The sequence below is a fragment of the Bradyrhizobium jicamae genome, from assembly GCF_018130695.1.
Lineage (GTDB): Bacteria > Pseudomonadota > Alphaproteobacteria > Rhizobiales > Xanthobacteraceae > Bradyrhizobium > Bradyrhizobium jicamae_B.
In genome coordinates, this window is sequence record NZ_JAFCJX010000017.1 from 1 (window position 1) to 186,207 (window position 186,207).

General features: G+C 59.7%; 169 protein-coding genes and 9 pseudogenes. 85 read left to right on the forward strand and 93 right to left on the reverse strand.

The window, feature by feature from the left end; translation table 11 throughout:
* Positions 1 to 181: 181 nt before the first annotated feature.
* The 3 genes and pseudogenes from JQ604_RS23930 to JQ604_RS23945 form a co-directional block, all read right to left on the reverse strand.
* Positions 182 to 2,257, reverse strand: a complete 2,076-nt coding sequence (locus JQ604_RS23930; RefSeq protein ID WP_212362741.1) for a methyl-accepting chemotaxis protein — start codon at positions 2,255 to 2,257, stop codon at positions 182 to 184.
* 447 nt (positions 2,258 to 2,704) lie between these two features.
* A pseudogene (locus tag JQ604_RS42175) lies at positions 2,705 to 3,093 on the reverse strand (IclR family transcriptional regulator domain-containing protein).
* A gap of 93 nt (positions 3,094 to 3,186) precedes the next feature.
* A pseudogene (locus JQ604_RS23945) lies at positions 3,187 to 4,330 on the reverse strand (IS256 family transposase).
* A 432-nt stretch (positions 4,331 to 4,762) separates the two neighbouring features.
* Between JQ604_RS23945 and JQ604_RS23950 the strand changes: the two are divergent.
* On the forward strand, positions 4,763 to 4,963 hold the full coding sequence (locus JQ604_RS23950) for a hypothetical protein (RefSeq protein WP_212362743.1): 201 nt from the start codon (positions 4,763 to 4,765) through the stop codon (positions 4,961 to 4,963).
* Between the two features lie 18 nt (positions 4,964 to 4,981).
* Here the strand turns inward: JQ604_RS23950 and JQ604_RS23955 are convergent, their stop codons facing one another.
* The 8 genes from JQ604_RS23955 to JQ604_RS23990 all read right to left on the reverse strand — a co-directional run bounded on the left by JQ604_RS23955 (position 4,982) and on the right by JQ604_RS23990 (position 13,639).
* A complete protein-coding gene (locus JQ604_RS23955; RefSeq protein WP_212363027.1) occupies positions 4,982 to 5,617 on the reverse strand; it encodes an alpha/beta fold hydrolase in 636 nt (211 codons plus the stop codon).
* A 1,425-nt stretch (positions 5,618 to 7,042) separates the two neighbouring features.
* Entirely contained in the window at positions 7,043 to 7,600 is a 558-nt protein-coding gene (locus tag JQ604_RS23960; RefSeq protein WP_212362746.1) for a YbhB/YbcL family Raf kinase inhibitor-like protein, read from the reverse strand.
* A 37-nt stretch (positions 7,601 to 7,637) separates the two neighbouring features.
* Entirely contained in the window at positions 7,638 to 8,828 is a 1,191-nt protein-coding gene (locus JQ604_RS23965) for a M24 family metallopeptidase (RefSeq protein WP_212362749.1), read from the reverse strand.
* Positions 8,825 to 9,796 (reverse strand): D-2-hydroxyacid dehydrogenase, encoded by a 972-nt coding sequence (locus JQ604_RS23970; protein ID WP_212362752.1) that lies wholly within the window; start codon positions 9,794 to 9,796, stop codon positions 8,825 to 8,827. The genes JQ604_RS23965 and JQ604_RS23970 overlap by 4 nt, the downstream gene beginning before the upstream one ends.
* Positions 9,789 to 11,093 (reverse strand): TRAP transporter large permease, encoded by a 1,305-nt coding sequence (locus tag JQ604_RS23975; protein WP_249158600.1) that lies wholly within the window; start codon positions 11,091 to 11,093, stop codon positions 9,789 to 9,791. The genes JQ604_RS23970 and JQ604_RS23975 overlap by 8 nt, the downstream gene beginning before the upstream one ends.
* Positions 11,090 to 11,611, reverse strand: a complete 522-nt coding sequence (locus tag JQ604_RS23980) for a TRAP transporter small permease (protein WP_212362754.1) — start codon at positions 11,609 to 11,611, stop codon at positions 11,090 to 11,092. Before JQ604_RS23980 ends, JQ604_RS23975 begins: the two co-directional genes overlap by 4 nt.
* A 65-nt stretch (positions 11,612 to 11,676) precedes the next feature.
* Positions 11,677 to 12,690, reverse strand: a complete 1,014-nt coding sequence (locus tag JQ604_RS23985) for a TRAP transporter substrate-binding protein (protein WP_212362756.1) — start codon at positions 12,688 to 12,690, stop codon at positions 11,677 to 11,679.
* Positions 12,691 to 12,835: 145 nt separating this feature from the next.
* Entirely contained in the window at positions 12,836 to 13,639 is an 804-nt protein-coding gene (locus JQ604_RS23990) for an IclR family transcriptional regulator (RefSeq protein WP_212362758.1), read from the reverse strand.
* A gap of 312 nt (positions 13,640 to 13,951) precedes the next feature.
* On the opposite strand from JQ604_RS23990, the gene JQ604_RS23995 reads away from it, so the two are divergent.
* From JQ604_RS23995 to JQ604_RS24050, 12 genes are all read left to right on the forward strand, one after another.
* Entirely contained in the window at positions 13,952 to 14,791 is an 840-nt protein-coding gene (locus JQ604_RS23995; protein WP_212362760.1) for a cyclase family protein, read from the forward strand.
* Complete coding sequence (locus tag JQ604_RS24000; RefSeq protein ID WP_212362763.1) at positions 14,791 to 15,141, forward strand: cupin domain-containing protein; 351 nt, start codon at positions 14,791 to 14,793, stop codon at positions 15,139 to 15,141. The genes JQ604_RS23995 and JQ604_RS24000 overlap by 1 nt, the downstream gene beginning before the upstream one ends.
* Positions 15,138 to 15,947: an SDR family NAD(P)-dependent oxidoreductase gene (locus JQ604_RS24005; protein WP_212362766.1), complete on the forward strand. Its 810-nt coding sequence runs from the start codon at positions 15,138 to 15,140 to the stop codon at positions 15,945 to 15,947. Before JQ604_RS24000 ends, JQ604_RS24005 begins: the two co-directional genes overlap by 4 nt.
* A 39-nt stretch (positions 15,948 to 15,986) precedes the next feature.
* Positions 15,987 to 16,931, forward strand: coding sequence for a 3-hydroxyacyl-CoA dehydrogenase family protein (locus tag JQ604_RS24010; protein WP_212362768.1), 945 nt, complete (start codon positions 15,987 to 15,989; stop codon positions 16,929 to 16,931).
* Positions 16,932 to 16,972: 41 nt separating this feature from the next.
* The gene (locus tag JQ604_RS24015; protein ID WP_212362771.1) at positions 16,973 to 17,812 is read left to right on the forward strand and encodes a 3-keto-5-aminohexanoate cleavage protein; all 840 of its coding nucleotides are present in this window, start codon (positions 16,973 to 16,975) and stop codon (positions 17,810 to 17,812) included.
* Positions 17,813 to 17,884: 72 nt separating this feature from the next.
* Entirely contained in the window at positions 17,885 to 18,547 is a 663-nt protein-coding gene (locus tag JQ604_RS24020) for a DAPG hydrolase family protein (protein ID WP_212362774.1), read from the forward strand.
* A 132-nt stretch (positions 18,548 to 18,679) separates the two neighbouring features.
* A complete protein-coding gene (locus tag JQ604_RS24025; RefSeq protein ID WP_212362777.1) occupies positions 18,680 to 19,909 on the forward strand; it encodes an amino acid ABC transporter substrate-binding protein in 1,230 nt (409 codons plus the stop codon).
* A 67-nt stretch (positions 19,910 to 19,976) separates the two neighbouring features.
* Complete coding sequence (locus JQ604_RS24030; protein WP_212362779.1) at positions 19,977 to 20,849, forward strand: branched-chain amino acid ABC transporter permease; 873 nt, start codon at positions 19,977 to 19,979, stop codon at positions 20,847 to 20,849.
* A complete protein-coding gene (locus tag JQ604_RS24035) occupies positions 20,846 to 21,832 on the forward strand; it encodes a branched-chain amino acid ABC transporter permease (RefSeq protein ID WP_212362781.1) in 987 nt (328 codons plus the stop codon). Before JQ604_RS24030 ends, JQ604_RS24035 begins: the two co-directional genes overlap by 4 nt.
* Complete coding sequence (locus JQ604_RS24040; RefSeq protein WP_212362783.1) at positions 21,829 to 23,361, forward strand: ATP-binding cassette domain-containing protein; 1,533 nt, start codon at positions 21,829 to 21,831, stop codon at positions 23,359 to 23,361. Before JQ604_RS24035 ends, JQ604_RS24040 begins: the two co-directional genes overlap by 4 nt.
* Before the next feature lie 28 nt (positions 23,362 to 23,389).
* Entirely contained in the window at positions 23,390 to 24,394 is a 1,005-nt protein-coding gene (locus tag JQ604_RS24045; RefSeq protein WP_212362785.1) for an amidohydrolase family protein, read from the forward strand.
* Between the two features lie 295 nt (positions 24,395 to 24,689).
* Complete coding sequence (locus JQ604_RS24050; protein ID WP_212362787.1) at positions 24,690 to 25,166, forward strand: MarR family winged helix-turn-helix transcriptional regulator; 477 nt, start codon at positions 24,690 to 24,692, stop codon at positions 25,164 to 25,166.
* A 412-nt stretch (positions 25,167 to 25,578) separates the two neighbouring features.
* Here JQ604_RS24050 and JQ604_RS24055 read toward each other — a convergent pair whose 3' ends face one another.
* Complete coding sequence (locus JQ604_RS24055; protein ID WP_212362789.1) at positions 25,579 to 26,055, reverse strand: MarR family winged helix-turn-helix transcriptional regulator; 477 nt, start codon at positions 26,053 to 26,055, stop codon at positions 25,579 to 25,581.
* Between the two features lie 98 nt (positions 26,056 to 26,153).
* Between JQ604_RS24055 and JQ604_RS24060 the strand changes: the two genes are divergently transcribed.
* The 4 genes from JQ604_RS24060 (at position 26,154) to JQ604_RS24075 (ending at position 28,616) form a co-directional block, all read left to right on the forward strand.
* Positions 26,154 to 26,522, forward strand: coding sequence for an antibiotic biosynthesis monooxygenase family protein (locus JQ604_RS24060; protein ID WP_212362791.1), 369 nt, complete (start codon positions 26,154 to 26,156; stop codon positions 26,520 to 26,522).
* A gap of 36 nt (positions 26,523 to 26,558) precedes the next feature.
* Complete coding sequence (locus tag JQ604_RS24065) at positions 26,559 to 27,089, forward strand: cytochrome b (protein WP_212362793.1); 531 nt, start codon at positions 26,559 to 26,561, stop codon at positions 27,087 to 27,089.
* Between the two features lie 178 nt (positions 27,090 to 27,267).
* Positions 27,268 to 27,732, forward strand: a complete 465-nt coding sequence (locus tag JQ604_RS24070) for a hypothetical protein (protein WP_212362796.1) — start codon at positions 27,268 to 27,270, stop codon at positions 27,730 to 27,732.
* A gap of 476 nt (positions 27,733 to 28,208) precedes the next feature.
* Positions 28,209 to 28,616, forward strand: a complete 408-nt coding sequence (locus tag JQ604_RS24075; RefSeq protein WP_212362799.1) for a hypothetical protein — start codon at positions 28,209 to 28,211, stop codon at positions 28,614 to 28,616.
* Positions 28,617 to 29,253: 637 nt separating this feature from the next.
* On the opposite strand, the gene JQ604_RS24080 is transcribed toward JQ604_RS24075, so the two are convergent.
* On the reverse strand, positions 29,254 to 30,606 hold the full coding sequence (locus JQ604_RS24080; protein WP_212362802.1) for an MFS transporter: 1,353 nt from the start codon (positions 30,604 to 30,606) through the stop codon (positions 29,254 to 29,256).
* An 86-nt stretch (positions 30,607 to 30,692) separates the two neighbouring features.
* Positions 30,693 to 31,865 (reverse strand): cytochrome P450, encoded by a 1,173-nt coding sequence (locus JQ604_RS24085; protein WP_212362805.1) that lies wholly within the window; start codon positions 31,863 to 31,865, stop codon positions 30,693 to 30,695.
* Positions 31,866 to 32,330: 465 nt separating this feature from the next.
* On the opposite strand from JQ604_RS24085, the gene JQ604_RS24090 reads away from it, so the two are divergent.
* Positions 32,331 to 32,987 (forward strand): TetR/AcrR family transcriptional regulator, encoded by a 657-nt coding sequence (locus tag JQ604_RS24090; protein WP_212362808.1) that lies wholly within the window; start codon positions 32,331 to 32,333, stop codon positions 32,985 to 32,987.
* A gap of 149 nt (positions 32,988 to 33,136) precedes the next feature.
* Here the strand turns inward: JQ604_RS24090 and JQ604_RS24095 are convergent, their stop codons facing one another.
* Positions 33,137 to 33,757 (reverse strand): TetR/AcrR family transcriptional regulator, encoded by a 621-nt coding sequence (locus JQ604_RS24095; protein ID WP_212362810.1) that lies wholly within the window; start codon positions 33,755 to 33,757, stop codon positions 33,137 to 33,139.
* Positions 33,758 to 33,978: 221 nt separating this feature from the next.
* On the opposite strand from JQ604_RS24095, the gene JQ604_RS24100 reads away from it, so the two are divergent.
* From JQ604_RS24100 to JQ604_RS24125, 6 genes are all read left to right on the forward strand, one after another.
* Positions 33,979 to 35,427: an aldehyde dehydrogenase gene (locus tag JQ604_RS24100; protein ID WP_212362812.1), complete on the forward strand. Its 1,449-nt coding sequence runs from the start codon at positions 33,979 to 33,981 to the stop codon at positions 35,425 to 35,427.
* Between the two features lie 78 nt (positions 35,428 to 35,505).
* Positions 35,506 to 37,098, forward strand: coding sequence for a phytoene desaturase family protein (locus JQ604_RS24105; RefSeq protein WP_212362814.1), 1,593 nt, complete (start codon positions 35,506 to 35,508; stop codon positions 37,096 to 37,098).
* 3 nt (positions 37,099 to 37,101) lie between these two features.
* Positions 37,102 to 37,317, forward strand: a complete 216-nt coding sequence (locus JQ604_RS24110; protein ID WP_212362816.1) for a hypothetical protein — start codon at positions 37,102 to 37,104, stop codon at positions 37,315 to 37,317.
* 15 nt (positions 37,318 to 37,332) lie between these two features.
* Entirely contained in the window at positions 37,333 to 38,439 is a 1,107-nt protein-coding gene (locus JQ604_RS24115) for an iron-containing alcohol dehydrogenase (protein WP_212362818.1), read from the forward strand.
* A 185-nt stretch (positions 38,440 to 38,624) separates the two neighbouring features.
* Positions 38,625 to 39,737 (forward strand): hypothetical protein, encoded by a 1,113-nt coding sequence (locus JQ604_RS24120; RefSeq protein WP_212362820.1) that lies wholly within the window; start codon positions 38,625 to 38,627, stop codon positions 39,735 to 39,737.
* 300 nt (positions 39,738 to 40,037) lie between these two features.
* Complete coding sequence (locus tag JQ604_RS24125) at positions 40,038 to 40,886, forward strand: alpha/beta fold hydrolase (protein WP_212362822.1); 849 nt, start codon at positions 40,038 to 40,040, stop codon at positions 40,884 to 40,886.
* Between the two features lie 159 nt (positions 40,887 to 41,045).
* Here JQ604_RS24125 and JQ604_RS24130 read toward each other — a convergent pair.
* A pseudogene (locus JQ604_RS24130) lies at positions 41,046 to 41,303 on the reverse strand (cyclase family protein); the annotation flags it as partial.
* 348 nt (positions 41,304 to 41,651) lie between these two features.
* On the opposite strand from JQ604_RS24130, the gene JQ604_RS41615 reads away from it, so the two are divergent.
* On the forward strand, positions 41,652 to 41,954 hold the full coding sequence (locus tag JQ604_RS41615) for a hypothetical protein (protein ID WP_249158603.1): 303 nt from the start codon (positions 41,652 to 41,654) through the stop codon (positions 41,952 to 41,954).
* A 15-nt stretch (positions 41,955 to 41,969) separates the two neighbouring features.
* Here JQ604_RS41615 and JQ604_RS42180 read toward each other — a convergent pair.
* From JQ604_RS42180 to JQ604_RS24165, 7 genes and pseudogenes are all read right to left on the reverse strand, one after another.
* Positions 41,970 to 42,149, reverse strand: a pseudogene (locus JQ604_RS42180) (MarR family transcriptional regulator); the annotation flags it as partial.
* An 89-nt stretch (positions 42,150 to 42,238) separates the two neighbouring features.
* Positions 42,239 to 42,406 (reverse strand): hypothetical protein, encoded by a 168-nt coding sequence (locus tag JQ604_RS24140; RefSeq protein WP_212362826.1) that lies wholly within the window; start codon positions 42,404 to 42,406, stop codon positions 42,239 to 42,241.
* 15 nt (positions 42,407 to 42,421) lie between these two features.
* Positions 42,422 to 43,381 (reverse strand): PDR/VanB family oxidoreductase, encoded by a 960-nt coding sequence (locus JQ604_RS24145; RefSeq protein ID WP_212362828.1) that lies wholly within the window; start codon positions 43,379 to 43,381, stop codon positions 42,422 to 42,424.
* Positions 43,371 to 43,568 carry a hypothetical protein gene (locus tag JQ604_RS24150; RefSeq protein ID WP_212362830.1) on the reverse strand — a complete coding sequence of 66 codons (198 nt, stop codon included), beginning with the start codon at positions 43,566 to 43,568 and terminating at the stop codon, positions 43,371 to 43,373. Before JQ604_RS24150 ends, JQ604_RS24145 begins: the two co-directional genes overlap by 11 nt.
* 181 nt (positions 43,569 to 43,749) lie before the next feature.
* Positions 43,750 to 44,790 (reverse strand): aromatic ring-hydroxylating dioxygenase subunit alpha, encoded by a 1,041-nt coding sequence (locus tag JQ604_RS24155; protein WP_212362831.1) that lies wholly within the window; start codon positions 44,788 to 44,790, stop codon positions 43,750 to 43,752.
* 55 nt (positions 44,791 to 44,845) lie between these two features.
* Positions 44,846 to 45,385 carry a VOC family protein gene (locus tag JQ604_RS24160; protein WP_212362833.1) on the reverse strand — a complete coding sequence of 180 codons (540 nt, stop codon included), beginning with the start codon at positions 45,383 to 45,385 and terminating at the stop codon, positions 44,846 to 44,848.
* Between the two features lie 9 nt (positions 45,386 to 45,394).
* The gene (locus JQ604_RS24165; RefSeq protein ID WP_212362835.1) at positions 45,395 to 46,423 is read right to left on the reverse strand and encodes a CDP-6-deoxy-delta-3,4-glucoseen reductase; all 1,029 of its coding nucleotides are present in this window, start codon (positions 46,421 to 46,423) and stop codon (positions 45,395 to 45,397) included.
* A gap of 305 nt (positions 46,424 to 46,728) precedes the next feature.
* Here JQ604_RS24165 and JQ604_RS41620 point away from each other — a divergent pair.
* Positions 46,729 to 47,015: pseudogene (locus tag JQ604_RS41620) on the forward strand (transposase); the annotation flags it as partial.
* Positions 47,016 to 47,646: 631 nt separating this feature from the next.
* Here JQ604_RS41620 and JQ604_RS24170 read toward each other — a convergent pair.
* The 6 genes from JQ604_RS24170 to JQ604_RS24195 all read right to left on the reverse strand — a co-directional run bounded on the left by JQ604_RS24170 (position 47,647) and on the right by JQ604_RS24195 (position 55,020).
* On the reverse strand, positions 47,647 to 47,913 hold the full coding sequence (locus JQ604_RS24170; RefSeq protein ID WP_212362837.1) for a hypothetical protein: 267 nt from the start codon (positions 47,911 to 47,913) through the stop codon (positions 47,647 to 47,649).
* Positions 47,913 to 49,139, reverse strand: coding sequence for an MFS transporter (locus JQ604_RS24175; RefSeq protein WP_212362839.1), 1,227 nt, complete (start codon positions 49,137 to 49,139; stop codon positions 47,913 to 47,915). The genes JQ604_RS24170 and JQ604_RS24175 overlap by 1 nt, the downstream gene beginning before the upstream one ends.
* 31 nt (positions 49,140 to 49,170) lie before the next feature.
* Entirely contained in the window at positions 49,171 to 50,766 is a 1,596-nt protein-coding gene (locus JQ604_RS24180; RefSeq protein ID WP_212362841.1) for a CocE/NonD family hydrolase, read from the reverse strand.
* A gap of 1,174 nt (positions 50,767 to 51,940) precedes the next feature.
* The gene (locus JQ604_RS24185; protein WP_212362843.1) at positions 51,941 to 52,642 is read right to left on the reverse strand and encodes a TetR/AcrR family transcriptional regulator; all 702 of its coding nucleotides are present in this window, start codon (positions 52,640 to 52,642) and stop codon (positions 51,941 to 51,943) included.
* Positions 52,643 to 53,765: 1,123 nt separating this feature from the next.
* Positions 53,766 to 54,152, reverse strand: coding sequence for a YciI family protein (locus JQ604_RS24190; protein ID WP_212362845.1), 387 nt, complete (start codon positions 54,150 to 54,152; stop codon positions 53,766 to 53,768).
* Positions 54,139 to 55,020: an NAD(P)-dependent oxidoreductase gene (locus JQ604_RS24195; protein ID WP_212362846.1), complete on the reverse strand. Its 882-nt coding sequence runs from the start codon at positions 55,018 to 55,020 to the stop codon at positions 54,139 to 54,141. Before JQ604_RS24195 ends, JQ604_RS24190 begins: the two co-directional genes overlap by 14 nt.
* Before the next feature lie 104 nt (positions 55,021 to 55,124).
* On the opposite strand from JQ604_RS24195, the gene JQ604_RS24200 reads away from it, so the two are divergent.
* The gene (locus tag JQ604_RS24200) at positions 55,125 to 55,997 is read left to right on the forward strand and encodes a VOC family protein (RefSeq protein WP_212362848.1); all 873 of its coding nucleotides are present in this window, start codon (positions 55,125 to 55,127) and stop codon (positions 55,995 to 55,997) included.
* A gap of 127 nt (positions 55,998 to 56,124) precedes the next feature.
* Positions 56,125 to 57,045 (forward strand): fumarylacetoacetate hydrolase family protein, encoded by a 921-nt coding sequence (locus JQ604_RS24205; RefSeq protein ID WP_212362850.1) that lies wholly within the window; start codon positions 56,125 to 56,127, stop codon positions 57,043 to 57,045.
* Positions 57,046 to 57,303: 258 nt separating this feature from the next.
* On the opposite strand, the gene JQ604_RS24210 is transcribed toward JQ604_RS24205, so the two are convergent.
* From JQ604_RS24210 to JQ604_RS24225, 4 genes are all read right to left on the reverse strand, one after another.
* Positions 57,304 to 57,969, reverse strand: a complete 666-nt coding sequence (locus JQ604_RS24210) for a hypothetical protein (protein ID WP_212362852.1) — start codon at positions 57,967 to 57,969, stop codon at positions 57,304 to 57,306.
* 956 nt (positions 57,970 to 58,925) lie between these two features.
* Positions 58,926 to 60,353 carry an FAD-binding oxidoreductase gene (locus JQ604_RS24215; RefSeq protein ID WP_212362854.1) on the reverse strand — a complete coding sequence of 476 codons (1,428 nt, stop codon included), beginning with the start codon at positions 60,351 to 60,353 and terminating at the stop codon, positions 58,926 to 58,928.
* Positions 60,354 to 60,552: 199 nt separating this feature from the next.
* The gene (locus tag JQ604_RS24220; protein ID WP_212362856.1) at positions 60,553 to 61,248 is read right to left on the reverse strand and encodes a hypothetical protein; all 696 of its coding nucleotides are present in this window, start codon (positions 61,246 to 61,248) and stop codon (positions 60,553 to 60,555) included.
* 299 nt (positions 61,249 to 61,547) lie between these two features.
* A complete protein-coding gene (locus JQ604_RS24225) occupies positions 61,548 to 61,793 on the reverse strand; it encodes a hypothetical protein (RefSeq protein ID WP_212362858.1) in 246 nt (81 codons plus the stop codon).
* A gap of 95 nt (positions 61,794 to 61,888) precedes the next feature.
* Between JQ604_RS24225 and JQ604_RS24230 the strand changes: the two genes are divergently transcribed.
* Entirely contained in the window at positions 61,889 to 62,521 is a 633-nt protein-coding gene (locus JQ604_RS24230; RefSeq protein WP_212362859.1) for a TetR/AcrR family transcriptional regulator, read from the forward strand.
* A gap of 550 nt (positions 62,522 to 63,071) precedes the next feature.
* Here JQ604_RS24230 and JQ604_RS24235 read toward each other — a convergent pair.
* The gene (locus JQ604_RS24235) at positions 63,072 to 63,503 is read right to left on the reverse strand and encodes an MFS transporter (RefSeq protein WP_212362861.1); all 432 of its coding nucleotides are present in this window, start codon (positions 63,501 to 63,503) and stop codon (positions 63,072 to 63,074) included.
* Between the two features lies 1 nt (position 63,504).
* Positions 63,505 to 64,599 (reverse strand): FAD-dependent oxidoreductase, encoded by a 1,095-nt coding sequence (locus JQ604_RS24240; protein WP_212362863.1) that lies wholly within the window; start codon positions 64,597 to 64,599, stop codon positions 63,505 to 63,507.
* A gap of 30 nt (positions 64,600 to 64,629) precedes the next feature.
* Between JQ604_RS24240 and JQ604_RS24245 the strand changes: the two genes are divergently transcribed.
* On the forward strand, positions 64,630 to 65,091 hold the full coding sequence (locus JQ604_RS24245; protein ID WP_212362865.1) for a MarR family winged helix-turn-helix transcriptional regulator: 462 nt from the start codon (positions 64,630 to 64,632) through the stop codon (positions 65,089 to 65,091).
* Between the two features lie 447 nt (positions 65,092 to 65,538).
* The gene (locus JQ604_RS24250; protein ID WP_212362867.1) at positions 65,539 to 66,597 is read left to right on the forward strand and encodes an MBL fold metallo-hydrolase; all 1,059 of its coding nucleotides are present in this window, start codon (positions 65,539 to 65,541) and stop codon (positions 66,595 to 66,597) included.
* Positions 66,598 to 66,921: 324 nt separating this feature from the next.
* Here JQ604_RS24250 and JQ604_RS24255 read toward each other — a convergent pair whose 3' ends face one another.
* Entirely contained in the window at positions 66,922 to 67,878 is a 957-nt protein-coding gene (locus tag JQ604_RS24255; RefSeq protein WP_212362869.1) for a LysR family transcriptional regulator, read from the reverse strand.
* 53 nt (positions 67,879 to 67,931) lie between these two features.
* Here JQ604_RS24255 and JQ604_RS24260 point away from each other — a divergent pair, with 53 nt between their 5' ends.
* The 6 genes from JQ604_RS24260 (at position 67,932) to JQ604_RS24285 (ending at position 75,018) form a co-directional block, all read left to right on the forward strand.
* Positions 67,932 to 68,813, forward strand: coding sequence for a fumarylacetoacetate hydrolase family protein (locus tag JQ604_RS24260; protein ID WP_349631136.1), 882 nt, complete (start codon positions 67,932 to 67,934; stop codon positions 68,811 to 68,813).
* Between the two features lie 131 nt (positions 68,814 to 68,944).
* Entirely contained in the window at positions 68,945 to 69,826 is an 882-nt protein-coding gene (locus JQ604_RS24265; RefSeq protein ID WP_249158615.1) for a VOC family protein, read from the forward strand.
* Between the two features lie 5 nt (positions 69,827 to 69,831).
* Complete coding sequence (locus tag JQ604_RS24270) at positions 69,832 to 71,460, forward strand: FAD-dependent monooxygenase (RefSeq protein ID WP_212362873.1); 1,629 nt, start codon at positions 69,832 to 69,834, stop codon at positions 71,458 to 71,460.
* Positions 71,457 to 72,815, forward strand: coding sequence for an MFS transporter (locus tag JQ604_RS24275; RefSeq protein ID WP_212362875.1), 1,359 nt, complete (start codon positions 71,457 to 71,459; stop codon positions 72,813 to 72,815). The genes JQ604_RS24270 and JQ604_RS24275 overlap by 4 nt, the downstream gene beginning before the upstream one ends.
* A 150-nt stretch (positions 72,816 to 72,965) precedes the next feature.
* A complete protein-coding gene (locus tag JQ604_RS24280) occupies positions 72,966 to 73,910 on the forward strand; it encodes a 3-hydroxyacyl-CoA dehydrogenase family protein (RefSeq protein ID WP_212362877.1) in 945 nt (314 codons plus the stop codon).
* Between the two features lie 118 nt (positions 73,911 to 74,028).
* Complete coding sequence (locus JQ604_RS24285) at positions 74,029 to 75,018, forward strand: fumarylacetoacetate hydrolase family protein (protein ID WP_212362879.1); 990 nt, start codon at positions 74,029 to 74,031, stop codon at positions 75,016 to 75,018.
* A gap of 97 nt (positions 75,019 to 75,115) precedes the next feature.
* Here the strand turns inward: JQ604_RS24285 and JQ604_RS24290 are convergent, their stop codons facing one another.
* Entirely contained in the window at positions 75,116 to 75,592 is a 477-nt protein-coding gene (locus JQ604_RS24290; RefSeq protein ID WP_212363033.1) for a MarR family winged helix-turn-helix transcriptional regulator, read from the reverse strand.
* Positions 75,593 to 75,691: 99 nt separating this feature from the next.
* On the opposite strand from JQ604_RS24290, the gene JQ604_RS24295 reads away from it, so the two are divergent.
* The 5 genes from JQ604_RS24295 (at position 75,692) to JQ604_RS24315 (ending at position 79,310) form a co-directional block, all read left to right on the forward strand.
* Positions 75,692 to 76,060, forward strand: coding sequence for an antibiotic biosynthesis monooxygenase family protein (locus tag JQ604_RS24295; protein ID WP_212362881.1), 369 nt, complete (start codon positions 75,692 to 75,694; stop codon positions 76,058 to 76,060).
* Positions 76,061 to 76,097: 37 nt separating this feature from the next.
* Complete coding sequence (locus JQ604_RS24300; RefSeq protein ID WP_212362883.1) at positions 76,098 to 76,634, forward strand: cytochrome b; 537 nt, start codon at positions 76,098 to 76,100, stop codon at positions 76,632 to 76,634.
* 145 nt (positions 76,635 to 76,779) lie between these two features.
* Positions 76,780 to 77,796 carry an MBL fold metallo-hydrolase gene (locus tag JQ604_RS24305; protein ID WP_212362885.1) on the forward strand — a complete coding sequence of 339 codons (1,017 nt, stop codon included), beginning with the start codon at positions 76,780 to 76,782 and terminating at the stop codon, positions 77,794 to 77,796.
* A gap of 332 nt (positions 77,797 to 78,128) precedes the next feature.
* Positions 78,129 to 78,593, forward strand: a complete 465-nt coding sequence (locus tag JQ604_RS24310; RefSeq protein ID WP_212362887.1) for a hypothetical protein — start codon at positions 78,129 to 78,131, stop codon at positions 78,591 to 78,593.
* A gap of 240 nt (positions 78,594 to 78,833) precedes the next feature.
* A complete protein-coding gene (locus JQ604_RS24315) occupies positions 78,834 to 79,310 on the forward strand; it encodes a MarR family winged helix-turn-helix transcriptional regulator (RefSeq protein WP_212362889.1) in 477 nt (158 codons plus the stop codon).
* Positions 79,311 to 79,554: 244 nt separating this feature from the next.
* On the opposite strand, the gene JQ604_RS24320 is transcribed toward JQ604_RS24315, so the two are convergent.
* The 5 genes from JQ604_RS24320 to JQ604_RS24340 all read right to left on the reverse strand — a co-directional run bounded on the left by JQ604_RS24320 (position 79,555) and on the right by JQ604_RS24340 (position 88,490).
* Positions 79,555 to 83,016, reverse strand: a complete 3,462-nt coding sequence (locus JQ604_RS24320; protein ID WP_212362891.1) for a pyruvate carboxylase — start codon at positions 83,014 to 83,016, stop codon at positions 79,555 to 79,557.
* Between the two features lie 280 nt (positions 83,017 to 83,296).
* Entirely contained in the window at positions 83,297 to 84,856 is a 1,560-nt protein-coding gene (locus JQ604_RS24325; RefSeq protein WP_212362893.1) for a bifunctional 3-(3-hydroxy-phenyl)propionate/3-hydroxycinnamic acid hydroxylase, read from the reverse strand.
* Between the two features lie 761 nt (positions 84,857 to 85,617).
* A complete protein-coding gene (locus JQ604_RS24330) occupies positions 85,618 to 86,481 on the reverse strand; it encodes a fumarylacetoacetate hydrolase family protein (RefSeq protein ID WP_212362895.1) in 864 nt (287 codons plus the stop codon).
* Between the two features lie 32 nt (positions 86,482 to 86,513).
* On the reverse strand, positions 86,514 to 87,476 hold the full coding sequence (locus tag JQ604_RS24335; protein WP_212362897.1) for a VOC family protein: 963 nt from the start codon (positions 87,474 to 87,476) through the stop codon (positions 86,514 to 86,516).
* 48 nt (positions 87,477 to 87,524) lie between these two features.
* Entirely contained in the window at positions 87,525 to 88,490 is a 966-nt protein-coding gene (locus JQ604_RS24340; RefSeq protein ID WP_212362899.1) for an amidohydrolase family protein, read from the reverse strand.
* 254 nt (positions 88,491 to 88,744) lie between these two features.
* Between JQ604_RS24340 and JQ604_RS24345 the strand changes: the two genes are divergently transcribed.
* On the forward strand, positions 88,745 to 89,479 hold the full coding sequence (locus JQ604_RS24345) for a TetR/AcrR family transcriptional regulator (RefSeq protein WP_212362901.1): 735 nt from the start codon (positions 88,745 to 88,747) through the stop codon (positions 89,477 to 89,479).
* A gap of 163 nt (positions 89,480 to 89,642) precedes the next feature.
* Here the strand turns inward: JQ604_RS24345 and JQ604_RS24350 are convergent, their stop codons facing one another.
* Genes JQ604_RS24350 through JQ604_RS42020 form a run of 5 tightly spaced genes read right to left on the reverse strand, consistent with a single transcriptional unit; the run spans position 89,643 to position 94,352 of the window.
* A complete protein-coding gene (locus tag JQ604_RS24350; protein WP_212362902.1) occupies positions 89,643 to 90,566 on the reverse strand; it encodes a VOC family protein in 924 nt (307 codons plus the stop codon).
* A gap of 11 nt (positions 90,567 to 90,577) precedes the next feature.
* Entirely contained in the window at positions 90,578 to 91,525 is a 948-nt protein-coding gene (locus tag JQ604_RS24355) for a fumarylacetoacetate hydrolase family protein (RefSeq protein WP_212362904.1), read from the reverse strand.
* Positions 91,526 to 91,541: 16 nt separating this feature from the next.
* A complete protein-coding gene (locus JQ604_RS24360) occupies positions 91,542 to 93,218 on the reverse strand; it encodes a bifunctional 3-(3-hydroxy-phenyl)propionate/3-hydroxycinnamic acid hydroxylase (protein WP_212362906.1) in 1,677 nt (558 codons plus the stop codon).
* Positions 93,199 to 93,705, reverse strand: coding sequence for a lipocalin-like domain-containing protein (locus JQ604_RS24365; RefSeq protein ID WP_212362908.1), 507 nt, complete (start codon positions 93,703 to 93,705; stop codon positions 93,199 to 93,201). Before JQ604_RS24365 ends, JQ604_RS24360 begins: the two co-directional genes overlap by 20 nt.
* An 11-nt stretch (positions 93,706 to 93,716) precedes the next feature.
* The gene (locus tag JQ604_RS42020) at positions 93,717 to 94,352 is read right to left on the reverse strand and encodes a cupin domain-containing protein (protein WP_212362910.1); all 636 of its coding nucleotides are present in this window, start codon (positions 94,350 to 94,352) and stop codon (positions 93,717 to 93,719) included.
* A 398-nt stretch (positions 94,353 to 94,750) separates the two neighbouring features.
* On the opposite strand from JQ604_RS42020, the gene JQ604_RS24375 reads away from it, so the two are divergent.
* Both JQ604_RS24375 and JQ604_RS41915 read left to right on the forward strand, forming a co-directional pair.
* Positions 94,751 to 95,410 (forward strand): glutathione S-transferase family protein, encoded by a 660-nt coding sequence (locus JQ604_RS24375; RefSeq protein WP_212362912.1) that lies wholly within the window; start codon positions 94,751 to 94,753, stop codon positions 95,408 to 95,410.
* An 85-nt stretch (positions 95,411 to 95,495) separates the two neighbouring features.
* A complete protein-coding gene (locus JQ604_RS41915; RefSeq protein WP_212362914.1) occupies positions 95,496 to 96,386 on the forward strand; it encodes a methyl-accepting chemotaxis protein in 891 nt (296 codons plus the stop codon).
* A 109-nt stretch (positions 96,387 to 96,495) separates the two neighbouring features.
* Here JQ604_RS41915 and JQ604_RS24385 read toward each other — a convergent pair whose 3' ends face one another.
* Entirely contained in the window at positions 96,496 to 97,848 is a 1,353-nt protein-coding gene (locus tag JQ604_RS24385; protein WP_212362916.1) for an MFS transporter, read from the reverse strand.
* 50 nt (positions 97,849 to 97,898) lie between these two features.
* Positions 97,899 to 99,083 (reverse strand): alpha/beta hydrolase family protein, encoded by a 1,185-nt coding sequence (locus JQ604_RS24390; RefSeq protein ID WP_212362918.1) that lies wholly within the window; start codon positions 99,081 to 99,083, stop codon positions 97,899 to 97,901.
* Between the two features lie 49 nt (positions 99,084 to 99,132).
* On the opposite strand from JQ604_RS24390, the gene JQ604_RS42025 reads away from it, so the two are divergent.
* The 4 genes from JQ604_RS42025 (at position 99,133) to JQ604_RS24405 (ending at position 103,026) form a co-directional block, all read left to right on the forward strand.
* On the forward strand, positions 99,133 to 100,434 hold the full coding sequence (locus tag JQ604_RS42025; RefSeq protein ID WP_212362920.1) for a SphA family protein: 1,302 nt from the start codon (positions 99,133 to 99,135) through the stop codon (positions 100,432 to 100,434).
* A 395-nt stretch (positions 100,435 to 100,829) separates the two neighbouring features.
* The gene (locus tag JQ604_RS24400; protein ID WP_349631137.1) at positions 100,830 to 101,321 is read left to right on the forward strand and encodes a LysR family transcriptional regulator; all 492 of its coding nucleotides are present in this window, start codon (positions 100,830 to 100,832) and stop codon (positions 101,319 to 101,321) included.
* Positions 101,246 to 101,857, forward strand: coding sequence for a recombinase family protein (locus JQ604_RS41640; protein ID WP_249158606.1), 612 nt, complete (start codon positions 101,246 to 101,248; stop codon positions 101,855 to 101,857). Before JQ604_RS24400 ends, JQ604_RS41640 begins: the two co-directional genes overlap by 76 nt.
* On the forward strand, positions 101,767 to 103,026 hold the full coding sequence (locus JQ604_RS24405) for a recombinase family protein (RefSeq protein WP_249158607.1): 1,260 nt from the start codon (positions 101,767 to 101,769) through the stop codon (positions 103,024 to 103,026). Before JQ604_RS41640 ends, JQ604_RS24405 begins: the two co-directional genes overlap by 91 nt.
* A 308-nt stretch (positions 103,027 to 103,334) precedes the next feature.
* On the opposite strand, the gene JQ604_RS24410 is transcribed toward JQ604_RS24405, so the two are convergent.
* The 14 genes from JQ604_RS24410 to JQ604_RS24475 all read right to left on the reverse strand — a co-directional run bounded on the left by JQ604_RS24410 (position 103,335) and on the right by JQ604_RS24475 (position 116,730).
* Positions 103,335 to 104,507 carry an LPD7 domain-containing protein gene (locus tag JQ604_RS24410; RefSeq protein WP_212362922.1) on the reverse strand — a complete coding sequence of 391 codons (1,173 nt, stop codon included), beginning with the start codon at positions 104,505 to 104,507 and terminating at the stop codon, positions 103,335 to 103,337.
* Positions 104,491 to 106,437, reverse strand: a complete 1,947-nt coding sequence (locus tag JQ604_RS24415; RefSeq protein ID WP_212362923.1) for a type IV secretory system conjugative DNA transfer family protein — start codon at positions 106,435 to 106,437, stop codon at positions 104,491 to 104,493. Before JQ604_RS24415 ends, JQ604_RS24410 begins: the two co-directional genes overlap by 17 nt.
* Positions 106,403 to 107,434, reverse strand: a complete 1,032-nt coding sequence (gene virB11 / locus JQ604_RS24420; RefSeq protein ID WP_212362925.1) for a P-type DNA transfer ATPase VirB11 — start codon at positions 107,432 to 107,434, stop codon at positions 106,403 to 106,405. Before virB11 ends, JQ604_RS24415 begins: the two co-directional genes overlap by 35 nt.
* Entirely contained in the window at positions 107,431 to 108,576 is a 1,146-nt protein-coding gene (gene virB10, locus JQ604_RS24425) for a type IV secretion system protein VirB10 (protein WP_212362927.1), read from the reverse strand. The genes virB11 and virB10 overlap by 4 nt, the downstream gene beginning before the upstream one ends.
* Positions 108,577 to 108,587: 11 nt before the next feature.
* The gene (gene virB9, locus JQ604_RS24430; RefSeq protein ID WP_212362929.1) at positions 108,588 to 109,439 is read right to left on the reverse strand and encodes a P-type conjugative transfer protein VirB9; all 852 of its coding nucleotides are present in this window, start codon (positions 109,437 to 109,439) and stop codon (positions 108,588 to 108,590) included.
* A complete protein-coding gene (locus JQ604_RS24435) occupies positions 109,436 to 110,107 on the reverse strand; it encodes a virB8 family protein (protein ID WP_212363037.1) in 672 nt (223 codons plus the stop codon). Before JQ604_RS24435 ends, virB9 begins: the two co-directional genes overlap by 4 nt.
* Before the next feature lie 344 nt (positions 110,108 to 110,451).
* Positions 110,452 to 111,438 (reverse strand): type IV secretion system protein, encoded by a 987-nt coding sequence (locus JQ604_RS24440; RefSeq protein ID WP_212362931.1) that lies wholly within the window; start codon positions 111,436 to 111,438, stop codon positions 110,452 to 110,454.
* A gap of 11 nt (positions 111,439 to 111,449) precedes the next feature.
* The gene (locus JQ604_RS24445) at positions 111,450 to 111,695 is read right to left on the reverse strand and encodes an EexN family lipoprotein (protein ID WP_212362933.1); all 246 of its coding nucleotides are present in this window, start codon (positions 111,693 to 111,695) and stop codon (positions 111,450 to 111,452) included.
* Positions 111,692 to 112,414, reverse strand: coding sequence for a P-type DNA transfer protein VirB5 (gene virB5, locus JQ604_RS24450; protein ID WP_212362935.1), 723 nt, complete (start codon positions 112,412 to 112,414; stop codon positions 111,692 to 111,694). Before virB5 ends, JQ604_RS24445 begins: the two co-directional genes overlap by 4 nt.
* Complete coding sequence (locus JQ604_RS24455) at positions 112,411 to 114,777, reverse strand: VirB4 family type IV secretion/conjugal transfer ATPase (RefSeq protein WP_212362937.1); 2,367 nt, start codon at positions 114,775 to 114,777, stop codon at positions 112,411 to 112,413. The genes virB5 and JQ604_RS24455 overlap by 4 nt, the downstream gene beginning before the upstream one ends.
* Positions 114,770 to 115,108 carry a type IV secretion system protein VirB3 gene (locus JQ604_RS24460; RefSeq protein WP_212362939.1) on the reverse strand — a complete coding sequence of 113 codons (339 nt, stop codon included), beginning with the start codon at positions 115,106 to 115,108 and terminating at the stop codon, positions 114,770 to 114,772. Before JQ604_RS24460 ends, JQ604_RS24455 begins: the two co-directional genes overlap by 8 nt.
* Positions 115,108 to 115,404, reverse strand: a complete 297-nt coding sequence (locus JQ604_RS24465; RefSeq protein ID WP_212362941.1) for a TrbC/VirB2 family protein — start codon at positions 115,402 to 115,404, stop codon at positions 115,108 to 115,110. Before JQ604_RS24465 ends, JQ604_RS24460 begins: the two co-directional genes overlap by 1 nt.
* A 76-nt stretch (positions 115,405 to 115,480) precedes the next feature.
* Positions 115,481 to 116,056, reverse strand: a complete 576-nt coding sequence (locus JQ604_RS24470) for a type IV secretion protein (RefSeq protein ID WP_212362943.1) — start codon at positions 116,054 to 116,056, stop codon at positions 115,481 to 115,483.
* A 38-nt stretch (positions 116,057 to 116,094) separates the two neighbouring features.
* Complete coding sequence (locus JQ604_RS24475) at positions 116,095 to 116,730, reverse strand: acyl-homoserine-lactone synthase (protein WP_212362945.1); 636 nt, start codon at positions 116,728 to 116,730, stop codon at positions 116,095 to 116,097.
* Positions 116,731 to 116,934: 204 nt separating this feature from the next.
* On the opposite strand from JQ604_RS24475, the gene JQ604_RS24480 reads away from it, so the two are divergent.
* Complete coding sequence (locus JQ604_RS24480) at positions 116,935 to 117,657, forward strand: autoinducer binding domain-containing protein (RefSeq protein ID WP_212362947.1); 723 nt, start codon at positions 116,935 to 116,937, stop codon at positions 117,655 to 117,657.
* A 441-nt stretch (positions 117,658 to 118,098) separates the two neighbouring features.
* Here JQ604_RS24480 and JQ604_RS24485 read toward each other — a convergent pair whose 3' ends face one another.
* The 3 genes from JQ604_RS24485 to JQ604_RS24495 all read right to left on the reverse strand — a co-directional run bounded on the left by JQ604_RS24485 (position 118,099) and on the right by JQ604_RS24495 (position 118,906).
* Positions 118,099 to 118,308 (reverse strand): hypothetical protein, encoded by a 210-nt coding sequence (locus JQ604_RS24485; protein WP_349631138.1) that lies wholly within the window; start codon positions 118,306 to 118,308, stop codon positions 118,099 to 118,101.
* Positions 118,309 to 118,436: 128 nt separating this feature from the next.
* The gene (locus JQ604_RS24490; protein ID WP_212362951.1) at positions 118,437 to 118,616 is read right to left on the reverse strand and encodes a hypothetical protein; all 180 of its coding nucleotides are present in this window, start codon (positions 118,614 to 118,616) and stop codon (positions 118,437 to 118,439) included.
* On the reverse strand, positions 118,613 to 118,906 hold the full coding sequence (locus tag JQ604_RS24495) for a hypothetical protein (RefSeq protein WP_349631139.1): 294 nt from the start codon (positions 118,904 to 118,906) through the stop codon (positions 118,613 to 118,615). The genes JQ604_RS24490 and JQ604_RS24495 overlap by 4 nt, the downstream gene beginning before the upstream one ends.
* Positions 118,907 to 118,917: 11 nt before the next feature.
* Between JQ604_RS24495 and JQ604_RS24500 the strand changes: the two genes are divergently transcribed.
* The 3 genes from JQ604_RS24500 (at position 118,918) to JQ604_RS24505 (ending at position 120,845) form a co-directional block, all read left to right on the forward strand.
* Positions 118,918 to 119,100 carry a hypothetical protein gene (locus JQ604_RS24500; protein WP_212363043.1) on the forward strand — a complete coding sequence of 61 codons (183 nt, stop codon included), beginning with the start codon at positions 118,918 to 118,920 and terminating at the stop codon, positions 119,098 to 119,100.
* Positions 119,101 to 119,207: 107 nt separating this feature from the next.
* Entirely contained in the window at positions 119,208 to 119,333 is a 126-nt protein-coding gene (locus tag JQ604_RS42185; protein ID WP_433996278.1) for a hypothetical protein, read from the forward strand.
* Between the two features lie 1,302 nt (positions 119,334 to 120,635).
* Complete coding sequence (locus JQ604_RS24505; protein ID WP_212362952.1) at positions 120,636 to 120,845, forward strand: hypothetical protein; 210 nt, start codon at positions 120,636 to 120,638, stop codon at positions 120,843 to 120,845.
* A 90-nt stretch (positions 120,846 to 120,935) separates the two neighbouring features.
* On the opposite strand, the gene JQ604_RS24510 is transcribed toward JQ604_RS24505, so the two are convergent.
* Entirely contained in the window at positions 120,936 to 121,151 is a 216-nt protein-coding gene (locus JQ604_RS24510) for a hypothetical protein (protein WP_212363044.1), read from the reverse strand.
* Positions 121,152 to 122,389: 1,238 nt separating this feature from the next.
* On the opposite strand from JQ604_RS24510, the gene JQ604_RS24515 reads away from it, so the two are divergent.
* From JQ604_RS24515 to rnk, 3 genes are all read left to right on the forward strand, one after another.
* Positions 122,390 to 122,629: a hypothetical protein gene (locus JQ604_RS24515; protein ID WP_212362953.1), complete on the forward strand. Its 240-nt coding sequence runs from the start codon at positions 122,390 to 122,392 to the stop codon at positions 122,627 to 122,629.
* Between the two features lie 447 nt (positions 122,630 to 123,076).
* Positions 123,077 to 123,565 (forward strand): GreA/GreB family elongation factor, encoded by a 489-nt coding sequence (locus tag JQ604_RS42030; RefSeq protein WP_212362954.1) that lies wholly within the window; start codon positions 123,077 to 123,079, stop codon positions 123,563 to 123,565.
* Positions 123,566 to 123,581: 16 nt separating this feature from the next.
* Positions 123,582 to 123,995, forward strand: coding sequence for a nucleoside diphosphate kinase regulator (rnk, locus tag JQ604_RS24525; protein WP_212362955.1), 414 nt, complete (start codon positions 123,582 to 123,584; stop codon positions 123,993 to 123,995).
* Between the two features lie 80 nt (positions 123,996 to 124,075).
* Here rnk and JQ604_RS24530 read toward each other — a convergent pair whose 3' ends face one another.
* Complete coding sequence (locus JQ604_RS24530; protein WP_212362956.1) at positions 124,076 to 124,255, reverse strand: hypothetical protein; 180 nt, start codon at positions 124,253 to 124,255, stop codon at positions 124,076 to 124,078.
* A gap of 146 nt (positions 124,256 to 124,401) precedes the next feature.
* On the opposite strand from JQ604_RS24530, the pseudogene JQ604_RS24535 reads away from it, so the two are divergent.
* Positions 124,402 to 124,798, forward strand: a pseudogene (locus tag JQ604_RS24535) (DnaB-like helicase C-terminal domain-containing protein); the annotation flags it as partial.
* A 459-nt stretch (positions 124,799 to 125,257) separates the two neighbouring features.
* Here the strand turns inward: JQ604_RS24535 and JQ604_RS24540 are convergent.
* Positions 125,258 to 126,223: a 2-hydroxyacid dehydrogenase gene (locus JQ604_RS24540; RefSeq protein ID WP_212362957.1), complete on the reverse strand. Its 966-nt coding sequence runs from the start codon at positions 126,221 to 126,223 to the stop codon at positions 125,258 to 125,260.
* A 44-nt stretch (positions 126,224 to 126,267) separates the two neighbouring features.
* A complete protein-coding gene (locus JQ604_RS24545) occupies positions 126,268 to 127,578 on the reverse strand; it encodes an MFS transporter (protein ID WP_212362959.1) in 1,311 nt (436 codons plus the stop codon).
* Between the two features lie 797 nt (positions 127,579 to 128,375).
* Between JQ604_RS24545 and JQ604_RS41645 the strand changes: the two genes are divergently transcribed.
* The 5 genes from JQ604_RS41645 to JQ604_RS24570 all read left to right on the forward strand — a co-directional run bounded on the left by JQ604_RS41645 (position 128,376) and on the right by JQ604_RS24570 (position 133,848).
* Complete coding sequence (locus JQ604_RS41645) at positions 128,376 to 129,050, forward strand: citrate synthase (RefSeq protein WP_249158609.1); 675 nt, start codon at positions 128,376 to 128,378, stop codon at positions 129,048 to 129,050.
* 171 nt (positions 129,051 to 129,221) lie between these two features.
* The gene (locus JQ604_RS24555) at positions 129,222 to 129,494 is read left to right on the forward strand and encodes a hypothetical protein (RefSeq protein ID WP_212362961.1); all 273 of its coding nucleotides are present in this window, start codon (positions 129,222 to 129,224) and stop codon (positions 129,492 to 129,494) included.
* Positions 129,495 to 129,734: 240 nt separating this feature from the next.
* A complete protein-coding gene (locus tag JQ604_RS24560; RefSeq protein ID WP_249158610.1) occupies positions 129,735 to 129,935 on the forward strand; it encodes a hypothetical protein in 201 nt (66 codons plus the stop codon).
* A gap of 707 nt (positions 129,936 to 130,642) precedes the next feature.
* Complete coding sequence (locus tag JQ604_RS24565) at positions 130,643 to 132,139, forward strand: ATPase domain-containing protein (protein WP_212362965.1); 1,497 nt, start codon at positions 130,643 to 130,645, stop codon at positions 132,137 to 132,139.
* A complete protein-coding gene (locus tag JQ604_RS24570) occupies positions 132,136 to 133,848 on the forward strand; it encodes an ATP-binding protein (protein WP_212362967.1) in 1,713 nt (570 codons plus the stop codon). The genes JQ604_RS24565 and JQ604_RS24570 overlap by 4 nt, the downstream gene beginning before the upstream one ends.
* A 278-nt stretch (positions 133,849 to 134,126) precedes the next feature.
* Here JQ604_RS24570 and JQ604_RS42190 read toward each other — a convergent pair whose 3' ends face one another.
* The gene (locus JQ604_RS42190; protein ID WP_433996279.1) at positions 134,127 to 134,588 is read right to left on the reverse strand and encodes a WGR domain-containing protein; all 462 of its coding nucleotides are present in this window, start codon (positions 134,586 to 134,588) and stop codon (positions 134,127 to 134,129) included.
* 593 nt (positions 134,589 to 135,181) lie between these two features.
* Between JQ604_RS42190 and JQ604_RS24580 the strand changes: the two genes are divergently transcribed.
* The 8 genes from JQ604_RS24580 to JQ604_RS24615 all read left to right on the forward strand — a co-directional run bounded on the left by JQ604_RS24580 (position 135,182) and on the right by JQ604_RS24615 (position 146,213).
* Positions 135,182 to 135,358 (forward strand): hypothetical protein, encoded by a 177-nt coding sequence (locus JQ604_RS24580; protein ID WP_212362969.1) that lies wholly within the window; start codon positions 135,182 to 135,184, stop codon positions 135,356 to 135,358.
* Positions 135,359 to 135,562: 204 nt separating this feature from the next.
* Positions 135,563 to 136,450, forward strand: coding sequence for a DUF3991 and TOPRIM domain-containing protein (locus JQ604_RS24585; RefSeq protein WP_212362970.1), 888 nt, complete (start codon positions 135,563 to 135,565; stop codon positions 136,448 to 136,450).
* A gap of 384 nt (positions 136,451 to 136,834) precedes the next feature.
* Positions 136,835 to 137,437 (forward strand): DUF1419 domain-containing protein, encoded by a 603-nt coding sequence (locus JQ604_RS24590; RefSeq protein ID WP_212362971.1) that lies wholly within the window; start codon positions 136,835 to 136,837, stop codon positions 137,435 to 137,437.
* Between the two features lie 10 nt (positions 137,438 to 137,447).
* Positions 137,448 to 137,642 carry a hypothetical protein gene (locus JQ604_RS24595; protein WP_212362972.1) on the forward strand — a complete coding sequence of 65 codons (195 nt, stop codon included), beginning with the start codon at positions 137,448 to 137,450 and terminating at the stop codon, positions 137,640 to 137,642.
* 95 nt (positions 137,643 to 137,737) lie between these two features.
* Complete coding sequence (locus JQ604_RS24600) at positions 137,738 to 142,834, forward strand: helicase-related protein (RefSeq protein ID WP_212362973.1); 5,097 nt, start codon at positions 137,738 to 137,740, stop codon at positions 142,832 to 142,834.
* 251 nt (positions 142,835 to 143,085) lie between these two features.
* Positions 143,086 to 144,786, forward strand: a complete 1,701-nt coding sequence (locus JQ604_RS24605) for a ParB N-terminal domain-containing protein (RefSeq protein WP_212362974.1) — start codon at positions 143,086 to 143,088, stop codon at positions 144,784 to 144,786.
* Positions 144,787 to 144,870: 84 nt separating this feature from the next.
* Entirely contained in the window at positions 144,871 to 145,344 is a 474-nt protein-coding gene (locus tag JQ604_RS24610) for a hypothetical protein (RefSeq protein ID WP_212362975.1), read from the forward strand.
* Positions 145,341 to 146,213, forward strand: a complete 873-nt coding sequence (locus JQ604_RS24615) for a DUF7007 domain-containing protein (protein ID WP_212362977.1) — start codon at positions 145,341 to 145,343, stop codon at positions 146,211 to 146,213. The genes JQ604_RS24610 and JQ604_RS24615 overlap by 4 nt, the downstream gene beginning before the upstream one ends.
* 95 nt (positions 146,214 to 146,308) lie before the next feature.
* Here JQ604_RS24615 and JQ604_RS24620 read toward each other — a convergent pair whose 3' ends face one another.
* Positions 146,309 to 147,988: a methyl-accepting chemotaxis protein gene (locus JQ604_RS24620; protein ID WP_212362978.1), complete on the reverse strand. Its 1,680-nt coding sequence runs from the start codon at positions 147,986 to 147,988 to the stop codon at positions 146,309 to 146,311.
* Positions 147,989 to 148,141: 153 nt separating this feature from the next.
* Positions 148,142 to 148,297, reverse strand: a complete 156-nt coding sequence (locus tag JQ604_RS24625) for a hypothetical protein (protein WP_212362980.1) — start codon at positions 148,295 to 148,297, stop codon at positions 148,142 to 148,144.
* Positions 148,298 to 148,917: 620 nt separating this feature from the next.
* Between JQ604_RS24625 and JQ604_RS24630 the strand changes: the two genes are divergently transcribed.
* The 3 genes from JQ604_RS24630 (at position 148,918) to JQ604_RS24640 (ending at position 151,699) form a co-directional block, all read left to right on the forward strand.
* Positions 148,918 to 149,505, forward strand: coding sequence for a hypothetical protein (locus tag JQ604_RS24630; RefSeq protein ID WP_212362982.1), 588 nt, complete (start codon positions 148,918 to 148,920; stop codon positions 149,503 to 149,505).
* A 290-nt stretch (positions 149,506 to 149,795) separates the two neighbouring features.
* Entirely contained in the window at positions 149,796 to 150,722 is a 927-nt protein-coding gene (locus tag JQ604_RS24635; RefSeq protein WP_212363040.1) for an ArdC family protein, read from the forward strand.
* Between the two features lie 665 nt (positions 150,723 to 151,387).
* A complete protein-coding gene (locus JQ604_RS24640; RefSeq protein WP_029083789.1) occupies positions 151,388 to 151,699 on the forward strand; it encodes a DUF736 domain-containing protein in 312 nt (103 codons plus the stop codon).
* Between the two features lie 144 nt (positions 151,700 to 151,843).
* On the opposite strand, the gene JQ604_RS24645 is transcribed toward JQ604_RS24640, so the two are convergent.
* The 5 genes from JQ604_RS24645 to JQ604_RS24665 all read right to left on the reverse strand — a co-directional run bounded on the left by JQ604_RS24645 (position 151,844) and on the right by JQ604_RS24665 (position 155,894).
* Entirely contained in the window at positions 151,844 to 152,758 is a 915-nt protein-coding gene (locus JQ604_RS24645; RefSeq protein ID WP_212362984.1) for a nucleotidyl transferase AbiEii/AbiGii toxin family protein, read from the reverse strand.
* A complete protein-coding gene (locus tag JQ604_RS24650) occupies positions 152,755 to 153,492 on the reverse strand; it encodes a type IV toxin-antitoxin system AbiEi family antitoxin domain-containing protein (RefSeq protein ID WP_212362986.1) in 738 nt (245 codons plus the stop codon). The genes JQ604_RS24645 and JQ604_RS24650 overlap by 4 nt, the downstream gene beginning before the upstream one ends.
* A 339-nt stretch (positions 153,493 to 153,831) precedes the next feature.
* Entirely contained in the window at positions 153,832 to 155,031 is a 1,200-nt protein-coding gene (locus JQ604_RS24655; protein ID WP_212362988.1) for an RHE_PE00001 family protein, read from the reverse strand.
* A gap of 222 nt (positions 155,032 to 155,253) precedes the next feature.
* Positions 155,254 to 155,649: a type II toxin-antitoxin system VapC family toxin gene (locus JQ604_RS24660; protein WP_212362990.1), complete on the reverse strand. Its 396-nt coding sequence runs from the start codon at positions 155,647 to 155,649 to the stop codon at positions 155,254 to 155,256.
* The gene (locus JQ604_RS24665) at positions 155,649 to 155,894 is read right to left on the reverse strand and encodes a type II toxin-antitoxin system VapB family antitoxin (protein WP_212362991.1); all 246 of its coding nucleotides are present in this window, start codon (positions 155,892 to 155,894) and stop codon (positions 155,649 to 155,651) included. The genes JQ604_RS24660 and JQ604_RS24665 overlap by 1 nt, the downstream gene beginning before the upstream one ends.
* A 764-nt stretch (positions 155,895 to 156,658) precedes the next feature.
* Between JQ604_RS24665 and JQ604_RS24670 the strand changes: the two genes are divergently transcribed.
* The 4 genes from JQ604_RS24670 to repC all read left to right on the forward strand — a co-directional run bounded on the left by JQ604_RS24670 (position 156,659) and on the right by repC (position 161,507).
* Positions 156,659 to 157,132 carry a hypothetical protein gene (locus tag JQ604_RS24670; protein WP_212362992.1) on the forward strand — a complete coding sequence of 158 codons (474 nt, stop codon included), beginning with the start codon at positions 156,659 to 156,661 and terminating at the stop codon, positions 157,130 to 157,132.
* A 660-nt stretch (positions 157,133 to 157,792) separates the two neighbouring features.
* Positions 157,793 to 158,995 (forward strand): plasmid partitioning protein RepA, encoded by a 1,203-nt coding sequence (repA, locus tag JQ604_RS24675; RefSeq protein WP_212363042.1) that lies wholly within the window; start codon positions 157,793 to 157,795, stop codon positions 158,993 to 158,995.
* Positions 158,995 to 160,011 carry a plasmid partitioning protein RepB gene (repB, locus tag JQ604_RS24680; protein ID WP_283818025.1) on the forward strand — a complete coding sequence of 339 codons (1,017 nt, stop codon included), beginning with the start codon at positions 158,995 to 158,997 and terminating at the stop codon, positions 160,009 to 160,011. Before repA ends, repB begins: the two co-directional genes overlap by 1 nt.
* A 263-nt stretch (positions 160,012 to 160,274) precedes the next feature.
* Positions 160,275 to 161,507 carry a plasmid replication protein RepC gene (gene repC, locus JQ604_RS24685; protein ID WP_212362994.1) on the forward strand — a complete coding sequence of 411 codons (1,233 nt, stop codon included), beginning with the start codon at positions 160,275 to 160,277 and terminating at the stop codon, positions 161,505 to 161,507.
* 385 nt (positions 161,508 to 161,892) lie between these two features.
* Here repC and JQ604_RS24690 read toward each other — a convergent pair whose 3' ends face one another.
* The 3 genes and pseudogenes from JQ604_RS24690 to JQ604_RS41650 all read right to left on the reverse strand — a co-directional run.
* Positions 161,893 to 162,108 carry a hypothetical protein gene (locus JQ604_RS24690; protein WP_212362995.1) on the reverse strand — a complete coding sequence of 72 codons (216 nt, stop codon included), beginning with the start codon at positions 162,106 to 162,108 and terminating at the stop codon, positions 161,893 to 161,895.
* Between the two features lie 137 nt (positions 162,109 to 162,245).
* Positions 162,246 to 163,142: a 3'-5' exonuclease gene (locus JQ604_RS24695; RefSeq protein WP_212362996.1), complete on the reverse strand. Its 897-nt coding sequence runs from the start codon at positions 163,140 to 163,142 to the stop codon at positions 162,246 to 162,248.
* 166 nt (positions 163,143 to 163,308) lie between these two features.
* Positions 163,309 to 163,596, reverse strand: a pseudogene (locus JQ604_RS41650) (IS1 family transposase); the annotation flags it as partial.
* 226 nt (positions 163,597 to 163,822) lie between these two features.
* Here JQ604_RS41650 and JQ604_RS24705 point away from each other — a divergent pair.
* From JQ604_RS24705 to JQ604_RS24725, 5 genes are all read left to right on the forward strand, one after another.
* Positions 163,823 to 164,848 carry an ABC transporter substrate-binding protein gene (locus JQ604_RS24705; RefSeq protein ID WP_212362997.1) on the forward strand — a complete coding sequence of 342 codons (1,026 nt, stop codon included), beginning with the start codon at positions 163,823 to 163,825 and terminating at the stop codon, positions 164,846 to 164,848.
* A 29-nt stretch (positions 164,849 to 164,877) separates the two neighbouring features.
* Complete coding sequence (locus JQ604_RS24710; protein ID WP_212362999.1) at positions 164,878 to 165,891, forward strand: ABC transporter substrate-binding protein; 1,014 nt, start codon at positions 164,878 to 164,880, stop codon at positions 165,889 to 165,891.
* 61 nt (positions 165,892 to 165,952) lie between these two features.
* A complete protein-coding gene (locus tag JQ604_RS24715) occupies positions 165,953 to 167,470 on the forward strand; it encodes a sensor histidine kinase (RefSeq protein ID WP_212363000.1) in 1,518 nt (505 codons plus the stop codon).
* Positions 167,467 to 167,832 carry a response regulator gene (locus JQ604_RS24720; RefSeq protein ID WP_212363001.1) on the forward strand — a complete coding sequence of 122 codons (366 nt, stop codon included), beginning with the start codon at positions 167,467 to 167,469 and terminating at the stop codon, positions 167,830 to 167,832. The genes JQ604_RS24715 and JQ604_RS24720 overlap by 4 nt, the downstream gene beginning before the upstream one ends.
* A 52-nt stretch (positions 167,833 to 167,884) precedes the next feature.
* On the forward strand, positions 167,885 to 168,970 hold the full coding sequence (locus JQ604_RS24725; RefSeq protein ID WP_349631140.1) for an adenylate/guanylate cyclase domain-containing protein: 1,086 nt from the start codon (positions 167,885 to 167,887) through the stop codon (positions 168,968 to 168,970).
* Between the two features lie 438 nt (positions 168,971 to 169,408).
* On the opposite strand, the gene JQ604_RS24730 is transcribed toward JQ604_RS24725, so the two are convergent.
* From JQ604_RS24730 to JQ604_RS24740, 3 genes are all read right to left on the reverse strand, one after another.
* Positions 169,409 to 170,395 (reverse strand): VOC family protein, encoded by a 987-nt coding sequence (locus JQ604_RS24730; protein WP_212363003.1) that lies wholly within the window; start codon positions 170,393 to 170,395, stop codon positions 169,409 to 169,411.
* 313 nt (positions 170,396 to 170,708) lie between these two features.
* The gene (locus JQ604_RS24735) at positions 170,709 to 171,281 is read right to left on the reverse strand and encodes a tetratricopeptide repeat protein (RefSeq protein ID WP_212363004.1); all 573 of its coding nucleotides are present in this window, start codon (positions 171,279 to 171,281) and stop codon (positions 170,709 to 170,711) included.
* A gap of 54 nt (positions 171,282 to 171,335) precedes the next feature.
* Positions 171,336 to 172,934 (reverse strand): tetratricopeptide repeat protein, encoded by a 1,599-nt coding sequence (locus tag JQ604_RS24740; RefSeq protein WP_212363005.1) that lies wholly within the window; start codon positions 172,932 to 172,934, stop codon positions 171,336 to 171,338.
* A gap of 656 nt (positions 172,935 to 173,590) precedes the next feature.
* Between JQ604_RS24740 and JQ604_RS24745 the strand changes: the two genes are divergently transcribed.
* Positions 173,591 to 174,250, forward strand: a complete 660-nt coding sequence (locus JQ604_RS24745) for a GDSL-type esterase/lipase family protein (RefSeq protein ID WP_212363006.1) — start codon at positions 173,591 to 173,593, stop codon at positions 174,248 to 174,250.
* A gap of 96 nt (positions 174,251 to 174,346) precedes the next feature.
* Here JQ604_RS24745 and JQ604_RS24750 read toward each other — a convergent pair.
* The 5 genes and pseudogenes from JQ604_RS24750 to JQ604_RS24770 all read right to left on the reverse strand — a co-directional run bounded on the left by JQ604_RS24750 (position 174,347) and on the right by JQ604_RS24770 (position 180,160).
* Positions 174,347 to 174,974, reverse strand: a pseudogene (locus JQ604_RS24750) (tyrosine-type recombinase/integrase).
* A gap of 134 nt (positions 174,975 to 175,108) precedes the next feature.
* Positions 175,109 to 176,377 carry a flavin-containing monooxygenase gene (locus tag JQ604_RS24755; RefSeq protein ID WP_212363008.1) on the reverse strand — a complete coding sequence of 423 codons (1,269 nt, stop codon included), beginning with the start codon at positions 176,375 to 176,377 and terminating at the stop codon, positions 175,109 to 175,111.
* Between the two features lie 245 nt (positions 176,378 to 176,622).
* Complete coding sequence (locus JQ604_RS24760; protein WP_212363010.1) at positions 176,623 to 177,387, reverse strand: glucose 1-dehydrogenase; 765 nt, start codon at positions 177,385 to 177,387, stop codon at positions 176,623 to 176,625.
* Positions 177,388 to 177,778: 391 nt separating this feature from the next.
* On the reverse strand, positions 177,779 to 179,185 hold the full coding sequence (locus tag JQ604_RS24765; protein ID WP_212363012.1) for a hypothetical protein: 1,407 nt from the start codon (positions 179,183 to 179,185) through the stop codon (positions 177,779 to 177,781).
* A 144-nt stretch (positions 179,186 to 179,329) separates the two neighbouring features.
* Positions 179,330 to 180,160 (reverse strand): methyltransferase domain-containing protein, encoded by an 831-nt coding sequence (locus JQ604_RS24770; RefSeq protein ID WP_212363014.1) that lies wholly within the window; start codon positions 180,158 to 180,160, stop codon positions 179,330 to 179,332.
* Positions 180,161 to 180,643: 483 nt separating this feature from the next.
* Between JQ604_RS24770 and soxC the strand changes: the two genes are divergently transcribed.
* Both soxC and JQ604_RS24780 read left to right on the forward strand, forming a co-directional pair.
* Entirely contained in the window at positions 180,644 to 181,930 is a 1,287-nt protein-coding gene (gene soxC, locus JQ604_RS24775) for a sulfite dehydrogenase (RefSeq protein ID WP_212363016.1), read from the forward strand.
* A complete protein-coding gene (locus JQ604_RS24780) occupies positions 181,917 to 182,453 on the forward strand; it encodes a c-type cytochrome (RefSeq protein WP_212363018.1) in 537 nt (178 codons plus the stop codon). Before soxC ends, JQ604_RS24780 begins: the two co-directional genes overlap by 14 nt.
* A 190-nt stretch (positions 182,454 to 182,643) precedes the next feature.
* Here JQ604_RS24780 and tnpC read toward each other — a convergent pair whose 3' ends face one another.
* The 4 genes and pseudogenes from tnpC to JQ604_RS24800 form a co-directional block, all read right to left on the reverse strand.
* A complete protein-coding gene (gene tnpC / locus JQ604_RS24785) occupies positions 182,644 to 184,260 on the reverse strand; it encodes an IS66 family transposase (RefSeq protein ID WP_212363021.1) in 1,617 nt (538 codons plus the stop codon).
* 76 nt (positions 184,261 to 184,336) lie between these two features.
* On the reverse strand, positions 184,337 to 184,684 hold the full coding sequence (gene tnpB / locus JQ604_RS24790) for an IS66 family insertion sequence element accessory protein TnpB (RefSeq protein WP_057748510.1): 348 nt from the start codon (positions 184,682 to 184,684) through the stop codon (positions 184,337 to 184,339).
* Positions 184,681 to 185,034: pseudogene (gene tnpA, locus JQ604_RS42195) on the reverse strand (IS66-like element accessory protein TnpA); the annotation flags it as partial. The pseudogene tnpA and the gene tnpB, both read right to left, overlap by 4 nt.
* A 371-nt stretch (positions 185,035 to 185,405) precedes the next feature.
* Positions 185,406 to 185,612, reverse strand: coding sequence for a hypothetical protein (locus tag JQ604_RS24800; protein WP_212363023.1), 207 nt, complete (start codon positions 185,610 to 185,612; stop codon positions 185,406 to 185,408).
* Positions 185,613 to 186,207: the final 595 nt, after the last annotated feature.

The following is a 186,207-nucleotide window of genomic DNA, read 5'->3' on the forward strand; positions in this document are numbered from 1 at the left end:
ATCGAGCTGATCAGCTTCTACAAAGAGAACCCTGGACTGCTCAAGCGGTAACCCTGCGGCCTACGCCGAATGGATACGATCGACCTGAACTGCGGTGCGATTGCAATAGAAGGAATGTGTCGTCGACAACAAGTTAGATAAGCCGCAACGCTCAGCCAGATTTCATGGTCGGTCTATGCAATTATGCGGCCCGGACTGAATGTAGAAATCGGCCGACCTCTTGGGTAAGCCTGGTACTTTCACGGGATAGGGACGTTGCCGCGGCAAGGACTTGTGCCGACGCAGAGCCGGTTTCACCGGCGCCGCGCTGCACGTCAGAGATATTTGTTGAGACCTGTTGCGTCCCGTGCGCAGCCTGCTGGACGCTTCGAGATATCTCCTGGGTCGCAACACCCTGTTCTTCAATTGCTGAAGCTACGGCAGATGCGATTTCAGACACTTGCGATATGACACCGCTGATTGCCATTATCGCTTCAACCGATTCTTCAGTCGCGGATTGGATGTCGCTGATCTGCTCGCTGATCTTACCCGTTGCTTTGCTTGTCTGTTCAGCCAGCGCCTTAACCTCGGCGGCTACGACCGCAAAACCGCGGCCCGCATCGCCTGCCCTTGCAGCCTCGATAGTGGCGTTTAGCGCTAGTAGATTTGTCTGCCCTGCAATCGCGTTGATTAGTTCGACGACGTCCCCGATCCTGTTTGCCGCCCCTGCTAGTGCACTTACACGCTGGTTGGTATGGCGTGCTTGATGCACGGCTTCGCCGGCAATTCGAGCCGCTTCCTGAACCTGACGGCTGATCTCGCTAACGGAAGACGCCATCTTTTCCGTTGCTAAAGCCACTGAGTGCACGTTGACAGATGCCGCTTCCGATGCTGCGGTAACCTCGGATGTTAATTGTTCGGCACGGTCAGCAGTCGAGGTCAGTGTACCTGCGGAAGCCTCTAGGTCACTCGACGCCAAAGACACAACTTCCACGATCTCGCCGATAACCGCTTCGAAGTCGCGAGTTACATCGTCGAGCCGCCGGCCGCGTTCAATCTTTGCATTGGCTTCGATTGCTACAGCTTGATCGGCCGCGTTTTTGGCTATTAGGGCAGCTTTAAATGCCTGCAGTGATCGCGCCATTAAACCGATCTCATCGGAGCGCTCGCTCGCGGGAACATTGATTTCGTGCTGACCTGCCGCGAGCTTACCAATCACATCGGTGAGCATCCCCAAAGGTCCAACAATACGCCTGCGCAACATCAGAGTCACACCGGCGACTACGCCGAGCAGGCCGATCACGGCCGCTATTGCAAGTGCAAACATAAACGTTGCGCTATCGCGCGCCGCGCTGACGCGCCTAGCGGCCTCCGAGAGCGCAGCATCGCGCACGGTAAAGAAGGTCTGCACCGCAGGGACGATTGCGGCCGCCAGTTGGTTGGGACTGATGGAATACGATCCATCCGTACGAGCGGCCGGCATTTCGTTTTCAACGACTGCGGCCGCGCGCACGAAGTAGGCGTCAATTGCATTTTTGAGCACCTCACTCAGTTGCGGCGGATGACCAAGTTGATCGACGTCAGCTTGGATGCGTTCACGATCTACATCAACGCGACCCTGGGCGCGGTCGATCTGCGAGTATTCGGCGGCTGTGAGCGGCCGCCTTGCACTAATCGCAGGTGAGAGCTTAGCGGCACGGCCGCCGGCCGAAAGCCGAAGATCCTGCGCCACACGAGCGACATTCAAGAGTACAGTCAACGAAGCATCGGCAGTCGTCATCCTGTTCTGAAGACTATTAAGGATCGGCTCGATGGTAGTTATCACCTTGGAGATACCCGCCGAGAAGCCACGTATCGCGGCTTGATCACGTTCGCTTAGCGGCCTAGACAGAGCGCTTTCCGCCCCCGCGCGAAGGGCGACAATCTCAGCGGCGGCTTGTCTCATACCCTCAACGATCGTCGCATTTTCGCTCAGTCCGTCGACGGCCATTTGTGCGGAACTGAGCGCTACGTCGGTTTCTCGCCCCGCCCTCGCGATTGCCTCGAGTTGCGCGGCCGTCGGTGGAGCCTCTTGGAATAGCGGGATGATATACGGCGGGCCGAGGCCGGAAACTCGTTGGGAAAATACCAGGACCGCGCTGAAGGCGTCTACAGCCTTGATCGCCTGCGATCTGTCATAAACCGTCCGTGCTTGCGGAATGAGAACTTCGGCGGCGAGAGTGATCGCCAACGCCATCACGGAAAGCATCGATAGGGTAAATAGCCGACCGATCCGCATTGTGATAGTCCCCCACAGATTTGATCAGTTGAAGTTAAGTAAGGCCGGTTAAGTGGTACTTAAAATCGTCCGTCTAGCGGCAAAAAAACTATACGGTACCGTGTATGTCGGATAATCCTCAGATGAGGGGATGCCCATCGCTAGCCAAAAGAGACTGCAGTCCGAAAGCAGTTCGCCTGGGCAAGTAGTGTGCCGGCGAACCTTCACGTTGGAGGTTTATCATTGAAGGGAACTAGAGAATGGACTCCCGCAGAGGACGAAATCCTGTCGAAAAGCGCGTTGAAAGGGATTCCACCATATCTGATTGCTTCAGAACTGAACCGGACAGAAGCAGCAATCAGGTCACGAGCGTCCCATCTTAGGCTTCTGCTTCACGCGCCGAGGGCGCGACGTAGGCCCGCTCCGAAATACGGGTGAGAGATTGCCTCGAACCGCGTGCGGCAGAGATCAGTGCGAGAGAATGGCTTCCATGCGCCGACGAAATTCGATAAGCTGGCCGGCTAGATAATTGCATTTCATAAGGAAGCGCGGAGTGGGAACCGGTATCGATACTACTATTGGACGGCCCAACGTATAGGTTGCCACGCCGATTGCACTGATACCTTGACCATGTTCTTCAAGATCGTACGCGAGATGCGTGCTGCGAGTGTTTCAAGTTCTTGGATCAGTCGTCTTCCGCTTTTTACAGGAAAAGTTGGATGCTTGGCTAAGCTCTTATCAATCAGCTTCGCGCTCTCGCTGGACGAGAAGATGGCCTTACCATTTGCCGTACAATGGAGCGGAAATCGTTCTCCGACCGCCGAAAGGTGTTCTCGACGCGACCCTAGGCATTTTATTTTCCTGACGGTTCAAACCAGCGCGTTGATCGTGTCCCGTAGCGTGGTGTAACTGGCGGCGGGTCACCGCGTTCTGCGGCAAGGCCGGGCCGGTCAGCTGGCGATAGCCGTGATGCTGACAGTTGGATCATCGTTCAACGGCGCGATGGTTTCCAGCGTCATGTAGCGAGCACGCTGGACGGTCCATTCGTCGTTCTGCTCAAGCAGGATCGCTCCGATGAGACGGACGATGGCGTCCTCGTTAGGGAGGATGCCGACGACCTCGGTGCGCCGCTTGATCTCGCCCTTGAGACGTTCGATCGGGTTGGTCGAGTGCAGCTTGGTCCGGTGCTGCGGCGGGAACGTCATGTAGGCCAACACATCAGTCTCGGCCTCGTCGAGGAAGCCTGCGAGCTTGGGCAGCTTGGGGCGGAGTTGGTCGGCGACCTTGCGCCGTTGGCCTCGTGGCCTCGTGCGGCCTCAGCGTCGTCCTGGGCAAAGGCGGTGGCGATGAAGGCGGAGACCACGCGACGGCCGCTCTTGCCGGCATGGGCCAACACATTGCGCATGAAGTGCACGCGGCATCACTGCCGGCTGGCGTTGAGCACCTTGGCCACCGTGGCCTTGATGCCCTCGTGGGCGTCGGAGGCGACGAGCTTGACGCCGCGCAGGCCGCGGCGGGCGAGCTTGCGCAGGAACGCGGTCCGGAACGTCTCGGCCTCGGATGGGCCGATGTCCATGCCCAGAACCTCGCGCCGGCCATCGCTGTTGACGCCGACTGCGACGATGCGCGCATTCCGGCGCACCTTCACGTACTTCACGTAGGTGGCGTCGATCCACAGATAGGGCCAATCGCCGGCTGACCTGGCTCTTGGAGATGCCCGTCATGCCCATCGCTTGCACCAGGTCGTCGACCGAGCGGGTCGAGACGCCCTGGACGTAGGTTTCCTGCACCACGGCCGTGAGCGCCTTCTCGGCCATCCGGCGCGGCTGCAGGAAGCCTTGGAAGTACGAGCCCTTGCGCAGCTTGGGAATGCGCAGCTCGACCGTGCCGGCGCGGGTTTTCCCAGGTCCGGTCGCGGTAGCCGTTGAGCTGGGCCAGACGCTCCGCGCTCTTCTCGCCGTAAGCGGCCCCGGTCTGGCCTTCGATTTCCAGCTCCATCAGGCGCTGGGCGGCAAAGCCGATCATCTCGCGCAACAGATCGGCATCAGGGGTCTTCTCCGCGACCGTGCGCAGGTTCATCATGTCATCGGTCATCGCTGGGTCCTCGGTTGCGTTGGTGTGTCGCAATCCGATCCTACCGGAGAACTGCCGGTGACCACCGCAAAGCCGCTCGCCCGCTACGGCGCTATCGGGGGCGCGCGTCCGGGCGGCTTTGCTCTACCGAGCTACACCATCACTGGGGACACGACCATCGCGCTCGTGACCATCATAGGACAGGTAAGCGAGTCTGCGCTACCGCGGATGTCTGCGTACCTACGTGAACCACAACACGCTCCAGCGGCGCGTGATCATTTGACGGCAAACAATCCAAACCTGGCGGATGAGCCATCGGCATCCTGCCCAACAACGTTGCGTTGCAGCTTTCAAGAGGGTGATCGATGGCTGGATCGGAAGTACTCAGTGGGATTCAGAGCTCGCTCTTCAGCGTTCGAAGCAGCGCTTCGGCTATCGAGCACGGATACTCCTATGATCGGTATGGCGAGCAATCAGACATCGATCTATCATTCCGTGCCTGGCGGCGCTGACCTACTGGGCTGGTTCGGTCAGGCGCCGAGCTTCCAGGACGCCCAAATCCCCGGTCTGTACCTGCGTCGCAAAGGCAAGAGCATGCTGCGCCTGCACGGATGGATCAACACAGGTGAAGTGGGGAGGACGGGTGGTTCGTAAGCATGCTACCGTCTCACGTTACTCTGCTGCGATGGCTTGCGAGAGAATCCGCGACAGGGCCCGGGCACAGGCCTGAGGTGCATCGCCGACGAAATTGACGTGACCTGCACCCTTGATATGCTCCACATGGATCGAACCGATGCATTCCAATACAGGATGACCGACATATTCGTCCCCGTGCATGTAGATTTTTCGGCATCTTTCCGCGCGAAACTGCCTCAACAATTCGCCGCTGTCCGATAAAGCTACGAGCTGCTTGGAATACATCTGCAGGGTCGTTGGCGATACATTTGACAAATCTCTGGCCCAATCCCGGATGCCAGGATTCTCGGAGCGCTCAGCTTCGTAAATCGCCTTGCTCTTTATGGCCGCGCACTCCGCAGGGGTCATCGCGGCAGCGAAACGTCGACTCATTCCACAATCTTCAGCGATCAGATTTCCCTCGATCGAGGCGATACCCCATACTTGATTTGAGACAATCCTGGAAATTTGTAAGGCAACGGCTCCGCCGAGACTATGACCAGCCAGAATCACATCTTGGCATCCGATCTTCTCTACTTTGCAAGCCAATGTCTCCGCTGCATTCGTGATCGGATCGTCGTGCACGGGGTCGGCCCAGCGTTCTCCGAAACCGGCAAGGTCTTCGGCAATGATGCGATTGTTTCTAGCAAGCGACGTTTACGTAAGCGACGAGAATGAGGCTTTTGAGGATCCGAGCCCATGAATACACAAAATTGTCTTTTTGGACATAGCCTTTGATGAAGTTGTTTGCGGATGCGCCAATCTGGAGCGATGGGCAGCATACCGATGAATATACAAGTGCCTTATGTCAATGTGAACCCTAGACCCACGCAGAAGCGTATCGACCAAAGCAACTTCGCGGTTGCTGGAGGGCTCCCGGCGATGTTGCTGAACGGGTCGGGGCCCCGACCATGCTGGCTGCGGCTGTGACAGAGCCGGACATGGGCGGCCTTCACCATCACCGTGGTGCCGCTCAGCAGAACCACCTAGTGACTCCAGTCGAACTGGTAGGCTTCGCCGGGTGCAAAGCTCAGCGGGACATAAGCGGCCGCGGTCGAATCTGGTTCATCGAACCTACGTCGATGCCGATCGGATCGCCGTATGGCGAGAGCACGGCAGCCGCGCATGTATCGAGCTTCGCCGTCCGCGATCGCCGGTTGGCTGCAGCCTGTTTGCGACGGCGGCATTTGGAGTTCGACGCGAATGCGAGCCGCCACGGGCTGGCTCACAGGGCTTTACGAACCAGAGAACGAACAAATCCCGTCGCATCCTCGATCAATGCTGGCGCTCAGGATGCGATGTCCGATTCTTGTGATCCCGGGCGAGCACGGACCAGTCAGTATCCCCGAAGCAATTGCAATTCAAGATGAATGTAAGCGTGCTTGGCGTAGATATGTCGGTCGTCGTACCGCGCCATAGAGAGACGCCGCTCGGCGATATGGCAAATTTCATAACCCGCGACGATTTTTTATTCGATTCGCTGGAGCAGAAGCTTGAGGCGAGGCGACAGCTTGACACAATCCGGCACCTGTAGATGCCTTCGAAGTTAGCCGCTGTTTGAAGTACTGCTTCTTGCTCGCTAGACAGGTCAATGTTCACCGCCCAGGTGGCCAACCGCTCGGGAGGGGCATGCAATGCCGTTGGTAACTCCAGCCGACCGTTGCCGCGCGTCGCGAGTGAACCGTAACCCGACCAATCCCCCGTCGCGGTACGGGTCGAGCAAGTGGCGTGGAAGATGCTGCCGGAGCCGAGTTCCTTCAGACGAACTATATCCTCGATTGGCCGGCTTTAGAGCCGTCATGGCACGGATGAGCGACCGAGTATCAATCGCCTGCAAATTTGCAAGCCGATTGACCACCAAACCCTAGATAACAAGCGCAATCAGAGCCGCGCCCTCGAATAGCCGGCAAGTCGACCGATTCCCGGTTTTCCTCGCGGCGACGCCGGCCCAACGGTAATCGATGATCATGACGCCGCGCTTGTGACAGAACGATTTTACGGAACTCCGACAGACATCGGGACGGACCATAATGGGCAGTCCGGCGCGACCGGAGCCGGCTAAGGAATGCCCATCCGCCCAACGATTCCCGCCGCTCCCTTGGCATGGCCCTTTATTGCCTGAAGCAATTCCAGCTGCGTGAGCCCTGGAGGAAGAGAGTCCGGTTCAAGATCAGTAGCGATCAGCGTGATGACGTAGTGGTGCTGACCGGATCCTGGAGGCGGGCAAGGCCCAAAATAGACTGTGGTCCCCAGTGTGTTCTTTCCGCCGACGAATTTCCCAGACGGGGTACTGGCCTCACCTTCGGAAAGCCCGGTCATTGAAAGCGGAATTCCGTAAGCGACGAAATGAGAGACACCGACCCCCTCCATTCCCTGCTGGTCGTGCATCAGGAACGCAAGGCTCTTCGTGCCGGCTGGGACACCGGACCAGTTCAACGGAGGCGAGACGTTGTCTCCGAGGCAATTCGGATTCTTCGGATTCTTCCCTCCAAATTTGCTTAACAAGATGCCATTGTCTTCGAAAGCCGGTGAATGGATCTGGAACACCTCTTGCGCGGAGGCCGATCCCAGCCAGGCCAGACAACCCACAATAGTAATCAATCCGAACGATCTCATTACATTGCCCTCCTCTTTTCCGAAATTGCCAGTCGCCCTAGAGCTCGAAGACCCTTTTCTCGGTTCGGTGAATACATGGTCCGGGCCCATCCGCGCCGATCAGGTAATTGTCGCAAATGACCGCGAAGATGGATTCGGTCTCGTAGCCAGGGTGGACCGCCAGATGCATCCCTTCCGAAATGGTCATCGGCTCATCGTGACGGACGAGCGGCCGCTCCACCATGTCGTAGCCCTGACTGTGAGCGTAGAGGCGGATTTCCGGCGGAAGACCTCGGTCAGTCATATACTGGTCGTGGGCTGCTGCGACGTCGCGAGCCTTGGCTCCTGGCTTGAGCAGGGAGAGTGTGTGGTCCTGCGCCGCCTTCACCGCTGCGAAGCCCTCGAGCAGTTCGGACGACGCCTTTCCCAACACCAATGTGCGGGCAATCTCGCAGAAGAAGCCCCCAGGACCATTCACCTCGATGAGCAACGAAAGATGGTCACCCGCAGCCAGCGTTCGGCCTTGAAAGTGACGCCCCATAAAAGGCGAACGGATCCCAACCCTGGCCGACGCGCCTAGAAAGATTCCCTGCTCGCTGCCAAGCTGCTGGGCTTTCATTTGCGCTGCGGAGGTGACATCGATGTCGCGCAAGCCGGGCCGGATCACCGAGCAAACATGGCCGAAAACGTCGTCTTGAAGCGCGGCTGCGCGGCGGATCAGACCCTGCTCCTCCGCACTCTTGACTGCCTTGAGGGCGTCAAGCTCCTCTGTGAGGTTGACCACATCGATGTTGCCGAGGCCATCTCGGAGCACCTGGCTGAAACCGGCGAGAAAACCAGTGCCGTTGGCAATCCCGAGACGACGCACACCGTGCGCGCGCAAATCCGCGACCGCGAGATCGGCGTCGTAGCGAACGGTGTAGTCGATGGACGGGAAGGACGGCGTCGTCAGAATCGTGCCAACACCTCGGTGGACCGGATCCTCACCCTTAAGCGTTCGCCGGCCACCGAAGACACCCATTTCGACCACGGTCATCAGGTCGTCGGCATAGAACAGTACCGTCCTTGGATAGCCGTTGTTGGCCGGAATATCCGTTAGCCATTTCACGTTGCCGCCGAGCCAATCATTAGTGGCCTGAACGACGACTGCATCGACGTCGCCCGCCTTCATCGCCGCGCGCAGGGCCTTCCAGCGCCGGGCCAACTCCTGATCGCTGATCCGGACGGGGATTCGCTCGTGTTGGGTCATGCTCCGGCTCCGGTCGCTGCGATCGAAATTCGGTTGTGCATCTGATCAATTTCTCCCGCAGCAAAAGCACGCAGATTGTGAACCACCAGCGGCAGGAGCTGCTGACTGTAGCTGTCGCTCATGCCGCCCAGATGCGGAGTGATCAGTACGTTGTCGAGGTTCCACAATGGACTTTCGACCGATAGCGGCTCGACATCGAAAACGTCAAGACCGGCACCAGCGAAGCTTCTAGCCTTGAGCCCGGCGATCAGCGCGGCTTCGTCCACAACAGGCCCCCGCGCGAGATTGATCACATATGCGCGCGAAGGCAACGCAGCTAACACATCAGTATTGATGAGGTGACGTGTTTGCGGCGTGTAGGCCGCCATTACGACGAGGAAGTCTGCCTCGGCGGCCGTCGCGACAAGCTCTCGCCGGCTACGAATTTCGTCGAAACCTTCTCCCGTTGTTCGAGCATCGCTGATTCCAATGACCCGCATACCGAAGGCCTTGCACCGGCGTGCAAGTTCTTCGCTGATGGCGCCGACGCCAACCGCGACCATGGTCTTGCCAAGCAGCAAACGCTGCGGCCAACGCTCCCACTTTTGATGGCGCTGGTTGCCGATCATGCGAGGAAGATCCCGCGCTAACGCCAGCATGTGCATAAACGCCATTTCGGACATTTGGGGGCCGTGCACGCCGCGAGCGGAGGTTACGATCACCTCTTTCGAAAGACTGAGCTTCAAGAGGGGATCGATGCCGGTCGTCAGGGCCTGGATCCAGCGAAGTTGTGGTGTCGCTGCTACCAGTTCCGGCGTGATCGTCTGTGCGAGTCCAATCACCACATTCGCTTTCCCCGCTCGGTCCAGGACATCCGAGGCGACGCTACCGGTGTGAAGCCTCACCGTCGGGCAAGCCCGTACGATGCCCTCGGCCAAGCCAGAGACATCTTCCGTGATGAGGACGACTTCGAGTCCGGCTTCAGCCATAAAGCACCTTCGGTAGCCACAGAGCGAGCTGCGGGAAGATCAACAAGAGCGCCAGCAATACAAAGGGCGCGATCAAGAACGGAAGAATGCCGCGATAAATGCTGCCGAGCTTGATGTCCGGCACCTGCGCCTGAATCACGAACAGGTTCATACCGACAGGCGGGTGTATCAGGCCGAGTTCAACCACGATCACGACGATGATCGAAAACCACACCGGATCGTAGCCGTATTGCACGACCAGAGGCAGGAACACCGGAACAGTAATCAGCACCATGCCGATACCCTCCAGGAAGCAGCCGATCACCACATAGGCGACGATGATGATGAACATCACAGCCAATCCAGGCAGATGCAGCGATTTCGCAGTGCTGGCAAGCAACTGAGGCAACTGTGTTTGAACGACGAAATTTGCGAAATAGGTCGCCCCGATGATGATGGCAAAGAGCAGCGAGGATGTGATCACGGCCCCCTCAACTGCATCAACGAGCTGGGCGATCGACAGCCGGCGCCCCAAAATCCCGAGCGCGATCGCGCCGAAGGCACCGAGCGCCGCAGCTTCCGTGGGACTGAAAATCCCGCCGTAAATGCCTCCGATGGTCAAGGTGAACAACAGCACGAACTGCCACGGCTGGCGCAAAGCGGCCGCGCGTTCGCGCCAACTCGACGGTTTGCCAACGGGCGCGAGTTTCGGATTGAGACTTGCGGTCGCCAGCGCCAGCACGACATAGGCCGCGGTTAGAATCAGAGCCGGGAACAATGCGGCCGCAAACAGCTTTGGCACCGATTGCTCTGCGATCGCACCATAGATGACCAGGATAATGGAGGGTGGTACGAGGATGCCGATGCTACCACCAGCCGCGATCGCTCCTGCGGCGAGCCCGTCGTCGTAGTTGGCTTTGCGCATTTCGGGCAAAGCGATGCGTGACATCGTGGCCGCAGTTGCGATCGAGGAGCCGCACACCGCGCCGAAGCAAGCCGAGGCGCCGATGGCAGCGACGGCAAGCCCACCTCTTACCCCGGAGAGCAGTACCCTCGCAGCATTGAACAGATCGGCCGACAGGCGCGTGCTCGAGGCGACGTCCCCCATCAGGATGAATAGCGGGATGACCGACAACGGATAGGAATTCGAAACGTCGAACGGTGTCGTTCCGAGAGTGACGAAGGCTGCCGACCAGCCGTTGATCATCGTGTTTCCGGCGAGACCGACGACGATAAGCGCTGCCCATACCGGTGTCCGCAAGAACAGCAGGGCGAAGAGAGCAAGGACGCCGATTGCGCCCACCCATTGAACGCTCATGCTGGCTCCCCTTCCCGAGCACGAAGGGCCTCGCGCCGCGGAGAGACAGGACGAAACAAAGGACCAAGGGCGCACAACAGCGTCCCGATCAGTCCAACAATTGCGAAGACCCAGAGCACCCAAATCTGGAGTCCGAGCTCGAGCTTACGGTCCCCATAGTCATAGGCCTGAAACGCAGGAGAAATCATCGCCCAGCTGATCAGCGCCAAAAGGCCGATGGAAACGACATCGGACAACCGGATAAGCGCGCGCTCGATCCGAAGACTGACAACGGAATCGACGATGTCGATCACGATATTCTTGCGCGCGAAGAAACTAGCCGACATGCCGTGAAATACGAAGACGACAAGGCATGCCTCGACAATATCGTAGGCACCGTGAATCGGGCTGTTGAACAGAAACCGAAGCGCAACGTCGACACAGGTGCTGCACATCATGATGACGAGCGCGACCATAGCGAGGCGCACCTGAGCATTCTTCAGGCGCGTCGAGAAACGTTCGAGCGGCACAACCACCATGAGGATCTCCTCGTGAACTCAGGCTCGCCAGACCGGGCTCGGCGCACCCCGCGATTTGGCGGTCGTCATTTGGTGTATGCTTCCAGGAAATCGTTTCCGGGTTTGCCGGACTTCGCGAGGTCGGCGAGCGCCCGCTCACGCAGGGGTGCAAGGGTCTCCTTGACCCGGGCAAGCTCGGCGTCCGGCAATTGCGATATCTGGATTCCCTTGGCGAGCATGTATTCGCGTCCGGCCTTTTCGCTCACATCGAAGGCTGCGCCGAATTGTTCGGCCATGGCCGGCCCCGTCGTCTTCTCGATGAGTTGCTGCAATTCTGGGGGGAGCGATTTGAATTTGTTCGGGTTCATCGCAACGGCGAAGCTCGCGGTGCTTACGCCAGGCTCAAGCGAATATTTCAACACAGTAGCGAGATCGAAGCTCTGACAGGCCTCATAGGGAAAAGTCGCTGCGTCAACGATGCCCTTCGCAAGGCTGTCCGCGGTCTCGGCCGGCGGGACTGCCAGCGGCGAGGCCCCGAGGAGCGGGATGATCTGCGCGAACTGCTCCCCTGCGTAACGGACGCGAAGGCCCTTGAAGTCGTCGAGCTTGGTGATCTGCCGCTTGCTGGTGTGGAGCAGCAGAGGGTTGGTCACCGCCATCCAGAGAACCTTCATGCCGGCATGCTCGGCATCGAGATAGATCGGAGCCAACTCCGTCAAACGGCGCGAGGTGACGGCGCTGTTATTGCCCGCCTTTGGCGACACATAGGGCAAGGACACCAGATCCGTCATATGGAAGCGACCCGGGGTCGCGCCATGCAATCCGACGGCAATATCGGCGACGCCATTGCGCACCATGTCGAACTGGCGATTGACCGGGCCGAGCTGCGATGCCGGGAAGATATTGAGCGTCAGCTGTCCGTTCGACTGCTGCGCGAGACTATCGCCCCATTTCAGCAACTCGCGCTGGAAGGTGTGATTGGGTGGAAGATAGTGAGAGACCTTCAATGCGATCGGCTCTGCACTCGCACGCCTCGTGCCGAATGCTCCGACTACAAGCCCCGACGTTGCCCCGAGCAGGGCTGAACGACGCGTGATCATTGCGCTTCCTCCAGGTTTGCAGAGAGTGTCGTCCACTCTCCATGCAGCGCGGTGGCCTCTGCGGACCTTTCAGAACCGTACTGCGTGATGGGCCTTCTGTATTGCATCATGAGACGCAATGCAAGCCTGACAGGCTGAGCTTGGATCAGCGCGATAGAATTCCCTCGACGCGCCGGCGGAAACCAATGAGCCGCTCGGCAAAGCCATCCCGATTCTCGAGGAAACGCTGTGTCGGGACAGGAATTGATACCGCGACCGGGCGCCCGAAGTGATCAAGTAAGGCTGTGCCGATGGCGCTGATGCCGGTGCCGTGCTCCTCCAGATCGTAGGCAAGGTGCGTACGCCTGATATCGTTGAGCTCATCCATCAGGCGCTTGCGGTTGGCGAGCGGATAGTCTGGATGATCAGTGAGACTCTTCTCGATCAACTCGGTGCTTTCTTCTGGTGAGAAGCAGGCAAGAATCGCCTTGCCATTCGCCGTACAGTGCAGCGGAAAGCGCTCGCCGACGGCCGACAACGCGGTGAGCCGATGACGGCCGGGCACCTGATCCACGAAGACCGCGGAGCCGCCGGACAGCACCGAAAGATCGACTGTTTCGCCGACCTCATCGCCGAGGCCAATGAGATGCGGACGGATGATATCGGCCGAACTGGTTCCGACGGAGGCGGCGATCCGTAAAAATCCTAAGCCGATGCGAACCTGACCAGGCCCCGTTGACGTGACCAGGTCTTCGGCCATCAACGCTGCGACGATGCGCTGCACCGTCGAGCGGGCGAGATTCACCGATTTGGCGATCTGACCGAGACTCAAACCGTTGGGATGGCTTTCCAAAGCGCGCAGGATGCTCCCTGCCCGCGCAAGCACCTGAATGCCGTTGGCGCCACGATCCTCGGCGGGCTGGGTCTCGGACGGGCGAGGCTTGAGCACCCGTGATGTGGCTTTCCGCATCTCTTATCCTTCTGATCCGACCGCATGATCGGCGAACTTCGCGAATTTTTCCCGGCCAAGAGGCCGAGCTGCGCTTTGCAGTGGAGCTATCACGGCATTACGCCTGGCTGTACCACAACGCGATGCAAAAGCACGGGATCGCTGACTTACATCTCCCATCGGGGCAACGGTGGTCGGCAATTCCAGTTGACGCCACCCGCAATATGGTACATTCGTATCACATGGCGGAGCTCTTGGAAACCAAAGCTGCCGCCCTGCTAGTCGCCGGTTAGCGGCGTGCGGTGAACAAAGAAGCTTTCAGAAGGAGGACGCATGTCCATCGAGGTGCGTGGCATCAAATTCCAGAGCAACGCCGATAATGCCATGGGGCTGAGGTTTACCAACCTCTCCCACCGCTGGGGCTTTCAGTGCCCCAACTGGCCGTATTTCGAAGACGTCAAGATCGAGCGCATCCACTACATGGCCAAGTCGGGCGTGCTGTCGCAGCGCATCACCACCTCCATGCACTCGACGACCCACATCGATGCGCCCGCCCATGTTGTGCAAGGCACACCTTTCATCGATGAGGTGCCGCTGCCGCATTTCTTCGGCTCAGGACTCGTGGTCTCGATTCCGAAGAAGAAATGGGAGTCGATCACCGCAGATGATCTGGAGAAAGCCTGCGGTCGTGCAATCCGCCCGCATGATGTGCTGATCATCAATACCGGCTGGCACAAGGTCTACGAGGACGGCGACTATTTCGCCTACTGCCCGGGCCTCGTGCCCTCCGCAGCCGACTGGATGGTCGACAAGCAGGTTAAGGTCGTCGGGCACGACACCCAGGCCAACGATCATCCGCTGGCGACCGCGATCGGGCAGCACCGCAATGGGCCGCTGCTGCCGCACCTCAAGGAGGAATACCGCGTCTGGTCCGGCGGCCGCGATTGGGCCGACGATTTCCCGGAATGGGAGCCGGTGCACAACAAGCTGTTCAAGCACGGCATTCTCGGCATCGAAAATGTCGGAGGCGATCTCGACGAAGTCACCGGCAAGCGTTGCACCTTCGCCTTCTTCCCCTGGAACTGGGATCGCGGCGATGGCTGCATCATCCGCCTCGTCGCCATCACCGATCCCAAGCAGGCGTATCGGATCGAGAAGGGCGAGGCATTCTGATGCACCTCAAGCGCTTCGCGGAAGTCAAGCCTTACGACGCCCCCAATCACCGCGGCGTCGTCGGCCTGCGCTTGCAGGGCTTTGAGCCCGGTGGCCCCACCAACCAATGGGTCGGCTTGTCGCAATTCCTGCCCGGCGGCGGCGCCGGGCCGGACTCCACCCCCTTCGAGAAGGTCTATGTCGTGCTCGACGGGCAGATGACGGTGATCGTCGGCGGCAACGAGACCTTGCTCGGCCGCTACGACAGCTGCACCATCGCTCCCGGCGAAGTGCGGGAAATCGTCAACCGCAGCAACGACGTCTGCACCATGCTGGTCGTCATCCCCTATCCCCCAGGAGTCAAGCCATGACCGCGTCGCTGGACTTCCTGAAGGATCCGCTGTCGCTATTCGATATCCGCGGCAAGGTCGCCATCGTCACCGGCGCTTCTGGCGCCTTTGGTGCGTTGGCCGTGCAGGTGCTGGCCGGCGCCGGTGCAAAGATCGTCGCGGTGGCTGGCAACACTGAGGCCCTCAACGAAACAGCATCTTCAGCGCGCGAGCTTGGGGCCGAAGTTCTCACCATCAAGGCGCGGCCGACGGACGAGGTGAGCTGCGAGGATATCGTTCGGCAGGCGGTGAAGGCTTTCGGCGGTCTCGACATCCTCGTCGTCGCATCGGGCAAGAATGACGTCAGCAAGATCGTCGACATGGCTCCATCGCGTTTCCTCGACGTCATGGATGCCAACGTCACGCAGTCGTGGTTGATGGCGAAGTCCGCAGGCAAGCAGATGCTCGCGCAAGGCCGCGGTGGCAAGATCGTTCTGATGTCATCGGCGCGGGGCAAGCTCGGTCATCCGGCCGGCTATTCGGCGTACTGTGCCTCGAAATCGGCGGTCGACGGCATCACCCGGGCGCTCGGTTGTGAGTGGGGCGACGCCGGAATCACGGTCAACGCCATCGCGCCGACGGTCTTCCGCTCTCCCCTCACCGCCTGGATGTTCGACGACACCGAGCGCGCGCGCGAGGTGCGCAAGGGCTTTCTGGCGCGGGTGCCGAAGGGGCGTCTCGGCGAGCCCCAGGATCTTGCCGGTCCGCTGTTGTTTCTGGTGTCGAAAGCCTCGGATTTCTACACCGGACATATCCTTGATGCCGACGGCGGTTACACGGCGGGCTGACGCCCGCCGCGCAGTCATTTGCGATCTACGGAGGCCGGCATGTTGCAACGAATCGGCATCATCGGTGGCGGCACCATGGGACACGGTATCGCGGCGGCCTTCGCCCTGCAGGACCTGTCGGTGCATCTGTATGAACCAGCGGCCACAACGCGTGCCAACATCATACCGTCCATCAAGGCGGCCTATGACCTCCTGGTTGAGGAAGAATTCATCGCTCCAGCGGAGATTTCATCCGCGCTGAGCCGGATCAAGATCTTCGATGAGCTCACGCCAGCAGTGAATGACCGCGACTTCATCGTCGAGGCGATACCCGAGCGCATGGAGTTGAAGCAGGACCTGTTCGCCGAACTGGATCGGCTGTGTCCTCCAGCAACGTTATTTGCGACCAACACATCGAGCCTGCCGCTCGCGCCGATGATTGCGGCACTGCCGGACGCGCGTCGCGGGCGAACCCTAGTGACCCACTGGTACAACCCGCCATTGATCATGCCGCTGGTCGAGATATCGGCGTTTGGCAACACCGCGGCAGAGGTCTTTGATGCCGTCGCATCTCTGCACCAGAAAATCGGCAAGCGCACCGCGAAAATCCTGAAGGATGTCCCGGGTCTCGTTGCCAACCGCATCCAGCAGGCCGTGGCACGCGAAGTATTCTCACTGATCGAACAGGGCGTCGCCGATGCCGCCGACATCGACACGGCGCTGAAATTCGGCCCCGCGTTCCGCTACGCCACCACAGGGCAGCTCGAAGTCGCGGACTTTGGCGGCCTCGATATCTGGCTCACCGTCGGCGACAACCTCCTCGCCGTCATGGACGCTTCTCGCGAAGCGAGCCCGCTCCTGAGGCAAAAGGTTGCTGAAGGCAAGCTCGGCGTGAAGAACGGCGCTGGCTTTTACAGCTACGATGCCGCCGCCATTCCGACCATTCGCCGGGCATTTCTGGCGCGGCTAGTCAATCAACTCAAAGCATCGCGCGCCTATTCCTGAAGATTCGGACGCGAAGATACCAATCAAGAGGAAACTCAGTCATGACCGATACCATCATCACCGTCGCACCGACCGGCGCGTTTCCGACCAAGGAGCACAATCCCGCCATTCCCCTGACGCCGCGTGAGATCGCCGACGATGTCTACGAATGCTGGCAGGCCGGCGCGGCCATTGCCCATTTGCACATGCGCGACGACCAAGGCAAAGGTACGATGGACAAGGGACGCTTCATCGAAACGGTTGGCCTCATCCGCCAACGCTGCGACATCGTGCTCAATCTCACCACGTCCGGCGACCTGAATGCGACGGATGACACCCGTATGGCGCATCTGATCGAGCTGAAGCCGGAGCTTGCCTCCTTCGACGCCGGATCGATGAACTGGATGCACTCGACGCTTTTCATCAACCATCCGGCCTTTCTCGAGAAGCTCGCCCGCGTCATGAACGCGAACGGCGTGAAGCCCGAGATCGAAGTGTTCGATCCCGGGATGCTCTACAACGCCATCCACTACATGAAGAAGGGCGTGTTGCGCGGACCCGGCTATTTCCAATTTGTGCTGGGCGCTGCCGGCGGCATCGCCGCGACGGTCGAGAACCTTGTCTTCCTCAAGAGCATTTTGCCGCCCAATGCCTATTGGTCGGCTTTCGGCATCGGGGCCGGTCATCTGCCGATCTTGTTTGCGACCCTTTCGCTCGGCGGACATATCCGGGTCGGCATGGAAGACAACGTGCTCTATGCCAAGGGCCGCCTTGCCAAGAACAACGCCGAATTCGTCGCCCGCGCCGCGCGCCTCATCCGCGAAGCCAACGGGAGTGTCGCGACACCACCAAGCGCGCGAGAGATCCTCAATCTTTCCGGGCAGCCATCGTTGGCTGCCTAGTACGACCGTATCGCAACAGCGAAGGCGAGACCGCGACCGCCAGACGTTGCAACCAGCCGATCGGAGGACACCATGGAGTTCGAAGACTGCAACCTTCTGCTCGATCCCGGCTACCTGCCATTCGAGTCGGGCTACAAGGACCTCGCGGCCGGCAAGAAACTGGTCGCCGCCCTCACTCGCATGCCGGGCTGCCGCGCCAGGATGGTGCATTGGTGGTTCGGCTGGCTCGGCGGCATCGAGCAATACAAGCTATGGCATCCGCGCGACCACGTTGCCAGTGCCTGGGTCAATCGCGTCGACGGCAACTACATCGGCACCTCCCATGTGGTGAGCGAGTATCTCGCCGGACCCACGGGTCCGGTCTACGATCTCACCATCGACTTCCACCATCCGCACGAGATCTTCGACAAGAAGCGCTACGACCGCTCCGGCGCCGTCGCGGTCTGCGCTCGGATCGGCGACCAGGATGCGCCTGTCCACGTCGGCCGCATGTGCCATTTCGTGCGCGACACGGATTACGGCTGCGAGATGCGCTCGCGGTTCTGGCTCGGCATCCTTGCCGACAAGAAAACCGGTGAGTCGGTGCCCGAACACGTCGCCGTCGAGGCGCGCAAGCGCCAGCTTAATGACGACTTCACGCGGCGCCTGCATCAGCATGCCACCGAAGAGATGGGCTACCTCGCCGAGATCCTGCCGGTGCTGTACCGCCGCTACACCGGCGACACCACGTTCTAACGCCGCATCACAGGCCGCGGCGGCACGACCACCGAGCCATAAGGACGACCAAGACACCGAGACGACAAACGCATCGAGATCGCGATGCCAACAAGGCCACGAAGGGCCATACGGATCATCATGGAGGAACGCATGACGACGACATCGTTGCACGAGTGGCTATCCAAACGCGCCCCGCTTGCCCGGCGCCTTGTCCCGATCGCGCTATTGTCCCTGGCCGCGGCGTTTGCCACAGCGCCTGCGCGCGCCGCCGACGAGATCATCATCGGCGCATCGATTCCGCTCAGCGGGCCGCTCGCAGGGTTCGGCAGCTTCCAGAAGTGGGGCTACCGCCGCGCCGTCGACGAGGTCAACAAGGCCGGCGGCATCGCCATCGGCGGCAAGAAGACGCCGGTACGCCTCGTGCTGCGCGACGACAAGACCGATCCGAACGCCACCGCTGCTAACACCGAGAGCCTCTTGTCGCGCGACAAGGCCGTGGCCCTGCTCGGCTCCTGCACGCCTGCGCTGGTGAATGCCGGCGCACTCGTCGCCGAGCGGAAGAAGATCCCGCTGGTGACGGCCTGCAATCCGCTCGAGGCGTTCAAGTCGGTCCGAAAGTGGACCTACGTCTGGGACCTCTTCTTCCACGAGCCGGAGCTCGCCGCGCTTCCGTTCAAAGCGCTGCGCGATCTAAAGTTAGAGACCAACAAGAAGGTGGCGATCTTCCACGACAACGGACCCGACGGCCAAGTGGTCGGCGGAACACTGTGGCCCAACATGGCTAAGGACGCCGGCTATGACGTGGTGCAAAACGCGTCCTTCCCGATCGACAACACCCAGTTCACCTCCATCGTCGCCGAGGCCAAGGCGAAGGGTGCCGATATCGTGCTGATCGACGCCATCACGCCGCAGGCGGTCTCGATCCGCAAGCAGATCGCCTCCGCCGGCTATAAACCGAAGCTGCTGGTGATCGAAAAGGGCGCCGAGCCAGTGCAGTTCGCCGGGGCGCTCGGCAAGCTCGCCGACGGCGTCGTGGTCGGCGGCTACTGGGATCCCAGCTTCCCCTATCCCGGCGCGAGACAGCTGGCGACAGCGTTCGAGAGCGAAACCAAGCTGACCTCCAGCCAGCACATCGCCGACAGCTATGCCGCGGCGCAGATCTTGCTCGACGCCATCGCGACGGCCGGCTCGCTCGATCCCGAGAAGATCAACACCGCGATTTCGAGCACCGACAAGACCTATGTGGTCGGCCCCATCAAGTTCGACGAGAACCACACCGCGAAGCTGCCGCTGGTGATGCTGCAATGGCAGTCGGGCAAGACGCCGATCGTATGGCCGGCGGACCGCGCCAACGGAAAGATCCTGTTCCCGGTGCCTTGAGTTCACCTGGCCTCGGCCCGGTCGGCTTCGGCGGCCGGGCCGTCCTGTCCTGTTCGGAACGACCGCCATGCCCGCTCTCGATGTGATCCTGAACGCGCTGATCTCGGGTGTCCTTTTGGGCGGCATGCTGGCGCTCACGGCGCTCGGCCTGTCGATCATCCTCGGCGTGTTGCGCCTGGTGAACCTGGCCCACGGCGAGTTCCTGGTCGCGGGCGCCTATGCCGGCTTGTTCCTGCTGCAATGGACCGGCATCGACCCCCTCGCCGGTCTCGCTCTGATCGGTCTCGTGCTGGCGCTGATCGGCTATCCGATCCATCGCTTCCTGCTGGTCCCGCTGGCGGGCAAGGGACCGGAGGCATCGATGATGACGATGTTCGGCCTCTCGATCATTCTGCAGAACCTGTTCGTCCTGCTCTTCAGCGCCGACACACGCGCCATCGACCGCAGCTACGCCAACGTGCCGCTCGAGTTCGGCCCGATCAGCGTGCCACAGATCTTCGTCATGGGTTTCGTCATATCGGTCGTGCTTATCGTCGCGGTGCATCTCTTGATCGCGCGCAGCCGCTTCGGCAGGGACCTGCGCGCGAGCGCCGACCAGCCGCAGGCCGCCGCCATCATCGGCATCAATGTCAGCCGCGTTCATGCCTTCACCTTCTGCCTCGGCGCCGCCTGCGCCGGAATCGGGGGCACCCTGATCGGGATCGCGCTGTCCTTCACGCCGACCAGTGGCGCCTCCTATCTGCTCACCGATTTCGCAGTGATCGTCCTCGGCGGGCTGGGTAACGTGCTGGGCACGCTGGTGGGCGGCATCGTGCTGGGGGTGCTGCAGAGCATCGGCGGGCTCACCCTCGGGGACGGCTACCGCGATCTCGTCGGCCTGGTGCTGTTTCTCGCCATGCTGTCCGTGCGGCCGCAGGGCTTTCTCGGACACCGCGCATGACCGTCCTGACCTCGCAGAACACACCGCAGCGCGCGATCTCGATCCGTAGCCCCACCATACGCATCGTCATCGCATGTACTGCATTCGCCGTACTGCTGGCTGCGCCGATCGTGCTGCCGGCTTATTTCGTCGAGATCGGCTTCAAGCTCCTGATCTACATCGTGCTGGCGGAAGCCTGGAACTTGCTGGCCGGCTATGGCGGCCTGGTCTCGCTCGGCACCTCGTCTTTCTTCGGACTTGGTGCCTATGTCACGGTCGGCCTAATCAATCACGCCGGGGCCGGGCCGCTGCAGGCACTGGCCGCCTCCGCGCTCGCAGGCATCGCTGTCGCGATTGTGATGTCGCGCGGCCTGTTCCGCCTGCGCGGCCTCTATTTCACCGTCGGAACGCTGGCGCTCGCCGAAGCGCTGCGGCTGTTCGTCATCAACGTGCCATGGTTCGGCGGCGCCACCGGCTTGTTCGTCACGGTCGACCTGCCGGAGATCGCGGCGCTATTCCGGTACGCCACACTGCTCCTCGCGCTCGCCGCACTGGTGATGGCACTCGCGACCGGTTCACGCTTCTCGGTCCTGCTGCGCGCGGTGCGGGACGACGAAGACGCGGCAGGTCAGGTCGGTGTGCGGGCCTTCCGCATCAAGCTTGCCGCCTTCATCGTCGCCAGTGCGTTGATCGCCTCCGCCGGCGGCCTGCAGGCGATCAAGCTCGGCGCCATCGAGCCCTATGGCAGCTTCGGTCTGCAATGGTCGGTCGATCCGCTCGCCATCGTCATCATCGGCGGCCTCGGCATGCGTTTCGGCGCGATTGTCGGCGCGGTGCTCTTCGTGGCGATCGGTGAGCTGCTTGCCGATTATCCCGAGCTCCATGTCGCCATCACCGGCGTCACGCTCATTCTGTTGATCCGCTTCGCCCCGCGCGGAATCTGCGGTCTCGCCGAGGCGGCCCTCCGGCGCCGCGGCGCTGCGCCGCGGGAGGCCCGCCCATGACCGCGGCCGCATACAGCGCTCCCCTGCTCGATGCCGCCGGTCTCGGCAAGCGCTATGGCGGCGTGGTCGCCAATGACGGCATCGACATCCGCCTCGACAAGGGCCGCGTGCTCGGCGTCATCGGCCCCAACGGCGCCGGCAAGTCGACCCTGATTGGCCTCCTCGGCGGCGCCATTGCCCCGAGCGCAGGCCGCATCCACTTCGAGGGCGACGACATCACCGCGCTGCCGGCCTCCGAACGGGCACGGCGCGGCATCGGACGGACCTATCAGATCCCCCGACCGTTCCTCGACATGACAGTCGCCGAGAATCTCGCGGTCGGCCAGTTCTCGCTGTCGCCGTTCATCTCCGCCGCGACCGCCACCGCCGAACGCCGCGACATCCTCGATCGCTGCGGTCTCGCGGACGCTGCCGACGTGAAGGCGCGCGACTTACCGCTCTTGCGACGCAAGCGCCTCGAGGTGGCGCGTGCGCTGGCGCTCAAGCCCAAATTGCTGCTTCTCGACGAGGTCGGCGCCGGCCTGATCGATAGCGAGGTCAGCGAGCTGATCGCGCTGATCCGCTCGCTGATGGATGGCGAGCGCTCCATCATCATCATCGAGCACGTCATCCGGATCGTGAAGGAATGCTGTGAAGGCCTTGTGGTGATCAATTTCGGCAAGGTCCTGACCAAGGGCCCGACCGCAGAAGTGCTGGCGAGCGACGAGGTCAGCGCCGTCTACCTCGGCACCAGTCACGGCGGCACGGCTAAGGCTTCCCCCATCGCGGTGCCGTCCACGACGGACGATCCGGCGCCGTCCCCCTCCGCGACGACCGCGCCAGTGCTCGCCCTCGAAGGCGTCTCGGCTGGCTACGGCCAGGCCCGAGTCATCCATGACCTCAGCCTCTCGGTGATGCCCGGCCAGGTGGTCGGCATCCTCGGCACTAACGGCGCCGGCAAGACCACCCTCGCCCATGTGATCAGCCGCTCGCTGCCGGTCACCGCCGGCAGCATCCGCTTCGCCGGCAACGACATCACGAATGAACCCGCTCACTCGGTCGCGGCGCGCGGCATCGCCCACTGCATGGAAGGACGCCGCATCTTCGCATCGCTCTCGGTCGAGGAAAATCTGGAGGTGGCGGCACGCCATGTCAGAGCCGCCGAGCGTAAGCTGCGCCTCGAACGTGTTTATGCGCTGTTTCCCATCCTGGCTGAAAGACGGAATTCCGGTGGCACCTCGATGTCTGGAGGCCAGCAGCAGGCGCTGGCCATCGGACGCGCACTGATGGCAAAGCCGCGACTCGTCATTTTCGACGAGATCAGCCTCGGCCTTGCTCCCGTGATGATGGACCGGCTTTACGAGGCCCTCGCTGAGCTCAAGCGGGAGGGATTGACGATGCTGGTCGTCGAGCAGGACGTCGAACGCGCGCTCGACCTCGCCGACACCGCTCATATCATCAACAAAGGGCGGATTACCCTGTCGGGGCCGACCTCCGTGGTGCGCGCCGATGAGCGGCTGCGTCACCTCTATTTCGGCACTGAAGAATAGTCTGCAACCAACTGACAAGGAGAACGACGTGAAGCGCATCGCAATCGAGGAAGCATTCGTCACAGCGGAGATTGCCGCGGAATGGAAGAAAGTCCTAGCCCGGCCAGATGTCGAGCCGGGTTTCGCCAAGATGGGTGAAAGCATTCTGGCCCAAACGCCCGGAAACGCGGTCCTGCATTCCCGGCTGCTCGACATCGGCAAAGAACGCATTTCCCATATGGACGAGGTCGGCATCGACATGCAGGTGTTGTCGCTGACCTCGCCGGGTGTGCAGGTTTTTGTCCCCGATCTCGCCACTAGACTTGCGGCCGAGGCGAACGATGCGCTGGCAGCAGCCGTGCGCGCCGTCCCCTCCCGCCTTGCCGGGCTGGGCGCCATTGCGCCGCAAGCCCCCGAGGCCGCTGCTCGCGAGATCGAGCGGATCAAGACGCTCGGACTGCGAGGGTTGATCGTCAATTCTCACACCTTCAATGAATATCTCGATGCGCCGCGCTATGCCCCAATCTTCGAAGCCATGCAGGCAACCGGGCTTCCGATGTATCTTCATCCGCGCGAACCAGCCCCGAGTCTTGTAAAGCCATTTCTCGACTATGGCCTGTATTTCGCTGGCTGGGGCTTTGCCGTCGAAACGAGCCTTCATGCTATGCGCCTAATCATGTCTGGCACGTTCGCACGCTTCCCGAAGCTGAAGATCATTCTCGGCCACATGGGCGAAGGCATTCCGTTCTGGCTGCAGCGCATCGACAATCGTTACCTACTTCAGGTCAAGCTCGGCGCCGTAACAAAGCTGCCGCGTCTCCCCAGTGAATACTTTCACGAGAATTTTGTCATCACCACGGCAGGAGTCACCTCAATGCCAGCGCTGCGCCTCAGCATCGATGTTCTCGGAGCGGACCGCATCCTCTTCGCGGCAGACTATCCGTATGAAGACGACGCCGAGGCGGTACGGTTCCTCGATGGCGCTGCATTGACGGATCAAGAGCGCAAGCTGATCTCGCATCAGAACGCGGAGCGGCTGTTTGGACTTTCCTGATTGCAGCTGATCGCATCCATCTTGTGTGATCACGCAGAACAAGCCGGACGAGACTAACCTTGCACGGCTTTTTCATATTCGTCGCCTTCTTCGGTGACGCGCCTCGGCAAGAGGATTTCAAAGTACCGCGTACTTGCCCTCTTGGCCAAAAGCGCTTGGCCTCTGTGCATAACGAACTAGCCAAGCTGACATGCGGAGACCGTGGAGTTCAAGGTAGGCGCGATGCCGCGCCTCGGCAGGAATATCGTACACCCAAGCCTTCAAGTTTTCCGGTATCAGCTGAGGAGATGGACGCTTGAGCGCTAGCAGCGACCTGATTCAGCGATTGAATGTCGCGTTGCGCGAAATTGGCGCCCTCAGCGTTTTACATAGTAAATCCGTGGCGGATCGGCTCGGACTGAATGCATCGGACCTCGAATCCCTGGATTTGATCTGCATGGGCCGGGTGCACACGCCAAGTGACTTGATGGAACAGACGGGGCTAACCAGCGGAGCGATAACCGGCGTTATCGATCGACTGGAACGAAAGGGATATGTCGTGCGGGAGCGGGACAACATCGACCGCCGGAAAATCCTGCTGAACGCGACCAAGCGCGTGCGAGTCGAAGCCGAGCCGCTTACCGAGGGTATGCGCAAGGCGGTTGGTGCTGCCCTGGCGACCCACGACGCCGATGCGTTGAAGACCACCCTTGTTGTGATGACCAACTTGCTCGACGCTGCGAAAGCGGCAATCCGGGACCTGCAGGTCGATTCCCCGGCGCCTCGCCCATGATCGATTTCTCGAAGGATCGGCCGGGATGACGCCGACAAGGCCGTAAGACGGACCACCCGGTCAGGCGCACCAGCCTTGTTCATCGGACGGGTTGGCCTACGCTCGCCACTGGCGCTTGTTCGCAGAAGAAGCTTTCGCGGCAGACATCGTGGGCGCTTCAGGTGAGAGAAAAATGTTGGCACAGTCCGCACTAAATCAGTTCATTCGACAACAGCGAGAGGCAAAGCTTGATACAGATCGCATATTGGAGCTCCGCTAAGATACGTACGCTCTTTCACGAGCTGCCAGCGTGAGCAGACGCATGCCGATAGTCGCGGCGTTGCTAGTCGCAAGCTGGAAGCGTTTTCTGCTGCCGTTCGCGACTCGCTGAGCTTCTCTAGCAATACTTTGCGACGCGCTCCAGTGCGATCGGCTACGCGCGCTCTTCAGCCTCGTCAATGCTCTCGAGTTTCTTCCGTAGTGCCGTGATGACACGGTGGACAGTTTGAAGGTCCTTGACTGCGAGGCCTTCGGAAAGGCTGTTGACCCATGGGGCTTGCAGGGCCATGGCGGCTTCGAAAGTGCGCCTTCCCTTGTCAGTCAGAATGACGAGTTGAGCCCGGCGGTGATGGGGATTGGCCTCGAACGCAACAAGCCCCTCCGAATGAAGATCGTTGACGATCCGCTGCACGTTTTGGCGATTGGCGCCGAGATCGCGGGCGAGCCATGCCACCGGCTGCGGACGCTCGGCATGCACAATGGCGCCCAGGATCTGCCAGCGCGCACTCGTAAGCCCAAGTTGGGCCACCATACGGTCGCCTGCGATCAAGAGCAGGCTGTTGAGCCGGAACAGATCGAGCATGAGGTTCGTCAGGGCATCGCCGGCGGTCGTTCGTTGATATTTCAGCATTTCGTCACCATAAAACACTCTTGACATCACGATGTCAATGTACTATCTAAATCATGGTACCATATTGACAATATAAAGCCAAATTGCCTGAGGTCACCATGTCGCCGCTACGCCCCCTGGACCCTGTCTTCCCGATCGAACGCCAGATCGGTATTGATGCCAGCCCTGTCGTGCTGGTGAATGTCTTCTTCCTCGATAAGGCCGATGAGCAGAGCTTTCTGCAGGTCTGGCAAGACGATGCTGCCTTCATGAAGCGACAGCCGGGTTTCATTGCCACTCAGCTTCACCGCGCGCTCGGCGAAAGCCCGACTTATCTGAACTACGCCGTCTGGGAATCGACCGAGCACTTCCGGGCAGCGTTTACGCACCCAGAGTTCAGGTCGAAGATCGCAGCCTATCCGTCGTCAGCCGTCGCTTCTCCGCACCTGTTCCAGAAGGTCTCGGTGCCCGGCATCTGCGTGGCATAGCACGCTGCTCACGCCGCCTTCAAAAGGGAGTTCGTAATGGGACTGAAGAGCAGCTCCGAACGCTATGGGACCGTGATCGTAGCGATACACTGGCTGACCGCCTTGCTGATGATCGGTCTCTTCGCCACCGGGTTTCGTGCGGCCAATACGATCGATCCGGCGGCAAAGGTGGCAATTCTACGCGCCCACATTCCGATCGCTCTCGCAGTTATCACGCTGACGGTTCTTCGCATCGGCTGGTGGGCTGTCGATCGCAAGCCCGACCCGATCGCCGGGTCACCGCGGTGGCAAGAGCAAACAGCTCGCGCGATACATGTTCTCTTCTACGTGGTCATCATTGGAATGACAGCGAGCGGCATAGGGTTGATGGCGCTGAGCGGCGCGGCACCAATGATCTTTGGTGGAGAAGGGGCCTTGCCCGATCTCTGGAATTATCCGCCCCGTGTTCCGCACGGCCTTGGCGCGCGGCTTCTACTTGGCTTGGTTGCGCTTCACGCCAGTGCTGCTCTCTATCACCAATTCGTTCGCCGCGACCATCTTCTCCGGCGCATGTGGTTCAGCCGCTGACTATCGCCAACGACTGAATTGCTCCGCCTGGCTTCGACCGGGCTTCTCGGCGGGGCAGCCCTTTATCATCCAGGTCATTATCATCGCGTTCTTCGCCGCATCTCGTTCAGGTGAGCGGAATTACCAACACTCATGACCCCACCGCCATGACGAACTCTTACGTCGAAAGCAGACGACCATGACAAAGATGCTTCATATAGTAGCTGGCGCTCTGGCGTTGGGGACCATTGCGACATTCTGGCTATCCACGGCTCTCGCTGAACTGTTCGGATCGCACACGACCGTAATCATGGTCAAAACAGCCATACCTTGGGGCTTGCTGTTGCTAATTCCAGCGCTGGCGGCTGCGGGCGGCTCCGGACATTTCCTAGCAGAGGGACGGCGCGGTGGCCTGATCGGTGCGAAGCTCAAGCGTATGCCGTTCATTGCCGGCAACGGCATCCTGATCCTCATTCCGGCAGCGTTATTTCTCGCTTTCAAGGCAAAAGCCGCTGAGTTCGACACCGTCTTTTACGGGGTGCAGACGCTCGAGCTAATTTCTGGGGCGACGAATATCGTTCTTCTCGGGCTTAGCATGCGAGACGGCTTCAAGCTGAGCCAATACAGCATACGCCGCCGACAGTTGGTTAAAAACCACGCTTGAACGGTCCTTGGAGAGTAACCGGCTTCGGAAGCGTATCGTGCATTCCCTTGCGCGACAACATCGCCGGGCACCCTTAGGATCCGCCGGCAATGCATTTGATCCGAAAGGTCCGGCTAGAGCGCGCTGTCGTAAATGCCGCGTTATTGCGATGCGGAGGGCGAGGCTGGCGTGATGCCGCGCGTCGACGGGAAATATCGTACACACAGAGCCTCCAAACTTGTCCGCTATCAGCTGACAAGATGGCAGTTTGAGCGCTAGCAGCGACCTGATTGAGCGATTGAACGTGGCGTTCCCCGAGCTCAGCGCCGTCAGCGTCTTACATAGTCCATCCGGGCATATCGCCTCGGCCTTAATACATCGGATCTTGAATGATCTGCATGGGCCGGGATGCACACGCTGAGTGACTTGATGGAACAGACGGGACTGACCAGCGGAGTGATAGCCGGCCCTATCGATCGACTGGAACGAAAGGATATGTGGTCCGGGAGCGGGACAACATCGATCGCCGGAAAATCCTGCTCAACGCGAACTGGCGCGTGCAAGTCGAAGCCGAGCCGCTTGCCGAGGGTAAGCGCAAGGCGGTGGGTACTGCCCTGGCGACCCACGATACCGGTGTGTTGAAGACCACTCTGGCTGTGATGGCCGACTTGCACGACGCTGCGAGAGCTACGATCCGGGAACTGCAGGTCAATTCCCCGGTACCCGTCGATGATCGATTTCTCGAAGGATTGACCGGGATGGCGCCAGTAGAGCCGCATAACAGCACGCCGACCGATATCACCCGGTCAGGCGCGCCAGCCCTGGTCATCGGACGTATCGGTCTGCGCTCCCCCACCGGCGCCTGCCCTTGCGAACGGTGCGGCGCCCGATATCGGTCTCTTTAGGAGAACGATCTCCTCTGGCCGCACTGAAGAACCTGTATCGGTGAGCTATGATCCACCGCATCGATGGCCGTGTTTGCCTCGGAGTACCTTTCATAGTTGCCCCATCGACTTCTTCCATTTTGCTGCCCGCGCCAAAATGCACGACCTGGAGTCCTACCCCGTCAATGGCCCCGTCGCTTTCAAGCTGATGAAACCGGACAAGTCGAGCTTGCAGATTGGCTGCCAACCCGTTCCCAGGATTTCGTCGTCCTGCTTGACGGCAAGATTCTTCCGGACGCTGCCCTTTGGACCCAATTGCCCCACGACAGCGGCCTCCCCTGCCGTTGGGTTAGACGTAAGGAGCCCATCCACGAGGGCCGGCATGGGACGCGACGGAAGCCTCTGCCCGGATAGGAGTGCCTTGTCCTTAGCCGCAGCTGCGGCCGGATCCGTCGTGCAGCTGATTCTGCCGACTTCCATCGACGATCTGATGTAGTTCGCCACAGGCAAAGCCTCCACCTCTTGCTGGGATGCACTTGAATTTGTCGGCGAGCAAGTCGTTTGCCTCAGCCTCACGTGCTAGGCAGCGGAGCCATGAAATGCTCATTGAGCGCGATCTGTCGCGTTCCGGCTTCCGATCTCAAATCTGAGACACTGGCTACTGGGCGGCTACGTTAACGACTGGGCCCATAACAAGCCTGTTTTTGTCGCGGCTCAGCAGCAGGACGGCGATTCCCGCGACGACCGGCAGGAGGCCAAGCACCAAAAAGATTTGGCTTGGGCCCATGCCGTTATGCAGCATCCAGCCCGTGACGATCGGTCCGCAAACCTGTCCCGCCCGGGCCACGGCAAGGCCCCAGCCAAGACCGGTCGACCGAACAAGAGTGGGATAAAATGCCGTCGCAAGGCCAATGACGCCGACGCCGCCGCACGCCAGAAAGAACCCGCTCAAGAACGCTGCGGCAATGGTAAGGCCAGGATAATCCGGCATTTGCCCGACCGCTGCCGTAAAAATGGTCGCGAGCAGAAACGCACCTGTCAGCAACTTGAACGGACCCAACCTTGCAATCAAGAACCCGTACAGGAGCATGCCAATCACTGCGCCCCCATTGTTGAAGGCGACAGCCGCGAACGCCTGCGACGGCTGCAGTCCATTCGGGCCTACAAGCAGCGTAGGCGCCCAAAGCGGAATGAAAACCAGGATGGTGAACGCGATGCAAAAGACGACCCAGAGCAGAAGTGTGGTTGGAAGACGCCCGTCGGCAAACAGACTTCGGACACCCGCATGTCCGTGCGTTTGATCCACGGCGCTGAATTGCTGTTGCTCGCCGACCGTTCGTCCCGTGACCTGCTTCGCGATCGCCCGAACGCTTGCTTGCGATTTGCTACGAAGTGCGAGGAAGCGGAGCGATTCGGGAATGGCAAACGCAAGAACGAGCGCAAGAACGATCGGCAGGATTCCGCCGACATAGAATATCGAAGACCAGCCGTATGTCTTCAACAGCCATGAGCCGGCAAATGCGCCAATCATGCCCCCGAACGGGAAGGAGGCCCACATCAGGCCAATGACGAAGGGCCGTCTCCGGGCTGGCGTATATTCGGCCGCAAGCGCGGTGAAGCACGGCGCTGCTCCTCCAAGGCCAAGGCCGGCCAGAAAGCGCAGGGCGATGAGCTGCTCGAACGAAGTCGCAATTACGGTGAGAAGACTGAACATTCCAAAAAGGAGCGCCGACAAGATCAGGACGTATTTCCGCCCGATGCGGTCAGCCAGCGTGCCCAATGCCAAAGCGCCAGTCAGCGCCCCCAGCAAACCCGCTGAAAAGACCGGTGCTAGTCCGGCCGGGGTCAGTGTAAGAATTTTAGCGAGTTCCGGAGCGGCGATACCAATGGATTGAGTATCGATGCCGTCCAGCACCGATGCTAGCCCGCACAGGATCACCACGCGAATTTGGAGCGGACTGAAACGAGAATCGTCGATCAGAACGCCTACATCTACCACGTCTTTGTTCACAACTCCTCCCGTCAAGAGCGTTGCCCTACTTACAAATATCGGCTGGCAGTCCAAAACGCCTGAGGCGGGGATCATGCCCCGGACTCTCAGTGCACCGAGACGACGCATTTCTTGATGCCGCGAAGGACGTTATTGACGCCGCGCTCCATCTCATGAAGTTCGAAACCTTTGACGCGCTTGGTCAAGGCGACGAGAAGAGCGCGAATCTCCATACGCGCCAGATTGTTGCCAACGCATTGATGCTCGCCGAATCCGAATCCGAGATGCTCGTTGGTTTCGCGACGCATTACCCTGAAGCCTTCTGGATCCTCCCATTTGCGTTCGTCCCGATTGGCCGAACCGAACAGCAGAATGGCGCGGGACCCTGCCGGCAGGGTAACACCGTCAATCTCGTGATCCCTGGTAACATAGCGCGAGAAGGCCTGAATTGGGCTCTCGATGCGGATCGCTTCGTTCACGGCCTGCGGCAACAGCGACGGATTGTCACGCACGATCGCCCATTGATCCGGGTTTTGCGCAAACAGCCAGATAGCGCTCGTTGTCGCGAATATCGTAGTGTCGAGAGACGGCCCCATGTAGTCGTTCATCAGGAATGGACAAATCGCCGGATCGATCTCGCCGCGGTCGGCCGCATCCCATATCATCTGCGCCCATCCGCCGGGCTTGAGCTTGCCGGGCACGCATTGGTTGAAGGCATAGTGAATCATCTCGCCAACGATCGGAAAGGCGGCCTTGGTGCGCTCGTTGATGGGGCCGAAGCAATCGAAGTTGGCTGGCGCCCACTCCAGCATCCGCTCCCGCCCCTCCTCTGGAAGCCCCACCAACTCCGATACAATCGAGACTGGAAGGTACGGTGAGAGTTCTGTTGCGACGTCGAACGTGCCTTTGGCGACCAGCCGTTCGACCAGGTTTTCTGCTTCCGTCGTCACCCGCTCGCGCAAGACCGAAAGCGCCCTCGGGGTCAACGGCCTCTCGATCACCTTGCGAAGCACATTATGGTTGGGCGGATCGCTGCATAACAAGCCACCTTTCAGCTTCTGATTCATTTCGTCATTCATCGACACGCCGCCGGCCGACGAAAACAGCTGCCAATCCTCGAGCGCCCCGCGCACCTCGGCGTACCGCGGTAGCGCGAACATGCCACAGGCCTTCAGCCACACTGCCGGCCCTTGGTCGCGAAGCTGTCGATAGGTTGGGAACGGGTCTAGTAGCGTTTCGGTGGCGAAGGGGTCGACGGCCGAGGACGGTGCAGTAGTCATTGATTCCTCCTGATTGTCTGGTTGGGTTCACCCGATTGCGAACATTGTCGCTGTGGTGCGGTGCACGAGGAGCCTCGGGGCACTTTCGCTAGACCTGCGCGTTCCGTGATCGAGACTAGGAGAACGAAATGGATTCGCGCGAAGCAGTAGAATTGGAAGCCGAGCCGCAGACGGCGCGGATACACCGTCCGAAACATAGCGGGGTCGACGACCGAGTCGTCGTCCGACAGTCGGGTGATAGGTCTTCCAAAGTCTCGGGCCCCACGCTACCGACGAGTCGCACGTCGTCGGGCAGATGCTCGCTATCCGCCATGCTGTTTCCTCCTGTTTCAATGGGCGGGGCTGTCCAGCCCACCCTCGCGCAGGGCCCGCCCTGAAGGAGCGGCTCCGTCAATTTATGATCATGATTATTTTTGACAGGCGTGTTGTCAAGTGGTTTCGTCGCTCGCACATGGATGTTTCCTTATGTCACGCAAACCAGCCAGACTGCAGAAGGGCCGACGAGAGCTCAACAAGGAGGACAAGCTGCGCCGCATCACCGGCGCGGCGCGCGCGCTATTTGTTACAAAGGGATATGACGAGACCAGCACGCGAGAGATCGCGACCAAAGCTGACGTGGCACAGGCGACACTCTTTCTCTATGCGAGCGACAAGCGCGACCTCTTGTTCCTCACGGTCAATGACGAACTTGAACTCGCCTCCTATCGGGCAAGAGAAGCCATCAGGAGTGAGGCCTCCTTTCTCGATAACCTTAGTGCGGCGCTGGGGATCGTCTACGACTTTCTTGGCAAAGAACGCGAACTGGCGCGGCTGGTCTTGAGAGAGATGACGTTTTACGAGGATGGCGCGCAAGGAAAACGGTTCTCGCAGACCCGCCAGCGTATGATTTCGCTATGCAGCGAGATCGCGCGCATTGCACAGGAGAAAGGGGAAATAGGAACTGCGCACGATGCACAGCGAATTGGCGCCGTCATTTTCGGCATCTACCAGATCGAGATTCGCAAGTGGTTGGCTGAACCACCCGCGCCGGTTTCGGAAGGCCTCCGTGCTCTCCGGGAGGTCCTTGAAATCCTGGTCACAGGACTATCGCCGAACTCAAAGCCTTCCCGGTTGCGAACGTGAGCGCCGCGCGAAATTCAACGGCCATCCGACGGTCGTTCCCCAGGCAGAACGAGACGGGAAACCCGCAGCCGGTTGCATCAAACCAGCAGCACGAAACCGAGCGCGATCATCTTCTTAGCCGGCCGCATCGTCAAACGTCTTCTCAAGACTTAGTCGACCGCGCCGCGATCGTTCGGCCTTCTCTGATCGAAGATCGTCGTGTTGATCTCGCCGAATTTGGCCAGCACCCGTTTTGGGAGCAGCCGAGCATCCTTTGGCGGAACGCCCAGCAGGCGCAGGATCATTTCGGCCGCAGCCTGCTCCAGGCGACCACTTTTTGGATGTTGCAAAAGCTCGCGCAGAGTCGTTCCGACAATCGCGAGCAAGCTCGTCAGCAGAAGGTCGGTTAATTCGACGTCGAACAAGCCCTGTTCCATACCGATACCGATGTCCTTGCGGATTCCGCGCGCTATCTGGTTCCTGAACTCGCCCGTATTCATCATGGCCTCGGCGACGAGCCAACCCCACTCGGGCTCAGCGGCCGCCAGACGAATGAAGTACTGCGTGGCCAGCGCGACGCGCTCTGAGCCATCCGTGACCTGGCGGATCGCGTCATCCACCTGCCCGACCAGCGATGCGGCGATCGCATGCGCCACAGCGTCTACCAGTTCGGCTTTGTCGCGAAAGTGGTAATAGAACGTGCCGTTCGCGACGTTGGCAATCGAGGTGACCTCGCTGATCGAGGCAGCCTCCAAGCCATGCTTTGCAAAAGCCGTCACGGCAGCGTCCATCAACAACGCTCTTGTACGCGCGCTCTTGTCCAGGTCACTGGCTTTGGCTCGGAAGCGTTTGGTTCGCACAGCGCTCATGTCCCCTCTGGCATGTAAATACCGCATTCCCTCAGTCTCGGCAAAGCACTCACCGTAGAATTGACAATTCTCTCAGTTTTGCTAGATACGGAATTGAGAGAACTCTCAATTCTATAGTGGGTGTATCCAAGCAGGGGAGACGGATGGAAAGCTCGCTTGTCATCGACAATCGCGACGAAACCGCATCGGATGGAAGCGTGTTCGAACGGCGAGACCCGAACAGCGGCGCGGTGGTTACGCGTGCGGCCGCCGCAAGCCTGGAAGATGTGCATCGCGCGGTGCAATCGGCCGCTGCCGCATTTCCCCGTTGGGCCAAATTCGCTCCGGGCGGAAGACGGGACATCCTGCTCAAGGCGAGCGCACTCCTGGCCGATCGCGGTACGGAGCTTCAGCGAATCATGACCGCAGAAACCGGCGCGTCGAAGCCCTGGTCCTCCTTCAATGTCCGGCTCGCGGCAGGCATGCTGCGCGAGGCGGCGTCGCTGACGACGCAGATCAAGGGCGAGATCATTCCCACCGACAAGCCTGGCTCCTTTTCATTCGCAGTCCGACGTCCGGCGGGCGTGGTTCTTTCGATCGCGCCGTGGAATGCTCCGATCATCCTCGCGGTCCGGGCCTTTGCGACGGCGATCGCGTGCGGTAATGCCGTGATCCTCAAGGCGTCGGAGATAAGCCCGGGCACGCAATACCTGTTGGCTGGAATCATGCGCGATGCCGGATTGCCGCCCGGAGTGTTGAACTTCATCACCAACGCACCCGCTGAAGCAGGCCGGGTCGTCGAAGCCTTGATTGCCGCCCCCGAGGTCCGTCGAGTCAACTTCACCGGTTCAACGAAGACGGGCCGAATCGTTGCGGAGATCGCCGCGCGCTATCTGAAGCCGGCTCTGCTCGAGCTCGGCGGCAAGGCGCCACTGTTGGTCCTCAAGGATGCCGACATCGATGACGCGGTACGTGCGGCCGCATTCGGCGCGTACATTCATCAAGGTCAGGTCTGCATGTCGACCGAGCGGATCGTGATCGACGAAGCAATTGCGGAAGAATTCGCGGCGAAGCTTGCGGCAAAAGCCAAAACGATTGTGGCGGGAAACCCGCACGTGAGCGACGTTCCGCTTGGCTCCCTCATCAGCGCCGACTCCGCAGGACGTGTCGGCGCACTGGTCAACGATGCGGTCTCGAAAGGGGCAAAGCTGCTCGCAGGCGGCCGGATCGACGGTCCCGTCATGGATGCCACCCTGCTGGACCACGTGACGCCGGACATGCAGATCTATTCCGAGGAGTCATTTGGGCCGGTCGCCTGCATCGTTCGCGTACGCGACACCGGACAAGCCATTCACGTCGCAAACGATACGGAATATGGCCTCTCCTGCGGCATCTTCACGCGCGATGTCAAGCTTGCGATGGAGATCGCTGAGCGACTCAACTTCGGCTGCTGCCACATCAATGGCCCGACCGTTCACGATGAGCCGCAGGTGCCGCTCGGCGGGATGAAGGCGAGCGGATACGGCCGGTTCGGTGGTCAACCAGGCGTCAACGAATTCACGGAAGTGCAGTGGATCACGATTGAGGATCCAAAGCAGCACTACCCGATCTGACGGGCAGATCGGGGCCGGGCGGCGCCTCGATTAGCCCAGATGAGCACCTTGGGAAACACTTTCCGCGAGGAGAAGCGAGTGACAACGGACGTGTATGACTTTGTGGTGATCGGTTCCGGTCATAACGGCTTGACGACGGCTGCCTATCTCGCCAAGGCCGGGCAAAAGGTCCTGATACTCGAACGTAACGAATGGTATGGCGGTGGCGTCGTCACTAAGGAGCTCTTCGCGCCTGGTTTCAAGTTCGATCTACACTCGTCGCTGCACGTCAATATCCAAGCGAATCCGCTCGTCTTAAATGACGAGCTTGAGCTGCGATCCAAGTACGGGTTGAAGTACCTTTACCCGGACGCTGTCTACTCGACGATGTTCGACGACCATACCTGCCTCGTCACTTACAAGGATGTGGAGCGCACCTGCGAGTCAATCGCCCGCATCTCGCCACGAGACGCCGAGTCGTACCGTCGGTTCGCCTCGATGAGCATGAAGATCGTCCCGCTTGTCACCCAGAGCCTTTTTGTGCCGCCGCCACCACAAGGGCAGTTCTTTGCACTTCTGGACCAGAGCATCGAAGGCCAGGAGATCTTCAGGGCCTTGCAGATGAGCAAGCTCGAGATTTGCCGGGAATGGTTCGAGAACGAGAAGGTGATGATCCACCTACTGAAATTCGCGGCCGAGACGCTCACGGCTCCCGAGGACAAAGGCACCGGTTTCATCCTCTACACAATGCCGGGAATGGTCCATACCTATCCGATCGGCATCCCTGTCGGGGGAAGTGGCGCACTTGTTGATGCGCTCATCCGGTGCCTGACTGCACACGGCGCAGAATTTCGCGATCGGTCTGACGTCACGAAGGTTCTCGTCGAAAATGGGCGCGCTGTCGGCGTGCGTCTCGCCGACGGCCGAACCATTCGCGCCAGAAACGGCATCGTCGGCCAGATCCATCCCTGGCTGCTCGGGGAAATGGTCGACGGCTTAGATCAGGGAATGGTCTCGCGAGCCAAGCGCACGCAAACTGGCTCGTTTGGGATCATGCCGCAGCACATGGCGCTCAAGGAGCGTCCCAAGTATCGCGCCGGCGACGAGGCGGGTCGAGTCATTCTTGCTAACTATGCGCCATCAACACTCGAGCGCTTTCTCCGCGTCTTCGATAATTTCAGGTATGGCGACATGTGGGCTGAAGGGTCAGACGACACAATCCTAGCGTCGCACATGCAGTGCCAGTTCGACGAGACGCAGGTGCCGGCCGGGAAGGCGGCCATCACGGTCTATGGTTTCGGCCCGTTCGAGCTGCGCGGCGGCGGCGCAGCCGCTTGGGACGAACGCCAGCAGGAGATCGGCGACTGGCTCTTGGAGAGGTATCGGCATTATACCCTGAACGTGACGGGCGAGAACATCATCGGTCGGCGCTTCGACACACCGCTGGAAATCTCGCGGCACTCACCGATGTTCCAGCGGGGTGACGTAAGCGGACTGGGTGAGTACCTCCATCAAATCGGCGCACACAGGCCGACGCCGGAACTGTCGAAACTGACGGTACCAGGCGCGGAGCGCCTTTACTTGACGGGCACCGCCATCAACGTCTCCAGCGTGAGCGGAGCTGGGCGCGCAACGGCGATCAAAATCTGCGGCGATCTCGGAATCAAGTTCGACAAGCTGATCGCGGGGTAGCCGATGAAATTCTACACGCCGGAGAAAAACGAACTAATTGAGATTACGGAGGTCGAGCCGCACCCCAATGGCCTGCTCGTCGGCGGCCGGATCATGGGCGCAATGCCCATGAAGGCGATACTTCGGCCCGAGGAGTTGCGCGGAGCTTTTCGCTTTGCCAGCGCGGCGGTCGTGCTGCGCCTGCTCAGGATGCTCTTTGCTCGCAGCACGCGAGGGTGACGTACAGTGTCTCTCATGATGGTTCTTCCCAAGCTCGTTTTCGGCATCGGAGCGCGCCGGGAGCTCGCAAGCGAACTAGCATTGCTACGAGTCGAGCGGCCATTTCTCATGACGGATCGAGGCATTGTGCAATGCGGCGTTTTCGACCAGGTCGCGGAGACTCTTCACGACCGCGACCCATCATTGTTCGACACAGTACCCGAAAATCCGACATACGATGCGGTCGACCGGGCGGCGCAGCATTACAAGGCGAACCGCTGTGACGGTATCGTTGCAGTTGGTGGTGGATCCGTCATCGATACGGCAAAGCTTGTAGCCGTGCTCGGAGCGCACAGTGGTCGCGCGGAAACCTATGTTGGCCACTCGGAGCGAATTACCAACGGCGCGTCCCCTCTGATCGTTCTCCCGACGACTGCAGGGACCGGCAGCGAGGCCTCGCCGGACGCAGGAATTCACCCGGATTCTTGTTCGATCTCATCAGGCATCTCATCACCTCTCGTCGTTCCAAAGGTCGCCATCTGTGACCCGGCGCTCACGGCTACCCTTCCTAAATGGCTGACGGCAGCGACGGGTCTTGATGCGTTGTCTCACTGCATAGAGGGCTATCTCTCCACCACGATCGCGCCGCCGATTGATGCGATGGCTTTGGATGGCATACGTCGCATCTGGCAATATCTTCCACGCGCTACCATGGACGGAACCGATTTAGTTGCCCGCTCGGAAGTCATGATGGCTGCTTTTGAAGGGGGGGCAGCGATTGCAAAAGGGCTTGGACCAGGGCACGCGATTGCTATCAGTTGCGGCGATCAGGGCCTGCATCACGGTGTGTTGAGCGCGCTCGGTTTGATCGCGAGCCTTGAGCTCATGCAGGAGCATGTTCCCGATCGGGTGAGGAATGTGGGTGACGCCATGGGACTGGAGCCCCGCTCGTCTGTGGCCGCTGAAATCCGCGCACTGATGACGAAACTCGAACTCCCCACATCGCTTGCCCAGCTTGGATACGAGGTCGCGGATTTGGATGCCCTCGCCCATCGGGCCTCGGTAAGTCACTTCAATCAGACCAGTCCGTTCATTCCGGACACGCAAGAGTTCGTACAAATGATTAGTGGGATCCTGCGTTGACATGCGCATGGACTCAGCTGAGCGTGAGTTGCGCGACTAAGTTGGCGCTCCGAAAAGGAAGATTGGTGAACTTTCAAAACTATTATACTTGCGCGACTACACTAGTCGGTATAGTGTATTTCAAAAGTTGGCGAGCGGAGAGGAGCCGGTCGCGGGAGATCAAAAACCTAACTAGGGGGAACAACATGAGGCATCGCACCGCAATTTTTGCACTCTCTCTTTTTTCGTTCGGGGAGAGCGCATTCGCTGCGGATCTTCCTGTTAAGACTCCAGCCACACCACCTGATGTCCCGTTCTTTTTGCTGATCGACGACCGCGTGACGTTTGCCTGGATGCCAAATGGGAAGGAGCCCAACACTTACTCGGTACGTCCGGACGGAAGCATCAACACAAGCATAGCTAAGCAAGTCTACGCTTTCACACATTTCGATATTTGGCGTTACGGCACAAACTTCGTGAACATCTCATTGACGAAGAGCGATCATAACGAACCAGCAAATCCATGCACGAACGTTGGTGTCATACTCAATCCCGCTAATGGTACGACGACAGCAGCCGCTTGCGAGGGAGCAACCGACGTTTACGCGATAGTCAGATCTACTCTCGGGTGGAACGAGCTCTTTGGCACCAAGGCCTTCACATACGGGCCTCTCCGTAACATCTCGTTTGAGGGTGGCTTGGACGCCGGCACCAAAGACAACCGGCTGGCCCCCGCTAAGAGAGCCCTCGTCTCAGGCCTGCAGTTTCAATTTGATCTGCCATATAAGGGGTTTTTCAATGTGGCTCCCCTGCTGTCTTGGGAGTTCGCCAATCACCACGGCTTTGCCCAGTGCGGAAGCGGCTTCTCCGGCCCAGTACCGGGTGTCAATTGCCTGATCGATGGCCATCGAAGCTACAAGCCAACTTGGGCAATCGAAACCAACTACTATATGGACTTGGGGTTCTTGCCCGAAAATATGCAATACTTCTCCGTCAGCGGACGTGCTGCTTGGTACGGCCCGAAAGGCCCGGAGCTAAGTCCGCTGCCGTACAATCCGCTTCCAGCAGCAGCGCCTTCAAATATTCAGACTGCGATAGAATTCAATTCGGAACCAATCCGATTGACGTTTGACGCTTCAAAAGCTGCGTTCGGTCCGAAATACTCACACTTTATCGATGTTTGGGTGGCTTATCGCTACTGGCAAAACAAATATGGTGCAGATCATAAATTAAGCCGATATTGCAACTTTTCGCCTGGTGTAAGCAATGGCACGTGCACGGAATCGTCGGTCTATAGCGGCATCTCAATGAAGTTCTGAGCATTCCTTCGACAAACCTCCCGAAGGGATCGACTTGGTGCCGCAGGTGCTCCCGCGGCCCCTTTTTTTTGCTTGAGACACTAGGTTGTTGGTGTGGGATGGCGGGGATGTCACGCAACGTCGAACATAATGTTCTCGCCGCGGCGTATTTGGCGCTTCGGCTTAAATAGTCCAGACGAGCCGGATACCATGAGAAGGAGAAATCGTTTTGCCAATGATACTCTAATGAGTCGTGCAAACTAGGGCTGGGCGCGGTTGTTGCGTCCTGGATGAGTTATCGTTCAGCGGCGCGCCGAACCCATGAACTGGGCGCGCGGCAAAGCTTGTATGAGCGTTGGAGCTTCGAAAATGCCAATCTGCAAAGTGAATGGAATCGAGCTTTATTACGACGAGATCGGAACAGGAACTCCAGTCATGCTCATCACAGGTCTAGGTGGTGTCGGAGCGGCATGGGGTCCTCAAATTTCTCTTTTCGGCAACAAGTTCAGAACTATCGTTCCCGATCATAGGGGGCGAGGAAGATCGACCATGACGATGGAGGGGCATGAAATCGATCAACTCGCCTCCGATATGGCGGAATGCTTGCGTAAAACCCGGGCCGCTCCAGCACACCTCGTCGGATCATCATTGGGGGGCGCGATCGCTTTAAGAATGGCGCTGGATCATCCGGACGTCGTACGGTCGCTCACTTTGGTCGCCTCATTGGCAAAGAGCGACGAATACATCAAGCGTTGGTTTAGGTTCAGAACGCTGGTCGTCGAAAGACTGGGCCATGAGGTCGAAGTCGAACTGATGTTGCTTCTGTTACACAGCCCGACCTATCTGCGAGAGCATTGGAGCGCGATCGAAGAGTTTGAGAAGGCATTTAAAGCAGCGCCGTCATCGACACAGATCGAGGTCGCCCGGATGGATATGGTGATGCGTCACGATTGTCTGGCGCAGCTGAGCGAAATAAAGGTGCCGGCGCTGATTCTTGCTGGCGCTGATGACGCCATCACTCCACCATATCTATCCGAGCAGTTGTCGGCGGGGATTGCGGCCTCGTGTTTTCGCGTGTTGGAACGCACCGGGCATTACATTCAGATCGAACGGCCCGAATTGTTTTTCGAGATCGTGGGAGATTTCATCGAAGGATTGGAGCGCCGCTAGTTCATTCGTGGACTCAAGCGCAGGGTTCCGGAAGATCAAGGGACGGTTCCTCCTGAGCCATCGGTACTCTGCCTCACAAATTGTATAAGATTGCTGAATTCGGCAAGCCGCGCTGGCTTGCCCTCGCCGCAAATGTTCAAGCAGATAACGCGTCGCCTCTCACCCCGTACCGCAGCCGCGGCCGGCATAGTCGTCGTGTCGGTAGTGCGTGCCTGCAGCGGTGTTGATGAGCACGATATCGAACGACTGCAATTCGGGCCCGATCCGGGCAAGCTCCGTCTCCACATCCAAAGCCGAGTAGACATAGCCGGCCTTGCCGCGAACATCCAACTTTACGCCTGGCGGAAAGCACCAGTCGAGCGAGATTTGATCGTCTCGTGGCCGGTCGTCCACGATCCAAGGGCGAGTGGCATGCCAAGGCGCATCGAATGAGCGTCGTTATGCGTCCTCATCTGTACCCTTCTCAAATGCCGAAGCTCGCCGTCCCGCACTCGATCGGGTCTCAAGTGCACCATGAGTTCGTCCTCGCGCAGCGTGTGCTTGTGGCCGAAATACTGGATGTGGGGCTCGAGGCCCCGCGAATCTGACTCGATGCTGGCTCCGAGCGGCGCTGAGATATAGACAAAGCGCATCGTCGATTGCCATCTTGAGAAGCTGCATAATCTTAGAGCGTTTACCGCATCACGGCTGTATGGTGTGCTGCTTTCCGGTCAAGGTCGAACGCGCGTCCCCTGGCTGGACGCAGGCTGTTTCGCCGGGACCAGGATGTCCGGTTCATTAGTGGCTGTTGCCCCTAGCCGGGTGATATCGTTCGGTGTGCTGTTCTTAGGAATGCCGCTCAATCGTCCTTCTCGACCATTCAACAAATTGATCATGGACGGAGTGCCAGAGAATTTACCTCCAGCTCCCGAATCGCCGCTCTCGCAGCTCAAGCAAGTCGGTCAGCACAACAAGAGTGGTCGTCAACGCACCGGCATGTTGCGCTTCCAAAACAGCATCAACCGCCTTGCGCATAACCTGGGCAAGCGGCGCGGCTTCGATTTGCACGCGCTCGGTCGTCTCGGGTAGGAGTTTACGGCGATCGACATCGTCCCGCTCCCGGACGACGTATCCCTCCCGTACCAGCCGATCGATTACGCCGGTTATCGCACCGCTGGTTAGCCCCGTCTGTTCTGTCAAGTCACTCGGCGTGTACACTGGGCCCATGCTGACCAAATGAAGGGATTCGAGATCCGAGGAATTAAGGCCGAGGCGTCGCGCCACAGACTGAGTATGTAAAAAGACCGGCGGCTCTGAGCTCGCGCAGGGCGACGTTCAATCTCTGAATGAGGTCGCTTCTGACGCTCAGACTTTCATCTCCTTGGCGAGGCTCCGGACAGATCCTGATGCCCGCCGCTAAACATTGGCGCAAGCAGGCCGTTACTCATGAAGTTGGCGTGGGAGCGCGTGGAACGGTTGACGCGGACCGATGCGCCGAGCCAGCTCATGGCGTCGTCATATAGGCTTTGATCAATGGTCATGACCGAAGGCTCCGGTCAAAGATCAAGCACGAGAAGGGCCGTTCTAGATCGCGAGCAGCAGAGCAAGATCTGGTCGTTGGCCGCCTTTTCGTGTTCGGTGAAGTAGCTGTCGCGATGGTCCGGCACGCCCTCGATCACGCCGCACATGCAGGTGCCACAGACGCCTTGCTCGCATGACACGTCGACCTGGATTCCTGCTAGTGACAGCGCTTTGACAATGCTGATGCCCGCCGGGACCGCGATGATGCGGCCGGAGTTCGCAAGCCTCACCTTGAACCCATCGCCGGACTTGTCGACCTCGGCTTCGAAATATTCGCGATGGATATGTAGATCGGCATGACCGCGATTGCGCGCCTCCTTGACCACCCAGTCCATAAAGGCTGCGGGTCCGCAGACATAAAGGTGGGTATCGGGCGACGGTTCTGGCAGATCTCGTCGCGGGTCGAAGCGCTGCGCGGGATCGCCGTCGTCGAAATGCAGCTGCGTCTTGCTGCGCAACGGCTCTGCCGCGAGCTCGTCGAGAAAGGCCGCCTTGGCATGTGCCCGCGCGCAATAATGCAGTGCAAAGAGTTTGCCGCCGCGCATACAATGATAGGCCATCGCAAGTAGCGGTGTGATGCCGATCCCCCCGCCGATCAAGACGGTTTGCTGCGCGTCAGTTGCCAGCGGGAAGTGGTTGCGCGGCAGTCCGATCTGCAGGCGATCGCCAGCATGAATAGCGCGATGCACGGTGGCGGAGCCGCCGCGGGATTTCGTTGCGAGCAGGATTCCCAAGCGATAGTGCGATCGATCGAACGGATCGCCGCACAGCGAATATTGCCGTACAAGATCAGGGCCAAGATGCAGGTCGACATGCGCTCCTGCCTCGAACGGAGGCAGCGTCGTGTCCGCGTCGGCGACCAGATCGAGCACGATGATCCCGTCTGCAGGCTGGGTGCGGCGAGCAACGATGACATCAATGGTCTCAGGGGTCATTGTCGCGTCGCTCCTGGTTTTCGTTCGGAACTTTGGAAGACTCGATGCTCATGCGTCCGATCATGCCTTCGCGCCAAATGGAGATCGCCATCGACGTTCCAAGTGGCGGCGTTCGCGAAAGCGGCCGCAGCGCGGCGAGCTGCAGCACCAATTGGCCGATGAAGGATGCATCGCGGATCGGGATCATCGCCTTCAGACCGGCGAGCCGCTCCGGCTTGAATGTGTGGCGGACAGAGGGGTATCGATGGGCCCCGGCGCTACCGGTGAGTTGCTCGGGCCGAGGTCGCGCGCCTGCCTGTCCTAGGCCTCAGTCACAAGCATTGGCCCCGCTTCCGTGTCATCCCTCGCTACATGATGTGCAGCCACGCTCACCTTGACCTAGTTGCCGACACCGAATTCTGGGACCCGCTAATCTCTTCGTCTATTAATCGTTTCATCACACGCCTCACCCGTATTGCCCCAACGTCAACAGGCAAGAGGACCGGCCCCATGTCCATAAGCTCCATTCCGTGCATTTCAGCGTTGATGGCATCGAGCATTGGCCCGTCTTCGTTTTGAATGACAGTCACCTGACGCAATGCGGCCTCGGCGTCGACCTTCGGATCGTCGATAGCGTAGTCGCGTGTAGTAGACATGAAATAGTGTGTCGTTCCTTCTGTCTCGGGTGTGGCAATGTGCGAGAACCTGGCTCTGTGACCATTGGATGATGGGTCGCCAACAGGCGTACTCTTGATTTCAAAATTCATTACCTGCCCCGGGCGCCAATGTATATTTAACGTTTGATCAATTCTCTCGCCAAGGTGGGCAAGGTGCGGCAATGAGGGACCATCCTGCATTGTGCGCACGACGAAGACATCGTTTCTCTCCTCGTTTACGCTAGTCTTGCTGCATGCGGCCGGACCGGCCGAGAATGATCCGACGTGCAGATATTCGGCATGCGATAGATCCAGGAGATTGTCGACGAGAATATCATACCGATAGTTGGCCTTTATGTAGCTATGCACCGTACGAGTTCCCGGCGCATCCATATACGACAGATCCGGAATTCGCTCCGGCTCGGCCTGCGCACTATCGCCCATCCAGATCCAGATAAACCCATGTCGTTCTGCTGTCGGATAACGACGGACGTGCATGCGCTGAGTAATCACGTCGCCATGGGGATTATGTACACAGCGACCCAATGCATCGAAGCGTAAGCCGTGATATTTGCATTGGACGATATCGCCGAATAGCGTACCGCGGCTGAGGGGGGCAAAACGATGAGGACAAAGATCCTGCATGGCTGCGACCTCTCCACGCTCGGTACGATAGAGCAGCACCGGTTCGTTCAGTATAGTCCGACGTCGAAGCTGTCGGTCGACGTCCTCGGACTTTGCGGCAACATACCAAACATTTCGCTGAAAAATCATCTGGTCCTCCTGACGTTACTTCGTCGACGTCGAGAAACGAGGCGAAAGCCGCGCATCAGGTTGAGAGCCTAGCCTTGATCTCCTCCAGCTCGGGAACGGGAGTGTCGTCGTCCATCGAGAAACGGTCGCCAAAGTCAAACATGTCTTCGTGCTGGACCCCTGGGTAATACTGAATCTCCCACCAGTTGTGGTCGAGGTCCTCAAGGTAGAACGAATAGATGCCGTGCTGATCCTGCGCCGGCAGCACCTGGCGGATCTTGTACTTGTCCTTGTGCACGAGGGCGTCCGCATGCGCCTGATCGACCGCCTCCTTCGAGGTGACGTCGATGCCCCAATGATTGAGCACGTTGCAGGGATGCACGGCCTTGCCGACTTCGACGGCAATGATGTGGAACTTGAGGCCGCAGCGTACTCCCATCGCTGGCGGGGCGTGCTTGACACATTCAAGCCCCAGAAACTCCTCGTAGAACTTGCGGGATTCCTTCAGGCTGAAACACTCCATAGTGCCGTGCGACATCATGTAGGGCTTGACGATCGATTTGTCATTCTTGGCATCGGCGATGCCGTCCCGAAGCATTTCTCGAGTTTGCGACATGATTGTCTCCTATGCTGCTGCCTTCTCGGCTTCCGTCAGAAAAGCGTCAGCGTAGAATTGCTCGGGCGGCAGGCCGCATTTCTCGCTGAAGTCGGCGCGGGCAGCCTCAACCATCGCAGGAGCGCCGCACGCATAAACCTGGACGCCGGAAAGATTCGGGAAATCCTCCATCACGGCGCGGTGCACAAAACCCGTTCGCCCGGTCCATGCGCATTCCGGCGTAGGATTCGACAGAACCGGGATAAACTTCAGGTTGGGATGCTGCCAGGACTCGGGCAGGCTGAGCATATACAGGTCGCGCCGCGTCCAACATCCCCAGTATAGCGCGATTGGGCGTTTCATGCCCTTCTGCATCGCAGCTTCGCACATGGCCTTGATCGGCGCAAAGCCGGTGCCGCTCGCCACCATCACGATCGGCTTGTCCGAATCCTCGCGCACGTAGAAGGTGCCGAGCGGCCCCTCGAAGCTTAGCAGATCGCGGACCTTGAGAGTGCTGAACACCTGATCGGTGAAGGTTCCGCCCGGGGTGTGACGCACATGTAGCTCAAGCGTGGTGACGCCCTCCGGTTTCGGCGAGTTCGCGATCGAGTAGCTGCGGCGCTTGCCGTCCCTTAGCTGCACGTCGATGTGCTGTCCGGCGAGGAAGCGGAAGTTCTCGTTCATTGGCAAGCGGACGCTGATGACTGCCACGTCAGGCGTTGGCTTGTCGACCTTCTCGACCCGGCACGGGATGACGCGCGGCCGCAGCACGTCAATGCCGTCCAGCTCCTTCACCTCGATGACGGTGTTCTCAAGCGGTCGCGCCTGACAGCACAGCACATAGCCTTTCGCCTTGTCGATGTCCGACAGGGAAGCTGGATGAACATCCCCATAATCGACCCGGCCCGACTTGATCGTACCGCGACAGGTGCGGCACATGCCGACGCGACAGCTATGGGGCATGTGAAAGCCGGCATCGAGTCCCGCCTGCAGGATGGTCTTGTCCGGTGAGACCTCGAAACTGTGCCTGCTCGGCTGGAGCTCCACCTTGAATGCCATTATTCCTCCCGAATGAGCGCACTCATTTTTATAACGCGCTCATTCTATTTGAACGACGGACGGAGTCAAGCACGGCGCACAAACTACGCGCCTACGGAGTCCCCAAGGAAGCGGACCGTTTTCGATTGGGCAGTGATGCTCTACACGCTGGTACAAGAAACTTCTGGGAGCTGGAGATGCTGAGCCATAGGCCAAGCCTGTCGTTCAGCGCCGTGAAAAGATCCGGAGGGGCCCGGCCGGGATCATCAACCAGGCAAAGGAGCCTGGCCGTCTGTCGACGCTCGAGCCTGGATCGACGATTGCAGCTTTATTCCCACGAAGGTCGTCCCTCGATTGCGCCCGAACAGTTGCTGAGCGCTGCTGCTGCAGGTTTTCTACGGGCATTCGCTCGGAACAGCAATTGATGGAGCAACTGGATCATAATCTGTATCGATGGTTTGTGGGCTGACACCAGGAACCGGTTTGGGACCTGACGACCTTTACGAAGGACCGCACCCGGCTGGAGAACGGCGAGGTGTTCAGCAAGTTCATTGCGAAGCTTCTGAACCATCCCAAGGTGAAGCCGCTGCTGTCGGATAAGAACCTGGGCCTCACACGAAAGCTTCCGTCTAAAGGGCGGCTCAGGTGACGACGACCGTGGCGTGAACTTCCAAGGGACAGAAGCGCAGGAACGACACTCATGCCAGCGTGACTGCCCCCGAAAGCCGGCTGTATTGGAGGGCTGCTGGGCGCAAAACCAAGGTAAAGGAACGCGGGCCGCTGCATTACGGTCGACGGGACAAGGCTTATGACACCGCTGACCACGTCGCCGCGCTGCGTGCGCTGAACGTCACGCCCCATGTAGCCCAGTACGACAGCGGCAGTCCAACTGGACGCCGGGGCGCCGTGGACAGCCGGACCAGGCGACATGAGGGTTACGGCATGTCTCAATGTCTCAGACGCGGCGCGCGCTGCGCGAATGCATCTTCAGGTGGGGCAAGCCACGGAACCATGCGCAAGATCAAGCATCGAAGTGTGGCTCGCGTCGCTGGCGACTTCCTGCGTAATCTGATTGCCTACGACCTCGTCCGGCTCTCCCGACTGATCGCCGCGGAGAGCTTTGACAGAGCAAACAGCCGCCTCGCCCATCCCGCTGAGCCGCTTCATACGGATATGGCGAACGACCCGTGTTCGGCCTCACGTTGCTGGAGTGGCAGACTTTGGAAATGATGGCCTCGGCAAGGTCATCGCGGAATTCCGGGAAGCTGCGGCTTTCCTTTGGCGCCGGGCGAAATATAGGGAAACACGCCGCCCTGATCGTCGACTTTGCCCCGCACCCCAGCCCCTAGTTTCGCGACGAATCCTCGCATCAAGAAATCCTCGCCAAAAGCGAGCAGACTGCTAGAAGTTACCGCAGGCTTTTCGTACACGCCAAAGGCGGACTTCGGCTTGGAAAGTTCCCGAACCGGTTGAGCGCCGCGCGATGGGTGGGCGTGCCAGACAATCAACATCAACCATGCGAATCAGCCCCGTACTTGTAGGGGCCGAGCGTCATGAACAACAACGCCGTGACAAAGCTCACGCCGGCGAGGACATACATACCAAGTGCGTAGGACCCGAACGAGCCACGACTGCTGCCAAGCGCCGCGATGCCTATGGCGGCCCCGAGTTGGAAGATCGCGTACAGCAGACCGTAAAGTTTCCCGAAAGACTTGCGACCGTGATAGCGCGGGATCATGAAGCTCAGGACGTCGAATTCCGCGCCGGTGATAGCGCCCACGAGTGCTGCGGCGACGATCGCTTCTGGCACGCTCGGACCGCGCGCATAAAGCACCGTCGCGACGATCCCGCCGAGAAGTAGGATTGTCATAATCGGCCCAGCCGAAAACCGATCGAGCAGCCAGCCGACGACGACGCGGGCAAGCAGCAGAGCCAAGCCAAAGACGGCCGGGATCGACGTTGCTGTCGTGGGCGGTATGCCGGCATCAATCATGACACGCGTCTGATGGACGACGATGCTGCTGGTCAGCACGCCGAGCAGGAAGAAGGCCACACTGGCAATCCAGAACGGCCGGGAGGTGGCCGCCTCTCTGACGTTCTCCCCGGCCAAGACAATCGCGCCCCTCCCCGGCACAGGGTCCGATAGGAGGAAGTAAGCGACGGGCCACGCCATCAGTGCCAGCAGTGCAAGCCCCAAATATGCCTCGCGCCAGCCGTAGACTCCGATCAGGTACGCAGTAATCAGTGGTATCAGCATCGTGCCAACGCCAATTCCCGCGTTGCAGAAACCCAGCGCCAAACCAAGTTTCTGGTCGAACCAGCCGGCCGTCGAGCGAAGATATGAAATTGGCCACACGCCAAGGCCGCAAATCGGAATTACGATCCACGCTAGATAAAACATTATGATATTGTTCGGCAGGTAGAACATCGCGGCGAGAGACGCGGCGAACACCGGTACGCTCCAAAGGATCAAGCAACGCCCGCCGAAGCGGTCGACGAGCGCACCCTGGATCGGCGACAAGATCACGATCATGATTGAGATAATCGAGGCCCCGAGCGAGATGGCCGGCACGCCCCATTTGAACTCCGCCTCGAGTGGCGCGATGAAGCCCCCGAAGGCGAGAAGTGTGAGACAGCTTGGCCCCACGGATAGGCCGATGGCTGACGCAACGACCGTCCGCCAGCCCGCAGTGTTCACCGACTGCACCGCGATCGGCTGCGCATTTGCGATAGTCATACCGTCCCCCCTTTTGTTTTCTGTTCGCGACTCAGAGCACGGACAGGAGCAGGCGCGACGGATACCCCGGCGCGTGGTGCAGTGTGTCGCGCCCGACCTTGTCGGGCGTATAGGTGTGCGAGAACAACGGGTCAGTGACCAACGAATCACCGTTCGCGACTTCGATGCGGAGGCGCGAGCCCTGGGCGATGTCGTAGGCCGCGTGCATTAGCGGTACGCGCAGCTCGACGGTCTCGCCGATCGGCAGCGGCTCGATCAACTTGTGCGACAAGATCGGCTCGCGTGGCCCGCTGAGATTTGCATCGAGCGCGCGGTGCGAGGCGCGTAGCCAGCCCTTGGTAACGAGCGCCGGCCGCTGCCCGGTCGCCGGCGGCGGCACATGCGTCACGCGAACGATGATATCGGTATCGCTCCGCGTCGACGAGAGATAAACCACGAACTCGCATGGGCCCCGGACCGAAATCGGTACATCAAGCGGCGGCGTCGTGAATGTGAGAATCTCGGCCAGCGGATCGGGCCCCTCGACATCGAGCTTTGTGACACCGATCGCCCACTCGGGCCGTGGATAATCATATGCGGTCGCGCCAGTCTCCGTTGGTGGCGCGGTGTCGAGGCAACCGTCGTTGAGGGATTTGACTTGGCCAGCCGCGCCGGCACGCAGATGAAAGGCCGCCTCGCGCACGCCTTCCGGCGGCCAGGCAGTATGATCTTCCAGGCGTTGCGCGCCCCGCACGAAGACCTGCACCGGCGCGCGACGCTCGAAGCCGTTGTCGATCCCCTTGAGGAAGCGATCGTAGAACGGCGCCACCACGTCGCGATGGAACGGGACCGCCTCGAACTCGGCGCAGGCCTCGAACGCATTGGGCGCGCCGGTGACCAACAGCCATTTCGGCCCTCGCACTGCGCGCCAACCGAGAATGTTGCCGCCGAGATGTAGGTCAATTTTTGCCCATACACCGATGGAGAAGACCGGAATGTCTACAGAGGGCAGCAGCGGCGCGACCACGCGCTCGGCCCACCACGCGTCGAAGGTCGGGTGGAGGCCGATGTCATACGACAAATCATACGGGATTTGCCGCGACGGCCCGGCGAAGGGCGAGCGGTTGATGGGCCGCACATTGTTGTTCCACCATATCGACATGAAGTCGCTCGGGATGCCGCCCGGATAAGCCCAGCCGTTGTAGACATCGATATGCCCGTCATAGGGGGCGATGCAGGCCAGATGCGGCGGCTTCTCGGCCGCCATGCACCATTGAGCCGTTCCGAAATAGGATTCGCCGATGCCACCGACCTTGCCGGTCGACCAGGGCTGTGCCGCGATCCATTCGATGACCTCGTAGTAATCGCGCCGCTCACGCGGACCGTAGAATTGATAGTCGCCGCCGGAGCGCCCCGTGCCACGCACGTCGAGCCGCACGTAAGCATACCCCTGTCCGACGTACCAATGAATTGGTCCGGTCTCCCGCCACAGGAACATCTTGGTGTCGGGCACGTCGTCGTTGTCGAAGCGATAAGGCGAAGTTGCGAATAAAGTCGGGAATGGACCCTCGCCTGGCGGTAGGTGCACCCTTACTGCAAGTTCCACACTGTCGCTGACTCGGATCATGCGGTCGAAACGATGCGCCATGCCGCCTCCCTTAAAGCTTTCCCCCTGGTTCGCGGCACCATGGCGCGGACCAAATGCATATTATTGTGCATAGTCAAATTTGAGCATGATCAATTTGCGCTAGACAAAAAGCGTTGTCAATCCTGCGGGCGTCAGAAGAAGCAAGGGACACTGAATTGAAGCGTGCCACTGGATGGGCCCGCTCGGATTGGGAGAATGCATCGAGCGGGAGCGGCTGCGACGCAAAAAGAAGGCTTTCGGAGTTTTCGAGCCGAAGAATGAGAAGGCATTTACACGCGAGATTGGACGTCTGGCAGACGTCTCGATTGGCACGCTGTCCGTATATGCAAGGGACAAACGCCACCTGTTGTTTCTGGCCCTCAAGAGGGCCTCGACCGCCTCCTGGAGGAATTGGTGAGCTCTGTGCCCAAGAAAGGTGAGGAAGAACACACGTTACGCTATCGCGCTCGATGAGGTCGTGGACTCATTGGCACGCAACCAGAACACTAAATCGCCAAGCTGTAGCGGCTATACTTGAAGACGTCACAGCGCGATCTTTCCGGTCGAATGACGATACTTCTTGATTGAGTAGTAGGTTAGAGCAACTTTCGACAAAGCGGCCGACGTAGTGAGGCGATGCCTCAGGGCACCGTTGCAGCGCCCCACATAATGGCGATTAGGTCTACTTTCACGATTGACGGTGACGCACGACTTCCGGATGCAGATTCGGCTTGGCGACCAACCTCGACTGACGCCTTAGCGATCCGGACACTAGCAGACTGCTGAAAAACCGACAAAATCGCCCACAGTTTTCCTTGCGGCGCGCAAGCCTCGGGCGAAATATAGGAAAAAGGCCGCCCTGATCGTCGAATTTGGCTCGCATCCCCAAGTTTTCGCGACGAATCCTCGAATCACGAAATCCTCGCCAAAATCAGAGTTCTTCAGCAGACTCTAGGACTTCATAGGCCGAGGCGCGTGCTTGGTATAATCATCCGCAGCTTGGGTGTTAAGAACAAGTGACTCTTGGCGACGTTGCGATATTGCATTGTGACATGAATGATGCAGCAGCAGGCAATTCCGCCGGCACCGGTTCGCCAGTTTGGAGCGGGCTAGGGCCAGCATATTTCGCGGACACGGTTGCCTCTCGTCAGAAACTACAGCAGGATTAAGGATGCGAGCTTCTATACGCTCATTACTAAACAAGAGACTTTTTCTTGCCTCGTCTCCCAAGCCGCTTCGTACGCGGCTCGATTATGGCGCGAACTGCTTTCAACATTTGTTCGATTCCTGTTGCGGGATCTGGCGCGCGAGCAGTTGTTAGCCAGTCGCGAACCTCAGCCAGATGTACTGCAAATAAAGCACGAGCTAACGTCTTTGCTTCGCGGCCAATTTCGAGAATCCCTTGTCGATTGGCGTCTTCAAGTATAGCCGCGATAGCTTGGCGCCACCGATCTAATCGAGCGCGATAGCGTAACGTGTGTTCTTCCTCGACCAGTATACTCGTATCGGCTCGGCCGGATTGGCCGACGATGTGTCGGGCCAACTCTGGCTCGCGCGCAAAATATTTGTAGGTTGGCGTCAGAAGCGCGGCAATACGATCGACCGTTTCACCTTTGTTGGGCACAGAGCTCACCGATTCCTCTAGGATGCGGTCAAGGTCCTCGTTGAGGACCAGAAACAACAGGTCGCGTTTGTCCTTTGCATATACGAACAGCGTGCCAATCGAGACGTCCGCCAGACGTGCTATCTCGCGTGTGGATGCCTTCTCGTATCCTTCCGCACGGAAAACTTCGAACGCAGCTTCCTTTATGCGTCGTAGCCGCTCCCGCTTTCCGCGTTCTCGCAATCCGAGTGGCGCCTCATCCGGTGGCACGGTCACAACCTTTGTACGCTTCAATTCGGGTTTCCTTTCCTTCTGGCGCCCCTAGGATTGACAACACGTTTTGTCTAACCCAGATTCCATTTGAGTAAAACATATCCGGCGCTGGCGAGATAGTTGTCGCATTCTTGGGGGTGAACCGATCAAGGATGTCGCTGAGCGCATCCCATAGTGTGGAGATAGTTCGGGCGGCAATTTTGCACAGCAATGACTTGAGTTTTGGCGAAGGCTCGCTCGATCGGCTCGAGATCGGGACTGTAGGGCGGCAAATGGTCGAGGCTCGTGCCCCCGACCCTCGATCGCCTCGCGAGCGCCCCTGTGGCTGCTGAAAATGTCGGGCGTGACCATGTCGCTCCGCGCAAACGCCGGTAGGAGTACCTGTTCGACGTAGGGGGAAACATCGTCGGTGTATGGCGCCGCGCCGTCCACGACCAGTGGGGCGGGGTAAGGCGGTGCTACGCAAGCCGCGACAGACGTGGAAGTTTTCCAGTGTTCATGCGGAACTGATGCGACCAGCCGCTGACGGCGCGGTGCGAGTCCATATCCTTGGTCGTTGGCCAAGTCTCGTCAATTGATCGGGAGCCAGGATCGGTTGGCGTTGTCGCCAGACCTCGCGCACCGTCGTTACGCCGCTCGTTGCTGCTTGGCGGGCTGCAGCGCTTTCAATCGCCAGGCCACACGCCTTCAGAAAGCGATTGACCGAAAACGATCAACACCGATACCCGATCCCCAAGCGCAGGCGTCAACTCATCCAGCGTCATGTCGGAGCATGCGGCTGCCAACTAGCCGACTCTCGTGCTCAGCTAATGGAATCATTTCTCTCCCCGTGCACCGGGGTGTCAACGACCCAGCGGCTCGGAAACCCCCGTCCGCCCTCAGTTTGCTGAATGGTCGCGCACGACAAAGTCGTGGATCAACTCGGCGTAGCGCGGCGGCGGCAAAGGTCGCACCTCGTGGTGGGAGCGACAAAATTGGCCAAGGATTTCAGTACTTTCACCGCCAGCTTGGATCGTGCGCCGACGGCGACATCGTCATCGTGGACAATCTCGGCTCGCACGAGCCCAACGCCGTGGTTGAGTCATCTGAGGCGACCAGAACCTGCTCCAGGTAGAGAAGAAGGGCCTCCTGGTCGCTGCGACGGCTACCGCGCTTGGAACGTCTGATCGGAGAAGTCGATCTGGACCGAGAAGCGTCCCTCATTTATCTGCCAGCGCATCAAGTCGAATTCTACTGCGCCGGAGGCGACGAACGGATCACCGACTGCCAGTTCCTCTGCCTCGTGCCAAGAGTCGACTCGGAATACTGTCATTCCTGCGCCCTGTTGTTCGTCCTTCGTGAACACCGGACCGGAAAGCGCGACGAGACCACTCTTCTCCAGATCGATGATCCATCTGTAATGGGCGAGAACGACCGGCTCAAGCTTGCTCGGCGCGATTATGCGGCGGATCATCACGTAGAAGCTTTGTTTCCACATTCGCGATTTGAGATCAGCGACGAGCTCCTTCGCGGACTGGTCATCCTCGGCCATCGCTTCCCCTTCCCCGCTTCAAATCCTCGATTATCTCAATGATGGCTGCGATATCCTGGTCGTGGCGCTTCTCTTGCTTCGCGAAATCGTAAACTCGAAGTGCGGTTTGAAGGAGCGGGGTCGACGCTTCGAGTTCTTCGGCGAGTTCGTTCGCCCTCGCCAGATAGCCGAACATATGCCTGAACGGCCCCGTACCGTTTTCGAACTTGCGTTCCACCATCAGAGGCGATTTGTTGACGAACGTGCTGGATCCGGCTGCGCTCGGGCCGATGACCTGCACCATCTGCTCGGGTGAAAGTCCCGCGAGCCGCCCGAGGTTGAGCGCTTCTGCCGCCATAAGATTATGGACGCAAACCATCATGTTTGCGATTAGCTTCATCTTGGTGGCAGCGCCGAGCGGGCCGAGATTGAAATGACGATCGGCAATCCCGTCAAACACGGGCTTAAGCTCTTCGATCGTCTCCGCATCCCCCGATTTGAAGATGACGGCCTTCCGCTCGGCAACCTGAATCGGAAGTCCACTGATCTCACAATCGAGCATCGTGGCTCCCGCTGCGGCCATTCTGGAAGCCCGTCCCATCTTGGACTCCAGGGCGTAACTACTCATTTCGATGAGGACACGATTGCTGCACGGATGTCGTAGGAGCGTGCTCACGGATTGCTCGACTGCGACCTCGTTCGGAAGGCTATGCACGACGGTAGTTGCTTGGGTCGCAACCTCTTCGAGCGACTTGGCTGTACGTCCGCCCATGCTTTCGAACACCGCGTTCGGGCGCAGGTCGAATCCGATGACGTCGAACCCGGCCTTCAGCAGATTGATCGCCATAGGGGCGCCCACATTTCCCAAGCCCACGAAACCTATCAGCATCTATTCCTCTTGAAAGCCGAAGTACTCTATACGGTTTAGTTTACAATATGCGATGTTGGAGCTAATGTCGACCGCAGCGAGCTAGATATGAGTGGATACAAGACATGAGACCTATCACGCGACTGAGAAGCGTCCGGATCAGTACTTCCGCTTTCGATCGTTCGATCGAGTTCTACTCAAAGGGGTTCGGACTGGTATTGGAAGATCGGAACCAAGATGTCGCCTACTTCGCGGGTGCCCGAAACCAATCCGGAATCCTGGAATTGCATAACGGGTCGCACGATGCGCTCATCGGGTTAACCTTCACCATGGCTACGGTGGAAGACTTGCGAACGTCTCACCGATTTCTGTCGAGCAGGGGATTTGAGACCAAAAGCGCGTTTGCAGGCGAAGGAATCGGGTTCGAGGTTGCGGATCCCGACGGAAACCGGATCAGTTTTACGCTCGACGACGGAATTCCTGATGAGCGCCCGACAGACGACGGACGCCCCCTCTTCCTCAGTCATGTCGTGCTCAACTCACCAGACGCTGCGAAGCTGACATCGTTCTTCGTCGATGTGCTGGGTTTCAAGATTGCGGACCGATACGAGAAGGACCTCCTGAGTTTCCTTCGTTGCGCGCAAAAGCAGCACCATTGCATCGGCATCTCTCCGGGGCCAAAGGCGAGCTTGAACCACTTTTCGGTGGATCTAGGCGGGATCGATGCTCTGATGAGGGGAGTCGGCCGAATGAAGAAGGCAGGCTTCGAGCCGATCTGGGGACCGGGCAGGCATGGCCCCGGCGGAAACGTGTTCTGCTACTATGAGGATCCTTCGGGATTCGTCCCAGAATTTACCTGCGATGTCATTCAGATCGATGACGAGGACAAATGGGTGCCGAAAGAATGGCCCCGTGTGCCGGACATTGCCAACGTTTGGGGGACGGGCGGTCCGTCCAAAAGAGCGGTGGAACTGATGAGTGGCCATCGCGGCGAATAGAGGCGGTCCCTAGCCGGATCACCGAGACTCCCTCAATCTTTGATTCGTAGGGACAGCGGTGCTCGCTGAACACTTAAATCGGTGACCATCGCCACCATGTCGCCTACGATTTCAATAGGAGATCTAAGTGAAGGTGCTTGTATATGTCGACGGGTCTTCGCGTCGAGCCGGAGTTCTTGCGAACGATACGGTGTACGATGTTGCGCGGCTTACGAACGACGAACGCCTATCCGACATAGCAAAGCTGTTGGACGATTGGCAACACTCGCTGGAAACGCTCTTTTCGCTCGGCGAACTTCCTGCACGCGCCGCCGTGACGAAACTCGAGGCCTGCAAACTCGGCGCGCCGCTCGGCGGTTCTGCTGCTGTTTTCTGTGCCGCTGCGAACTTCCAGGATCACATGCTGGCGATGGCTCGCAAACTAAACCAGGAACCCGAACCCGATCCTCGCCGTCTCGACGTCAAACCTTATCATTTCTTAAAACCTACCAGACAGACATTGGTAGGACCGGACGCCACAGTGCAACTTCCGGCTTACGCAGGGAAGGTAGATTGGGAAGTCGAACTCGTCGCAGTGATCGGAAAGATCGCGAGAAACGTGTCCATTGATCGTGCGCTCGACCACGTCGCAGGGTACACGGTCGGTAACGACCTATCCGTGCGCGACGCAGCCTATATGAAGCGTCCAAACGTTCCGGTCGAGTCGCTCTTTCGAACAGATTTCCTCGGGATGAAGGGCTTTGACGGTAGTTGTCCAGTTGGTCCTTGGATCGTCCCAGCCTCGACGATCGGAGATCCACAAAACCTGCCGATCATGTTGACTGTCGACGGCGAGGTGATGCAGGTGTCGAACACGTCACAGATGATCTTTTCGGTGGCAGAGCAGATATCGTACCTTTCTGCGAGAACTACGTTGTTGCCCGGAGACGCTATTCTGACGGGAACGCCGGCTGGGACGGGTGCCGAACGAGATCGGTTCCTGAAGTCAGGCCAAGTAGTCTGCGCTTCCGTAGCCGGCATCGGCTCTCTGCGCACCTTCATTGTCTGAAAGCAGCGATCTCGTCGTCTTCTCACCCAAGCGGTCAGGCGTCAAGGGCCTCACACCCAGCGTTCGAAGACTTTGTACGATCGCCGGCAATGGAGGCAATTTTTCGCGCCTCGATCGCAGGAGCCGCTGACATTGGCGTCGGTTCACGAATAAATAGCGCGATGAGAAGCGCCCCAATCAATCCCGGAACGCCGGTAACATAGAACGCCTCACGCCATCAGAATGCGCTCGCTATGGCGATGAGGAGCAGCGGCGTAGCTAAGGAGCGAACTGAGAAGTTCTGCAGAAATCCCATGTTGAAGCCTCGCCGATGCTCGGACGACTCGGCCGCGCATGCCACCCAATCTTGGTTGGCAACTTGCCTGCTGTCTCTGCGAGCGACTTGCGCTCGACCTGGAGCAAAATACGAGCCTGCTGGAGTATGTCGGCGCGCAAATAGCTCGACAGATCCGTCCCGAGACTTGCGGCGCCTCCCTGGTCGACGAAGCGTCTCGCCACAAGCGGTCCGGTGCCCATGCCGCACTCAATATCTGGAGTAATGCAGATTCCGATACCGGCCCGCGCCAACGTACCGAGCTCATCGGACATGTGATTGCAATGAGTTAACGATGTTCGCTCTGGCCAATCGCCTTGATCCAGGAGCGTGCCTATCACCGAATCCCCACTTGCCGAATCCCAATGACTCGTGACAAGAAAAGGGTCTAGGGAGGTTGCTCGCTTCAACAGGGGCTGCCGCGCGGCCAGAGGCAGGTAGGGAGCCGCTTCCAGCAGAGCCACTCCGAACCGCAAGCGTTGTCGAGGATTACCAAAGAATTTGTCATGCACACCGCTTGCGTTTGCGTCGTGCCAATCGTCGGGAGCGAGCAAGAGGAAATCGCTGACTACGTCGGACCTGATATCCTGCCCTTCGAAATAGTTTGGCATGTTCTGTAGCGCATAACAGAAGACCCCTCCAACTCGACTGTCCCGAAGCCCCCGAGCCAAAGCATCACTAATCTCCGGCGTCGCCTGGAGACGGCTATGATCAACTACCGTCGTAATCCCGGCAGAAAGAGATTCGAGGCCACCTAGGTAATTACCAAGATAGGCGCTGTCCGCATCGAAGCAGCTACATTATATTGATCGTGCCTCCACCATGTATTCTGGCAGAGACCAATCGACCGCCACACCCCGCAGTATCGACTGCCAAAGATGGCGATGTCCATCAATTAAGCCTGGGCAAACGATGGCGCCGGTCGCGTCTATGATATCGACGTCGGCCACGTCTATGACGCGTCCAACCGAAGCAATGCGACCGTCCTCGATGAGGATGTCACTTTCCAAATATTTCCTATGCCTGGATCCATACTGAGGATATGGCCTCCTCGTATTAGCATTGCGTTCTCCTGTTGTCGTGCGCTGTTCGAGTGGACGCGTGACGCACTTGTCCGCCATCAACCACGAAGGCCTGACCGGTGATCCAGCGCGCATCCTCGGGGGCGAGCGATGCAAGGACCGCCCCCTCTATGTCAGCTCGAACTCCAGATCGCGTGATGGCCTGCTTCCCGATGGTGCAAAGGACTCGCGCAGCCCTAGCAGCGTCACAAGAGCTCCAGTGCGATCATTCCTATCGCGACTTGCAGGATCGACGTTATGCCAACAGCGTTCGTCACAACCTCTCAAGAGGAACGCATTGATTGGATTGTAAATATCGATCGCGTGGATACCTGGCGAGCAACAGAAGAGGGAAGCATGCGATTCAAGGCTCTGGACTTGAATCTGCTGTGCTCGATGCCCTCCTTGCCGAACGCAAGGTAACCCGCGCGGCCGAACGGCTGAACCTCAGGCAACCAGCAGCGCGGCTACGGGCATCCGATCCAAGGGTACTTGGATGTATTCCCTCATGATGGCCTACCTTCGGCACGGATCACATTCTTGTTGTAGCTTAGACGGTTATGAGGATCCCACTTACGTTTTAGCGCGACGATGCGATCCCACTTTTCGCGCGAGCCGTACGCACCTCGCAGCCATTCCGGCCCACGATCTGCCGTCAGGTTGATGTAGGCGTTAGCCGTAGCGTGCGGCGCCAATGCCGACATTGTATCGGTAACCCAACGCATATATTCCTCGTCGGAGCCCGGCGGATCCCATTGTCCGGCAGCCTCGAACAGCCAGGCAGCGCCGGTTCGCGAGAATGCAGTAGAGTTTTCGCTCTTTTCGAACAGCGCACCGCCGAGGATTGGGAATGTGATGAGGCAACTAGGCCCAGCCCCAGTAGGCTGTGGTGCAACCGCGATTCTCTCGATCGCGACGCGCGCTACGTCGCGCGTGAATGCTGACAGGTAGCCGCCAAGCAAATATTGCCGGCGGCCTGTCGGCACGAAGTTGTCTATCATTGAATTCGCCTCGACCCAGGTCGACGGCTTGACCAGATCCATCGCTGGAACTGCAAGGTCCCGAATTCCTCGCATTGACGATTCGAATTTCTCGAGGGCGCCGGTGTAGACGATCATCGCCATAACAATCGGCTTGCCGATAATTTCGGCAGGCAGCCCCGGCACAGGGGGGGCTGGCAGGACCACCGGCCCGATCGTCAGTTCCCGAGGTGCATTGGCCATCACTTCGTCCAGTCCCGCCAGCAATGGTACCGCGGCCTCCGCCGTGTAGATAATCCAGCCGCTCATAACTTGCGGGCCGACCTTCCTGGCCTGAAATGTGAACGAGGTCGCAATTGCCAGATTGTGACCCGCGCCGCACAATCCCCAGAAGAGCTCCGCATCAGTTTCCTCGGAGACCCTGAGCTTACGCCCGTCCATAGTCACCACATCGACTGACAGTAAGTTGTCAACCGTCGCACCGAAGCGCCGAGTGAGGTTACCAATGCCCCCACCGAGGGTAAGCCCAGCAACGCCGGTCCGAGTCACCACGCCGGCGGGTATCACATACCCGTGCTTCTGCGTAGCAACATCCATCTCGCCCAGCAGCACGCCCGCGTCGACCGTCGCGCACCCCGTTTCCGGCTCGATGACAATGCGCTTCATTCGGGAGGTGTCGATCACGAACGCGTTGTGGGGCATCGCCGAGGCGTCGACGCCATGCCCGCCGCTCTTCACCGCGACAGGAACATCCTTGCTTTCCGCGTATTTTACGGCCACCACGACGTCGTCGGCATCGAGGGCCTGTACAATCAACGCAGGTCGGTCCTCACTTCGACGCGCATTCCAAATTGCTTTTACATCCTCATAGCCGTCATCCCCCGGGCGGTAAATCGGCCCTTTGAATGTTCCGGGGAAGTCAGCGAACACATTGGCTGAAGGCGAGTTGCTCATGGCGATAAGGTCCGTATGCAGGAAGTTGGAATGATTGCTTTGACGAAGGAAACTTCGTTAGAGACTGTTGATTCGGTACACGTATGTTGCTGACCCCTCGTGAGACATTGCACAGTATGTGTTCGGGCAAGAATCCGAGATCCATGTAGTAGTTTGTTTCAATGGCCCAAGTCGGGATGGTAACTCATGTGGCCGTCGATCAGGCAGTTGATCCCGGCACGGGGCCTGAAAGGCCGCTCCCGCACTGAGCAAACCCGTTATGATTCGCGAAGTCCCCGTACAACAGGGGAGCAGCGTTGAAAAAGCCTTTGTATGGCAGTGCGAACTGGAACTGCAAACCCGCGACAACATCCCGTTTTGAGGGAGCGAGGCGGTTACTCATGGTGTTGCCGTCCAAACCTGCTTCGAACGGAATGTTGCGTAGCGGGTCAGTCGCGAATGCCTTCGTGTTGAAGAGTTCGTTCCACCCGAACGTAGATCTGACTTGTCCGAAAATCTCGGTGGCCCGTTCGCAAGCGGCAGACGTGGCGGTGCCGTTCGTAGGGTTGAAATTGACGCCGACATTTGTGCAAGGATTTGCCTGGTCATTGTGATCAGACTTGAGCATTAAAACGTTGAAGAAGTTTGTGCCGTAGCGCCTCACGTCGAAGTGTGTGAACGAATAAACTTGCTTCGCTGTCTTGCCGTCGATACTGCCGTCAGCGCGAACCGAGTAGGCTCCCGTATCGGTGCCCGCGGGCATCCAAGAATAGCTGACGCGGTCGTCGATCAGGAGAAAGAACGGTGGGTCCGCAGGCGGAGCCGGACTTGCCTTTACAGGCAGATCGGCCGCGGCTGCCTTGCCCGCGAGAGAAAGCAGGAAGGACATTGCGAGAATGGTGTTGTGCCGGCTCATCGTGCCGCCTTGGTTTCAAATATTCCCCCTCCGCACCGGCTTCTCTCCGGTGTCGGACTATGAGTACACTACACGGTATCGTGTAATCTCACAAGGGCACTCCTACAGGTGGCTTATTCGGAGGAGGTTCGGGATTTGAACGGTTGGTTTCAGGACCAGCGAAGCACTTAGTTTTTAAGCGTCGGCATTACTGCATCCTGCTCTGGGGCCTGGCTGCCGCGCTTGCTGGCGCCCAACCGCACCGGCGTGCGGGTGATCGTCGCCGAATGCCGTCAATTCCGATGCCAACATGATCACGATCATTGTTGATCTTGACCAAATAATGTTGCAACTCGGCGGTCGAGAAGCGACCGACGCCTCGGTGGCAGATCGGTTTTAGGAATCATATTACTTGAAGCCACCGCCTGGATTGCGCCTGCCTGCTTGTTGTCTGAGCAAGAAGCGCTTTTTAGTCGTGGGTAAGCCAGCAATTGATCGTTCTTATGCGTCGTATTAGAGCCGTTCGGCTGGCCGAGATCGGCCCAGTAGCAGTAGAGTACGATCATATGAACCGGTTCAGGACGAACTGAACCCGAAATGAACGTCGGCACCGCGAACCAGGACGATGAACTTTAATAAGAAAAAAACAGAACGGTAACAAATGCGACCCAAGAAAAGCCAACCTCCCCGCCGCGGACCGAGGGCCACAAAGCGCGAGGATATTCTTGAAGCCGGTACAAAGATTTTCCTCGAGCGCGGATTCGGCGCCACAAGCATGGACGAAGTGGCTGTTCAGGCCAATGTTTCCAAGCGAACAGTCTACGATTACTTCGAAAGCAAGGAGGGCCTTTTCGCTGCCGTAGTCCAAGAGCTTTGCGAGCGGATTACACCGCCTGAGTTTCTAGCTAAAGAAACGGAAGAGAATATAGAGGACGTCTTAAAGCGATTTGGTGAGTGGTTTCTCACCTGCATCTATTCCGTTGAGCAAATTAACCTGTTTCAGACAGTAATCAACGATTCCCGTCAATTCCCGGAAATCGGAGATATGATGTTCTCTGGTCCAGTGAGGCGCACTCAGGACGCGGTCGCAGCCTATTTCGCCGTGCAGGTGCGAAAGGGCCGGCTTCAATTGAAGGATACTAGCACAGCCGCCGCCCTCTTCATTGCTATGCTCAAGGGCGATACTCATATGAAGTTGCTGTTCGGACAGTCACGGGGGATCCTGCAAAAGGAGATCCGGCGGAACGCTTTCACGACGGTGAAGCTGTTTATGGACGGTGCTCGCAAGAACTGAAACTACGGTTACGGTTGGCGGGAGCTGCGACTGGAAGTGAATCGTACGGGAGAGGATTGATTTTGGTGGCTTTCGGTTCCACGCCAAGCGGCGCGGGTACCGATAGAGAAGAACTGCATGTTCTGAGATGCTCAATCCGAATAACGGGATGGACCAAAGGACCAACTTGTGCGCGCCGCGACGGTCGGTGAGATGGCCAGATATCATCGACGTCGTAATGATCACAAAGATATCAGCGATGCCCAAGAGGAAATTGCTGAGATAACGCTGGCTATTGGCGGCTGTGGGTGCCGAAATCGCAAGTCGCCGGCAAGGTTGGCTACGCGCTCACGCCTCTCGGTCGCCCGGAGCTCGGCGTCGGCTTCGACTTGTCGGTGTCGGCCATCAGCAAGAACAAGGAGGCCGCGTATCTCTTCATTGCTGGACGGCAGCAGGATTGTTGTCGCAAGCAGACTTGTGGCGGAGAGCGCTGCGGCGAGCCAGATGGGCGCCGCAGGCGCCAAGTGTGTGGACAAGGCGCTCAGGGCTGGTCCTGCTGCAAGCCCTACGCCTACGCCTGAGCTGACGATGCCGATCGCCTGTTTGCGCGTACTGGGCTACTATGGTCGACCGCCAGGGCCGAAGCGACCGACAGATTACCCGAGGTCAGGCCGTCAAGAATGCGCGCCAGGAAGATCAATGGCAAACTATTGGCGAGCGCGAGGTTTATGAAGCTCACGCAGGTGCCGAACTGGCTGGCCATCAGGATCGGCTTACGCCCCAAGCGATCTGACCCCGCGCCGAACTGGCAAAGCGAGAAGGTTGCAAAGAGCATCCCGATAAAAAGAGGTGTCGCGCCGAACCGCTCCGCGTAAAAGGGGAGCAACGGTAAGATGACCCCCATGCCCATGGAATCGATGGCGACGATTGCAAATACCGGCGCTAACAGCCGCCAATCGAGCCGATCGTTCGGCGCGCTGATGGAGCGTTGGCCGATCGTCAACTTAATGCTCGCTGGATTGCGGCCCACCGTTCTCAAGAACGTGCATCGCTCTTCTCGCCGCGTCGGCACCGCGCGCGATCATGGTGTCTTCATAGCTCCGAATAGCCTGATCTCGACTGCCTTCGGAGTTCAACGCGTCGGCCAAATCGGCGGCATCGAGCAGGGCCAAATTCGCGCCCTCGCCCGCAGGAGGCATCAAGTGAGCGGCGTCCCCCAGCAGGGTCATTCGTGGATGGCGCGGCCATTTATGGCCAATGGGAAGAACCTCCAGCGGCAAGGCCCTGACGGTCGGCCCGGCAGCGCGCACGATGTCCACCAGGCGATCGTCCCAACCATGCAGCTCGTCGATCAGGCTTTGGCGGGTCTCGGCAATTCCACGGCTCGCGCGGCCGAGCACGACATATACCCGAATATGAGCCCCAGCATTCCGTTGCGCGATAAGGGTCTTTCCGTCGCCCTTTGCGGAAAGCATGCCGCGTCCGACCAATGCGCCGACAGGAGCATGTTGGGTGTCGGCGTCATCGATTGACAATTCGTACATGGTGGTGCCCGTATAGATCGGGGGCACGTCAGAGAGGAGTGCTCGCACCCGCGAGCGCGCGCCGTCTGCGCCCACCAAAAACCCGGCCTGTTCGGCACAACCATCGGCAAAATCCAGGACAAGAGTCTCGCCCTCGGACTTCGCCGATACGAATGAGTGATTCCATTTGATCGCCCCTGCTGGGAGCTTCTCCATGAGAAGAGCCCGAAGCTGGCCCCGATCGATTTCAGGTCGCTGACGTTCGACGTCCGAAGCAAGTTGCTCGAACTGCAGTTGCCCATACTTGTCGAACGAGCGAACCGCCTGATCTTCGTAACGCGCGAAGTCGTGAAAGCGCTCGAGCAGCCCGGCGCGCCGCAGCGCCTCCTGCCCTGTCTCAGGGTGCATGTCGAGCGCTCCTCCCTGTGGCCGAGAGGTCGGCGACGCTTCGCGCTCGTAGACCGTGAACGGCACTCCCCTCAGTTGGAGCATGCGAGCCAGTAAAAGACCGCCCAGACCACCGCCAATAATAGCGATATGAGATAGCGAGCGGAGCGAAGAGGGAGCCGTTGTCATAGGACCCTATTATACCTAGTATAGGACCCTATGCAAGATTTCAAAACCAATCCAGGCGGCTCCCCGGCCTATATCGTCAAGGATGCCGCGCGTGCACTGGTTCGGCGCGCAGAGGCACGCCTGCGACCTCTCGGGCTAGGCGTAGCCTACCTTCCAGTCATGGCAGCTTTGAAGAACGGCCAGGCGAAGACACAGGCAGACCTCGCGCGCTTGCTGGGTGTGGAGCAGCCGTCAATGGCTCAACTTTTGGCTCGGATGGAACGAGATGGGTTGCTCGATCGCACACCGGACCCTCACCACAACCGCAGCCAGATCGTGAAACTGACCGCGGCGGGGAAGAATAAACTTCCTCTGTCCATCGAGGCAATGAACGAGGGCAATCTGGTGGCTCTTCGGGGATTCAGCCCTGAAGAGGTCGAACAATTCGTTGTCTTCCTCAAGCGCTTCAATTCGAATTTAGAAGCTGCAAGGCAAGTTGAGATTTCGGTATAAAAGAACAACCGCTTGTTTTTCAAGAACGGCAGGGTGAACGCTATCAGCGTTCAGTATCAGATTTCGCGACTTGATGATGCGCGATTATACAATCAAGACCTGACTTAGAGCAGCTCTCCTTCTCCGTTTCGCGGCGAACCGATCGCGTTGTCGTTGCGCGACCTCCAAGAGCGTTTCGGCCGCTGTGAGGCTTCGAGCCGGTTGATTGCTGCCGATGCAGTGCAGCCATGGCGGCGGATATTGACAGCCCAGCCAATTTGATAGCACAATCATATTTGATACTATGATCATATGCAGCAATCTTCAAGCGCCTGCCGCGACTCTGTGTCGACGGATATCAAGCTGCGCGAGTTGAACTCCACCAAGGAGCGTCGTGCTGCGATAGCGTGAGCGCGCTGTCTGAAGACGAACAAAGCTGTGCCAGCGAGCCGGAAAGCGGGGAATACGATGACGATTTCGAACCAGGCGCTCGCGGGCCTGCTCTGCCTTTCTCTGGGATGCTCTGGAGCCTCGGCACAACAGCCATCGGTTGCGGCTCAATCGATCGTGGAAATCGTGCCGGTCGGAACGGCAGGCGGTCCACCAATACAGGTTGATCGATCCGAGCCCGCGACTCTCATTCGAGTGAACGATCAGTTCTATTTGTTCGATTGTGGGATCGGTACAGTCCGGCGTTTGGCGCGCGCTGGAATCCCAACGACCAAGATCAAGGCGCTGTTCTTTACGCACCAGCATCCAGATCACAACATGGATCTTGCCGCGCTGTTATCGGACCGGCTTTTCGGACTAGGACTGGGCCGGCCTGCAGTGCCACTCGAGGTCTATGGCCCTCCAGGAACGCAGCGCCTGGTCGATGCGGCAGCCCATTTCGTTGATGCCGCCTTTGAGACCTTCGCCGCCGAAGGCTGGGGCAAGAACGTCGAAAGGCCCATTTATACCGCCAGGGAATTCGGCAGCGGAATCATCTACGAGGACGCCAATATCAAGGTCTACAGTGCCGAGAATTCTCATTACTCCCTTATGAAAGATGACGATCAGCGCAAGTTCAAGGCTTACTCGTTCAAGGTCGTCAGTCCGAACGGACAAGTACTCCTCACCGGAGATACCGGGCCCGACAGCAGCCTCAGCGAGTTCGGGAAGAACGTCGATTTAATCGTGAGCGAGGTACTAAATCCCGGCGCGATGAGGGTCCTTCTTGACCACATGCTCCATGGCACGCCCGCTGAGCACGATCTGCCGGGACTTTTGGATCATATGACACGAGAGCATCTCGACCCGGCGGAAGTCGGAAAGATGGCGACCAAAGCGAACGCAGGCTCGGTTCTTCTCACACATTTCGGACCTGAAAACGTTAGCGGAGGAACCGATGTGCTCAGGGAAGCAGTTAAGTCACATTATTCGGGTGAGTTTTTTCTGGCCCAGGATCTTCAGGTCTACTGCTTGATCGGTGGGCAAGGCGCATCTCGCGCGCATGTGACACTTTGTCGGTCGTCTTACGCAAAATAACTGAGCGGCATAAGAGGCTAGATGGATGGCTCCGCTTTGGAAGCTGAGGTGAAGCCCGTCGGGATTACATTGTCGCTGGTCATCGGCAAGAACGCCTGCACCATCCGAGCCGCCAGATTATCTGAGTGGTGCGATCATCCGCCGTTCCCTCATCTCCTCGCTGTCTCCCTTGCGACCGCCCTCCATCGACCCGTCGTTGGTGCTTGCAGCAGCGGATCAGTGGCGCTTTTCAGAAGCGAGCCGATTCGCGTAGATGTTGATCACGCCTTGTTTTTAAGGAATTTCGCCCGTCATAGGCCAATGTGAGCAAATCACACTGGGGCCTTAACGAGATTTGGCTTTGGCGCGTGGAATGTTCCGCTTGAGAAGATCGAGCAGAAAATCGCCCGCCGGCGTCAGCGGGAGCCCCGCGCGTCTGACCACAACGATTGGGGGAGCGGGGAGAATTTCCTTGATACGGATTGGCGCCAGTGTGCTGGCCGATTCTGCGCTCAGGAACTGGATTGGTACCATCGCCAGCAAATCGGTGTTGGTAAGCGCGATCAGCAGAGTGAAGGTCGATTGGCCCCGGAAAATAACCCGCGGCAGAGGCAAATTGTGACGGGTGAACAACTCGCAAAATTCCTCCTCGGCGTGGAAAGTGACCCAGCTTCCTGCCCATTCGGCACCTTCGAGATCGGATAGCTTGCGTGCGGCGGCAAGGGGGTGGTTCCTGCGCCCGATAATGACGCGGGTATTGTCGAACAGCTTCTCGTTCACAAACTCCGGCGGCAGCGGTCCTTCTGGTTGCGGTCCGACGTAGAAATCGACGCTGCCGTCTCTCAACCCAGCTTCCAGCATCGGGTAGGTACCGTCGAGAATGTGCAATTGAACGTCGGGGTAGCGAGCCTTGAACGGTTTAAGCGCCTTTGGCAGCAAGGCGACGTGACCCGCCAGGGAGAGCCCGGCGGCGACTTTGCCTCTCGTGCCCCCATGAAGCTGGTCGACCTCGTCGCGGGCGCGTCGAACCTCGTTGAGTATGTTGTTTGCACGTCTCACGAATACCTGGCCCGATGGAGTCAGCACCATGCCTCGCGCTTTGCGCTCGAACAGCGGCACGCCCAATTCATGCTCGAGCTCCTGCAGGCTGCGCGTGAGGGCGGGTTGGGCCAGTTGCAGATGACGCGCCGCCGCGCGAAGCGAACCTCGCTCGGCAATCGCCACTACATCCCGGAATTGATTGAGCTTCACCGACTGATCGCAATCCGTTATCGCACGAACAATATTGACATCTTCCTGCAATCCCTGTCCAGCGCTAACGCTTCTCAAAATAACTGCATCTTGGGAGGGTCCGCGTGCGACTTGTTGCGTTCAAGGAGAATGGTCGTTCCGGGTTGGCCGTCCGGTGCAGCGGCGACAGCTTTCATGGGCTGCGCGAAGGCGAACCTGGATATCCCGGTACGCTTGATAGGTTTCTCCAGCTGGATAGAACGCAGCGCGCAGCCGCCGTTCAGGCGCTTCGGCGCGGTGCGCCGGTTGATCTCACTGCCGTCGAGATGCTGCCGCCGCTTCAGAACCCGGGCAAGATCATCTGCGTCGGCCTGAACTATCGCGACCATGCCAGCGAAAGCGGCATGCAACTCCCGGACTATCCGACTCTCTTCGCGCGCTTTTGCTCGAGTTTGGTGGCGCACCGCGCGCCTATCGTGCGACCTTGCGATTCGGACCGACTTGATTACGAAGGCGAGCTCGTCGCCGTAATCGGCAAGGGCGGGCGCCGCATACCAAAGGAATCGGCGCTTGAGCACGTCGCCGGCTATTCGATTTTCAATGACAGTTCGGTGCGCGATTTTCAGCTCCGCACCCCCCAATGGACAATGGGCAAGAACTTTGACGGCACCGGGGCCTTTGGCCCAACCTTCGTGACCGCGGACGAGTTGCCGCCAGGCGCGCGCGGACTTGCGATCGAGACCCGTCTGAACGGCGAGATCATGCAGCGAGCTTCGACGGACGATTTGATTTTCGACGTCCCGACACTGGTCTCGCTCATCAGCGTGGGCATCACGTTGGCGCCTGGCGATTTGATCGTGACGGGCACGCCCTCGGGCGTCGGCGGCGCCCGCAAGCCGCCGCTGTTCATGAAACCCGGCGACTTATGTGAGGTGGAGATCGAACGCATCGGCATTCTTTCCAACGAGGTGGTCGAGGAAAGCGCGCTGCAAGTCGACGTCACATAACTTGGCTAAGGCGCGCAACAAAAAAGCAGACAGCGGCGCCCGAGGGAGGAGAAATGACCGAGATTAGGGGTACCATTGCGGCGACACGTCGGCCGGGTGTGCTCGGCGTGCATTCGCTGGATCACTTCAGCATGACCGTGCCCTCCTTGGCGGATGCCAAGTTATTCTACGAATGCTTTGGGCTCGACGTCCGTCCCGAGGGTCAATACCTCGCACTCTACACCGCCGGCCACCCACATCGCTGGGCTCTGTTGAGCGAAGGTGGACGAAAAAGATTGCACTACCTCTCGTTTGGCGCCTTCGCGGATGACCTCCCCCGCTTTCGAGAGCGCTTGAGTGCACTCAACGTGGACCGATTGCCGCCTCCACCCGGTTTCGAAAGCAACGGTCTCTGGTTCCGGGATCATGAAGGGACTCCGATCGAGATTCGGGTCGCCGAAAAGTCTTCACCAAATGACAAGTCGATCTTTTCCGTTGTGACCTCTGGTCCCGCGGCGAGGGGCGCGATCGCGCGCAGAACTGCCCCTGCGACGAGACCAAGGAGGCTAGCGCACGTACTTCTCTACACGCGCGATGTAGCGCGTGCGGTAGAGTTCTATTCCAAGATACTAGGCCTACGTCTCTCCGACAGCTCGGAGGGTAACGTGGCCTTTATGCACGGTGTTCATGGGAGCGATCATCATCTCGTGGCTTTTGGCCGTTCCGGCGGACCGGGCCTACACCATTGTAGCTGGGACGTCGGATCGATTCAGGACGTCGGTCTCGGCGCGATGCAGATGGCGAACAAGGGATTCGTCGCTGGTTGGGGGGTCGGCCGCCACGTGCTCGGCTCCAACTACTTCCACTACGTGCGCGACCCCTGGGGAAGCTACGCCGAATACTCCGCCGATATGGACTACGTGCCCGCCGATGCCGATTGGGAAGCGGTCGAGCATCCGGGCGAAGACTCCTCCTATCTCTGGGGTCCAACGCCGCCGCCGGACTTCGGCCACAACTACGAAGCCGAAGGTTAGTTCCCGTGATAGATGTTCTAATCGTCGGCGCCGGCCCAGTTGGACTTGCCCTCGCCATCGACCTTGGACTCCGCGGTGTCAACGTCCGTATAGTCGAGCAGCGCATTCGCGAAGGCGCCCAACCGCGTGCCAAGACCACGAACGTCCGGACCATGCAGCACATGCGGCGATGGGGGATTGCGGACCTGTTACGCGAGGCGTCGCCTCTACCCCACGACTATCCGACAGATATCGTGTTCGCAACGACGCTGCTCGGTACGCCGATCGCCGTTATTGAGAATGCGTTCGAAGGGGCCAAGCGGCGCGATATGCGCTTTCCGGAAGCTGCACAGTGGGTGCCGCAATATACGGTGGAGCAGGTACTCCAAAGGCGCCTGGAACAGCTGCCGTCGGTCCAGTTCGCGAGCGGGCTCATGCTCGAAGGGGCAACGCAATCTGATACCGCAATTATCGCGCAACTCCGCGAGACCGCGGGCGGCCCGCTCCACGAGACAAGGGCGCGCTATCTGGTGGGAGCCGACGGCGCTCGTAGCCGCGTTCGTGCGATCATCGGAGCCACAATGAAAGGCGAGCGCGCGATGATGCGCCACTACAACCTCGTCCTGCGCATTCCTGAACTGAAGGATCATGCGCGCCAGCGACAGGCCATCATGTATTGGCTGATCAACCCGACTGCTCCGTCCGTCATGAGCCCTCTTGGAGGCGACATTTGGACTTTCGGCCTTACGCTTCCTGCCGGCGTCGAGACAATCGAAGACAACGATGTCGTGGGTCGCGTCTGTGCAGCGATCGGTCGAACCGTGCAAGTCGACATCATCCAGCGTGACCTCTGGGCCGCACATCGGCTCGTTGCCGATCGCTACAGCGACCGTCGCGTATTTCTAGCCGGAGACGCCTGCCATCTGCATCCGCCGTTCGGGGGCTACGGAATGAACCTAGGTATCGGCGACGCGGTAGATCTCAGCTGGAAGCTGGCCGCGACACTCCAGGGATGGGGGGGCGCCGGTCTGCTCGACTCGTATGAGCAGGAGCGTCGACCGATACATTTGAGGACGATCGCTGAAGCTGTTGAGAACTACCGCACGCTCAGCGATCATCTCGTGCGCGACGGTCTTGACGACGAGACCTCGCGCGGGGCTCGTGCGCGGGCCGAGCTGAGCGAGCAGATCGTTACGACCAAGAGCAGGGAGTTCAAGACTCTCGGGGTCGTGCTCGGATCGCGTTACGACAATTCGCCAGCGATTCTCAACGACGGTACAAGCCCGCCGCCTGACCACCATGCAATCTACCAACCTTCGGCGCATCCCGGTTGTCTCGCGCCCCATGCATGGCTCGAGGACGGCTCATCTCTCTACGATCACTTCGGGCTCGGCTTCACGCTCCTCGTATTTAACGGCCGAGCGCATGAGGCGGCCCAGCAGATCGAACTTGAGGCCGCAGCTCGTGGCGTGCCGCTGAAGCGGCTGGATTTCCGCGATCCCGCGCTGGAGTTGCTCTACGCAGCGCCCCTTGCGATGATCCGACCAGATCAATTCGTTGCCTGGCGCGGCTCGAGCGCGGATGCCGCCCTCCTGATCCAAGGGGTCTGCGGTCACAAGTTGCAGACAAAAGACGTTGAGGGAGTGACGGCATGAGAGCGGGGACAGAATCGCTTATCAACGTTACGCGGCTCATTGACGACTCACCCGTTCGTCCAATTCAGGTCGTCGCGATCGTTCTTTGCTCGTTGGCCGCATTCCTCGACGGGATGGACAGCCAATCGATCGCGATTGCCGCGCCGGTCATCGCCGAAAATCTCACGATTTCACGAGCGGCGCTCGGACCGATCTTCTCCGTAGGGGCGCTTGGTGCTGCGGTGGGCGCTCTGACATTTGGCCCTCTAGGCGATCGGCTCGGACGCAAGCGTGTGCTTGTGATTGCGATTGTGACGTTCGGGCTGTTCACGCTGGCAACAGCTTACGCGCAATCCATTGAAGCACTACTTGTCGTACGGTTCTGCGCCGGACTTGGACTTGGCGGCGCTACACCTTGCTTCATCACGTTGGCCTCCGAGTTTGCTCCGAAACGCCGCAGGGCCATGGTCGCAAGCTTGATCTGGGCGGCGTTTCCGCTCGGCGGAACAGTGGGCGGCTTCATCAACGGCTACATTCTCGCGACGTTTGGCTGGAAAATGGTGTTTCTCGTCGGTGGCGCAGTACCTCTTGCAATCGCGCTGGTGCTGCTCGTTTGGATGCCGGAGTCGCTACGCTTCTTGCTCGCACGCGGTGGGAATGAAGCTGCCGTCACGAACATCATGCGCCGTTTGGGAATTGATCTGCCGCCCAATCCCAGTTTCGTCTCGGATGAGGTTCGCGTCGAAGGCTCACCCTTGCGGCATCTGTTCACCGAAAGGCGTGGGCTAAGTACGCTGCTGCTTTGGGTGCCGTTTTTTATGACTTTCGGCACATTGGCGCTCGCTGTGATATGGACACCTCTGTTGTTGCGCGACAACGGTATCGACCCGGCCCAGGCAGGAATTGTCATCGGCATTCACGGTATTGGCGCCTTAATCGGCATGAGTTGTGCTGGTCGGCTCGCCGAACGTCTGGGGATGATCTATGCGCTCGTTCCAGCATTGCTGCTCGGCGCGATGGCCACGGCGGCGATTGGCTATGCCGCCACTGCGGTACAGACGGCGGCGATGGCACTCTTCCTCGTAGGACTGTTCGCCGGGCTCGGCGCATCGGGCGCGATTGCTATTGCGACGCTTATCTATCCGACCGCCATGCGTTCATCGGGCGTTGGTTGGGCGATGGGTATGGGGCGCACAGGTCAGGTGGTGGCACCGCTGTTTGCCAGTAGTGTCGTAGCCGCGGGGTGGAACGGAATTGACCTGTTTCTCGCACTGGGTTTCGCGCCAATCGTTGCGGCGCTCGCCATTCTTTGCCTGCGGGCCGTTCTGGTGAAGGGCGGTAGCACTGTCGGCGAGGGGGCGCCTGTCACTTCGTGAAGAGGGCGAATGCCGGGAGCCGCGGGATCTCGCCGGAACTCAGTAGTCTCTGATGCCGAAAACCTCGGACTTCTCTAGGAGCACAATGCTGATGGTGGCCTTACGACGGGCTGATGTTTGCGACGCCCGCTCTATTTATCGGAGCAAGGCATGCTGAGAAAAATTGGCGTCATCGGCGGCGGCACCATGGGGCATGGCATCGCGGGGGCCTTCGCTCTGCATGAGCTGTCGGTGCATCTCTATGAGCCCTCGGCACGACAACGTGAAGGGATCTTGCCAGCGATCAGGGAGGCATGTGAGCTCTTGGTCGAGGAAGAGGTCATCGCCGCCTCATCGGTTCCAGCTGTCCTGGGCCGCATCAAAATCTTCGATCAACTCGCGCCGGCCGTTGCCGATCGCGAATTCGTCGTCGAATGCATCCCGGAGCGCATGGAGTTGAAGCAGGCGCTCTTCGCCGAACTGGATCGATTATGTGCGGCGACAACCATTTTGGCGACCAACACTTCCAGCCTGTCGCTCGCGCCGATGATCGCGGGCCTCTCCGCCGAACGGCGCGGTCGCACATGTGTGACACATTGGTATAACCCGCCGCTCATTATGCCCTTGGTCGAGATATCGGCATTCGGCAACACGACGCCGGAAATCTACAAGGCGGTCGCCAGTCTCCATCAGGCGATCGGTAAGCGAACGGCAAAGATTCTCAAGGACATTCCTGGACTGATCGCCAACCGCATCCAGTTAGGAGTCGCGCGCGAGGTGTTCTCGCTGATTGAGCAGGGCGTAGCCGATGCCGCCGACATCGACGTTGCGCTCAAATTCGGGCCGGCCTTTCGATACGCGACCACGGGTCAGCTCGAGGTGGCAGACTTTGGTGGTCTCGATGTTTGGCTCACCGCGGGTGACCACCTGCTGGCCGAAATGGACGCCTCGCGCGAATCGAGCCCGCTTGTGAGGCGTAAAGTGGCCGAAGGCAAGCTCGGCGTGAAGAGCGGCGAGGGTTTCTATCGCTATGATCCAGCCGCCATCCCCGCACTACGCCGCGCCTTTTTCCAACGATTGCTGAGACAGCTCAAAGCGTCACGCGCCTACTCATAGCGGGATCGAGTGTCCAAGACGATAATCACCATCACCGCGACACCGACCGGCGCATCCTCGACCAAGCAGTGAAGGATGCTTCGAGAGAGCCTAATTAAAACAACCGAAGGAATACCAAATGAAGCTTGCGACGTATCGTTCCGACGGAGACGAAAAACTCGGCATCGTTCACGGCAACGATCAACTTTTGTTCGATCTGGCCGTCGCTGCCGATCGTGCCGGCAAGAAAAACCTTGCGTTTACCTCGATGCTAGCACTCATCGATGCGGGCGACGCAGCGCTCGAACAGGCAGGCAAGATCCTTGATGAATATCGTCATGATGCAAGCCTCTCGTATGAGATTGCCGGCGCCGAGGTTCTGGCGCCGATACCGGAGCCGCGCCAAATGCGCGACGGAATGTCCTTTCCACGGCATATCTTGCAAGGTGGACGTGGTCAGCGAAAGCTCGCAGCACGCGCCAGCGGCGACATCGCCGAGCTTGCTCGGATTGATTCCGAACCCTTGGGCGAACTGCCCGACGTCTATCGCAGGCAGCCGATCTTCTACATCACGAACCGTTTCAGCGTACGCGGCACGAACACCACCGTGAAATGGCCGCGCTACAGCCAGGTCATGGACTACGAGCTGGAGTTCGGCGTCATCACCAAGAACAGGGGCAAGGACATTCCGGCTTCGAGGGCCAGGGAGCACATTTTCGGCTACACCATCTTCAACGACTTTTCAGCGCGTGACGCGCAGCGCATCGAGATGGAAGGTCGGCTCGGCCCGGCCAAAGGAAAGAGTTTCGATGGCGGTAACGTGCTAGGGCCGTGGATCGTCACTCCTGATGAGATCGGCGATCCGTACTCGCTGAAGATGGAGGCGCGTGTCAATGGCGAGACGCGCTCGTGCGGTACGAGCGCGGGTATGCTATTTTCCTTCGAAGAGATGATCGAGCATATAACCACGGACGAGACCCTCATGCCTGGTGAATTCATTGGCTCGGGCACTGTCGGCAATGGCTGCGGACTCGAGCTTGGCTGGTATCTCGAACATGGTGACACGATCGAGCTGGAAGTCGAGAAGATCGGCATCTTAAGGAACAGAACTGAACGGCAGGAGGCCTGACCGTTTAATCCAACATTGCGAGACGCAGGGGATCTCTGCTCGCCCCTGCTGAGTGGGCGATGGAGGCGATGCGATGTCGAGACACACGAGCGCTTGGCTAGGCCCGCTCTTCAGCCTCGTCATTGTTTTCGAGCTTTTTCCGCAGAGCCGTGACCACACGGTGGACGGTTTGCAAGTCCTTGACCGCAAGGCCTTCGGAAAGGCTGTTGACCCACGGGGCTTGGAAGGCCATGGCGGCTTCGAAAGTGCGCCTCCCCTTGTCAGTCAGGACGACGAGTTGAGCCCGACGGTGATGGGGGTTGGCTTCGAACGCAACAAGCCCCTCCGCATGAAGATCGTTGACGATCCGCTGCACGTTTTGGCGATTGGCGCCGAGATCGCGGGCGAGCCAAGCCACCGGCTGCGGACGCTCGGCATGCACAATGGCGCCGAGGATCTGCCAGCGTGCACTCGTGAGCCCAAGTTGCGCCACCATACGGTCGCCTGCGATCAAGAGCAGGCTGTTCAGCCGGAAAAAATCGAGCATGAGGTTGGTCAGCGCATCGCCGGTGGCCGTTCGTGGAGATTTCAGCATTTCGTCACCATAAAACAGTATTGACACCATGATGTCAATCGACTAATGTGGTTAATAGTACCACATTGACAACATGAAGCCAAATTGCCGGAGATGACCATGTCGCTGCTACGCCCCCTGGACCCTGACTTTCCGATCGAAAGCCAGATCGGTATCGATGCCAGCCCTGTCGTGCTGGTGAATGTCTTCCTGCTCGATAAGGCCGACGAGCAGGGCTTTCTCCAAGTCTGGCAGGACGATGCTGCGTTCATGAAGCGCCAGCCGGGCTTCATTGCCACCCAGCTTCACCGCGCGCTCGGCGAAAATCCGACCTATCTAAACTACGCCGTCTGGGAATCGACCGCGCACTTCCGGGCGGCGTTCACGCATCCCGAGTTCAGGTCGAAAATCGCGGCCTACCCCTCATCAGCCGTCGCTTCTCCGCATCTGTTCCAGAAGGTCTCGGTGCCCGGCATCTGCGTGGCATAGCTCGCCCCACACCCCGCTCGTAAAAGGGAGATTCGCAATGGGACTGAAGAGCAGCTCCGAACGCTATGGCACCATGATCGTAGCGATGCACTGGCTGACGGCCTTGCTGATGATCGGTCTCTTCGCCACCGGGTTTCGTGCGGCCAATACGGCCGATCCGGCAGCAAAGGCAGCAATTCTGCGGATCCACGTTCCGATCGCCGTTGCAGTTATCACATTGACGCTTCTTCGCATCGGCTGGTGGTGGGGTGTCGATCGCAAGCCCGGTCCGATCGCTGGCTCACCGCGGTGGCAAGAGCATACGGCTCGAGCGATTCATATTCTCTTCTACGTGTTCATTATTGGAATGACGGCGAGCGGCATTGGGATGATCGCGCTGAGCGGCGCGGCACCCATCATCTTCGGTGGAGAAGGCGCCTTGCTGCCGGATTTCTGGAAGTATCCGCCCCGTGTGCCGCACGGCTTTGGCGCACGGCTTCTACTCGCCTTCATTGCGCTTCACGCCAGCGCGGCGCTGTATCACCAATTCATTCGCCGCGACCACCTTCTCCGGCGCATGTGGTTCAGCCGGTGACGTTCGCGAAGCGCCCGCAACGGCGATGGAATCGGGTTTTCTAAATCGAGGCGTCCTGCTTGCCGCCATGGAAGATTGGATATCGTGCCGCTTAGTCACACCGAGTGATTAGCCGACGACAGATCTTTGAACCAGGAGAGAAACGATGGCAGATGCATCCACCTCATTCGGCCCTTCGCGCCGCCACATGCTGGCCGGTCTCTTGGCTATGCCGGCGCTCGCCGCAACAGCCGGGGCCAGCACTGCGCAAACCAGCAGAACGCAATGGACGCCGCAGCAGGTGCAAGCCGCCTTAAAGGATGCAACGGGCACCAAGCTTGTGCTGCTCGGTACTGCGGCCGGCCCAGTACCAGGCCGCACGCGGGAAATGACTTCACACGTGATGCTGAGCAACGGCTCCGCGTATGTGCTTGATTGCGGTATGGGAGTTACCAATCAGTTTGCCCGCACCGGTATTCCATTTAGCGCGCTGAAATCGATCTTCATCACGCATCACCACGCCGATCACAACATTGAGTACGGTCCGCTCCTGATCGTCGCCTGGATACAGGGCCTTCCCCTGGACGTCCGCGCTTTCGGCCCGCCACCGCTCAAGCAAATGACCGAGGACTTCATGCGCGCCTACAAGCAGACGGTCGATTTCTGGGCCGAGGATTTTCACATGAAGCCGCTGACGTCAGTCAACGTGCAGGAGATTTCCGCGGCCGGTCCAGTGACCGAGGACGACAACGTTAGGGTGTCAGCCATCCTTGCCGAGCACCCACCAGTGACTCCGGCTCTGGCTTACCGCTTTGACTTCAAAGACCGGGCGATAGCGTTTTCTGGCGACACCGCGCCCCTCGACGCGATAGCGAAAATGGCAGCGGGCGCGGACATACTGGTTCACGAAACGATGTACGTGCCGGCCATGGAGGCATTCGCCAGAGCACAGGTCGCCGCAGGCCGGCCGGTACAATTCGACTCCTTCATGGCACATATGAAGGCAAGCCACACACCATCCGAAGATGTCGGGCGCATCGCTCAGGAAGCCGGCGTGAAGACACTCGTGTTGTCGCACCTCACTCCAGCCATCGACGGCATCGACGACGATACCTGGCGTGCACCGGTGGCGAAATACTTCAAGGGCGAGATCATCGTCGGAAAGGATCTCATGGTTGTGTGAGGCCGAAAGAATTCCGATGTCGTCTTACGATGAAGCCGGACATTCGCTCGGCACGGCGCTTGGGCTGGCGACACAGGCAAGAGAATAGCGCAATTTGCGCTCTGTCTTGAGATGACGTCTGGCTTGAGACAACAGGAATCACGCCATCTGTCAGTTGCACCGGCCTTGTCTACTCCGAATGGCGAATGAATTGCTCCCCGACCTGATCGGGCATCTCGGCGCGGCAGCACCTGATCCAGATCACAGTCCCCCCGCTCTTCGCCGTATGTGCTTCGGCACGTGAGCGACATCCTATCATTCATGACCAACTCTTACGTCGAAGGCAAAAGATCGTGATAAAGAAGCTTCATACAATAGCTGGCGCCCTGGCGTTGATGACCATTGCGATATTCTGGCTATCCACGTCTCTTGCCGAACTGTTCGGGTCCCGCACGACCGTAACCATGGTCAAGACAGCCATACCTTGGGGCTTCCTGTTGCTGATTCCGGCGCTGGCGGCTGCAGGCGGTACGGGTTTTTTCCTGGCCAAGGGGCGCCGCATTGGCCTGATCGGTGCGAAGCTCAAGCGAATGCCGTTCATCGCTGGCAACGGCATCCTGATTCTCATCCCGGCAGCGTTATTTCTTGCCTTCAAGGCAAAAGCCGCTGAGTTCGACACCATCTTTTACGGGGTACAGACGCTCGAATTGCTTTCTGGGGCGGCGAACATCATTCTTCTCGGGCTAAGTATGCGAGACGGCCTCAAGCTAAGCCGATACGGCACACGCCGCCGGCAGATGGTCAAGAACGAAGCTTGAGCGCTCCTCCGCAATCGTTTGGCGGCATATGGTTCTTTCCCCTGCGCAACGTCCCCGCCGGTCACGATTGAGAACTACCACCAGTGCATTCGATTCGAAAGTGAAGGCCGGGCCTGCTATCATAAGTACCGACGTGCTGCGAACCTGAGCGCATTTCTGGCGTGAAGCCGCCCGTCGACAGGGATTATCGTAGACACCAGGCCTTTTTAATTTTCCGGTACCAGCTGCGGAGACGGGCGTTTGAGCAGTAGAAGCGATCTGATTCAGGAATTGAACGTCGCTTTGCGCGAGCTCAGCGCCCTTAGCATTCTACATAGCCAGTCCGTAGCGCATCGCATCGGTCTGAATGCATCGGACCTCGAATCCCTTGATTTGGTCTGCATGTGCCGGGTGCACACGCCGACTGAGCTGATGGAACAGACCGGGCTAACCAGCGGAGCGATAACCGGCGTTATCGACCGGCTAGAACGAAAGGGCTATGTCGTCCGGAAGCGGGATAAAATCGATCGTCGAAAGATCCTGCTCAACGCGACCAAACGCGTGCAAGTCGACGTCGAGCCGCTTGCCGAGGGCATGCGCAAGTCGGTCAGCGCTGCTTTGGGGGCCCACGACACCGCAGCGTTGAAGACCACTCTGGTTGTGATGATCGACTTGCTCGACGCCGCAAGAGCCGCGATCCGGGACCTGCAGGTCGATCCGATGGCACCGCGTCCATGATCGATTTTCGGCCGGGCGCCGGGATGACGCCATTGTGCCTTTCGCGAGATCGGCACGCCGGCCGGTGTCCACCCGGTCTGCCGCGCCGGCCCAATTCGTCGGACAGGCCGGTCAGCTCTCGCCACCGCTCGTGAAAACGGTGCAGTGCTCCATGCCTGCCTTCAAGGGACGAGCTTCTTGTCGGGCTAAAACGCTTTCTTGGTGAGCCATCACCCCACTGGATGGATAGCCGTGTTTTGCGCCATTACTTGAGAACCACCAGTAGGTCTTTGGCGTCCACCGTTCGTCCCGCCTGGACGCAAATCTCTGCAATTGTAGCGTCGCGGGAGGCTGTGATGGGAGTTTCCATCTTCATCGCCTCGATCGTCAGGAGAAGATCTCCAGCCTTCACGGCCTGACCTGGCTTCGCAGCCACCGTCGCAATGATCCCTGGCATCGGCGCGCCAACATGGTCACTATTTGTCTGATCGGCGGCGCGCGATGAGAGGCCTTGTTTTGAGACTTTGCGATCAGCCACAGTGATCACCCGAGGTTGTCCGTTGAGTTCGAAGAATACGCGAACGGACCCGTCATTCTCGACATCTCCAACAGCGGTGAGGTGAACAACAAGCGTTTTTCCCTGTTCGATAGTGATGTCAACTTGCTCGCCCGGTCGCATGCCATAGAAATAGACATGCGTCGGCAGCGCTGAAACGGGGCCAAAGACGCGCTCCAACTCGGCATATCGTGCGAACACCTTCGGGTACATCAAATAACTCGCAAACTCGGTCTCGGAGAGTGCACGGTCGCATTGCGCCTCAGCCTCTCTGCGTGCCGCAACGAGATCGATCTCGCCGATCAAGCTTGCCGGGCGTTCAGTGATCGGAGGCTCGTCGCGAAGAACCCGCTCCTGGAGCGCTTTTGGCCAGCCGCCTGGAGGCTGGCCAAGTTCGCCGCGTAGCATTTCGGCGACTGACGCCGGAAATGCGATGTCGCGATCCGAATTGAGTAGATCCTCGGGCGTTAAATCCTGCGCGACCATCATCAGGGCCAAGTCGCCCACGACCTTCGAGGACGGCGTTACCTTGATGATATCTCCGAACAGATGGTTTGCTTGCGCATAGGCCCGAGTGATCATCGGCCAACGCTTCTCAAGACCGAGGCCTCTTGCCTGCTCCCTCAGATTCGTAAATTGCCCACCGGGCATTTCGTGCAGGTAGACGCCCGATCCGCTCGACAGAACGCTGGTCTCGAACGCGGCGTATTGGCCGCGCACCGCCTCCCAATACGAGCCGATGTCGCGAATAGCTTGCGGATCCAATCCCGTGTCGTGCGACGAAAAGCGTAGCGCTTCCACAACAGTCCCCATGGACGGCTGCGAAGTCGTGCCCGACATCGCGTCCATAGCGACGTCAACGGCATCCACTTCGGCCTCGATGGCCGCGAGCACCGTGGCGATCGCAGCTCCCGACGTATCGTGGGTATGAAGCGCGACAGGGAGCGAGGTCGTGTCGCGTAGCGCCTTGATAAGAACCCGCGCGGCCGAGGGCTTCAGGAGGCCAGCCATATCCTTGATGGCGAGCATGTGACAGCCGGCCGCCTCAAGCTGGCGCGCGATATCGACATAGTAGGACAAGGTGTATTTCGCTCGATCCGGATCGAGAATGTCGCCGGTATAACATATCGCACCTTGAGCGACCTTCCCGGCCTCCGCGACTGCATCGATGGCGACACGTATATTCTCGACCCAGTTGAAACAGTCGAAGATCCGGAAGATATCGATCCGCTTGGCGGCCTCCTTGATGAAGAAGCGAACGACGTTGTCGGGATAATTGGTGTAACCTACGCCGTTCGAGCCGCGCAGCAGCATTTGCGTCAGAAGATTTGGCGCGAGGCGGCGAATGGCCTCCAGGCGCTCCCATGGATCTTCCTGCAAGAAGCGCATTGCCACATCGAATGTCGCGCCACCCCAGCATTCGAGGCTAAGTAGTTCCGGAAGCCGGTGGGCGTAATTCGCTGACACGGCGACCATGTCGGCGGTACGCATTCGCGTTGCGATCAGCGACTGGTGAGCGTCGCGCATCGTGGTATCCGTGAGCAACGGCTTTGATTGTGCTCTGATCCATTTGGCTAGGCCGCCCGGTCCCAGTTGGTCCAAGAGCTGGCGACTGCCGTTCGGCACAGGACCGGACACGCCTGGCGCTTGTGGCGTATGGGCATGCGCTGGCGCGCTTTTGCGCCCCTTGACGTCGGGATGACCGTTGACGCTCACATCGGCGATATAGGTCAAAAGCCGCGTTGCTCGGTCACGCCGCTTGCTGAGCGAAAGCAAGCCGGGCGTCTCATCGATGAACCTGGTCGTATATCTATTGGCGAGAAAGTCGCAATGGCTCAGCACATTTTCGAGGAAGGCCAGATTGGTGACGACACCGCGGATACGATACTCCTTCAGTGCCCGTGTCATCCGTGCGACCGCCTCTTGCTGAGTCGGTGCCCAAGCCGTGACCTTCTCGAGCAGCGGATCGTAGTGGCGCGTCACAATTGCGCCGGAATAGGCGGTACCTCCATCGATTCTCACGCCGTAGCCAAACGCGCCGCGATAGGCGGTGATGCGGCCATAATCCGGGACAAAATTGTTCTCCGGATCCTCAGTCGTTATCCTGCATTGCAAGGCATGGCCACTGAGGCGGATCTCCTCTTGCGGAGGTACGCCCGTCTCTTCGGCACGACCGAGGCGCCCGCCTTCGGCTATCCTGAGCTGCGCCTTTACGATGTCGATGCCCGTCACCATCTCGGTGACGGTATGTTCGACCTGAATACGGGGATTGACCTCTATGAAATAGAAGGCACCATTCTCATCATCAATAAGAAACTCGACCGTACCAGCCCCAACATAATTTGCCGCCCGCCCGACCTTGAGAGCTGCGTGGCAGAGTTCGTCGCGTATTGCCTCATCAACAGAAGGGGCTGGCGCCCGTTCGATGACCTTCTGATTGCGCCGCTGTATCGAGCAGTCCCGTTCAAAGAGATGGAACAGATTGCCGTGGCGATCTCCCAGCAATTGAACTTCAATATGGCGCGCCCGACGAATAAGCTTCTCGAGATAAACTTCATCTCGTCCAAACGCAGCCTTCGCCTCACGACGCCCTGAACGCACAGCATCAAGCAAGCCTGCGTCGTCCGCGATGGACCGCATTCCACGCCCACCGCCGCCCCAGCTCGCCTTCAGCATCAGGGGATAACCGAGATTCGATGCAATGCGCCGGATAGCGTCATCGTCATGTGGAAGGGGCTCACTCGCCGGCACGACGGGAACGCCAGCCGCCACGGCTATGTGTCGCGCCGAAACCTTATCGCCGAGGGACCGCATCGTCTCTGGTGAGGGGCCAACAAAGACAATTCCGGCGTCCGCGCATGCTGCGGCGAATTGCGGGCTTTCGGACAAGAACCCATATCCGGGATGGATTGCATCCACGTTAGCCCGCTTTGCGATCTCGATGATCTGCGCGACGTTGAGGTAGGCCGCGATCGCTCCGGCGCCATGGCCGAGATGATATGCCTCGTCCGCCTTGAAGCGGTGCAATGAGAGCTTGTCCTCCTCCGCATAGACGGCCACAGTCTGCATGCCGAGTTCAGTGGCGGCGCGGAAGACACGAATTGCGATTTCGGATCGATTGGCCACCAGCAGTCGGCGGATTTGCTTATTGACAGCAATTTTGTCCGTCATGTTGTGCCCTAACTAGTGTGCGGAACGTTATGCCGATCGCGACGCTCTCCGAACGAGCTCTATTTACCTCGCAGAGCGTCCGTTTGACCTCTTTGGCATTGTTGGCACCGCATCGCCGCTGAGTCGATGCAGCTTACGACCGATACTGTCGTTATCCTGAGCGTGGGCGCCGCTAGGCCCACGCATTAGTTCCTAGGCGCCGGGGTGTCTGTATGGCGCCGAGCTGCGCTTCAGTTTGAGCGCCTCGGATGAGGCGGTGATTTCCATCTGTTGCCGCTCATCACGAGCGGCAACAGTTGAGACGCTCCGCGAGCTCCAAAAGATTGGGCTCCAGCCTGTCTGGCGTCTCCATTGCGGAATGGATGTAGAAGTCGGGCCTCACGATCACGGCGATCAACCCGTTGGCCTCGAAATACCTCTCATACGTGCCGTCGACATCTTCCATTTCGCTGCCTGCGCCGAAATGCACGATCTGGAGTCCCAACCGGTCAATCACCTGCGTTGCTCTCGCGCTGATGAATTCGGACAAATCGAGCCTGCAGATCAACTGCCAACCCGTTCCCAAGAAGTCATCGGCGCGCTTGACAAGGAGATTCTTCCGTACGCGGCCCTGGGGGCCCAATTGCCCCACGACAGAGGCCTCGCCTGCCGTTGGGGTGGACATGAGGAGCCCATCCACAAGCGCCGGCATGGGAGGCGATGGAAGCTTCTGGCCGGATAGGAGTGCCTTGTCCCTAGCCGCAGCAGCGGCCGGATCCGTCGTGCAGCTTATTCTGCCGACTTCCATCGACAGCCTGATGTAATCCGCCACATGTGGCTTCCGCTCCGCGCAATACGTATCGAGCAGGGATTCCGGTGCCCGGCCCGAAACAACGAGCTGCATCTTCCAAGCCAGGTTTGCCGCGTCACGGATCCCCGAGCACATCCCCTGCCCCATGAAGGGAGGCATGACGTGGGCCGCATCGCCGGCGAATAGCACTCTTCCTGCACGCCACCGATCCAGAAGCTTGGACTCGAATATATAGGTGGCTTGCCTGATCAGCTCGACATCATCCTCGCGAACCCAAGGCGCCACGAGTGACCACGCCGTCTCGGTTCGCTTTGCCCATTCCTCCTCGCCGGGCATCACCATGTAGGAAAATCGGCGATGTTCTTTACCGAGCTGAAACAGGCACATCGGCCGCGCCGGATCGCAAATCTGCGCATTCTCATACGGCAGCGATAGTGAACGCTTCTCCTTGAAGTCGACAACCAGCCAAGGCTGACTGAAGCCGAGATCTTGCCACTCAAGTCCGAGAAAGCGGCGCACAAAGCTGTTGCCGCCATCGCAGGCGACGAGATACTTGGCGGTCACTTGTCGTGTCTCGCCAGCCGCGCCAGTGCTTTTGCCAGCAACATCGCGCACGGTAAGTTGAACGTGGTCGGGATGTTGAACCACGCCAACAGCTTCCCATCCATGATTGACGGTGACGCGGCCGGTGCTGCGGACCGCGGCATCCAGCGCATCCTCAACATCCGGCTGAAAGATCAGGAAGTCGGACGGCCAGCCGGAGACTCCGTCGGCATTCCATTCGAAATTGATCAAAAGCTCGCCGGCGGCATTGCGCCACTCGTATGTATTGGATCTGACGGCAGTCTTCTCCACGGCCTCCGCACATCCAATCGATTGAAAGATGCGCATGATTTCATGGTCGATATGGCCGGCCCGGGGGAGCGCGTACAGCGAGGGATAGCGTTCATAAACGCCCACATTGCAGCCGAGCTTGCCGGCCAGCGCAGCAAAGGTCTGGCCAACGGGACCATACCCTACCAATAGAATGTCGTGGTCGATCGTGGTCATGCCCTCACCCAAGCAGCAAGAAATGGTGTCGCTTCCGTCCGTGATGGATTGTGATCTGTCGATCATCTCTGATGAAGTCATCAGTCACATAGAGGTGGGCCTCTGTCAAGAATTTGTTGTGCAGCTTCTTTGGTGGGTTTTGCGCCTGTTAGCACGGGCGAAACGTGTGGCGTTGAAGACCACTCCTCTGTCGAACCGACGAAACGCTGCAGGCCACGCAACGGCCTGACCGTGCGGCGGGCCATGGCCGCTCAGACAAACGACAACTTCTTGGCTTAGTGCCCCATCGAAATGGCCCCAAGTGTGTGGTTTGCTGCAGAGCTCACTGAAGAGTTGGCGCCGGGTGGGTACGCGGGAAATGCGTCGCACAGGCTATCGTCATCGGCGGCGATGGTCATCGGTTCGCTGACCAGGTTGCGATCGGCCGACCTCGATTGGAGCGCCTCGCCAGCCGGCCCGGCGCCGGGCGCCGCTACTTTATCTCCTGTGCCACACGCTCCGGATGGCCTCGAGCTCTGATCCTCGACGGGACCTTCGGCACATGCCATGTGCCCTTTTGGAGATGGAGAGCAGGTGTGCGTACTGGCTTGTTCAACCTGGCTGCCCGAGCGGGCACGCAACCCAAGCCACGCCGGTCCGGCGCTCGGTGCCGGGGCGATGGCATGACGGGCCGATGGCGGCATGGCAGCGGAACTCGACTGACGCCAGCGAGCGAACCAGTTGAACCGCGGCGGTAAGCTCGTCTGAGAGCTCCAAGAGCGTCAGGACGACGTTCCGAACTGGACGATGACTTGGCGCTGCTCGCCGAGCCCCTCGATGCCCAATGTAACAACGTCTCCTGCCTTCAGGAATTTTGGAGTGGGTTTGGCACCAAGTCCCACGCCCGGCGGAGTTCCGGTAACAATGACGTCCCCTGGCTGCATTGCCATGAACTGTGAGCAATACCAAACGAGATACTTCGCGCTGAAGATCATCGTCTTCGTATTGCCGCGCTGACGCCGCTCTTCATTGACATCGAGCCACATATCGAGATTTTGGGGATCCTCAACCTCGTCGGCCGTGACGAACCATGGCCCGATCGGCCCAAACGTCACGCAACTTTTGCCCTTGCTCCACTGTCCTCCAGATCGGTCGATCTGAAAGGAGCGCTCGGACACATCATTGTGGACGAAGTAGCCTGCAATGAATTCCTTCGCGTCTTCCTCGGATGGTATGTTGGATGCCGGCTTTGCGATCACGATGCCAAGTTCGACCTCATGATCGAGCTTGGTCGATGACTGGGGCAGAATCGTATTGTCGTTCGGTCCGCAGATGCAGCCTGTATGCTTGAGAAAGATGATGGGCTCGCTTGGAATGGGCATGCCCGACTCCTTCGCATGGTCCGAGTAATTCAGACCGACCGCGATCATATTCCGGACATTTCCAACGCAGGCCCCAAGGCGCGGGTTTCCCTTGACGATCTCCAAGGCCTCAACTGAGGCGGATCGAATTTTGTCGATCCCACCGTTCGCGATCATCTGACCGTCGATGTCATCAACGACAGACGATAGGTCTCGAATATTTGCAGCCGCGTCGATAATTCCCGGCCTCTCGCGGCCGATCAGGCCATACCGAACGAGCTTCATCTGTGCCTCTCGAAGAACATAAGCATTTACCGTCAAGCGTTGGGAGATTCGTAATTGAAGGCAAAATCAGCTGGAACCTCTGGTCCCCAGAGATAGAAGGAGTCGTCGGGAGGATAATCGCCCGCGCTCCATTCCGCGTTGGCTGAAATGTAGTCGATATCGCACGAATACTCGGAGTAACTCCCCCACGGATCCCGCACGTAGTGGAAGAAATTCGATCCGAGGACATGACGTCCCAGCCCCCATCCTTTCGCGTAACCCTTTCCGGCCATGTTCATAGCGCCAAGACCGATGTCATCGATACTGCCTACATCCCAACTGCAGTGATGCAGTCCCGGAGAGTCGGATTTGACGAACGCGAGAAGGTGATGGTCGCTCCCGTGAATGCCGTGCATGAATGCGACAATGTCGGCGGATCGATCCGACAACCGCAGACCCAGGTTCCGGCTGTAGAAGCCGAGCGCTTCATCAATGTCGCTGGTAAAGATCAGGATGTGCGACAGACGCCGCGGCCGCCCTTGCCGAGCGTTCTGACGTGTCGGCGCCCGGCCAACAGATGGCAGCGCGTCTGGCCATGTTGCGACGCTTTTGGTGTCGGGGGAGGATTTGGGTGCGCTCCTCACCTCGATCAATACGTTGTCGTGGCCGCGGAACCAGAAGCCTTCATTTTCGAAGCCGGGCGGAGGGTCAACAAGCCTGACGCCATTTCCCTCTATTCTGGCTCTCAGTCGCTGCACATCTTCGGGGAAACATCCGAACGAGAGGTGATGAAGCTGTTTACGCGCGCTTTCGACGACGGCGCCCCATCGGTGCTCGTGGCCGAATGTTCGCAGCGCAAGGGCATTGCTCTCATTGGAGACCTCCAGACCGAAGGCGTGATAGAATGTCGCTGCTTCGGCAACATCCGGTACTCCGAGCACGAATTCGTGGAGCGAGTGGACGCCGAGGTCTCCAGCCCTAGCGCTGCTGCTAACGTGGCCGCCAATTGCCGTCATGCGATTCTCCGGGAGTTGAAGGTAGCGCAAACCATCGGGCCGACGATCCTAGTCCAATTGGAAAAGCTTAACGGCATTTGTCCGGCCGATTTTTTCCCGGTCCCGTTCACTGATCGCCGCGCTCTCGAACCATTCCGTAGCCTCACTGACTTGCTCGAACGGATAGTCGGTTGAGAAAAGGATACGATCCGCTCCAACCTCCAGAAGTGAGTTGACGAGCGATTGAGTCCTGAAGTTTCCGGCCGTGGTGATGTAAAAATTCTCGGAGAAATACTCCGACACCTTCTTCTTGGCCGGGTATCCGAGCGGCGACCACGCGATGCGTTGGTCGATACGGTAAAGCGTAAAGGGCAGAGCCTCGCCGAGATGACCCAGTATGATCTTCAAGGCAGGAAATTTGTCGAAAAGCCCACTGCCCATCAGCCGTAGGGCATGAAGCGCCGTTTCCGAGCCAAACCCATATGCCGGGCCAATCAACCAGGGGTGCCCGACATAGGCCTTTCGCTCACTAGGCTCGCGTGGATGGAGGTAGAACGGCACGCCCAGGCGTTCAACCACCTCCCAGAAGTCCCAATAGGGCTTCACGTCGTAATACACTGCCTCCGACGTCGGACCAACTTGCGAATAGCCATTTACGAGCGCGCCTTTGAAGCCGAGTTCGTGGACACAACGGCTAAGCTCCAACGACGCGGCTTGTGGATCTTGCATGGGCAGCGCCGCAAGTCCCTTAAAGCGTCCGCCGCTCTTCGCAATCTCGGCTGCGAGGATGTCATTGGCTCGCCGCGCAGTTTCTGCGGCCGTCCGATGGTCCGAGATCGCTTGAATGGCCGGGCTATTGAGGGAGAGGATCATCACGGCGATGCCGTGCTTATCCATTTCGCGGATGCGCATGTCCCGGATATCGAGCAGCCTGGCACGAAGATCCTGCCATGTCTCCGGCCCTACAAAGTTCTGGGAATCTCCCAGCGTTTCTTCGAGAGCAAAGTGCTCTTCGAGTGCGACCTTGTCCTTCATCGCTATCTTCCCCCCGCCTGCCACATCAACAAGCCCGCGATTCCGCCGCGCTTCATACGAGCGGCTTGCGCACTCTCTTCGGAACGACACCGAAACGAATGCGCACGCTTACGTCACGAGGCGCCTTCATCCGCAGTGACCCGCACCTTTTGGACTCCTATATCATCTCTGATATCGTCATCAAACATATAATGCTTCTGTCGCCATCAAAAATGTGGCATGACCGTTCGCAACCTTTGTTGCGGAACCGAGTCATGGCAACCAAAAGAACAATTTCCGACCGCGCGCCTCAGAAGCGAAAGCAGGTTGATGTGCGAAAGCAGCCTGCTGCAAAGGTCAGGAGATCTGACCGCACGCGTATGCAGACCAAGATGAAGCTGGTGCTGGCTGCCCAAGCGGTGATGGCGCGGGTGGGAGTCGAACGCGCGACGATTGCCGAAATTGCCGAGGAAGCGGATGTTGGGTTTGGCAGCTTCTACAATCACTTCACGTCGAAAGAAGAGATTGCGCTTGCCGTGTTCCAGGCGCAGACGGAAGATCTGGCCAAAGTATTGGAGATGGCGCATGAGGGGGTCACCGACGCTGCATTGGTTGTCAGCTATGTGCAACGCTTGATCATAAGGAAGGCGCACCTCGACCCGATATGGGGCTGGTTTATCGTTCGTGCGGAAAGCGCGCTTCCGCAAATGCAGAATACGTTCAAGGAACGAGCAGCCGCAACGCTTCGGGCCGGCATTCGAGAGCGGCGGTTCTCGATCCCCGATGTCGACGTCGCCATCGCCATTACGCTGGGCGGATTGGTTGGCGTCATCCGAAACATGCTGACCAGCGATCTGTCTGACGCAGTGGGTGCGAAATTCGCCGAGCTAATGTTGAGGCTCTATGGGATCTCCGCCAAGGAGGCGAGCTCGATTGCGTCCCATCCCCTGCCTCATAGGCTTCAGTCGGCACTTGAGGTCCTGACGCACAAGCCCTCTCAGGCTTCCTGACCGAACAATCCCGACACGCGGCGCTGTCGCGGCGGATCATAAGACTTTCTGGGTCTGAGCGCGCTTGCAATCGAATCTCACTTGCAAGCGCGCCCATCAGCCTCAAATGCTTTGCCGCGATGAGCAGCAGCGCTCAGCGCAAAGCCGATCCCTTACCAGACGCCTAGCCTTCCAGCATGGTGTGGGGCGCCTCGATACCCCATTGGTTGGCCGCGGCCAAGCCCGGTGGCCAGACCTTGGGACGCTGCGGAACTTCTTCGTGCCAGGGCCGTGGCTCGAAATAGCCGAGATCCTCGTCGTGGATCCGATCTATCTCAGTGAACAGCTCAACAATGTGGCCGTCGGTGTCGCGGTGATAGGTGAAGATATTATGGCCTACACCATGCCGCCCGGGACCCCAAAGCAGCGGAATGTGTTGCTTTCCTAACGTCTCACATGCCGTCTGCACATGCGCCCAGTCCTTCAATTCGAATGCGACGTGATGCATTTTGTCGGTCTTGCCACGGACGAAGTTCACTGTGTGATGATCCGGGCTGCAGCGGAGGAACGCAAAAAAATCACCGATCCAGTCCGACTCACGGAATCCGAGCACGTCGACATAAAACCTGACAATCTTATTCACGTCCGTGACACTGAAGGCGACGTGACCGAGCTTTTCTGGTCCAATGCCGCGCGAGGCCACCTGGCCGCTCCGCGCTGTGCGCTTGGCGAATACTTCGATATTGGTGCCTTTGGGGTCCTTGAAATGCAGGCTCGTGTTGATTGAAGGATTTGCGTCCTGGCGCAATTCCGCGGCGATCCCCTGTGCCTGCACCAGCTTATGCAGCGCCCCGAGGTCTCCCTCCTCGGGAGAAATCTGGAAACTCAGCCCGTTGCATTGAGTTTGCGCGCCTGGCTTGAGGACGACGCAATAGTCCTGTGACGATGCGCCGAGATAGACGGCATCGGGGGTTCGTTCCACAACTGATAGACCGATCGTGTCGACGTAGTAGCTCAAGAGACGCTCGATGTCTGGCGTTTCAAAGATAATGTCGGCCAGGCGCCGGGTTCGGGTGGCATTGTTGGGCTTAGTCGCAGCGAGATACATGATTTCCTCGTTTAAGAGCTTGCTGGTGGTTGGGTAGGTCTGGGTTTGATCTTGGTGGTCAACTCTCCGATCCGTTCAATTTCGATTCGAACTTCTTCGCCGCCCCGCAGCGACGTGCCTCGAGCAATTCCAACGCCGGCCGGCGTACCGGTGGCGATGATATCTCCGGGGAGCAGTGTTAGCCGCGTGCTCAGAAATGCGATCTGCTCAGCAATGGTGAAGATCATTTGGCTCGTATTCGACTCCTGCATGATGACCCCATCGACCCATAAGCGGATCGGCATGTCGTATACATCGCCAACATCACGCAGCAGCGTGATCCACGGGCCAACGGGCTTGGCGCCCTCGAAGCATTTCTGAGACATCCAATCCCAATGGAATGGAAGGCTTACTGGCACATTGGCGCGCCGGCTGTGATCCCGGGCAGAGAGATCATTGACAATGGTCAAGCCCGCGACATGACTCATTGCGGTATCGACCGAAACATTGCGTGCCGGCCGTCCAATGACGGCACCGAGCTCGGCCTCCCAGTCCAATGTTGCCGCGTAAGCGGGAATTTCGATTGCGGCGTTCGGTCCAACGATCGAGTGCGCCGGCGTTGCGACAAAGTGCCAGGGCGCATCGTTCTCTTTATTTGAGCTGGCAGGAATGCCAAGTACGCGCGCCATTTCTTCGACGTGATCGGCATAGTTCGCACCAGCACAGAACATGGCGCGCGGATACAATATTGGGGCCAGCAACTCGGTTTGTGCAAGCGGTCCCACCGAACCGGCATCAAACGATGCGCTTCTCAGAAGCGTCTCGGTGAGGTGCCAGTCCTCGAAAACGGAAAGCAGATTCGACGATCCGGGAATGCCGAGAACCGATTGCAAATCAAACACGGATTCCGAGCGTATGGCGCAGGCACGTGGGCCACTCGGAGATCGATAAGAACCCAGACGAATGGTGCTGTCGGTCATGATGCGGCCTTTTTCACTATTGTGCTTTGCTTGGAGAGGACACGTTCAACAGCTGCCGCTCCAAGTATGCGACGAGCGCAATCGCCTCCTCAGAGGACGAGAATACGCCGTAAACGTAGCTATCTGGACGTATCAGCACGCCTCGGCAGCCGCGCTCTTCAAACCAGCGGAGTAATTCGCCGCTACAGTCGAGGAGTTCGCCGGCGAGCTCGGGTAGCATCGAATCCTGGGATAGAACCGTAAAGCAATCGAGCTTGACCTGATCGCGCAGCGAGCTTGGCGGCTCTACGCCTTCAATCGACAGATCCGTTGCAGCAAGCAACACGAAGCCGCGGCTCGTGAAGTCGTCGAGCAGCCGGCGCTGGCCGCGATGATCGACCATGGGAGGTTGGATAAACCGCTCGCCGACCGCATTGTTCTGCGCGTGATTGGACGCAATTATCCCATCAGCAAGCCTGGGAATGATGTCGATCTGGGATGCGGCAGCGCCTTGCATCTGCTCCCTCATGACGGCATCCCGGTTGCGAGCCACCTCGCGATCCAGGGTACACATGAAGCGCCCCATGCGAATCGAGGTCTCGACAACACTTCTAACCTGCGGGAGGCGCTCGAGCGGATAACTCGATAGAAGGCTTGGCGACGCAGCTCCATCGAGCACCATACGCAACTTCCAACTCAGATTGGCTGCGTCGCGGATGCCATGGCAAAGGCCTTGACCAAAGAAGGGAGGTGTTTGGTGAGCTGCATCGCCCAACAGAAGCACTCGGTCTGATTTCCATTTGGTCGCGAGCAGGGCATGGAAGCGATAGACCACGCAACGGATGAGGCGATAGCTGACGTCACGTAACCATGGAGCGAGTAGCCCCTTGACGCGATCCTCACGGCAAAACTCCTCGGGCTTCTCTCCTGGAAGAAGCATGAACTCCCAACGACGATACGATCGGGGGCCTGGAATGACAGACGTGGGGCGGGCTGGGTCACCGATTAGGAACACCAATCGCTGCAGATCGATGTCGTGTGGAAGGCCCTGGACGTTAGGAATCCGAATGGGACCGTCCACGGTCGCGTCGGCGACGATCCATGATTCGTCGAAGCCGAGATCTTCGAGTTCGATCCCGACCGACTTCCGGACGATGCTGCGAGCACCATCGCAGCCAAAGACATATGAGGCCGAGACCTCGACTTCGTCATCAATCACGACGCTGACTGACCCACCATGCGGACGAACGGCGGTCACCTTGCAACCGAGCCGAACGTCAACCGACTCCCGCAGCGCCAGCTGCTCACGCAATACCGCGTCCAGTTCCGGCTGATAGAAGAAGTAGTCGGAAGACCAGCCCAGGCGATCGCTCGTAACATATCGTTGAAGCGGTCGTGTAATCGCCAAATCTGCTCCGAAATGCACGCCGCCGGCAGCTGTTGCGAGTTTTGGCAACAGCGGCTCAGCCAACCCGACAGACTGCATAATCCGCATGATCTCGTGATCAATGTGGATCGCCCTCGGGAGGTCATAGGGACCGGCCTCTTTCTCGATGACCAATGTCGAGATGCCGCGCGCGCCTAGTAGATGCGCGCAAACGGCCCCCACGGGTCCAAGACCGACTATGATGACGTCGTAGTGGTCGCCTCGTCGGCGCTGAGCATCCTGACTTCCGTCGATTTTCGCATCCTCACTATGGACGGACGTCGGCATCCACTCGCTCCCACACCAACTCACTCGTACTGATTTTCCCGTCTGTCGGCGTCGGTATTGCCCCGGTCGAAAGGATGACGCGATTGCCTTCACGCCGAACCGACCTGACTGCGTCGGTTCCCGTCAAGATCCCGTTCCAGGATGCATCGATGTGGTGAATGACCGTCTTTCCATCGAAATCGTAAGTGCCGCTATAGGCCGCCATCGAGTCGAACAGCGCCGTGCGCTGGGTGTCGTTCATCGTCGCGAAGGTTAACCGCGGCCTGTCGCTACGTACGATCAAGACCATCATGCGGCGTTCCTTGCCGTAGATGATGTAGCCGACCGGATTCTTGCCGAAGCTATCCTCGACTTCGCCAGTCGCAACGATCGTGCGGGTCGCGGCGACAAGGCGGTAGGTCCCTTCGAGCGTTTCGGCGGCAAAGGTCTCCACGCTTGAGCAGAGCACAAGCGCCAAACCAACGGACAACAACCAGAACCGGTTCATGGAGACTCCTTTCAGGAGAGGGGCTGAGCGTCGATCAGCACGAAGGCAAGCGACGCGGGCTGCTGCGATCGGTTGACCCAGGAGTGGCTCGTTCCACGCTGGACGAGAACATCGCCCGGCTTCATCAGAACTTCGCCGGAATCGACAAGCGCGTAGATCTCGCCGCTGAGCATGACGACGTAGTCGGTCGTGTCGGTGACATGAGATCCGGCAGCGCGGCCGGAGGCTTTTCCCTTTGCGAGCGCCGCCGAAATTCCTGAATCATCAGCATGCGCCGCGGTTGCGGGCGACGCCGCCTCTGGCGCCGTCTGCGGCAGGAAGGTCAGTATTCTGAAGACCGACCCGTTCTTTGGCGGCATAAGGCGAAGCGGGGAATCGGTTGGATCGGCCTCCCCGCGATTGCTGCTCGGTGCCGCATCGGTGGACCACAGTTCGGTGATGACGACCCCCTCGCGACGATAGACGTGAGGCGCGGCGGTATCTTTCGCGATCAGGGAACGGCCATTGCCGTCTATTCCAGTGATGATACGCCTGACCCCGCCAGGGGCTGGCTGGCGATCCTGCGCGCTCGCGACCGCGGGCAGCCAGGCGCCGAGACCCAAGAGGCCTCCCCATTTGAGAAATTGCTGACGGTTAATCGAAGTCACTGATCTCTCCCCTCCCTTGGTCCTCCGATCGCCTGCGGGGCAGGTGACGTAGCGCATATCCGATGCAAAGTAGATTGATGTTCTACTCACTTCTGATTAACTTATCAGTGTTGAAATTGACCCGCAAGGCCGAATTGATTCTCTCCGCCCCCCGCCGAGAAACCTCCCATGAATTTGGACAGGGATTCACTTGAAGTCTCGGACCTCAGGCAAATGAGAACCATCGCCGCGACCGGCGCTCTCATATCCATTCGGGACCGGCATAGGCCTGAACATCGGCTGTGGCCCGGTCGATCTCCAAGCCGATTTGTCGAGTAGCGCGTTTTCGCACAAGCACCGAATAATCCGGATCTCAGAACAAGAAGCAACCCAATTTGTCCAAGGTGGAGGAGTAACTCATGAACGCGACGCAAAAGCGATCAGACCAGATTACGTTGTATATGTGCCCGGACTCGTGCTCCCGTGTGACGATCAACGCGCTCGAGGAAGCTGGACTCGACTACGATCTTCGCTTGATCGATTTATTGGCAAACGAGCAACGTTCGCCCGCCTACCTCGCGGTGAATCCCAAAGGCAAGGTGCCTGCACTGACGTACGGAGATCATCTTCTGACGGAGAATCCCGCCATCCTGCATTGGATCGATCGGCACCGGCCGCAAGCGAGGCTTTTGCCACCTGGTGAGGGCGCTCCGATTGAGCACGGCCTTATGGACCTGATCTGGTGCTCGTCCACACTTCACCCGATGGTCCGACAGATCCACCTGCCATCTCGTTTCACGGATGGCGAAACGGAAGGGATCAAGCGCGACGGTTTGAAGAAGTTCGATCTCGAAGTGCAAAGAATCGCCGATCGCCTGGCGGGACAAGACTGGTGGTACGGAGATCATTGGTCCATCGTGGATGTTTACTTGCATTGGCTTTACAACATCGCCGCCAGCGGCGGCTTTCCCTTGGATGCGTATCCGTCTCTTCGCGACCACGCCCAGCGCGTCAGTTGCCGAGCCAGCTATGCGCAGAGCTTGGAGCGGGAGCGTAGTGCCTCGCGCGGGCCATCGTAGTTTCGACGTACGATATCATTGATCAGAGCGCGTTCGCAGATGACGCTACACGGCAGACATCGTGGGCGCTTCAGGGGGAGAGAAGATGTCGGCAAAATCCGCCTTAAATCAGTTCATTCGACAACAGCGAGAAGCAAAGCTTGATGCAGATCGCATATTGGAGCTCTTGAGTGAAGAGATTACCTTATTTGCGGTACGGGGAAGCGCCCCTCAACAGAAGGGGCATGTTCAGAGCGTACTTCCCAACGAGAATGCTCAAAACCAGGCCGCTCTTGCAGAACTCCTTAACATAACTGCCGGAGCCGTAGTCAAAGCCGGCGAGGCCATATCTTCCGCCATCCACTCATGCGGCTCAATTGAGAGCGGATGCCAATCGGCAGCCAACTCATCGGGGGCTATTGGGATATCGATCACCGAGATTTCCGCGCAGGCGAAATCCGCTTCCGAAACAATCGATCAAATAGCCGAAGCCATCAAGCTGGCGCTATCGAATTCGGCGACGCTTGCAACGGCTGTTGAAAAAATATCCTCTGTCATGACCCTCATTCGGAAGATTGCCGGGCAGACCAATCTATTGGCTCTTAATGCAACAATCGAGGCGGCGCGAGCCGGCGATTTGGGACGAGGCTTTGCCGTCGTCGCGAGCGAAGTGAAGGCACTCGCGAACCAGACATCCAGCGCCACCGAAGACATCGCTTTGCAAATTTCCCAAATCCAGAACGCATCACGCGACTCGCTTCATTCGGTCGAATCCATCGCTTCCGACATTGATGGCATGAGCGTAAAATTGCGGGCAATCGCGTCTTCGGTTGGATACCAAGAGGCTTCGACGAACCAGGTCGTGTCCGGGCTCGACGTTTGCACGGCAGGGCTCGGTGAACTGCGCAATGCTCTTGCAAGCATCGAAAAAGGGATTGTTATGGGATCCGAAAGGGCGGGCAAGATGCGTACGCTCTTTCATGAGCTGACTGAGTGAGAGAGCGCTGCTCATAGTCGCGACCTCGCCAGCGCCGATAGCTCGGAGTTTTTTCAGCGACTGACGTCACGCATTCGCAAGCGAGTGCACCCAGAAAGCTACAAGCGCCCTAGAGCGCTTTCGCGCTGGGACTTTCTCGATCTGTCAAAAGGCGGCCGGCAAATCGCCTGCGAGCAATGATCGCCAACATTACCGCGCTTAGCGTCGCGATCGCGAAAGGACATGCAGCAACGATATAGACCGTCTCTACAGAGTAATTCCTCGCAATGAGCAGACCACCGAGGATTGGCCCGAGAATGGCACCAAGCCTACCGATACCTAGGGCCCAGCCAGCTCCGTTCGCACGTATGGCTGTGGGATAGATCATGGTAGCGACGGCGTTTAATCCAAGCTGAGCTCCCAATACGAAAAATCCGGCAAGCAGCGCAACCGGCATCAACAGCGCGCTCGAGCCACTTACCGCCGCGTATCCGATGGTTCCGGTTGTCAACACCGCGCCGCCGAAGAACAGGTTAAGCGGCGAGAGCCCCCATCGATCCGTTGGTCGAGCTATGCAGACGCCTCCCACAATGCCACCGATTTGGAAGCTGGACAGGGCCAATGCGGCATTGGCGTCAGATACTTTCGCGGCAACGAGTAGGATTGGCGTCCAGCTCATCAGAAAGAAATACCCCATTAGGCTGCTGACAAACAGCAGCCACAGCAGGGGGGTGACCCACTTGAGACCGTCCTTGAACAGTGAACTCACCGAGGCTGCTGCGCCTCTTAGGCCGTCCTTAGGGGCGTTGCCAGGGGACCTTCCGGACAGTTCGCCCATCCGTCCTTTCGCAGACTTGGAAATGTCTAAGTATTTGGCTGATTCTGGTAGCCACAACCAGCAAGAAAAGGAAGCGGCGAGCGGCAGGACGCCGCCTATCAGAAAAAGGACGCGCCAACCGTAATCGGGAACAAGCGCGACTGTTAGCGGACCGGGGAGAGCCCCTCCCAAAGCCGTACCAATGTACATCAGGATAATCATCGTCGCCCGATAGCGGGAAGGCGCGTATTCTGCATTGAGAGCCGACGCATTTGGGAGTAGTCCGCCCAATCCTATACCCGTCAAGAAGCGCAAAGCTCCGAGTTGCCCAATTGACTCCACGAGCATCATCGCGAGCGTGCAAACGCCGAATAGAGTGCAAGATAGGATGATTGCCGGCTTTCGCCCGAACCGATCGCCAATCCAGCCGACGGAAGGTGCTCCCACAAGCATGCCGGCTAGGCTTGCGACAAACACGGAAGAGAAGGCCGACTTGTCGGGTATCTGCCACGCTTTCGCGAGCTCCGGGGCGACGAAGCTAAGAGCCGTGATGTCGTAACCGTCGAGCAGCGTCAGCACGGAGGTCAAAAGGAGCAGACGCACATGAAAACGGGTGATGCCGCGGTCAGAGTCTATTTGCAGCACTTCGGTCGAGGCTGAAGTCATCGAATTCTCCGCTACATCGTATCACTGGTATTGTCACAGCACGCGCTGCATCAGTCTCGGAGACCAAGCCTCTCACAGAACCAATCCGCGACTGCGGTGTTTCGTTCGTCAGCATGGTTGTAGATGCAATGGTCGCCGTCTTTCCAAACAAGCAGCGTCTTGTCATCTGAAGCCGCTTGATCATGGATCAGCCTCGCATTGTCGAGGCTGAACACAGTATCGATCTCGCTGTGGAGTTGCAGCAGGGGAGTACGAAGGCTGCCGAGTGAAGCTGTCAGATCCAACGCGTTGAGAACCGCCCTCGCCTGGTCATTGCACGAACTTCCAATCATCGCCTCGACCTTGCTGAAAAAGCGCGGATATCGTTCGGGAAACTCCAGCGGTCTACTTGCACCGCAGTTGACGCAGCATGCGGCAAGACGCTGGTCGGCGATCGCCGCGTTAGCGACCAAGCATCCCCCAAAGCTATTTCCAAGAATCCCGATACGGCCGCTCACCCTGGGGTCTTCAAGAAGAGCATCGACGATGCGCGAGAAGGCCCGATGGACGTCGCTGGTTAGATACAGATGGTGGAAAAGCCTCGTCTCGCCTTGCCCGGGCACGTCGATGAGCAGGGCCGCGATGCCGCGCTCGACAAGCGCCAGCGCGGCGGGATGATGCTCTTCTCGCCAACCATCAAATCCTCCCAGAACAATGACGACAGGTGAAGATTCCGACAATGGCGGCCGGATAAGCCAGCCGCAGAGTTTTCCTTCGTCGAAATCGACAGTCCAATGGTCGGTAGGACAATCATCGAGTGCCGCAGCCTCGGAGAAGGCAGCAATGAGGCGACCATAAAGCTCCTTCTTGAGGTCGGTATCGAAGGCAATCGCTGCTTGGGCGACCCTGAAACAGGCGGATGCCCAGCGAAAATACCTAAGGGCGGTCGTCCGGTGTCCTTTCTGCTTGGCCGCGCCCGCCAGCCTTAGGTTGCGCTCAGCCAACCAGCAGGCAGCTTCAACCCAATCGACCCCTACCGTCGCCATTGAGCGAAGCGTTTCCACGTCAGCGTAGGCCATTCCGCTGCTGAGCAGTCTGGATTGCGGCATCGCGCGCAGCAACGCATCAAGAGCGGCGCGCTCCTCGGGAGACAAAAGAACGGGGATTTTGGGTAGAGGTTCGGCTGAAGGATCGCAGGGGGTCGACCAGGATCCGCGCTTCCCAACGTCCAGGCCGATGTGCCGTTGATCTTGCATTGTTCACCGTTCAATCGCTAACAAATGTGGCCCGGGAGATTTCGGCCGCGTGACAGCGCCCGTGTTGCTTCAAGTCGAGTGCAACAGCTCACGACGCGGGCTTGATGATGGGCTCATCTCTGATGAGAACATCATTTTCGGCAGCTTCGTCAAGCAAAATGAAATTGACGCCGTCTCCGTGCGTCGACGAACCCTTGGCTGCGCCCTCGGTCTCGTCCGCTCCCGATGTTGTCCCTGTGACGCATTCGCCGCGCATTTGGCTTGGCCGGCGCAAGGTCTCGCCTTGACAGGAACAAAAATTCATGATGATCAGTTGCTCAAACTTGATAATGTCATCATCAATGAGGAACGCATCATGCTTTCAGCGATGGGCACGCGAACGCTGTCTTTGACTTTCTCTGCCGCAATGGCGCTTTTGGGTGCCGGACCTGCTTACTCGTACGAGGTTGGATATCCCGGCGCGGCTCAAAAGCCTGGAGTCACCCTTGGCGGCTCTTCGGCTGGCACGCCGCCACCGGGCATCTATATGTTCGACCAATTCGTGACGGCGCAGGGATCAATCACGGGACCAAACGTTCCGACTGGTCCAAAGACGAGCGTTTCCGCGGCTGCAGTAGGATTTCTCTTTGTGCCTGGCTGGACCTTCCTCGGAGCGACTTATGATGCAGTCATAGTCCAGCCCGCGTTTTCGTCGAACATTTCGGCACCGGTCAATTTCCAGGCCGCTGCGGTTCACAACACCTATGTCGTGCCGGCCGAATTGAGCTGGAAGCTCGGCGATAGCGGCTTCTTCGTAAAGACGGGCCTCGGGATCTATGTCCCAGACGGAGATATCCTAGGCGCCAACGGGCTAGCGAGCATCGGAAACCCGTGGTGGACGTTTCAACCGGAATTCATCGTTTCTTATCTGAAGGATGGCTGGAACTTAACGGCAAACATCTTTCAAGAATTCAATACCAAGAATCAAAGAACGGGTTACCGCACTGGCGACATATTTCACGCGGAGTTCGTTGCAACGAAGCGGTTCGATAAATGGACTCTCGGGCCGGTCGGTTACGTCGTCTCGCAAGTGAGCAACGACCAATCGAGCGCCTTCTACAATTTTGCAGTGAATTCGAACCGATATACGAAAGTGGCTGCCGGGGGTTTGGTCGGCTATGACTTTGGTCCCGTGGCTCTGAACGTTTGGGCCACGAACGAATTCTACAGCACGGCCTCGGGAAAGACTCCGTCCGCGGGAGTTGACCTAGCAACGGTTACCCACGCCTGGTCTGCATTTGCGAGCATAAGTTATCGACTGTGGGCTCCTGACGATGGGGCAGCACCTAGACGGCTCCTCCCGACAAAGTAATTAAACTTTGCGGACGACGGTAAACCTCCCTAACTCGCCACGCTCCAAGAGCGTGGCTTTTCTTTTGAAAGCTAGATACGCCGCAACCGTACGCCGATCAGAATTCGCCGCGCCCTAACGTTGGCTGATCGCGTTCGTCGAACCACTGCCAGGTCATTCGACACCACACTCCAAGGCTGGACACGCCGTAGGTTGCGCAACGCATTGCGTCTTTCGGAATTTCCTCGATCTTTCGTTGAACGCCAAAACAAGGCCCCGGACTTCTACAAAGCTATGGCGGACACGGCGGCGGCATTGAACCTGTCCTATTTCGCCTATCTCGGGAGACCAGGAACGATCAACGAAACGCAGCGAGAGCTATTGACCTACACAGCTTCGACTTGCGATTGCGGCTTGTGACCACGGAAGCTAGGGCCGCAGAAGCGCTTTCGATCAAGCACACCGCCTTCAGCCGGGCCATCGGTCAGCTTGAGTACGTGGTAGGAACTTCACTGTTTGAGCGCTCAAGCGGTGGAATCAAGCCTACGCTGGCCGGTCGAGCGGTTCTGCGAATTGCGCGGTTGATCTTGGAGCAAGTCGACATGCTCGTTGACACAGGGCGGTCCGGTGGTCGCGGCGATACTGGCCATCTTGTCATCGGCTTCTTCACATCCATGTCTACCGGTAATTTGCGAGCGACGATAGGTGAACTCAAGAAGCAGCTACCTCGGCTCGAACTGGCAACGATGGAACGCTCTCGCTTCCGCCTGATGACTGCCCTCCGTAACGGAACCGCCGACGTTGTCGTTATCCGAGTGTGCGAGGCATATAAATGCCGCGTTCATTCGATAGTTTTGCGCTACGGCGTCATGTGCCGGCGCGAACGAATACCAAGGACAAGCCAATGACGCGAGTTGCGCTCTACGCCCGATACTCCTCTGACAATCAACGTGACGCGTCGATCGAAGACCAATTTCGTATCTGCAAAGAGCGCGCGGTGCGCGAAAAGTGGACGATCGCCAATTCTTACACGGATGCCGGAATCTCCGGTGCGAGCATGATACGTCGTCCGGGCATCCAAGCATTGTTGCAGGATGCTCAGAGCCGTGCGTTCGATATCGTGCTCGCTGAGGCGCTCGATCGCATCAGCCGCGACCAAGCGGACGTGGCAACCCTGTTCAAGCAGCTGCGCTTTGCCGACATTCCGATCGTCACCTTGGCCGAAGGGGAGATCACCGAGCTTCACGTCGGTCTAAAAGGGACCATGAATGCTCTGTTTCTGAAAGACCTAGCTGCGAAGACGCACCGCGGCTTGCGAGGTCGAGTAGAAGGTGGAAAGTCAGGTGGCGGGCTTTGCTCGGTTACCGCGTTATCAAACGGCTGGACGAGCGCGGAGATCGTATCCGAGGAGACCGAGAGATTGATCCGGCCCAGGCCGGCGTGATCCGGCGCATCTTTCGGGACTTCGCCGCAGGCATCAGCCCGCGAGCGATCGCCGTGAAGCTCAACGCCGAAGGCATAGCGGGTCCTGAGACCAAGCTGTGGAACGACACGACGATCCGAGGCCATCTAAAGCGCGGCACCGGGATCATCAATAACGAGCTTTACGTGGGACGCCTCGTTTGGAATCGGCTGCATTACATTAAGAATCCTTCGACGGGGAAACGCATCTCGCATCTCAATCCGGAGTCCGAATGGATCATCACCAAAGTTCCAGAGCTTCGCATCATCGAGGACGAACTCTGGAATCTGGTGAAAGCCAAGCAAAGCGAGATCGCGGAAAGATTTATCAATGTGACGGCAGCTGTCCGCGAGCACCATTCGAACAAACGAATCAACGGTGCTCGCCGCCCAAAGTCGTTGTTCTCGGGACTTGTGCTCTGCGGCTTATGCGATGGCCCCTGTTCGCTGCGCGGCGCCGATCGCTTCGTCTGCTCGGCACATGTCAGCAACGGGTCCTGTTCGAACGGCCGTACCTTGGCGCGGAGCGAACTCGAACAACGCGTGTTGGGCGGGCTGAAGGACGGGCTGCTGGCGCCAGACATCATAGCAGAAGCAATGCGCGCCTATGCCGAGGAGATGAACCGGCTGAACCGTGAGCGGCGAGCCCGCGGCGATGCCTGGCGCGCTGAACTGGCGAAGGTAGAAAAGCAAATCCACGGAATGGTCGAAGCGATCAAGGAGGGCATGTTCCAGCAGTCGATGATCGCGGCGATGGACGCGCTGGAGGCTCGACCAGCCGAGCTTTCTGCCCTGCTCGTCGAAGCCCCTGCGGATACTCCGGACATTCTGCCGAGCGCCTCGCAACTCTACGCCAAGAAGGTCGCCCACCTCACCGAGGCTTTGAACCGTCCGGAAGACCGGGCCGAGGCCGCCCAGGCTTTTCGTGGCCTGATCGAACGCATTGTTCTCCGCCCGGGTGCCAGGCGCGGCCAGATCGACGCCACCCTCCATGGTGATTTGGGCACAATCCTGAGCTGGACTGCTGCGCGTAACACGGAAAAGGCAGCACAAACCAAAACTCCCGCAGCCTCGGCTACGGGAGTGTCGGTATCAGTGGTTGCGGGGACAGGATTTGAACCTGGACCTCCGGCTATAAGCCTGACGAGCTGACGCCGCCCAACCTACAGCAGGTGAAGTGCGATTGATCGATCGGGCTTTCGGGTGGTCATCCCGCATACCGAAACATCGATCGGCCAAATCTGGAAAATCAGGAGGTTATGCTGGAGATGGTAGCGAGAGAGACTCGTATCTTCAGCCCCAGGGTTGACTCTCCGCCTTCGAAAGTTCGCCGTGGTGGCTTGTAGGCTTCCGGGCCACCGAGAGGCTGAGAATGGTCAAGCCGATGACCACGTTAAATGGCGGAACCGAAATTCGTGTCGCAGCGTGACACGCGGAAAAGGTTGTAAAAACGACGTCATTCAGCGTTCTCGCCCTCGCATTCTCATGCGTTCAGCATCCTGGCTTTGCCGGTCTTCTTCTTTGGCAGGTCCTTGTTGATGACGCTCTTTAACGGGCTCCATGACGGTCGCTCGCGCGAAAGAATGCCCATTTTCGAGGCGTTGGGCGATGCGCTCCTTGGCGAAAGCCATGATGCTCTGGCGAGCATTCTCGTCGTGCGGCAGAGCGCGTTCGACAAGCTTGTTGATGACGACAATCTGGGATTGGGCCGCGAGCCGGTCGGAATCATGCGCGGTTGCCGGCCGGTCTTCACGGCGTGCCTCCACCGTCACGTTCCACCTGTTGCGCCACATCTGGCGCCGTTCAATGCCAGCGATTCCCGTGGCGGCGTCTATGGACTTGATGGCCCTGATGACGGGTTCGACGCCATCCCTGCGCAGAGAGATGCGGTCGCCAGGCCTGGCGCCACTGTCTGCGACATCCGTTACAACGCCGACGCCCCACACCTGATGTCGCCGGCCATCATCCAGTTCGATGGCTGCATAGGTTGACGGCTCCGCGTCGGCGCGGTTGCGATAGGGGCCAATTCCGACCTCCATCAGACGTCCGGAAACGCCCTTGTCGTAATCGAGCTTATCCGCCTGCAGAGGCCTGTCAGAGGCCGATCGAGCCTGGCCATCGTTGGTCCGCGCGTGAGCCCGTTCCCATGCGGCTCGGCGGTCAGCGAGCGCCTGGCCATCAAGCTCGCTTGGTTGATAGCCCTTCACATCCATCCCGCGCGCGCCAGCCTCGAGCCAGGCCTCGCGTCGGAAGTCGACGGAACCACGGACGTGAAGTGCGTCCCATTGGCGATGTTGCGCCACGCTGACCATGTCCCGGATCACCTCGGCGGCGGCTAGGCGGGTGACGAGGCGATCGTCAGTGGCCTTGAACGCGAGGTACTCTTTCCGCTCATCGGCATAGAGCCGCGCTTCGCGATCAGATCCATCCTTTTCTGGTTCACTGGCCACCACGTAATATTTGCGCCGAATGCGATCGGGGAGAGCATGGTCCAGAGGTTCCGTAGACGAAGACTTGTCAGTCGCTGCCATGCTTCCAGAGTCATCGCCTCCCTTGTCTCTGTTGGAAGCGTCCGCGGCGCGACGTTGCCGTTTGAGTCTGAACTCGTTGCTTTCATCACGAGTGTCGTTCATGCTGCTGCTCGTTCCACTTGCGGCCGGACCGTCGCGCCGGCGGGATGGCCTGGGCGTCGATATAATTGAGGACCCAGGCCTTCATGTCGTCTTCGGAAAGACCTTCGATATCGACGTCGACGTCCCCGAAATCGAAACTGGCGCCTGCAGGAATCGTGGAGGGATCGGCCACCTCCTCGTCGGTCATGGGCCGTGCTCGGAATACCGCACGCAGTTCAGCGATCTCGGAGCGCAACTCCTTGATTTCGGCGTCGAGCAGTGCATTTGAGCGCCCTTTAGGCATCTTGAGGACAGGCGCCGGCAGCAATCGCTCCAGAAAAGACTTGTCCTCGTAATAGATGATCTTATCGGCGACGATTGGGGGAATACCGGTGCCGAGAATGAATGCCTTGGATTTCGGAAGAAGCTTGAGCTCTTGCGGCAGCATCAGGGCGCGACGATGCTCGGACACCGTCTCGCTGATCGCGCGCATCGCCAGCCCTTTTGGTCCGCTGCGGCTGCGGGCGTTCACAGTCTCGTAGCCGATGCGCTCCGAAAGCTCATTCGCCACATCCTGCTCCTTTGGGGCAAACACGACCTCAACGGCGTGGTTGGTCATGAAGTTGCGGGCTGCGTCGATCCCGTAGATGGCGCGCAGCTGCGCCGGGCTCTGGACGACGGTGAGAAGGCGGATGCCGTAGCCGGCGACGAAGGCGACCGATTTTGCCAGCACATTGACATTGCCGAGCGCCGGGAATTCGTCGAGCAAGAGCAGCACCTTGCGAGTGAGTTTGGAATTTTGCTCCGGAAGTTCGCGGGTGTTGAGATCAACCACCTGCTGAAAGAAGAGGTTCAGAAGCGGTGCCATGCGGTCCAGATTATCTGGCGTCACCCCGAGATAGATCGACATGGGCTCTTGGCGTAGCTTCCGCAGGTCAAAATCATTGGTCGAGGTTGCAGCATCGATACGGGGATTGAGCCAAAGGCCGAGCCTCGCCGTTACGGTCTTGCGGACCGAGTTCAACGTGTTCTCGGAGGCGGCAAGAAAATCGTTCAGCGCCGTGATGCAGTGCCGCGACAGTGGGGAAGGCCCCGCCTTGCGATCTGCGATGATCTTGTCGAAGTGGGCTTTGAGATCCTGGTTAGCCGACAGCTGGCGCAGGATCTCGCCGATCGTCAAGGGCAAGCCCGGCGTTTCCGCGACGTAGGCGCCGATCGCCACAAAGGATGAACGCGCCGCCTCAAACCAGAACGGATCCCCGCGGCTTTCGGCCGGAAACAGCATCACCGCAATCCGCTGCAGATCGTCGTAAAGGTCGGCGGGATCGCTGCGCACGTAGCCAAGGGGATTGTAGCGCGCCGTGCGACCGTTTTCGTCGAGTGGGTCGAACAGATGGACCTCCTGCCCGTGCGCTGCGCGAAAGCCGGCCGAGCGATCCCAGTTCTCCTTCTTAACGTCGAGCGCGACGACCGAGTCCGGCCAGTTGAGCAGATTGGGAATTACATAACCCACGCCCTTCCCGGCGCGGGTTGGGGCATAAAGGAGGACGTGCTCCGATCCGCCGAAGCAGAGCATTTTCCCGTCTTTGCGGCCAAGCAGCAGACCGTCCTTGGATCGCAGGCCTGCGGCCTTGATCTCCCGCTCGGAGGCGAAACGGGCCTTGCCGTGAAGGGGAAGCGGACGGTGTCGAAGGATGGCGCCGAGCAAGCCAAAGACCACGATCAGGCCAGCGAGGGTCGAAAGCGTAAGCCAGCGGTCGAAGCGCGGGTCGGCGCCATAACGCGGCCAGCCTGTGGCGATCTCGGACCAGTGAAAGCCGCCGTCGTGGAGTCTGAGCCCGAGCAGCAGAACGTTCGAGGCAACTAGGAGGAAGACTGCGCCGGCCGTGAGCGCCAGCGCCGTGCCGAGGCCGGCCTTAACGGGCGTGGTCGCGTTTGCGAACGGGGTCATAGTAGATTTCCGAGATGCGGTAGCGGCCGTTGCGCTTCTGCATCTGGACAACGATGTCGACGAGATGCAGCAAAAGCGAACGGATATCGTCGCGGTGGAGGTCACGTCCCTCCGCACTCTCTTTGACCAGCAAGGTCATTTGTTCGAAGGCAAGGCGAGCGCTGTCGGCGTGAACCGTCGTGATTGATCCTGGGTGCCCCGAATTCACATTCCTGAGATAAAAGAAGGCGGTGCCGTCGCGCAGCTCCTGCAGAAGGATGCGGTCGGGCCGCATGCGCAAGGACGATTCCAGCAGTTCGCGCGGGCCGATTTTGGCAACACCCTGCCCATCCTTGGCGTAGAGCAGTCGGACGCAGTTCTGGTGCGGGACGACGAGCTCGGCGGTGTCCTCAATGGTGATGAGCCGCTCATGTGCTGGGATCGCTGCGATCAGCGCCTTGGACAGAGTGGTCTTGCCGGAGCCCGTCGCCCCCGAGATCAGAATATTGCGGCGGGTGCGGACCGCAAGCTCGAGGAACTCACGCCAGTGGCCGCCTTCTTTTAGGGCGAGCAGTCGATGCTCATCGGCGGTCAGTTCGTCGTCAGCGGAGCGGACCTCATCAAACAGCTTTGCCCGCTGCAAAATGTCCAGGTTCATGGTCAGCGTCGAGGGCTTGCGGATCGTCAGGCTGACCACGCCGGCCGGGACCGCTGGCGGCACCACGATCTGACAGCGTTCCTCGCCGATCAAGCTGGTCGATACCACTGGGTATTCCGGCCCTATGTCTTGGCGGGTGTGACCGGCGGCTGCAGTTGCTAGATGTGAGAGGTAAGTTTGCGTGAGGGTTGGCGCTTCGTGCCGGGTCCAACCGTCGGGGCCCTCCACCAGAATCTCGCCGGGACGGTTGACGACGATTTCAGTAAGGGTGTTGTCCGCCAGGTAGGGCGCCAACGGCTCGAGATAGCGCGCCAGCACCAGGCGGCCGCCATCGCGTTCAATCGATGCGACGGCACTCATTTGGTCACCACAGCCGGCCCGACGTTACTCCCGGGGACGGTGCGGTCGAAAATCTGGGTGCGACTTTCGACCCGCTTGAGTTGATAGACCGATGAGAAGTCGAGGTCGCGCGCGACAAAGATATTGACGAGCTCGCCCTGATTCTTGCTCAGCGTCGGTGGAATGTTGATCGACTGCTCAACTGCGATCCCGGCGGCGGTGTTGGTCGCCCCAGCGGTATTGTTGATCTGGATCGAGCCGTCCTGCATCTGCTGGCGGCCGATCGAGGAGGCATCGCTGACAATCGACAGCAGCAGCGCTGAACCGAAGCGCTCCCAGAAATGCGTGTCGATATCGCCGTCGAAACCGGCGCGGCCGAGCGCGTCCGTGGCGGGTGACGCTAGGGCCGCGATGACACCTGTCGGCGTCTTGGCGCGGGTCCACAGGATGAACATGCGCTTTGAGCCGCGCCGGACATTGCCGCGATATTCGCCGACAATTTGCGTGCCTTTTTCCATCAGCACCACGTTGCCGGAATCCGACATCACGTCGCGCAGCACGACGCAGGAGACAAAACCGGCCACATCCGACGACATCGCGGTCTCCAGCACGCACGGAATCGACGTACCTTGGGTGACCACGAGATTGCGATTGGGAAGCCGCGCGGCGCGCACGCCCTCGATCGGCGTGGGTTTCAGCTTGTCGGCAAGCTCGTTACGTGGCTCGGCCCGCTCAAAACCATAGGAATCGGCGGGAACACCCGCGGTCATGCCGTCGCGGGGCGGACGCCCAGATGCGATCGGCCGGTTATAGGCCAACACTGGTGCGCGCCGCGCGCTTTCGAGCATCTGGTCCGGTGCTGGCGTGGGTGCCGCTGATGCGGCCGAGATTGGTGCGACCGGAATAGCTGCGGTCGTGACCGGTGCGGCCGGCGCTTGTGGCACCGGTTCGAACGCTGCCGCCTGTCGGATCATGAGCTTGCGGGCGGATTCGCTGACCGGCTTATCGCTTTTCCAGGTCCCCCAGATGATCAGGAACGCGAAGGCCGTGAGCGCGAGCGCACCGAAGCCGCGTTTGAGCATCGCCGTTCGCCCGTTGTCCCCTCCCCCTACCGGGGTAATCCCGCGGTCGCCGGCAAGCGTCTCATTCTCAAGCTCGGTCATGTTACGCTCGCCTATCGTGCCTTAAGGGTTGGAGATGATCTCTTCGCCCGCCGCTCGATCGAGGGGCTTGTGGTGTTGGTGCCGGGATTGACCCCGATCGCATCGAACGCTTCGTTGAAGATGCAAAGCACGGTGTCGCCCTTGCGCAGTCGAAACCCGCGGGCCGTGGCGTGGACAATCACAAGCTCGCCGCGGACATCCTTGGGCACCAGACTTTCAGAGCCGTCCGAGTTGATCAGGTAGATCGCCGGGATCTCGCGATTGCCAGCGAAACGGAACGTGGTCTCCTTGCCATCGTCGAAGACGGCTTCAGGTTCGAGGTCAATCGAACCTTGGGCCGAAAAGCGCCAGTTGCGCGCCGCATAGGCATGATGCAGGTCAAAAGTCTGCTCGATCAGCGCGCCTTCCCTTTCGACGCCTCGAGCGGCCGCCTCATTGCGCCGGCGCTCGATCTCGTCGCCGGGATAAGCGAAGCGGACGACGAAGTAGCTGTCAGCGAGCGTCGTCTCGGCTATCGACAGCTCGAACTGATAGGAACGCTTGCGCCCGTCGGGACGAGTGGTGACGACCTGCAGATTGGTCGGTGGATGTTTTTCGCGCGGCTTGAGGAACAGGATTGAACCTGCCGGTGCAACTTCCCATGCGATCGCGTCCCCAATCGCGACATGCGCGATCTCCTCATCATCGGCAAACACGACTTGGGTCGAGGCGCGAATGACGCCATTGAGGCGGACCACATTGGTGGGGTCGTAGGTCACCGTGCGTACGCGCGCATCGTGTTGACCCGGCGCCGGCTGCTGGAGCGCCAGCGCAGGTCCTGCAAATCCCATGGCCAAAGTGATCCAGAGCGCGAAACGTTTCATGGCACGACCTCCGGATCGGCGCGATATTCCGAAACTAGAAAGCCGAGCGGATTGATCAGGCGGTCGGCAGAGGACATCGGCGCGTTGGCGTAAGAGAACGTCAGGGTCGAGACCCAATGGGTGACGCGAGTTTCCTCGCCCTTGCGGCTCTCTTTCATGAAACGCACGGAAGCGACATTGTCGGCCAGCAGCGAGATTGCCTTGATCCGCACCGTCGCAACCCCGAAACGGCCTTGAATGACCTGGGGGCTTTCGGGGTTGGAGCCGCGATACCAGGCTGCGAAGCGGGCTTGTTCGCCCTGACCCGAAAGCAGCGAAATCGTGCGAAAATTGGTTTCGGCCTCGGGATAGCTGTAACCTTCCCGTGCGCGCACATAGCGTCCGAGGAAATACTTGGTGACGGCTTCGTCATAGCGCGCCGGCGTCGAACTGAGGGCGGAAACGGTGTCGACAATACCGGTCGCATTATCGACCCGGATGACGAAGGGCTCGACCGTTTTCAGGGGCGACAGCGCTGCGACCGCACCGACCGAGGCGACTGCCAATGCGCAGGCGCCCGCCGCAATCACCCAGGCTGTTCGCCGCGAGCGATGGGCCGATAGCAGCAGATCCTGTTCCCATCGCCGCGCATTGTCGAAGTAGCGTTTCAAGTCGTCATTCCCGACCATCTCATGCCTCCTTGCCACAGGGGCGGTAAGAGGCCGCAATGTCGGCCCAGCGGCTGGACGCGCCGAGATGGGTCGAGGGTGCGGACGAGTTGCCTTCGCCCTTCCGGATGATCGGTGCGGATGGCGGAACGGACGGCTCGGGGGCTGCCAACGGCGCGCCGGATTCCCAGTCCCACAAGGAGCGATTGAGCGGTCGCCGAGCCAGGCCATCACATGACGGCGGCCCCTTTGACCAGGTTCCGCAGCCACCGAGCTGGCTTGCGATAACGCAAATGATGAATAGTCGACGCCACATCGTTCTGATGCCCCTGTCTTGCTTGTCGTCTGATTCCGGCGACCGTTGCTTAGGCCGCCGTGGTGCCCCGCGATGGGGCGCGCCGCATGCTGCCGCCCTGACGGCTGGCTCTGACCGCGGCGAGCCCCCGGCTGGCCGACCAGCGAGCGCCGGCATAGGCACCCCCGGCCGCGGCCGTGGCATTGGCAACCAACGGGCTTGTGACAAGTCGGCTTGCGAGGGACGCCCCGCCACCGGCGAGACCGCCCGCGATGATCGGCAATTGAAGCGCGATGTATCCGGACAGACCGAGCACTGCGCTGATGGCGACCGCGGCCACCACCATCTCGCCTCCGGTTCCAGCGTTTGTCGAGAACCTGTCAATGAAGCCGCTGACGGTGGTCAGCATCAGCCCGACCAGAGCGACCACCAGCACCAACAGGATCACGAAGTTTGCAACCTGCCGAAGCCAGGCTTCTGTAAACGGGCGGGTCGCCTCAAAGAGTCCCAATGCGATGAAGACCGGGCCGAGCGCGATCACGACCCCAAGCCCAACTTTGGCATAGAGCAAGATAGCGAACTGCAGAAACGACCCGACTGCCACAAAGACCAGGAGAATCGCAGCGACGAGAGCCGGCGCGATGTTGGTCAAGCCGGCTTGTTTGTAGATTTTGTTGGCAACGTCGATCCCTTTGGACAGAAGTTGATCGAACGGAGCTCCGGAGCTGGTATTCAGTCCAGCGCCCGCCAACGCATTGCCGATCTCTTTTGGCAAGGAATCAAAAAACAAACCTGTGACGTACTGTTGAAACGCACTCGAGTTGGTCGCTAGCAGCACCACGACGACGATCCGCATGGCACGCCAAGCAAATTCCATGATCGGCTCAGCGATTGCGCCCCGCATCACGGCAAAACCGTAGAGAATGACATAAAGCATCACGGCGGTGCGAAGCGGACCATCGATGTAAGAAGCGAGATTCGACACGGACGTCGACACGAAAGCCGTGATCGGCTGCTCGAACTCCTTCAGGAAGCTGTCAAAGACATTTATGGCCATCAGGGTGATCCTTACTTAAGGGCGTCTTCCATTTCCTGGACAGTGACTTGGTTGCGGGCCTCGTTCGCGTTGATGCAATTCGGCGTCTTCCCAAGTTCTCCGGGGTTGTCGCTGCAAGTCTTGAGGGCCATCGCAAGTTCGTCTCGATGATCAAGAAACCAACCGACGGTTTTGGTTTTTTGCCCCTTGTCGACATCGTTGCAGCCCGCGAGAGCCGCAGCGACAATGATCAGAAGAATGGCAAGTCTGGTCTTCATTGCAGGGCCGCCTTCATTTCATCGATCAGTTGTTCCTGCTTCTCGCGCTCCCGCTGTCCGTCCATCTCCATGCGGGCCTGCTGGATCATTGCCAGACCCTGCATCCGGAGCACGTCGTTCTGCAGCAGCGCCTGTTCGGCCTGCAGCCGTGCTGACAGATCGAGAACCTCCTTGGCGTCGGTCGCCGAGCTGATGCGAGCTCTGAGTTCTTCAAGGGCATCGATGCGCTGCGAGGCGGTGTCGTACACCGCCTGGCCCATGGAGTGCTTCGCCCCAGTCTGTCGGGCGATCCGGTCGAGCTCGCTCTGGTAATATGAGTTGCCGTTATTGCCCGCGTAGGCGCGATTTTGCGAAAGATAGTGGTTGATGGCGTCGGCGAAGTTGCCGCCACCCTGCCCCGCGACGAGACGTTCGATGTCCGAGAACTGCTCGGGCAGAACTTTCCGGAACTGTGGCGTGTTCAACAGCGATCCGATGTCGTTGGCGTTGGTCCGCTTGTTAAAGCTGTCATAGAGCTGCTTGGCCTGGCTCAATTGATCCTGTGCGACCTTGAGCTGCGACGTCAGAGTGTCGACCTGCTTCTTCAACTCCGTCAGCTGCTCGAACTGCCGCGCAAACACGCTTGGGTCGAACACAATCTCCGCCTTGGCGGTTGAGGACATGAGGAAGGTCACGACCGCCAGTGAGGCTAGAAACGCCGGCGTACGCTGGACTATCATTGGGCTTTCCTCCGCTCCGCATGAAACACCGGCAGCCATTGTGCGGGGTCGTCGCCGACTTGCTTGCGAATGCGGTCGAGGAGCTCCACGGTTTCCGTGCGTCCCGATAAGACGGCGAGCGCGTCGTCGAAACCGCCGAGGTCGAGTTCTGCCACCACCGAGTTGTGGCCTTGCTTGACCAGGAATCGGCGACTTTCGGGAGAGAGCTCCTCCTTGATCAGGCGGAATTCCGTATCGGTCAGATGGAAGCCGTCGACATAGTCCGAGCGCGTTCCCCGCGCGTTCGGCAGGAAGATTTGGGTCGGGCATTGTTCGACGATAGTGTGCGCGATTGGCGAGGCCAGCGCGTCGCGTGGCGACTGCGTGCCGAACACCATGACACCGTTCTGCTTGCGGATGGTTTTCAGCTTGTTGTTGGCGAGATCGCGAAAGGCCTCGTCTCCAAGCGCCTTCCAGAATTCGTCGATGTCGATGATCAGGCGTCTGCCGTCGATCAGGCGCTCGACGCGATGAAACAGGTACATCATAAGCGGTGTGCGAACTGTGGGGTGGTCCAGGAGATCGGTCATGTCGAAGCCAATGAACCGGGCGTTGAGGTCGATGGCGTCGTGATCGCCATCGAGCACCCAGCCAAAAGGAGCGCCCCGGCACCAACGTTCCAGCCGCGCACCAATGCCCTCGCGATCTTTCTGGCCGAGAAAAGCCCGCAGCGTCCCGAACGATCGCTCCGACTGCCGGAGTTGACCAAGGGCTCGCAACCCGGAATCGATGCGCTCCTCCTCGATCACGGTCAGGGGCCGGTCATCCGGCGTGACGAGTGTCCGGACCAGTTCGCCCAGGAACGAAAGAGTCGCAGGCGTCAACTCAAGCGCCTTGAGCGGCGCGCAGCCGGTCGGAATACCGTTGTGGAGGGTCAAATAGGTGCCGCCGGCGGCGCGCACGAAAATCTCGGCGCCCCGGTCCTTGTCGAAGAATACGTAGGACGCACCGAGCCGTTCGGCCTGCGACAGCAGGAAGTTCTGCACGACGGTTTTGCCGGATCCGGAGGGGCCGCAGATGAAGGTGTTGCCGAGGTCGCCATGATGAAAGGAAAAATAGAAGGGTGACCCGGACGCGGTCTTGAGCATCGCGACCGCCGGCCCCCAATGGTTCCCACCAGATTGTCCGGTGGGATAGGTGTGGAACGGAGAGAACACCGCGAAATTCCGCGAGTTGATCGCGCCAGTGCGTGCGCGGTATTTGAACAGCCCGGGAAGCTGCGCCCAATAGGCAGCTTCAAGTCCAAGATCTTCCCGGGCGACAACCGCACCCGCATCGGCGAGCGAGCGCCGCGCTACGCTCATGTGATCCTGCAGCTGCGAAGGCGTATCGGCATAGACCAGCAGCGAGAGGTGATGGTCTCCGAGCACAAAGCGGTTGGATTCGAGATCGTCGAGGGCGTCAGAGAGCTCATCGATCTGCGAGGCGGCAGGATCCTGGGCCGATACAAGCTGGTTTTGCTTGCGCGTCAGGACCGTCTTAGCGTCCGCTTTCGCCAAAAACGCAAATGATTGCGTGACGATGAGTTCAAACGGCGCGGAAAGCAGCGCGTTCAACAGGCCAGGCCGGGTGGATGCCGGATACTCCTTGAGTCCGAACATGCCAGCGAAGCGCGATCCACCCGCACCGCGAATCTCGAGGGCTTCGCGACCGAAGATGACACGATTTGAGTAGAGCGCCGGACCGATCGGCCCCTGCGGCAATGGCATCGGCATCCATTCCCCGGAAGCGAGCGCGTGGAGTAACTCCATCGGTTCCGAGAAGGTGATGCTTTCGCGCTCAGCCAATCCGACTGCACGGGCGCCGTACCGGTCGAGTGCCGCGACGATATCCCGCGTGGCATCGTCAAGCCGCTTCAGGGCCTCGCTGTCGACCTCGACGGACTTCCCGGCACTTCGGCCGAGCCGCTTAAAGAACGCAGCGGCCGTATCCGTCGCCGCGCGGCCGGGATGGCAAACGATCGTCAGGTAGAGATCGTTGCGAAACAGCGCCTCTTTTTGGAGCTGTTCGCGATATTGCGCGTCGAGCTCCGCGGCAAAGGTCGACCGGAAGGTACCGTCCGGGTAGACCGAGGTGCGGCGGCGTACCAAATGGGTCCAGAGCGCGAGGCGCGGATCTGCAACATTGCGCAAGGTGAGATTCAACTTGCCGTGAAGATCGTTCAGATCCGAGGTCTCGGCAGTCTCGAACGAGGTGCCATCGATCCGGATCACCGTCAGCAGGGCTCGTGTTGTGAGACTGATCACCGAATCTGTGACGTGCCGGCCGAACGGCAGATAGACATCGGGCTCGATCTCCCGGGTTTTGAGCGCCCTATTACGCATGACCGAGGTCCTTTGTTCGGTATCTCCGGACGAGTGTGAGCGGCGTGCAGGACGATCCACCCCAGAAGGTGGCGTTGCGCGCGCGCCCTCGGGTTTCGATCCAGGCGAGCAGAATCCGGAACATGTTGGGGTCGTGCCGGCAGATGATGCGGCAAAGGCCATGGATTGGGATCGCGACCAGGCCGTAGACGATGCTTCCAGCTGCCAGAAACAGGATGCAGGAAAACATCACGTTGAGTGCCATGGCCTCCATCGTGACCCCGGCGACCATGGCGGGACGCGTACAGGCGAGGAACAAGGTGTCCTCTGTGAGACGCGTGGCCTCGACCATCACTTGCCTCCGGTCAAGGTCGACACCACCTCGGAGGCGCCGAACGTGATGGCGACGCCGAGCACGACATACGCAGCCTTGCGTAGATCGAGGTAGCCGAACATCCAGGCGATGCCGACAATGATGACGGCCAGCGTTGCCAGCAGACGAGCGACATTGCCGGTCAACATGTTGACGATGTTCTGCAGCACGCCTTCGATGTTCGCGGTCTGCGCCAGCGCCGGCTCTACCAACGCGATGCTGAGAACGGCCCCCATGCAAAGGAGGGCAGCGGAGTGTTTAAGAGAAGAAGTCATGGCAAGGCTCCGATTGGTACTGCAGCCGGACCCATCCGGACCGCCGTACTGAGTTGAGATAGGAAAATGACGATCCTCATCGTTCATAGACGAAGGCTGATGTGCCTCGTGCCGCGCGATAGACGTCCCAGCGCGGATGCTCGCTGATGGAGCGTGCCGGTGTGTTGATTGGTGGCACGTCACCGGTAGAATCGCCGGCACCGGGGGACGCCATCGGCTGGTTGCGTGGTCCGTGCGTCTGGTCGGGAGCCCTCGCCGCGAAACTTGCGACGACGCGCGCAATCGCTTGGTCGCGGTCTGTACTTTTTGTGTTGGTTGCTTGCAGTCGTGCATCGAGCAATCTGCCAAGCCCGGCGATGTGCTTACACGCGTCGAATGTCGTGGCGGCCGTCAGCCCTGCCTGCTTTGTTTCCGCGGCATCAAGTTGAGCGAGACCCGTTCGGACCTGCTGACCGGTGGCGATGGCCTCGGTCGCGAGCTGGATGGCCTCGTCACGGTCGGTTGCCTGAATTGGAATCGGCTTCCGCCCCGCAACTGTGATGAGCAGCGGCTCGAACGAGCTCGCCTGCCGGACAATCGCCGTCAGCGGCCGCACCAACCCCGGCGTTGGGGCGCATTGTTCGACCAGAGCCGCAAATGCAGCGGGATCCATGTTGAGAACTCTTTGTCAGGAGCTGAGGACGTTCGACGCTATGCCGCGAGGGCCAGGCTTGACGGTGCGTCAATTGCACGCCCGGAAATCTTGCCGGCCGCCCGGATTGCGCCGAGGGCGTCATCGGTGATCGGCAACAATCCGGCCACGGCATTGGTGGTCCCGACTTGACGAGGTGTGCCGAGGCGATCGAGTTGCCACCCGGCTCGGCGCAGGATGCGCTCCATGCGCAGATCAGTGACGGTTGCGATGGCCTGCAGATCGCGCTGCTGACCCCATTCAATCATTGCGGCAAAGAGCAGGAACGTTGCTTCCCGCAAGCCGTTCTCAGCTGTCGCTGCGACGTTTTTTGTGTCAACGCAAAAGCGCGAGCTCTCCCAAATCCCTGCTGCTTTGGGTGCCGCGTGGCCATCCAGCAACACCGGGAACGTATCCGCGAGCATGTTGCGTCCAGTGGTGGGCAGCAGCCGAACACAACCAACCACGTCGGTCTGCTCGAGCACCAGGAGATATGTCGGCTTGAGTGTGTCGTACTGATCAATCTCCAATCCGTCGGAGACGGAAACGTCCCAGTCGAGCCGATCCTTGAACACGCGCCCTCGCAGGCGATGCATTGCCAATGTCAGGTCGGAGTCATGCAGGAGCGCCGAACGGGTGCGCACAATGACCTTCATTCTTAACCTCAAACTTACGAATCACAGCGTCGAGATCAAGAAAACAGGCGCGGTCACGGCGTTGCCCTGTCAGTTCTGACAGGGCGCTATGGAACTGTCCGTGCCGCAAAGCTGCCGCAACACCGCAATACACGGCCTGCACGTATAGCGCGAATCGTCAAAGTGCTCGCGTTTGGGGATGAGGTAACTGACTGAAGTGATGCCATGAAAGATGTCAAAAGAGCGTGCGATGAGTTTGTCGATTGTCTTCACTCTGCCAATACGGAAGATGATTTTCGGCGTGTCGCGGAACGAGCCGCGCATGCATTGGGATTCCGATGGTTTGCTTATTTTGGCCAGCGCGCGAATAGCCCCAATCTGATCTCATCCTATCCGAAGAGTTGGACCAGTCACTATTTTCGGGAAGGATATGACAACATCGATCCCGTTCTCCAGGATCCGCGAAGGCGGATGTTCCTTTGGGATGGACGCGAGGCGCGAAGTGCGAAGTCAGCGAAAGAGCGCCGTCTGTTTGACGATGCGCTCAGCTTCAAGATCAGGACCGGGCTGACGGTTCGCATTCCCTCGAGTCAAAATCAGTTCGCGGCGTTTACACTTGCGGTGGACGAGCGCAGCCTTGGACTCGATCGTTTCATCGAGAGCTCGGAGGACATGTTGGAAAGGATGGGTCTCACCTACCATGCGCATGTGAGCGCCGCCAGAGTTGGATGCACGCCTGTAAACGGACAGCAGGTGAGCTCCCTGACTCAGCGCGAGCGTCAGTGTCTTGCATGGGTCTCCGATGGCAAGACGATGCAGGACATCGCCGACATCCTTGGTGTTTCTTTAAGCGGCGTGAAGTTTCATCTGGATAATGCAAGAGGAAGTCTTGCTGCATCAACCCTTCCCCACGCTGTGGCTCTCGCGCTGCGGCAGGGATTGCTCTGATGGTGCGCAGCAGGCTTTTCCGGTTTGACACAAGTGGTCCAAGATTAGCGGCTTGATCAGGGTGAATTTGTCAGCGACGGTGCAAGGTCCTCCGAGTGAGGTCGGTGCGCCATCACTTGCAGTATTCAGTCAAAAAAACACGCCTGTTTGCAATTCCGTTGTACCTCTTCGCGGAATCCCGCGAGGGGAAACTGGGCGTCGCCGTTTGGGGGCCGGTTGTTGGCAGCAGCGCGGAAGCTCCGGAAGCGGACCGCTAAAGCCAGCGTTGGAAATCTCGATGACCCCGGAGACGTCGGGGTCGTCAATGCCGTCGTATGGTCCTTGACACTCGCAGGGGATACCGGCGCCGCACTGACAGCCCTTTGAACCCTTGCTCCAAGGCAGATGCGGATGGTTTTCACACACCTACCCAAGGCCACCAAATGGGGCAGTTCGGATTGATCATGCCGCGAGTCTGTGCCGGCGGTACGCGTCGATCGCTCGGTTTGAGAGCATCAGCATTCGACGCTCACCCTTGAAGATCTGGACGTTGATGTCCCGGATGAGAAATTCCGCGGCCTCTTGTTGATCGCCGATTTCCCCGCAGCCACCGAGGAAGTCCCAGGCGATCTGAAGCGAGTTTTCCACGAGGGTTGGCATCAGTGTAAGCACGAGGAGCTCCATCAAAAACGCGCGGGCCCTGCTCCAAAGATCGCAGGTATGCCGCGCGCAGAGCTGGCGATTATCTCCGCCGCAAAGGTAACGTCAGGTCACGTCCGACGTTCCTAGACACACTCTCCTCAGGTGGTCTTGAGCGGGGTCTTCATCGCCTGCTCAACCTCATCCGCAAGCTGCGTGAAGTGCTGGCTCAACCGGTCGAACAGCTCCCGTTTTGCGGGATCGGCCGCCAGGTCGCGGATCAGAGCCGCCTCGGCCGCATCCGTTCGTAGTCGCTCCAAGGACGCCAAATAATCCTTCATTGGCTTGGCTTGTTCTCGTTGCCGGCCAGCTGCTCCAGCGCCTTGGGCGGCTGGAGGCCAGGCGAGGTCAACCAGTCATTGATGTGGGAGGCGGTTTCCGCTTGGCGCGCCCGTCGTAACAGCAACTCGCGGGCCATGCCGTGCGGCAGCCTGTCGGCGGCTTCCTTGAAGCGCTGCGCCTCTTCGGCCAGCCGTTCCTGAAAGGTTTTCTCGTGTTTGATGTGGCGACGCTTTTGCAGGCGCTGCTCCATTCCATGAGAGGAAGGCGGGAGCGCAACGGGCGTTCTCATCAAGGCCGCCCGTGACAACCGGATACTACGCCTACGTTATGGGCCACGACGGCCATATCCAAAACCGCATTGCCATCCTCTGTGACGATGACGAGGAAGCCAAGCGCTTGGCGAAGCAACTGGTTGACGGCCACGATGTAGAGCTCTGGCAGGGCACGCGGATGGTCGCGACCCTCCCCAATAAGGTTGAATAGATATTCGCAGGCGTTGTGGTGCGAGGAATATGCGGGGAGCCTCCCGTATTGCTATGCATGCCAAGATACTTTTTCAACGCACAATGTCGAGGCCGAGCTTAGATGAGATGGGCGAGGAGTTTGAAGATGTCAAAGCGGCTTGGAGGGAAGCTACCAAGCTTGCGGGCGATATCATCAAGACATCGACCGCAGGTTTCGCCGGCCAAAGAATTTGTGCTCGACGTGACCGATGAGAACCAGAAGGCGCTTTACATAATCCGGATCAGCGCGGAGGAAATGAAGTAAGGGCGCTTCAAGGTATCCAAGCCGACTACTCAGGCGATTTCGAGTCCCGTGAGACCGTCCGATAATGGGAAGCGCTTTCGGCCATGCGTGCTTTCCGAAGCAGCTTTTCCCGCTCTACCCCCGGCGGCGTTCCGCGTGCCTCTTTTCGTAGTCGCTGAGCTTCTTCAAAAAGACTCCTGTCCACGGAAGCGAGTTGATAGAACTTTTGCATGATGCTGCTCCCTGTTCGGATGAGGCGGTCCTAGCTGGGGCCGAAAGCGCTCACGAGCCCGACGGTAATCGGAATTAGGCTAACACAAACCCAAAAGGGCGTGCTTGAGCTTAGGCCGGCGACAAGGATCCATACCCCGACGCCGACGATCAAGGCTGCGATCGCGTAGGCGGCTGCTTTGTCCATGCTCGATCCAAAAGTAAGAGGATCGATTTAGCTTTAGGACTCGCCGCGGGCCAAAACGTTCCTGCGCGCAGATGGACGCCGGCCACGGTTTCATTTCGCAGACGAATGTAGAGCGCAGGCTCGAAACGCAACGAAACAGAACATTCTGCCTGGGCGATCACCGGACGGCATGACCCCAAAAAGCCGGGGCCGTAGGTGAGCGTGATGCCGCAACTTTCGCCGCGAACCTGTCCAAAGTGTCAGGGCCCGCTCTACCCGCACCCCGGCTTGAGCTTCGCTCTGCGAAAAAAATGGCCGCAGACGTTGCTAGCGCCTGCGGCTTGTCCGGGAAAATTGAATGTCAGGACAATGATGATACTGCCAGCCCGGTAAGATCCAAGCTGCCGCAAGGCTTTCGAACAAGGGAGTCTTAATTGCTGAATCCGCAGGTGGAACATTCCGCCCGTTGCCGGGCGGTGACACGAAATTCCGGGAGGCGAGGCAGTGCGGCCTTGGGTTACCACTCGGATGCATGCAGGGCCCTCGCGGCTCGATTCACATAGGCTAATGCAGTCGTCTTCCTGACATCGCACGATGAAGTCGCCTGCTTGTGGGTTAGCAGGTATCGGCCCCAGCATTGACCCCACGGCCTCCTAGATGCTGGGGCCATTTTGGACTCAGAAACTTCGAGGCTTCCTGGGGCCTATCGCCGGCACTGTGATACCAGCTGCCACCGGTACGCGAAGTTACCGCGGCCGAGCTGGTCACCCCGTGAAAGCGTCCCTGTTTGGGCATAGGGTCTATTCCCGCGCATCAGGGTAGTTTCCGTATTCCTCCGGTACAAGGAAGCTGGTCGGGATTTTATCCTGGGCGCATGTCCAGCCGCTTCACTTACAAAGACGTCAACTTCACAGTGACGCGCCACTCCGAAGATGATGATCGATTCGAGATCGCGATGACACTCGACGGCCAATCAATCCGGAGCATAGTAAGGACCCGGTTGCGCGAACTGGCGAAGAGACGCGCCGAGATGCTGATCGATCGCAAGCTGAAAGACAAAAGTAAAAGCAGCCCAGTCGTTTAAGCTTCACAGCCTCTACAAATGAGACCGGATTGGCTCGTCATCGCGGCATGTGCCGTGCTTCTCGTAGCGGTGCTACTGAAGTGAGATCCCTCAGCTGGGCGCGTGCGCGAACAACGGTGCCCGCCTGCAGGATCCGGACATAAGTGCCGTTCTCATGCAGATCGAGCCAGCCACACGCGATGCACAGTTGAGGCCGGCTTTGTATTCCGCGGCCGTCGCCTTGTCGCCGAACAGGAATGGCGCGTTGATCTTCTCAATATAGATGCGGCCGTCCTGGATCGGCTCGAAGGTTCGGGCATGTTCCATCAGGCGGCGCGCCGCCTTCTCGGGGCGGCATAGTGTCGAGATTCAACGTGATGCGTCGCCTCTAGCTCGTTCGGCTGTGATCTGGGAAGGCGTTCCGCATGGTCGGCTCAGATTCTCCCCTGATATTCGCGCCTCGCTGCCCGCAGATCTTACACACGAACCGCGGCTCGAGGTCGGAGAGCCTGATGTTGTCGGGCCAGCGATCGACGTAGGCCGGCGGCAGCGTGATGTTGTGGCTGCACCTGTAATCGGCGCAGAAGACAATCAGCCTTCGGACGCCTGTCGCGCGCATCTCGCCCAGCGTACCGGGCGACCATCGGATGTGGGGCTCTCGCGATATGGTATGCGCATCCGCAGATAATCGCGCCGCCAGCGGAGAGAGTGAAGCCGCTAGCCATCGCGGGCATCAATCTTACGCAAACAAGGAATTGGTCAAGGCGCGACGAAAGGTGTGTCGCTCTCGCAACGTCACGATTGTTCCGTTGGCTTTCGACTCGCTTTTGACTTCCCTGGGCGGCGCATTCGGCGTTTGGTCATCGTGGACCCGGGGTAGGCCTTCTGTATCGAGAGCAGGGTCCAAGAGGCCGCTGTCCAGCGCCAGCGGTCTCTTCGTGTTGCTTCAACATGTGCGAGAGGTAGCATCCAATGCCGCCCAAGGTATGGGCTTTCGCTACGTCCATCGCTTGGACGGCCGTCGTTGCCGTGCTTCTGCTCTATACGATCTTCAGTCATGGCTAAGAAAGCGGGCGACGTAGCGCAGACGTGATTGCGCTCTCGGTGAGAGCTTGCGGGCGCTGACTCTAGCGCCGCGAGCACCCAAAAGACGGCCCCAGCCGGAGCTTGGCTGGGGCCGCATTCCATTTATCGGGCCCCTTCCGAGACAGGACACGACACTTAGGAATTCACCAATCAATATGGCTGATCCAATGTCCTAATTCGGAAAAGTGGGTGTCCGAACTAGGACAGCGCGCGACACGTTCATCCTACCAACAAGCAGGCGTCGTCTAGTAATCGAGCGCCGGGAGCCGGTCGGCGTAGGGGCGGGCTTGGACGAGCTTCATGTCACGGCATCTAGCCGTTTCTTCTCCGTCCACTTCGAAAAACTCCGCGCAAGGTATTGGGGTATATCTGGGCGCCGTCCCGTTAAAATTGCATCGTCATTATCAACTCCGCCGCAAAATTTTCTTGCTTGGATTTGCGTAGGGAAGGCAGACGGTTCAACCGGCGGAAAGAAACGCATGAGCGAGCTGGTCTATTGTTGTCCTCGATGCTTCAAAGTCGCCGGTACAGGGATCTTCGTGGAGGGTGTTCAAACGATCGAGAACATCCAGTGCCGACCGATACTCCTGAAGTGCAAGTCCTGCGGAAACCTGATCAGTGTTGCTGCGAAGAACATGATGATGAGTTCGAGTCTGGAAGGCTCTCGTTTCGCTCCGATGCCGACGGGGCAGTTCAGCGATCATCAGGTCAAAGCGTAGTCGGTGGCTTCATCGCTGAGATCGTGGTCCGGCGCAATGCGATCAGATGGCTTGGCTTGAACGGGAAGCCGCCCTCCACCGAGCAGTGCTTGCAGCGCATGTAGCGCTCCAGCTTATGGATCGGCGTATGCTTCGGCCGGCGATGCAATCGTCGGGGCCATACTTTAACGTTGGCGTCGGCATGCGTACATCGCGCGATTATCGGGAGCATCCGAGTGTGCTCTTTGGTCGCGATACAGGCCACCGCGGAAATCCTATGGTGGTTACGACATGATCCACGTCCTCAACATTGATCCGCGTATTGCGCGGCATTGCTTGCACGCCGGACGCCTCCAAGCAGGAGCTTAGCCGGACGGCAAGTGTTGCCGTCCGGATATACCTTCCTTTCCCATCAAATAGCTTTGGTGTGTGGCTCTCCACTAGGCGAGCCCAACGAGGAGGCATGTCGTGAACAATCCGTCTATCCCTGACATCACTCTCCCGGCGTCTGACCATCGTCGCTTGGAACGGCTCGCGAAGGTCGGCGCAGATCAAGGCGACGTGGAAGCCCGCTATCTGTTGAGTGAGATCAACCGTGCGGAGGTCGTCCCCGATCGCGCCGCCAGATTGGACAGCATCGTCACCATGGGTTCGTGGGTCACGTTCTGGTTCAACTGGGGTTTGCCTCGCGAGACGAGGCAACTGGTGTACCCCGAGGACCACACGTCCCAGCGAACCCAAGTACCAGCGATGTCACCGTTGGGCGCAGCATTGGTCGGGCTGAAGGTCGGAAGTGAAATCCCCTTCTTCACCGGCGGGCGCACCAACGTTGCCAGGGTCGAAAGCGTCAGTCGAGGTCATCCGAATGATGTTGTCAGGGGCCTGTTTAGCAATCCGATGGTCAAGGGCAAAAAACTCCTCCTTGATGACGATGATCCCGGACCATCAGCAGCTTAGAAAAGGAGAGGAGATAATGAGCAGGACTAATCGCAAGGCGAACTCTGAAATTGTGTTGCCGCCCATAACGGTGATGGAGGACGAGGCTAGGCGTCTAAACGCCCTGGCCAATTCGAGCGCGATGCTCTTCCCGCGAGTGGCCCATTTCCTTGCGCGGGAGTTGGAGCGTGCGAGCGTCGTCACGGACAACTCCGATCTCCGCGGCGTGGTCCGCATGGGATCGCAGGTCCGGTATTGCGATGACAAGACGGGTGAAGTGCGGGACGTGGTGTTGGTGTATCCGCATGAGGCGGACATAACGCTCAAGCGCGTCTCGGTTCTTACGCCGGTCGGAGCTGCGTTGATCGGACTGTCGGTGGGCCAAGCCATCGAGTTTCAAACGCCGGGTCACAACAAGCGGTCGTTAAGGGTACTAGGCGTGTCCAACTAAAGGCTCGCGGTGCCGTATGGCGTAAGCGGGAGGAGAAGCGAAGGCCCCGGGGCGCGTCAGCATGCCGGGGCCTTTTTCGCCTAACGCTGATGGCCTAGTCCAAGTCCAAGGCTGAGAGCCTTCTGTCGCAACGAGCCTTCGGAGCGCTTCATCAGCTTCGAGAGTTTTGTCACTGGGGTGCGGGCCTTGGAATGCGCCTTGAGCAGCTTGACATCGTCCTTGGTGTACTCTCTGCGCTTGGTCTTTGTCTTTTTGGCCACTTGATATTTTCTCCGCCGTGATTGAGTTAACGGCTTTAAGGTGATCATGCGAATGCGTCAAGCAAGCGCCAGCGCCAGATCGATCCAGTCGAAGCGTTTGGTCATGCTGCGAGCTGACCAGGACATCGCGGACATTCTTGGTGTTTCTTCAGGAGATCACTGAGATTACGACCGGGTTGAAGGCGCTGGCCAAAGAACTAAGTGTGCCAGTCATCGCCCTATCCCAGCTTTCGCGGTTGGTCGAAAACCGCGATGAAAAACGCCCCGCAACTCTCGGACCTTCGAGAATCAGGCTCGATTGAACAAGACGCCGACGTCGTATTGTTTGTGTTTCGCGAAGAATATTATCTCAAGAACAAGGAGCCCAAGCCCGGCACCGATGAGTACCTCGCTTGGGAATCCGAGATGGGAGACGCTCGCGGCAACGCAGAGGTCATCATTGCCAAGCAGCGGCATGGTCCGACCGGCACAGTGCCTATGACGTTTCAAGGCGAGTTCACCCGGTTCTTCGACCTCGCCGAACATAGCCGCTTGCCGCGCTGATCGGAGTGGCCCCGACTCTGGCGCCCCTTCAGACGTAAGTGGGCCAGCAGGGAGCAGGTGGAGATACAAGCCAGCTCTAGCATCGCCGCGATGCAAACGACGCTCTCCAACCCGAGCTAAACCAGTTCGCTCAACCGCCGGCCTTCACCAATTCGGGAAGATGACGCCGGACAAGCCGATCGAGGTGCTGTCGTGGCCTCAGGCGCTACGCGGGCAGCCGGAAAACTGGCCATTGAGGCGATCGAGACCGAGTCGGGCGGAAAGCTCCATGTTAGCGGTCAGGCGCGTCCAGGCACCACCATCAACCTCTATTTCAACGACAGGTTCATAGCTGACGACCGCAGACGCCTCTCGGTCACGATCAACAAGGATGTGGTGGCCGGCGATCCGCTCGCGTCGGGCATTTTTGAGGTGCTGGACGGGAGCGCGGAGGCCCGTCCGGCCGCGGAGCAGCGGCGCTTAGACCGGATTGATCGGTGGGCGACCGCCCAGCACCGCCGCAACATTATCGAGTGCCGCAAAGCCCATGGCGTTCCGCGAGTCCACCGTGGCGCTCGCAACGTGCGGCGTCAGAAATACGTTCGGCAGTTCGGCAAAGCGTGTGTCGAAGGTCGGCTCCTTGCGGTAGACGTCGAGGCCGGCTGCGAACAAGTGGCCGGATTTAAGCGCATCGATCAAGGCATCTTCGTCAACCAGAGACCCGCGCGCCGCGTTCACGAACACCGCGCCGCGGGGAAGAAGACCGAATGCTTGGCGCGTCATCAACGTTCCGAACCCTCCTGGCACGTGCAGAGTGAGTATGTCGCAGCGCGGCAACATGTCGTTGATCTCTGCGACGAATTCGGCGCCCTGCTCGGCGTCGGCGGGCGCCCGTGCGCGATCATTGTAGAGAATACGCATATTGAAGACTTGTGCGCGCCGGGCGACGGCCCGGCCGATGCGACCAAAGCCGACGATCCCAAGGGTTTGCCCATTTACCCGTTTGCCGAGCATGTCCGGCATGCCGAACGATTTGCGCCAGCCAGCGCGCATGATCTGTTCGTACTGAGAGGCGCGCCGGCAGGCCGCGAGTATCAGCATGAACGCAAAATCCGCGGTGCATTCCGTGAGGGCATCGGGCGCGTTCGTCACGACGATCCCGCGGGCGCGGGCCTCCTCCACGTCCATGTGGTCGAAACCGGCGCTCGGATTAGCAATGATGCGGATGCTATCAGGCAGGGCGGCGATATCTGCGGCTCGCAAGGCTGCCTTCTTGCCGGGCATGATGGCCTGGCTGCCCTGGGCGCGGGCTGCGGCAACAACGGCTGCGGCGTCCATGTCTTGGTCGGCGACGAATGCATCGAATTCGCGGACGGCCCGCTCGGCCACAGCGTCGGGCACGCGCCGGGCGACAAGAAGTTTCGGCGCGTCGGTCGTTGAAGTCATTCTGTGTTCCCTTTCGCTGATTTGCCCATGCATGGTGCGGTTGCTCACAATTCTATCCGGTGCAGACGTCCCAGGAGCAGCGAATAGGACAGTGCTCCGAGCAGGCTCATGATTCCGATGAAATTGAGCGCCCAGTAGAACGAACCCGAAAACTTCAGGACGTAACCGATCACGAGCGGTGTCGTGACGCCGGCAATATTTGCCGCGAGGCTGGTGATCCCACTCGTCAAACCGATGAACTGCTTCGGGGCAATCTCGGATACCGCCGTCCAGGACGACGATCCGACGCCCTGGGCGAAGAAAGTCACGGTGAGAATCGCGATGATCCATTCGTCGGACGTGACCATGTTGACCAGCACGATCGAGGCGCCGAGCAGAGTGCCGATGATCAGCGGGGCTTTCCGGGCCAGCGACATGCTGGTGCCGCGCCGGATGAAGAAATCCGATACGGCTCCGGCCACGAGGATGCCAGCCGTGGCACCGAGAAACGGAATGGCTTGGAAAACTCCGACCTTGAGCATGGTCATCTGGCGCTCCTCGATCAGAAAGGTCATGAACCACGTCGAGAAGAAGACCAGCACCGTGTTGTTGCAATACTTCCCCAGGCAGATCGCGATCACTTGCCTGTGCGACAAAAGCTTGAGAAGCGCACGCCAATCGAATTCCGTGCGTTCCTTGTTGTTGACGAGTCCACCGCCGGCTTCGATCTCCTCGAGTTCCTCTACGCTGATGCGCTTGCACGCGCGAGGGTCCTGATAAATGAAATACCAGGCCGTGCCGAGCACGATTCCGGCAATCCCCGTCGTGAAGAACACAGAGCGCCATCCGAAGTCGAGCGCCATCCATAGCAGCCCACCTGCGAACAACGGCGTTCCCAAATATTGGCCAGCCACATAGATGCTGGTCGCGAGGCCGCGCTCCCTCATCGGGAACCACATCGTGACGGCGCGTGCATTGGCAGGGAATGCGGGCGACTCGAGGGCACCAATCGCAAGGCGTGACCCGAACAGCATATTGAAGCCGTTCGCAAATCCCTGAACCATTGTGGCCGTCGACCATGCCACGAGAGCGAAGGCATAGGTGATGCGCGACCCGAACAGGTCGACGATGTAGCCACCGGGTACCAATGCGATCGCATAGGTCAGGCCGAAGGCTGCGAATATCTGCCCCATCTGCGCCTTGTCCAGGTTGAGCTCCTTGCTCAGGAACGGCGCCGCCACGCCGAGATTGGTGCGGTCGACGAAATTGACCAGTGTTGCGAGCAGGATGAAGAACAGCATCGTGTATCGGACCGGAATTCGCCACGCGCGTGGCCGTGAAGGCGCTGCGCTGACATTGGTGACGTTCAATTGCATTTCCTGTTCCCCTTTGTTTCTTGCTTCAGTCGATTGACCGCGCGCAACACGGCTGCTGTTCAAACCGCCATCGCGACTTGAACACCCTCGTCAACATGCGATGCGCGCGCACGATCTCGCGTTCGCCGGAAGGGCGCCGCGGGCTCTCATTGTTGGCCGTCCCGAGAAACGGCAGAGGTCGTGGTTCGATCCGAAAGCACGTCGCAGATATCGGGCGCTGATCTCGTTGGCCGGGCCCGCACCTTCGGAATTCAAGTTTGCGACAGGTCGATCATCATACTAGAAGGATGATTGGATCAACCTTGATAATGTGAATCAACTATGGGGAAATGGCTGACACGTGCGGAAGCCTTGCGCGAGCTCGGCGTGCGGCTGCAAACGCTCTATGCGTATGCGAGCCGAGGACTCATCAGGGTTTCCAGCGATCCTGGAAATCCGAGACGAAGTCTCTATCGAATGGAGGATATCGCAAGCCTCGTCGCCAAGCGTAACCGCGGTCGACGACCGGAAGCCATTGCAGCCGGGACCATCTGGCTCGGAGAACCGATCATCACGACCGCTATTTCGACCATTCATCGCGGCCGATTGTACTATCGCGGCCGCGATGCGATTCAATTGTCGGAAACTGCGAGTTTGGAGGAAGCCGCCGCGGTGTTGTGGGATTCCCCTGTGACGCCACGGTTTGAAACCATCCGCCTTGGTCCGTCAGGACGCTTACGGATGAGAGGGCGGGCCTTCAATGCCATTGCGGACGCAGCGGCGGGCGGTGCTCCGACCCTGGGCCTGCGTCCAGCGTCTTGCGCGAAGAGGCCGCAAGCCTGGTGGGGCGTTTGGTCTCCGCGTTTGGCGCCCGCCAGGGCGACGAGCCCGTACACATTCGCCTGGCGAAGGGATGGAAGTTGGAGCCCGCCTCCTTTGATCTCATCAGACGCGCTATGGTTCTGCTCGCCGATCAGGAACTGACGAATTCGGTTTTTGCCGCGCGAATCGCGGCCTCGACGGGAGCGTGCCTTGGAGCCTGCATGCTCGCCGGCTTGGCTGCGACCTCCGGTCCATTGCACGGTGGGGCGTCAATTCGGGTTCAGGGACTTTTGAAGGAGATCGATCGCACCAGCGCGGACGAGGTCATTCAACGTCATCTTGAATCAGGATGGCCTATTCCCGGTTTCGGGCACTACATGTACCCGGATGGAGACCCGCCTGCGGCTTCGCTTCTCGAAGCATTTGAACCACGGGCACGGCTGAAGCGAACGATTGCCAAGGTGAGCGCCAGCACAGGCCTGGCTCCTACGATCGATCTCGCGCTTGCCACATTGGCAGATCGCTATAATTTGCCCGATGATGCTCCGTTCGCACTTTTTGTGATTGGCCGCAGCCTTGGCTGGCTTGCACACAGCATCGAGCAGGTGCTTGCAAATCCGGGCGCCATGATACGTCCGCGCGCACGGTATGTCGGCACACCATTTCAGTGATTGACTATCAAAAAATGCGCGCCAGCGAAAGTTGACCACACGGTTTTCGATTACTTGTCAGGGATGACTGCTATTCAGGGAAGGGACGTACCGCCGGACGGTTCCTCTCTGCCGGTCGGTCACGCTCTACCCACAAGCATGGGCTCGCCACCCGGCCGGCGCCCCCGGAGCGTGCGCGTCAAACAGCTCCTTCCGCAAGGCCTTGCGCTCAACCTGTGGCCGTTTGCGCAGGTCCTGGCCATCGAGCCAGAGAAGATCAAAGGCGTAGTAAAGCAAACGATCCTGCTCGCCGCTGGCAAGCGCAGCCTACAGTTCGGAAAAATTGGTCCGACCTTCGTGGATGACGACCACCTCCCCGTCGATGATCGCCTGACTAATAACGTCAAAGGCGCCCATGATGAGGGAAAACCTCTTGGTCCAGTCGAACCCGTTGCGCGCGTATAGGCCTTGCCCTTCTTTTTGTTGAGGTGGAGCTGGACCCGGTAGCCGTCGTGTTTGATCTCGTGGAGGTAATCCCCGGTTGGGACCTTCCTGAGCAGCGTCGCCAACTGGGGTTTGATGAATCCAGGCATCGCCGCTGACGCGCCCGGCACGCGGGATTTGGCACGCTTAACCATATGCCACTCAAAAACTAACGCAGGACAATGACGAACCAGTATAATGAGGTTTTACTGGTGATCCATGTTGGACGATGAATTTAACAAACAGCGATCGATATTGATCCGCGACCTGGCCGACAAAGCCGACGATCCCTTCATCAAGCGACGTCTGCTCGACCTCGCTTCTCGGTACGAAAGGCGACCGGTCAAGACTAAACCGATCCCGCCGGTGTCGTTGAGCTGGCCCGACGCCCCGTCTCCGAAGGATGGCGGCGAGGCCGGCTAATTCTGCCTGGTACTGGGGCGTCCGAGCAGTTCCGGTAGCCGCGAAAATCGCCTTTGCAATCCACCGGGCCTCATCGCGCGTCCGGTCCTAGGTTCGGCGCTTTTGGACAGAAGCGGACATCAACCAACCGACAAACTCAGCCGAAAACGTCGAGAATGACCCGTAGCAGACATCACATCACAGCGACGCCGCCACGTGTTCGCTGGTAAGGTGGGCCGGATGTCGCTCTGTGCGTAGCACCTGGCGTCACTGTGCGGGTCGATCATTGCAGGCGTCGTCCCATTACGAGTGCGATACCACCTGACGTCACTCCGCCGCCCAGCGACACAAGCGCCTGGACCGCTTGGCGAGCGCTTGCGGTAGAGCAGGACAGGCTTTTACGGGGAGACGAAGTCCGACGGTCCGAGGGCAAGTTGGGAGGCGATGGCGCCTAGCCGCGGTGGTCGATTGGCTTGATAACCACCGCTCTGTCTACCTGTTACGACAGGCGGCACCTGCACCACTGCTACTCACCGCGCCCGCAGCCCCATTTCGAGGCATTCTAGCGGTTCTGGATGCCGGTTATCTCAAACTGGAACAAGTTGCTAAGTAGCGTGTTAACCGGCCCGGGCGGGTGTGCACTTCTGACGTTGCGATGAGCCAGTGTCACACCGGTTGCAGCTTCAATGTTGAAAAAGCCGGGCTGCCGCAAAGGGTGAGGTTGCGCAATGAAAGAGCGGGCTCGCGATGAAAAGGCCCTTTCTACAGGCATCCCGGGCTTGGACAACGTGCTTTGCGGCGGCCTCGATCCAGAGCGATTGTATCTGATCGAGGGCGAACCCGGCACGGGCAAAACTACAATCGCGCTTCAGTTCTTACTGGAAGGTGCGCGACGAGGCGAGAAGGGACTCTACGTCACGCTTTCGGAAAGTCAGAGCGAGCTTCGTGTTGTTGCCGAACGACACGGATGGTCGCTTGATCAGCTCTCGGTTTTTGAACTCGTGCCGCCAGAAGCGACGCTAGATCCCGACCGTGAGTTGACGCTGTTCCACCCTTCGGAGCTTGAACTTAGCGAAACATCGAAATTGATCTTCGACCAGGTCACAAAAGAACAGCCGCGTCGTGTCGTTTTCGATAGCTTGTCAGAGATGCGCCTTTTGGCACAGAACTCCCTGCGGTATCGACGGCAAATTCTTGCTCTCAAGCACTTCTTCACAGGCCGAAACTGTACCGTTCTCCTACTCGACGACTTTTCGTCGGAAAGGGGTGACCTTCAGCTCCATAGCATTGCTCATGGCGTGATCCTTCTGGACCAGTTGGCACTCGATTACGGGGCTGAAAGACGCCGTTTGCGCGTAAAAAAGATGCGCGGAGTAAAATTCAGGGGCGGCTACCACGACTTCATAATTGAAACCGGTGGGGTCAAAGTCTACCCGCGACTCGTAGCCTCGGAACATCACAGGAGTTTTTCAGGAGGGCCGGCTCCAAGCGGAAGTCCGGGACTGGATGCCTTGCTCGGTGGCGGTCTTCAGCGCGGCACCAGTGCGTTGCTCGTGGGAGGAGCTGGCGTCGGGAAATCATCAATAGCCGTAACCTTCGCAGTGAGTGCAGCTCAACGTGGCGAGCGCGTTGCGATGTTTGCATTCGATGAGGGCCTTGGCACCTTGTATGCTCGTGCGCAAGCGTTGGGAATTCCGCTGCAGAAACACGTCGATCAAGACCTCATTTCGATCCAGCAAATCGACCCTGCCGAAATGTCGCCTGGCGAATTTACCCACCTTGTCAGAGACGCCGTTGAGAAGGCAGGCGCCCGGGTCGTCATAATCGATAGTCTGAACGGCTACCTGAATGCGATGCCGGATGAACGCTTCCTTGTTCTTCAGATGCACGAACTGCTGTCCTACCTAAATCAGCTCGGTGTGCTGACCCTTATGGTATTAGCTCAGCACGGTCTTGTAGGGCACATGCAGACACCGATCGACTTGAGCTATCTGAGTGATGCCGTCATCATGCTTCGATACTTTGAAGCCTCAGGGCGGGTTCGCCGCGCAATCTCTGTCGTCAAAAAACGCAGTGGCACGCATGAAAATACCATCCGGGAATTCCAGCTATCTGCGGGGGGCCTGAAGGTTGGTCCGCCTCTGACACAATTTAGTGGAATTCTGACCGGGACTCCGACTTATGTAGGTAATTTAGAGCCTCTGATGCCCGAAAAGAGCACATGAAGGAACGAGTGCTTATCCTTGCGCCGATCGGTCGCGACGCGCAGGCGGCGGCACGCAATCTTGCCGACGTTCGTATTGACTCTTTAATTTGCCTTAATACCGCTGACCTGCTCCTAAGGCTCGAGGAAGGAGGAGCTACGGCATTGGTGACGGAAGAGGCATTGCTTTCCAGCGGGACCGAATCGCTGGAGCGTTGGGTCACCAATCAACCACCCTGGTCTGACTTTCCTTTCATCATTCTTACGAGCCGCGCCACTTCGGAGGCCACGCACGCTTATCGTCTGCGCCTGCTCAGAAGCCTTGGAAACGTCTCTTTGCTGGAACGGCCACTTAACACTGTTACCCTGATGAGTACGGTTCAGGCGGCACTTCGTGCTAGGCGGCGTCACTACGAAATCAAGGACTATCTGCTTGAGCGTGACTCCATGGCGGCGCAGTTGGAGGATTTGGTCAGAAAACGTACGCGTCAAATTCAGCTGGCAAATCGGGAATTGCGCCGCGAGACTTCAGAACGCAAGCAGGCTGAGGCAGCATTGCAGCAAGCACAAAAAATGGAAATGATTGGTCAGATGACCGGCGGTGTGGCTCACGATTTCAACAATCTTTTGACCGCGGTGCTTGGTAACCTTGAACTTGCGACCCGGCGAGCATCGGATGAAAAAGTTCAACGCTACTTGGAAGGAGCGACTCAGGCGGCGAAGCGCGGAGCTAAACTAACGGGCCAACTTCTCGCGTTTTCTCGGACTCAGCGTCTAAAGACAGAATCCGTCGATCTCAACGCAATTGTCACCGCTATGAGTGATCTGCTGTTTACAACGATTGGAAGCACGGTTCGTATCGAGACCTTTTTGCAGAAGGGCCTATGGCCTGCTGTAGCAGATCCAAACCAGATCGAGTCTGTCATCCTTAATCTTGCGGTGAACGCTAGGGACGCGATGCCTGACGGCGGCCGGCTCACGATTTCGACTTCAAACGTAGTGCGCGACGATCCGAGCAAACCTTACGAGCTTGGGGCGGGTGACTACATCGTCGTGTCGGTCGCGGATAGCGGCACGGGCATGACGGAGGAGGTTCTCGCAAAAGCCTTCGAACCCTTCTACACAACCAAACCGGTTGGCAGCGGGACCGGACTAGGATTGAGTCAGGTTTATGGGATAGCCAAGCAAACGGGTGGCACCGTCTCCATTTCCACGAAAGTAGGGCATGGAACGACTATGAAGGTTTACCTTCCGCGAAGTACGGCGCAGGCTACCTCGCAACCCGCCCAGGACCATACCACCCAAACACTTCGCTCGCACGAGGCGACGATTCTGGTCGTGGATGATGATGTGGATGTCCGGGAGCTAGCCGTCTCTTGTTTGGAGAGCCTGGGATACCTCGTCAAAAAAGCGGAAGGCGGTCAGGCAGCGATCGATTTGATTTCGGCGGGAGCGCCGATCGATTTGATATTGATCGATGTCGCTATGCCAGAAGTAAATGGTGTGCAGGCGATACGGGCGATTACGAAGATAAGGCCGGGCGTCCCCTTCCTGTATATGACCGGGTACGTGGGCCGTACATCGCTCGATCCGTCGGAACACCGAGTCTTGAAGAAGCCTTTTACGATCGCTGAGCTCGCTGAAAAGGTTGAAGAGCTCTTGTTCCCGGATGAAGGACTGAGATCCAGCAACTTGCTGAGCAAAGTCCATCACTTGAAACCCATCCGTTGATTTAACAAACAGATCGAACACGCATCATCGAAGCGATAGCAGCGGCGGACGAGGATTTCACACTGCACCACAAGCATTCCTTGCCCATGCCGATTAGTAATCGAATGACTGCTATTGGCCCATCGCGACATTTGCTGCGGTTGCACAAAGGTGGTCGGTATCGGAGCGAAGCGGACATCGCGCACGACTTATGAGCACGTGTCCAAACTCCGCCCGTGCAGCAGTTGTGGGGACCGCGGGCAGTGCACTATCTATTGTCCGCTTTTGATAAAATGGCATCATGGTCGCGACCTGCAGGCCATCGCCGGCACGACCATGTCGTAAATTCCCAACCTAGACCCACCATTGTCGGCGAATTCCGTAGATCCCGAACGGAAAGTCGGGTAATCGGTCGAGACCACTTGAGTCCCCTGGCCCTCTCCATGACTGCGGCCGCGCAGACCCGACTCAAATCCGAAAGTTGAGAGGCATCTTGCCTTTTCACTCATCCGCCGGAATTCGCCGGACGTAGCCACGACGTGTTTTGCGCACGAGCCAAGTCTCGAGTGCCTCGACGGCCTGTACCCGCCCCGCAGCAGATCGAGGCGCCGCCGGCCGCGCTGGCCGAGACGGCCCCATTCGCGCACCAATGCAGTATCGCCGAAGAGAGTAGGTTCGATCGTGAGCACGTAGAACCTAGCCATGTTGCGGGCCGGATCGCAGCGCTCGAGCACGAGGTATTGCACCGTGAGTTCGGACATGCGCAAGAATCGCAACTGCCGAATCGGCCGTCCAATTAAATTATTGAATCGATCAGGCGTCTTGATTCAGAATCTTAATACCAGTGATCAACGAATGCGGGCCATTCAACGACTTATCTCAGGAGATGATCAGCTCTTGTGTGCTTCTCACCGCGAGAGAATTGGGCGTCGCCCCCTGCGGGGCCGGGCTGGCGGCTGCGCTGAAGCCCCGCAACCGGGTCTTCCCCCTCACGGGCGCCCATCCCTGACGCGCAAGGGGCTAACCGACCAACATAAGCAATTGCGGGCGCAATCCTGCGATGAAGAACCTGTTGGACGATCTGGCATCGTTGTTCATGCGCCTCAATTCGGCTCGATGGACTCGAAGGAGGGTTGTGCAGTGGGGCAACCCGTGCGTCCGGGGAAGGACCAGCCCCGCTCTCGAATGGGCTTTCCTTGATTCAGGCGTGGCCTTCTACGATCAACCCGCAAGGGGTTCGCTACGCAAGCGTGCGACCTCTCCGGCGTTGCCTACGAGGTGACCGCGGCCTCCCCTGAACACGTCGGCGCCTGTCGAGCGGGGATGGTCCCCGCCCCAAGACGGGAGCCTTCCAATGTCGCACAATCTCACTCTCGCCCAGAATCACGCCTTCGATCTCGCTCGCACACTGATGGTGCCAGTTGTTCTGTTCCAGGTTGAGGACGCATTCGGAGTGATGGTCTCTAGCGAATACGACGGCGAGCAGGACGCCATCATGCATGAGTACGATCCTTGGTTCCCGGCTCATTGAGCCGGTTGCCGGGCTGCCGCTGGCGCCAAGCCGCCCGCAAGGGAGGCTTCGCCGCGCGCATACCCCGAGGGTTGACGGCTCGTCAGCGCGCCCTTGCATCCGGCAGGCTTCGCGGCCGGTCGGGTGGGTTCCGCAAAGTGCGGATCGAATGAGATCAACTGAAGAAGGGACCGGTCGTCGCCTTCGGCGCGCCGGTACAGGCACATGGATAAGAGAAAAATCGAAGAGCTGCGCGAAAAAGTCGGCTGCGCGGCTCTCCTCGAGCAGGACGGGTGGATGGTCGATGTCAAGGAAAGCACGCGACGCGCGATCAAGTATCGCCGCGACAGTAGCATCGTCATCGTGATCCACGGTGGCCGCGGCTGGTTCGATCCGCTCTCCACGGCGAAAGGCGATGTGTTTTCGCTCGCCGAGCATCTTGGCGCCGATGGGTTCGTTGAGGCGTGCGGCCGCGTCGCCGGCGTCACTGGCTTCGTTCCGAGCGCACCCGCCTGGCGCCCTGCCGAGAACTCGAAGACGCTTGGCTCGATCGCAGAACGTTGGCGCCTTCGCCGCTTACCTCGACCGGGTTCTCTGGCCTGGCGCTACCTGAGCGAGGAGCGATACATCCCTGAACGGATCATCATCGCCGCCGTTGCCGACGGTCGGCTCCGAGAGGGGCCGCAGGGCAGCATGTGGGCCGCGCACAGTGACTCGGCTGGCCTCATCACCGGATGGGAGGAGCGTGGCCGCAGTTGGCGCGGATTTGCGACAGGCGGGGCGAAAGACCTATTCCGCCTGGGCCCCTCCGATTCCGTGCGCGTCTGTGTAACTGAGGCAGCGGTCGATGCGATGAGCCTCGCCGCTCTCGAAGATCTGCGCGACGACACGCTTTATGTCAGCACGGGCGGGGGATGGGCGCCGGCGACAGAGGCCGCAATCCGCGCTTTGGCCAGGCGCGCCAATGTCGTCATTGTCGCCGCGACTGATAACAATCGGCAGGGTGAGATGTACGCCGAACGCATTCACGAAATCGCCGACGAAGCCGGCTCTCGTTTTATGCGGGCGCGGCCATGCACGGACGATTGGAACGAAGATCTTAGCGCTGCTTGATGTGGATCGGCGGCTGTGGCTAACACCGAGCACTTGGCTCGGACCTCTACCTCGAGCGCGCAGCCGGCGATCATCCGGACGAAGCGATCCTGGCTGGCGGCGCTGGTTCCGGTTTCTGGCGTTGCCGCGAAGAGTGAGTCGACCGGTCATCGGCTTGGGACGTGGCAGACAGGTTGGGAAATCAAAAAGAAAAATGCGAAGCGATGGATCGCTGCCGCATGCCCGGCCGTCGCGTCAAGGGTGAAGCTTCGCCCGCGTGCCGCGGCCCTTGACCCACCGGACCGGAGAGGCGGCCGCCGAGGAGGTGTGACGAAGGACTGAAGTGATGAGGAGATCAAGCGGATCGCTCGCGCTTCAGTCGGGTCAGGCCGTAAGGAGCCGCCGATGCATACCGCCCCCATCATCCGCAAAATCTTCGAAGGCGTCGCGACGCGCCAAGAGATGTACCGCATGTTTAACCGGCATCGCGGCGATCCGGCCATGACCGGAGGCGAGGCGCATCATCTCTTTGCCGGTGAGTGGTTCGAGATCGCGGAGTGCGAGCATGATTACATGCTCGAGATCCTGCCACCGCTGTGGATGCGCGCCGACATGTTCGCCATGCGCGAATTCCTGACGGGCAATGTCACAAGCGTCTTCTTCTCGCTTTTGATCAACAGCCGCAAGCGCTTCTTCCATGGCTATTGCGACCTCTTCGATCGCGGCTCACCGGAGCGCATGAAGCAGACGATCATCGAGCGCGAGACCAGGCCGGTTCGCGCCATGACCCGCACCGAGCGCCTCGATCACATCTGGTCGGGCACCCATGATGATTTTCGCGGATATGCCGGCGCGCGCTGGCCCGCCGCTCTGCAAGGCAAGCGCACGGTGCTGGTCTTCTGCGGAGGGCTGGGCACGGTGCTGAAGCTTCTCGACGACCTCACTGACGAGGAGGTCATGGCCAAGCTGCCCGTGCAACTGCGTCACCTTTCGCCGATCGCGGCCTGAGGGCACTCCAATGCAAGGCACTTACGACCGCCTCGGCGTCCACGTCTTCGCGTCGCGGCGCGACGTCGTGCGCGGCGCGAACGGCCGCATCGCCAAGAAGCATCGCCGCGCTCCGGCGATGAGGGAAGTGCGTAAGCGCTTTTACCACGAGATGCTGGATTGCCACCAACGGCACCAGGATCTCGTCCGAACCTTCCGGCTCTGAACTCCTCAGCGCCTCCCCGTTCACAATCCACGCTTCGCGACCCGCCGAACATCTTCGGCGGGGCGATGCCGTGCGCCCCAAACAGGAGCCCCCCTATGGCGCTCAACGACCCCTTTACCCTCGATCTCTTCGGCAATACGTCGCTCTCGTCCGGCTTCGGGCTGGGCGTTGCAGCCTTCCCCGACGCGAGCGACGTCGCTGACCACGACGTCCCATCTACGACACCCGTTCCTGCCCTCCCGGTCGCGGGTGCCGCTTCGAAGCAGGTGATCGTTCGCGGCGAGAATTTCCGTCTCGACGGTGACCGCGGCCTCACGACGAGCTGGCGCGATCGCGCGCGGGATAATCTCGCAGCGATCCGGCTCGCAGCGGTGATCGAGGCCGAAGATCGGCCGGCGACGGCGGACGAGCAGGCACACCTCATCCGCTTCACCGGTTTCGGCGCGTCCGAGCTCGCCAACGGAGTCTTCCGGCGTCCCGGCGAGGACGCATTCCGGAAAGGCTGGGAGGAGATCGGCAAAGAGCTCGAAGGGCTTGTCGACGCCGGGTCCTACGCTTCGCTCGCCCGCTGTACCCAGTACGCCCACTTCACGCCGGACTACATCGTCCGCGCGGTCTGGACGGCTGTCGAGCGGCTCGGCTTCCGCGGCGGCCGTGTGCTCGAGCCCGGCATCGGCAGCGGCCTGTTTCCGGCATTGATGCCGGAGGTGCTACGCGATCTCTGTCACGTCACCGGCGTCGAGCTCGATTCCGTGACCGCCCGAATCGCGAAACTCCTCCAGCCGCGTGCGACTGTCCTCAATGAGGATTTTGCGCGGGCCGAGCTGAAGCCGCATTTCGACCTCGCGATAGGTAATCCGCCCTTCTCCGACCGCACCGTGCGCAGCGACCGTGGCTACCGTGCGCTCGGCTTGCGCTTGCACGACTACTTCATCGCGAAATCGATCGACCTGTTGAAGCCCGGCGGACTCGCCGCGTTCGTCACGTCGTCCGGCACGATGGACAAGGCGGATGCCAGCGCACGCGCGCACATCGCAGCGAGGGCGGACTTCGTCGGCGCAATCCGCCTGCCGGAGGGCAGCTTCCGGACCGAAGCCGGCACAGACGTCGTCGTCGACATCCTGTTCTTCCGCAAGCGCAGCGACGGCGAAACCGCCGGGACCGACGCGTGGCTCGATCACTCCGAGGTCCGCGGCGCGACCGAGGATGAGGGTGGGATCAGGATCAACCGGTATTTCGCCGACCATCCGGAGATGGTGCTTGGCGAGCATGCAGTTACCTCGGGCCCCTACGGCGAAACCTACACCTGCCTCCCGCGCGCGGGCACCGATCTGGGCGAGGCACTCGCCGCCGCGATCGGGCGCCTTCCGGAATCCGTCTATGACGGCGAGCCGGAAGCGGTCGGTCCCGATGACGCCGAGGCGGCAGGCCGCGGAGGACGTGACAAAGGTGGCTCCTCGGTTCGCGAGGGCAGCTATTTCATCGGGACGAACGGCGCACTGATGCAGATGGTCGACGGCGCAGTCGTCACGATCAAAATCAAAAAGGGGCGCCCTGCCGACGGCATCTTCGAGAAACACGCGCGCATCATTCGCAAGCTGATCCCAATCCGAGACGCCGTGCGTGAGATACTGAAATCTCAGGAGACGGACCAGTCCTGGAAGCAGTCGCAAGTCCGGCTTCGCATCGCTTGGTCGAGCTTCGTGCGGGACTTCGGACCGATCAACACCACCGTGGTATCGTCGGTCGAGGACGAAGAGACCGGGGAGGTTCGGGAGACGCACCGGCGGCCGAACCTAGCCCCCTTTGCTGACGACCCCGACTGTTGGCTGGTCGCCTCGATCGAGGACTACGACCTCGAAACCAACACCGCGAAGCCGGGGCCGATCTTCACCGAGCGCGTGATCGCGCCGCCGCCGGCACCGGTCATCACCTCGGCCGTCGACGCCCTCGCCGTGGTGCTCAACGAGCGCGGCGCCGTCGACCCGGAGCAAGTCGCCGAACTCCTGCACGGCGATGTCGACGCCGTGATCGATGAACTCGGCGACGCGATCTTCCGTGATCCCGAGAACGGCGCGTGGCTGACAGCGGACGCCTATCTCTCGGGGGCCGTGCGCTCCAAGCTCGGCGCCGCACGCGCCGCCGTCGAGCTCAACCCGTCTTTCGCCCGCAACGTCGCGGCGCTCGAGCGGGTGCAGCCGCCCGACTTGCGCCCCTCCGACATCACCGCCCGCCTCGGCGCGCCCTGGATCCCCGCGGCCGATATCATCGCCTTCGTGAAGGAGACGATGGATGCCGACATCGCCATTCACCACACGGCTGAGCTTGCCTGCTGGACGGTGAACGCGCGGCAACTATCATGGACGGCAGCGGGCACGACCGAATGGGGCACGCACCGCCGTCACGCTGGAGAGCTTCTCTCGGACGCGCTGAACTCGTCGATCCCGCAGATCTTCGACAACATGAAGGAGGGCGACAGCGAACGGCGCATCCTCAACACGGTCGAAACGGAGGCGGCCAAGGAGAAGCTCGTCAAGATCAAGGGCGCGTTTCAGAGCTGGATCTGGTCGCATCCGGACCGCACAGATCGCCTCGCCCGGCTCTACAACGACACCTTCAACAACATCGTGCCCCGCCACTTCGACGGATCGCACCTCCAGCTTCCGGGCGCCTCTGGCGCCTTTTCTCTCTACGGGCACCAGAAACGTGCCATTTGGCGTATCATCTCCTCCGGAAGCACCTACGTTGCTCACGCCGTCGGCGCCGGCAAGACGCTCTCGATCGCGGCTGCGATCATGGAGCAGCGCCGGCTCGGCCTGATCAACAAGGCCATGCTCGTGGTACCGGGCCATTGCCTGGCCCAGGCCGCGCGTGAGTTCCTGGCGCTCTACCCCAATGCCCGCATCCTGGTCGCGGACGAGACGAATTTCGTGAAGGAGAAGCGTCATCGCTTCCTGTCGCGGGCCGCAACCGCGAACTGGGACGCGATCATCATCACCCATTCTGCCTTCAAGTTCATTCCCGTCCCGTCCGCCTTCGAACAGCAGATGCTGCAGGACGAGCTAGAGGCCTTTGAGGATCTGCTTACCCGGATCGATTCGCAGGACCGGCTCTCGCGCAAGCGCGTGGAGCGCATGAAGGAAGGCCACAAGGAGCGGCTGGAGGCGCTGGCGTCGCGCAAGGACGACCTGCTGACGATCTCGGAGATCGGCGTCGACCAGATCATCGTCGACGAGGCGCAGGAGTTCAGAAAGCTCTCCTTCGCCACCAACATGACGAGCTTGCGCGGCGTCGATCCGAGCGGCTCGCAGCGGGCCTGGGACCTCTACGTGAAGTCCCGCTTCGTCGAGATGAAGAATCGCGGTCGCGCACTCGTGCTTGCCTCCGGCACACCGATCACCAATACGCTCGGCGAAATGTTTACCGTGCAGCGGCTGATGGACCACGCGGGGCTGCGCGAGCGTGGGCTGCACGAGTTTGACGCCTGGGCTTCCACCTTTGGCGACACGTCGACTGAGCTCGAGCTGCAGCCTTCGGGCAAGTACAGGCCGGTCACGCGCTTCGCGCAGTTCGTCAACGTCCCCGAGCTCATCGCCATGTTCCGCTCCTTCGCGGACGTGGTGTTGCCAGATGACCTGCGCGACTATGTGAGGGTCCCAACGATCACCGGCGGCAAGCGCCAGATCATCACGGCAGAGCAGACCGCGGCCTTTAAGGCGTACCAGCGCCTGCTGGACGAACGCATCACCGCGATCGAGGAGCGCGACCGCGCGCCGGAGCCCGGCGACGACATCCTTCTCTCCGTCATCACCGACGGGCGACACGCCGCGATCGATCTGCGCCTGGTCGACCCGGCGCAGGGCAATGAAGCTGCAAACAAGCTCAATGCTCTTGTCGCGAACGCCTTCCGCGTCTGGACCGAGACCGGCGGACATATCTATCGTCGCAAGGACGGGCAGCCGTTCGAAAGGCCCGGTGCCGGCCAGCTCATCTTCTCCGACCTCGGCACTATCTCGGTCGAGGCCTCCCGCGGCTTCTCGGCCTATCGCTGGATCAGGAATGAGCTCATTCGTCTCGGCGTGCCGGCATCCGAGATCGCCTACATGCAGGAATTCAAGAAATCAGAGGCGAAGCAGCGCCTCTTCAACGATTTCAATGCCGGCAAGGTGCGCTTCATTATCGGCTCGTCCGACACGATGGGCACCGGCGTCAACGTCCAGCTCCGCCTGAAAGCCTTGCATCACCTCGATGTGCCGTGGCTGCCGTCGCAAATCGAGCAACGCGAGGGCAGGATCGTTCGGCAGGGCAACCAGCATGACGAGGTCGACATCTTCGCCTACGCGACGCTCGGGTCCCTCGACGCCACGATGTGGCAGAACAATGAGCGCAAGGCCCGCTTCATCGCTGCGGCTCTCTCCGGTGACGCCAGCGTGCGCCGGCTGGAGGACCTCGGCGAAGGCCAGGCGAACCAGTTCGCAATGGCCAAGGCGATCGCGTCCGGCGACGCGCGCCTGATGCAGAAGGCCGGGCTTGAGGCCGAGATCGCACGCCTCGAGCGGCTCCGTGCCGCCCACGTCGATGACCAGCACGCCATCCGCCGCCAGATTCGTGATGCCGAGCACGAGATCGAGCGCGCCACCCGCCGCATCAGCGAGATCGGGCAGGACATAGAGCGCTTGGTGCCGACCGCGGGAGACGCCTTTGCGATGGCCGTGATGGGCACGGCCTTCGTGGAGCGCAAGCGCGCCGGCCGAGCGCTGATGCAGGAGGTCCTGACGCTCGTCCAGCTTCAGCAGGAAAAGGAGACTGTCATCGCCTCGATCGGTGGCTTCGACCTCGCGTTTGATGGCCAGCGCCTGGGACGTGACGGCTACCACTACACGACCTTGCTTCGGCGCACCGGCGCGGAGTTCGAAATCGAGCTTCCTGTGACTGTAACGCCGCTCGGTGCCGTCGCTCGGCTTGAACACGCCCTTTCCAATCTCGACGGCGAGCGGGAGGCCTACCGCCATCGCCTTGCCGACGCGCGCAAGCGCCTTGCCACCTATGGACCGCGGGTCGGCGAGACGTTCGCGTTCCTCGCCGAGCTCGATCTGAAGCGTGCGGAGCTTTTGGCGCTCGAAGCTGAACTCGCAGCAGCGAGCGAGGGAGAAGCAAAGGGAGCGGGAGGCGCACGCCGCATCGCGGCGTGATCGGGAAGGAGAAAGAGAACCCTCTCGCAGGGCGGTCGGCGCGGCGCCGCTGCCGCTCAACCGACCGCCTCGCGATCCCGGCGCCGGCGCGTTCGCAAGGCGCAGCTGCGCCCCGCTCACGCCTGCCGGGCTGGGATGCTCGCCGGCAGTTGCGCCACCCCACCCACCCTGCGGGCCGGAGGGGGTCTTCGGGAAGAAGACGAAGAAGGCCGGCCGAGGCGGCGGGCCAGACCGCTCAATGGAGCATTGCAATGGAACTGAGATTCGTCGATCCGCGCGCGCTGAAGGAGAACCCCAACCAAGCGCGCCATTCCAAGTCCAATCCCCAGGCCGACGCTTTGCTGCTCGCCACGATCAAGGCGGTTGGCATCGTCCAGCCACCCGTGGTGACGCCCGAAAGCGACGGAGGCAACAGCTACGTGATCGACGCCGGGCACAGGCGCGTCAAACAGGCCATCGCAGCAAACCTTGAGGAGATCGCGGTCCTCGTCGTTGCCCGTGCTGAAGATGGCGGCGCCATGCGCTCGCTTGCCGAAACATTGGCCCATGAGCCGCTCAATCCGGTCGACCAGTGGCGTGCCATCGAACGGCTCGTCGTACTCGGCTGGACCGAAGAGGCGATCGGTGTGGCGCTCGCGCAGCCGGTGCGCCAGATCAAGAAGCTGCGCCTGCTCGCCAATGTCTTGCCGGCGATGCTCGACCAGATGGCCAGGGGCGATATGCCCGACGAACGCCAGCTTCGGACCATCGCGTCGGCTTCGCTTGAGGATCAGAAGGAGGTCTGGAAGAAACACAAGCCCAGCAAGGCCAATCCTCAGGTTTCGTGGTGGAGCGTCGCGCAGGCGCTGACCAAGACGCGAATGTACGCGCGGGATGCAAGCTTCGGAGAAGACCTCGCTCAGGCCTATGGCATCCTTTGGCAGGAGGATCTCTTTGCCCCGGCCGACGAGGACAGCCGCTATACGACCGATGTCGAGGCCTATCTCGGTGCACAGCACGAGTGGATGGCGGGTCATCTGCCGAAGCGTGGGGCGATCGTCGAAGTCAACGAGTATGGCCAGCCAAAGCTGCCGCCGAAGGCCGACCGCGTCCATGGCAAGCCCGGAAAATCCGACCACACCGCGATGTATCTCGATCGCGAGGGCAAGGTGCAGTCCGTCTGCTACCGCATGCCTGCTACAGCCAAGAAGGCGGGCAATGACGAATCCGGTTTGGAGAACGGCCCGATCGAGGCGCCGAAGGCGCGCCCCGAGGTGACGCGCAAGGGCATGGAGATGATCGGGGATCTCCGCACGGATGCGCTGCATGAAGCGCTCGGCCGCGCTCCGATCGAGGACGACATGTTGCTTGCGCTGCTCGTGCTCGCATTCGCCGGGCAAAATGTCAGCATCGCGTCTGGCAATGCCAATGGCTTCGCGCGCCCCGCACGACATGCCGCCCACCTGATCGACAAGGATGGCAAGCTCGCCTTCGAGCGCGAGAGCGTGCAACGGGCGGCTCGAGGCGTTCTGATGGACGTGCTGTCTTGCCGCGTGAACCGATCGGACAGTGGCATCGTTGCGCGCGTCGCCGGAGATGCGGTTGGCGCCAGCAACTTCCTGCCCAACATGGGCACGGAGGATTTCCTGTCCTGCCTATCCCGAACAGCGATCGAGGCGGCGTGCAAGGATACGCCCGTGTTACCCCGACCGCGGGTGAAAGACACGCGTACCGAACTCGTCAAGCATTTTTCTGACGGGCGCTTCGTGCACCAAGTGGCCCTGTTCGCGCCCTCGACTGACAAGGTCGTAGCTTGGGCCGAGCGGTACTCTTCGACCGACCCGGACGAACTCGACGAGGCGTCTGAAGCATCTGACGATTGTGATGGCAACGACACCGCCGTTGCTGAGGATTTCGCCGATGCCGACGGATTCAACGAGCCCACCGGCTCCTATGCCGTCGCGGCCGAATAGCCACCCCCTCTCCTTCCGATCGATTCACGCCGTCGGCTCCGGCCGTCGGCGGTTCTGTTTCCACAATCCCTACAGGAGGACATTATGTCCGCACAAACCATCTACGATACTGTGCCGCTCGGCTCTCTCGTTCACTATTTTGATGGCACGCCGCGACCACCCGAGCGTTTCAAGAGGAAACTCGCGGCTTGGGAGAACAACAACAATGGCGGGCGTCTCGTGCGCAAGAGCGTGCCACACACCGCCGGCACGTATACGACGCCGGCGAGCGTTACGCTGCACCAGGGCGACTTTGGCAGCGCCGGCGTCACCGTCCTGAAGGTCTTCAAGACCTTCTCGGTGAATTCATGGTTGACGTTCACTGTGATTGAACGTCCGAAGCCTGGGCAGGTACGCGTTCTCAATCGCGCCGGCGAGGACGCCGAGCTCCTGCATCTCGCCGACACGCGCGCGATGGCCGATGCGTGGCTCGCTTCGCATCGTTACCCCGACGCAGTGCTTGATGAGATCACTGCCGATGAGGGCGCGTCGGTCACGGCTGAAGGGAGGGCGGCATGAACGCGCCCCAACCTGCCCTTCACGCCGACGATCCCACCTCCGCCTCGGCGGGGGTTTTGTTTGCCCGCACCCGTGATGGTCTTCTCGTCGCTAAGGTTGGCGACAACAGCTTCGTTATGATGCCAGGCGCGAATGGGCGCTATTATCTCGCATCGGCCTGGCGGCTGCGTCCGCCGATGGAAGAGTGGAGACGCGCCGACTTCTATAGTCATGGCGGCGAACTGGAACACGAGGCCGCCTTCCGCGCGCACGTGCACGAGAATGCCGAGCATCAGCGGCAGCGCGCCGCGCTCGGACGCCGGGAGATTCGCTCCCACGCAAACACACCTTGGGGCGTGTCGCAGGGGGCGATTGTCTACTCGGACGGCGTCGTCATACATTCGACGGCGGGGCACGGCGGCTTTCATCTCGATGCCGCGCACAACGCGAAGGTCCACCCTTCCCTTCGCGCGCCGGACGGCTGGTACGAGGAAGACTGCGCCTGGGTGGCCGTCGCGCAGGCCTTCCCGGAGCTGTTCACCGGATACGAACGGCGCTGCGCCGACCGCTCGATCCGAGACTGGTATCCGGACGCCTGGGAGGCCATTCACGGCCGTCCCCTTCGACCCGGCGAGTCATACAAGAAGGGTCGGCGCGAGTTCGAGCGCGATCACGCCGTCCGCTGGGTCGTGATTTCCGCCATCCGCTCGGACTACCATCCTGGCATGACAGAATGCGTCGCCACGCTTGGCGGCGATCGCCGCGCGGCCGAACAGCGCCGCTACCTGGTTCCTTCGAGCGAATACAATCCCGGTCACTTCGGGTTCGTCATCGACGAAGATCGGCATCCTCTCTACGACGGTCTGTCGAATTTCTCCGGATGGAGGTGATCTATACCGTGGCATCTCATCACCAAGCCTTTCGGCTGACGCGCGGTGGCCGGCGTGGGTGCGACTGAGCTGATTTTTGTCATCGAGATTGGACTTCAGGCCGCGCGAACAGTACCAAGGAATTTTGCCACTTCGAGCTTGAGGCGGTTACTGTCGGTTGAAAGTGACTGCGCGGCGCTCAGGACCTGAGAAGACGCGGTGCCGGTCTCGCTCGCGCCACGCTGCACGTCGGAGATGTTGGCCGAGACTTGCTCGGTACCCTGTGCAGCTTGCTGTACGTTGCGCGAAATCTCCTGTGTCGCCGCGCCCTGCTCTTCGACCGCGGCAGCGATCGTCGAAGAGATTTCGGCCAGCTGTCCGATTGTTCCGCTGATCTGTTCGATTGCCTTGACGGAGTCTTGCGTCGCAGCCTGGATGCCAGAGATCTGTTGACCGATCTCGCCGGTTGCCTTTGCGGTCTGCTCGGCCAACGCTTTCACTTCAGATGCCACCACGGCGAAGCCGCGGCCAGCCTCGCCGGCACGCGCCGCCTCGATCGTGGCGTTGAGCGCCAGCAGATTGGTCTGGCCGGCGATGGTGTTGATCAAGTCGACGACATCGCCAATCCGTGTGGCGGCCTTTGATAGCTCGCTGACGCGATCGTTGGTGACATTGGCTTGATTGACGGCCTCGCTTGCCATTCGTGCCGATTCCTGCACCTGGCGGCTGATCTCTGTGACCGAGGACGACAGCTCTTCGGTCGCGGACGCTACCGACTGAACATTGGCGGAGGCCTCTTCCGACGCCGCAGCGACCACGGTGGCACGCTCCTGGGCGTGCTCGGCCGTCGAGGTCAACGTCGACGCAGACGCCTCGAGCTCAGTCGAGGCAGACGAGACGGTCTCGATGATCTCGCCGACCGCGCCTTCAAAGGCGTCGGCAAGTTGGATCATGTCGGCCTTGCGCTGCGCCGCGGCGCGCTGCTCGGCCTCCTTCTGCTCGGCTTCCATCCGACGGACGCGCAGGCCGTTCTCCTTGAAGACCTGCAGCGCCTTTGCCATGTCGCCGATTTCGTCACGCCGCCCGGTATAGGCGATCTCGGCATCGAGATTCCCGTCAGCGATCACGCTCATTGTTCGGTTCATCCGCTGTAGAGGCGTCGTGATGCGGAAGATGACAAACGTGGTTGCCAGAACGCCAATCAAAAGCGCTACACCGGCCAACGCAAAAGTTGCGGTCCGTGCCGAACCATAAGTCTGTCGAGCATCTGCGACGGCCTGATCCCCACCTCTGTTGTTCAAGTCAGCGTCGGAATCCAGAACGGCTAAGGCCTCATCGAACGCCTTGACGCATTCAGTATTGAACGATTGTACGGCGGCTGCCGCATTGCCCGCGGCGATGGCGTCGAGCGCCCGCTTTTGCGTGGCGAGGTAGATATTCCATTTGCCTTTGAAGTCGTCCCAGATCTTGCCTTCCTCTGGTGAGGCGATTAGCGGTTCATACGTTCTAAACTCCTGAGCCAGCTTCTTTTCAAAGTCTGTCGCCTGTGCATCGAGCATGCTACGCTGCTCCGCGTCGGATGTCATGATGGAGCGCCCGGCAGCCAGGCGGATGCGCGTTACCGTGAACTTGACCTCGCCGAGGATCTTGATTGATGGCAACCAGTTCGTCGCGAGATCCTCGGCGTTCGCATTGATCGCTTGCGTTTTCGAAATTCCCATCCAAGCCTGCGCAGCCAACAGGACGACGAGCGTCGTGACGACTCCGATGAGGGCAGCTTTGAGCGTAAAGCGCATGATCCGATATCCGAAAATCGCATTAGGAGCTGCACCTATTAGTTTCCCATATCCTTTAGACATTCTTATAGAATGGATCTGTATAAATACGGATCGCTAGTGCGATGATCGCCACCCGGAGTGGCCGGTTAGCTTACGCGATGTCTGCCGATTTCATTGAGGCTTAGGCTTGTGGTCGACGCCCTCGGCTTCGGCCCTGCGCGTCTTCTCAGCAAAAGCAATAACAGCCTCGCGCGCCTTGGGGTCCTTGATCTCCCAAAAGGCGCGCAACAGCCTCAAAGCTTGTAATTCTTCCAGCGCAGCTTGCATCGCAATCTTCCCGCCAAAAGCTATACATGGCGGAGCGCATTATCGGGCGGCAAACTGAATTGCGTTTCGGCTTAACGTTAAGCCTGGTCACCGTAGTTCAACGGACTATGCAATTGGTGACCCGCCGCTTGTTTCATATTGCCCCGCTGAGTAGCACCAACAACTAGGAAGTCGCCTTCGCTGCTCAGGCCGACGGGGCGGCCGCAGACATCGATCCTGCGATCCGACGGTTTCAGGCGGAAGGCACATCTCCTCTTTGTGCTAGCTGTCGGCCAGGGTGAAACGGCGAGCTTGGAGAAAATCAGCTGGTTATGGCGAGCTGATCCGGTTCGTAGTCGCGCGCAGGCGCTCGCGCGTCACTCCCTCGGTTGTGCTGCGGTCTGAACCGGCCGCGGTCCGCTTCAAGGGCAAGTCGCAAGCGATCGGCGGCCGCCGTCTCGACATGGGGAGCTGCGTCCTTCGCAGGTCTGAAGGCCCGCTCGTCCGCACCCCGCCCATGCTCGCCGTGCAACCGCCGCCCCCTGAAGCGGCCCGCTAGCGCCGGTTCTGGTCGACCGCACCCGAGGGACAGACGGCCGAGGCCGAAGCTCCCGAGGGCGAAACCGAGAAAGGATCTCACCATGACCAAAACTGCTCGTTCCTCTCGCGCCAGCGCCCGTGTCATCCCGCTCCGCAAGGGCACCACGCTCGAAATGGTCCGGCTCGCCTGCCCCGACTCAGCACAGTCACAGCGCATCTCCGAAAGCTTCGGCCTTGCGATCATGGACAGCGACGGCGTTCTTGATCTGCATGAGCGGCTCATCATCGAAACCGCCGATGCGCTCAAGGATGGCCTGAGTGAGCGCGCCATGCAGATCCATCTTCAACGGATCGTCGGTGCTTATGTCGGATCCGCGCACGGGGCCGGCCAGTTCTACACCCGAGCAGTCACTGAAGCGCGAGATGCGACCGCCAAGATCGCTAACGACAGCCGCGATGAGGACCTTGATGGTCCGGTCGGCTTCGATAGCCAGGCACAGCGCAAGCGTGAATTCGCCGCCGACATGGGTGTGCAGGCTCACGCGCTTCGCATGGCCGCCGAAGGCGCCATCGCCGCCTACGAAAAGGTCGTCGGCGAGACCTGGAAGCCTTTCGAGCGCCCTGTCGACAACGCGACAGACACGGTCGGCCCAAAGGCGGCCAAGGCGCAGATGTCTGCGTTCGACTAACTGTCAGCGCGGGGCTTCGGCCCCGCGCCTCTTCCACTGCAGCCACCGAAGGGCCGGTCCGCGGGACCGGCTCTTTTTTGTGTCACGACTGCTTCCAAGCTAGTCGCTCGAACCGCGCCACCGTCGGCCTCTCCCGGTCCGTGGTCCTGCGCCGGACCCGACGTCCGCGCAACGGCTTTGCCGTCCTTCGCGCTGCTTCGGCCCTTCGGGTGCGCGCACTTCCGGCCCGGCGGTGGCGGACCCCGTGAGGAGCCGCGATGGGCGCGGCCTCCCAAACGGAGGTCATCATAATGAACAGGAATGGAGAGAAGTCGCGAGGCGACCTGTATGCCCGCATCACGGACCGCATTGTCACCGAGCTCGAGCGCGGCGTGCGCCCCTGGGTTCGACCTTGGGCTGCCGCGAATATGGCGGGTCGCATCACGCGACCGCTGCGACACAACGGCCAACCCTATACGGGCATCAACGTCGTGCTCCTCTGGTCAGAAGCCGTCGCGCGCGGCTTCCACTCTCCGATCTGGATGACGTTTAAGCAGGCCAGCGAGCTCGGCGCACATGTTCGTAAAGGTGAGACTGGCAGCACCGTGGTGTATGCGAGCCGCTTCACCAAATTGGAGACCGACGCTCACGGGGGCGAAGTCGAAAGGGATATCCCCTTCCTCAAAGCCTATACCGTCTTTTGCGTCGATCAAATCGATGGCTTGCCGGAGCATTATTACGATCGGCCGGCCGTCGTCGTGTCAACGATCGAGCGAAGCGCGCGCGCCGACGCTTTCTTTGCCAACACAGGCGCGATTGTTCGGCATGGAGGCTCGATGGCGTTTTATGCGCCCTCGTCCGATCACATTCAGTTGCCGCCGATCGAAAGCTTTCGCGACACCGCTTCCTATATCGCCGTCAGAGCCCATGAGACCGTGCACTGGACGGCTCCCGCTCACCGCGTCAATCGCGATCTCAGCCGCTACGGCAAGGATCGGAGCGAACGCGCGCGCGAAGAGTTGATTGCTGAGCTCGGAAGCTGCTTCCTCTGCGCGGATCTCGGGATCTCTCCTGAACTGGAACCGCGGCCGGATCATGCAAGCTATCTCGCGTCGTGGTTGGAGGTCTTGTCGAGTGAGAAGCGCTTTATCTTCTCGGCCGCCGCGCATGCGCAACGCGCCGTCGCGTATCTGCACGACCTGCAGCCGAAAGTGGCTGACGTCGAGGAGGCAGCATGACGAGCGCCCCGTGCGATTGGCGCCGGCGCTTTCCGGACCTTACTTATCCAGAGATCAGCGCAAAGTTGCAGCCTCTTGGGCGATCCCTTAGCGGTCAGCGTCCTCTATTCCTGGTGCTACGACCTGACTGGGGCATTGCTTGCCTTCTTTCGAGAGAGACGAGGTTCTGGCGTTGCACACGTCGTCACTTTGCCGAGTAAATCTCGCGCGTGGCTTGCGGGTCGACTTTGCGCTCCGTGGGACTCTTGACGGTCGAGCAGCGCGCTTACCTTCCCGGTTGGGCTCTCGACCCGCAAGCCTGAGGAACTGAAAGGGGTGCGATGAGCGGTGATTGGATTCCTTCCTCGATCAAGGTTTTGATGGTCGCAAGTAGCGCTCCTTGGTCGTTTCTTCTGGCACACCCACGTCGTCCTCGATTGGGCATGTCTAACCGAAGGGCGTCGTCGCTTAAGCGCCGCCTCGCTCTTACCCCTGCAACAGCCGGTTACGACTTTCTTCCCCTGGACCGCTGCGCGTCCATTCCTCGCGCGAGACAAGAAAGTCGTGCCCTGGCTGCCCTCTACTGCGTGCCGGCCCCTTCGGGGTGCGGGTCGATCGCCTCCGGTCTGTCGCCAGCCATCGAGGCCGCGATGGGCGCGGCCCGGGAAACTGAAAAGGACACGACAATGGCGACCATCGGCACCTTCACCTCCACCGGCAACGGCTTCACCGGCACGGTTCGCACCCTCGCCCTCAATGCCAAAGCCAAGCTGGTTCGGGTCGAGAACCCCTCCGACAAGGGACCTCACTTCCGCATCTTCGCCGGTAATGTCGAGCTGGGAGCAGCTTGGCAGAAGACCGCCAGGGACACCGAGCGCGATTATCTCTCGGTCAAGCTGGACGACCCGAGCTTCCCGGCTCCGATCTACGCCACCCTGATCGAGGTGGAAGGTCAGGAAGGTCTCCAACTCATCTGGTCCCGCCCGAGCCGGGACTGAACCCCGACCTCCCAGGCCCCGCCGTCCAGGCGGGGCCTCTCCTCGTCCGATTCCGGGCATGATCCTTCGTTATGCCGAGCAGCGCATGACCCTTCGAAGCCTGTGGCTGGAACTTTCTGCCGGGTCTCAATCCAGTCCCAGCACTCATCCGAATAGTCGAGTCAGTGTGTCCGATTGCTCGGTGAATTTTCGGGCATTGGTCTTCCGAAGCCGTTCCAAGTTTTGCAGCTTCCATCGCAGACCGGGTAGCTGTTCGAGATGAGGCACACCGAGCAGCCGCCATTCGGGCTCTGCGGCGACCAGAGATAGCAGGAATCGGCGCTCGTCATCGCTCAAATCTTGCTGCAGTTCGCGTGTCATGCGTTCGCGCGCCGCTAAAAGCGCTTTGAGTTCGATAGGTTCGGCAGTCATGCCCGTGAAATTGTGCTCGAACTCCTGGCGGATGTCTCGTAGTGACGGAAACAGGACCTCATGCACTGGTCGATTATGGCTCGCGAGATAAACGACGAAAGCACGGCGAATACCGGCCGTGATCCCCTCATGCGCGAAGAGTTGCATGACGTCGAACAGATCTCGGGGATGCTGCCGGTCCATCGCTGCGACCAGCTTGCCGCCATACACGTCCTCGAGAGACACGACCGGGATTTCGAGATCCGCCTGCAGTGTCTCGCGCGCATTGGGCGTCAGCGAGGCCGCGCGGACCGGATGGACGACGCCGCGCATGACGAAGTTGACTTCGATCTTTACCTCGATGCGGCCACTCCGGACGAGCAGCTTGGTCTCCCCAGAATCTGCAGTCGCCGGCGCGTGGGTCTGGAAGCCCTGCCTCTGCAGCCGCTCGGCGCATTGGCGGATGGCTTCGTTGATGCGTTCAAGCGCCTGCTCGCGCGACAGGGTATGGTCAGGGAACACTAGGTCGAGATCAACCGAGAGCCGCGGCATGTCGCGTACAAACAGGTTGATCGCCGTACCGCCTTTAAGCGCGAACGTATCGCCAACGAGCACCAGCGGTGCAACCCGTGCCAGCAGCCGCGCGCTGTCGAGGTAGAGTTGGTTCATGGCTTCAGCACCAGTAACCCGTCAGGCGAGCGCGATACCCACGGCCGGTCGCTACCCTTCGGCAATTGGGACGGATCGAGCTTACTCGCCCACGGCTGAGACAGCTCGCGACCGAGCTGCAGGCAGAGGCGCACGGTCTTGATGCTGGTGCACCGCTTGAGCAAGTCGCGCAACACGTCGGCGCGCAGGCTGTACGTGCTCTCGACCAGCTCGCGCGCTTCTTGCAGCGGCTGCCGGATGCCGACCTCGCTCAGCACCTCCAGCAACGCGCGCTCGGGCGCCGAGACGAGCGGGCCGCCCTTGCGGTTTTCGAAAGGCTGAGCATGAAGCAGCGCGCCTGGACGCTCTTCGAACAGCCGCTTGCGATGATATTCGGCTGGAAAGCGCTCGGTGAACCACTCAGGGAGCCGCCCTGCTTTCCAACCGTACAGATGAAGGACTGGCCGCTGAGACACGTAGTGGCGGATGCCATGCCAGTCGAGCGCGGATTTGCCGCCGACATGCAATCCTTCGAAGCTCCGCTGCAGCAGGACAAGGCTCGGATGCAAGGCGGGCGGATCGTTCGATCGGCAATAGACGCCGCGTGCTAGCCGTTGCAGCCAGCCGGCACGAACATAGTGGACGGCAAGATCGGCCGATATCCCGAGGGCGGCGAGGTCAGCGGAAGTCAGCGGCGTCTGGGGTGCTAGACGGGTATAGAGCCTATTTAGTTTGTCTCTGCGAACCGTAGCCATACTACGATAATATAAACAATACGAAATTCCACGCAAGCTAAATTGGATGCTCAGATCGTAGTCAAACTACGATAACTAAGATTAATCTAAAGAGCTCAGTGGCCGAATCCTGGGGTCTCGACCGACCTGCAGGAGGCTACCAAAACGCCTCAAGACTCACAGTCGCCTAGGCGTCGCTTGCGGTCTCATGGCCGCGAAATCAGGTGTCGAGAAAAGGGATTTATCCATCGGGCGCGCCCGACATGGTGTTGGCGTTGGAGACGAGAGAGGCGCAGCGCTGGTGGCTTCCCGATTTGACCAGTCATTCCTGCCATCCGCGTTAGGCACTGCCTTCCCATTCTACAGGACGCCCCAGGCCCGATAGCGTCCCCGCCCGGTGGCCTCGCGCAGACCGAGCTCGGCGACGAGGTTTTGGGCCGCACGAGGCGTTATCCCAAGCTCCGCTGCGATCATGCCAGCCGAGACGATCGGCCGGGTCAGCACGTAGTCGAGGAGAGCCGGCAGTTTTGAAGTGGCGCGACGGCCGGCGAGCTTGCGGGCGAGCAGGTTTCTGGTCATCAGCCAGCGGTCGTGGTCCTTCCGGCCGATCTCGGCGGCGGCGGTCATCGCCTCGAGCTGCACGGCGAGCCGCGCTGCGGCATCGCGTGGCCGCCGGCGCTCGCGCGGGATGCTTTTGAGCCCGGCATACAGGCACGGCAGATGCCAGCGCGTTTTGCCGCGGACGCGCAACAGCGCCGCGGCAAGCAGACATCCGAGCCAAGGCGTGTGTTCGAGCGGTTCGATCTCACCCCAGGCGTCGGCGGCGATCGCCGCTGCCAAGGTGGGCGGCAAGCCGCTAGTCTGGTCGACCACGTCGCGCCAGTGATCGAGACGGCCGTCCTCGTCCCAGTCGGGATCGTAGATCAGGGAATCCCGCTCCGGCCACGACAGAGTCTTATCGGCAAGCCTGCGCTCCGCCCTCGCGTTCGCGGCGTCGACCGCGGCGAAAGCTGCGACCAAGTAAGGATCGGTGTTGGGAGCGCCGAGCGGCCCTTCGAGACACACCTCCTCCTGCTCCGCGTCCTTGTGGACCTCAAGACTTTCCTCACCCTCCTCCCGGTTGCCCGTTTTGTCCTCTCGCTCGTTTCGGCCTCGGAGGCCAGCGAGTCCAGTAGCTGACAGTGCCCAATCCGGCTTCGCCTCGGCGATGCGCCGACGGGCACACAGCACGGCATGCGCCCTGGTCAGCTCATGGGTGGGCGCGCGGACGTCCATGCCGGCGTCGTGGAGTACGAGGTCGTCGAGGTGGACAAGTTCACCGTCAAGCCACAGACTGGCACAGGCGTCGGCGAAGTGCGTCCGGCTGATTGCGCCGTCGCGGATTGGGCTTTTGGCCAGCCGCTCGTCGAGGCGGGCGACCGCATCCTCGGCAGCGGCGAGCGGCCCGACGAGCAGGGCCCAGGGCAACGGATCGGGGATTTTGTAGCTGAACGACAAGGTCTTGATAACCTTAACAGGAATCGACGCAACGGAAGCTAACACGACATTGGATTCCGTCATAGCGACGTGAGTTCCCGGTCGGCTCCTACCCAATCGATAACCACCCCTTATCGATAGCGTTGGACGTCACGCCAAATCAGCGGTTCTGAGGCTCAGGACGCTCGGATGACGATCCTGCCGAGCCCTTGATCGACGTGAGAGCCCGCCGGTGCCAGCCTCCTCACCTCTTCCGGAAGACAGTCCGTGCGGCAGGAGTCCCCGCCCCGCGGCCGGCACGTAACCTCAAGCGGCCTCGATATCGGTCTGCGGAAAATCGCCACCCTTGAACATCAAGGGCTGCCCCAGATAGCGGGCACAAGCATAGGCAAAGCAGTCCCCGAAATTGAGGCTCGCCGGATGCCGGCCCTTGCCGAACCGGTCGAAGGCGTCGAGCGCGATCCGCGCCGTCTCCGGCGGCACCGCGACCGCAACGATCTCCATCAGCGCGAGATAGTCTTCGACCGCCTGCGCGGCGGCGCTGACCGAAAGATTCAGCACGCGCGCCACCGCGACCGCTGCCTCCCACACCGCCAGCGGCGAGGTCAGACGCGTTCCGGTCTGCTGCAGGCGCGCCAAAAGCTCACGCGCCTCGTCCTCGTCGGTCAGGAGCGCGGTCAGGGCTGAAGCGTCGATAAACATCAGGTGTCCTCGTACAGGCTGTCGCGGAACGCCTTGTCAGCCGGCTGGCCCTCGCGCGGATTGCCTCTGGCACGCAGATCCCGGCAGAACTGGATGCCGAGGTCCACCAAAGACGGCTTACCCTGCTCCCGCTCGAGTTCATGGGCGAGTGCCGTGTGCACCGCTTCGGTGAGGCCGATTTTTTTCAGCGCTGCAACCTTGCGCGCCAGCGCATCGGTTTCCGGCTTCTTGATATGGAAGGCCATCGCGCATTCCTGTAGATCGCATAGTGTATCCGTATATAGCACTACGGATACACAGAAGGAAGGTGGGTGTCGCCCATGGCAGGGCCACCAAGACCATGGCTTGCCGATCCAGGCCTCTCGCGGGAAGCTGCGCCCTCCCTTGCTCTGGGATCTACGGAGATCCCGCCAATCCCACAGAGACATCCGGCCTCCGCGGTGCATGAGGTGGATTTTATGGTTAATTGTCTATGAACGTCTCTCCTGTCCGTCTCCCGGATGTAGTTCGATCGAGGCCGTCTGGCTGACCCCGATCCGGCCTTGGCCGCGACGACCTCGTCCCTGCCCTCGCCCACACCTTCCCGGGATCTGAATTCAGCATGGCGCATCGACGATCATTACTGGCGCGACACCCGATCGGTGGCTCGGCCGGATGGCACGCGCCTCGGCAGGCTGCGCCCGTGGATGACCGCCGGGCTCGCCAGAGAGCACGGCATATCGACGCCTCTGGCGCCGTCTGGGCAGACGGATCGGCAGATAACCGAATGGCGCGGCACTTGCGCCTTCGTCTTAGCGCCGACCGCCCCCGCTGCCGCTGACGACATCCAGATCGCGCTCGGCCGGGAGGAGCGAATGACGGGCGTGCGATCGTCAATCCGGACTATCGTCCATTCAGCGAAGAGAAGCTGCTCGACCCAAGTTGAATTCGCCGTGATGCATCGGTCCAGGCCGATCGCTCAATGGCCCCGGCTACCACCTGCTGGACGGCGCCGTCGGCGCCCTTGTCCATGTCCGTCGTTTTCTCGGACGCTGTGGCCGGATCGAGCGCGAGCGCTGCAAGGCCAAGCTATCCGGAGATGGAGAAGCGGGTCATCGGCGAGATCGGGCTGGACGACGCGCGCGAGACGCCGTTCCTCGACGTCGTGCTGGACGGTTCGACCACGTGCCTCAAGCTGCGCTTCTTCGCAGATTGGGAGCAGTCAAGCGCCGGCACATTTCGGCTGTTAGCGCACTGGGCTCTCGATATCCGGGACTACACCCACAAGGGCGCGCGAGGCTGGTTCATTCCCCGGCCGTTGCGGCCACCGAAGGGCCGGCTTCTGCCGGGTGCAGACGCTGCACCTCCTTATGGACGGAAGAACGGACTTTCCTTTCGGCTGGTTCTTCTTGATGACCCACGGACATTGGGTCGATCCCGACGTCGGCCAGGCGATTGCTGCCGGGCTGCGGGCGCAGCGGGTGCGGTTGCCAGACCGGGATAGGGCGGTGCTCTTGCGCTGGCCGACCAGCTTCTAGGAACGCACCGATCATGGACGACATCAGTTCCCGCTCGGCGCTCGCCGACCCCGCAACCCGCGTCCTTGCCGTGGTCTGCCTCGGAAAGCCTGGCGCTAAAGTTTGTCACGCACCACCTCTACCCGGCTAGGCGCGAAACCGAGATGCTGCGGAGCGACGACCGAGTGCGCCTTTGACGGTGAAACGGCGTCTCGCAACGGAGCCTTGCATCGGTGGAAAGGGCAGGAGGGTCGGTTCGCCTCGTCTCGCCACGCCTGCGCGCGGCATGGTAGCCTGGGGGCCGGGTTGAAATTCGACCTCCCTCCTGCGGGTGAGAAAAGGATAGACTGGACGACGACGGGGGAAGGGCGATTCGGCCCAAGTTGAGAAAGTTGACCGCGGTCAACTTTGGTTGACGGCGCGCGGGTCGGGCCTCTTGCGGAGCCTGGCGATCGGAACCCTAAGTTGATCGCGGTCAACTTTTTTCGCTCGCATGGGGAACCGATAATGACCGTTAAGGACTCGTTAACCCTTTAATTGTTGCGCGATCGCCCAGAATCGGGCGTACTAGCCACGCTTTGCGTACGTCCTGCATCCGAAATTCGTAACTACGCGAGAAAGCCGTGGCCCTGAACGACCAACAAGCGATGGCGCGAATCCCGTCGAGTGCGCCCTCCGCGATCCACGATACTATCGCGGCCGACGCGCGGGAACTCTCCGCGAAGCTTCATGCCCACCGAACGAAGCTCTTCCCGCCAAAAGCCCGCAAGAATCTCCGCCGGTTTACATCTGGCGAAGTTGCTAAACTCGTCGGTATCAACGACGGCTACCTGCGCCAATTGTCGCTGGAGGGGAGGGGGCCCCAGCCTGACACCAGTCCATCAGGTCGAAGGTCGTATACATTCGAGGATATTCAGAGCCTTCGTGCTTATCTCGACGAATCCGGCAAGGGCGCGCGCCGATACCGACCGCATCGCGTCGCGGGCGACCAGTTGCAAGTCATCGGCGTCGTCAATTTCAAAGGTGGATCGGGCAAGACTACTACCGCCGCGCATCTCGCTCAGCATCTCACGCTACAGGGCTATCGGGTGCTCGCGATTGATCTCGATCCGCAGGCCTCCCTCTCCGCGCTGCACGGCTATCAGCCAGAGTTCGACGTCGAGGAAAACGGAACTCTCTACGGCGCCATCCGCTATGACGACGCGCGTCGCGAGCTGAGTGAGATCATTCGGCAGACTTACTTTCAGGGGCTCGACATCGTGCCCGGCAATATCGAACTGATGGAATTCGAACATGAAACCCCGAAAGCGCTAGCAACGCGCCAGTCGGGTGACCCGTTGTTTTTCGCACGCGTTGCCCGTGCCCTTGCCACTGTCCAGGACCGATACGACGTCGTCGTGATCGATTGTCCGCCCCAACTCGGATTTCTCACGCTCTCCGCGCTCTGTGCAGCAACCGCAATCCTGATTCCGGTGCATCCGCAAATGCTCGACGTCATGTCGATGTGCCAATTCCTCATCATGACATCCGACCTCCTCGCCGTCGTCGCCAAGGCAGGCGGCAACATGAATTACGATTGGATGCGCTATCTCGTCACGCGCTACGAGCCTGGTGATGGACCGCAGGCCCAAATGGTCGGCTTCATGCGTTCGCTATTCGGTGATCGCATGGTCACCAATATGATGCTGAAAAGTACGGCGATCTCCGACGCCGGCATCACGAAGCAAACGCTCTATGAGGTCAGCCGCGATCAGTTCACACGCGCGACTTACGACCGCGCGATGGAATCGCTGGACAGCGTCAATGGCGAAATTCAAAACCTTATCCAGGCCGCATGGGGGAGGGTCTAATGGGTCGCAAAAACCTGCTTGCTGACCTCATGGACGACAAGTTGACCGCGGTCAACGAACCGCCGTCAGCTGGGCCCAGCGACAATCCGAGACCTTCCCAACCGACACTGGGGTCTCGCGGGGCAGTCGGCGCCATGAGCCGCTCGCTCGAGATGCTATCCGCAGAGCGTGAGGCCGCGAAGGCCCTGACCGAACAACTCGCCACCGGACAGACCGTTCTTGAAATCGATCCAGGACTAATCGATGCCTCGATCGTTCCGGATCGCATGACTGGTGTCGACGAGAAGCACGCCGTCCTCGTTGAATCAATTCGTACCAACGGACAACTAGTTCCGATCCTCCTTCGCCCGCATCCGACCAGTCCAGGACGGTTTCAGATTGCCTATGGCCATCGTCGTGTCCGTGCGCTTGCCGAACTTGGCCACCCCGCCCGGGCCGTGGTCCGCGACCTCAGCGACGAAGACCTGGTGGTGGCGCAAGGCAAAGAGAACGGCGAGCGTGAGGATCTGTCCTTCATTGAGCGGGCAAGTTATGCCGCCGCGCTCGAGGATCGCGGGTTCAAACGTGAGATCATCATGGCGGCACTCAGCGTCGACAAGACAGAACTCTCGCGCCTCATCTCCGTCACCCGGGCCCTGCCACGGAGCTTGGTCGACGCGATCGGGCCAGCGCCGAAAACCGGCCGCCGGCGCTGGATGGAGCTCGCAGAGCGGATGGGGGGGCGCCACGATCAAAAGTCAGTAGCCGACAGCGTGGCCAGCGATCGTTTCGTGCGCGCTACTTCCGATGATCGGTTCGCGATCGTGTTTGCCGCGCTCGCGCCCCGCAAGCCCAAAACTCCACGGCCGACGACCTGGGCCGATGACGACGGCAAGAAGATCGTGAAGATTGAACGTCACGCAGATCGCGTCACGCTAGCGCTCGATGAAAAGGCCGCGCCAGCATTTGGAGACTTTGTGATTTCGCGGCTGCCGGAACTTTACCGTTCTTTTCGCGAGAGCCGCACCGATGAATAACATCGCGCGTCTTGCCGCTTTGGATATGGCGCCGTCCGGACCCCTCATGGTCGGGCGACGCGATGCGTACCCGCGTTTCCGTCCTCTAACCGTAGGAGCATAGCGGAAAAGAAAAAAGGCCCCCGGAACGTCTCCGTCCGAAAGCCTTCTCTCGTCACGTTTGGCGACTGACAGAGAATCACTTTCGCGAATCGCAGTCAAGCGTCTTTAGTAACGGCGCCGTTTTGGCGAGCAGATTTTCTTTGCCCGCATGAGGCAAAGACATGCAGTCACACTCTCCAACGACGCCTTTTGGGCGGCGATCGTTGACGCTTGCCCATGTGGCAAGCCAAATGGTCGCAACGGAACGACCCCCTGAAAAGATCGTCCACAAATGGAAGATCTTCCACGCCATCTGCACGGCACGGCCGCGCCTTGGGGTGACGGAGCGCTCGCTCTCGGTCTTGAACGCGCTCCTAACCTTTCATCCCGAGACCGCGCTAACCGGGGATGATGACCTGATTGTCTTCCCCTCGAACCATCAGCTCACTCGGAGGGCGCACGGCATGCCGGCGTCGACGCTGCGGCGCCACCTCGCCGTGCTGGTCGATGTGGGGCTGATCGTTCGACGCGACAGTCCGAACGGCAAGCGCTATGCGCGCAAGGGCGATGCCGGCGAAATCGAACTCGCCTTCGGCTTCGATCTGTCGCCGCTCGTCGTGCGCTCGGAGGAGTTCGAGAGCCTGGCGGCCGATATCGAAGCCGAGGCTCGCGCACTCAAGCTCGTGCGTGAGCGGATCACGCTGTGCCGGCGCGACATCGCGAAGATGATCGCAACGGGCATCGAGGAAGCGGTCCCGACGCGAAGGGCAGGGCGGGGGCCTGCCGATTGGCAGGAGGTGCATACTGCCTTCCGTGCGATCGTCGACCAGATTCCGCGCACAGCTACACGCCAGGAGCTCGAGCCGATCGCCGAAGAGCTGTCACAGCTCGCCGACGATGTGCTCAATCTTTTGGAAGCACATATCAAATCCAAGACTTCGAGCGCCAATGAGTCCCATTCTGAGCGCCACATACAGAATTCAAATACCGATGCCTTTACTGATCTTGAACCATGCCTCCGAGAAGGCAGGGCGGCGGGAGCTGAGCCAAAGCCTCAACCATCGCGAGTCGGGGAGGGGACGTATCCGTTGGGTATGGTCTTGAGTGCCTGCCCGGATATCGCCGACTATGCGAAGGGTGGGATTTCGAACTGGCGCGATTTCTTCGCCGTGGCGGCGGTCGTGCGGTCGTCGCTGGGGATCAGCCCAAGCGCCTGGGAGGAGGCGCAAACCGTCCTGGGTGAAATGCAAGCGGCGGTCGTCGTCGCCTGCATCCTGCAGCGTGGCAGTGCGATTAGATCTGCTGGCGGCTACTTGCGCGGGCTGACGCGGAAAGCGGAGGTCGGGGAATTTTCTCTTGGGCCGATCCTGATGTCGCAGATCAATTCCCGGCTAAAGGAAAAGCGACGAGCGTGACCGATAGGTATAGGGCTTCCGTCTTGAGCGTGCGGAGCAATGTCGGCCGTGAGAGCAGAGCTGCCGACCCTCCGCGAGACCAACTGGCTTGCCCGCTGGCCTTAGCGATCTGGAAAGCTTTGGAGGCTGACATTGCCGTCCGATCGCAACAAAACCTCGGCGTGGAATTCCTCGGCAAGGCGGTCGACACCTTCGTGCGCCGTCGGCGCGAGCATCCACCCTCGGATGCCAGGTCCGTCGCGGAGGGGCTTTAACCGGACAACGCCGCTCGCTTGAAATACTTGCGAACGGCGGGCTTAGATACAATCGTCCGGACCGCCTTCATTGCCGCAAGTCGAGCGACATGAGACCAACTAACTCATAGACCTCGTCAAAGCGAAGGAGCTCAACGACGAGCGAGTGCAAACCCCACCAAAAACGCGACAGCCAAAGACTTAAGTGGCGCTGCGCGAGCTGCCTCCGCCAAATGATGCAGCCATTTGTTCTGTGTTGGTGGGATCGGTCGAAAATCATCTTCGGCCATATGACGGATGGCCTCTGAAGCTTGCTCAATTCGCTGCTCAGGGGAGGCGACGACAGGACTGATATCTTCGTTGGCCATGAACGCCTCCCTGGCTTCGTTAGACTATCTTGCCCCATATCTACGGCGAGTGACCTCAAACAGTTCCATAAGTCTATGTTGCCAGGGAAGTGGGGCCGTTCTTTGCGATGAGCTGGCTGCGGCCGTGGCCCGTTCTCTCATGACCGAACCGAAAATCGATCGAACGCTGTCAATGTCTGCAAACGCGGCTCGACGTCGCGGAGGTAGATCTCCGCCTTGAGGAACGCGATTTCGTCGTTCAACTTGCTCTCATCGATGTCCACGTACCATGACCGTGGGCGGCCATCGCTTCCGTCACTCCACCGGTAGCCTCGGCGCTTCAGAGCGTCCTTGAGATCGAACGGCGACTGCTCCGCCCACACCCGTATTGTCTTTTTTCGGGCCTGCTCAAGCAATACCGCGAGCGCCGAGCTGCCGGTCGCAGGCAATTGGAACGCGAGCAGTTCGAGAAGGGCACGACAGTCGTCGACCGCCCTATGGGCTTGATGGAAGAAGCCGGCGCCGTTCAAAAGGTAGCCGAGACGAGAGCCCTCGAAGCCGTGCTTCCGCCATTCGACCTCCGTCGCAGAACATCCCCAAGCCTTGCGTTGGAAAATCGGCCAGTAGCGTTCCGCGAATTTGCGGTCGAAGCCAGAGTTATGGGCGATGACGATCACGGTGTCATTGACGAATGACGAGACCGCATCTTCGTCGATCCGCTGTCCATTGACCATTTCATCGGTGATGCCGGTGAGGGCAGTCACCTCCGGCGGGATCGGTACGGTCGGCTCGTTGAACGACGTGAACGTCTCTCTAACGCCCGCGATACTGCCGTCCGGAAAGTAATCGAACTTGACCATCCCCAGTTCGATGACCTCATCCTTTCGTTGGTCGAGACCGGTCGTTTCAACGTCGAGAAGGACGCCGGTCTTTGTGGTTTGGTCAACTGATGGCGTGTAAGGCGGCCGCGGGACCAGGCGCCGAAGGACGCGGTAGTCGGCAGATTTGGCCAATGCCTCGGCCATGCCAGCCAGGGTCATGTCGGTTTCGGACATCGGGTTATTTGGATCCTCCGGAGCCCGCGGGCGGCCTCCCGCACCGCGATTTAGCCCCGGTCATAGCCCGAAATCCAGTTGCGAGCCGGCGTCATCACCAAACTGGAGAGAGGAAAGCGAGACCCCTAGCAGGCGAGCCGACAGATTGCAGGTAAGTGAAGCCGCCTCAGTTGGCGGCCTCTTTCTTCTCTAAGTCAATTTTCATCTCGACCGGTTCCTTGTCGTCTCCGTCGTAGATTTGCGAGACGTTCATTGCGAACGTTCGGAACCATCGCAGCCGTTGATGGACGCGGCAGAGATTGTAGTGGGCGACGTACAGGCTCACGGCGGCCTGATGGTTGGTGAGCTTCTTTGAAAAACCGTTGGTGAGGCGCGCGAACCGCTTCTGGCTCATGCGAAGCGTGAGGTTCTGCCGCTCAACGTAGCTGGTCGAGATATGGCCCGGGGTGCCGCTCTTGGACAGCACCCTATCTTGCCCCTAAGCCGACCATAGAAACCCAAGGAAGCCTAAAATTGATGGCGGCCGAGGATTGCTGCGACTGCAAACATGTCAGGTCCTCGGCCATATCCGACGTAGCGAAGCGGTGATATCTTTACCAAGAGCGGGGCTCGTCCCGCACATTACCTCGGCCCGACATTCGGCCCCCGGAAGCAACCCTAAGGTTTTCGAGGAGGTCCCGATGCATACGAATCGTCGCGACTTGTTGTTGGCGGGATGCTGCGCCGCCTCTGCCCCGCTGCTTTGGGGCATTACCACTCGGCTTAGGGCCGAACAGCGTGATCCGCCGCCAGAGACCACTACGCTGCGCCTCGCGAAGAGCCCAAGCCTCTGCATCGCGCCTGTATACGTCGTCAGAGACCTGCTGAATGCCGAGGGGTTCACAAACGTCATTCACGTCGAAACCGGGTTCGTTGGCAACGGCTCCGCACAAGACAAAGCAATCTGGAGAAACAGCGACGTCGACTTCAACTTGAATTTCTCTGGTCCACTCCTTCTTGAGATCGATAGAGGTCTGAGCACTACCGTTCTGGCCGGGGTTCATGTTGGCTGCTTCGAGCTCTTCGCCCGGGAGGGTATACGCAGCGTCGCCGACCTGAAGGGTCGAACCGTCGGCGTCCAATCGCTTGAGTCGCCCCCGCATGTATTCCTGAGCGCGATGGCGACGCTTGTGGGACTCGATCCCGCCAAGGACATCGAGTGGGTGACGAGCGCGAAGGTCAAACCGATTGAATTGTTTGCAGAAGGCAAGATCGACGCCTTCCTCGGATTTCCGCCAGAACCTCAACGTTTGCGCGCGCAGAACATCGGTCGCGTTATCGTCAACAGCGCGCAGGATCGCCCATGGTCGCAATATTTTTGCTGTATGCTGGCAGGAAATCGCGAATTCGTTCGAAGAAATCCTGTTGCCACCAAGCGCGTGGTGCGCGCCATGCTCCGAGCCACGGATTTATGCGTGAGCGAACCGACCGCCGTTGCGCAGCGTATGGTGGATGGGGGTTTCGCACCTCGCCTGGACTACGCGGTCCAGACCCTTGCTGACGTGCCCTACAACCGCTGGCGCGAGTACGATCCTGAGGACACAATCCGCTTTTACGCACTTCGTCTTCGCGAGGCGGGAATGATCAAGTCAAGCCCTGCGAAACTCATCGCGGATGGGGCTGACTGGCGGTTCCTTAACGCGGTGCGACGTGAACTGGGAGGCTGATCAACTACAGCGCCTTCGAGGAGGTCCCAATGCATACGAACCGTCGCGACTTGCTGTTGGCTGGGGCCTGCGCAGCTTCCACGGCCCTGTTTGGGAGCGTCGCAGCTCGGCTGAGAGCCGAAGAGTCCAATCCGCCGCCGGAGACTCCTACAATCCGGCTTGCGAAGAACCCCAGCATTTGTATCGCACCTCAGTACGTGGTCAGCGACCTATTGAATGCCGAGGGGTTTACAAACGTGGTTTACGTCGACTCCGACGCTGGCGTAGAGCAAACCAGAGCAATCGCGAAAGGCGACATCGACTTCACCCTGCATTTCTCTGGTCCGCTTCTTCTCGAGATCGATCGAGGTGCGAGCATTACTGTTGTGGCCGGGGTTCATGTCGGCTGCTTCGAGCTGTTCGCCAAGGAGGGCATACGTAGCGTTGCCGACCTGAAGGGGCGAACCGTCGGCCAGCAGGGGCTTGGCAGTAGCCCGCACGTTTTCATCAGCGCGATGGCGGCGCTTGTCGGGCTTGATCCCGCCAAGGATATCGAGTGGGTGACGAGTGCGTCGGTCAAACCGATCGAGTTGTTCGCTCAGGGTAAGATTGACGCGTTTCTTGGATTCCCTCCGGAGCCACAACGCCTGCGTGCGCAGAACATCGGTCATGTCATCGTTAACAGTGCCCAGGATCGCCCGTGGTCCCAGTATTATTGCTGCATGTTGGCGGGGACTCGTGAATTTGTCCGAAAAAATCCCGTTGCAACCAAACGGGTCGTTCGCGCCATGCTCCGAGCTACAGATTTGTGTGTCAGCTCGCCAACCCTTGTTGCGCGGCGAATGGTGGACGGGGGATTCACGCCTCGTCAGGACTATGCGGCTCAGACGCTTGCGGATGTTCCGTACAACCGCTGGCGCGAATACGATCCCGAGGACACTATCCGCTTTTACGCGCTTCGACTGCGCGAAGCGAAGATGCTGAAATCGAATCCGGCCAAAATCATCGCGGATGCAGCCGACTGGCGGTTTTTCAACGAGGTTCGTCGTGAACTTGGAAGCTGATTCGACGTCGTTCCTTGGTCAGCGTCCACTCCCTGCAAGATCGCGAGGAAGTGGAGATGGCGTGTCGATAAAGAACGTCCTTCTCGGCTTTGCACTACGACCCTCATTGCGCACAAAATTGCTTATGGCGTTCTTCGCCATCGAGGTGTTTTTGGTCTCGGTTGGGGTAATCGGCCTCCTCTCGCTGCGCGAGGCGGATCAGCGGGCGAACCAGGTCGTTGGTCTGCAGCAGAAGATCGAGGCATATCGGCAGATGCAGCACAATACGCTCCGGCAGCTTTATGGCGTGTCCACAGCGCTCGCCTTTCCAAATGAAGCGACGTTGGCAGTTGTGCTGCGACAGATCAATCAGTTTGGCTACGACCTCGATCGCGTCTCGTTCGTGGCAAAGGACGAGGTGGCGTTGCTCAACCAAGTGCGCGAAGAGTATGCGCGCTTTATAGCCGTCGTTTCAAACATCGCCGAGCTCATCCGCAGCGGAAGAGCGTCCGAGGCCAAGCAGAGAGAACTCGCGGAGCTCGGACCTCTCGCGGACAAGCTCGAACGACTGACTAATCAATTGGTCAACCGGGCTGAAGCAGACATGGTGGCCGGCATAGATGCGAGCCGACAAACCTACACCAAATCACAGATGCTCGTCACTGTGGTCGCTCTCGCAAGTTTTGTCCTTACGCTGGTCTTGGGACATGCGATCTCCCGATCTGTGATCGAACCAGTCCGCATCATTCACCATGGCTTGAACCGGATAGCCGCTGGCGATTTCGCCCAGCGTATAGAGGTGCCCAATCGGGACGAACTCGGGGAGCTTGCGGCGCATGTTAATTCGGCCTGCGACGAGTTGCAGCAGCTCTATCGGAGCCTTGAGGAGGCGAGCCGACACAAATCGCAGTTCCTCGCAAACATGAGTCATGAATTGCGGACACCATTGAACGCGGTACTCGGCTTTTCGGAGCTCATGCTCGACGGGATATACGGCGATCCTCCAGAGAAAATGCGATCCGCCATCGAAAGGATCCAACGGAACGGAAGACATCTGCTCGGGCTCATCAACGACGTCCTCGACCTCTCCAAGATTGAAGCCGGACAGCTTCGGCTTTCGCTGGCCGACTACTCGGTGGAGGAGCTGGTAAATGTTGTCCATACCTCCGTCGAGTCGCTCGCCGCAGACAAGAACCTGAGTTTGAGAATTGCCGTTCCGGCTGGCTTGCCGCCCGCGCGAGGAGACGAACGCAGGCTCGCCCAGGCCCTGTTCAATCTCGTTGGTAACGCGATCAAATTCACGGACCGGGGAGAGGTCCGAATAGAAGTGGAGGCGAAGGCAGATTCCTACGTCTTCTCTGTTCAGGACACAGGACCGGGCATCGACGAGGCGGACCAAGCCAGAATATTCCAGGAATTCCAGCAGGTGGATAACTCGATCACCAAGACGAAGGGAGGCGCGGGGTTGGGCCTCGCAATCGTAAAGCGCATTGTGGAAATGCATGGCGGTCGAATCTGGATCCAATCTCGCCTCGGCCAGGGCGCGCGCTTCTCTTTTCTGGTGCCGGCCCGCCTTGAGCAACAGGCGGTGCAGGCATGAGCAAACGGATACTGGTCGTCGAAGATCAGGAGGACAATCGGCAAATCCTGCGCGATCTGCTTGCAAGCGTCGGTTATGAAATGATCGAGGCGCACGACGGCGAAGGAGCGCTCATGGTGGCGCGAACCCATAGCCCCGACCTGATCCTGATGGACATCCAGTTACCTCTTCTTGACGGATACGAGGCGACACGTCGCATAAAAGCGCAGCCGGATCTTCGCGATATTCCAATCATCGTCGTCACCTCCTATGCGCTTGGCGGCGACGAGGAAAAGGCACGCGCTGCAGGCTGCGATGCCTATGTCGCTAAACCCTACAGCGCACGAAAGCTACTTGAGACGATCAATCGATACCTGCCATGAGGATTCAGAGCGCGTTGGAGCGGAGATGCATGTCCCACCCCGAATCTTGATCGTGGATGACAACGAAACGAATCGCTGCCTTCTTACCGCGCGCCTAGGTGCCGAGGGTTATCAAACTGTGGAGGCTGAAAACGGCGAGAGGGCGCTCGCGGTCGTGCGTGAAGTAGAGCCAGACGTTGTCCTCCTCGACGTCATGATGCCGAAAATCGATGGCTTTGAGGTCTGCCGGCGACTGAAGATCGATACGACGCTGGGATTTGTTCCAATCATCATGGTGACGGCGCGGACCGAAACGGAGGATGTCGTCGCGGGACTTAACGCGGGTGCTGACGAGTACCTGACCAAGCCGGTCGATCATGCCGCCCTCGTTGCGCGTGTGCGCTCCATGCTCCGAATTAAAGAGTTGCATGATCGAGCTGAATCCCAGGCTGTCGAGCTCGCCGAGTGGAATAGAAGGCTCGAGCAGCGTGTTGAGGAGCAAGTTATGCAAATTGAGCGGGTCAGCCGTCTGAAGCGGTTTCTGTCACCGCAAATAGCGGAGCTGATTCTTTCTTCATCGAAATATGAGCCGTTAGCGAGCCACCGAAGGCAGGTAACGATAGTCTTCGGTGACCTTCGCGGTTTCACGGCGTTCGCAGAGACTGCGGAACCCGAAGAGGTGATGGCGGTGATGCAAGAATATCATGCCGCCTTAGGCTCCCTCGTGCACCAGTTTGAAGGCACATTGGAGAGGTTCCTCGGCGACGGAATCATGGTGATTTTCGGCGATCCGATACCTTGTGCAGATCCATGCAAACGAGCTGTCCAAATGGCGATCGCGATGCGAAGCCGCCTGTTGGATTTGTCGAATAAGTGGCGGCGTGAAAGACACGAACTTGGTTTTGGAGTCGGCATTGCATATGGATATGCGACGCTCGGCCCCATCGGTTTTGAGGGACGTTCTGAGTACAGCGCGATCGGTACGGTGGTGAATCTAGCTGCCCGTCTTTGCGCGGAGGCGCGCGACGGTCAGATTCTCGTTGATGGTAAGGTACGGGAAGCGCTTGACGCGAGGGCGACCGCGGAGCCCGTGGGTGAACTTACGCTCAAGGGGTTGCGGCGTCCGATTGCGGCATACAACGTCGTTGAGATGGCCTAATCCCTTCGAAGCACCCGGCTAGAGGTCCGGCTCTTGTGCGGCCCAACTGAGTTGATCCAGCCATCAACCTGAAGGGGGTGCGCCCCTGAACCTTCTTTGGACTCGCGCGAAAGCGATCTAACGGATTAGCGTCTTCAACTTGTGGGCCCCTCCCGGACTTGCCGGCAGGCCGCGCTGATGTCTCCTTCGAAGTCAATGCGGACGTCGAGCACTTTCGCGCAGCGCGTTCCCAAGGCCTCGGACTGCTCGCCCAAAGGCCGACTTCTGCCATAACAATGGATTTGCGAATCCAACGCGAGGTTTCTGGCGACTTGGTCGACCCTGGAGATCGTCTGTTCCTAATCTCACGGCTGACCAAAAATGCTGGGTCGAGCGAGTTCGGTTTCTGACCCGACTGAGACATCGAGGTCCACAATGCTTTTAGCGCCAGGCACGGCATTAGCGGGTCTTGCCGCGTATCGCATCCCACCACGGACAGGTGCCCGCCATGCGTTCGTAGTTGCCTTCCATCACCTGAACAGGGGCGCGACGTGGACCGATCTCCGGCGCGGCCGAGGGAGGCGCGCCAATATCTTCAAATAGGCCCTTGTGGCCCCAGAAGCTACCGACACTGGTCATCTCCACCGGCGGCGCTGTGTCGTCGACCTCCTTGCCGCCCCAGCCGCACTCCACGTAGATCTCTGATGGAGTGCGCATGTAATACGACGTCATGAGATCATTTGGGTGGCGGCCGAGAGTGGCGACAATTTTCTCCGGGCTACCCTGTAGCAGGTCATACCCCTGACCGACGTCGTCGAGAAGATAATATTCGACAAGCAGGTGATGCATGCTGCGCACTGGTGCGGCCACGAGAGCCACGCTGTGGTGCCGTGCGTTGACATGCATGAAGTAAGCCGTCAGCGGGGCAACCATGAAGTCGCTAATGCGAAACCCCAGCAGGTCCTTGTAGAAGGCCAAGGCGACATCGATGTCTGGGAATGTCAGAAGGGTGTGGCCCATGCCTAGCGGGCCGGTACGGAAGCCGGAGACGTCGCGGCTAGGCTTAAAGACCGTGTCAGCTACCTGGGCGCCGTGAAAAGCTTCCAAACGATTGCCGGCGGGATCGGCAAAGGAGATCAACTCCGTCACACAGCGCTGGTCCGCCAGCTCTGCGGGTTCGCGCTTCACAGCGACGCCTGCGTTTTCGAGGCGGGCAGCGAGTGAGTCGAGAGCCACGGCATTGGCGACTTCCCAGCCAAAGACCTGAGCGCCCGGCTCAATGGCTCGGTCAATGAACAGGCGCTGTTTGCGGTCGTCCATACGGAAGGCACGCATCGAGCTGGCGCGGTCCACGGCCTGCATGCCAATGTTTGATGTGGCGAATGCGGCCCAATCATCGAGGTTCGATGCGCCGACGCCGAGATAACCGAAGGCCTGGATTTCCATGTGTATCCTCCCCGGTTGCTTTCTTGACAAGGGTAAGAGGCAGCGAGCGCCATTGCAATTGGAGTTTGCGGCGTTCGCTCTTCACAGGACAGCTAAAATTCCTGTGGTCGCGACGGCCGGAATAGCGAACATTACAAATTCACGCCGCCAAGTTGGCAGGGCCCATTGCGGAAACCGGCCGCCAACGCACCCCATGTCGCCTATTGGCCCGAACGATGTGCGATAGTAGCGGCGACCACCGCTCCTGACCCACCGGAAATGATCGCACCCGAATCTACCCAGTGGGTTCGATCCTCTAGGTGCTAATCTGATCTCAGCGCGCGGCCAACCTCTTGTACGCCGCAATAGCCCGCTTGAGGTCGTCATATTCCTCGCAAGGAATGAGGCAGAGATCTTCGAGCGCGGTAAGTAGTTGCTCCGCTTTGTCGGGCTCGCCAAGCACGAGATAGGCCTCACCAAGATGTTCATGCGCGCTGCGGTGGCGGGGATTTAGCGTCAGCGCCCGCTGATAATGGCCGATAGCCGGGCCAAGCTGACGCAGCCGCCGATAGGCATAGCCGATGTAGTTCTGGGTATCGGCATTAAGCGGGTCACGCAGTGCGGCGAGTTCGAACGCTTTGATTGCACCAGTCCAATCCTCGGCGACGAGCGCCCTCTTGCCGGCCTTGAAATCGGGGTCAAGCTGAGCCCAGTCGGCATCCGATGCGACGACAGACACCATGGTGGTGCAGATCGGCCAGGCTTCGGGCGTGATTGCTGTCTCGGCTTTACGGTCGAGTCCACCGAAAGGCGGTTTAATCTGCCACTGCGGCAGGCTTTTCGTGTAGAGCACGACACCGGCGACCAACGTACCGAGCACTGTAGCCACTGCGACAACGCGGATCATCCTTATCATCTCGTCGTTGACAGCTGCCGGGCATCAAGCCAGCCAACCGAAGAGTCATTGTCGTGCGCTGCCTACAGTGTCATTTCGCAAGTATGCCTGGGCCTCACGGATTTCCTTCCGCTCAGTATCGGCGTTCTTGGTCTGCTCCACCAGCTTGTCGAAATACTCGATTGCCTTCTGGCGGTCGCCGGCGCCGTCGGCGGCGCGCGCGGCTCCCCAGAACGCGCGGAAGCGGTTGGGGGTCTGCTTGAGTGCGGTCTCGAATTCGTTCAGCGCAGCTGCGGGCTGCCCAAGTTCAAGCAGCAATTCCCCGAGCAGCTCGCGGAACGGATAGAGGCGATTCTCCATCGCCACATGCTTGAGGCTGCCATCTTCGCTGTCGGCAGCTGCCCGCATGAACCGCAGCGCCTGATCGCGCTCACCTTCTTTCAGCGCGACCCACGCGGAAACGGCAAGCATTTGCTCATCGGTACGATTGGCCCAGTAGGACTGGTCGGCGCTCTGCAGCGTCGCGCGCAACACCTTCATGGCTTCGATCTCTTCCTTGGCGCCTGCGAGGTCGCCGGCGCGCGCCATGCCGAGACCGCGCGTGAAGCGGATCAACGAATCTGCCATGGGATATTTAGTGGGATCCATCGGCAGTGCGGCAGCACCTGCCCAGTCTGCTCGCTCAAGGACATAGCGCGCTGGCATGGCGGCCTTGGCGGTAAAATTGACAAAGTTTATCGGACGGTCGCCGCGGTCGGCCGTGGCGAGCGACTTCTTGATCATTGCATCGGCCTTCGCATCCTGTGCGAGCTGCAAATGCGCGTAGACCGTAAAATCTGACGCGTGATAATAGTCGGGCTGGATCTGAAGCGCCGACGCATTCGAGGCGATGGATTCTTCCCAAAGTCCGACCATGGAGTAGATGTGCGAAGGCATGTGCCGAGCATGCGGCACGGCTGGTGCGATGCCAGCGTAGCGCCTCGCCGATGCCACCCCTTTTTCGGCAAGCGGCGCAAAGTCGTAGGCGTGAATGAGGTAGTGCGTGACGCCCGGATGCTGCGGGTTCTGGTCGAAGAGTTTCTCCAGAAGTGCCGCGGATTTCAGCTGGTTGGCATAGGTTAGGTCGTTTTTTGGTGCTGAGGCTTGGAGCGTCAGCGCATAAAAAGCCTGGACTTCGTAGTCGTCCGGATAGCTTTGCGCCATCCGCTCCATCGCGGCATTGTAGGCTGCCAGCCGGGCGTCTACGGCGACCTTGTCATGGTCGCGGAAATATGCGCTCAGCGCTTCGATCCAGTCGCGCTCGCGCTGCGTTTTCGGCCCTGCAGCCCGCGCTTTATCCAGTGCGTCCCAAGCCGCTTGCGCCTCCGCTCGCGTCGGCGTGGTCGCGAGCGTATTGCCGAGGAGATCCATCGCCACACCCCAATATGCCATGGCGCAGTTGGGATCCTGCTGCAGTATCGCTTCGAACGTCCGGCGGGCGATCAGGAACCAATACGAATGCAGCATGGCGACGCCGCGGTCGAATTCGGCCTGCACATTGGGGTCGCAAGATGTGGGAAGGGTCACTGTGCCGAGCTTTTGGTCCTGCTGGCCCATCGCGCCGCTTGTCAGGGCTGCAGTGACAAGGCCGGTCGCAAACAATATTCGTGACAAGTGAGCGCTCATCTTAAATCTCCCCTCCGCTTGCACAGCCCATGTCGCGCGAGCCTGCTCGATCGACCACCAAGGCTGCGCGTCTATTCCGTCCCTTCCGTTTTTTTTGGAGCGTCCAGTTGTCATGCAAAAAGTGCGGACAGCCTGTTTTGTCCGCCGGCGTGCCAAATTGCGCACGTCTCCATGAAGTGCACTTTTCTTGCCTGAAGCTGCCTTCATTTTACAGGATGAGGGCCGCCCGCAGGCAACTCAACATTGGAAAAATACTCCACATCCCGCATCTCTGATAGAGCAGGGAGACTGCCGTTCTTGGCCCGTCGCTGCCGTTGAGCCGATGCCGCTACATGTCGGCTCGCGGTAACAGACCGGAAGTTTGCGGCCGAGCGCTGGACCGACGCTTTTGACCCGAAGCGGACATTTACAAGCTTTGGGAGTGCGCACTGCACAGAACGCCTCTTTCGGCCGGGCTTGAGAAGGTTTAGTCTCCATCTGCAGCTACCTCTCGATAACGGGAGGCGCCGACATCTCCGTAAAGCTGAATTGGCGGCGGGCATGCTATCGGCGAGCATCGCATACTGTCGCACCGACAATTTTTGATGCCGGTCTTCCACGAGCACGCACCCCAACGAGGAGACGGGAGGCGTTCGCTAGCCACATGGGAGAACGAGATGAAATCAGAATTCGGAAATCGCCTTGCAGCTTTTGCCGTCGCGCTTTGTTTCGTGCCCGGATGGATTGCAAGCAATAGCGTCCGTGCCGATGAAAGGGCGACTAAGATCGTCATGATCGGTGATTCTCTCACCGAAGGTAAGGTGGCTGAAACGGATCGCATCCCGATCCAACTCGAATTTGCCCTGAAAGCGAAAGGTCAGTCGGTATCAGTTATCAACGCGGGCGTGGGCGGTGACTCCGCCGCGAAGGGACTCGCAAGATTGAACCGAGTTGTCAAAGACGACACCGACGCAGTGATTGTGGCACTCGGTTGGTGGGACATGAGCAGGGGACTCGATCCAAAGGTCACTCGCGCTGCCTTAGCAGCGATCCTGGATAACCTTCAAGCGCGGAAGGTCGCTGTGCTCCTCTGCGGGGTGCGAGCGCATACACAATTCGGAGACGAACATGAGAAAGCATTTGCTGAAATGTTCGCTGCCCTTGCCCGCGAATACAACGTTCTATTCTTCCCAGCCATCAACGGTGCGGTTCTGGACAATGCTGAACTAAACGCGGTGGATGGCTTGCACCCCAACGCGGCCGGAAACAAGGCGATCGTCGCGCAAATTCTTCCAACGGTCGAGGCTCTCATAGATCGAGCGCGTTCGAGATCGTGATCCAAATGAGCATTTGATGACGCTCGGCCGACTTCTGCTTCTGGCCCGGAGCCGTCTGTGAGGGCAGCGCAGAGCGCGTCTGCTCTGCCCCCAAAGTCAGACGTCGACTTGTTCTGCTATCGCGAGGGCGTCATCGACCTCGATGCCGAGATATCGAACGGTGCTCTCGATCTTGGTATGTCCCAGAAGGAGCTGTACGGCTCGCGGGTTGCCGGTTCGGCGATAGATCAAGGTCGCCTTCGTCCGGCGAAGGGAATGCGTCCCGAACAGATGCGGGTCCAATCCGATGCCGGCGAGCCAGCCGGATAGGAGACGGGCATACTGGCGGGTCGTCATATGTCTACTCATCCGCCGACCGGTGAACAGGTATTGACGTCTTGCCTGTATCCCGAAGGTAATCGTCGATTGCTTGCCGGGTCGATTCCGTCAGTTCAAATTTGACTGGCCGGCCGGTCTTCTTCTGTCGGACGGTCGCGCGGTCGGCCGAATATCCACCCGGCGCAAGGTCATCAACTTTCAAGGCTACGACGTCGCAACCGCGAAGCTTGCTATCGATGGCGACGTTGAACAGTGCCAAGTCGCGCATTCGGCCTTCGACCTGCAGCTTGGCTCGAATTGACCAGACGTGCTTCGGACGGAGCGGCGGCTTTGCGCCGACGATCTTCCCCTTGTTCCAAGGAACGTGCTTCGAGACGGCGGGGACGGTGTTTGGAATAACGGTCATCTTGACCTCCTCAGCTAGTGAGGCTGGTCATTTTCAGCCGGAAGCCCTTCCAATCCGGCGTCCGGTTCTAGATGATTGGAGACGTACTTGTGTCCAATTCGAGCGTCAGAAGAGCCGAGTTTGACCCGATGCGGTCACTGCCGGCCCTGCGCTGATACGGAATCATGCCGTGTGATGTATTCCACCAGACGAGCAGACTCGTCCTGGACCGCCAATACGGTGCCGGACTTGCGCGTGACAGCCAAATCCATGCCAGCGAAGTAGATCCCGGGTTGCTTTGTGATCCCGCCCTCGTGGAGCGGTTGTCGCCGCGCATCCAGCACGTCAGGCAGGCGGATCCAAGTAAAGTCACCCTGAAAGCCGGTACACCAGATGACCGTGGTGATACCTCGTTCCGCGAGATCAAGGGAACGGATTGTTGGTCTCGGCAGTCTCAAGGCGGCATTTTCCGCTGGGTCAGGTTCTGCTGGAGGGGCGTTGCTTCCAGTGCGCGCGATGTAGTCATCGATCTGTCGCTGCATTTTGGTGGACATCTCATCGGCGAAGCGGATGTTGTCTTCTACATCATCGGCAATCGAAAGCCTGCCGTCACTCTCGATCCCATCTATCCGTCCGAGCAATACGACGCCCTGCGCGCTCAGTGACTGCAGGCTGATGGTGTGCTGCGCTCCAAATAGCGGCCGTGGCGCAATCCGGCCCGATGGCTGCACAAAATCCTTTCGCGGCACGTCGAACATTCCACTCTGAACCAGCCAGATCATGATGTCCCGTCCGCGGTAGCGTCGCCGGGCTCGTCCGACCTGACTGGTTGCGAGAAAGACTTGTCTGCCCGCGCGCACCAGGTCTTCGGCGATCTGGCCACCCGACTGGCCGCTCCCCACCACCAATACCGCTCCAGGAGGGATCGCACTCGCATTGCGGTAATCAGACGTATCGATCTGGGTGAGATTACGCGGTAAATCTACAGTCCAGGTTGGACGCACCGGACGGTTCAGATTGCCACTTGCGATCACGACGTTTCGCGCCTCCAGTGTGCCGCGTTCGGTGACAAGTCTATAAATGCCGGCGACTGGTCCCGGAGCAAGTTCAGTCACCTCACTGTCGCCTTCGACCGGCAGCCGGTTACGTTCAGCGAAATCGTCAAGTAGTGCGACAAACTCGTCGCGCGTCAGGGCGCCCTCCGGATCAGGACCATCATATCGGTCGCCCGGCATCACGGTCTGTATGTTGGGCAGGTTCATGCGGAAGGAATCCCAGCGCTGAGTACGCCATGTCTCGCCAATCCGACCCCGCTCCAAGACGCGATGACGCAAGCCGGCCCGGGATAGGTAGTAACTGACGCCCAGACCTGCCCAGCCGGCGCCGACCACTATTACATCGAGAGCATCGCTTCCACTCGCCATCCGGGCTTCCTCCTGAACGACTTGGCCAGACAAGGTCTCCAGAAGAATACGAGAAATCTATCGGGACAACATCCAACCCGGAAAATTAGCTAAGCTGGTGCCAATGCCTCAGCCAAAACCAGCCTGAGAGGCGATCGGTTCGCACTGTATTTTGAGCCTCGGCCGTGAGACGGACTTCAGTTCAGGACGCCCCGCGGTCTACTTCCAAAGGGGAGCCTACTGGGACGTGGGATTTTGACCCGCCGTCAGATCAGAAAACCACCATCTACGGGCAGAATGTGGCCCGTGACAAACGAGGCAGCAGGAGAACACAGCCAAACCACAGCGTTGACAACTTCGTCGGGTTCGCCGACGCGCCCCAACGGGTGCATCGCCGTCACGCGCGCTGTGATAGCTTCGTCGTGAAAGAAGCCCCGCTCCGCCATCGGAGTGCGAATAACTGCCGGCGCCACCGCGTTTATCCGCACGCCTTTGCCGGCATATTCTAGCGCAGCAGCTTTGGTCATGCCGACGACCCCGTGCTTACTGGCATGATATGCGATACCAATGCGCCCGCCTTTGAGTCCAGCCACCGAGGACATATTCACGATGGCGCCCTTGCGCCGCACAATCTCAGGAAGCTCGGACTTCATGCTCAGGAACACGCCCTTGAGATTGATGTCGATCACCTGATCCCAGGTTGCCTCGCTATATTGCTCGACGGGCACAAAAGCGGTCCCCTCGATGCCGGCGTTGTTGAAGGCGAAGTCGAGCCCCCCAAAACGTTCCACGGTGCGCGCCATAAGCGCTTGCACCTCTTCAGCTTGCGAAACATCGGTCCGTACGAAAATGGACTCGCCGCCGGTAGCTTGGATCAGCCGCACCGTCTCCTGACCTTCGTCGGTACGCCGGCTGGCGACGACCACCTTGGCGCCCCGCGCGGCAAAGGCCAGTGATGCTGCCCTTCCTATACCCGAACTGCCACCAGTAACCAGCGCAACTTGCCCTTGGAATATTGGATGATCTGCCACAATGATTCCTTTGCGGTTGGAAACCGCCCGACGGCGGGCTTATCAAGGTCCTGGCTCGGTAGGTTGGATCTTAGAAATGTCATGCGAGTTTGCCACCCACGCAATTGACCTATGTCAAACGGTTCCACCCCTCGCGTGCCAGATCGACGCTCGTGACCCATTCCGGGAGTTGGGCCTAGCTGTCGTGCCCCAATTCTGGTCGCTCGCCTGATCATACCGCCGGCTTACATTTCCTCACCGTCGGTCTTTCACCCAAACGGACATCGCGTCGTGGTAGCCAAGCCTGACGATTTGGTTGGTCACGGAAACACTCGCATCTTCAGCGAGGCGCGACGTGGGGCTGATCCGATATGGCTTGCTGGACTAACGGGCCGGTTCCGACGTTGGCTTACTAATGTCGCAAACTTTCGGGAGCTAGTTCGGCGATAAGCCGCGACAAGTTTGCTTCAGCTTTTGGACGAGCTTCGCGCAGGCGCTTGCGAATCCGGTCTGCATCTGGGTCATGCGCGGCTGCATCTGCCTGTCCAATACCCGCGCCCGTCAGCCGGTGCTCCGCCACCCATCGATGCAAAGTCTTGTCCACCGACCATCGGCGCCCGGCTTGCAACTCCTCAAGTGCACGTCGAACTAAGTCTTCCGGTACGTTCGGCGATTGCATCGGCTTGCAAAGTTCATTCTTTATCGTCTCATCGTCGTAGGCGGCTTCAATATGACCGATGACCGCTGCGCTCAAGCAGAAAGCGCCGGAGCGCAACATTTGAATCGTGATCCGGTCACCGTCGAACACACGTACAGAAGGTCGAGTGTCAAATGCCTTTGCAGTGCAATCCACATAGAGGCTGTCTGAGCAGCCTTCGATTGTCCCATGTTCGAGGATGACTGTCTGATGTTCGATCCTCAGCACGCGCCCCTTGCGCACAACGTCTTTGATGGAGCGCAGGGCTTCTACCTCAAGGCACGAAAGAGTCGCACCACGATACATGGTCGGTGTCACCGTTGTATCGATGCGCAAGATCTCGCCGGTTCGTTCCAGCCGCTCAAACAAATCGGCTATGCATGTCGCTTCTGCTGCCGCTTCAAGTTGATTTGCTAGGCCGCCTGCCGTCTGCTTAAAAAACGCTTCGCCCGGCTGGACCCTGTCTCGGTTCCTGAGCCACGAATCGCGTGGCACGATCCAGCGTATGCTTTCCGGCGCCGCGCCCATCTGGAGCAACCATACACCGACATCCATTGCCGTCTTGCCGCCGCCCAGGATGACATAGCTTTTGAAGTCCGGCGCAAACGTCGGAAGCACATTCGGGGTAACGAGCCTTACGCCGTCACAAAGCTCGAAGGAGGGAACGTGGGTCGATGGGACTTGGGTGTTTAGGAAGGTAGCGTCAACGAGCTTTTTGCGAAACGTTACCTGCTGAATATCGCCGGAGAGTCGGGAGACAAACCGGTTATCTCCTTGATAGTCATACAACGGAAAATATTGAACGCGGCCCGAAGGCAGAAACCGTTCGTTCATTAGACGGTCGTAATAGCTGATGATCTGAGCGCCGGAGGCGAGTTCATAATAACCCCTGTTGAAACCTGCCACATCTAATCGACTGCTGCCGAGTGCACAGGAACCAACCCCGTAGTAAGCTGACGGTTGATGAAGACGGACGAAAGGATACGCGTCGTTCCAGTGGCCCCCGGGCATGTGATGACGGTCCACAATTACCATGTTCGCGTCAGTTTCCGTCAGCAGTTGGTCGGCGAAACTCATCCCTAACGCGCCGCTACCGATGATGAGGTAGTCCGTTGAAAGCATTTGTGCACCTGATATTTGCCACAGCCCGTGTTGGCCGTTAGTGCAGGATGTCCAATGCCCACAACCCCAGACATCTCAGCACAGCACCGGCATACATTTGCCCCAGCCCGCAAGCCCGCCGTAAAATGTTCATCTGGGGCGCTGCTATACTCTCTTTCTCGCGCTGGCGAGGTGCGCTTTGATCGGAAACTTCAGCTCGTTGCCGGCAACATGAGATATCAGCGCGTCACCGACCTCGTTGACCAGGGCTGTACGAGTTTCATCCGGGGCTTTGGCTACATGGCCTGCCAGCGGCGAGCCGCGCACATAGTCCTGCACGAACCGCGAAACTGACGGAAAGCAAACGCTGCCTGCAACCGACTCAATCGTTATGTCGCGGAAACCTTGTTCAGCCACCATCGCACGCAGCTGTTCGGCATTGGCGAGCTCAAAGGGAGCGCGCATGATGCCAACCGCGTCGGTGCTGACGTGCCGCGCAAGCGCCGCGGCTAAAGCGCTGAACCCGGGACTGTATTGAATGTCCTGCCACACCATAAGTCCCAGGCGGCCGCCGGCCACCAGCACGCGATGCATCTCGCGCAGCGCAGCCGACCGATCAGGAAAGAATTGAAGTCCCAACTGGCAGTACACAACATCGAAGGCCCCATCAGGGAGAGGCATATCCGTAGCGCTGGCCTCTCGCCATGTGATCGGTGCACTTGTGGACGGGTCGGAAGCCGTGAGCGACGCAGCGACCGCCAGCATACCGGGGTTCAGGTCGAGACCGGTCACGTTTCCGGTAGGGCCAACTTGCCGCGCAGCGAGCCGCGCCACCACACCGGTACCGCACGCGATATCCAACACGTGCTCACCTGGTCGCGGGTCAGCGAGCGCAACGACGAGCGGTGCCCACGGTGCGAAGACGGCCGGGACCAGAGCTTGCTGGTATGTTTCGGCGGCATTTCCAGCTACCTGCCATTGCCCTTCGTCACCCATCGCCCGATCCTTGATAGCCGCCACGCTGGCGCCTGCCGTCCTCCACATTCGTTTTCCCGTGAGGCTATCACTCTGGGAGGGGCAACGGACGCGGCCCTTTGGCGCACGTTGGTATCGCAATGGTGCTCGATCTTGCGCTCGCGCTTCATGCTTCGGGTTCGAACGACGCAACTTGCGGCGGCGCACGAGTCCGCTGGACGTTGCTCCGGGCTTTGAACGATGTCAGCTTTTGGCCCCAAGCTGAACAAAGGCACCGGCCGCCGCCATGTCGGCTATCTGCGCGAGACCGGACGATGTACGATGATCACGGTGTCGACCGCTCCTGACCCATTGCAGAAATGGCCTGACTTGGCCATCGGCCGCTGCGGTGGATTTTTCCCCCTCCCTGACGGCTCGCCAATTTGATATAAAATACCGGCCCGCGGTGAGTGGGTAACATCGCGCTTCGTCCGTGGAGTTTGGCTTCACTCGGAGGAAAGCATCATGGGACATCGCAAATCGAAGGGCGCGACGATTGACGCCGACGTGGTTGCCGGAAACGGATTGCTTGACCGACGCGTTTTCCTTGGCGGCGCCGCCATGGCGGCAGCAACCGGAGGCATTACGTTCCCGGACACGGCAGCGGGCGGTCCGTTGCCGGTTGAATCTTGGATGAAGACGCCGGGCGCGCCATTCGTCCCCTATGGGCAACCGTCTGAATACGAAAATAAGGTCGTGCGAACCTTCACGACGGTCCCGGGCACCACCGGCACCGGCGCGTCGCGAACACCTCATCATCTTCTCAATGGGATGATCACGCCGAACGGCCTGCATTTCGAACGCCACCACAGCGGAATTCCCGACATCAACCCCGACGCCCACAGATTGGTCATCCACGGCCTGGTCAAGCGCTCACTCGTCTTCACGCTCGATGAGCTCACGCGTTATCCAATGGAGTCACGGATCGCCTTCATCGAATGCGGCGGCAACGGCCAACTGCTTTATCAGAAGGAGCCCGCGCAAGTCGGAGTTCAGCAGATGCAGGGTCAAGTCTCTTGCGCCGAGTGGACGGGTGTCAAGCTGGCGGCCCTGCTGCAGGAAGCTGGCGTCGACCCGAAAGCGAAGTGGATTCTGGCGGAAGGTGCCGACGCCGCCGGCATGAGCCGCAGTCTGCCGCTCGCAGAGATCATGCAGGATGCATTGATTGCGTTGTACCAGAACGGCGAGCGCGTGCGGCCGGCGAATGGCTATCCCATGCGGCTGCTGCTCCCGGGATTCGAAGGCAACATGAACGTGAAATGGCTTCGACGCATCAAGCTGACCGAAGGCCCAACAATGACCAAGGACGAGACGTCGAAATACACGATCACGATGCCTGACGGCAAATCGCTCCAATTCGTTTTTCCGCAGGAAGGCAAGTCGGTGATCACGCGTCCGTCGCCGGGACTCACGATGAAGGAACCGGGCGTCTACGAGATTACAGGGCTCGCCTGGTCGGGCTACGGCAAGATCGCCAAGGTCGAAATCTCGGTCGATGGCGGCAAGAGTTGGGCTCCCGCAGCTCTGCAGGAGCCGGTGCTGTCGAAGGCGTTGACGCGTTTCCGCATGGCGTGGCGCTGGAACGGCGGCCCCGCTGTCCTGCAAAGCCGCGCGACCGACGACATAGGCTACGTCCAGCCGACGCGCGAGAAAATGATCGCTGATCGTGGAAGCAGGACGATCTACCACTCCAATGCGGTCACGACGTGGGGCGTGTCCGAGAAGGGAGAGGTGAAGCATGTCTACGCATAACTCTGCCCTGGCTGCCGCTTGCGCACTTGGCTTATTTTCATCTGCGGCGCTGGCCGACACCCCGAACCTCGGGAAGGTCATAACTCCCGAGGAAGTCGCCCCGTGGGACATCAGCATAAGTCCTGACGGCACCGGTCTGCCGCCCGGCAGTGGGACACCAAAGCAGGGTGAGGCCGTGTACGCGTCGAAGTGCATCGCCTGTCACGGAGAAAAGGGAGCGGGCAAACCGAACGATGCACTGGTGGGCGGGATCGGGTCGCTTGGCGGAGACAAACCTGCCATGAAGACGGTCGGAAGCTTCTGGCCCTATGCCACAACAATTTTCGATTACGTTCGGCGGGCAATGCCTTACAACGAATCGAAAACGCTGACCAATGACGAACTCTACGCAGTGGCCGCCTATATCCTGCAGCTCAACGGCCTCATCGGAGAGAACGAGACGATGAATGCCCAGACGCTGCCGAAGGTTCGTATGCCGAACCGGGATGGCTTTGTGACATTCGTCCCGGCAAAGCCGAAGTAGGTAATCGCAGTGGTTCCTTCAAGCACCTGCGGCGGTCCGCCATGAGGACGTATGCCGCCTTCGATGTCGTGGGGTTCTGCGCGCAGATCTCGCTGCCGCAGCCGAGGTGATCCGTACGCATACGACGAAGGCCGCCTGATTGACGCATGCGCGCGGGCGTGGCGAGTTGTATGATAGCGTTGGGTGAAGGTCAGGCGGCTTGCTGATCGTCGGGCTTGCTGGCTTGGCGCAGAAGCTTCCATTCCCAGGGCAGCAGTTCGTGCAGACGCGACGCGGGAAGATCGGCGATACGGGTGAGGACGTCGGCAAGCCAGGCGTTGGGATCGACGTCGTTGAGGCGACAGGTCGTGATCATCGTCAGCATGATGGCGGCACGGTCGGCACCACGCGGGCTGCCGGCGAAGGTCCAGTTGCGCCTTCCCAAGGCGATGCCTCTCAATGCGCGCTCAGCACAATTGTTGGTTAGGCAGATCCGGCCATCGTCGAGGAAGCGGGCGAAGTCGTCCCAGCGCCTGAGCATGTAGTTCATGGGCTTCAGAACCTCGGAGGAACGCGATAGGGTTTCTCGCTCGCGGAGCAGCCAGGCGTGCATGTCGTCGAGAAGCGGCTTGCTTCTCTCCTGGCGCACGGCACGCCGCCCGTCGGCACTGCTGCCGTTGATGGCGCGCTCGATCTCGAACAACACATCCAGACGCCTGACCGCCTCCAGCGCGATCGGGGAGACCGGTTTGCCTTTCTGTCCGTCCCGGGCGGTTTTCTCGATGTCGGCCAGTTCGAAGAAGCCCCGCCGCGCGTGGGCGAAGCAGAATGCCGGCGTGATCGGCAGCACCTTCCTCTGCGGGTCGAACAGAGGCTCGAAGCCGTTGTAGCAATCCGCCTGCAGGATGCCGGTGAAGGCAGCCAGATGCTTCTGGGGATGCTCGCCCCGTCGGTCACTCGAGGCGTAATAGACTGCCGCCGGCGGCGCAGGCCCACCGTAGGGCCGATCGTCGCGCACATAGGTCCAGATCCGGCCGGTCGTGCACTTGCTCTTGGCCAGGATGCGGATGGTGGTGTCATCGCCATGAAGGCGCTCGGCCGACAGCACATGGCGCTCGATCAGCTGGAAGAGCGGCATGATGGCGAAGGTCCCGTGGCCGACCTGGTCGGCCAGCGTCGACAGCGGCAGGTCGATCCTCTCGGCCTTAAAGCGCACACTCTGGCGGTTGAGCGGGATATGCATGCCGAACTTGTCGAACAAGATCGTCGCCAGCAATTGCGGACCGATGAAGCCGCGCGGCGTGGCATGGAACGGTGCCGGCGGCTGGCTGATCTTCTCGCAATCGCGGCAGGTGAACTTTTCCCGCACCGTCTCGATCAGCTTGAACCGCCGCGGGATCTCCTCCAGCGTCTCGGTCACATCCTCGCCCAGCTTCGCCAGGCGCGATCCGCCGCAGCAGGCACAGCTCGTCGGTGCCTCGATGACGACGCGCTCGCGTTCGATGTCGTCCGGCCAGGGCTTGCGTACCGGCCGCCTGCGTGTGAAGGCCTGAACTTTCTGTACCTTTGTCGCCGCGGCACGCGCGGCGAGCTCATCCTCACTCGCCGTGGTGATGAGCTCTTCGAGCTCCAATTCCAATTGCTCGATCAGCCGCGCCGTGCGCTCGGAGCGCTGCCCGTACAGTTCGCGTTTGAGCTTCTCGATCCGTAGCTCGAGATGTGCGATCAGCGCTTCGTTGTCCGACAGCTCCGCACGCGCGTTGGCGGCATCCGCGACGGCGAGATCGCGCTCAACCTGCAACGCTTCACGCTCGGCCAGCAGCGCCATGTAGGCGCTCGCGAGGTCCGAAGGAAGATCGTCCGGCTTCGAATCAGATCAAGCGGCAAGTTCAAACCCAAAACGATTATCCGACCCGCGTCGGACGCTGCGTTTCTTGCGGGGTGCGCCAATCGATCCCGGACAATAGATAGCTCAACTGCGCCGGCGAGATCGTCACCGTTTCACCGCCAACCGATGGCCAGATAAACCTTCCTCGCTCGAGTCTTTTGGTAAAAAGGCATGCTCCCTGGCCATCGTGCCAGATCACCTTCACAAGATCGCTGCGGCGGCCGCGGAAGACAAACAAATGACCGCTGAGCGGGTCTTTGTGTAGCACCTCCTGCACTTGGAGCGCCAACGATGGAAAGCCTCGGCGCATGTCCGTGTAGCCTGTCGCGAGCCACACTCGCGTGCCCGTCGGAACCGGAATCATCGGCGTACCAGAGCATCGATAACTCGACGTAGCGCGTCTCCGTCCACGTCGCCATCGACCCGGATGCGGTGCCCGCTACCAAGATCAATCTCGATGATGCCTTGGCTCTTCCGTCGACGCACCGCCGTCGTCGTCAACGGCGCTTCGGCCGCCTCCCGCGGTGGCGCAGACGCCCCAATCTCGACCGGAACAAACGGCGCTATGCTCGCTTCGCCGTGCCTGCAAAGCTCCTTGCGCCACCTGAACAGCTGGCTCACATGAAGCCCGGCCACGCGAGCCACCTCGGAAACATTGGCGCCGGGCTCGAGCGACGCTGCAACAAGCCGTTCCTTCTCATCCTGCGACCACCGGCGCCGCCGCTCGACCGATGGACGTTGCTTGGCGTCAAACGAAAGTGCGGAAAACCAGCCACCGCGTGCCTATACCGATTAGAACTGGTAGATTGCGGCTGACGTTCAGCCGGGTAGACGCCTGTCAACGCTCGAGCTCGCTATTAATTGCTCTCGGGTGCCGCGAGGGCCTGACGTTCTGAGGCGTGTTGACGGCGGCAGCGCGATATTGAGGGCTGCACCTATAATCGCGCGGGTCCGCGGGCAGAACCGTACTTTACCAGCTCATCTTCTGAGCGTCGGCCCACACTCACTCTTTCGGCCGAAGGGCGCTTTTCGTGATGCCCAGTCACAGAAGGCACGATCTGCGACGCGCTTGAGGTGCGCGCTACCTACTCGACGAGAGACTCAGCTTTGAGCAGATTGCGAAACTGTCCCTCTTCCAGACCTGCAAGATTCCGCAGCGTGTACGCAGCAATCCGCCAACGGTCATTCTGCGATCTCAGCTCACGCACTTCGTCGCGCGTTGTTTTCAAGTCGCGCTTCAAACCAACGATGACGGTATTATGATCGACCATCTTGTCTCGATTCAGCAACACTCGCGTCGTTCCTCCGACGAAACCGCATTTTCGACTCCACACGCATCAACAATTGGATCAGTCTTCAAGCACCGGGGGCTGCGGCGGCAGTTTCAAAAGCCAGCGATTTTGACCCGGAGCCGCAGCGCGAGAATGCCTGCGGCTTTCTGCTTTCGACGGATAATCATTTACGCGGTACGCAATTTCAACGGTCGTCAACTTCGTGCAGATCGCTCAACTCTGCGGCGGCTTCTCGCTCGCGGTGGGGCAAAACACGATCGGATGAGCGTTTCCGCAGATCCCGTCGAACAGCCCCGCAGAACCCGCGCCCAGACTTCTCGCCTCGACAATCGCTGGCCGTGGGGCGGCACCGCGCGCGCAAAGGCTCCTGTATCCACTCTTCGTCTAGGTCGGATTTGCTTTCGCGTGTGGAAGCGATTGCGTGAAGGCGCCGCCCGCGACCATGGCGCGGCTTTTTATCGGCGGGTGGCCAGGGTGGGCGCACCGGCAGGGCCCCGCGCCGGGTCCATCAGGCCGGCCTGCAATTCCGCGCGCCTCGCCGCCATGGCATGATCAAAAAGTTCGAGGGCCAGGGCGAAGGCGGCTAGGTCCTCTT

Bases quoted from the DNA above. Each gene is read 5' to 3' on its own strand.
- JQ604_RS23930 (WP_212362741.1), bottom strand. From the start codon at position 2,257: ATGCGGATCGGTCGGCTATTTACCCTATCGATGCTTTCCGTGATGGCG.
- JQ604_RS23950 (WP_212362743.1), top strand. From the start codon at position 4,763: ATGATCGGTATGGCGAGCAATCAGACATCGATCTATCATTCCGTGCCT.
- JQ604_RS23960 (WP_212362746.1), bottom strand. From the start codon at position 7,600: ATGAGATCGTTCGGATTGATTACTATTGTGGGTTGTCTGGCCTGGCTG.
- JQ604_RS23965 (WP_212362749.1), bottom strand. From the start codon at position 8,828: ATGACCCAACACGAGCGAATCCCCGTCCGGATCAGCGATCAGGAGTTG.
- JQ604_RS23970 (WP_212362752.1), bottom strand. From the start codon at position 9,796: ATGGCTGAAGCCGGACTCGAAGTCGTCCTCATCACGGAAGATGTCTCT.
- JQ604_RS23975 (WP_249158600.1), bottom strand. From the start codon at position 11,093: ATGAGCGTTCAATGGGTGGGCGCAATCGGCGTCCTTGCTCTCTTCGCC.
- JQ604_RS23980 (WP_212362754.1), bottom strand. From the start codon at position 11,611: ATGGTGGTTGTGCCGCTCGAACGTTTCTCGACGCGCCTGAAGAATGCT.
- JQ604_RS23985 (WP_212362756.1), bottom strand. From the start codon at position 12,690: ATGATCACGCGTCGTTCAGCCCTGCTCGGGGCAACGTCGGGGCTTGTA.
- JQ604_RS23990 (WP_212362758.1), bottom strand. From the start codon at position 13,639: ATGCGGAAAGCCACATCACGGGTGCTCAAGCCTCGCCCGTCCGAGACC.
- JQ604_RS23995 (WP_212362760.1), top strand. From the start codon at position 13,952: ATGTCCATCGAGGTGCGTGGCATCAAATTCCAGAGCAACGCCGATAAT.
- JQ604_RS24000 (WP_212362763.1), top strand. From the start codon at position 14,791: ATGCACCTCAAGCGCTTCGCGGAAGTCAAGCCTTACGACGCCCCCAAT.
- JQ604_RS24005 (WP_212362766.1), top strand. From the start codon at position 15,138: ATGACCGCGTCGCTGGACTTCCTGAAGGATCCGCTGTCGCTATTCGAT.
- JQ604_RS24010 (WP_212362768.1), top strand. From the start codon at position 15,987: ATGTTGCAACGAATCGGCATCATCGGTGGCGGCACCATGGGACACGGT.
- JQ604_RS24015 (WP_212362771.1), top strand. From the start codon at position 16,973: ATGACCGATACCATCATCACCGTCGCACCGACCGGCGCGTTTCCGACC.
- JQ604_RS24020 (WP_212362774.1), top strand. From the start codon at position 17,885: ATGGAGTTCGAAGACTGCAACCTTCTGCTCGATCCCGGCTACCTGCCA.
- JQ604_RS24025 (WP_212362777.1), top strand. From the start codon at position 18,680: ATGACGACGACATCGTTGCACGAGTGGCTATCCAAACGCGCCCCGCTT.
- JQ604_RS24030 (WP_212362779.1), top strand. From the start codon at position 19,977: ATGCCCGCTCTCGATGTGATCCTGAACGCGCTGATCTCGGGTGTCCTT.
- JQ604_RS24035 (WP_212362781.1), top strand. From the start codon at position 20,846: ATGACCGTCCTGACCTCGCAGAACACACCGCAGCGCGCGATCTCGATC.
- JQ604_RS24040 (WP_212362783.1), top strand. From the start codon at position 21,829: ATGACCGCGGCCGCATACAGCGCTCCCCTGCTCGATGCCGCCGGTCTC.
- JQ604_RS24055 (WP_212362789.1), bottom strand. From the start codon at position 26,055: ATGCTGAAATATCAACGAACGACCGCCGGCGATGCCCTGACGAACCTC.
- JQ604_RS24060 (WP_212362791.1), top strand. From the start codon at position 26,154: ATGTCGCCGCTACGCCCCCTGGACCCTGTCTTCCCGATCGAACGCCAG.
- JQ604_RS24065 (WP_212362793.1), top strand. From the start codon at position 26,559: ATGGGACTGAAGAGCAGCTCCGAACGCTATGGGACCGTGATCGTAGCG.
- JQ604_RS24070 (WP_212362796.1), top strand. From the start codon at position 27,268: ATGACAAAGATGCTTCATATAGTAGCTGGCGCTCTGGCGTTGGGGACC.
- JQ604_RS24085 (WP_212362805.1), bottom strand. From the start codon at position 31,865: ATGACTACTGCACCGTCCTCGGCCGTCGACCCCTTCGCCACCGAAACG.
- JQ604_RS24090 (WP_212362808.1), top strand. From the start codon at position 32,331: ATGTCACGCAAACCAGCCAGACTGCAGAAGGGCCGACGAGAGCTCAAC.
- JQ604_RS24095 (WP_212362810.1), bottom strand. From the start codon at position 33,757: ATGGACGCTGCCGTGACGGCTTTTGCAAAGCATGGCTTGGAGGCTGCC.
- JQ604_RS24100 (WP_212362812.1), top strand. From the start codon at position 33,979: ATGGAAAGCTCGCTTGTCATCGACAATCGCGACGAAACCGCATCGGAT.
- JQ604_RS24110 (WP_212362816.1), top strand. From the start codon at position 37,102: ATGAAATTCTACACGCCGGAGAAAAACGAACTAATTGAGATTACGGAG.
- JQ604_RS24115 (WP_212362818.1), top strand. From the start codon at position 37,333: ATGATGGTTCTTCCCAAGCTCGTTTTCGGCATCGGAGCGCGCCGGGAG.
- JQ604_RS24120 (WP_212362820.1), top strand. From the start codon at position 38,625: ATGAGGCATCGCACCGCAATTTTTGCACTCTCTCTTTTTTCGTTCGGG.
- JQ604_RS24125 (WP_212362822.1), top strand. From the start codon at position 40,038: ATGAACTGGGCGCGCGGCAAAGCTTGTATGAGCGTTGGAGCTTCGAAA.
- JQ604_RS41615 (WP_249158603.1), top strand. From the start codon at position 41,652: ATGTCCGGTTCATTAGTGGCTGTTGCCCCTAGCCGGGTGATATCGTTC.
- JQ604_RS24140 (WP_212362826.1), bottom strand. From the start codon at position 42,406: ATGACCATTGATCAAAGCCTATATGACGACGCCATGAGCTGGCTCGGC.
- JQ604_RS24145 (WP_212362828.1), bottom strand. From the start codon at position 43,381: ATGACCCCTGAGACCATTGATGTCATCGTTGCTCGCCGCACCCAGCCT.
- JQ604_RS24150 (WP_212362830.1), bottom strand. From the start codon at position 43,568: ATGATCCCGATCCGCGATGCATCCTTCATCGGCCAATTGGTGCTGCAG.
- JQ604_RS24155 (WP_212362831.1), bottom strand. From the start codon at position 44,790: ATGATTTTTCAGCGAAATGTTTGGTATGTTGCCGCAAAGTCCGAGGAC.
- JQ604_RS24160 (WP_212362833.1), bottom strand. From the start codon at position 45,385: ATGTCGCAAACTCGAGAAATGCTTCGGGACGGCATCGCCGATGCCAAG.
- JQ604_RS24165 (WP_212362835.1), bottom strand. From the start codon at position 46,423: ATGGCATTCAAGGTGGAGCTCCAGCCGAGCAGGCACAGTTTCGAGGTC.
- JQ604_RS24170 (WP_212362837.1), bottom strand. From the start codon at position 47,913: ATGTTGATTGTCTGGCACGCCCACCCATCGCGCGGCGCTCAACCGGTT.
- JQ604_RS24175 (WP_212362839.1), bottom strand. From the start codon at position 49,139: ATGACTATCGCAAATGCGCAGCCGATCGCGGTGCAGTCGGTGAACACT.
- JQ604_RS24180 (WP_212362841.1), bottom strand. From the start codon at position 50,766: ATGGCGCATCGTTTCGACCGCATGATCCGAGTCAGCGACAGTGTGGAA.
- JQ604_RS24190 (WP_212362845.1), bottom strand. From the start codon at position 54,152: ATGGCCGAGGATGACCAGTCCGCGAAGGAGCTCGTCGCTGATCTCAAA.
- JQ604_RS24195 (WP_212362846.1), bottom strand. From the start codon at position 55,020: ATGCTGATAGGTTTCGTGGGCTTGGGAAATGTGGGCGCCCCTATGGCG.
- JQ604_RS24200 (WP_212362848.1), top strand. From the start codon at position 55,125: ATGAGACCTATCACGCGACTGAGAAGCGTCCGGATCAGTACTTCCGCT.
- JQ604_RS24210 (WP_212362852.1), bottom strand. From the start codon at position 57,969: ATGCCAAACTATTTCGAAGGGCAGGATATCAGGTCCGACGTAGTCAGC.
- JQ604_RS24215 (WP_212362854.1), bottom strand. From the start codon at position 60,353: ATGAGCAACTCGCCTTCAGCCAATGTGTTCGCTGACTTCCCCGGAACA.
- JQ604_RS24220 (WP_212362856.1), bottom strand. From the start codon at position 61,248: ATGAGCCGGCACAACACCATTCTCGCAATGTCCTTCCTGCTTTCTCTC.
- JQ604_RS24225 (WP_212362858.1), bottom strand. From the start codon at position 61,793: ATGATCGTACTCTACTGCTACTGGGCCGATCTCGGCCAGCCGAACGGC.
- JQ604_RS24230 (WP_212362859.1), top strand. From the start codon at position 61,889: ATGCGACCCAAGAAAAGCCAACCTCCCCGCCGCGGACCGAGGGCCACA.
- JQ604_RS24240 (WP_212362863.1), bottom strand. From the start codon at position 64,599: ATGACAACGGCTCCCTCTTCGCTCCGCTCGCTATCTCATATCGCTATT.
- JQ604_RS24245 (WP_212362865.1), top strand. From the start codon at position 64,630: ATGCAAGATTTCAAAACCAATCCAGGCGGCTCCCCGGCCTATATCGTC.
- JQ604_RS24250 (WP_212362867.1), top strand. From the start codon at position 65,539: ATGACGATTTCGAACCAGGCGCTCGCGGGCCTGCTCTGCCTTTCTCTG.
- JQ604_RS24265 (WP_249158615.1), top strand. From the start codon at position 68,945: ATGACCGTGCCCTCCTTGGCGGATGCCAAGTTATTCTACGAATGCTTT.
- JQ604_RS24275 (WP_212362875.1), top strand. From the start codon at position 71,457: ATGAGAGCGGGGACAGAATCGCTTATCAACGTTACGCGGCTCATTGAC.
- JQ604_RS24280 (WP_212362877.1), top strand. From the start codon at position 72,966: ATGCTGAGAAAAATTGGCGTCATCGGCGGCGGCACCATGGGGCATGGC.
- JQ604_RS24285 (WP_212362879.1), top strand. From the start codon at position 74,029: ATGAAGCTTGCGACGTATCGTTCCGACGGAGACGAAAAACTCGGCATC.
- JQ604_RS24290 (WP_212363033.1), bottom strand. From the start codon at position 75,592: ATGCTGAAATCTCCACGAACGGCCACCGGCGATGCGCTGACCAACCTC.
- JQ604_RS24295 (WP_212362881.1), top strand. From the start codon at position 75,692: ATGTCGCTGCTACGCCCCCTGGACCCTGACTTTCCGATCGAAAGCCAG.
- JQ604_RS24300 (WP_212362883.1), top strand. From the start codon at position 76,098: ATGGGACTGAAGAGCAGCTCCGAACGCTATGGCACCATGATCGTAGCG.
- JQ604_RS24305 (WP_212362885.1), top strand. From the start codon at position 76,780: ATGGCAGATGCATCCACCTCATTCGGCCCTTCGCGCCGCCACATGCTG.
- JQ604_RS24320 (WP_212362891.1), bottom strand. From the start codon at position 83,016: ATGACGGACAAAATTGCTGTCAATAAGCAAATCCGCCGACTGCTGGTG.
- JQ604_RS24325 (WP_212362893.1), bottom strand. From the start codon at position 84,856: ATGACCACGATCGACCACGACATTCTATTGGTAGGGTATGGTCCCGTT.
- JQ604_RS24330 (WP_212362895.1), bottom strand. From the start codon at position 86,481: ATGAAGCTCGTTCGGTATGGCCTGATCGGCCGCGAGAGGCCGGGAATT.
- JQ604_RS24335 (WP_212362897.1), bottom strand. From the start codon at position 87,476: ATGACGGCAATTGGCGGCCACGTTAGCAGCAGCGCTAGGGCTGGAGAC.
- JQ604_RS24340 (WP_212362899.1), bottom strand. From the start codon at position 88,490: ATGAAGGACAAGGTCGCACTCGAAGAGCACTTTGCTCTCGAAGAAACG.
- JQ604_RS24345 (WP_212362901.1), top strand. From the start codon at position 88,745: ATGGCAACCAAAAGAACAATTTCCGACCGCGCGCCTCAGAAGCGAAAG.
- JQ604_RS24350 (WP_212362902.1), bottom strand. From the start codon at position 90,566: ATGTATCTCGCTGCGACTAAGCCCAACAATGCCACCCGAACCCGGCGC.
- JQ604_RS24355 (WP_212362904.1), bottom strand. From the start codon at position 91,525: ATGACCGACAGCACCATTCGTCTGGGTTCTTATCGATCTCCGAGTGGC.
- JQ604_RS24360 (WP_212362906.1), bottom strand. From the start codon at position 93,218: ATGCCGACGTCCGTCCATAGTGAGGATGCGAAAATCGACGGAAGTCAG.
- JQ604_RS24365 (WP_212362908.1), bottom strand. From the start codon at position 93,705: ATGAACCGGTTCTGGTTGTTGTCCGTTGGTTTGGCGCTTGTGCTCTGC.
- JQ604_RS24375 (WP_212362912.1), top strand. From the start codon at position 94,751: ATGAACGCGACGCAAAAGCGATCAGACCAGATTACGTTGTATATGTGC.
- JQ604_RS41915 (WP_212362914.1), top strand. From the start codon at position 95,496: ATGTCGGCAAAATCCGCCTTAAATCAGTTCATTCGACAACAGCGAGAA.
- JQ604_RS24385 (WP_212362916.1), bottom strand. From the start codon at position 97,848: ATGACTTCAGCCTCGACCGAAGTGCTGCAAATAGACTCTGACCGCGGC.
- JQ604_RS24390 (WP_212362918.1), bottom strand. From the start codon at position 99,083: ATGCAAGATCAACGGCACATCGGCCTGGACGTTGGGAAGCGCGGATCC.
- JQ604_RS41640 (WP_249158606.1), top strand. From the start codon at position 101,246: ATGCCGCGTTCATTCGATAGTTTTGCGCTACGGCGTCATGTGCCGGCG.
- JQ604_RS24410 (WP_212362922.1), bottom strand. From the start codon at position 104,507: ATGAACGACACTCGTGATGAAAGCAACGAGTTCAGACTCAAACGGCAA.
- JQ604_RS24415 (WP_212362923.1), bottom strand. From the start codon at position 106,437: ATGACCCCGTTCGCAAACGCGACCACGCCCGTTAAGGCCGGCCTCGGC.
- virB11 (WP_212362925.1), bottom strand. From the start codon at position 107,434: ATGAGTGCCGTCGCATCGATTGAACGCGATGGCGGCCGCCTGGTGCTG.
- virB10 (WP_212362927.1), bottom strand. From the start codon at position 108,576: ATGACCGAGCTTGAGAATGAGACGCTTGCCGGCGACCGCGGGATTACC.
- virB9 (WP_212362929.1), bottom strand. From the start codon at position 109,439: ATGAAACGTTTCGCGCTCTGGATCACTTTGGCCATGGGATTTGCAGGA.
- JQ604_RS24435 (WP_212363037.1), bottom strand. From the start codon at position 110,107: ATGGTCGGGAATGACGACTTGAAACGCTACTTCGACAATGCGCGGCGA.
- JQ604_RS24440 (WP_212362931.1), bottom strand. From the start codon at position 111,438: ATGGCCATAAATGTCTTTGACAGCTTCCTGAAGGAGTTCGAGCAGCCG.
- JQ604_RS24445 (WP_212362933.1), bottom strand. From the start codon at position 111,695: ATGAAGACCAGACTTGCCATTCTTCTGATCATTGTCGCTGCGGCTCTC.
- virB5 (WP_212362935.1), bottom strand. From the start codon at position 112,414: ATGATAGTCCAGCGTACGCCGGCGTTTCTAGCCTCACTGGCGGTCGTG.
- JQ604_RS24455 (WP_212362937.1), bottom strand. From the start codon at position 114,777: ATGCGTAATAGGGCGCTCAAAACCCGGGAGATCGAGCCCGATGTCTAT.
- JQ604_RS24460 (WP_212362939.1), bottom strand. From the start codon at position 115,108: ATGGTCGAGGCCACGCGTCTCACAGAGGACACCTTGTTCCTCGCCTGT.
- JQ604_RS24465 (WP_212362941.1), bottom strand. From the start codon at position 115,404: ATGACTTCTTCTCTTAAACACTCCGCTGCCCTCCTTTGCATGGGGGCC.
- JQ604_RS24470 (WP_212362943.1), bottom strand. From the start codon at position 116,056: ATGGATCCCGCTGCATTTGCGGCTCTGGTCGAACAATGCGCCCCAACG.
- JQ604_RS24475 (WP_212362945.1), bottom strand. From the start codon at position 116,730: ATGAAGGTCATTGTGCGCACCCGTTCGGCGCTCCTGCATGACTCCGAC.
- JQ604_RS24480 (WP_212362947.1), top strand. From the start codon at position 116,935: ATGAAAGATGTCAAAAGAGCGTGCGATGAGTTTGTCGATTGTCTTCAC.
- JQ604_RS24490 (WP_212362951.1), bottom strand. From the start codon at position 118,616: ATGAAGGATTATTTGGCGTCCTTGGAGCGACTACGAACGGATGCGGCC.
- JQ604_RS24495 (WP_349631139.1), bottom strand. From the start codon at position 118,906: ATGAGAACGCCCGTTGCGCTCCCGCCTTCCTCTCATGGAATGGAGCAG.
- JQ604_RS42185 (WP_433996278.1), top strand. From the start codon at position 119,208: ATGGGCGAGGAGTTTGAAGATGTCAAAGCGGCTTGGAGGGAAGCTACC.
- JQ604_RS24505 (WP_212362952.1), top strand. From the start codon at position 120,636: ATGTCCAGCCGCTTCACTTACAAAGACGTCAACTTCACAGTGACGCGC.
- JQ604_RS24510 (WP_212363044.1), bottom strand. From the start codon at position 121,151: ATGGAACATGCCCGAACCTTCGAGCCGATCCAGGACGGCCGCATCTAT.
- JQ604_RS24515 (WP_212362953.1), top strand. From the start codon at position 122,390: ATGAGCGAGCTGGTCTATTGTTGTCCTCGATGCTTCAAAGTCGCCGGT.
- rnk (WP_212362955.1), top strand. From the start codon at position 123,582: ATGAGCAGGACTAATCGCAAGGCGAACTCTGAAATTGTGTTGCCGCCC.
- JQ604_RS24540 (WP_212362957.1), bottom strand. From the start codon at position 126,223: ATGACTTCAACGACCGACGCGCCGAAACTTCTTGTCGCCCGGCGCGTG.
- JQ604_RS24545 (WP_212362959.1), bottom strand. From the start codon at position 127,578: ATGCAATTGAACGTCACCAATGTCAGCGCAGCGCCTTCACGGCCACGC.
- JQ604_RS24565 (WP_212362965.1), top strand. From the start codon at position 130,643: ATGAAAGAGCGGGCTCGCGATGAAAAGGCCCTTTCTACAGGCATCCCG.
- JQ604_RS24570 (WP_212362967.1), top strand. From the start codon at position 132,136: ATGAAGGAACGAGTGCTTATCCTTGCGCCGATCGGTCGCGACGCGCAG.
- JQ604_RS42190 (WP_433996279.1), bottom strand. From the start codon at position 134,588: ATGTCCGAACTCACGGTGCAATACCTCGTGCTCGAGCGCTGCGATCCG.
- JQ604_RS24580 (WP_212362969.1), top strand. From the start codon at position 135,182: ATGTCGCACAATCTCACTCTCGCCCAGAATCACGCCTTCGATCTCGCT.
- JQ604_RS24585 (WP_212362970.1), top strand. From the start codon at position 135,563: ATGGATAAGAGAAAAATCGAAGAGCTGCGCGAAAAAGTCGGCTGCGCG.
- JQ604_RS24590 (WP_212362971.1), top strand. From the start codon at position 136,835: ATGCATACCGCCCCCATCATCCGCAAAATCTTCGAAGGCGTCGCGACG.
- JQ604_RS24595 (WP_212362972.1), top strand. From the start codon at position 137,448: ATGCAAGGCACTTACGACCGCCTCGGCGTCCACGTCTTCGCGTCGCGG.
- JQ604_RS24600 (WP_212362973.1), top strand. From the start codon at position 137,738: ATGGCGCTCAACGACCCCTTTACCCTCGATCTCTTCGGCAATACGTCG.
- JQ604_RS24605 (WP_212362974.1), top strand. From the start codon at position 143,086: ATGGAACTGAGATTCGTCGATCCGCGCGCGCTGAAGGAGAACCCCAAC.
- JQ604_RS24610 (WP_212362975.1), top strand. From the start codon at position 144,871: ATGTCCGCACAAACCATCTACGATACTGTGCCGCTCGGCTCTCTCGTT.
- JQ604_RS24615 (WP_212362977.1), top strand. From the start codon at position 145,341: ATGAACGCGCCCCAACCTGCCCTTCACGCCGACGATCCCACCTCCGCC.
- JQ604_RS24620 (WP_212362978.1), bottom strand. From the start codon at position 147,988: ATGCGCTTTACGCTCAAAGCTGCCCTCATCGGAGTCGTCACGACGCTC.
- JQ604_RS24625 (WP_212362980.1), bottom strand. From the start codon at position 148,297: ATGCAAGCTGCGCTGGAAGAATTACAAGCTTTGAGGCTGTTGCGCGCC.
- JQ604_RS24630 (WP_212362982.1), top strand. From the start codon at position 148,918: ATGACCAAAACTGCTCGTTCCTCTCGCGCCAGCGCCCGTGTCATCCCG.
- JQ604_RS24635 (WP_212363040.1), top strand. From the start codon at position 149,796: ATGAACAGGAATGGAGAGAAGTCGCGAGGCGACCTGTATGCCCGCATC.
- JQ604_RS24640 (WP_029083789.1), top strand. From the start codon at position 151,388: ATGGCGACCATCGGCACCTTCACCTCCACCGGCAACGGCTTCACCGGC.
- JQ604_RS24645 (WP_212362984.1), bottom strand. From the start codon at position 152,758: ATGAACCAACTCTACCTCGACAGCGCGCGGCTGCTGGCACGGGTTGCA.
- JQ604_RS24650 (WP_212362986.1), bottom strand. From the start codon at position 153,492: ATGGCTACGGTTCGCAGAGACAAACTAAATAGGCTCTATACCCGTCTA.
- JQ604_RS24655 (WP_212362988.1), bottom strand. From the start codon at position 155,031: ATGACGGAATCCAATGTCGTGTTAGCTTCCGTTGCGTCGATTCCTGTT.
- JQ604_RS24660 (WP_212362990.1), bottom strand. From the start codon at position 155,649: ATGTTTATCGACGCTTCAGCCCTGACCGCGCTCCTGACCGACGAGGAC.
- JQ604_RS24665 (WP_212362991.1), bottom strand. From the start codon at position 155,894: ATGGCCTTCCATATCAAGAAGCCGGAAACCGATGCGCTGGCGCGCAAG.
- JQ604_RS24670 (WP_212362992.1), top strand. From the start codon at position 156,659: ATGTCCGTCGTTTTCTCGGACGCTGTGGCCGGATCGAGCGCGAGCGCT.
- repA (WP_212363042.1), top strand. From the start codon at position 157,793: ATGGCGCGAATCCCGTCGAGTGCGCCCTCCGCGATCCACGATACTATC.
- repB (WP_283818025.1), top strand. From the start codon at position 158,995: ATGGGTCGCAAAAACCTGCTTGCTGACCTCATGGACGACAAGTTGACC.
- repC (WP_212362994.1), top strand. From the start codon at position 160,275: ATGCAGTCACACTCTCCAACGACGCCTTTTGGGCGGCGATCGTTGACG.
- JQ604_RS24690 (WP_212362995.1), bottom strand. From the start codon at position 162,108: ATGGCCAACGAAGATATCAGTCCTGTCGTCGCCTCCCCTGAGCAGCGA.
- JQ604_RS24695 (WP_212362996.1), bottom strand. From the start codon at position 163,142: ATGTCCGAAACCGACATGACCCTGGCTGGCATGGCCGAGGCATTGGCC.
- JQ604_RS24705 (WP_212362997.1), top strand. From the start codon at position 163,823: ATGCATACGAATCGTCGCGACTTGTTGTTGGCGGGATGCTGCGCCGCC.
- JQ604_RS24710 (WP_212362999.1), top strand. From the start codon at position 164,878: ATGCATACGAACCGTCGCGACTTGCTGTTGGCTGGGGCCTGCGCAGCT.
- JQ604_RS24720 (WP_212363001.1), top strand. From the start codon at position 167,467: ATGAGCAAACGGATACTGGTCGTCGAAGATCAGGAGGACAATCGGCAA.
- JQ604_RS24730 (WP_212363003.1), bottom strand. From the start codon at position 170,395: ATGGAAATCCAGGCCTTCGGTTATCTCGGCGTCGGCGCATCGAACCTC.
- JQ604_RS24735 (WP_212363004.1), bottom strand. From the start codon at position 171,281: ATGATCCGCGTTGTCGCAGTGGCTACAGTGCTCGGTACGTTGGTCGCC.
- JQ604_RS24740 (WP_212363005.1), bottom strand. From the start codon at position 172,934: ATGAGCGCTCACTTGTCACGAATATTGTTTGCGACCGGCCTTGTCACT.
- JQ604_RS24745 (WP_212363006.1), top strand. From the start codon at position 173,591: ATGAAATCAGAATTCGGAAATCGCCTTGCAGCTTTTGCCGTCGCGCTT.
- JQ604_RS24755 (WP_212363008.1), bottom strand. From the start codon at position 176,377: ATGGCGAGTGGAAGCGATGCTCTCGATGTAATAGTGGTCGGCGCCGGC.
- JQ604_RS24765 (WP_212363012.1), bottom strand. From the start codon at position 179,185: ATGCTTTCAACGGACTACCTCATCATCGGTAGCGGCGCGTTAGGGATG.
- JQ604_RS24770 (WP_212363014.1), bottom strand. From the start codon at position 180,160: ATGGGTGACGAAGGGCAATGGCAGGTAGCTGGAAATGCCGCCGAAACA.
- soxC (WP_212363016.1), top strand. From the start codon at position 180,644: ATGGGACATCGCAAATCGAAGGGCGCGACGATTGACGCCGACGTGGTT.
- JQ604_RS24780 (WP_212363018.1), top strand. From the start codon at position 181,917: ATGTCTACGCATAACTCTGCCCTGGCTGCCGCTTGCGCACTTGGCTTA.
- tnpC (WP_212363021.1), bottom strand. From the start codon at position 184,260: ATGGCGCTGCTGGCCGAGCGTGAAGCGTTGCAGGTTGAGCGCGATCTC.
- tnpB (WP_057748510.1), bottom strand. From the start codon at position 184,684: ATGATTCCGGTTCCGACGGGCACGCGAGTGTGGCTCGCGACAGGCTAC.